The sequence below is a fragment of the Mucilaginibacter terrae genome (assembly GCF_031951985.1).
Lineage (GTDB): Bacteria > Bacteroidota > Bacteroidia > Sphingobacteriales > Sphingobacteriaceae > Mucilaginibacter > Mucilaginibacter terrae_A.
On record NZ_JAVLVU010000001.1, the window covers coordinates 1,960,214 to 2,190,899 of the forward strand.

Here is a 230,686-nt window from a genome sequence, read left to right on the forward strand (position 1 = left end):
CAGGATAACAATAATTGCTACTATCCAATGTCCATATTCCGACTCGCGGGTTGCCCGCTCATATTTTTTAATATCGCTAATGCTATTGGATACCGGCATGTTTTTACGGGTTATTTTTTCCCAGCCAACCAGCACCAAAAACCGCCTAAACCAGTTAACGCCTAAATAGGCATATATTTTTCCGTCTTGTTCGAAAGCAAAAGCATCAAAGTACGATGATCGCAAGCGTGGCTTTAGTTGAGCGTTTACAACCGAGATCCATGCCATAAGGGCAAAGTTGAGCTGCCATGCAAATAAAAACATCGAAGTTTTAAGTCCTAACACATAAAACACGCCTATAAATGCTACCGCCACAAGGGTTGCCAAAGCCACAATAGCATATTTTTTAAACAACGGTTTTTGCTTCATTTCAAGCAATATACCATTCAATATTAAAAATAAAAAGTGCTACAGAAAAAGTTCTGTAGCGCTTTTAGATGTTAGATCGGGTATATTTTATTGCCCTGCAGTTTCACCACCGGTCCCGGCAGCACGTTTGTTGTTCTGTTCAACATCGCGCTCTATCTCGGTAATATCTACCGGTTGAGAGAAATCGCCCAGCAAATACTTTACAAAGTAATCGGCTTTTTGCCAAAAGAAATACTCGGTCATATCGCCATAAGCATGGCGCTGACCCGGCAACAGCACAAAATCAAAACGCTTGTTTGCTTTAATTAATGCATTAGCTACGCGGATGGTTCCGGCAGGATGCACATTGTTATCAATATCACCGGTTGATAGCATAAGTCGGCCTTTCAGGTTTTTAGCCAGATCCTGGTTTTTATCAATGCTGTATTGGAAAATAGTATCGCCTTTAGGAGTGATAATTTCTTTAACTCCATGATGCTTTTCGCTCCACCAGCGATTGTAAATGCTGTTATCGTGGTTACCCGATTCAGATACGGCTACCTTGTAAAAATCGGGATAAACCAACATTGCCGCGGTAGACATAAAGCCACCGCCTGAATGACCGGTTATACCCACACGGGTTATATCAATAAACGGATATTTATCAGCCAGTTGCTCAACAGTTGCCTTTTTATCGGCCAGGCCGTAATCGCGCAGGTTACCATAACCATAGGTATGGTACCATTTGCTGCGGCCGGGGTTGCCACCACGGTTACCTACCGATATTACCACAAAGCCCAACTGTGCCAAGCGGTCAACATTATTCATACTCGAGGTAAAAGCTTTATTCACAGCCTCGGTTTGAGGTCCGGGATATACGTACTCGATGATGGGGTATTTTTTAGCCGGGTCAAAATCAAACGGCTTATACATTACGCCATACAGATCAGTAATGCCATCATCGGCCTTAACTTTAAATGGCTCAGGAAATTTATATCCCGATGCCAGTAATGCCGACAGATCAGTAGATTCCAGATCCATTAACTTATGCCCGGCATTATCATACAAAACCGATTTTGGTGCAGCATTTACCCGCGATGCCGTATTGATGAAATAATGGCTATCATCGCTCATGCTTAACGTATTATCAAAGTTTCCGGGGTTAAGCAATTCAAGGTGCGAGCCATCTAAATTGATGCGGTACAGGTGCAGGTAATAAGGGTCTTGCGCCTCGCGGCCCGATGCGGTAAAGTACAGTACACGGTTCTTTTGGTCGATGTTTACTATATCCTCGCAATGGAAAGAGCCTGAAGTTATCTGATTTTTAAGTTTACCAGTTTCATCATACAAATAAAAATGAGCCCAGCCATCACGCTCAGACCATTGTACTAACTCTTTACCATCGTTAATCAATCCCGGACGGTTAATTTCCACGTAAGTGTTCATTCGCTCTTCTATTACTACCTTCACTGCGCCGGTATTAATATCAACCGTACAAACATCGATCTTCTTTAAATCGCGGCCGGTACGGTAAAAATAAAACTTGCTGTTGCTACCCAACCAAACCGATGGGCGAAACTCATCGTCTCTGTTTTTTTGCAACTGCGGCGCAGGCCAGGTAGATAGTTCCTGATCTTTAAACACGGCTACATTCAGCTTTTTCGAAGTTTTGGCTGCAAAATCAAACAATAACATCTCGCGCAAGGGAGCTTCTTTTTCACCAGGCATCTGGTACTTATAGGTTTCGAGTGTTGGGCGAGGCATGGCCACGCTGTTAATTACCCAAAAATCCTTCACCATACGCTGGTCGGTACGCATCAGCACAAAATGTTTGGCATCTGGCGACCATAGCACCTGTGCTCCCTTGCGTTTTTTGGCATTTTTTTCTCGCTCTACATTCGTTTCGTTGCCAAAGCTACTGCCGTATTCGTAGTTTTCTACCCCATCTTTAGTTAGCTGATGCTCTACAATCGTGCTGTCGTTTTCATCTTTTAAAGCTTTTTTATAATTGGCTTTATCCATCCAGTACAAGTTGTACTTTTTAGAGAAAATAATTGCCGAACTATCGGGCGCTATGCTGGCCCACATGGGTTTGGGTTTTACTTTTTCATAGTTCTTCAACTCAACCAGTTTTTGGTCTTGCAGGTTATATTGAAAGTAAAAGGTTTTCTTTTCAAGTGAATCGGCAGCCTTTTTATCCTTACGGTCTTTTTTAAGCTGCTCAACAGTACTTTTCAGTTCAAACTGGATAGTCTTTTCATCTTTTGTAAACTTGAGGTTTTCGATAGGTAAATGCTGGGCATCAAACGGATCTTTTACAATTAGTGTAATAGCTGCTGCCAGCTTTGCGTTATCAAACAAAACCTTTTTACTGCGAGATGAAGGGTCGACAATGTACCATTGCTTGCCGTTACCGGTTTCGTACATATACCAAAACCGATCTGAGCTCTTTAACCAATGCGCGTCGACCGAGGTGCTGAACACCATTTTACGGATTTTGGTCGGAGAGTACCGGGAAGCCAGCTGATAATTACCCTTAATTACAGGCTGTGCAACCACCGGGCTTTGCGCATAAGCCTGTGCGACAAGCAACGGAAGAGCGATAAGAGAGTACAGTTTCTTCATGTTTTGAGAATTGAAAAACGGAAGTTATTTTAAAATACGCACATAAAAAAAACGGGACAAAACTTTGCCCCGTTTGTAATGAAGTGTTTACAAAGCCATAGCAATTACTTTGTTTTAATGCGGTGATTTTTGAAATAGATGTAGGAGAAAACCATAGGTACCACAACCATCACTCCAGTTAACGATAAAAACACAATATTGGCCGCTCTGGCCGTTAAAAGTAAAGTGACTACGGTAATAATTAACCCGCCTGCAAACCAAACTTTACCAGCCAGGCGGTGTGTAGCAGTCCAGGTCTCTTCGCTTTCTAAAGTCCAGTGTGTACGTATGCCGGCAAAGTAGTTTGGTTTAAGGCTGTGCATAATATTACCTAAAAAAGCAAAAAACAATCCCAGCATAGGAAACAGTATTTTTTCAATTTGCAAATCACCTTCAGCAGCGGCAATAATAACTACATTAATGGCTGATAAAAACACCACTAAACCCAGTGCCATTTTTTGAAAAGTATCTGCACTATATTTAGCTTTTTGCTTAGGGTCAATTCGCGGCAAAAAATTAATAAGCAGGTAGGTACCTAAGGATGTAACTGCCATAATGCCTACCGGCACCAGCAACTCATTTGAATCGCCATAGCGGTCGGGTTTACCATCTAAACCAAAATGCAGTGCAACTTTGGCAGGCAACGCTGGGTATATGTTAATTAAATAAACTATGGGCATTAGCCAAATAGCAAACGCCGCAACATCATACCACGAAAACTTTTTCATAATGAGTTATTTATTAGGTGTAGTAAATTGCATTAACCATTTTAACATCTCGTCCATTACGGTGGTATTAAGCGAGTAGTTGATGAATTGCCCCTCTTTTACCGATACCACCAACCCGGCCTGCCGCAACAAATCGAGGTGGTGCGATATACTGGGCTTTGATATATTGAAACGCTCGGCAATTTCGCCGGCGGTCATATCTTTTTCCTTCAGCATTTCCAGTATCTCGCGCCTGGTATTATCATTAAGAGCTTTAAAAACTAAGTTCATTTAAGTATTTAGATAAATATCTAAATACTTTGTTACAAATGCAAATCAATTTCCCATAAAATAAAAAAGAGACACAACGTATTGTGCCTCTTGGTTATATATACTTTCGATAACTTACTTAGCCAGATACTTATAAACAGCCATTAAATCTTCATCTCCCAACCCCTGCTCCTGCGCGGCTTTAAAGCTTTCATATACCGGCGTGCTCAGCGGCGAAATGAGTTTCTGCTCTTTAGCGAGGCGCAGATCTTTGGCCATGTGTTTCAAGGCAAATGCCGCCGGAAACTGCCCGCTAAGAATAGATGGGGTTTTTAATTTGGTTATGGCACTGCCTACCGCACCTTCGTTTATAATGTTCAGCATGTCTTCGGGCTTTACGCCGTTGGTTTGTGCAAATTGCACGGCCTCGGCCAAGCCTTGTACATTTAGCGCCAAAAAATAATTTACAGCTAACTTAGCCGATGCTCCTGTACCTACTGCACCTAATAAAACCGACATTTTGCCTAAAACATCTAAAGCCGGCTTTGCCTTTTCAAATGCTTCGGCATTACCTCCAACGAGCATAATGAGGGTGCCATCCTGCGCTGGTTTTACACTGCCCGATACCGGTGCTTCCAAAAACCCGGCTCCTTTTACCCGGCATTGCTCATCTAAATGCCTGGAGGTTTCGGGCGATACCGTGCTTACGTTAATAAACAGCTTACCTGCAACATCACCAGCAAGCAGACCATCTTCAGAAGAGAATATTTCTTTTGATACGGCATCATCAGATACCATAACAAAAACGAGGTCGTTGCCAGCGGCTAACTCCTGCAGTCCGGCGGCCGATTTTGCTCCGGCTTCAATCACCTCCTGTTCTTTTTGCCGGGTACGGTTATAAACCTCGACAGGGTAACCTGCCTTGAGTAGATTTTTAACCATAGGGTTACCCATATTGCCTAATCCGGCCCAGCCTATTTTTTGTTTATTCATAGCAGCATAATAACGTTTTACAGCCAACAAATATTCGGTTTATAAGTTTAAGCATCAAGCTACAAAGGCAAGCATTTTGAAAAGTTTCAAAACCACTATATTACTAAGCCTTATAGCTGCACCTACTAATATTACAATAAAATATTACTAAAAGTGTTCCAAACACAACTAATACAATGCATCTAACGTATATTGTTGTGATTATACATCCAATTGTTTTTCCGCTAAAATACATATGCCTTATAACGGATTGAATAAAATCCGGTCGATGGAGAGATTTTTGGACCTTAACATCAGCCGCGAAGACGAGTTGCAGAATATTGTTACCCTGGCCGCCGAAACATGCCAGGTGCCTGCCGCATTTTTAGTTTTAGGCGAGGATGGCAAGATTGTTCAACACTCAAAGTTTGGCACCCTTGCCGAACACATTGCTGTTGAAAACAGTCTGTTAGACATCAACCTAAATGATAAGCAAGTTACAGTAATTGAGGATTTGCAATTACACACTGAATTAGCAACACATCCTTTAGTAAAAGGAACACCTCATTTTAGGTTTTATGCAGGCATTCCTTTAACTACCTATGATGGTAAAACTATTGGCGCATTATATGTATTGGGAGTTGAGGCTAAAAAACTATCAGAGCGTCGCAAGCGTATGCTCGAGCTGCTATCGCGGCAGGCGGTAACTATGGTTGAGTTTGAAATGAGCATTGATGTATTGCGCGAGCAATTCATGGAGGCCAAAAATTCGGAAAATAAACTCCGCTCGTTTTTCGAAAGCTCAAAATCGAGCCATTTGCTTATCGGCCTTAACATGGAAGTTATAACCTTTAACAAAACCTTTCATGACATTGCTTATATGCTGTTTGGCAAATCAATTACGGCCGGAGTAAAGGCAACCGATTTTATTTACCCGCCATATATTGCCGACTTTGAAAAAAATGTGCAAATAGCACTAAATGGTGAAAGCTTTAGTGGCGAAAGACAGGTTAAATTTAAAGATCTCGACCCTATGTGGGTTAAAATAAGTTATAACCCTACATACAATAGCGATGGCAATATTATAGGTGTATCATTTAACAGCACCGATATAACCCAACGCAAGCAAAACGAACAAAAAATACTTGAACAAAACGAAGCCCTGCGCAAAATCGCATTTATGCAATCACACCAGTTACGTAAACCCGTAGCATCTATTTTGGGCTTAATGAACCTGCTGAAACTTGAAGAAACCGAAGGCAACTCGGGAATTTTAAAGATGATGGAACAAACAGTGCTGGAGCTTGATGAAACAATACATGACATTGTAAAAAGCACAGAAACCAGCAGCCAACTCGACCATATTCCTAAAGATTATACTTTTTAACCGGTCTAATTTCTTGCCATTCCATTTTGTATGTTTGTTTAACCACAGCCCCAATTATGGAATTTACACAGCATCATCAGCCGCTCACCGTTGTTCAACGCTTAAAATCAATTATAGGTGGTTCATTGGGTAATTTGGTTGAATGGTATGATTGGTATGTGTATTCGGCTTTCTCGTTATATTTTTCATCGGCATTTTTTCCTGAAGGCGATAGTACGGCACAATTGCTAAATACGGCAGGCATATTTGCCATAGGCTTTTTAATGCGCCCGGTTGGCGGTTGGCTAATGGGTACCTATGCCGATAAGCATGGCCGCAAAAAAGCTTTAACGGCATCTATACTGCTCATGAGTTTGGGCTCATTGATCATCACATTTGCGCCGGGTTATAAATCAATAGGTATTGCTGCGCCAATTTTACTGGTGCTGGCTCGTATTATCCAGGGTCTTAGTGTTGGCGGCGAGTATGGTACCAGCGCCACCTACTTGAGCGAAATGGCAACCAAGCACAACCGCGGCTTTTACTCCAGCTTTCAGTACGTTACCTTAATTATGGGGCAATTGATAGCCTTGGGTGTGTTAGTTTTATTGCAACAACTATTTTTAACCGATGCTCAATTGCATAGCTGGGGCTGGCGTATACCGTTTGGTATTGGTGCTGTGCTGGCTATTAGTGTTATGTTTCTGCGAAGAAGCCTTCATGAATCGGCCTCGTTTAAAGCGGAAGAAAAAACCGAAGCACACGGCACCATCAAAGCCTTAATGCAGCACCCCAGGGCCGTGGCAACCGTTATAGGCCTAACTTTGGGCGGCACGGTAGCTTTTTACACCTTTACCACGTATATGCAAAAGTTTTTGGTGAATACATCGGGCTTTAGTAAAACTGAGGCTACCAGTATATCAACCTTTACGCTGCTGGCTTTTATGTTGTTGCAGCCTGTGTTCGGGGCACTATCTGACCGTATTGGTCGTCGACCATTACTTATTGCTTTCGGCTTGTTAGGCTCACTGGCTACTATTCCGCTTTTAAATACGCTTAGCCATACTACTGATGAATGGATGGCTTTCGGACTGATTTTTTTAGCACTGATTATTGTAAGCGGATACACCTCCATTAATGCCGTGGTAAAAGCCGAATTGTTCCCGGCAGAGGTACGGGCTTTGGGTGTGGGCTTTCCGTATGCCATTGCCGTTTCGCTATTTGGCGGCACAGCCGAATACTTTGCCCTTTGGTTTAAACAGGCAGGCCATGCCGAATGGTTTTACTGGTATGTTACGGGTTGTATTGCTGTCTCGTTGTTGATTTATGTGTTTATGAAAGATACGCATAAGCACTCTAAGATAGAGGCGCATCACGACTAAGCATTCCTCCTTTCACCTCTACATAAAAATACACATCTTTGCAGCATGAGTAAGCTGTGGCAAAAAACTACAAATGTTAACGAACTGGTTGAAAGCTTTACCGTAGGCCGCGACCGCGAATTTGACCGCCAGATGGCCGCCTTTGACGTGTTAGGATCATTAGCACATACCCAAATGCTGCAAACCATAGGCCTTATGAGTGCCGAAGACTTAGACCTGGTTCAGCGCGAGTTGAAAAGTATTTATGCCGAAATACAAGCTGATAATTTTGAAATTGAAGCCGGTGTGGAGGATGTACATTCGCAAGTTGAACTGCTCCTTACCCGCCGTATTGGCGATGCCGGTAAAAAAATTCACAGCGGCCGTTCACGCAACGACCAGGTTTTGGTTGACCTTAAACTTTTCTTTCGCGATGAGTTACAACAGGTTGTTGCTGAAATTGAGGAACTGTTTAACCAGCTTATTGAATTGAGCAATAAATATAAAGATGTTTTGCTACCGGGCTACACTCACTTACAGGTAGCCATGCCATCATCATTTGGTTTATGGTTTGGCGCTTATGCCGAAAGCCTGGCCGATGATATGGAACTGATATTAGCAGCTTATAAAATTACCAATAAAAACCCGTTAGGTTCGGCCGCCGGTTATGGCTCTTCGTTTCCGCTAAACCGTACTTTAACTACACAGCTTTTAGGTTTCGAGGCATTAAACTACAACGTAGTTTATGCGCAAATGGGGCGCGGCAAAACCGAGCGTATTATTGCACAGGCTTTATCATCGGTAGCTGCCACCTTAGCCCGTATGGCTATGGACCAAACCCTGTACCTAAGCCAAAACTTTGCCTTTGTAAGCTACCCTGAAAACCTGACTACGGGCAGCAGCATTATGCCGCATAAAAAAAACCCTGATGTTTGGGAAATTATGCGTGGCAAGTGCAACCGTTTACAAGCCCTGCCTAACGATATTGCCATGATGACCACCAATTTGCCATCGGGCTATCACCGCGAAATGCAGTTGCTGAAAGAACTACTGTTCCCAGCCTTTGCTGAACTGAAAAGCTGCCTGCACATGGCCAATTTTATGTTACAGCATATTGATGTAAAAACCAACATACTTGATGATTCTAAATATGCTTACCTCTTTAGCGTTGAAGAAGTAAACCGCCAGGTGCTGAATGGTGTGCCTTTCCGCGATGCTTACAAACAGGTAGGGCTGGACATTGAGCAAGGCAACTTCAATCCTGATAAAACGGTTAACCATACCCACGAAGGCAGCATTGGCAATTTAGGTAATGAATACATTACTGCGGCTATGGATACTGTGCTTCAACAATTTAAGTTTGATAAAACCGCGGAAGCTATTGAGAGGTTAGTAAGCTAAGGCTAACTCATTCGCCCCACCCAAACCCTCTCCGCCTAAGGCGGAAGGGCTTCAGGAAGCTTGCTTGTTTTATATTTTTGAAGTCTCCCCTACCAGGGGAGATTTAGAGGGGGCTTTAACCTAACAACCAATAACCACCATCCATGAACGGACAAAACCGAAAAGATATTTACCCCGGCCTGCTGGTTGATATAATTTTGAAAAAAGATCAGCGCAGCGGCGAGCTTACCCGTGGGGTAGTAAAAAACCTGCTTACCAGCGCAGCCTATCACTCGCGAGGTATAAAAGTACGTTTAGAGGATGGGCAGGTTGGCCGGGTAGCATATATTATTGACGAAGAAGATTAATAGAAAAACAAATCAGGTTTATTTATATTTATCAGGCTGTTATCCCTCAACTATATGCCCGAAAGTATCAATAGCAAACCCAAAAACTTAGCCTTTCACTTTGATGCACATTATCGCCTTATAATGGCTATAATCATCAGTGCTATTGTGGCTTTCGCTGTTCAATCCTCATTTCCCGGTACCGAAACCATACTGCTTACCTGGATAAGTTTCGCCATAAGCCTCATCATTCCCGAATGGATAACCATACTTAGCGCCCACCCGCGCGAGGTACGTAAATACGCTTCTATCCAGGATTCGAGCCGTACATTTATTTTCCTTTTTGTACTTATAGGGGCCATGATCAGCTTGCTATCGATCATATTTTTAATGCGCTCTCCTAAAAGCGCGACAGAATCACAAGTGCTGGGACATATAGCGTTAACCATGGGTTCGGTTATCGTATCGTGGTGGCTGGTACATACTGTATTTACCCTACGCTACGCCCATTTATTTTACGACACCCATAACGACCAGGGACAACAAATCCCTGCCGGTGGTTTAAACTTCCCCGAAGAAAAAGAGCCCGATTATCTCGACTTCGTATACTTTTCCTTTAACCTGGGCGTGGCATTCCAGGTATCTGATGTGGCCATCACCTCCCGCAAAATGAGGCGCTTGGTGTGGATACACAGTTTAATAGCATTTGTATTTAATACGGCAATAGTGGCCTTGAGTATTAATATTACTTCCGAATTATTGTCAACCAAGTAATAGCCGGTTTAAAATATTTTTTATTGTGGCAACTTACTTGTAGCACTTGGCGCGTTACATACGTATAGCTTATAGTTTTACTTTAAGCTAAATACCCCTAAAAAAATTTACTATGATGCCGAAACGCATACTGGTGCTTGATGATAACAAAGACCTGCTCGATATGGTAAACGAAGTGCTGTCGTATGAAAATTTCCATGTACATGCCACTTCCACAAGCGATGATATTATACAGGTTGCACAAAAATACAATCCCGATCTGGTAATACTCGATTATCATTTAAGTGCAGGAAGCAGCGATGATATCTGCAGGCAGCTTAAAGCCGATGAGCAATTGGGGAATGTTCCGGTGATCATTTTTTCAGCTTATATTAACCGCAATAGCAATTATACTGCTTATAACTGCGAAGCTGTAATTGCCAAACCCTTTAACCTTGCCGAACTGGTTGACAAGGTAACTGCCCTCACTGCACAAAATTAAATTCTATTTTCTGCTTTTGAAGCCTTGCTTTGTACATTTTTGAATACATTAAAACCTCCATTAAAGACCAAAACAGCACTTTTATTACTTAACATAGCTTGGAATTAAATATGGCATGCAATTGGTATTAGCTGTAATAACTAAAACTAAACTGCTATTATGAAAACATCAGATACCAAAGCTCAAATTCTGCTAAAATCGGTAGACATTGAATTAAAAAAGTTATTGCAGCAAGATCTTACTGCGTATCGAATGATGCAGTTGAGAAATAATGGCATCAACCAGGGCAATAAACAAGCTGCCTGATAATATATCATCTACCCTATGATAAAAGGAGTTTGTATTAAAATATAAGCTCCTTTTAATTTTAAGCAAGTTGCTTAACTCAAAGATTTACAAATAAACACTGCTGCTCTCGATAAGAAATGTGGTAATGAATTGAAATCAGGAACATAAAATTAAAACCAATGGCTAAGCGAATAATGATAATTGATGAAGATGTAGTTGAATTAAACAGGCTATCGCTTTTGCTTGGCTGCAAAGGATATGATGTTTGTCCCCTGCACCGTTCTTACAAAGTTTTCAGCGAAATATCTAAATGCCATCCAGATTTGATTTTGATAGACAGCATGCTTACGGAGATGGACAGTATGGTGGTGAGCAGGGCGCTTAAAGCCATTGATACAGTTAAAGACATTCCATTACTGCTTATATCAGGCAAAAATTATAACAATTATACTTACCCCTTTAAAAGTCAGGAAACTAAAGAGCCGGTTGTGGCTACTGGTATAAATGCTTTAATTAAAGATATTGAATTAAAGTTAGCCAGTTAACTTTTCCAGTCCATAGCGCGGGCACGTATGCGTTTTATATAGTGCCTTACATCAAGCACTATACCTGCAAAAAAGTAGAAAAATAAGGGAAAACCTACCGCCAGAAAAGAAGAGTATATAAAAAACAGTCTTATTTTGGCAATCGATACATTGAAACGTTCGCCTAAATAAGTACATACCCCAAACGAGTAACGTTCAAAAAAGGTTAAGATCTTTTGTATCATGATACGTTAAATTTTAATATTTCGTTTCCTACCCCGCACTGTAAGCACTTTTTATGGTTACAGTAACTATTCCTCAATTCCAATAATGCCTGCGATTCAAAAGCTGTTTTGGCTTTAACACCCAGATCATAAAAATCATCCACAATATGATTGTGTTCAACAGGTAAATTTTCAAGCAGTTCTAAACTCCTGTCAATATATTTTTGTTGCTGATGATAGCTGCCATAGCTATACAAAAATACCGAAACTGTGTTTAGTAACAATAAATCTACCGATGCATCACCAAAACTTTTGGCCGATGATTTCGACTCGGCATCGAACCGGTAATGGTTTAACCAATAATCATTAACCACAATATTACCAAAAAGTTTGCGCAATTGAGGCACTTCTGTAGTTTCTAATATTTTAGAAAACAAGTGATTAGCTTGTAATACCAAAGTTGCGAATTGTGCCAGCCGTATGGTAGGAAAATTTTGCGGACGCAAACGCATAAATTTCCATAAGTGTTTTTCAACCGGGCTGAGGTTATACTTCTTTTGCAAATACGCATATTCGGTTTTCAATTTCTGAGGATATTCATCCGTAAAATCGTCCTGCAAAAAACCGGCTTGCCCAAATATCAGGGCTTCTACCTGTAAAGGGATGTGTTTGTTTTTTGCCAAAATATTTTGAGGTAACGATTTTGCCAGCAGTTCAAACGGCAAAGCATTCACCTTAAAGCCAAAATTTGCCGCCAAAAACTGGTAAAAGGTTTCCTCCCAATCGCCTTTGTTTAGCTTTAGCCTCTCAATAACTGCTTCCGATTTCTTTTGCAAACGCTCAACCAATACCCTTGTCAACCAGTTTTGTATCGCCATGCTTTTTACCGTGCCAATACTCCCCTCGCAAGGAATGATCTGTTGCTTGCCATAAGCCAGGTTATGATAGCGGAGGTATAAGTCGGCAGGTATACGGTTGTGCAGTTGGAGGGTTGGCAAAGGCTTGCCATCCATGCCTGCTATATCCTCATCATGTTGGTATACTACATGTAAAATAACGTTATTGTATGCTTTATCATGCGTGTGATGGTGCTTATGCCAATCGCTCGAAGCCAGGTGAATTTCTACATTACCGGCCCACTCTGTATCTCCAATACGCAGCCGGGCGTTCTGAAAATCGGCACCGGAGTTAAAGTTATGAATACCGGCCGAAAGTATTTCGATCATTTCGCCCTCGGTGGTTTGAATCCCGTTCATATCAAACAGCTTAAACTTCCATAAGTAGTGCAAAAAATCTTCGGTAAAAAGCATGTGGTAATATAATTAAATTCCGGTACTTCAGTAAATCTGTCCATTACATGTTTTGCAAAATAAAATTTTGTAACAAATAAGTGATGCATATAGTATGTAATTACTTTCCATTACATTTAGTTGAAAATTTATTAACCCCTACAAATGAACAAGTTTTTACTCAGCATGGCTTTTGCTGCTGTAACTGCGGGTAGTTTTGCACAAACTCGTCCCGACAGTACAACACGCCGCACGGCCCTCCCTGGTGGTTTTGCCGGCGCTACTCCTCAGCAGCGCGCCCAGCCCCGCCCTTACAAATCGGTAATTACCGAAAAGGCTGTTACCCGCAAAGGTTTGTTTAAAACCCATAAGGTTGACGACAAATACTTTTTTGAAATTGGCGACAGCGTGCTAAACCGCGAAATTTTAGTAGTTAGCCGCATATCACGCGCAGGTGCCGAGGTGCGTGCTGCAGACGGTTACGCCGGCGACCAGATTGGCAGCACCATTATTAAGTTTGAAAAGGGTCCTAACAACCGTATTTTCATGCGCAAAATTTCGTACCGCGCTTACAGTGCCGATAGCACCAAAGCCATGTACCAGGCCGTACAGCGTTCAAACATACAGGCTATTGCAGCAGCATTTAATATTGCCGCTTTCAGCCCCGATTCGAAAGGTTCGGTTATTGACATGACCGATTATATTAACGGCGATAACGAAGTATTTTTCTTCAGCTCGCCCCAAGGTAAACAACGCATCCGTTTAGGTACTCTTGTACCTGATCGCAGTTATATTGAAAATGTACGCAGTTTTTCGAACAACGTAGAGATCAGCACTGTTAAAACTTATGGTTTATTGGCTGCTGCCTCGCCATTTGGCCGTGGTGCAACACCAGCCCCTGCAATGGGCGGAGGCGCTGCCAATGGCTCGGTAACGGTTGAGCTGAATACCTCATTGGTTATTTTGCCTAAGGTGCCTATGAAGGGTCGTTACTTTGACCCTCGCGTGGGCTACTTTACCAGCAACTACACCGATTTTGACTTAAACCCTCAAGGTGTTAAAGACGTGCAGCTGATTGCCCGCTGGCGCCTGGAGCCCAAAGCTGCCGATATGGCCAAATACAAACGCGGCGAACTGGTTGAACCTAAAAAGCAAATTGTTTACTACATCGATCCGGCTACGCCTAAAAAGTGGATTCCTTACCTGATGGCCGGCGTTAATGATTGGCAAGCGGCTTTCGAAAAAGCAGGTTTTAAAAATGCTATAGTAGGTAAAATTGCTCCTACTGCAAAACAAGATTCAACCTGGAGCCTTGACGATGCCAGCCATTCAGTAATTGTTTACAAACCATCTGAAACTGAAAATGCCAGCGGTCCGCATATTTCTGACCCGCGCAGCGGCGAGATTTTAGAGACCCACATTAACTGGTACCACAACGTAATGAAACTGGTGCATGATTGGTACTTTATCCAAACCGCGGCAGTTGACCCACGTGCCCGCAAAATGACGTTTGATGATAAACTGATGGGCGATCTCATCCGTTTTGTATCATCGCACGAAGTTGGTCATACACTGGGTTTACGCCATAATTACGGTTCAAGCTCAAGCGTACCTGTTGAAAAACTGCGTGATAAAGCTTATGTTGAAGCAAATGGCCACACACCATCGATTATGGACTATGCCCGCTTTAACTACGTAGCTCAGCCAGAGGACAACATTACATCGAAAGGTTTATACCCACGTATTGGCGATTACGACAAATGGGCCATTGAGTGGGGTTACAAATACCTGGGCGATAAAGGCCCTGATGCCGAAAAAAGTGAGCTGAACAAAATGATCATCGAAAGCGCCAAAAACCGTCGCCTTTGGTTTGGTACCGAAACCAACCCTGATGATCCACACTCACAAAACGAGGATCTGAGCGACAACGCCATGGTTGCCAGCACTTACGGCATTAAAAACCTGCAACGTATTGTTGTTAAATTACCCGAGTGGACCAAAGAAACCGGCGAAGGTTACGATGATCTGGAAAACATGTACAACCAGTTAACCACCCAATTTGGCCGTTACATGGGCCATGTGGCTAAAAACATTGGCGGCATTTACGAAAACCCAAAATCAACCGATCAGGCCGGTGCTATTTATGAATACACCCCTGCCGCCACCCAACGCGAGGCTATGGCGTTTTTAGATAAGCAATTGTTTACCACCCCTACCTGGATGCTTAACCAACAGGTATTAAGTAATATTGGTACTAATCCGCTGCAAGTAGTATATACCCGCCAGGATGCGGTATTAAACCGTTTAATTACCCCACGTACATTTAATAAACTGGTAGCATTTGAAGCAGTAGATGGCGCTAAAGCTTACAAGGTAACCGACTTTATGGGCGATATGCAAAATATCATCTTCCGTGAGGTTAAAAGCAACCAGGCTATTGACGTATACCGCCGTAACCTGCAAAAGCTTTATGTTGACAAGCTGATTAACATTGTTAAGCCAGCACCGGCACCTGCTGCTGCACAAGCTGTATTTACAGGCCGTGGTGCACCAGCACGTGAGTTAGAGCAAACCGATGCAGTGTCGGTAGCTAAAGCACAACTGCGATCTATTAATAGCTTAATAAAATCGGCTAACAATTCCGATTCGATGAGTGCTTACCACTTACAGGATTTGTCGGAGCGTATTACCGAAGCGTTGAATCCTAAAAACTAATTCTTACAGATAGTTTTAAACTAACTCAAGCCGTCTTGCTTTTGCAGGACGGCTTTTTTATTGCCATTGAGCAACATTAGCCAGGGGAGCATTTCCCCACCAAACGGGTAAAGTTGGGGAAATATTAACCATCGTTTAATACTCGCTGATTGTTATTTGAGGTTTTGGCACGAGGCAGAATGTGCGTTTTTGATAGCATGAAGACCGTTTTGTGTTGGATTGTTGTTTTTGTTTAGTTGATGGTATAACAGTTGCCTATTACTTATCAAACAACAACAAATTAAATTCAACAACTCATTAATACCCCCTGATCGATATGAAAACTAACTTTACCTTCGCCGCCATCATCCTTTTCGCTGCTGCTTTCTTTACCAGCTGCCAAACTCAAAATGTTGCTTCCCGCTTTACTTCTAAATACGCTAAAGCAAACGCAGGTAAAGTATACGCCCAGTCATCAGAAACCGTAGAGTTAGGTTATGCCATGTTAGCCTTAACCGATTTTGCTCAAAACGATACCAATATTGTTGATCATACCTCAGCTTACTATGCTGAGGTAATGAATAAGTTTTCTGCTTTAAAAAACTCAAAAGGTGTTCAGCAGTTAAATGCCCAGTTAAGCCGCAACCCATCTTTAGCTAAAAGCTATGTGGAAGGTTTATATGCTTTCCAGATGAATAACGGCCGTTTCGGTTTAAAGTCTGATTACCGCATAGACTTAAACAAAATTGACTTTAAACGTTACGGTGCTTTGTTAGAGAATTTCTACAAAGAAGCTGCTTTCCACAGCTTTTACATGCAGCACGAAGGTATGTACAATGAAATGGTTGCTAAAGCTAATAACGAATTTACTTTAACCGCTGCTCAAAAAGCTGTTAATGCCCAAGGTTTTCACATCATTGTATCTCCTTTAGCTAAAGGCACTACTACTATGGCTATCAAAGGCCATGCTTATACCGAAGGTGTGATCTTTGCAGGTATCAAAGTTGAAAACAACAATGATAAACCAAATTATAACGCTGTATTAGCCACTAAAAACCGTATGGCTGCTGAGTAATTACAGCCCAAGTTCCCCAAGCCCCTAATTAAGTTTTCATATGTAAGTGTTACGGCCGCCTGAAGAATCAGGCGGCCGTTTTTTGTGATACAATCCTTTCTATCATTAAATCGCCGGGCTCTCACTATACAGCTTCCACAACTCATCCAGCGTTTTGCCGGTTTGCTTTTTCCAGGTGTCGGCGGTGTAGGTATGGTCGCGCAGCTGCTTATCTAATTCTTTAACAATACCTTTCTTTTGCTTCTTTTCAAGCCATACTAAAAAACGAGCTGTTACGCGGTAGCTATTGGTATAGTTTTGTGTAGGTTTAAAATCGGGCAAAGCCCATTTAGCGGCGGCATTATTTACACCAAACTGGTTACGGGCATAATCGGCAATGCCTTCGGTAAGCCATCCGGGACCAACACTGTGCTTATAATCCTGCACTACATGCATACCCTCGTGGGTTACTACGTCAATATCTTCGGGGTGTTTTTTAAACCAATCGGGGTTATAAACAATACGGCCATCGCCAGTGGCAGCAACGCCTTTGTAAGCCGTATCCACTACAAAAGCAACAGTTTTCGAAGCAGCTTTATTATACTCTTTGGCTAATTTGGGGTAAACGTTAAAAAAGGTTTCTACCAAGCGTCTTTCAATACCAGGGTCAAGGGTGGGGTCGTTACTGGTGTAAGTGAGTGTATAGCCTTTACGCTCGTATTTGTTAGGCTCCTGCGCATTTGCATGATTAAAACCGAGTAGCGAAACACCAGCTACTGATAAAATTCGGGTCACGTTTTTCATATGGCAATGTACAATAGCTATTAATTTGTAGTATGTAAAAATCATATACATTTGTATAAAATATTTAGGTGGCAATGTGCCCCAAATAACCCTATGATCAATACCGAAACATTATATAATGATGCTGTTCAACTGCTAAAACAACTGATTTCTACACAGTCGTTTAGCCGCGAGGAAGATAAAACCGCCGATATAATTGAGGCCTTTTATAAAGAGCGCAACATCAGCAACCAACGTAAGCTCAATAACGTATGGGCTTACAATAAACATTTCTACCCGGCCAAGCCTACCATCCTGCTCAATTCGCATCACGATACGGTAAAACCCAACTCGGGGTACACCCGTAACCCGCTCGAACCAACTGTTGAGGGTGGTAAACTATACGGGCTGGGCAGTAACGATGCCGGCGGATGTTTGGTATCGCTCATGGCAGTGTTCCTGTATTTTTATGAGCGTACCGATCTTAAATATAACTTTTGCATTGCCACCACAGCCGAAGAAGAAGTATCGGGCACTAATGGTTTAGAGCTGGTTATCCCCGATTTAGGTCCACTGGATTTTGCCATTGTGGGCGAGCCTACGCTTATGCAGTTAGCCATAGCCGAACGCGGCCTGATGGTGTTGGACTGTACCACCCACGGCAAAGCAGGCCACGCCGCCCGCGAAGAAGGTGAGAATGCCATTTATAAAGCCCTGGCCGATATTGAATGGTTCCGCAACTACCGTTTTACAGAGGAATCGGAATTATTCGGGCCTATCAAAATGTCGGTTACTATCATTAATGCAGGTTCGCAGCACAACGTAGTGCCTGCTACCTGTACCTTTACGGTTGATGTGCGGGTAACTGATGCTTACCGTAACGAGGAAGTGCTCAACATTATCCGCCAGCAGGTAAGCTGCGACGTGGTACCACGTTCTATCAGGCTTAAACCTTCATCCATCGATAAAAACCATCCTATTGTGCAAGCCGGTATTGCTTTAGGTAGAACTACTTACGGCTCGCCCACCACGTCTGACCAGGCTTTGCTCGATATACCTTCGCTCAAAATGGGTCCGGGTGATTCGGCACGTTCGCATACGGCCGATGAGTTTATTTATCTTAACGAAATTAAAGAAGGCATCGAGCTTTACATCAAACTACTCGAAGCTATAGTTTAAGCACATATTATGGAATTTGGCAAAGTACCCGCGCCCGAGCTTAGTGTTATTGATTATGCTTTACCACCTGATATGCCTGTCACATCGGCTTCGCTGCAAAAAACAGCTCATACCAGTCAATTTAAAGTACATGTAGGCTGCGCCAGCTGGGCACAAAAGGTTTGGAAAGGCAACCTGTATCCGCCCAAAACTAAGGATGCCGACTTTTTGCAGGAGTACGTTAAGCACTTTAATATGATAGAGCTTAATACCACGCATTACCGCATGTACGATGCTGAAGCCATACGCAAGTGGAAAGAAAAAGCATCCGGCAATCCCGATTTCAAATTTTGCCCTAAGTTTAACCAACTCATCAGCCACATTAAACGCCTCAAGGGTGCCGATGAACTGACCACCGACTTTTTAGAAAGCATGCTGGCTTTTGAAGATAAGCTGGGTCCTCTGTTTTTGCAGCTGAACGATAATTTCACGCCCAAAGACTTTCCCGTCCTAAAAGCCTACCTTGAAAGTTTGCCGCGCGATTTAGAAATTTCCCTGGAGCTGCGTCACCGCGATTGGTTTGGTGTACCGCAAAACCGGGATGTTATTTTTGAGCTGATGCATAAACTGGGTATAGGCGCTATTATAACCGATACAGCCGGCCGCCGTGATGTAGTGCATATGGGCTTACCCACTTCCAGCCTGTTTTTACGATTTGTGGGTAACGCCCTCCACCCTACCGACTATGTGCGCATTGAAAGCTGGATCGAGCGCATTAAAGAATGGCGCAAAAAAGGATTACAGTCGGTATATTTAGGCATGCACCAGTCCGACGAGTTAGCCTCGCCGGTACTGTGCGATTACTTTATTGAGCGCATTAATAAGGAACTGGATTTGAACGTACCACGCCCCTTTTTAACGCCCCCAACACAAAACACCTTGTTTTAATGCAAAGCTTTACGCTTCATTAAGCCACCGGTAGTATCATCAATACTATGCTGAATAATAAACGCAGCAGGGTCGATCTTCAAAATACGCTCTTTTAGCGCCGGAACCTCGAGGCGGGTTACTACGGTGAAAATAATATCACGGGGATCGTTAATATGGCCGTCTTTACCATAGCCGCTTTTGCCTTGGTAAATAGTAACACCACGGCCCAGCTGCATGGTTATTACCTTGCGCATAACTTCACTTTTAGCCGATATTACCGTGATACCTGTATATTGCTCAATACCGTTAAGAATGAGGTCGATCATTTTAGAAGCAGCAATGTATGTAAGAATGGAATACATGGCCGATTCAATACCTAAAAAATAAGCAGCCGTAGCAAAAATCACGATATTTAGGATAAGTACGATATCGCTTATTTTAAGTAATTGTGCTTTCTTGCTTAGTAACAGCGCCGCAATTTCGGTACCGTCTAACACTGCACCGCCACGCATGGCAAAGCCAATACCTACACCAATAAAAAATCCGCCAAATACAGCGGTAAGTAATTTGTCGGGGGTAATATCCGGAAAGTGTAGAAATGCTACACACAACGCCAATCCAACTATACCAAACAAACTTTTTATAGCAAACATGTTGCCCAAGCGTTTGTAGCCCAGTATTAAAAAAGGGATATTAAGTAAAACGATATAGATGGCAATTGAGGTATTTGTGATGTTACCAATGAGCATGGATATACCGGTTACCCCTCCATCAATGAAATGGCTCGATAGCAAAAAGCCTTTGAGGCCTAATGCTGCCGAAAGTATTCCTAAAACAATTAATAACCAGTCAATAGCGATCTTCTCTTTAGTAACTTTCATAGTATAAATTTGGTAGATAGTGCCTATATTTATAGTACAAATACAAGCTGTTTAACACAAGGTTTGGCCGTAAGATACAAATTAGGGCTTAATTTTTGATTAGAAACTGAGTATGGACGCCAAACAGAAGACGATTTTGATTGCCGACGATGATAGGGCTATTGTTGATTCTATAACAGCAATACTCGACCATTCGGGCTACGAAGTTTTGAAAGTACTCGACGGGACATCGGTAATGCAAGCGGTAAAAGCACAACCAGACCTTATTTTGCTTGATATACAAATGCCCGGGCACGACGGGCAAACCGTTTGCAAACAATTAAAACGCCAGGCTTCTACCAAAGATATTCCCATCATCATGGTATCGGCCAGTATGGATGTGCAACGTAAAGCCACCGAAGCCGGAGCCGACGATTACCTTGCCAAGCCCTTTGATATGCACACCTTACAACAAAAGGTGTTTAATTTACTGAACAGGCAGTTTTAAATGTAATGAATAGTTATTGAGTTATTAGTTACTACCCTATTAATTATTAAAATTCCGGTTCAGATAACCTTACCACGTCACATTTATATCGCTCATTACCAATAAGCCTGATATAATTCCTATCTTGCAAAATTATATAAGATAGAGTGACTTTTAAGGATTTCAATTTCAACGAGCAGCTAACCGAGGGCCTGCTCAGCATGGGTTACAAAACCCCCACCGCAATACAGCAAATGGCCATACCTGTTGTTATGGAAGGCAAAGACGTAATTGCTTGTGCCCAAACCGGAACTGGTAAAACAGCATCGTATTTATTACCTGTACTTAACTTAATTGGCGAGCACCCTAAGCATCAAATTAGTGCATTAATATTGGCTCCTACCCGTGAATTAGCCCAACAAATAGATCAACAGGTTGAAGGTTTGGCTTATTTTACCGAAATAAGCTCTCAGGCTGTTTACGGTGGCGGTGATGGCATAGCATACGAGCAACAACGCCGCGGTATTGACAACAAAGTTGATATATTAATTGCCACGCCTGGTCGTCTTTTGTCGTTCCTGTCTTCAGGTTCATTAAAGCTCAATCACTTACAGTACTTAATATTAGATGAGGCCGACCGCATGCTGGATATGGGCTTTCACGAAGATATAATGCGTATTATTAGCCACATACCAACCAAACGGCAAACGTTGCTGTTTTCGGCAACCATGCCGGGTAAGATCAGGCAGTTGGCGCGTACCATTTTAAAAGATCCTGAGCAAATAAACATCGCCATATCGCAACCGGCATCGGGCATTAACCAGCAAATTTACAAGGTGCACGATGAGCAAAAGGTTAAGCTTTTAACTGGTATTCTAAAAAGCGGCACATACAACAGCATCATCATATTTTCATCAACCAAAGACCGCGTAAAGCAACTCAATAAGGATTTAAAAGCTGCGGGCTTAAAAGTTGATGCATTCCACTCCGACATTAAACAAAATGAACGCGAAGACATATTGCTGGAGTTTAAGAACAAGAAACTCCCCATTATTATAGGTACAGATGCGCTGTCGCGTGGTATTGACGTAGAAGGGATTGACCTGGTTATAAACTACGACGTACCACCCGACCCCGAAGATTACATACACCGCATTGGTCGTACCGCACGCGCAGCCACCAATGGCACAGCCATAACTTTTGTAAACCAACGCGATTACCGCAGATTTCAAAGCATACAACAGCTCATTGACCGCGAAATTGAAGAAATTGCCCTCCCGGCAGAATTAGGTGAAGCACCCAAATTTAAACCCGAAGCCAACAACCGTCCACGCAATAGCCGCGGTCGTGGCAATAACCGTGGTGGCAAAGGCGGCAACCGCAAACCCGGCGGCGGTCCTAAACAACAAGCTAAGGGGCAATAATCTGCTTAGGCATCAATTGGACTTTTTCTTTAAATTGCATTATGGAAAAATTGGGTACAGTAGACAAGCTTTTAGCCAATATCAACAACATACACGAGTTAGGACGGCAACGTGCATTTGAGTTGGGTAATCCGTTTTACGCTAAATATAAGGGTGATGGCGAGTACTACACCAAAGAAATGCCAACAGGTGAGCTATCTTGTGAAGGTGGAAATTGTTACTGATGAAAATGATATAGCTGTAGAAATTAAGGACACTATTTTTAAACAACTCTAAGAGCTCATATCAATCTCCTATTCCCCATTTCTTAGCCCAGGCCGGATACTTATTAATCACCTTTTGAGGGCTGTAAGTGTACCAGGCATAACCCGAACGGCGTTCGCGAGCTACTTCGGCTAAAGAGTATACCACTTTGCTGTCGCGGTTACAAAACATAGGGCGATGGGTTGCCAGCTCATAATAGCGTGTCCATATGGGTGGCGCGTTTGGGTCTTGTACCACAACTTTGTCGCTATGCGAAACCGTGTATTGGCTGGTATCGGGCGCCGCCTGAATGTCTTTTACCCTAATGCCCTGAATAGCCGATGTCTTAAACCATTTTACCGCCTGCTGCACCGCATTTATAACCTGTGGCGAAGGATTATCCAAACTCATCAATAACTGTACAATTCCCACACTTTCTGCATTACAAATGGATGGCGGCTCGAATGCACGTGCCCAGGCCGGTTGCAAAGTAAACTCGTCGTGCTGCTGGCACCAGGCGGTTAGGCCGCTTTTATCTTTAATTTGCGTGTTAAGTATGCATTCAATCCCTTTATTAAAGGCTTTAGACACTTTTGCACGTAAATCATCGCTTAAAAAAGCGTAAACAGGAGCGTTATCTTTTACATCACCCAGCACCTCCATAATTCCAACAAAAGCATCATCATTGTAAGTAATATGCCGGCTGTACCCTTTTTCTAATGGATAATATTGCGGCCAGCCTCCGTTGCTGTATTGCGCTTCGAGGATATACTTAATTCCCTTTATGGCTGCATCACTAAACCGTTGAGCATGGGTAACATTATAAATTTTGGCCAAAAATGCCACGTGGGTATAGCTGGTGCTGTTATCAAAGGTGGTATTGAGGTTGCCTTTATCATTAATGAGGCTGTCTTTTTGGTCGGGCGTGAGTATGGCGGTAACATCATAGTTTTTGGGCCAGCCACCGTTTTTCTTTTGGTAGAGTAAGATGTTATCGCCAATGGCTTCCAAATCATCAGCTTTGTAGCGGGGCTGGTTCTTTTGGGGGTTGATGACGTTGTGCTTGTCTTTAATACCGTACCAATGCGACGCACTGCTCGCAAAAATACTAAGGCTGATGTCGTGCCCGGCGGGTTTATCTTGCGCACAAACTTGCTGTATGCCCAGGGCAAGCAGTATAATAGGTAATAACTGTTTCATAATTGGTTATGATAAAGTTAGGCATTAATCATTGGCATAGGCAACCGCACGCCAGCTGTGTAACAGCAATTTTGTGTAACAACAGCGTGACTTTCAGTTCATACGCCCTTTACTTATATTGGCTGTATGAAACTATTAAACTCACTGACCTTTGTACCCGCCGTGGCATTGCTGTTAACAGCAGGTGCGGCACAAGCGCAAAACAGCGTTATCGACCAGATTGTTAAGGAAGGTAACGAGAACTCGCAACTCGAAAAACTCGCTCACGAACTTATAGACGGCGTTGGCCCGCGTTTGGTGGGCACTCCGCAAATGCTTAAAGCCAATGAATGGGCACTTGCCAAATACAAGGGCTGGGGCATTAGCGCCCGGAACGAAAAATGGGGCGAATGGCGCGGCTGGGAACGCGGTATATCGCACATTGACATGGTTTATCCGCGTGTAAAATCATTAGAAGGTACCCAACTTGCCTGGAGCCCAAGCATGGGCAACAAAACCGTAACAGCCGAACTGGTTATCCTGCCCGACCTGGCCGATTCAGCGGCTTACCAAGCCTGGTTACCTGCAGTAAAAGGCAAATTTGTAATGATATCTATGCCGCAGCCTACCGGCCGCCCCGATTATAACTGGAAAGAATTTTCTACCAAAGAATCATTCGACAAAATGACGGCTGCCCGCACGGCTCAAACCACTGCCTGGGCTAACCGCATTAAAAAAACCGGTTACACTACCCGCACATTGCCAATCATATTAGAAAATGCCGGAGCAGCCGCCATCATTACCTCTAACTGGTCGGCAGGGTTTGGGGTTGATAAAATATTTAGCGCTTATACTAAAAAAGCACCAACGGTTGATATTGCTTTGGAAGATTACGGCCTATTATACCGCTTAACCGAATCGGGTAACAAACCTAAGATCAGTGTGCATACCGAATCGAAAGAACTGGGTGTAGTACCAACCTATAACACCCTGGCCGAAATTAAAGGCAGCTCAAAAGCTGATGAATATGTAATGCTATCGGCACACTTTGACTCGTGGGATGGTGGCACCGGCGCTACCGATAACGGCACCGGCACCTTAACTATGATGGAAGCCATGCGCATCCTTAAAAAAGTATATCCTAAGCCAAAACGTACCATATTGGTAGGCCACTGGGGCAGCGAAGAAGAAGGCCTGAACGGCTCACGTGCTTTTGTTGAAGATCACCCCGAAATTGTAAAAAACCTGCAAGCCCTGTTTAACCAGGATAACGGCACCGGCCGCGTAGTAAACATTGGCGGCCAAGGCTATGCTAAAGCAGGCGACTATATAACCCGCTGGTTAAAACCTGTACCATCGTACATCCGCGATTCCATTAAAACCAGCTTCCCGGGCATCCCTGGTGCAGGAGGCTCTGACTTTGCCTCGTTTGTAGCTGTGGGCGCTCCGGGCTTCTCTTTAGGCTCGTTAGGCTGGAGCTATGGTAATTATACCTGGCACACCAACCGCGATACCTATGATAAAATAGTGTTTGATGATGTACGCAAAAATGCCATCCTTACTGCTATCCTTATTTACATGGCCAGCGAAGACCCAGAAAGAACATCAACCGAAAGAGCACCATTGGGTAACAATCCACGTACCGGCCAGCCAATGAAATGGCCTGAGCAGGTAAAAGCTACCCGTCGCGGCGGTATCGAATAATAATTTATCCTACTAAAGACTTTATCTGCAGGCGGGCGTTCATTTGGAGCGCCCGCTTTTTTATTATTAAATCTTCACAATTTTTTTACAATAATTAAGCCCCTTTGAACGCATAGAGGCAAGATTGTACAAGAGCTTGTAAACATGATACACTAAAGCCATTTGTTCATGGCAGATATTTGAATGAATATCCAATTATAGCGTAAAGCACAATCTTGTTATACACTTATTAAAATGAGTAAAAAAGTATTAAGTACCATGGCCTTCATGGCTGTACTGGCTACTGCTAAAGCACAGTATCCTGTTATTCCGCCGGCGGTACAGGCCAAGGCCGATTCGGCTTTGGAGGTTGAAAAACGATTGAGCGATAAAGCTTTTGAAAAAGCCCAAGCCATTATTAAAGCCGATGAAGCCAAAGGCAAACCCTACATACCATGGGCAGCAAAACCATCTGATTTACCCCAGGCTAAAATCCATGCGTTTCCGGGCGCCGAAGGTGGCGGCGCTTTTACAGCGGGTGGCCGCGGGGGTAAAATATTCGTGGTAACCAGCCTGGCCGACCGTGGCGCAGGTACCTTCCGTGAGGCTTGCGAGCAGGGTGGCGCGCGTATTATTGTATTTAACGTAGCGGGTATTATCAAGCTCACAAGCCCGGTAATTATTCGTGCGCCATATGTTACTATTGCAGGGCAAACCGCACCGGGTGATGGTATTTGCATTGCCGGCGAATCGGTTTGGATCGATACCCATGATGTGGTTATCCGCTATATGCGCTTTCGTCGTGGAGCTACCGATGTGGCCCGCCGTGATGATGGTTTAGGTGGCAACCCGGTGGGTAATATTATTATCGACCACGTTTCGGCAAGCTGGGGATTAGACGAAAATATGTCGCTTTACCGCCACGTGTACGACCGTGGAGGCAGTAAGCAGGAAAAACTGCCTACGGTGAATATCACCATCCAAAACTCTATTTTCTCCGAAGCATTAGATACATATAACCACGCCTTTGGCAGCACCATTGGGGGCTTAAATAGTACGTTTATGCGTAATCTATGGGCTAACAATATTGCCCGTAACCCATCAGTAGGCATGTATGGCGATTTTGGCTTTGTAAACAACGTAATATTTAACTGGTGGAACCGTAGTGCCGATGGCGGCGACGATCGCTCGTTATTCAATTTCATCAACAACTACTATAAGCCGGGGCCTGTTACACCATTAGATAAGCCCATTGGTCACCGTATTTTAAAACCCGAAGGCAGCCGCGACAAAAACCGACACACCATTTATGGCCGCGTTTATGCCAACGGAAACATAGTTGAGGGCAACGAAAAAGTAACCAAAAACAACTGGGACGGCGGTATACAAATTGGCGACATGGAAGACGCCGGCCGCTATACCGACAGCATTAAATCAACTAAGCCATTCCCAATGGCTAAGGTAAAAACCCTATCAGCGCAGGAAGCATATGATTATGTACTGGCCAATGTGGGTGCCACCCTACCCAGGCGCGATGCCGTTGATGCCCGTGTTACACAGGTAGTTAAAACCGGAAAGATAATTTACAAAGAAGGCACTACCAATACCATTGGTAAAGAGTACATTAAGCACCGCCTACCCGATGATTCGTACAAGCAAGGCATCATCACCCACCCCGACCAGGTTGGCGGCTACCCCGAATATAAAGGAACGCCTTACAAAGACAGCGATAACGACGGCATGCCCGATAGTTACGAAATTGCTCACGGCCTTAACCCCAAAAATGCGGCCGATGCTACTTTACCAGCTAAAAATGCCGGTGGCTACACCAACATTGAGGTTTACCTTAATAGTGTAGTGCCTTTAAGTAAGGTGGTACCTGGAGCTAAATAATTAGTCAATATTAAAATTCACCAATCCCGGAAGTTAAAATCTCCGGGATTTTTTATTGTATTATTTTAGCATTTAGCCTATTCTTCTCTTGTTTGTAAAACCACGTATTTACTCCGAAATTCTTCCTTTTCTCCCGGTGTTTACCTTTTTGTAGATAAAAAACATAATGAAGGCCGGGAAACAGTTGGTAATGTAATTATTAAGAACTTTGAACGTCAATTTATTCAATTTACAATGAGCATTGGCCCATAGCGTTTTAAAATAACACCAGATTACAATTATATTAGAAAGAAAGTATACGGAATATTCACTACTACACCACCGCCCTCAAATTTGAACCTTATCTTTGCACTACAAGCTTGTGATTAATGAATACCACCCAACCCCAGTTGCGTACGGTGAATGTAATGCGGTATGTTACCCCCCTGCGCGAGGGCGGCTCATTACCTGCCATTGCCGAGGCCAACGACGAATTTTTATATGTACTTAAATTCCGTGGTGCGGGCCAGGGCGTTAAAGCCCTTATTGCCGAATTAATTGGCGGTGAAATTGCACGTGCGCTCGGTTTCAGGATACCCGAAATTGTTTTTGCCAACCTTGATACCGCCTTTGGCCGTACCGAACCCGATGAGGAGATACAAGACCTGCTTAAAGCCAGCACTGGTTTAAACCTGGCGGTGCACTACCTGTCGGGCGCTATTACGTATGATGCTGTAATTACCAAATTAGACAGCCGCCTATCATCAGCCATAGTATGGTTTGATTGCCTGATCACCAACGTTGACCGTACCCCGCGCAATACCAACATGCTCATGTGGCATAAAGAACTTTGGTTAATTGACCACGGTGCCGCCCTATACTTTCATCACTCGTGGCATAACTGGGAAGAGCAGGCCAAACGCCCTTTTGCATTGATAAAAGACCACGTGCTTTTACCATGGGCCAGCGAGTTGGAAGAAGTAGATAAGGATTTTAAAGCTATTTTAACCGATGAACTGATACGCAACATTACCAACCTCATACCCGATGAATGGCTCATCGATGAATCATCAGATGAAACTGCCCAGCAACGCCGTGAGGTATATTACCAGTTTTTAATAACGCGCTTAGCCGCATCGCAAACTTTTGTAACCGCAGCACAACATGCAAGAGCATCACTTATTTGAGTACGCCGTAATACGCGTTGTGCCAAGGGTAGAGCGCGAGGAATTTATAAACGTTGGCGTAATATTGTACTGCGCAAAACTCAAGTTTTTGCAGTGCCTGTACACGGTTGACGTTAGCAGGTTAAAAGCCTTTTGCCATTTGCTGGATATTGAAGATTTAGCTGCCAACCTGAAAGCCTTTGAGCAGATATGCAACGGCGGCAAGCATGCCGGCGCTATTGGTATGCTGGATGCAGCTTCGCGCTTCAGGTGGTTAACAGCCACACGGAGTACGGTAGTGCAGGCATCTAAAGTGCATCCGGGGTTTAGTGCCAATCCTTCGGCAACATTATTGCGGTTACATGAGCAACTGGTACTGTAAATCCGGTCTTACATCATGAAGCTATCGCCAAATTCGCCCCTGCAAAAACTCATGGATACCATGCCCCAACAAGGCATAGTAACCTGGATAGGCATCAGGCCCAAACGCAAGGCCCCGCTCCTGTCGCTAAACAAGGTAGAAGCCCTTACACTCAAAGGGCTTGCAGGCGACCATTTTTCGGGTTCGGCAACCAGCAAACGGCAAATAACGCTTATACAGCATGAGCATATAGCTCTGATTGCCTCGGTTATGCAACAAGAAGATCTTTCGCCCGGTTTGCTGCGCCGTAATGTGGTTGTTAAAGGAATAAACCTGCATGCTTTTAAAGACCGGCGGTTTTGGGTAGGCAACGCGCTTTTGGAATACACCGGCGAGTGCCATCCGTGCTCGCGTATGGAAGATGTTTTAGGCCCGGGTGGTTATAATGCTGTACGTGGGCATGGCGGTATTACGGCACGCATTATTCAGGGTGGAGAAATTGTTGTGGGCGATGTTGTAATTATAAAAAGCAGCCCTTCTTATTAAATACCCATAAGTCAATTTATCATTTTACAATTGCAATGCGTTTTTAACGCAATACATAACCCATAATGTCACAAAACATCAACATATTAAAAACCGAAGTTTTATCAAATAATTGGTACACTCTTCGTAAAGTAACTTACGAATATATAAAACCCGATGGCAGCATACAAACCCAGGAACGCGAAGCTTATGACCGTGGTAACGGTGCTACCATACTGCTGTATAATCAACAACAAAGCACAGTAATTTTAACCCGCCAGTTCAGGCTGCCTACTTATTTAAATAATAACAGCACCGGAATGCTCATTGAAGCATGCGCCGGTTTACTGGATAAAGACAATCCTGAAGACTGCATTCGCCGCGAAACCGAAGAAGAAACCGGCTACCTGATAACCGATGTGCGCAAAATATTCGAAGCATACATGTCGCCCGGTTCGGTTACCGAAATTTTACATTTTTTTGTTGCCGAATATACCAAAGACATGAAAGTGCATGATGGAGGCGGTGTAGAACACGAACAGGAAAACATTGAAGTATTGGAATTAAGTATTGATAAAGCCATGACTATGATTACCACCGGCGAAATTAAAGACGCCAAAACTATTATGCTGCTGCAGTACGTTAAACTTAATCAAATACTTTAAATGCCATCCACTCAAAAATCATTAATGATACTGGTTGCCGGGCCATACCGCTCGGGGACTAACGACGATCCTGAATTGATACATGCCAACGTAAAAGCCATGACCGATACCGCCCTGGCACTTTATCGTATAGGTCACCTGCCTGTTTTGGGCGAATGGTTTGCCCTGCCGCTTATTGAAGCCGCCGGTTCAAAACAAATTGGCGACGATGCTTTTAACGAGATATTTCACCCGGTAGCCATACAACTCATTAGCCATTGTGATGCCGTTTTGCGCATAGGCGGCCCATCGGCCGGTGCCGATGAGATGGTGAACACCGGCAAGGCCCACAACAAAACTATATTTTACAACTTTGATGATATTCCAAAGCTGAAATAAGTTTTAGTTACTACCATTGTTTTGTAAACACAAGAGGCCGGCTTTAAAAAAACCGGCCTTTTTTAGTGGCATGGATTTACTTAACGCACAGAAACTTTTAAACCAGGGAGCTCCATGATAAAAGCTGGCGCAGTCAAAAAACCCTCAATAAAGCACTTGCCCAGTGGCAGCAGCGCACTTCTGCTTTATGAGTTTGCTATTAACAAACTATACGTATTTTTCTGCGTTGTATAATTAATCAATTAAAAATTAATTATGGACCATACAGAATACATTGGCAACCCCGACAGAGACCATATCAATATTCACGAAAACTACGAAGTAGAATATTGGTCTAAAAAGTTTAGCGTAAATCCTGAACAATTAAGACAAGCAGTAAAACAAGTAGGTACTACAGTAACCGCTGTAAAAGAATACTTCAGCAAATAAAGTTCTCAAAAAAGCGAATAGCGTATTTAAATAACAGGTAAAACATTTGTCTTTGATTAATATATATTTGAAAGACAAACCTTACCTATCCGTTGCTGTAATAGCATTGCTGTGTGCCTGCAAAGGTTCGCCAAAAGCAAAAAACAAAACGAAGAGTGCCGGGCAAGAGCTATAATTTGCAGTACATCCGCATTAAAATTAAATCATAATAACAAACACCAACTATTGGCACCTACACGTCCAAATGCAGTATTTATGCCGTTGGTATTTATTAATTAACTACAAACTTTTGTACAGCAATAACATCTCCCTTGCTTCCGTAGTCAGTTTTTCTCTTGTCCGACCATTTACTGTGTTCGCCCAAAACAGTGAGCGTTAAGGTATAATTTGCTTTGGGCAAAACCGGGCTTAAAAATTTCAATGCCGTTACCTTGTATTTGCTGTACATATCAATCATGGCCGAGGCTACAATTTTGCCTTTATGATTTGTAACATCAACCATGGCATATCCTCCATCAGGATTTGATATACCGTACATAAAAACTTGTTTACCGCTAAATTGAAGGGTAAAAGTATCGCCCTTACTGCCCGATTGAAGTACCGGTAAGTTCTCATCGGATGCATGCTCCCATTGGCCTTTACAAATAATAGATTTATGAACGGCGGTAATGGTTTTGCCTGTAATTGCACCCGGAGATGCCGCCCCTGTACCTGTATTAATTTTCCAGGCTGCCTGATACCCGGCCATAGATAGCGTATTGCCCGAAACGGTAAGCGGCTGCCAAACATAAGTAGCTGCCGATGCCTGGTTAGGGTATGACCACCTGTCGCCCATGAATATAAAAGTGGTATCTTTTGTGCCTTCAATAGGTAACACAAAAGTAGTTTGCGAATTCCAGGTGAGTGTACCTTCGGGAGCGAATAGTCCGTGTGCCGTCCACGGTCCTTTGAGCGATGTGGCAGTATAATAAAAGTTATCGTTACGCTCCCAACTGGTTAAGTTAGAGGCCAGCCAAAAGTATACGCCGTTATTTTTAAATATGGCCGGAGACTCGCTCCCGGGCCATTTATTGTCCACTACTTGTTCGGTTATGCTTTTGTAATCATCGGCCAGTTTAAATAATAAGCCCCCGTGCAACAACACATAACCTGCTCCATCGGTGTCCTGATAGGTACCCATATCCCATTTGCGAATGGGTTTACCATTAAACAACAATGCGCCTTTAAAAACGTACGGACCGACAATTGTTTTGGAGGTAGCATACCCAACAAACTGGTCTTTATAAGATATGTCGTCGGCGTGCATAAACATTACATACTCGCCGGTTTTAGGGCATTTCATTACCTTAACCCTTTCTCCCACCCTATTTAACCCCAGTTTACCCGAATCCTGAACAGGTAATGCCAGGCTTTCAAACTTCCAGTTGTATAAATCGGTTGATGAGTAGCAGTTAAACCCTGCAAAGGCATTGCTTTGATCAGTGTGCTTTTCGCCAAATAAATAATATTTACTACCCTCTTTGATAATGCCACCACCATGGGCACTCACTACACTGCCCCTATCATCAAACCAGGGCACGCCCGAATATATAGCGGTTTGCTTTTGAGCCGATGATTTGTAGAATGATAACATCAACGCAAGCATCAATACCATACGTACAACCTTTGGCAACGTATAGTTGAGCAGTAACAGGTTCATATTTTGCAGTATAATTGGTTTTGCTAAAATATGGCACCGGGTTTAAGCCGTTGTCATGCTCTGTCCTGTTATAAAGTTAAATAGATAACGTTAAGGTGTGTTGAAATTTACGGCTATGGTTCCAGGCATTCCAAAAATGAATACTGATTCCCAGCAGTATAACACCAAACCCGGCCTGTGCGTAAAAGCCCGGGAACCGGGTTCCTTTCAACAGCATCTCCCCCATCAGTGTAAAAAATATTTCGAATACCTGCGTAGCCTCAATAGCAGCCAGTGCAACGGTGTTTTTACTTACAATTTGCGTAGCCTGGTAAAACCCTACACCACCCAAAAAACCCGAAAATATGGCCGACAGAAGCGAAGAAGTACATAAAACCAATGATGGCGCCCCCGAATTGGCATACCCTATAACAGCCAGTACAAGCAGCAAGGGCAGGCAACCCACGCTCATGCCCAAAACACGTTGCAGCGCATTTAAATACAAGCCTTTATGCTCTAAATCAACCATTAACCTGCGGTTACCCAGCGGCCAAACTATTGCACCCAAAACAACCATTATTAAACTTAACAGGGTATTTCCTAACGAATGCAATTGGGTTAACCTGTCAAACTGCATTACAAAAACGCCAGCCACTATTACAACCGAAAGCAATAACGACTTTTTAGGAATTCTGCGCCTTTCATCAGGATAAATAAGTGGAGCTAATAGCATACCTGCTAATATATTGACCTGAAAGGTAGCGGCCACCATCCACCCCGGCGACCACAGCGAGGCCACGGCCAGCAAGGTGTACAAACAACCAAAGCCTATGATGCCCCATTTTATAAAAACCAGCGGTGCTTGTTTTATAGCCGCAATAGTACTTTTAAGCTGACCAGCCAACAAAACCACAATTCCAAGTATAGGTATTAAAAACAAGCTGCGCAGGGCAGCCGTCCATGCCCAGTAACCGCCGGCACCCGAAATTATACTATTAATAATAAAAGTTGATGATAAAAACAGTGATGCCGCCATTCCCCAGGCAATTGCTTTGAGTGCTTTCCGTTGTTCGGTCATAACGCAAAAGTAGGCCGAAAGCGTATCCAGTTATGGTACTTTTCGGGTAAGTAATGGCCTATATCATCCGCACGTTACGAAAATCGGCAGGCGTTATACCGGTATGACGTTTAAAGAACCGGCCAAAAAATGCGGGATCGTTAAAGCCCAGTTCGTAGCTGATCTCTTTTACTGATTGCTCTGAGGTTTGCAGCAGGATCTTGCTCTCGGTAAGCAAACGCTCTTGTAACAATTCAAAAACTGTCATTTGAGTAGCCTCCCGGCAAATGCCATTCAACTTTTTTATATCAACCAATAATGCTTCGGCATAAAAAGCGGCCTGGTGTTGCTGCCTCAGATGCAAGTTTATCAGTTGCTTTAATTGATGCAAAAGTCCGCGGTTTAGCCCTACACTTTGCACTTGCCCATGCTGGACGATATGCGCACGATTAGCATGCAGCAACAATAAAGAAGTATAATGTAAAGTAAGCGATGCATCGGCCTTTGCGCGGCCGCATTCATGTTGCAACTGTTCAATTAAAAAAGTTACGATGGAATTCAGTTCATCATCCACATCAATATAAGGTGCCGTTGTGTAACTATCTAATAGTCCTGTCTCATTCTCACGGTTATGAATGTTAACAAATAGCTTAAACAACTCCTCGCCAAACATAACCAGCCAGCCATCACGGTCAAATTTATCAATTAAATGCACCTGGCCCGGCTGGATGAAATATAACCGCCCCGGTTTTACCCCGTAAGGCTTAAAATCTATATAGTGTATGCCCTCGCCCTTGGTTACCAGCATCAGCTCATAATGATCGTGGCGGTGAGGAATAACAGATAACTGGTTTAAATCTTTGTGCAGGCGGGTTACGCGCAAAAACTCACCGTCTAAAAGCTTTTGTATGGGGAGATTTGCGGAGGGTTTCATTTTGGACTTTAGCTGTAAGTCAAAGATAGTATTTTAAGGTAAGGGGAAATTATATGAATACTTATAATAGAACTGCAAGGTTGTAAACTCAAGTAAAGGAATTAAAATAAGTCTTTTTATAGTACGACCATTTATCAAATATTTCGGTCATAGTTATATATTTAGTTTTTAAAACACTTTATCACATGGAAATTATTTTCGCCATCATTAGCCTGATCCTCGGTATTGCAATTTTGATCACGTTTTTCAACATGGCCACACGGCTTAGAAGTATTGTTGAAGGCATTAATATTTTAAAAGATGAGCGTGAACAGAATGCAAGAGTGCAATATTTTATAAACAAAGTTAACGGCAACAATGAAGCTGCCAAAGACTGGATGTTAAACGCAATTTTTATCCAATGCACAAAATCAGGAATGTCTAATGAATTTAGAAGAATAAAGTATGATGAGCTTGGAGAAAAGTACAAGCATCTGTTTATTGAGATCGGATATGAATACCCCGCCAATCCGTTTTAAGAATATTATAATTTCAAAACGCTAAAAAAGATAGCCGCTTAATTCAAAACCAAGCGGCCTTTTTTGTGCTCCTGAAGGGATTCGAACCCCTATCGACGGTACCGGAAACCATAATTCTATCCATTGAACTACAGGAGCATATTGCGGCAGCAAATATATGTTTTTCGGGCTTAAAACTGTTATGGCTTATTTTAAAATTGATGGCAAGTAAAAAAGGCCGCTGCGGTTAAGCAAACGGCCTTAGCTTAGTTAATAGTAATAGTTTTAAAATGAGTAACGCAGTGTTATACCAAAGGTACGTTGATCGCCCAGTACGGCAGCATATTGGCCGGCATTACCACCTGCTGGTAGTAACTGCTCAAAGTAGTTTTTGTTCAACAGGTTACGGCTCCATATAAAGGCAGATACACCATGAACTGCCCTGAAACCCGCACGGGCGTTAAATATGGTATAGCCATCAATGTTTAAGTATGCCGAAGGCGATGGGCTTGATGAAAACTCTGAACGGAAGAACCCATCGGCCGCAATAAAGAACTTAGTGTCTTTGCTTATAAACTGGCTTGGTGTGGCAAACTCGCCACCTAATGACCCCGCCCATTTAGAAATACCCGGCAAGCGCGAACCCGAAATATCTTTAAAGGCAACCTGGGTACCGTTTACGGTTAAGCCGGTTTCTTCTAAAGGCAGCGGTGCGTTAGTAAACGTTACATACTTACCATCGGTGTAAGCTGCCGAACCATAGAACGAGAAGTTTTGGTTGGCCTTGTAGCTACCATCAAACTCCAGGCCTTTTACGTTAACCTTATCGGCATTGGCAATATAGCCACGGTTTACCCCCAACTCGGGCGATTGCACGTTGGTTTGATAGTTCTTAATATCAGAGTTATGGAAGTTAAGGTTTAAGATAAGGTTTGGCAGCGGCGTGGTTTTAAGGCCAATTTCGTAGTGTTTGGTTTTCTCGGGTTTAATAACCGCCAGGCTCAAATCGGCCGTGGTACCGCCAACAACGCTTGGTAAACCTGCTACGTTAACCCCTACCGGCTTAAAACTGGTTGAATAGGTGGCAAAAGCATTAATTTGTTTTGACGGACGATAAGCGGCAGTTAACGAGTAGGTAAAGTTCTTCTCATCGGCATCGGCCACATACTGCTGACTGCTGTATACCAGGTTCTTAATTTTTTGCAGTTCAGATTTTACTGCTGCGCTGTAGCTGCTATTGGCAATATCTAACCCGCCCCTGGCTACACGGTTGTAGTACACATCTTTTTGATCGTAGTTTATACGTGCGCCCGGTAAAATGTGGAAGCCTTTGGCAAATTCCCAATCAATACTGGCAAAAGCTGCGGCACTTTTTGATTTGATAAAAGCATCGGTGTAAATACCATAGCCTTCTAAAAGTCCCGGCGTTGCCCATAATTGATCGTTGGTTACACCCGGAGTATTGGCATTGTTACCTGTGGTGCTTTTAGCAAACCGTGCTTGCGCCGCGCCCGATTCTTCGGTACCGTTAATGGTTACTTTTTGGTCGATAAAGAACAAGCCTACCACACCGCTTAATTTTTCAGATAGCTGGCCGGCATATCTAACCTCCTGCGACCAGTTATGATGTTTGGCCGGGTTTTGCGATTTGGCCAGTACCGGTAAACCTGTAAAGTCGCGGTCGTTTGATGGGTCCCAATTCCAGTAACGCCATGCAGTGGTTGAGGTTAAAGTGCCAGGACCAATTTTAAAATCGGCGTTTAATGATACGCCGCCCAATTGGTTGCCCGAACGCCATGGCGTATCATGATCAATTTTACGGTCGAAAGCGTTTAAGCTGGGTAAGGTATAACCCAAATCGGCTGTGATGGCATTAAACTGGCGATAGGCTGCACGTTTAGTGGGCACCACACCAGCAACTACCTGTGCGTAACCATCGGGCTTTTGGTCGGTTATATCACCGGCTAAGGTTACGGCAATATTTTCGGTTGGTTTGTACAGGAATTGGGCACGGGCACCTATGTTATTAATATCATTGGTAGCGCGACCGGTCCTGATGTTATCAACCAAACCATTACGCTGGGTTCCTGAAAAAGAAACACGGCCTGCAAAAACCTTGCTTAACGGACCCGATACCGATGCCTTGGCCTGAATGTAGCCATAGTTACCATAGCTGGTCTCAAAAGAAGCCTCAGGGGTAAAAGTTGGCTTACGGGTAGTAATACTGAAAGCACCTGCGCTGGTATTTTTACCGAACAGCGTTCCCTGCGGGCCACGCAATACTTCAATACGTTCAATATCAATAAAATCGAGCGTGGCAGCAGCAGGGCGGGCATAGTACACGCCATCTACATAAAACCCAACACCCGGGTCCAAACCATCATTGGTTAAACCAAACGGTGAACCAATACCACGAATATTGATACCCGTATTACGCGGGTTAGAGGTGTACAATTGTACCGATGGAATTAACTCCTTTACACGGTTAACGTTAAATGCACCGGCCTGATCTATTTGTGCTCCGCCTACTACCGAAACCGGCAGTGGAACATCCTGCAATACCTCGGCACGTCTTCTTGAGGTTACTACGATCTGGTCGAGCAGGGCATTTTCCACCATTTCAAGCTCGAGTGGGGTGCTTTGAATTTTTAGCACCTGGAAATCCTGCGGCTTATAGCCTACAGCGCGTACCTGCAAATAAAAAGGCGGCTCTTGTTTGGCTTCGATGGTAAATTCGCCGTTTTCGTTAGCGCTTACGGCTATATTAGTGCCTCGTATAGTAATGGTAGCATGAGCCACCGCCTCGCCATTGGTGCGTTTTACTATCCCGCTTACTTTATTTTGGGCAAACGCCAGGCTTGCCATTATAATGAGGGAGAAAAGAATGAGTAACTTTTTTTTCATGATCGTGATTGAGCGTTTATGATATAAGTGTTGCTTACAGGTAACGTGCACCTGTTAAGTGGTTTGAATAACATAGTATTTGGAAATGCGGCAAGGGAAACCTTCCGCTTTGTGCCTGCTCAAAGCCTTCCCACTTTGAGCGTCACCCGCATTTGACTAAATCACCGGGTTTATTTGGCAATGGGCTGGCCGATCAACAGCAGCAGCAACACTGTATAGCATTGCTAAAGTTGTTGCCCTGTTTAGTGCAGGTAGTTTTTGTTGTGGTAAAAAACAAGCTGGTTTTCATTGCCTTGTGCTGAACTTATTTGCAATGATACAATATATTTTTTAATTATCTACTAATTACATAGATTTTATAGAATTTATTTAGCAAACACGTTTTAATATGGCAAAAAGAGCCATTAAATGATTGTAAGGCTATTACTCTATTAACCCACATAAATAAAAAAAGCCGCCCTGATTTACAAGGCGGCTTTAATAATACATATTATTGCGTATTAGTAACCAAAAATTTGGGTAAGGTTAAGCTTGGTCAGCTCACCATACTTTTTCAAATCATCGTCGGTTAAACGTTTCTCTGATGCTACTATGCAATAGGTAAATGGCTTGTCTTTAACCTCTGCATTATGGAATGCCTGAATATCAGAATACTTTAAGTTTCCTAAGGCTGCATAAGTTTCTTTACGATCATCAACATCAATACCACGACGCTTGGCATTCAGGTAAGTAAACAAAATACCATCCTGGGTTATGCGGTCGGTCTCTAACGATTTGCGGATGTTGTCGCGGGCAACAGTCACCACTTTTTCCGATTCAGGTAAATCGTTCAATAGTTCGTTCATGCCTTTAACAGCATCGTTAAACTTATCGGCCTGGGTACCTACATATGCCACAAAATAGCTGTTATCCTCCTTTTTTGCAGGAGATGCGTAAGACGCATAAGTTGAGTAAGCCAAAGCTTTTGATTCGCGGATGGTTTGGAACACGATACTGCTCATACCGCCACCAAAGTAGTTATTGTACAGCTCAATGGTTGGCATTTTAGCCGCATCAAATTTACCCTCGTTGCGTATCCAGTTAATTTCGGCCTGTACCATATCAAAGTTGGCAAACAGCACACGGCTTTTATCTTCTTTGGTAAGCGTAAACTTTTTAGCCTCAGGATAAGCGGCAAATTGTGCCGGCATTTTGTGCAAACTGGTTAACGATGTTGCTAAAGCAGTGGCAGTTTGCGGACCATAGTATAATATAGTGTGCTTATATGTAGCCAGGCTATGCAGCAGGTTTACCAAATCTTCGGCTTTAATGGCATCCAGTTCCTCGTTGCTTAACACATTGTTAAACGGATTTTGAGCACCATAACGGGCATAGCTCATTAAACCGCTCATAATAGCCGCTTTGTTAAGCTTGGCATTTTCGCGCGATTTTTTCAAGCGGGCTTTTAAACCTTCCAATGCCTTAGGGTCGGCCTTACAGTTGGCTATCAGGTCTTCGTACAAAGCAACGGCTTTGGTAAAGTTTTCCTGTAAACCATTAATGCTTACCGTAGTGATCTCAGGACCTGCATTTACGCTGAATGAAGCTGCAAGCTTATAAAATGCTTTGCTGATATCTTCGGAGCTCATTTTATCGGTACCTAAAAACTGAAGATATTGGGTTGCAACCGGTAACAGCTTATTGTTCCAGCTGCCCATATCATAACGATAATATAAACGGAACAGCGCGTTATCTTTATTTTGAACCGTGAGTACATCCAACTGCCCCGCCTTAGCGCGTTGAATATCGCGGTTAAAATCCAACCAAACAGGTTGTACCGCATTGGCCGGCATATCGTTCACCTTTTTCAGGAATGGCGATTGTGCTTCGCGGTTTACGCTAACCGGGGTAATGGTCGGCTTATCAACTTTAACAATATTCTTGTCTTCGCCCTGGTGCTTGTATACAATTACATAGTTATTATCATTCAGGTATTTGTTGGCAAAAGCTACAATTTGGGCTTTGGTAATTTTTGATAGATCACTCACCAATGATACGTTGGTTTTCCAATCAACACCCGAGGTAAAAGCATCCATGAGGTTACCGGCGCGTGAGCCATATTCTTCATTTTGCTGAATTACGCTTTTTTTGTAGTTGTTTACAATTGATGGCAGCAAATCATCGGCAAACTCACCTTTTTTGAGTTTGGTAATTTCGGCCAACATCAGGTTACGCACATCCTCCAAGGTTTGACCTTTTACCGGGTTGCCTTGCAGTACCAATGCGCTATAATCTTTCAAGATATAAGAGTAAGCGCTGGCGCTTAATAACTTTTGTTGTTTAACCAGGTCAAGGTCAAATAAACCGGCCTTACCGTTGGTTAAAATGTCACTCATGAGGTTAAGCATTTGCGCATCGCGGGTGCTGGCACCAGGGAAACGGAAAGCAACAGTTAAATTCTCAGGAGTTGGACCATATACATCACGCTTAACAGGGCTGGTAATAGGCTGCTCCGGACCAAAGGTATAAGCAGGAACCGCTTTACGCGCCATGTAACCAAAATGCTGGTCGATCTTTTTGATCATTACATCGGGGTTAAAATCACCCGACATGATGATGCCCATGTTGTTAGGCACATAGTAGCTGTTGTAATATGCGCGTATTTTGTTTAACGATGGGTTTTTCAAATGTTCAACCGTACCAATGGTGGTTTGCTTACCGTAGTTGTTGTTAGGGAACAACGCAGCAAACATAGCCTCAGATACCTTGCGCGGGTCGCTGTCAAGTCCGCGGTTTTTCTCTTCGTAAACAGCTTCAAGCTCGGTATGGAAAATACGCAATACCGGTTTGCGGAAACGCTCGGCCTGTAAGGTTAAAAACTTATCAACCGATGCACTTGGAATATCTTCGGTGTAAACGGTTTGCTCAAATGAGGTAAACGCGTTACTGCCTTGGGCACCCATACCGGCCATGGCCTTATCGTACTCGTTGGCAATGGCAAACTTGGCTGCTTCGCCTGAGGTTTGATCTATTTGCTTGTAAATTTCTTTACGTTTGGCCTCGTCTTTAGTTGAATTGTACTGCTCGTAAAGGGCATCAATTTTATCTAAAAGAGGTTTTTCTTTAGCCCAGTCTAAAGTACCAAACTTGTCGGTACCTTTAAACATCATGTGCTCAAGGTAGTGAGCCAAACCTGTGTTGGTGGCAGGGTCGGTTTTGCTACCGGCCTTTACAGCAATGTAAGTTTGTATGCGGGGTTGTTTAGGGGTTGCACTCAAAATAACGGTTAAGCCGTTTTTAAGCGTGTAAAAGCGCGAATGGGTTGGATCGCCGGTTACGTATTTATAGGGGTAGCCGCCTGTTGTAGCAGTTTTCCATACGTATTGCGCCTGGGCCATTGCAGTGGTACCGGCTACACTAAGCCAGCACCCAATGATAAGGTGTTTAATTTTCATGCGAGTTGGTTAAAAGCCTAAATATATGTGTTTAACCGCTTTTGTAAAAACTTCAATACACAAAAACAATTATTTATTTCAGATTTCACTTTCCGTTCATCTTACACTATTCATCCACTGTTAAAAAATAAAAGGCCACCCTGTAAAGGCGACCTCTTCATATGATTCAAAAATCTTGATTCCTGATTCTGGACTCTTAACTCTAAAAGTTATACGTTGAACCTGAAGTGCATAATATCGCCGTCTTCAACGATGTAAGTTTTACCCTCAACGCTTAGTTTACCGGCTTCTTTACAAGCACTTTCCGAACCATATTTTACATAGTCGTCGTACTTAATTACCTCGGCACGAATAAAGCCTTTCTCAAAGTCGGTATGTATAACGCCGGCAGCTTGTGGTGCTGTAAAACCCAGTTCAATGGTCCATGCCCTAACTTCCTGCACACCTGCTGTAAAGTAGGTAGCCAGGTTAAGTAAGCGATAAGCAGCTTTAATTAACTTGGTAACACCTGATTGCTCCAAACCTAAATCGTCTAAAAACATCTGACGCTCTTCAAAAGTCTCCATCTGGGCAATTTCAGATTCTATCTGTGCAGAGATGATCAGCACTTCGGCATTTTCTTCTTTAACTGCTTCGCGCACTTTATCAACGTAAGCGTTGCCGGTATTCACGTCGTTTTCGCCTACGTTACATACGTACATTACAGGCTTGGCCGTTAATAACCAAAGGTCTGCAACGTATTCTTTATCTTCCTCGCTAACAGCAGCGGTACGGGCCGATTTACCGCTCAGCAAATGATTTTTATAAACAGTTAAAACGTCAAAAGCTTTCTTACCTTCTTTATCGCCGGTTTTAGCCGCTTTTTCAACTTTTTGTATCTTTTTTTCTATCGACTCGAGATCCTTTAACTGTAACTCGGTGTCAATAATTTCTTTGTCGCGGATGGGGTCAACCGAGCCGTCAACGTGTATTACGTTATCGTTATCAAAACAACGTAAAACATGGATGATAGCGTTAGTAGCACGGATGTTTCCTAAAAACTGGTTACCTAAGCCCTCGCCTTTGCTGGCACCTTTTACCAGGCCGGCAATGTCAACAATTTCGATAACGTTAGGCACTACACGCTGCGGGTTTACCAGCTCGGTAAGCTTGGTAAGGCGCTCGTCGGGCACGGTAATTACACCCACATTTGGCTCAATAGTACAAAAAGGAAAATTGGCCGCCTGTGCCTTTGCGTTTGATAAACAGTTAAAAAGTGTTGATTTGCCCACGTTTGGTAAACCAACTATACCACATTGTAAACCCATTAGTTTGTTTATTGTTAAGTAGTTGATTGAGTTGAATTGTTGATTGGCTAACAGCTAAATGACCCGCATTTAACTACTTAACCACTTAACTTAATCAACCATTCAACCAACAAAAAATTTTGCGCAAAGATAATATAAAAACAGCCGTATAATTTGAAAAAATAAACGACTTTTGCGGGCGTTAAATAAAACAGAATTCTAAATACAAACATGTAAATACGGGGGCCTGATATGGAAGAAATAGTTGAACAAGTAGAACTGTTACTGGATAACAATGATGAACAACAGTTAATCAACTATTTAAACAATCTCAACATATCGGAAGTAGAAGAGTTGATCGGTGAACTCCCCGAACATGCACCGCACTTTGTTCAGCTACTATCGTTAAACCGCGCGGTTAACGTTTTCCGTATCCTCGATTTCCCGGTACAGGAGCGCCTGCTTAAAAAGCTGCCCGGCACTAAAACCGCCGAACTGATTAACGAGCTGCCGCCCGATGACCGTACTTCTCTTTTTAGCGAATTACATGCCGATACCGTTAAAGCCCTCATCTTACACCTCCCCGCCCGAAGACCGTAAAGAAGCATTGGTGCTATTAGGCTACGAAGAAGATAGCGTGGGCCGGTTAATGACCCCCGACTACATAACCGTAAAAAAGAACTGGGATGTGGTACAAGTACTTTCGCACATACGCCGCTACGGTAAAAACTCCGAAACCATTGACGTTATTTATGTAATTGACGATAACGGCGTTTTACTCGACGACATACGTATACGTGAAATATTACTGGTTGACCCGGCCACCAAGATAAGCGACCTGGTAGACGACCGCCTGATAGCTCTCAATGTTAACGACCCCCAGGAAGAAGCCATCAACATTTTCAGAATGAATAACCGGGTAGCTTTACCGGTTACCGATGATAATAACATACTATTAGGCATAGTTACCGTTGACGATATTTTATGGATTGCCAACGAAGAGTATACCGAAGACATTCAAAAGATTGGTGGTACCGAAGCTTTAGACGAGCCTTACCTGGATATATCTTTGCTTAAACTCGTGAAAAAACGTGTAGGCTGGCTCATTATCCTGTTTTTAGGTGAAATGCTTACCGCCACCGCTATGGGATATTTTGAAGGACAAATTGCCAAGGCCGTAGTGCTGGCATTGTTTGTTCCGCTAATTATATCAAGCGGGGGCAATAGTGGCTCACAGGCATCAACCTTAATTATACAGGCCATGGCCTTAGGCGAAGTTACTGTAGCCGATTGGTGGCGTGTTATGCGCCGCGAACTGGTATCTGGCTTACTGCTTGGCATTACCTTGGGGCTAATTGGCTTTATAAGGATATTCGTATGGACGCTATTTAGCGATATTTATGGCCCAGAGTGGATGGCCGTAGGATTTACGGTAGGTTTTGCCCTCGTAGGGATCGTGCTTTGGGGATCATTAGCTGGCTCAATGCTGCCTCTTTTGCTTAAACGTTTAGGCTTAGACCCTGCAACCTCGTCGGCACCATTTGTGGCAACCCTTGTTGACGTTACCGGCTTAATTATCTACTTTACTATTGCGGTATCTATCATGAATATTTAATAATTTAGTGTTGAATTATTAAATTAAATATGTGGAAATAGGAGATTATCTCGCTTCTGCTGTTGGAGCCTGCGCCTTTATATACATTACCAACTGGCTCAGCACAACAAAGCAACGTTATTATTTTAAGCACGGCATATCCGGAACCGCTCAAATTACAGCGTTAGAAGAAACGCCTGTTATATACAACGACGATAGCCCCGTTTACCAAATACATTTGATTATAAAATCCGAGGCGAGGATATGCGTAATAAAGCAGCCTTTCAGTTACTATAATCATCCTGAAAACGGCGATGTGGTTAATATCCTCATTCATCCTAAAAATCGAGATCGCGCTCTTATCGTCTCAAATCTTAGTAATGGAAAAGTATATCTTAGATAGTGATTTTACATAATAGAAAGGCCCCCGATGTGGTATCGGAGGCCTTTTTGATTGGTTAGTTATAAAAGTCCCTTAAAAAGAAAAGTCTTCTTCGGTAGCACCGGCTACACCGGCTGCTTTTGTAATTTCATTTAATTCGCTAAACTCATAGCGTTTTTCAACAACTTCCTGGTTGGCTTTGATGTAGTCAACAGTATCTTTTAAACCTTCGGCAAATTTTTCAAAGTCTTCTTTGTATAAAAAGATTTTGTGTTTCACAAACGATCCGTCCTCTAAACGTTTTTTGCTTTCTGTAATAGTGATGTAATAGTCGTTTGAACGTGTTGCTTTTACATCAAAAAAATAAGTTCTTTTACCAGCCCTTACCTTTTTCGAGAAAACTTCATCCCTCTCTCTGTTGTCAAAATCTCCCATTGTTTTAAAAGTGTTGTAATAGTAATGATTGCATAAATATAAACATTTTTTGAAAGTGCAAGCATTTTTTACAAAAGAAGTATGATGTGAATGTAATATTTACCAAATTATCAACTGCTTTTATAGTATATGGTGTATGTAAAAAATACATTATTCTGCCATGCCGTGGTTTACGCATGAGTTAAGAGAATTGTTACAGGCGAAATAAATTGATGGAAAATGTAACTGATGACACTTTAAAAATGATAAAAATCCATACGAAGCGATTGACTTATCAATTCGAAAAGATTTCTCTCTGTCGTTCGAAATGACAATATGGAGAAGTGAATGGATGCAGAAAGGAATAAGTGAAATCAGCAGTTCAAAAGTCTTGGCTCTTGATTCTTGGCTCCTGGCTCTTACTTTTCCTCTTCCTCCAGCAACTGCATTTCGTAAAGATCAAAGTAGATGCCTTGCTTATCCATTAATTGCTGATGGGTACCTTGCTCGGCAATACGGCCTTCGTCCATCACCAAAATTTTATCGGCGTTACGAATGGTCGATATTCGGTGGGCTATAATCAAACTGGTTTTACCATTCATTACCCGTCCTAAGTTGCCCAGTATCTCTTCTTCGGTACGCGTATCAACCGCCGAAAGGCAATCATCAAACACCAAGATCTGCGGCTTTTTAAATATGGCGCGGGCAATGCTTACCCGCTGCTTTTGTCCGCCTGAGAGCGTTACACCCCGTTCGCCAATCAGCGTGAGAAACTGGCTTTCCAATTCCATAATGTTTTTGTAAACGGCGGCATCTTTGGAAGCTTGCTCCACGGCAGGCATATCCATCACGTCGGCACTAAAAGCAATGTTGTTGGCAATCGTATCCGAAAACAGAAAAACCTCCTGCGGTACAAACCCTACCTGCGAGCGGTAACCTTCAAGGTTGAGCTGCCTGATGGGGTTGCCATCTATCTGAATTTCGCCACCGGTAACATCATACATACGCATAAGCAGGTTGGCAATGGTTGATTTGCCCGAACCCGTACGGCCTATAATAGCCACCAGTTGCCCCGGCTCAATGGTAAAGGATACGCCTTTTAAAGCTTCAATACCGGTATCAGGGTAGGTAAAGCTAACGTTATTAAACTCTACCTTTCCCGCAACAGATTTTGGCAATACCGCGGGCGAAAATATTTCTGGAGTTTCGTGCAAAAATTCGTTGATGCGCTTTTGAGAGGCAGCGGCGCGTTGTATTAACGACGATACCCACCCTAACGACATTACCGGGAAGGTAAGCTGCCCCAGGTAAATAATAAATTCGGCAATGTTACCTGATGTAATATTGCCCTTCATTACCTCTACCCCACCAATATAAATAATAAGTACGTTACTCACTCCTACCAGCAGTAACATCATCGGGAAAAACAAGGCCTGCACCTTAGTAAGTTCCATCGATTGCTCTTTATAGCCTTCGCTTTCATCAGCAAAACGCTTATTTACAAATCCCTCGCGCACATATGATTTAATTACACGTATGCCTGATAGGTTTTCCTGAACAAAACTCGACAAGGATGACAATCGTTCCTGTATTTTTTCGCTGCGGTGCTCAATAATATTATTTACATAGTAAATGCTCAACACCAATACAGGCATGGGCAGTAATGAAAAGAAAGCCAGCCGCGCATTCACACTCATCATGGCATATACGGTAAGCACAAAAAGCACAATGGTATTAATGGCGTACATAATACCTGGGCCGAGGTACATGCGCACACGACTCACGTCTTCGGTAACGCGGTTCATCAAATCGCCGGTGTTATGGCGGCGGTAAAAAGCCAGTGATAGCTGTTGATAGTGTTCGTATATTTCGTTCTTTAAATCAAACTCAATATGCCGCGACATGAGGATGATGGTTTGCCGCATAAAAAAAAGAAACAATCCGCGCAGCAAAGCCAATAGCAGCACCAACGCCCCAAACATTAACAAGCTCGAACCAAAAATATCATAGATAACATTCTGCCGGTTAAAGCCGGCATACAGGTGGTAAACCTGTATGTTTTCGGCCACGAGGTTAAACGCAATGCGTATAACCTGTGCAGGCAGCACACCAAAAACGTTGGATATAACCACAAACATAATACCCGGCACTAACCGCCAGCGGTATTTTATAAAGAACTTATTGAGGTATGCCAGGCTTTTCATGTGCAGGGCAAAGGTAGTAAAATCAGTTGCCCCACCCAAACCCTCCCCGGGAGGGAGGGCTTTAACTGCATACTTCAAAAAGTCTCCCCTCCCGGGGGAGATTTAGAGGGGGCTTCTTAGGTTTAATCAAAAAAATCCCTACTTTTGCACCAACATTGGTTCACTGGTTTATTAAAGCAATAAAAGCAGTACACGGGCGTTAAGTTTTTGCATTTTATTGCAACAAAATAACCGCTCAACTGCTTAACTTAATTCAACCGTAACTAAACATTTTAAAGAAGTACAAAACCGTTCTTACCCATGTTAAACAGAAGGCACCTTAGGGTTAAAGTTTTACAAGCGCTATACGCTTATCATCAATCTGAACCAAAAGACAAAAAACAGCACGAAAAACTGTTGTTACAAAACATCGACAAGGTGTTTGAAATGTATATCTGGATGCTTTCTTTGGTTGATGAAGTGATACAATACGCTGCCAACGATGCCCAGGAACGTGCTAACAAGCACCTCCCTACTGCCGAAGACCTTAATCCAAATCTTAAAATTCTCGAAAACCGCTTCATTGCATCTCTGCACGCAAATAAAGATTATTTAGCGGCCATCAAAAAATACAAAGTATCGTGGGATTTTGAGCCCGAACTGGCTAAATCGCTGTTCATCGCACTGAAAAATTCAGAAGATTACAAAGCATATCTGCAAAAAACCGATGATACGCTGCAAAGCGATAAAGACATCATTAAATTCATCTTCAAAAAAGTGATCCTTAAATCGCAATTAGCCGAGCAGGTTTTTGAAGATAAATTTATTGCCTGGCCGGTTGATAAAGATGTTTTGCAGGCGATGATCGCCAAAACGTTCAAAAACTTCTCTTTTGACGATTACAAGCAAAACAAGCTGGCCGATGTTACCGGCAACTGGGCCGAAGACGAAGCCTTTATTGTTGAACTGTTTGAACTGGCCGCGCGTTATGATGCCGAATACCAGGAAATGATTGGCCAAAAAACCCAGAACTGGGAGCCCGAGCGCATTGCCATGATGGATACCCTGCTGATGAAGATGGCTATTACCGAGTTTATCAACTTTAAATCGGTACCGGTTAAGGTTACTATAAACGAGTACCTGGAGATAGCTAAAGAGTTTAGTACGCCAAAAAGCAATTCGTTTATAAACGGTATATTAGATAAAATTTTATTTGAACTTAAAGAACAAAACCGCGTACGTAAAACCGGCCGCGGACTTATTGAATAAGACAAATGATAAAGCAACTTACCTTAGGTTTATTTTTAGCCGCAGCTTTAACTGCCTGTAACCAGGCTAATACCCAAACTCAAACTGCCGATAGCACTGCAGCTACTGCTGGTGCCGCTGCCCCAATTGTTAACGCAGCCGATGCCGCGGTAATGAAGTTTGAAACCGAAACGCACGACTTTGGCAAAATTAAAAAGGGCGAAAAGGTGACATATGAGTTTAAATATGTAAATACCGGCAAATCGCCCTTGATTATTAAAGATGCCTATGCCACCTGCGGCTGTACCACGCCCGAATTTGACAAGGAGCCTATTGCTCCTGGCAAAAGCAGCATAATTAAAGTTACTTTTGACAGTGCCGGCAAAAGCGGTTTGCAAGACAAAATTGTTACTGTAATAGGCAATACCGTACCGGCCGAAAACCGCGTACACTTAACCGGCGAAGTATTAACCGACGAAAAGCCGGCTGGTACTGCCAAAAAGAAATAAATTACTTTTTAGAGATACATAAATGTTAGCATCAATTTTATTACAATTAGGCGGCGGTGGCATTGGCGGTTTTTTACCAATGATAGCCATTATAGTAGTATTCTACTTTTTCATGATCCGCCCGCAAATGAAGAAACAAAAAGATCAGAAAAAATACGTTGAAGAGCTTAAAAAAGGCGACCGTGTGGTAACTACCTCAGGTATACATGGCCGCATTATTGATCTAAACGATACTACTTTTTTGGTAGAGGTTGAAAACGGTAAAATCCGCTTCGATAAGTCGGCAATATCATTGGAGGCATCAAAAGCCTTAAATGCTCCGGCTAAAGAAAAAGAGAGCAAAGTGAAAGAAGCTACTGAGAAAGAAGCCAACGCTTAATTAAACATTACACATAAAATGCCGTTTCTTTTTTGCAATAAAGGGAACGGCATTTTACTTTTATACGTCTGTCCCTGTTAACCTTGTCATCTCGAACGATAGTGAGAGAACTTTTCGAAGCGGACAAGCTTATCGCCTTGAAAAGATTTCTTGTTACCACCCGAAATGGCATTATGGGAAAAAGTAAAGTATGTAACGCATGCCCATCATTAAATTATCCGTATCAGAACGCAGGCGCTTGCAGGTATTTATTACTTGCCTCTTACTGGCTATGGCGGCCTGGGTACTTACAACTTTATCGGGCGCTTACCACTTTACAATTAAACAAGTTATAAACTTTAAAAATGCACCTCAGCGCCGCGCTTTTAAAGCCTTACAGTCCGATTCGGTTGAAGTTACCATGCTTGGAACCGGCTGGCAAATGCTGTTTTCGAAAGTAAATACTTACAATACGCCCATTACTGTTGATTTGCATACGCTGGAGCACAGTAATTACATAGCATTAAATACCCAAATAGCACAACTTAATAAAACTACTGATGCAAAGCATCGCATAGTAGCCTTTACTCCCGACACCCTGTACTTTGATTTTACCAACCGGGTAGTTAAAAAAGTAAAGGTTGAACCGGTGTTGGATATTAAATACCAGCAGCAATACGAAGAATCGGGAAAAATACAGGTTAAACCATCATATATTACCATAAATGGCCCCGGCAATGTAATTCAAAACATTAAAACCTGGAAAACTGATACACTGAGGCTTACCAATGTAAACGATGTGGTTAGTACTACTTTGCCCCTGCAACCTGCTAAAGAAGGCAACATCAGTATTTATCCTAAAAGTGTACAATTGCGTATACCTGTTGAGGAGTTTACAGAAAAAACGTTACGCATACCAGTTAAGCTCATCAATAACCCGCATTATTATAATGTAAAGGTTATTCCGCAATATGTTAGTATTACCTTTACGGTACCCCTAAGCAGATACACCGAGGTTGACGAAGATTTTTTTGAAGCCACCGCCGATTTTAGTCTTTGGGAGCAAGGGTATAGCGTACTGCCCGTTAATATAACCCGCATACCCGCTTATTGCCGTATTGTAAAAACCGCCCCCCGTAATGTTGATTTTTTAGTTAGAAAGTAAATATGCTCAAAATTGGTATAACCGGGAATATTGGCAGCGGCAAAACAACGATAAGCCATATGTTTGAATTACTGGGCATACCCGTTTTTTACTCAGATGATGAAGCTAAAAATGTGATGGTAAACGATGCTCAGCTTGTAAAGGGCATTAAAAAACATTTTGGCAACGAAGCTTATTTTGCCGATGGCTCGCTTAACCGCAAACACATTGGCGCCATCGTTTTTAGTAATGCTACCCAATTGACAACCCTTAACTCATTAGTACATCCGGCCGTTTTCAGGGCGTTTGATGCCTGGGTAGAACAACACCCTTACGCACCTTATGTAATGAAAGAAGCCGCCATTTTATTTGAAAGCGGCTCGTATAAAGATTGCGATTACACCATACTGATAACAGCCCCTGCCCCCATGCGCTTACAACGGGTTATGCAGCGCGATGGCATTACCCAGGCCGAAGCCGAAAGCCGCAATGCCAAACAAATGCCGCAGGAAGAAAAAGAAAAGCTAACCAATATTATAATTAAAAACGATAACTCAGAACTGGTTATCCCCCAAATACTGTTGCTGCATGAGCAACTCATCAAACAGGCAACAGCGTAAAAAGCCCATATGATTTTAGATGATTTTGTAGCATTTGATGCCAACGGATTGTATTGCCGATACGGTGATTTTTATTTAGATCCGAAGCAATCTGCAGAGCACGCCGTAATTAGCCACGCCCATGGCGACCACGCCGTACCCGGCAACCATAACGTTTACTGCACCGCCCCCACCGCCGATTTTATGAAACTGCGCTATGCAAAAAATGCGGGGAAGAACTTTAATCTTTATAGTTATCACCAAACTTTTAATATTGGCGGGGTAAACATCAGCTTTATTTCGGCGGGGCATATACTGGGGTCGGCACAGGTGCTGATGGAATACCGGGGGGTAACTTACCTGTATACCGGTGATTATAAACTGCAACCAAATCCTACCTGCCAACCATTGGAATTTGTAAAAGCAGATGTACTGATTACAGAAAGCACGTTTGCAAATCCAAATACCATCCACCCTAACCCTACCGAAGAAATAGGCAAGCTCAACCATATAAAAACTAACATTTTGTTAGGAGCTTACGGATTAGGCAAAGCGCAGCGCATAATCAGGCTCATAAATGATCATGTTCCTCATAAAAAAGTATTGGTACACTTCCGCATTGCACCGCTTAATGCTATTTACGAGAAACATGGCATAAACTTAGGCAATTACCAATTGTATAACCGTAAACTGATGAAAAATCAGGACGAGTATGTATACATTGTACCTCCCTTTACATTTGACAGCTATTACCGCGCTACGGGTGTAACCCGCCTTTTTGCTTCGGGATGGAAAAACCTGCAGGTGAACGAAAAAGACACTTTATACATATCAGACCATGCCGATTGGAACGATGTGCTGCAAACGGTGGAACAGGTTGCACCTCAGCAATTATGGACCTTGCACGGAGATGGCTCGCATTTAAAAAAACATTTTGGCGATAACTTAATTACCCAAGCGCTCGTTTAAACATGTTTGTTGAGGGTGTTGATTATTATATTAACGAGGATGGCAATTGGGTATTTACAAGGCAATATCATTTAAAAAGAGGTAATTGCTGTAAAAACAACTGCCTGCATTGCCCCTGGCAAAAGCGTCAAACTAAAAAGTCAAAACAAATTAAAAATAAATAAATGTATTACCTTATTTATTATAATTGTAATTGTAAATGAAAATAGAAGACGAAATACAGAGCAGCAAATTTGAGGATAACTATCATAAAATGGTTATCAATATATCATACAGCTACAGTTGGATGAGTAACCTGTTACGTTTAGCTTTCGAAAAATATAACCTAACCAGTCAGCAATTTAACGTACTACGTATTTTACGTGGCCAGCAACCAAATGCAGCCACCATAAACCTCATCAAAGAGCGCATGCTCGATAAAATGTCGGATGCATCGCGTATAGTTGATCGTTTGATACAAAAGGAATTGGTATCTCGCTGTATCAACAACGTTGACCGCCGCGCGGTAGATATTCATATTACCGAAAAGGGCCTTGATATTTTAAGCAAAATAGATGAGGAATTTAAAACAGCCGACCTGTTCAAGCACAACCTTACCGAAGAAGAAGCCGGGCAACTGAGCAATTTGCTGGATAAAATGCGGGGGTAATTGACATTGCTTTTGACTAAGTATTCAACTACATCTGTTAAACCAAGTATTTAATTTTTATTCTAATCCCATTTTAATGTAGCGAAATTATTTGTCGTGTAACTTTACAGCGTTTTTAACTTTTTATTTAACTATGTACGAAACCGCATATATAAATTGCCCCCATTGCGGAAACGAAGATGTATATCGCATACCCCGTACCCGTTTGGTAAAAATGTTCAACTTTCTGCTGCCGTTGCGCAGATACGCCTGTTATGCTTGTTTAAAAAACTTTTATGTGCGCGAAAAAACCTTAAACAATGCACAAACAACTAATCAACATAGTAGCGCATCGTCATAAGTAACGAGCTTATTACATCAACAATAAACTTTCCATTTCAGGGTTTAATGTAAAAATATGTTAAACTTTATCCATTATCTATGGCATCAAATGTTTAGCATAGTATATTTACCACCATATACTTTGGAGTAATTTGATGATAAACCGTTACGCTTTAATCCTGATATTATTTACTACGTGTAGTTTGGCGGCTTTTGCCCAGCAGCGCGATAGCGTTAGCCTTAATACTATTTTAGAAAGAGCCGGTAAGGTTGCAGCAGCCCGCCCCATCGAAAAACTATACCTGCATTTTGATAAACCTTATTACGCGGTAGACGATACTGTTTTTTTTAAGGCTTATTTAACTGATAATTTTAAGCAACCATCGCAACTTAGCAAAGTAGTTTATGTGGAGCTGATGAATAGTCGAGATTCATTGGTACGGCTCTTAAAACTACCTGTTCGTAATGGCATGGCTTACGGGAGTATTCCGCTGCCCGAGCTAACTTACCGGCAAGATAACTATCACATACGCGCTTACAGCAAATGGATGGCTAATTTTGACGAAGATCTATTTTTCAAAAAAACACTGCCTGTTGGCAACGCTATAGATAAACAAATTAATACCTATATAACTACAACCAAAACCGGTGCCGATAAATCATTGCAAATAACATCGCGCATTGTGTTTAAAGATACTGATGGCAACCCGCAGGTTGGTAAAAAAGTAACCTGGGAAGTAAGCAGTAATGTTGATGATATAGCAAAAGGCAAAGGCAATACCGACCAAAACGGTGCGCTAACCGTAAGCTTTACCAACAGCAAGCAAGCCGACCTTACAGGTGTAGCCATTACCGCTTTTATTGATTTGGGCAGTGGTAAAAAAGCCGGCCGTAGCTTTCCACTAAAATCAGTGCTGGGCAATACCGATGTACAATTCTTTCCCGAGGGTGGTGAGTTGATTAGCGGTGCCCGTTTGCGTGTGGGGGTAAAAGCAGTTGCTTCAAGTGGTTTGGGTATAAATTTCACCGGTACTATTAATGATAATTCGGGTGCGGTTGTTGCCAATATCAGTTCGCAGCATGCCGGCATGGGCAGCTTTGTATTATTGCCCGAAACGGGTAAAAGCTACAAGGCCAACATAACTTTTGCCAACGGTACCAAAGGCACTTATGATCTACCCAAAGTACAGGCAACAGGTTTTAATATCAGCATCAGCAATACCGATCCACAAAATCTGTCGTTAAAACTGTTGGCCAGTCCAGCTTTTTTTGAGGCCAATAAAGGCAAGTTTTTTTACATCATAGGGCAGTGTGCCAATACTGTTTGTTTTGCGGCACAAACAGCTCTTAAAGAACAGGTATTTTCGGCAAATATTCCATCCAGTAAATTCCCTACCGGGGTAATTCAATTTACAGTACTTACCACAGGTGGTGTACCTTTAAGTGAGCGCATTGTTTTTGTTCAGCACAACGATCAACTGAATATTGGTTTAACCAGCGACAAACCAATATATGGCGTAAGGCAAAAAGTAAAACTCAACGTTACTGCCAAAAACAAAACCGCCCCTGTTGATGGGCACTTTTCGGTTGCGGTAATTGATGAAAGCAAGGTGCCTGTTGATGAAGATGCCGAAGTAACTATCCTGTCAAGCCTTTTGCTTACATCTGATTTAAAAGGTTACGTTGAAAAACCCAATTACTATTTTGCCCATATCAACGATAAAACCGCTGCCGACCTTGATGTGCTGATGCTTACCCAAGGATACCGCAAATTTAGCTACACCAATGTTATGACCGGCAATTTGCAACCCGTAACCTACTTACCCGAACAAGGCATAGAAATATCGGGAACATTGCGTACCACAACAGGTATGCCTTTTAAAGGTGGAAACGTACGTTTGCTTATCCCCGATAAATATTTTTCGGCTAATGCAGTGAGCGATCCTGAAGGACATTTCAGGTTTAAAGACCTGGCCTTTCCCGATTCGATGAAGGTTATTGCTACGGCAAAAAATAATTACAACGGCAAAAACCTCATGCTCATGTTGGATTATGAAACATACCCGGCTATTGTTAAAAACCAGTTACACCCCGATGATGTAGCTAATATTGATAGCACCCTGCGCCCATATTTACTCAACAGCAAAAAACAGTTTAACAGTATGCACATACTTAAAGAGGTTATTGTGCGTGCTCCTAAAACCCCTAAAATTAACCACACTGCTTATCCGGCACTTACCGGTTTAAGCAGTATTCCCGATCATCTGATGACTGGCGACCGCTTCATCTGCCCTATGTTACTCACTTGTATGCAAGGAACATTGATGGGTGTAACATTTGATACCGGAACCAACGCCTTTTACGTTTCGCGTGATTATAATGCCGGGCGCCGCGTACCAATGGCGGTTTACGTGCGGGGCATGCCTGTGGATGTAAATTATTTGGCAAGCCTGCAATCATCTGATGTTGAGTCGGTAGAAATATTTTTGAGAGATGATTTAGGTTTGATCAACAATGCCAATCAAACTAATGGGGTGATAGTTATTAATACCAAAACGCCTCCTAAGGGCACCAAAATAAGCTTGCAGGAATTACAGGAACTTATACCACAACCCAATACGGCAAACCTTACGCCTAAAGGTTATGATATTGGCAAAGAGTTTTATATGCCTGTATATGATGTTCCTAAACCTATTGGCATGGATTTGCGCAGTACTATTTACTGGAACCCGCGTGTAGTTACCGAAAAAGCTACCGGTGCTACCTCGGTTGAGTTTTACAATGCCGATGGCAAAGGCAGCTATCGCGCAGTGATTGAGGGCTGGGATAAGGACGGCAACATAGGCCGTTTCATTTACCGCTATAAAGTACAATAAGCTGATGGTAAACAACCTGCAACAGCTTTATGGCAATATTGATATTTATCTTTTCGACCAGTTGCTAAAAGGCAGGTATGATACCTGCCGCAAAATATTAGATGCAGGTTGCGGCGGGGGCCGCAATCTCGTTTGGTTTTTACAAAACGGGTATGAAGTTTACGGTATTGACCCTAATGCAGAAGCTGTACAAGCGGTAAAAGAATTATCGTTGAAACTGGCTCCTGATAACAGTTCAGCAAACTTTACCGTAGCCACCGCCGAAAGCCTGCCTTATGCCGATGGCATGTTCGACCTCGTAATTAGCAGCGCTGTATTACACTTTGCCAAAAACCACGAACATTTTGATGCCATGCTACGCTCCATGTGGCGGGTACTTAAACATGGTGGATATTTGTTTATACGCCTGGCATCCGACATTGGTATTGAGCCATTGGTAAAACACATGGGCAATGGCCGCTACCTGCTGCCCGATGGCTCCGAACGGTACCTTGTAAATGAAGATAAATTGCTTGCCTACACCATGGATCTTGGTGGCTATTTGCACGAACCTATTAAAACTACCAACGTGCAAAACCTGCGTTGTATGACTACCTGGTGTTTGCAAAAGTTATAAACTAAGCATCAATTACATTTCTATATTCAAATGACTTTAACTTCTTAGTTATTAACCTTGGTCATCTATACTCTGTATTTGTACCTTATACTGTGCCGGTAAAATTGCTTCTTTCAACAGCCAATCGAGTTTAAAAAGCCTGCTCATTTTGTACAAGCATAACACAGGTTTTAATACGGCAACTTGTTTAAATTGCAATAACTCCCTCACCCTATTAGGTATCAACATTACCTGCACCTGCTTTAATAACAGGTACCGGCCCAAACCCAAATGTTTGCGGTATTGCCTGTACAAATCGAGCGTAAACTTACTGCTGATGAGGTTTTGCTGCAGATGTTCCTCACGTACTTTTAACCAAGCGGTATAGGTATCAGGTAAATCATCAATTTGCATTCGTTTGCCTAAGCGGTAAAACACATCATACAGTTCATTCTTTTCGGCATTGGTTAGTTTGCGTTCCAGCAGCTCAAACGAACGTACCGAATAATCAATTAACAAATACAGCACATCGCGGTAAGCCCACTGGGGTATTTGCTGGCTCCTTGCCTGTTCAACGCCTTTATGAATGGCGGTAATTTTGTCGATGGCACGTAAGGCATCATCATATTCCGAAAACAGGATCTGCCTTGAATATTCTACCGTGGAAAATAAGCGGCCGAGCGGATCGGCAGGCAGGCGGCCGGTAAAGTACAGCCAGTCTACCGCCTTGTTAAGGGCAAACTCAGCTGCGGCCCCGGCAAACATAAATAATACGGTATCGGCCTTGCCCCATATCTGCCGTACTATCGAGTGTTGGTTTACAAAATACTGCATATCAATTTTAAAAAAGAACTTTCAAATACAAAGTAAATGTAATTAATTGAATTAATTGAATGTTCAGTATTCCATTTCTAATTATTTTCAGCTTGGTAGAATGTATGTCGCAATAGCCCCTTTATTTGTCGGTTATGCACAGCACAGTTTGACCGAAGGCACTATACCTTTGTATCCTAATCACTTAAAAACACAAATATTATGGCAACTCAAATTTTTGTAAACCTTCCGGTTAAAGATCTTAACCAATCAATCGCGTTTTTCACTAAACTGGGCTATACCTTTAACCCACAGTTTACAGATGAAAAAGCAACCTGTATGATCATCAGCGATACCATTTACGTGATGCTGCTAACTGAGCCATTTTTTATGAGTTTTACCAAAAAGGGAATAGCAGATACTTCGCAAGTTAACGAGTCTATCATTTGCCTGTCGGTTGAGAACCGTGCCGATGTAGACAGCATAGTGGCTAAAGCCGTTGAAGCCGGGGGTACCATATCATCAGAAGTACAAGATTACGGTTTTATGTACAACCACGGTTTTCTTGACCTTGATGGTCATGCCTGGGAGTATACTTATATGGATATGGCAGCTATGCCACAGAAGTAATTCTTTGGCTTTAATGTAAATTAAAAGGTATTCTGAAATCAGGATGTCTTTGTACTTTCACAGGATAGCGCATGAGTGCTATCTATTGAAATAAATCTTACATTAGCCAGCACCAATTATAACCTTCATGGCATTCAACTGTAAATCAATAATTACCGGGGTATTGCTAAGCCTTACCATAACCGCAACACAAGCTCAAAGCACAGATAAATTTTTCCCCAAAAAAGATTTAATGACCATTGGCTCGTACTATTACCCCGAGCAGTGGCCACATGCCTATTGGGAACGCGATCTTAAAAAAATGGGCGAACTGGGTTTTGATTTTACCCATTACGGTGAGTTTGCCTGGGCATATATTGAACCCGAAGAAGGTAAGTTTGATTTTGCCTGGTTAGACGAAGCCGTTGAACTGGCCCACAAAAACGGCATCAAGGTAATTATGTGTACCTCCAGCCCTACCCCACCGGTTTGGCTGGCTCAAAAGCACCCCGAGATAATGATGGTGAACGAAAACGGCACCACCATGCAGCATGGATCGAGGCAGCAAATATCATGGTCGAGCCCGGTATACAGGGAATATGTGAGCAAGATGGTTGAAGCCATAGCCAAACACTACGCTAACGATAGGCGCATTTGGGGCTGGCAGTTAGATAACGAGCCATCGCACTACGGGCAGTATGATTATAGCCCGGCAGCGCAAAAAAGCTTTCAAACATGGTTAAAGAATAAGTATAAGGCTATCGATTCGCTCAACAAAACCTGGGGAACAGCCTTTTGGAGTATCCGGTATGGCAGCTTTGACCAGGTGCGTACACCCAATGCCAAAGAGCTCATTGCCCAGCCTAACCCGCATGCAGTACTCGATTTCAGGAGATTTAGTGCCGATGAAGTGACCGACTTTTTAGGTATGCAGTATAAAATACTACGCAAGCACATCCCGGCCAATCAGTGGATAACCACCAACCTGATGCCCGAGCATGCCCCGGTTGACCCAACCCGCATGACCAACCTCGATTTTGTGACCTATACCAAATACCTGGTTGCCGGCTACGATAAAGGCCTGGGCACACAGGGATTCAGGATGGGCTCGCCCACGAGTATTGCATTTGCCAATGACCTGTTCCGCAGTATAAACGGCACCACCGGTGTTATGGAACTGCAACCCGGGCAGGTAAACTGGGGTAAATTTAACCCGCAACCTATACCGGGCACCGTACGCATGTGGATATGGCATGCGTTTGCAGGCGGCAACAAGTTTGTATGTAACTATCGCTTTAAACAGCCTTTAACCGGCGGCGAGCAATACCATTACGGTATTATCAGCACCGACGGGGTTAACTTAAGCACCAGCGGTATCGAGTATACTAATGTTATCAAAGAACTCAACGGCATTAAAAAGTATTACGACCCGAACGCCAAAATACCTGCCGATTATGCCGCACGCCAGGCAGCCGTGTTATATAGCCCCGATAACCGCTGGGAACAAGATAACCAGCCGCAAACTTACCAATGGGACTACCTGCAACACCTCATCCGTTACTACGGCAGTCTTAAACAATTGAATGCACCTGTTGATGTAATAACCGAGGATAAAGATTTTTCGAAGTACCCCGTGCTTATTGCACCAGCTTACCAACTGCTGGATGCCAAACTGGTTGAACGCTGGAAGCAATATGCAGAAAAAGGGGGCAACCTGATTTTAACCAGTCGCACAGGACAAAAAGACCGCGATGGCAAGCTTTGGGAAATGAAATGGGCCGAGCCTATCCACAACCTCATAGGTGCAAAAATTCCGTTTTATGATTTGATGCCCGATACCGTTAAAGGCACCGTGCTCATGAACAACCAAACTTTTGCATGGAACAACTGGGCTGATATTGTTGAACCCAACTCCGATACACAAATTTGGGGCACTTACACCAACCAGTTTTACGCCGGCAAAGCAGCGGTTATATCGCGCAAGCTGGGCAAGGGCACCGTTACCTTTGTTGGGCCCGACAGTGACGATGGCTCTTTAGAAAAAGCGGTATTGCAACGCGTGTACCAGCAAGCTAACATCCCGGTTAAAAACCTGCCCGAAGGCGTGATACTTGAGTGGCGCGACGGCTTTTGGGTGGGTGTAAATTATTCGGACAAACCCTATAATGTGCAATTACCAGCCAAAGCACAGGTTTTAGTAGGCGACAAATCATTAAAAACTGCCGGGGTTATAGTTTGGAAGGAATAGTGCAATTTTGAAACGATTATTAGGTATTATGATAACTTTGCCACAAAAACCACTTAACTAATCAACTACTCACAAATCAACTCACAAATGAAATCTCTTGCCATATTCTGCGGTGCCAACTTTAACGGCGACCCTAAATTGACCGAAGCTGTTGACCTGCTGGCCGATGTAATGGTTAGCCGTAATATATCATTGGTATTTGGCGGAGGGCGTGTAGGCGTTATGGGTATGATAGCGGATGCCGTACTGCAAAAAGGCGGAAGCGCTATGGGTGTTATCCCTGAATTTTTAATGGCTAAAGAGGTTGGGCACACTGGTTTAACCGAATTACACGTGGTAGAAAACATGCATCAGCGTAAACAACTGATGGCTACCCTATGCGATGGTTTTATAATGTTGCCCGGTGGATTTGGTACGCTCGAAGAGTTTTTTGAGGTGTTAACCTGGCTGCAGTTAGGCCTGCATCAAAAACCCATAGGCATTTTAAATATCAACGGCTTTTACGATCTGTTACTACAACAAATGGATGTAATGGTTGAGCAGAAGTTTTTAAAACCCGCCAACCGTGAGTTGGTGCTAACATCAACTAATCCTATTGAACTGGTTGACCTCATGACCAACTTTAAGGCAACACCCGATGATGTGTGGTTTAAAGATCGTAACCTTACATAAAAAAATGAACGGCAGCTATTAAGTAGTTGCCGTTTGCTTTTTAAGCCACGCGGCTACATTGTATCGTTTGCACAAATAAATTATTGTCATGATGATCATAGCCGCTCCTGTATCTTTCCTTCATACTTACAACCCGTAAGTATGCCTGTGTACGTAATTCTTTCGCCGGTTGTTTTAGTATTTAAGTTAAACGACTATTATAATCACTTTCTCATAAAAGATTGATACCTAATTGACGGTACGGCGTTGGCGTTCTGGCTTTAAAAGCTTAATTTTGTGAATTAATTATTACGCTGATGTCTCAAGATACCGAACACGTTAAATGTCTTATCATTGGCTCGGGCCCTGCCGGTTATACCGCCGCAATTTATGCAGCCCGTGCCGATTTAAAACCCGTTTTATACACTGGCATGTTAGCCGGCGGCCAGTTAACCCAAACTACCGACGTAGAAAACTTTCCGGGTTATCCTAACGGCATTATGGGCCCTGAAATGATGGAAGATTTCCGCAAACAGGCCGAACGTTTTGGTACAGACATCCGCTTTGGATACGTTAGCTCGGTTGACTTTTCGAGGCATCCGCATAAAGTGGTGGTTGATGAAGTGAAAACCATCACTGCCGATACCGTGATCATTTCAACCGGCGCATCGGCCAAATGGTTAGGTTTGGAATCTGAGCAGAAATTTAATGGCTTTGGTGTATCAGCCTGTGCTGTGTGTGATGGTTTCTTCTTCCGCGGACAAGACATTGCCATTGTTGGTGCCGGTGATACCGCTGCCGAAGAAGCTACTTACCTGGCTAAACTTTGCCGCAAAGTATACATGCTGGTTCGCCGCGATGAGTTCCGTGCCTCTAAAGCCATGGTTACCCGCGTGCAAAACACACCTAACATCGAGATATTATACAATACCGAAACCAAAGAAATTTTGGGCGACCAAACCGGTGTTAACGGCGTAGCCATAGTTAATAACCAAACCGGCGAAGAAAAAACACTGGATGTAACAGGTTTCTTTGTAGCCATTGGTCATCACCCTAATACCGATATTTTTAAAGGTGTTATTGATATGGACGAAACCGGCTACATATTAACCAAACCAGGCACAACCCAAACTAACATTGAAGGCGTATTTTGCTGTGGCGATGCGCAAGACAATGTTTACCGCCAGGCTGTTACTGCTGCCGGCACAGGTTGTATGGCCGCTTTGGATGCCGAACGTTATTTAGCAGCTAAAGAAGCCGAGGCGTTGGTGTAAATCTCCCCTAACTAAACTCCCCGAGAGGAGATTAAGATATAAAGCAGAAAGCCATTCTTCAAAAAAGAGTGGCTTTCTGTTTATTCCCACTTTTGTTTTACGTTTTTGTTCCAAAGGGCAACAGCATATTGTTTAATTACGGGCTTTACTTTTTGAAAAGCCTGATCCATGTTGTAGGTGCCGCCCTCATAATTTTTGGCAGATACTTCTACTTTGGTGGTGCCGCGCATGGCATGTTTTTTATTTCCTTGGTACATAATGAGTTTCATAGTGTCGGGACTAACGTCGCCACGGCAGGCAGTTTGGTATAACATCCATATCTCGGCAATACCATTATTATCCAGATCGGTTACGGTGAAGCTGCCGGGCACAAAATTAGCTTTAACATCAACCGGGCAATCATCAACAAAATCTTTTACCTGCCATACTGCTGTTGTTAACTTACCATTAACTTTATAACAATAAGCATAAAGGGCAGCTTTCCTCATGTCTTCCTCTTTCCCCGCAGTAATGCCGGTTTCTGTGGTAAAGGTGATGTAAGTGCCACTGGCATCGCTCAATTGCAGTGCCTTAACAACCTTGCCGATATACTTAGCAGTGGCCGGTATTTGATTTGGTAGTAGTGGTTTAGTAGTGACCTGTGCTTTTAAGCACATTATTGAACCTGTAAATGCTAATAAAACTGATAAGAGTTTTTTCATGATATGGTGTTGTTTACCAATAACAAACCGTTGCGAAAAATGTCGGCTAGTCGGGTAATTTTATTTTTACATGGTAATTTTATGGCTAAACATTAAAATCTTTTAACTTCACCATTCGTTATTGTTTAAACTGATTAAATCCTGATATGCTATCAAAAAAACGTTTACTCATCTGTTTAACCGCTTTATTAACCACCGGCTATGCAAATGCACAAACACCCAATATCGATCCTAATATGGGTATTATCCCGGCTCCTGTAAGTGTGCTAAAACAGGTTGGCACCTTTATACTAAGTCAGGAAACCTCTATTCAGGCAGATTCTGTTAACAATAAAGCAGTACAGTTTTTAAGCAGCTACCTGCAAAACAAGTTTGCCTTAAAAAATAAACTGCAGGCCTACAAAGGTATTTCAGTTAGCAATGCCATTGTGCTTACCTCAACAGGTACTGAAAACTTACCTGCCGAAGGCTACCGCTTAACCATCGAACCACAGCGCATAACGGTTGCCGGTAAGGGTGCAGGCTTGTTTTACGGCGTACAAAGCTTAATTCAGTTGTTGCCTATAGAGCGTGCCGCTACCGCTAAAATACCATGTGCCCGTATTGAAGATTATCCGCGCTTTGGTTACCGGGGTATGCACCTTGATGTTTGCCGCCACTTTTTTACCGTAGAATTTGTTAAACGCTACCTTGATTTGATGGCCGCGTATAAACTCAATACTTTTCACTGGCATTTAACCGACGATCAGGGCTGGCGCATCGAGATCAAAAAATATCCACGTTTAACATCGGTAGGTAGTCAGCGTGCGCAAACCCTTATTGGTAACTACCACGACCGTATGCCACAACAATTTGACGGCATGCCTTACGGCGGTTTTTACACGCAAGACCAAATACGCGACGTGGTGGCCTATGCCCAAAGCAAATACATCACCGTAGTACCCGAAATTGAAATGCCAGGCCACGCCATGGCGGCTTTGGCAGCTTACCCCGAGTTGAGCTGCGATACTAAGCTTGACTATAAAGTTGCCGAAACCTGGGGTGTTTTTAATAACATATTTTGCCCTACCGAAAAAACATTCGGCTTTTTGCAGGATGTGTTAACCGAGGTGATCGACCTGTTCCCGAGCAAATACATTCACATTGGTGGCGACGAAGCCCCTAAGGTAGTTTGGAAATCATCGGCAGAGGCACAGGCCATCATTAAAAGACTGAAACTAAAAGATGAGCATGGTTTACAAAGTTATTTCATTCAGCGTATGGAAAAGTTTGTGAACAGCAAAGGTCGCAGTATTATTGGTTGGGATGAGATATTGGAAGGCGGTTTGGCACCTAATGCTACCGTTATGAGCTGGCGAGGCGAGGCCGGTGGTATTGCCGCAGCTAAACAAAACCATAATGTAATTATGACGCCAAGCAGTGCCGGTTATTACTTCGACCATTCACAAGCTCGTTCAGATCTGGAACCTTTGGGCATAGGCGGTTTTGCACCATTGGCAAAAACGTATGCCTATAACCCGCAATCGTCGGCAATTCCGGCAGCACAACAAAAATATGTATTGGGCGTACAGGCCAACCTTTGGACAGAATACATCACTACCGAAAATAAGGTAGAGTATATGATCATGCCACGCATGATGGCACTCTCTGAAGTAGCATGGACCCCGTTAGCCAACAAAAACTATACTGATTTTGCCGAAACCCGTATTCCTAAACACTTAGCCTGGGCCGATGCCAATAAATTTAATTACCGGGTACCAACTGCTATAGGGGCTAAAGACACGGCTTATAATGCCCAGCAGTTAACAGTTGATTTAAAAGTGCCCGTAAATGGTGCTAAAATATATTACAGCATTGATGGTTATGATCCTAACGAAACCAATGATATTTACACCCACCCCTTTACGCTCAATATTCCATCCGACCAATACCGGGAGCTTAAAACTATCGTTATAACTCCAACAGGAAAGCGTAGTTTAATTACCCGGACCGTAGTAACCAATCATACACCAATGCCGGCGGTGAGCTTTAGTGGTACTACACCCGGCGTAAAATATGAACTGGTTGCCGGTTCGTTTACCGAAACAGGTCAGTTAGATGGTGCGCGGGTGTTAGATACCGGTATCACCAAAACCTTCAATACGGCAGCCTTTAAAAAAGCTAACCGTACATTTGGCGTTACTTACACTGGTTATTTTAATGTAGACGCCGATGGCAAATACATTTTTTCGACACAGAGCGATGATGGTTCGGTGATATATATTGACGACACCATGGTGGTTGATAATGACGGCAAACACAGTCTTTATGAGCAACCGGGCGAGGTGTTGCTGCAAAAAGGTATGCATAAGTTTACCCTCAAATATTTTGAGGCGGGTGCATTTAGTACGTTACGTGTGTACTTAACCATGCCGGGCAAGCCTAAAGGCGAATTTTCGGCAGCAAACATGGTGAACTAAAGATAGAACCAAGAGTCAAGAACCATGAATTAAGACTTCTTAGCATACTTTTTTTTAAAAACTAAGAGATATAAATTATTGAACTGATTATGAATATTAAGCATTGCTTATACCTATTGGGCTTTGCGGCAATTACGGCCGGATGTGGTTCTGCATCGGATGATAAAACTGCAGGTGCTGCTGCGCCGGTAGCTACTGCAGCGCCAAAGTTACTGGCTCCTTTCAGGTACCATAAAACTGTTGAGGTTGCCCCCGGCTTATATTATGATGTATTGGGCTGGGGCCGAGGAACGGACAGCGTTGGTGCTTATCAGATATTACGCTCCGATTCGGCAGCTGCGAAGTATACTACAACCACCGGCGATTATGATGGCCGTATTATGGATGTGCTGAACTCGGACATGGATACCGATGGTAATCCCGAAATATTTATTCATACCCAGGCTGTGGATAGCTCGCATTATGCCGAGGTATTTGCTTATGAATTTAACAACGACCGCGCCCGCAAATTGGACTTTCCACGCCTTACCCGCTCGCAGCGCAAAGGGTACCAGGGTAACGATAACTTTTTCATCAAAGACGGTAATCTCATGCGCGAGTTTGATGTGTACAATGAAGAAGATTCACTGGTCAAAAAACCTATCCAAAAACGATTGATCGAATATAACCTACGGGGCAACAGCTTATCATCAAACCAGATCAGTAAAGATTCGACCGTTAATAGCCAATCAGGTAGCACCTCTGCTCCTGTAGCCGATAAGCCAAGGGAAGAGAAACGCACATCTTCCTCTAATAGGTCATCAAGCCGTAAATCGTCATCTACCAAAAAGAAAAGCTCATCTAAAAAGGAAACGAAAAAAAGAAGAAGGCATAGATAATACATTGCGCTACGCCTCCTGCCAATCAAATATTATTTAATAGACACATTTTATGTGTCTATTTTTATTTTCTTCCGGCTTCTATTAGTCTGATTTTGCGATAGCTCAACCACAAAGGGATAAACGCAAATACGCCGAAAGAACTATCTATAAACCGCCAAAACAATGGAATATGCCTCACCGGGCCGGCAATAAAAGCCAGCGGGAAGATGAGCACGCAGGCGATCATCCCAAACTGTATAACCCATACATTTTTAACCGGGTCCATCAACGGCCCAATAAACAGTATGGCCAGCATAATATGGGCAAAGGCAAGCCAATCGGTGCCATAACTCAGGTATGGGTAACGCACATTGGTATGATGAATAGCCTGGTAAATGGTATTGAGCCAGTTTTGCATTGCAACCGGAAAAACTGATGCGTGTTGACAGAGCCACTGCAATTCGGTTTCGAGCGGAAAGGCTGTGATTCCGCTTAATGCCAATCCTGTAATAACAATCCACATATATACCTTAATGCGATTGCGTAAATACTGATGTTGTTGGAAAGTATTCATGATGAAAGGTTTAATTAAAACATTTTTGAGGTTAAACCACTTTAATAGCAACTAATCAAAAAATCTATGCTTTGCTTAAAATTTAAAATATCAGCCCTAGTCATTTTAATATTTGGTTTAGTTAGCGGCATTGCCCACGCCCAATCACAGTCGACATTAAATGCAAATGCCAGCAAGCAATATCAAGCGGCTGATAAAGAACTCAATTCGGTTTACCAGCAAATCATAAAAGAGTATTCATCAAAACCGGTATTTATCCGCAATCTGAAAGCTGCCCAACGCGCCTGGATCAAGCTGCGTACGGCCGACCTTGCGGCGCGTTTTCCTTCAAGCGGCGGGGGTTCGGCAACACCTATGTGCAAATCCATGTATCTTGAAAACATTACCCGCGAAAGAACTAAATACCTCAGAGCCTGGGTTACCGGCATACCCGAAGGAGATCTTTGCAGCGGGTCGATTAAGATTGGACAGCCATAACGGCTGTATTGCTTTCGGCCAGCAGCTTAATGGTTTGATTGCGTTGCGCTAAAAGCAGTTGCAGGTGTTTAGTAACAATTAGTTTATCGGCTATTTTGCCCAGCCACCCTAATGGAGATTTGTATACAAACTCATCTTCCATAAGCGTACCGTTGGGCTGCGGCCAAAACGCATGATAATGCCGCATTCTCGTAAAAGGCCCCTTAACCATTTCATCTACAAAAAATGATGGGCTTTGCATTTCGGTTATTTGTACAGTCATTTTAAAAGTAAAACCAAAATGACGGGCTTTCCAGGTAACGGTATCGTGCAGACCAATTTGTCCGGTGGTTATTCCGGCAACAGCCTGTTCATTAAACTGCTGCATACTTTGCTGATGTAGATCAATATTGCGTGATAGATTGAAGCAGTCTTCAACCGATGCATTGATGTGGGTTTGTAGTTTGATAACAGGCATTTTATTCCCTTTCTGTAATTTAAATAGTGTTTTTTGGCAAAGCAATTCCAAGCTATGTATTTCGATAGCTTTTTGAACAAGATTTTTTTTGATTTTACAACGTTGGCTGAGGAAAACTACGCGAAAAGTAACTGTAATAAGCGCATACAAAAGCTCCAATCATTATCGAAACATCGGCCATGTTGAATACACCCGTTTGAAATATGCCAAAGTTCATATGCATAAAATCAGTTACCGAACCATGCAAAACCCGATCGTACAAATTACCTATACCTCCGCCAACAATAAAGCATACACCTACCAATAGCAGCTTGCTCTTTTTTGCATACTTTATAACAAATACGATAGCAGCCAGCATGGTCAATAATGGAAATATATTAAGTAAAATCATTTTGGCAATATGAGGCAGTTCGTTACCTAAACTTAAAAAAGCACCGGTATTTTCTACTTTGGTAAGTGTGAAAAAACCATCAATTAAAGAAATTTGCTCATTGTATTGAACATTATGCCGTACAACGTTTTTTGAAACCTGATCGCAACCTATGTTTATAAAAATGATGGCGGCAATAATTGCACTTCTAATTAATTTTACCTTATGCATGATATGCTTATATTGATTTCATTATAAACTAAAATTTGATTACGTTATTATAACTCATTCTTATTCAACCCTCTCTTTAATTACCTGCAATATGTTATTCTGTATATCTTTCATAATCCACCCGGCCCACCATGAGGCATAAAAGTTAAAGGTAGTTGTGAGTTTAAAATGGCTGTATAAATGCAGGCGATAGGTGTTAGCGTTTAGTTTTTGTAACTCGTAAGTACCGTCAACTACATCAAAATAGTTGCCGCCAATAACCACGTGCTCATCCATTGCGGTAGAAGGGATTTCGTGCGGATTGGCTTTTATGGTGAAGCGCATGCGGCGTTCATCTTCATAATCGGTCACCTGCTCGTGGAATACCAGGCCCTTATCAAATATGGCTTTGCGGTATCCCCCTACCCCGTTATAATTCAGTTCGGCACGTATTGGGCGGGGGAAACCTAATGTACGGGTAAGCCAGCCTTTATCCTGCGGCTTTTCGATGGCACGAACCCGGGTAACATTTTGCCATATCTTAGCTTTATCTGCATGTAAATCAATATAGGTGTAGGCTTCATACTCATTGTTCTTGCTGCCGATCCATTGCTCTATGGGCGACAAAATAAGTGGCAGTAATACCAATATCGAAACATAGGTGCGCTCCTTATTATACCGCTTTAATTTGTAATGCCCGGCCAGCATACCACCTGCCGTGGCCGCAGCTAAAAACATTGGTAAGATCATTAACCAACACGCCCAGCCTTCTATCGAAAAAAGAAGCGTTAAAAACAGGAAACCAAATATGGGCAGCCATGGCATAAATATGCGGTAAGACAAAATCTTAACATTTTCGATGCTTGAAAAAAAGACGGTAAGTGCACCCATACCAAACGGCACCAGGAAAATGAAGCTTACCGACATGATTTTGAACACAGAATCCCAGTCGCGTACATCAAACACGAAGTACATTACAAACGCAAACAGCAGCGGTAGGCCTACAACCTTAAAAAGCTTATTTAAATTCATGATAAGTGGTTTTAATTACATTTATAGACGAATACTCAAAATATCGTGCACGGCATGATCAATACAGTTAAACCTGAACTGATAACCTGCATCGAGCAAACGTTTAGGTGCTACCCATCGGCTTTTCAAAATAAGCTCGGTTTCGGTACCGATGATGAGCGCGCCAATCTCCAGCAACCATTGTGGAGCAGGTAAACCAAAAGGCATACCGTAAGCTTTGCGGATGGTTTGCATCAAATCGGCATTTTGGACTGCTTCGGGAGCAGTGCAGTTTACTACGCCGTCGAGTTCATTATGGTCGTATACAAAACGGGTTATGTTGGCTACATCATTTTCATGTACCCAGGCTACGTATTGTTTGCCATCGCCTTGCTTACCACCCAAACCAGCCTTTACCAAATTAAGCAGGCGCGGAAATACGGCCCCTGCCCGGCCTAAAACAATACCCATGCGTAGAGCCACTTTACGTGTTGATGGGGTATCGGCCTCAAAAAACACTTGTTCCCATTGCTTACATACATCAATAGAAAAGCCATAACCAATCTGGCCGGTCGCTTCGTCTTGCGCGTGGTCTTCGGCATGGCGATAGATGGTGGCTGAGGTTACGTTAATCCATAGTTTAGGTGGATTTACGAGCTGCCTGATAACCTTACCTAACAACGCAGTAGGTACTAATCTTGAGCTAACAATTTCGGCTTTATTTGCTTCCGTGTAACGGCAATTTACATTTTTGCCACAGAGGTTAATCAGCATATCGGTATTGTTCAGGGCTTCGGTCCAGTGGCCTTCGGTTTGCCCGTCCCAAACCAATGTTGTAATGTTGTGAATAGCTGGTGCAGGTTTGCGGCTCAGGATGATTACCTCATCGGCTAAATCTTTATAGAAACCGGCCAGCACACCACCCAGGTAGCCATTGCCTCCGGCTAATACTATTTTGTGATACGTTTTCATAAGCTTAATTCGTTAAATAAATGAGTATTAAAACTAAGAGGCGGTAAACCATCCACATAACGGTAAGCAACCAACCCAGCCCCAATAACTTTGTGCGACGGATATGCTCTAAGAACATTAAACCGGCTACCCCCATAAAACAAAGCGTATACATTAGTGCTGATAAGGGCATCAACAAAGCTAATCCTAAAACTGGTAGTAATAATAAAGATCCGGCTAAAGAGATTGTCATCATATTACCCAGGTATTCCCAAAGCTTCGCCGGTTTAAACAGGCTAATAATCACACCTTGAAAAAATATTTGACCACCACAAATTAAATACTCGCGGTAAGCGCCGCCAACAGGTACTAGCGGAGCTAACCTAATTGCGTATTGGGTTAGTATAAGCGCTACAACTAACCAGCTAAAAATAAGATAGGCCAGGCGATAAATTAACCTAAAGGTTGGTTGAATGCGACCTGCTTCGGTATGGGTTGCCGGGATAATTACCCGGCGGTTGTAAGATATAAAAGCGTAAACTTTGCGCATAAACCACACAAACGGACCGAAACCAAACAGTGGTTTAAATACCGGCCATGCATTACCAAGCACTTTAAACAGGCTGTCAACACCATATAATACCTCGCCGGTTTGGGTGTTAACCAGTGCAATTTCGTTAACTGCTCTGCGGCGATCAACCACCGGGCAGGCCACCTCAGGCATATCCTGGTAACTGGCTCGGCCAGCGGTATCAAGCATGCCGGTTTGGGTAAATGCTTTGGTATAAGCTTTACACATGGGGCATTCGGCATCATAAAGTATAATGTGGTTTTGCAGGGTTTTCATGGCTTATTAATCATTTATATAAAATATACTATATTTTCAGTAATTTTTGAAATATAAACTCAAAAAATAAAGACCTATTTAAAGATCTTAAAAATTGAGCCCCAAAACCAGCTTTCTTCGGCCTTGAGCATGGTTTCGAGAGTTTTGTTAACATTGCCCGCCAGTTTATTTATGCTGGTTATGGATGTTTTAAAGGTTTTATATTCCGGGTCTTTGTCGTCGCCTTTTACGGTCGATAACTCATTCAATATTTTAATAACCGGATCAAGCTCGCGTTTTTTGCGCTCTTGTGCAACTTGCCGGGCAATAGCCCAGGTATCTTTTTCGGCAAAGAAATACTCTTTGCGCTCCCCTGCTTTGTGTTGTTTTTCGATGAGGCCCCAGCTTATCAAATCACGCAGGGTCATGTTGGCATTGCCACGCGATATGCTCAACGCTTCCATAATTTCTTCGGTGGTCATGGCCACAGGTGAGATTAGCAGCAGCGCATGCACCTGTGCCATGGTACGGTTTATCCCCCACTCTGATCCCAACTTCCCCCACGCTTCGATAAACTTTTGTTTGCCTTCTGCTAATTCCATACACCAAAGGTATAATTACTTTTTAAACTTTCAAAACTTATTGAAAGTTTTCTTTTATAAAATACATCTAAATAGGAAAGGTATTCTATTCAAGTACCGAAACAGTATTTAGGTTGCTTAAATGGAATACCTACATGTTGGCTGCACATCATTTAGTGCGCAGAAATTTAAGAATAATAACTTAGCTTGCTGTAGCAACAGCAACTTCTTCATTTGCTGCGGGTGTAGCAAATGCCGACTTGTCTATCTTCAATTCCTGGGCTAATTTTTTAGCCAGTTGCTTTGCGCCTTTCTGAATTTGCTTTTCGAGTTTTTTTGATGATTGGCTGAGCTTGGCAGTTACTTCCTGCAAGCCGCTAATTAAGGTAGCTTCTATATCTTTTTTTGCAGCCTTACGAGCCGATTTTACTAATGATTTGGTGGTTTCTTTTTTCATAAGATATTGGAACTTCTGATATACCCCAAAGATATGTTACGCAATAATTAATTCAATGTTATTATTACGTTAACAAAACACTTAAAATTTACAACTCATACTACAAGTGTTAACATAACACTTAATACTCATTACTATTGTGGCTTACATGAAAGTCATTTAAATCTATCTTAAAAACAAAATGAGGTTATCGAGCTAATAACTCAATAACCTCATTAACATAATAACTACTCCCCCTTCAGAGGGCCGGGGGTTATCGCGAATAATTCGGCGCTTCCTTAGTTATAGTAATATCGTGCGGGTGCGATTCGCGGATACCGGCAGCGGTGATGCGTACAAAGCGGGCTTTTTGTAAAGTTGCAATGTCTTTAGCGCCGCAGTAGCCCATACTGGCTTTCAGTCCGCCCACAAACTGGTAAGTAACCTCGGCCAGTGTACCTTTAAATGGCACTCGGCCCACAATACCTTCGGGTACCAGTTTCTTAATATCGTCTTCTACGTCCTGGAAGTAACGGTCTTTAGAACCCGATTCCATGGCTTCGATTGAACCCATACCACGGTATGATTTAAAACGACGGCCTTCGTATATAATAGTTTCGCCCGGCGATTCTTCAACACCGGCAAATAACGAACCTGCCATTATCGAGCTTGCACCTGCCGCAATGGCTTTGGCAATATCGCCCGTATGCTTAATACCACCATCGGCAATAACCGGAACGCCTGTACCCTCTAAAGCCTTGGCACACTCGTAAACAGCATATAACTGTGGTACACCCACACCGGCAATAATACGTGTGGTACAAATACTACCCGGACCAATACCTACTTTAACGGCATCGGCACCAGCTTCGGCCAGTGCGCGGGCAGCATCACCTGTGGCAATATTACCGGCAATAACCTGCAAATCGGGGTATTTAGCTTTTACTTCTTTTAACTGATTAATTACACCTTTGGAGTGACCGTGAGCGGTATCAATGGCAATAACATCAACACCTGCTTTAACCAGTGCATCAACACGCTCCATGGTATCGGCGGTTACGCCAACGGCAGCACCAACGCGTAAACGGCCATGCTCGTCTTTACAGGCAATGGGATAATTTTTAAATTTCTGAATATCTTTAAAGGTGATGAGTCCGCATAAACGGCCATCATTATCAACCACCGGAAGTTTTTCGATCTTATGATTTTGCAGAATCTCTTCGGCTTGTACCAAACTCGTTTTTAATGGCGCAGTAATAAGGTTTTCGGTAGTCATTACCTCGCGTACCGGTTTGCTCATTTCCTTTTGAAAGCGCAGATCGCGGTTGGTTAAAATGCCTTTTAGTTTACCATCGGCATCAACTACCGGAATACCGCCAATACGATACTCGCGCATAATTTTTATAGCGTCGGATACAACAGCCGTTTCTTCTAAAGTAACCGGGTCTTGTATCATACCGCTTTCTGAGCGTTTTACTTTACGAACCTCGTCGGCCTGCTTTTGAATGCTCATGTTTTTGTGCAGCATACCCATACCACCGGCCTGGGCAATGGCAATAGCCAATTGCGATTCGGTAACGGTATCCATAGCCGCCGAAACAACAGGAATATTAAGCTTTATCTTTTTGGTGAGGTACGAGCTGGTATCAACTTCGCGCGGTAAAACTTCAGAATATGCCGGTAAAAGTAGGACGTCGTCATACGTTAAACCTTCGGCTACAAATTTGGAGGGGTCGAGCTGCATGGCAAATAATTATTGTTATTTGCCGGGCAAAGGTAGCATTTTATTTCGAATTTCAGATGTATGATTTCGGAATTGGGTTTGTTTGGTACGTTTTTACGTTGGCGTGTCATAAACAAAATAGAGATGCAAGGTATTGTGTCTCTATAATGATATTAAAGCCCGTCATTGCGAGGAACGAAGCAATCTCTGCGAATGCATGGGAGATGTTAAGGTTGGAAATTAATCAACTAATAATTAAGATTTGGGCGTTGCCTCCGGCCCGGGCTATCCGTTCCAACTCCTCACTTCGCTATGCTACGTTCCGGGGTTTCCACTTCTATCCCTAACGCAAACTGCAATTTGTCGGAATCTGATTTGCATTAACCAACCCGTCATGCTGAATTTATTTCAGCACCCCACATGCTAATTAGCCAGCAAGACAAACATAGCGTTAACCTATACGTGGGTTGCTGAAACAAGTTCAGCATAACTTAAGGACATAAAAAAAGAGACACAAGGTATTGTGTCTCTACTATAATAGGTAAACGCGTCATTACGAAAAACGAAGCAATCTCTGCGAATGCAAAGCGGAGATGCATAGTTCAGAGATTGCTTCGTTCCTCGCAATGACGGGTTTATTAAATTTCGAAATCTCTAATATTTCCCTACAATCACCTTATAAAACTGGTCAAAATCCCAGTACTTATTGGCCAGTGACTTTAACTCTTCGGCAGTAACCGTTTTGATAATCTCGCTGTAGCGATCGTAATAATCTAAACCTAAACCTGCAAAGTATACGTTCTTGAATTTATCGGCGTGCGAGAAAACGTTTTCGAGGCTGCCTAAAATAGAACCTAACATATAGTTGCGCACCAGTGAAAGTTCTTCTTCGGATATCAACTCTGTTTTAAGGAGGTTAACTTCCTTTTCAATTTCCTCAATCGCGTTACGGCACACATCAGCTCCAACCTCGGTTGCTATAAAAAACGCAGCGCCATGTTTTAACGATGATATGCCCGAGCCAATGCCATAAGTGTAACCCTTATCCTCACGGATGTTAGCCATCAATCTCGACCCAAAGTAACCGCCCAGAACGGTGTTCAATACTTGCAAGGCCGGAAAATCGGGGTGCGAACGGTATACCATAGGTAAGCCCATACGAATGGCCGATTGCAGGGCATCGGGTTTTTCGGTATAAAAGAAACGCTCGGTTACCGGAGCTATAGGTGGTTGCGTGGTATCGGCAGGCTCAGTACTGTTTTGCCAGTTAGTAAAGGCACCGGTAATTTGCTTCAAAGTAGCTTCATCAACCTTGCCCGATATTACGAGCGTACAGTTGGCCGGTTGGTACATTTGTTTAAAATGCGCCAGCATATCGGCACGTTGTAGCTGCTGGTAGTCGGTTGCGCTGGCTCCTAAACCATAAATGGTGTTGCCATAAACAGCTTTATTAAACGCTCTGCGGGCCAGTATATCATTTTTTTGCAAACTAACCTGTAGCTTTTGCTGCTGGTTACGTATAAACGTATCCAGTTCGTGCTGCGGAAACTGGCTATCGGTGAGTATATCAAGCACCACCGGCAAGGTATGCTCCAAATGGCGTGTAAGGCTGTATAATATTACTTCCGACTGGTCATATCCATATTCGGCTTGTAAAAAGGCACCGTAATAGTCAATACTATCGGCAATTTGGCTGCCTGTCAGTTTTGAGGTTCCCTCGGTAAGCATGGTGTTTACTGCCATGTTTAACAGCGGCTTGGCGGCATTATACCTCAAGTTGCCAAATATCCACTCTATGCGCACCAGGTCCTGATCGCCCGAGTTAAACCAGTATACCTGGCAGCCATTGGCCAGCGCGGTGTGTCCCGGTTCAATTAAATTTATATTGTTTACCGCCTGCGATTGAGGCGCTATAGTTCTATCTAACATACGCTTATTTTTCGGCCAGGTAAATTAAGGTTGATGAGTTATCCTTACGGAAAACTGATTTGCACTGCTCCTGAATTTGCTCAGCAGTTACGGCCAGGTACTTCTCAGTTTCGTGGTTAAACAGGTCGGCATCGCCAAACAGTTCAAAAAAGGCAAGGTTCATGGCTTTATCAAGCAAAGCCATTTCCGAAAACACCATGGTGCTTTCTGTCTTGTTCTTCACCTTGGTCAACTCGTAATCGGGCACAAGCGTGTCGCAAATCTTGGCCAGTTCTTCCCAAATGGCGGCTTCGGCTTTATCAATGCTAACGTTCTCCAGCGGCTTACCCTCTATAATGAACATACCTTTGTCTGAACTACCAGTCAGGTGGGCATGTATCTCGCTAAATAGTTGTTTTTCTTTAACCAATGAGCGGTACAAGCGCGATGATTGTCCGCGCGAAAGAATGTCGGAAACCAAATCTAACGCAAAGTAATCACCATCGGTACGGGCAGGTACCTGGAAGGCAATATAAATATCGTTCAACGGCACTTTGGCGGTTACCACTTCGCGGCGTTCTTCATGCTGGTCGGGCTCCTGCGGCAGATTACGCACGTATTTCTCGCCGGCGGGGATTGGAGCAAACCATTTTTCTGATAGCGCTTTAACCTGCTCCAGCGTAACATCGCCGCCTACTACCATAATGGCATTTTGCGGGTTGTAATGCTTTTTAAAGAATGCCTTTACATCCTCAATTTTAGCATGCTCAATGTGTTCGAGATTTTTGCCAATGGTTGCCCACTGGTAAGCATGTGTTTTATAAACCAACGGACGTAAACGTAACATAACATCGCCATAAGGCTGATTGAGGTAGCGTTGTTTAAACTCTTCCATTACCACGTTGCGCTGCACTTCCAGGCTTTTCTCGCTAAAGGCCAGGTTGAGCATGCGGTCGCTCTCGAGCCAAAAAGCGGTTTCGAGGTTTACGGCGGGCAGGGTAATGTAATAGTTGGTGACATCGTTGCTGGTGAAGGCGTTGTTTTCGCCCCCTACGCGCTGTAGAGGTTCATCGTACGATGGAATATTTATGGAGCCACCAAACATCAAGTGCTCAAATAAGTGAGCAAAACCCGTTTGTTCAGGATTTTCGTCGCGCGCACCCACATCATATAAAATGTTAAGCACCGCCATTGGTGTAGTATGGTCTTCATGAACAATTACCCGCAGGCCATTGCTCAATGTAAAACGGTCGAATTTAACCATGTAATTTCAGAACAAGTTTGGTAAAGCGCCAAATGTAAAACTTTTATACTCTAAATTAATAGTACCCATACGCTACTTTACCAAATTGTTGCAGCGCTTTTACATTAGCAACTCACTATTTCAACGCACGTTCAATGGAGTGTGAACCCGAGCCCACATTGCCCACTAATATAAAATCACCTTCGGCAGTGCCCAAAATTTCTTTACCGTCCACCTTTACCTTATTGCTGTTTACACCACATTTTGGTACATAAACTTTAGCAGTAACATTCACCGGTATTTTTACCATCATTTTATAAGTACCAGCATTACGCTCCCATTTAATAGCGGTATTCCCCCTGTCGCCTGGCAATATGCCTTGCACAAATTTTAAACGGTCGCCAAAATCGAGCGGCTTAATTTCCAGTAATTCGTGCTGTGGTTTAAGTACTTTAATGCCGAGCATGTACTGTTGCATAGCCAGTAAGCCAATAGCTCCCCATGGGTGCGAAAAGCTTTCGTCGATTTTATCGGCATCCCAGGCTTCCCAAGTCATGGTGCCGCCTTTAGTTATGATATTGGCCCAACCATCCCAATCTTTATTGGTATACAAGTCGAGCATGTGCGCCCCGTCTCCCGCCTTACCAATAGCCTCGGGCAAGTAACGCAGCGTAACCATACCCGATGCCATTTTTAACTCCTTTATCAGCTTATAAACCGGTTGCTTATTGTTGTCAGGCACAATGCCGGTTGCATACGCATACATGTTAGCTTGTTGCGAGGCGTGGGTGCTTTGCGAAAGGTTGGTTTTTAAACCGTCGATATACACGCCATTTGAATTTAACAACTTGGCGTTCATAGCTTTTTTGATAGCATCGGCGTAGCTTGTATACGTTTGCTGGTCGGCGGTATTGCCAACGGCGACGGCAACATTGGCCATAATATCATAATCAATATAGGCCAAAGCATCCATTACCGTACGGGTTTCAGTTTCCATGTCATAACCGTAGCGCATACTTTGCGGCCAATCAATAATACCATATTTATAAGGACCGGCACCACCTTCAAGGTTATGTATCAACCCGGTTGATTCTTTGCTGTAATTGTTTACATAATCAACCACTTTTTTAATCTTCGCATAATTGGTAGTCAAAAACTCTTTGTTGCCCGACTGCAGGTAGTAATCCCAAACCCAAATCAAATACTCCTGGGTGTAATCGGGTATGTCGCGCTTACTATCAACATTTGGGTAAACAGCATTTAACCTGCCATCAGGATAGTACTGGTCTTGTGAATCGAGGAACTCCAACAGCACGCGATGATTCATAGCGCGTTCGCCCATGGTGGTCATGGCTGGTGGCCCCTGGTAACTGCCATCGCCTAAAAAAGCTCCCTTTTCGCGGGTTGGAGTATCAACAAAACCCTCCTGCGCACCTTGTACTAAAGAGCGTAGCTGCAGGTTCCAAACCTGGTTGAGCATGTTATCTGACGACACAAAATTTGCCTTGGTATCATCCAGTTCAAAGTGACGGGTAACAAACTGTACGTTGTCAATCGTTAAAACATTGGGCGAATTATCGACCTGGATATAGCGATAAGCCAGGTAAACCATCGGCTCGAAAACTGCCTTTTGACCGTTAAGCTTAAAATAATAATTGAGGTTGGTACTTTGGTTGCCGCGTTTTTGAGATGCTGTGCCATCTTCATCCAGTAAGTAAGCGCCACGAATGGTCACTTCATCGCCGGCTTTGCCACCTTCAAAATTAATGTGTGGCATGCCTGCGTATATCTTTCCCAAATCGATAAGGTAGCTACCGTTTGATAGTTTTTTTACCGATACCGGCTTTATGGTTTGTTCTTTAACCCGAGTCAAATCTGTTCGTAAAGCATTAATCCACGGGGCAACCGGCGGAGCGCCAATCTCAGCGGCAGCATCCCAGCCTTTATCATTAAAGGTGGCGGTATTCCATCCGGGCATAGCTTTGCGCGAATCAATTTTATCAACATAACCGTTACCCTCGCCATTGCGGCGTGGCTGACCGGGCGTCCAGTAGGCGGCTTGGGTTTGTTTCCAGGTATTGTCGGTTCCGGTTATGGTTTTGCTACCGTCGGTATATTCGGTTACCATTTTTAAAATAAACCCACGACTGCCGGTAGCCCGGCCCTGCCCGCCGCCGTACCAATGCGTTAGCGCCGCAATATTGTTATCTACACCACTTTTTGCAAAACCAGTTACATCAAAAGCATTGTAATAAGCATACTGCGGATAATGGTTTGACGAACCTTTTGATACCAGCTTGCCATTAAAATATAATTCGAAATTTTGGCAGGCGGCCACGTAAACTATGGCTCTTTTAACTGCCTTATTACCTAAGCTTACGTTTCTGCGGTAGTAGGTGTAATCGTCCTTATCATCAGTGTTGCGTTTAACCCATTTGGCACCGCTCCAATCGGCGGTGGTAAACAGACCGGTATCAAAATATGATGCTGTGGAGTATGGCCCGACCACGTTGGTTTTATCCCAGGTTCGTACCTTCCAATAATACCGGATACCGGGTTTGAGGCTACCTATCAAATTAATATAATTTTGCATTGATGATGGCACCTTGCCACTGTCCCATACATCAGCCTTGCCGTTGCTCAAATTAACCGTGCTGCTGGCTACCAGTATTTGGTAACTGGTTTGCACTTCATTGGCATCCACATCGTTCACATACCAGCCAAAAAAAGGCTTGCTGTTAGTACCTATGGGGTTCACTTTATCGCAGGTGCGTAAATTAGATGGTGCACCGGGCGCAGTAGCGTATAAATTACATGCGCAGGCGGCAAGCATTGCTGTTAAAAACAACTTGTTAAAAGGCTTCATTGGGCTATAATTGGTTGGGGTTAATGCAGGGGCATACACCGTTTGTGCGATATTAGATTTAATTTAGCTAAACTAAAAAAATTACAGGTTGCACCATGACAGTGCATTACGGATATTTACACCATCCTACCGCGCAAACATGATTGATAAAGAAACGCTCACAGCACGTCTGGCCGCACGCAGCGCCAAAAACTGGGTAAACGCCCTTTGTGCCGAATTGGAAGAGCAGGGCTTTATTCTTACCGATTTGCTGGAGCTGACCCTGCATAAAGAGGATGTGATTGCCTTTCATGCCGTTTGGCTGCTGGATACGGTTGTGGAGAACGACTTGGGCAACTATGTAGCCCACATTGAGCAGTTTACAGATTACAGCCAACGCATAACCAACCACAGTTGCCAGCGGCATTATGCACGTATATTTATGCACTTTACCAAGGCCGCCCGCAAATCAATCCCGGTACGTAATAAACTGGCCCAAACCGATCTGGAACCTATGGTTGAACGCTGTTTTGATTGGCTCATTGACCCCAAGGTGAAAGTGGCCGTAAAGGCATCGGCCAGCGAAGTGCTTTTTAACCTTTGCGGCCATTACGACTGGATAGCCGAGGAACTGGAAAACCAGCTCCGGTTTTTAATGCAAAACGGCAGCCCGGCAATTAATGCAACAGGCCGCCGTTTGCTTAGCGGTTTACAAAAACGTTAGTTTTTTGTTATTCTTTCGGGCGATCTTCACCGTGCAGATTATCGCTTACCTGGTGATGGTGAAGTTTGGCCTCGATAGCCGAGGTGCTGGTATTGGCATAGGTACCGTAAGCATCCACTAAAACCCCTTTCAGGTTGTACTTTGCCGATGATATTGCGTAAACAATTGACATATCTGAAGGGTTGCTTGGACCCTCGAAACGAAAAAACTCATCTACTTCAAAGTCTTCGGCGTGCATTTGAACATTGTTGCTTTTATCATCTATAGTTTCGCCATTATCCTCAAAACTAAGGTTGGCGGTATATCCTCTTTGCATCAGGTCGTTAGTGGCATCCACTAAGGTCTCATAATTTTTCATGGTAGTATTTATTTAGTGTTTAAGTTAATTTTCTAAAGCAGTAATATAATTAGCTGCTGGTGTATTAACCAATGCGCGGGTAAAGTTGTTTTGTTTTAGTGAAGAAGTCTATAGTCGAAATTTTGCTGTGGCGATGTTGCTTAATTATTTCGAGACTTCTTTCCTACTCGCGGCTAATGATTATTCACTATGTACTACGGTCCATGAACCACCCCTTTCCACTCTATCTACAAAAAAGTTACATCTAACACATTGACTTTTAATTTAAATTAGGCAACTAAACTATTACTCTTAAACAATCCTGATGAAAGTAAAACTACTCAGTACGTTAGCCGTTGCCATGTGGCTAACAACGGCAGTACAGGCGCAGCAGGTACCATCGCCTAAAGACCATTTTGGTTTTAATATTGGCGATGATTACAGCCTGGCCACCTACACGCAAACAGAGGCTTATTTTAAAAAGCTGTCGGCATCTCCCCGCACCAAACTGGTTGATATTGGCTTAACCGAAGAAGGCCGCCACCAATGGATGCTCATCGTATCTTCTCCCGAAAACATTAATAACCTGGAGAAGTACAAAGAAATTTCACGCAAGTTGGCCCGCGCCGAAGACCTGACCGACGCGCAGGCTAAACAACTGGCCGCACAAGGTAAAGCCATTGTTTGGATTGATGGCGGCTTACACGCTACCGAAACCGTAGGTACCCACCAGTTAATTGAAACCGCCTACGAACTGGTGAGCCGTAACGACGACGAAACCAAGCGCATATTAGATGGTGCCATTATGCTGTTAGTACACGCTAACCCTGATGGGCAGGAGCTGGTATCGAGCTGGTACATGGGCCAGAAAGATCCGGTTAAGCGTAACATGAACATTCCGCGCCTGTATGAAAAATACATTGGGCATGATAACAACCGCGACTTTTATATGATGAATATGAAAGAATCGCAGAACATTACCCGTCAGCAATTTTTGGAGTGGTTTCCGCAGATTGTGTACAACCACCACCAAACCGGTCCTGCAGGCTCTGTAGTTGCAGGTCCGCCATATCGCGATCCTTTTAACTACGTATACGACCCGCTGCTGGTAACCAGTATTGACGCCTTAGGTGCCGCCATGAGCAGCCGCCTTAACGCCGAAGACAAACCGGGTTACACCGAGCGCAACGGCACCAGTTTTTCTACCTGGTGGAACGGTGGCTTACGTACAACAACCTACTTTCACAACATGGTGGGTTTGTTAACCGAAATTATTGGCAGCCCTACCCCATCGAGCGTACCGTTAGTACCCGAGCGTTTAATTCCGAGCAGCAATACCCCGTTCCCGGTTACACCGCGTGAATGGCATTACAAGCAGTCGATCGACTATTCATTATCGTTAAACTATGCGGTAATGGGTTATGCGGTACGCCAGCGCGACCAGATGTTGTACAATATGTATGTAATGGGTAAAAACTCTATTACCCGTGGCGGTAAAGACAACTGGACCTTATCACCTAAACGTGCCGATTCTATTAATGCAGCTTATAAAAAAGACCAACCGGCTACCGGCAATACCGCTGGCGGAGGCCGTGGCTTTGGCTTTGGCGGCGTACCTGTTAAATATTATGATCAGGTATTGAAAGATCCAAGCCTGCGCGATCCGCGTGGTTATATTATTCCTGCCAATCAAAGCGACTTCCCTACGGCGGTTAAATTTGTAAACGCGTTGATAAGAGCCGGTTTGGTTATTCAAAAAGCTACTGCCGATTTTAAAGTTAACGGTGTAAGCTACCCTGCCGGTTCGTACATTGTTAAAACCGATCAGGCTTTCCGTCCGCATATACTGGATATGTTTGAGCCGCAAGATCACCCTAACGATTTTCAATACCCCGGGGGGCCTCCTATCCGCCCTTATGATAACGCCGGCTGGACACTCGCTTACCAAATGGGCGTTAAATTCGACCGTTTGTTGGATGGTTTTGATGGTCCGTTTGCCCGTGTTCCTTACGGTCAGTTACAAACACCTCCTGCCCAGCCTGTGGCTGCAACAGCAAAAGGTTATGTAATTAGCTCAAGCATCAACAACGCTTTTACTTTAGTTAATGATCTGCTTAAAACCGGTGCCGAAGTTTACCGCGTACCTGCCGATAATGGTGCATTTTACATCCCTGCATCAGCTCAGGCTAAAGCCGTATTTGAAAAAAGCACTCCATTAGGTATTAAAACCACTGCAGTAAGCAAAACCCCTAAGGGTGCTGTTAAAATGTCCAAACTACGCATTGGTTTATGGGATACTTACGGCGGTTCAATTCCTTCGGGTTGGGTACGCTGGATGTTTGAGCAGCAGCACTTTGATTTTGAGCGCGTATATGCGCAGGAAATTGATGGCGGCAACCTGAAAAGTAAATTTGATGTGCTGCTATTTGTAGGCGGCGCAATTCCATCTGCTAATCCTCGTGCGGGTGGCTTTGGCGAGTTTGGCGGTCGTGGCGGAGCCAATCCTGAAGAACTTCCGGCCGAATACCGTTCACAAACCGGCCGTATTACTGCCGATAAATCTATTCCTCAACTAAAAGCATTTTTAGAGGCAGGCGGCAGCATTGTTACCATTGGCAGCAGCGCTAACCTGGCATATCAGCTTAAATTACCGGTAAGCAATGCCCTCAGCGAAACCGTTAACGGCCAGGAGCGCCCGATAAGTGGCGACAAATTTTACATTCCGGGCAGTGTGCTAACCGTAACTTATGATACTGCACAACCTGCTAACTGGGGTATGGCCCAAACCGGCGATGTAATGTTTGACAGCAGCCCTGCTTTCAAAATTAACGATGCCAGCATTAAGCCATTGGCTACCTATACCACCGATAAGCCATTGCGCAGCGGTTGGGCCTGGGGACAAAAATATTTGAAAGGTACTGCAGCTTCGTTTGTTGCTCCGGTAGGCGCAGGCAAACTATATGTGTTCGGTCCCGAAATTACTTTCCGCTCACAAGCTCACGGTACATTCCGTTCATTATTTAACCAGCTATACGCAACGGGTAAATAACAATACAGTTAATGCATATTTAAAGAGAGGTCAACCTAAAAATTGTCCTCTCTTTTTATTTAAAGCAAGCTTTGGCACAAGCTTTGTATGTTTTGATTAGTAATGTGAGAGTGATAATAGATGAAGATGAGGGGCAGCCATGTAATATACATGGCTGTTTTTTTATGTAGTCACATAGCCCCCTCTAAATCTCTCCGCCTAAGGCGTAAGACTTTAAGAATGCCCTCGCCTCATGAGGAGGGTTGAGTAGAGCTACATTTACATACAAGCCCGCATATTTACAATTTAGTTTTACATTTGCGGCTTATTTCAAATAGAATTACATATTCGTAAACATGAAGCAGCACTTGCAACATCCTGTATTTAAAACCATAGCTCATGTGGCAACACAGCAGCAGGTGCAGGCGTATGCAATAGGTGGCTTTGTACGCGATATTTTTCTTAACCGCCCCTCTAAAGATATTGATATTGTAGTAGTGGGCAACGGTATCGACTTTGCCGAAGCCGTTGGAAAAAAGCTCAATGTAAAGGTATCGGTATTTAAAAGCTTTGGTACGGCCATGCTTAAATATCAGGATGTTGAGGTTGAGTTTGTTGGCGCACGCAAAGAATCATACCGGGCACAATCGCGCAAGCCGCTGGTTGAAAACGGGACTCTTGAAGATGATCAGAAACGCCGCGATTTCACCATCAATGCCCTGGCCATTGCCCTAACCGGCAACGAGTACGGCGAGTTGATAGATCCGTTTGGCGGCATGGCCGATATGGAGAATAAACTCATCCGTACACCTCTAAATCCCGAAGAAACATTTTCAGACGACCCCCTGCGCATGATGAGGGCCATCAGGTTTGCCTCACAGCTTAATTTTATTATTGATGATGTGGCTGTTGAAGCTATCAAACTCAATAAAGAACGTATTAAAATAGTATCGCAGGAACGTATTACTGATGAACTGAATAAAATTATCCTCTCCCCTCAGCCATCCATAGGTTTTAAGTATTTATTAGATACCGGCCTGCTGCACATTATATTTCCGCAAATGGCAGCCTTACATGGGGTTGATGTGGTTAACGGGCGGGGGCATAAAGATAATTTTTATCATACCTTACAGGTGCTTGATAATATATCGGCCACCACAACCGACCTTTGGTTACGCTGGAGCGCCATTTTACATGATATAGCCAAACCAGCCACCAAACGCTTTGAACCCGGCCACGGCTGGACCTTTCACGGACATGAAGATAAGGGCGCGCGCTGGGTGCCTAAGCTATTTGGCCAGTTAAAACTACCGCTAAACGAGAAGATGAAGTTTGTACAAAAACTGGTACAACTACACATGCGGCCCATAGTTTTAACGCAGGAAATTGTTACCGACTCGGCCGTACGCCGCTTGCTGTTTGAGGCTGGTGATGATATTGAAAGCCTGATGCTGTTGTGCAAAGCAGACATTACCACCAAAAATGAGTACAAAATAAAAAAGTACCGCCAGAACTTTGAGCTGGTTCAGCAAAAACTCAAAGATGTTGAAGAGCGCGATAAAGTAAGAAACTGGCAGCCCCCGGTTACAGGTAACGATATTATGATAATTTTTGGCCTAAAAGAAGGGCGCGAAGTAGGCATTATTAAGAGTAAGATACGCGAAGCTATACTGGAGGGCGAAATACCTAACACTTATGAAGCAGCAATGCAGTTCACAATTCAAAAAGGTGAAGAACTTGGCTTAAAAGTTGTGGCAAACACAAAATAATTTAAAAACTGTATTTTTACACTATAAATCAACCTATATATAAAATGGCACTATACCGTTTCAGGGTAACATTTGAGGATTACGATGACATTAGCAGGGAAGTAGATATTAAATCAACCCATACTTTTGCCGATCTGCATCAGGCTATTCATCAGTCAATTGGCTACAACCCTGATTATTCTTCATCTTTTTACATCAGTAACGATCAATGGACTAAAGGCGAAGAAATTGCTTTTAAACCCAGCGAACGTAAGATTAGCCGTGGTGTTGCATTGATGGAAAACTCAAAACTAAGCAGCTTTATTGATGATCCGCACCAAAAGTTTTATTACACTTCAAACTTTGATCGTCCGTTTGATTTTCATGTTGAACTGGTTAAAATACTGGATGAAACTCCGGGGGTAACTTATCCGGCTACGGTAAAAACCACTGGTGAGGCACCAAAACAGTTTGGTAATGTATATACCCCTACTGCCGAAACTGCAGTGGCAGCCGAAGATTTTGATTTTTTAAACGAGGTTGAATTTAACCCTGAAGATGCCGAGGACTTTAGCGAGGTAACCGAAACCGGCGCTGCGGTAAGTGATCACGATGAAGATGAAGCTCATGATGAGGAAGATGAATTTGGCGGTGAGTTTTCGGACAATGAAGGCTTTGACGACGATGACCATAGCGGCAGCCGAGGCAGAGGTGGAGATGATTATTAATTAATTTTTCAATAACTACATACTAAATGTCATCTCGAACGATAGTGAGAGATCTTAGCAAAGCGGTTAATTCTGCATCTAAGATCTTTCGTTATCAATCGAAATGACATTTTTATTTTGATACTATATGAGCAGCAGCAAATACCTTGTTAGCATTGCCGGCCCCACAGCTATTGGCAAAACCGCTGTTGCTATTCAACTTGCACAGCATTACCAAACCGAAATAATTTCGGCCGATTCGCGGCAATTTTATCGAGAGATGAGCATAGGCACGGCCAAACCATCGCCCGATGAACTGGCTGCCGCACCGCATCACTTTATTGGTTCACACAGCATTCTTGATGATATTAACGTTGGCGATTTTGAGCGCGAGGGGCTGCTAATACTTGAGGACTTGTTTATCAAACATGACGTGGTAATCATGGCCGGCGGATCGGGTTTGTACGTTAAAGCCATTACCGCGGGGTTTGATGATTTGCCCGAAGCAGACCCAGCTATACGTGAAAACCTCAATAATATCTTTGCGGAACACGGTATTACCGCCTTACAGGAAAAACTCCTCGAGGCCGACCCGGTTTATTATGCAAAGGTTGACCTGCACAACCCGCAGCGCCTGATACGTGCCCTTGAAGTATTTGAAAGTACCGGGCAGCCTTATTCATCGTACCGCAAAGGCACAAGCCATCAAAGACCATTTAATATTATTAAGCTGGGTTTGCATATACCGCGCGAAGAACTCTACCATCGCATTAATAAAAGAGTTGATATAATGGTAGAAAGCGGCTTGCCTGATGAGGTTAAGCAACTACTACCCTACCGCCATCTTAATGCACTTAATACCGTAGGTTACTCCGAAATATTTGATTATTTAGATGGCAAAACTGATTTACCAACGGCCATTGCCATGATCAAGCAAAACACCCGCCGCTTTGCCAAACGCCAGTTAACCTGGTTTCGTAGAGACAAGGATACCTGTTGGTTTGCCCCAACCGACCTTGCTGCCATGATTAAGTATATTGATGAGACTATTGGGCTTTCAAACGCTTAATACATTCTTCAAGGCTGTGACGCCAGTAAGGTATTTCTATATTAAAGGTTGATTTTATTTTGGCCTTATCCATTACCGAAAAGGTTGGCCTTGTAGCCGGTGTTGGATATTGCGAGGTGCGTATAGGGCCAACATTGACCTGGGTGCCCGAAATATCAAAAATAGCTATAGCAAAATCGTACCAGGAAGTTACCCCCTCGTTACTATAATGATATATGCCATATTGCTGCTTATCATTAGCTATAATATGTAAAATACAGTTGGCCAAATCAATAGCGTAAGTTGGCGTACCCACCTGATCGGCTATGATGTTTAAGGAATCACGCTCTGCTCCAAAACGCAGCATGGTTTTTACAAAATTGTTGCCGTACTCTGAATATAACCAGCTGGTGCGTAAAATGTAGTGCTGTTTTAAGTGGGCCGTTATATCCTCTTCGCCCTCTAACTTAGTTAGGCCATAAATACTGATAGGCTTAGCCTCATCGCTTTCAATAAGCGGCAACGGCAAATTACCTGCAAATACAAAATCAGTTGATATATGTATTAGCGTAGTATTGTGCTCGTTACATAAAACAGCAAGATTAGCTGCCCCGGTTTTATTAACCTTACGTGCGGTATCGGTATCTTCTTCGGCTTTATCAACTGCGGTATAGGCCGCGCAATTAATGGCATATTGAGGTTGATGTGTTTTAAATAGAATTTCGAGCCCCTTTACATCCAATATATTGGCTTCGTTTTCGGCTGGAAAATACAAATCGAAATCAGGCTTATCTTCAGCAACCTTTTTAATACAGCTACCTAACTGACCCGATGCACCAAAAACCAATATTTTACCCATAATTTATCTTTATTTGATATGGCCGAAGTTAGTAAAATATATAAAGTGTATACATAAAAAAACACTCCATAGCATTTTAAGTACTACGCAAAATATCTCTAAATTTATTCCACATATTAGCCGCTAAATTTTACTTTCTTCAATATTCCAAGCAATAAACAGAGTCTTACTTTTTAAAAAAGTAATTAGAAATTAAATTCACAGTAACAGGTATTTTACAAAAAATAAAAAAAATTAATTTAGAATTATTTATAACATACTAAGTATGATGAAAACACCTATTTTATAATATTTTGGTATTCACAAACAAATTATTATTATTATTGTAAAGAATTACAAGGATTTTTTATTAAGTTGTAAGAAAATAGAATTTTAAGTTAACTGTTTAATTATTTTAATTTAACTGTAACAATTTCAATCCTATATTGTCTTACTGCATTAACTACTAATTTAATTTGGACAGATAATTGCTATGCTTAATAAGAATATATTAACCGTATTTAATAACACACTTTCAACCACTTTTATATATTAAATTTTTGTTTGAATATAATATCATCATCAATGAATATTAAGTTTTCACAGGTCGCACTTACACTTTCGGCAGCATTAGCCCTAACCGCTTGTCATACAAATAAGCGCTTAGAGGGTATGGACAAAGTAAGCACGTCAAAAACCACGTTGCAAACATTAACACCTCTTGCACCTCATGGCATGGTGTTCGTACCGGCAGGTTCAATTATCGAAAAAGATGTAGTTACCGATACTACTATGGCGGTTGACACAGTACCACGTACTGTAACCGTGAGTGCATTCTTTATGGACCAAACCGAGGTAACCAACAAACAATACCGCACCTTTGTGGATTGGGTTGCCGATTCGGTTGCTGTTACCGACTATCTTAAAGATGCCAAATACTTCCATAAAGTAAAAAAGACTTCTGTAAAAGCTAAAAAAGGAAGTGGTAAAAACCAACAAACCGTTGATATACCAACCTTTGCCGATACCAGCAAAACTATTGACTGGACTAAAGTTGGCGGCAGAACACCGCTATGGCAAAGTAATGATCCGGTTATTAAAGGCGCATTATATGGTAAACTTTACACCATGGAAAATGGTAAACCCACGCTTATTAAAGATGCGGTTGTTTATCGTTTCGACAGGTTATCTGTTAACCGTTCGGGTGTAAGCAAATATATTACCGATACTGTTGCCATTGCACCCAACACTAAAGTATGGTCAAACGACTTTCCTAATTCTCAGATGGAGATGATGGATAATAATTACTATACCAATAAAAGCTATGATGAGCACCCGGTAGTTGGCGTTAACTGGAAACAGGCCCGTGCTTATACCGACTGGAGAAGCAAAATGATTTATGCTACCACCGGCGAACGCTCACTGGCCCGTTTGTATAATTTACGCTTTAACCTGCCAACCGAAGCTCAATGGGAATATGCAGCCTCTAAGGATTTAAAACCTGACGAATTTGATAAACTATCAACCGTTAACCTTAAAGATAAAAAAACCAAGAAAAACGTTGACATGCTTGCTGTTAACTTTAAACAGCAGGAAGGTGATTACCGCAAAGACGGTGGTACTTTTACCATGCATGTTAAATCATACGCACCAAATTCATTGGGTTTATATAATATGATGGGTAATGTTTCTGAGTGGACCCTGGATGCTTTCAGTCCTTCATACAGAGAGCTGGTGCATGACTTAAACCCGGTATTGCTATATGATGCAGCCGATAATGAAAGCGAGGCAATGCGCCGTAAAGTTATCAGAGGTGGTTCATGGAAAGACAATGGCAACATGCTTACTCCATCAACCCGCAACTACGAAATACAAAACGTATCGCACTCGTACATCGGTTTTAGATGTGTGATGCCCGCACCTGACATTGTTATTGAGCAAACTAAAACCAGAAAACTGGCCAAAAGCAAATAAACAAATTAGTTAAAAAAGATTGATTGGCAGCCGTTGTAGGGCTGCAAAGCCTACAACATAACAACGACTCACAGAAAATGAAAAATTTAGCACATAAGATTTACGTAACTGCTTTTTGCCTCTTAGCCCTTGTAGCGGTTAGCAATACGGCTGATGCACAAAAGAAGCGCACAAGCAAAAAAAGCACTAAACGTACCACTACTAAGCCAAAGGCAAAAACTACCGCTCCTAAAACAGACTATAACACGCAAGCTCCGGCCGTAACAGAAACTACACCTGTTGCTACACCTCCGGTAAATGCCCAAACCACTCTGCCTAAAGATTCGCTTCCAACCGATTCTTTGCCGCCGATGGATGGTTTCTTTAAAAGCGAAATGTTTAATAACGCAAAGGCGTATAACTATCCTGCAATTAGCTCACGCGATGCACGTTTTTACAAACGTATTTGGAGAGACATTGACGTTAACGACCCTAAAAACGCTTTATTCAATGTTCCGGGTGCTACCCTTGCCGAGATTGTTTTAGAAGGATTACGTACAGGTAAAATTACCGCTTACGAGCCAAGCGCAACCAATAACGACAGTACTTTTGCTAAACGTATTAATGTATTAAACGCATTATCACGCTTCCAAGACAGTACCATGGTTGATCAGTTTGATGCTAACGGTAATAAAATTGGGTCTAAGATGGTATTGAACGATTTTAATCCTGCGTCAATTACTAAATTCAGAACCAAAGAAGATATTTACTTTGATAAGAAACGTTCAATGGTTGTAACCCGCATTATTGGTATTGCCCCGCTAAAAGCTATTTCAGCAGGTGGTTCAATAGTAGGCGAAGCACCGGTGTTCTGGTTATACTTCCCTCAGTGCCGCGACTTTTTTGCAACCAAAGACGTATCAGATCCTGACCGTAACTTATACGATACCAGCCTTGACGATATCTTCCTTCAAAAAAGATACACCAGCACTATCGTTCGCGAAACAGGTTCAAACACCCAGCGTACAACTGCCCAAATAGCTTCTGCTACGGGAGTGTTACCTGGTGCTACTGCTGCTGATGTTATCAATGGTGAGCAAGATAAAACTGCTAAATCAAAGTCTATCGAAAGCAAGATCCAAAACTTTAAAGCTAAAACCTGGAGCTACGATATTCAGAAAACACCTACTGCTGCTGAGAAGAAAGCTGCCGAGAAAGCACAGAAAGAGGCTGAAAAGGCTCAAAAAGCTGCTGAGAAAGCTGCTAGTAAACCAGCTAAAACACCAACTACGACTACTCCTACCAAAAACTAACAGGAGAGCTGATAATACTAAAAAAGGGATAAGCCTTACGCTTATCCCTTTTTTAGTATACCCTATTTGAATGCAATAATACCAGATTAAAAACTAATTAAAATCAGTACAGAAGGGTAATCCTACACCGTTGGGAGATTGGTTTATTCATAATGTATGATAAATAAAAAAAGCGCATAGGTTATATGCGCTTTTTTATTTATAGATATTCTCCTACTACTTATTGTAATCGGAGAACTCCTTATGTTCAATAACGTGCTGTGGGAGTGATTTGAAATACTCGTAAGTAATTTTCAAACCTTCCTGACGGCTTACCTTTGGCTCCCAGCCTAAAATGGCTTTAGCTTTGGTAATATCCGGGCGTCTTTGCTTAGGATCATCAGTTGGCAGTGGTTTGCCTACCAGCTTTTGGTCGGTACCGGTTAACTTGATGATCTCCTCTCCAAATTCTTTGATGGTTATCTCATCCGGGTTGCCTATGTTCATAGGTTGTACATAGTCGCTCAATAGCAGGCGGTATATGCCTTCCACCAAATCATCTACATAACAAAATGCACGGGTTTGTGAACCATCACCAAACATAGTCAATGGCTCGCCCCTTAAGGCCTGGCCAATAAATGCTGGCAATACGCGTCCGTCGTTCAGGCGCATGCGCGGGCCGTAGGTATTGAAGATACGGATGATACGGGTCTCTACACCGTGGAATGTGTGGTAAGCCATGGTAATGGCTTCCTGGAAGCGTTTGGCCTCATCGTACACCCCACGTGGGCCTACCGGGTTTACATTCCCCCAATATTCCTCGGGTTGCGGGTTTACGTTAGGGTCACCGTAAATTTCTGAAGTACTGGCTACCAGGATACGGGCATTTTTAGTCTTGGCCAAACCTAAAAGGTTATGAGTACCTAACGAGCCTACTTTAAGCGTTTGGATAGGGATCTTAAGGTAATCAATTGGCGATGCAGGGCTGGCAAAGTGCAGGATGTAATCCAGCTGGCCCGGTACATGCACATATGATGATACATCATGGTGGTAGAACTCAAATTCTTTGAGTTTAAACAGGTGCTCGATGTTCTTTAGGTCGCCGGTAATGAGGTTATCCATACCTATTACATTACAGCCTTCCTTAATAAACCTGTCACATAAATGCGACCCTAAGAAGCCTGCTGCTCCTGTAATAAGTACTCTTTTTCCTTTAATATCCATATTTTTGAAATGAGTGAATCAATGAGTTTTAGTGAATGAGTGAATACTGAACAAGTGATTATTCATTCACTCATTCTCTCATTCAGTCTTTATTTTACTTCCTTGCGTCCGATACTGTTGTAGTAAAAACCACAATCTATCATTTTGTCCAAATCGTACAGGTTACGACCATCAAATATAACCTTTGCTTTCAGTAATTCTTCTATCCTACCAAAATCAGGAGTACGGAATAATGACCATTCTGTAACTATTAATAATGCATCAGCGTCTTTTAAGGCATCATACTGGTTAGCTGCATAAGTTATCTTATCGCCCAATAAAGTCTGTACATTGTTCATACCTTCAGGATCGAAAGCTGATACAGTTGCTCCTGCGGCTAATAACGAATCAATTATATACAATGCCGGTGCCTCGCGAATATCGTCAGTTTCCGGTTTAAAGGCCAGTCCCCACAAAGCAAAGTGCTTGCCTTTAAGATCACCTTTATAGTATTTCTTCACTTTTTCGGTGAGTACGTTTTTCTGTATCTCGTTCACCTCCATTACCGAGTTCAGAATTCTAAAGTCATACTGGTTTTCCTCGGCCGATTTAGCCAGCGCCTGCACGTCTTTAGGGAAACATGAACCGCCGTAGCCTATACCCGCAAACAGGAAGCGTTTACCAATACGGTCATCGGCACCAATACCTCTGCGTACCATATCCACATCAGCACCTACTAATTCACATAAGTTGGCAATTTCGTTCATGAACGAAATTTTGGTAGCCAGGAAAGAGTTGGCAGCATACTTGGTAAGCTCAGAACTACGTTCATCCATGAAGATGATAGGATTACCCTGACGAACGTAAGGACCATATAATTCGGCCATCAGTTTGCGTGCACGTTCATCAGTGGTACCAACTACTACACGGTCGGGTTTCATAAAGTCTTCTACGGCCACACCCTCGCGTAAAAACTCAGGATTACTTACCACAGCATATTCAACACCCGGTGCGGCATGTTGCTGCATGGCAGCTGTCACCTTATCGGCTGTGCCTACAGGTACAGTTGATTTAGTTACAATTACTTTATACTCTGTAATAATTTTAGCTATATCGCCGGCAGCGCCAAGCACATAGCTCAAATCGGCAGCACCATCGCCACCCGGAGGAGTTGGCAATGCTAAGAAAATGATTTTAGCTTCGGCAATACCTTCTGCCAGGTTCGATGTGAACTTCAAGCGGTCTTGCGCAATATTACGATGGAACAGTTGCTCCAGGCCAGGCTCATAAATGGGCAGCTTACCGGCCTTCATCATTTCTACCTTTTTCTCGTTAATGTCAACGCATATAACTTCGTTACCGGTTTCTGCTAAACAGGTACCGGTTACTAAACCTACATACCCCGTTCCTACTACGGCTATTTTCATATTAATTCTTTTTTAGTTGGTTGATGGTTGTTCTTGTTGTTGTTGCTTTAATTATCGTTCGGTAACTTGCTGTTTACTCAAAAAATCTTCGTAAGCCAGCTTAATGCCTTCGGGTAATTCTATGGTGTGTTTCCAGCCTGTGGCATGTAGTTTTGATACATCCATTAATTTACGTGGCGTTCCATCGGGTTTGGTTGTATCAAGCAAAATTTCTCCTTCAAAACCTACAACCTCTTTAACCAGTTCGGCCAGTTCTTTAATAGATAAATCCACTCCCGTACCAATATTTACTAAACCTGATTCATTAAAATTCTGCATCAGGTAATAGCAAGCCTCGGCCAAATCATCAGCAAATAAAAACTCGCGTTTAGGCGTACCTGTACCCCATATGGTAACACTTGGCAAACCTTGTTCTTTTGCCTCATGAAACCTGCGGATCATGGCCGGAAGCACATGCGAATTTTGCGGATGGTAGTTATCATTATATCCGTACAAATTAGTAGGCATCACTGATATATAGTTACAGCCGTACTGAGCCCGATAAGCATCGCACATTTTAATACCAGCGATTTTGGCAATGGCATAAGGTTCGTTAGTATCTTCCAATGGGCCGGTAAGCAGGTAATCTTCCTTTAAAGGCTGATGGGCCATTTTAGGATAAATACAGCTTGAACCTAAGAACATCAGTTTTTTCACCTCATTAACATATGAAGAGTGAATGATGTTATTTTGTATCTGCAGGTTATCGTACAAAAAATCGGCACGATAAGTATTATTGGCTACGATGCCTCCTACCTTGGCTGCTGCTAAAAAAACATAATCGGGTTTTTCCTGTTCAAAAAAATCGGAAACAGCTTGTTGATTGCGTAAATCCAATTCTGATGAACCGCGAACTACAAAGTTGGTAAAGCCCTCGTTTTCAAGCTTACGCTTAATGGCCGAACCTACCATACCCCTATGGCCTGCTATATATATTTTAGCGCTTTTTTCCATTATGAGGCTATTATTCGAACTGATTTTTGATTTGATAGCCAGACTCGCGCAGTAATCTTTCTTTACGGAATAACTCTACGTCTGAAGTCATCATATCTTTTACTAATGAAGCTAAATCGTGCTTTGGAGTCCAGCCTAATTTTGTTTTTGACTTGGTTGGGTCACCAATTAATAACTCAACCTCAGTAGGGCGGAAATATTTAGGATCAACAGCTACAACCTCGGTACCTGCTTCTAACTGGTAATCGGAGTGACTGCAGCTTACTACATAACCTTTCTCTTCAACACCCTCGCCTTTAAATTCAATAGTTATGCCCACTTCAGCAAATGCCATACGTACAAATTCACGTACGCGCGTAGTTACGCCGGTAGCAATTACAAAGTCTTCAGGAGTATCCTGCTGCAGTATGAGGTACATAGCCTCTACATAATCTTTCGCATGGCCCCAATCGCGCTGTGCATCAAGGTTACCTAAGTATAATTTATCTTGTAAACCCATAGCAATTTTAGCTGTTGCGCGGGTAATTTTACGGGTTACAAAAGTCTCACCACGTAACGGGCTCTCGTGGTTAAACAAGATGCCATTGCATGCAAACATACCATAAGCTTCGCGGTAGTTAACTGTGATCCAGTAGGCATACATTTTAGCCACGGCGTAAGGGCTACGTGGATAAAACGGTGTAGTTTCAGACTGCGGCACAGCTTGTACCAAACCGTAAAGTTCTGAAGTAGATGCCTGGTAAATACGTGTTTTTTTCTCCAAACCTAAAATACGGATAGCCTCTAACAAACGTAAAGTACCAATACCATCGGCATTTGCAGTATATTCAGGAGTGTCAAAGCTCACTTTAACGTGGCTCATGGCACCTAAGTTATATATCTCATCGGGCTGAACCTGTTGTATAATGCGGATCAAGTTGGTTGAATCACTTAAATCTCCATAGTGTAATACTAAACTCGGATGTGGTTCATGGGGGTCTTGGTACAAGTGGTCAATACGATCGGTATTGAATAACGAGCTGCGGCGTTTGATACCATGCACTTCGTATCCCTTGCTTAACAGTAATTCTGTTAAGTAGGCTCCGTCCTGCCCTGTTATACCTGTTAATAATGCTTTCTTCATGTATAGTTGGATGGTTGTTTGTGAACAAAAATCTGGCAAAGCCAGTATACTATATTAATTATTGATTGCTTCTTTTATCTCCGGCTTTGGCAAAAAGTCACCCACAAAATTCTCCATCACATTGTCGATGTTTAAATATTGCAAGGCATAATCGCGCGCATTATGCCTTTTGACTAATGCCCCCTCCGGATTTTCCTTAATCCTTAAAATTACATTAGCCAAAGCTTCATAACTTTCAGGTTCAATTATGTAACCCAAATCGTACTTATCAACCACATTGTACAAAGAAGTGCCCGGTGAACAAGTAACGATGCTTGTGCCCCCTACGGCCAAAATTGTGGTAAGTTTTGATGGCATAACCAAATCACCGGCGTTAGCCTTTTGCAACACGAGGTGAAAATCGCCAAGGTTTAAAAATTCATTAAATACCTCTTTATCCTGAACGGGTAGGAAATTTATGGAATTCAGGCCTTTCTCTTCAGCCATTTTTACAAGCTTATCTTTATAAGGCCCCGAACCGCAAATAATAAACTTAATATCAGATTCCTTCTTTAACAAATCGGCAGCATGTATCACATTCTCAAGACCTTGTTTCTCGCCTATAGCCCCTGAGTATAAAAAAATAAGATCAGTGTCCTGATATCCCCATTTGGATTTTAGTGACCCCCTGTTATCAACCGGATAAAAATAAGTTGTATCGGCCCAGTTAGGAAAAAAATGCACCGGCTTGTCAACCTTCACACTTACCTTATCCTTCATCCCTTCAGATATGGTACTCACAAAATCTGCCTTGGCTAAAATATCACGTTCTATAGTATATAATCTATCAATCAACTTGTTGCTTGATAACATTTGCAAATCCTGCGCGGCTTCAATTTGCAAATCCTGTATATGATAAAGCAGTTTTCCACCCTTATAATTTCTTATTAACAAGCCTAAATAAGCTAAATGGAAAGGTGGCGCTACAGTTATTATCAAATCAAATTTATTTGATGACAGTAGCATTTTAAACACAACCCATATTTTGAACAGCCAAAAAGACATGTCCTGAATCATACGTTTTTTACCAGTTGGGTTTTTGGGGATAAATGATGGGCAACGATATACAGTAACAGGCGCACCTTTTTCACCCATAACAATTACCTCCTTCTTATACCACCTGTTAGTATAAGGCGCCTGTACTTTCCAGTATGGATAGTATGGAAATGTTGTAATAACTGTACATTCATAACCCTGTTTTGAAAGCCATTCTATCATTTCGCCATTATACTTACCAATGCCTGTTGGCTCTGGTGAAAAGTTATGGCTTATTAACAGAATTTTTTCGTTTTTCATTAAGGCTGGTAGTATTTAATAATAATGCGCTTAAAGTCCAAATACACTATTATTTATAACAAATATAAAAAAACAATAATCTATTTGCAAACAATATAATCTATATGGAAAATCCATATCATATTTTCAATCAATTAATGATGTAATATAAGGCAGTATGGTAAGTAACATATCTAAGCTTGCCCCATGGTTCCACCAAAATTCATCGGAAACCCAGGATTTTCAGGTTGAATTTTAATACGACCATTTACCGCTTCAAACTTCTCTATATTGTCCTCTAAGGCCGAAAGCAGGCGTTTGGCATGCTCCGGTGTTAAGATTATTCGCGATTTAACTTTGGCTTTTGGTACACCCGGCATAACCCTAATGAAATCTAACACAAATTCAGCGTTTGAATGAGTTATGACAGCCAGATTTGAATATATGCCTTCTGCTATCTCTTCAGTTAACTCAATATTCAACTGATTTTCATTTGTCTCTTCCATGCTACTAAAATAGTAAAGCTATTGTAAAATTGTTATTAAAAATTAATCTCTTTTTAAAATTTAATAATACTGCAAAGCAAAAAGGCCATCCTGTTAACAGGATGGCCTTTTATTAATTTGACTAATAATTATTATGCTTCAGTATCTTCAGTTTTTGAAGCCATTAAGCGATCAAACTCCTCTTGAGAACCTACACGTATATTATCATATGCGCGTAAACCAGTTCCTGAAGGTATTAAGTGACCTACAATAACGTTCTCTTTCAAACCTAACATCTTATCGCGTTTACCTGCAATTGCAGCTTCGTTAAGTACTTTGGTAGTTTCCTGGAACGATGCAGCCGAGATGAACGACTTGGTGCCTAATGATGCACGGGTAATACCCTGAAGTATTGGGCTTGATGTTGCAGCAATAGCGTCACGTACTTCAACCAGTTGCTGGTCTTTACGTTTCAGCACAGAGTTTTCATCACGTAAACGACGTAAAGATACGATCTGTCCAGCTTTCAAGGTAGTAGAATCACCCGGTTCAACAACAACTTTTTTGTCGAATATATCGTCGTTCTCTAACATGAAATCCCAGCTATCAACAGATTCTCTCTCTAAGAAACGGGTATCTCCCGGATCTTCGATAGATACTTTTTGCATCATCTGGTGAACGATAACCTCAAAGTGCTTATCGTTAATTTTCACACCTTGCAAACGGTAAACCTCTTGTATACCATTTACTAAGTACTCTTGTACAGCTGCAGGGCCTTTAATAGCTAAAATATCGGCTGGTGATATCGAACCATCTGACAAAGGCATACCGGCTTTAACAAAGTCGTTATCCTGTACCAGGATGTGTTTAGATAATGGCACCAGGTATTTTTTAACCTGACCGTCACGCGATTCAATAGTGATCTCGCGGTTACCGCGTTTAACACCACCTAAGGTTACCACACCATCAATTTCGGTTACTACCGCAGGGTTTGATGGGTTACGTGCCTCGAATAACTCGGTTACACGTGGTAAACCACCAGTAATATCTCGGGTTTTACCGGTTGAACGAGGAATTTTAGCAATTACTTGTCCGGTTTGTATTTTCTCACCTTCTTCAATAGCAATGTGAGCGCCTACCGGGATGTTGTATCCTTTAATAACGTCGCCACCACGTTCTGCTATTTGAATAACAGGGTTTTTGGTTTTATCGCGTGTATCGATAATTACTTTCTCACGGTGACCGGTTTGCTCGTCAGATTCCTCACGGAAGGTAATACCTTCTAATACGGCATCAAACTTGGCAACACCTGCAAACTCAGAGATAATAACCGCGTTATACGGATCCCATGAACAAATACGCTCCCCTTTGGTAATGGTACTGCCATCTTTAATGTACAGGTACGAACCGTAAGGAATATTATTGGTCATGATAACCTTGTTGCTACCCGGCTCAATGATGCGGAACTCGCCCGAACGGCCTAATACCACATCAACAGCGCCATCTTCGGCAGTTTCAAAAGATACTGTACGTACGTTTTCAAACTCAATGATACCATCGTAACGTGCGTTGATTTGTGATTCAGCCGCAATGTTAGATGCGGTACCACCCACGTGGAAGGTACGAAGTGTTAACTGTGTACCTGGCTCACCAATTGATTGAGCTGCAATTACACCTACAGCTTCACCGGCCTGTACACGTTTACCTGTTGCCAGGTTACGTCCGTAACAAAGACCACACACGCCGCGCTTACTTTCGCAGGTTAATACCGAACGAATTTCGATACCTTCCAAAGGAGAGTTCTCAATACGTTTGGCAATTTCCTCATCAATGTCATGTCCGGCCGAAATCAACAGTTCGTTGGTTAACGGGTCAAACACATCATGTAAGGTAGTACGACCTAAGATACGGTCATATAATGGCTCTACAATATCCTCGTTGTCTTTTAGTGCAGTTGTATATATACCGCGTAAAGTTCCACAATCAGTTTCACCCACAATCATATCCTGGGCAACGTCATGTAAACGACGGGTTAAGTAACCAGCATCCGCAGTTTTCAAAGCCGTATCAGCCAAACCTTTACGGGCACCGTGGGTAGAGATAAAGTACTCTAATACCGACAGACCTTCTTTAAAGTTCGACAAGATCGGGTTTTCGATGATCTCACCACCCGAACCTGATTTTTGAGGTTTGGCCATCAAACCACGCATACCTGCAAGCTGACGAATTTGCTCCTTAGAACCACGAGCACCCGAATCCAACATCATGTAAACTGAGTTGAAGCCCTGGTTGTCGGTCGAAAGGATCTCCATTACATTCGCGGTTAAGCGGTTATTGATACGGGTCCAGATATCGATAATTTGGTTATAACGCTCGTTGTTGGTAATGAAACCCATGTTATAGTTGTTCATTACTTCTTCAACCTCGCGTGATGCTTGTGCAATCAGATCAACTTTTTGTGCCGGAATGTTAACATCCTGCAAGTTGAACGACAGACCACCCTGGAATGCCATTTTGAAACCTAATTCCTTAATATCATCAAGGAACTGGGCTGCACGAGCCATACCAGTATTTTTAACAACCTCACCAATAATATCACGAAGTGATTTTTTGGTCAACAGTTCGTTAATGTAACCAACCTCTTCAGGTACGTGCTGGTTAAACAGTACGCGGCCTACGGTAGTATCAATTATTTTAGTTACAATTTCGCCGTTACGCTCTTTAACTTTTCCTTTTACTTTGATGAAGGCGTGTAGGTCAACTTTTTTCTCGTTGTAGGCAATAATTACCTCCTCGGCCGAGTAGAATGTTAAACCTTGTCCTTTTACCACACGAGTTTCATCAGTTTTGCGGCCTTTAGTAATATAGTAAAGACCCAAAACCATATCCTGAGATGGTACTGTAATAGGTGTACCGTTTGCAGGGTTAAGGATGTTGTGCGAAGCAAGCATCAAAATTTGGGCTTCCAAAATTGCCGCGTTACCAAGAGGTACGTGAACGGCCATCTGGTCACCGTCAAAATCCGCGTTGAATGCCGTACAGGTTAGTGGGTGCAATTGAATTGCTTTACCTTCAACCAGTTTAGGCTGGAATGCCTGTATACCCAAACGGTGCAGCGTAGGCGCACGGTTAAGTAAAACAGGGTGACCTTTCAATACGTTCTCTAAAATATCCCAAACTAATGGGTCTTTGCGATCAACGATCTTTTTGGCAGATTTTACTGTTTTAACCACACCACGCTCAATCATCTTGCGAATGATAAATGGTTTAAACAGCTCGGCAGCCATATCTTTAGGTAAACCACACTCGTGTAGTTTAAGGTTAGGACCTACAACAATTACCGAACGGGCAGAGTAATCCACACGTTTACCTAATAAGTTTTGACGGAAACGGCCTTGTTTACCTTTCAGAATATCAGAAAGTGATTTAAGGGCACGGTTACCTTCAGTTTTTACCGCGTTAACTTTACGTGAGTTGTCAAATAACGAATCCACAGCTTCCTGAAGCATACGTTTTTCGTTACGTAAAATTACCTCTGGCGCTTTAATCTCGATCAAACGCTTTAAACGGTTGTTACGGATAATAACACGACGGTAAAGGTCATTCAAATCGGAAGTTGCGAAACGACCACCTTCCAGTGGTACTAACGGACGCAACTCTGGCGGAATAACCGGAACGATCTTCACGATCATCCACTCAGGGTTGTTATCGATACGGCTCTTAGCATCACGGAAAGCCTCAACAACTTGTAAGCGTTTTAAAGCTTCGTTTTTACGTTGTTGTGAAGTTTCGTTTGCTGCCTGGTGACGTAAATCGTATGATAACTGATCTAAGTCGATGCGTTTCAATAACTCTTCCAAAGCTTCGGCACCCATTTTGGCAACAAATTTCTGAGGATCTTTGTCGTCAAGGTATTGGTTCTCTTTAGGGAGAGTATCTAATACGTCCAGGTATTCTTCTTCAGTCAGGAAATCCATTTTAGAAATTCCGTCAGCTTCTTTAATACCTGCTTGTATAACTACGTAACGCTCGTAGTAAATAATTAAATCGAGTTTTTTGGTTGGTAAGCCCAGTAAGTAACCAATTTTGTTTGGTAACGAACGGAAGTACCAGATGTGTGCAACAGGAACCACCAAGTTGATGTGGCCCATACGCTCACGACGAACTTTCTTTTCGGTAACCTCAACACCACAACGGTCACACACGATGCCTTTATAACGGATACGTTTGTATTTACCGCAATGGCACTCGTAATCTTTTACCGGACCAAAAATCCGTTCACAAAATAAACCATCACGCTCGGGTTTGTAGGTCCGGTAGTTGATGGTTTCTGGTTTTAAAACTTCGCCACTTGAACGCTCCAGGATAGACTCGGGAGAGGCTAAACTGATGGTAATGGTGGTAAAGTTGCTTTTTATTTTACTATCCTTTTTGTAAGACATATTCTTCTTTTAATGATTTAGTGATGAGCACAGGCTCATTTTGCACATAAAAGTTAACAAAGGGTTGAATGTTACCATTCAACCCCTCACTAATCAATTCTATTATTCTAAGGTGATATCCAAACCTAAACCTCTTAACTCGTGAACCAATACGTTGAATGATTCAGGAACAGATGGCGTTGGTAAGTTTTCGCCTTTAACAATGGCTTCGTAAGTTTTAGCACGGCCAATAACATCATCCGATTTCACAGTAAGGATCTCTTGCAGAATGTTGGCAGCACCAAATGCTTCCAGTGCCCAAACCTCCATCTCACCAAAACGCTGACCACCAAACTGGGCTTTACCACCCAATGGTTGTTGTGTAATTAATGAGTATGGACCGATTGAACGTGCGTGCATCTTATCATCAACCATGTGACCCAGTTTAAGCATGTAAATAATACCTACTGTGGTTGGCTGGTCAAAGCGGTCGCCGGTTAAACCGTTGTACAGGTATGTACGGCCGGTTGGTGGCAAACCTGCTTTTTCAATCCATCCTTCTACTTCAGCGTATGTTGCACCGTCGAAAATAGGAGTAGCGAATTTAACACCAAGCTCTTTACCTGCCCAACCTAACACGGTTTCGTAGATCTGGCCCAAGTTCATACGCGAAGGTACACCCAGTGGGTTCAATACAATGTCAACCGGTGTTCCGTCAGCAAGGAATGGCATATCCTCGTCACGTACAATGCGCGCTACGATACCTTTGTTACCGTGGCGGCCGGCCATTTTATCACCCACTTTAAGCTTACGCTTTTTAGCGATGTATACTTTAGCCATTTGTACGATGCCTGATGGCAGCTCATCACCTACACTGATCGCAAATTTATCGCGACGATAAGCACCAAGCTCTTCGTTAACCTTAATACCGTAGTTATGTAGTAACAACTTGATCTGATCGTTTTTATCCTCATCAGTTGTCCACTTGGTTGGGTTAATATTTTCGTATGGAAGTTCTACCAGTGTTTTTTGGGTGAATTTAACACCTTTTGGTACCAGCAGCTCTTTGTAAACGTTAAATACACCTTGTGATGTTTTGCCATTCACTATCTCAAATAACTTATCAACCAAACGGTTTTTAAGATCCTTGATAGCCTTATCATGTTTAGCATCTAATTTTTCTAACTGTGCTTTTTCTTCAGCTTTCGAAGTCTTTTTAGCACGAGAAAATAATTTAGTATCGATAACCACACCAGCAATTGATGGCGGAGTTTTCAACGAAGCATCTTTTACGTCGCCGGCTTTGTCACCAAAGATGGCACGTAACAGTTTCTCTTCCGGTGAAGGATCTGACTCGCCTTTAGGGGTGATCTTACCGATCAAGATATCGCCTTCTTTAACCTCAGCACCAACACGGATAATGCCGTCTTCGTCAAGGTCTTTAGTGGCTTCTTCAGATACGTTAGGAATATCAGGTGTCAATTCCTCTTCACCACGTTTAGTATCACGAACTTCAAGCTCGAACTCCTCAACGTGAATTGAAGTGAAAATATCCTGTGATACCACACGCTCAGAAATTACGATCGCATCCTCAAAGTTGTATCCTTGCCAAGGCATGAATGCCACCTTCATGTTACGGCCTAAGGCCAGTTCACCGTTTTGAGTTGCATAACCCTCGCAAAGTACTTCACCTTTAGTAACCCTTTGACCTTTTTTAACAATAGGCTTAAGGTTCATGGTAGTGCTCTGGTTAGTTTTCTGGAACTTGATCAGGCGGTAACCTTTGGTATCGTCGTCAAATGAAACCAAACGGTCATCATCATTACGATCATAACGGATACGAATCTCGTTGGCGTCAACATATTCAACTACACCATCACCCTCGGCGTTAACCAGGGTACGGCTGTCTTTAGCTACACGCCCTTCCAAACCGGTACCTACAATTGGCGCTTCAGGGCGTAAAAGCGGCACGGCCTGGCGTTGCATGTTCGAACCCATCAACGCACGGTTAGCATCATCATGCTCCAAAAACGGAATCAACGAAGCTGCAATCGAGGTGATCTGGTTCGGCGCAATGTCCATATAATCCAAACGCTCAGGTTCGATGATCGGGAAGTCACCCTCGAAACGTGCTTTTACACGTGGAGTAGCAAACACACCGCTATCATCATAAACTGCGTTGGCCTGGCCAATAGTTTTACCATCTTCGTCCTCTGCCGATAAATAAATTACCGGCTCGTCAACTGCTACCACACCGTTATCCACACGTTTGTACGGAGTTTCGATGAAGCCTAAGCTATTGATCTTAGCGTGAACGCAAAGAGAAGAGATCAAACCGATGTTCGGACCTTCAGGAGTTTCAATGGTACACAAACGACCATAGTGGGTGTAATGCACGTCACGTACCTCAAAACCGGCACGCTCACGTGATAAACCACCAGGACCAAGCGCCGATAAACGGCGTTTGTGAGTGATCTCGGCCAATGGATTGGTTTGATCCATGAACTGAGATAACTGGTTGGTACCGAAGAACGAATTAATTACTGATGATAATGTACGCGCGTTGATCAGGTCGGTTGGTGTAAACACCTCGTTATCACGAATGTTCATACGCTCACGGATGGTACGGGCCATACGTGCTAAACCAACACCAAATTGTGCATACAATTGCTCACCTACCGTACGTACACGACGGTTTGATAAGTGGTCAATATCATCCACCTCAGCTTTAGAGTTGATCAGTTTAATTAAGTATTTAACAATGGCAATAATATCAGCCTTGGTTAATACTTTGATCTCGTCAGAGGTATCAAGCTTCAGTTTACGGTTGATGCGGTAACGGCCCACATCGCCCAGGTCATATCTTTTATCTGAGAAGAACAAACGGTCGATAATACCACGAGCAGTTTCCTCATCTGGTGGTTCGGCGTTACGTAACTGACGATAGATGTGCTCTACCGCTTCTTTCTCGGAGTTCGAAGTATCTTTCTGTAAAGTATTGTATATAATGGTATAATCACCGCTGGTAGAAGCATCTTCCTTGTTCAGGATAATGCTTTTTACACCTGCATCAATGATTTGCTCAATATTGTTATCATCCAGTACAGTTTCGCGCTCAAGGATAATCTCATTACGGTCGATTGATACCACTTCACCTGTATCTTCGTCCACAAAGTCTTCTACCCATTTTTTGAGCACCCTTGCAGCAAGTTTGCGGCCAACAAATTTCTTAAGGCCCGATTTGCTTACTTTTACCTCGTCGGCAAGTTCGAACAATTCTAAGATGTCCTTATCCGAATCGTAGCCGATGGCACGTAACAAGGTTGTAACCGGGAATTTCTTTTTACGGTCAATGTAAGCATACATAACGTTATTAACGTCGGTAGCAAACTCAATCCATGAACCTTTGAAAGGAATTACACGGGCTGAGTACAATTTAGTACCGTTGGTGTGGCGGCTTTGGCCAAAGAACACACCTGGCGAACGGTGTAACTGCGATACAATTACACGCTCGGCGCCATTGATTACGAATGTACCTTTTGGCGTCATGTAAGGGATAGTACCTAAATACACATCCTGAACAATGGTTTCAAAGTCTTCGTGCTCTTCATCATTACATGAAAGGCGAAGCTTTGCTTTTAAAGGCACACTGTAAGTTAAGCCACGGTCGATACACTCTTGTATATCGTAGCGGGGCGGGTCAATAAAGTAATCCAAAAACTCCAGAACGAAAATGTTACGAGAGTCTGAGATTGGAAAGTTTTCGGCAAACACTTTAAACAAGCCTTCCTTGTGACGGTTGTCTGAAGTGGTTTCGAGCTGGAAAAATTCCTGAAAAGATTTCAACTGAACATCCAGAAAGTCAGGATAGTCAAGGACGTGCCTGCTGGTTGCAAAGTTCACTCTTTGGTTATTTTTGTTTGCCAAGGGATTTATAATTTTAATATGTATTAAACTCTTATTGGTTTATTTAAAGTTGTTCCTGAACTTCAAACAAAAATGAAAACATTATAAACGGCAATAGACCCCGACCAAAAGATGGTCGGGGTCTTGATGCTTTTTAGCTTGTATGGAGAAACAATTACTTGATCTCAACAACAGCTCCGGCTTCTTCTAAAGATTTTTTCAATGATTCAGCTTCTGCTTTATCAACACCAGTTTTTAATTCTTTTGGTGCGCCGTCAACTAAATCTTTAGCTTCTTTCAAACCAAGACCTGTTAAGTCTTTAACTAATTTAACAACTGCTAATTTCTGACCACCTGCTTCTTTCAGGATAACGTCAAACGCAGTTTGCTCAGCAGCAGCAGCAGGTGCATCACCACCAGCAGCAGGAGCAGCAACAGCAACAGCTGCAGCAGCAGGCTCAATACCATACTCGTCTTTCAGGATCTGAGCTAATTCGTTAACTTCTTTTACTGTTAAGTTTACCAACTGTTCAGCAAACGCTTTTAAATCTGCCATGATTATTTAAATTTTACTTTTAATGCTTTTTGTTTAATTGCGACCTTAAGGTGTTCGCTTAACCTTCTCTTTCTTGTAATGTTTTTACCAAACCTGCAATTGTAGTTCCGCCCGATTGAAGAGCAGAAAGTACGTTTTTAGCAGGAGATTGCAGTAAGCCAATGATCTCGCCAACCAATTCTTCTTTCGATTTAAGGGTCAGTAACGCATCTAACTGGTTATCGCCAACAAAGGCTGCAGAGTATACGTAAGCTGCTTTTAAAACAGGCTTATCACCTTGTCTTCTTAAATCTTTAATCAGTTTAGCCGGAGCTTTTGCTGATTTAGAGAATAATATAGTTGATGCACCTTTAAGTGTATCAAATATTGGTTCGTAATCGCCTTCGGCTGCTAATAAAGCTTTTTTAATTAAGCTATTTTTAGCTACCTGCATGGTAATTTCGTTGTCAAAACATTTACGACGGATGTCGTTAATTTTAGCAACGGATAAATCTGCAGTATCAGTAATATAGAAATTACCATACTCTTTGATCTGCTCGGTTAGAGCTTCAACCAGTTCGTATTTTTCTTCTTTATTCATGATTAGATCCCCGCTACTGTTTTGGTTTCAACTTCAATTCCGCGAGACATAGTTGAAGAAACATGAATGCTCTTAAAATATGTGCCCTTTGCTGCTGATGGTTTTAATTTAGAGATAGTTTGCAATACTTCTAAAGCGTTCTCGTAAATTTTGTCAGCAGGGAAAGATACTTTTCCTATTGAGGCGTGAATGATACCTGTTTTGTCAACTTTAAAATCGATCTTGCCACCTTTTACGTCAGTTACAGCTTTACCCACTTCCGGAGTTACTGTACCTGATTTAGGGTTAGGCATAAGGTTACGCGGACCTAAAATACGGCCCAAACGTCCCACTTTAGCCATAACACTTGGCATGGTGATAATAATGTCAACATCAGTCCATCCGCCTTCGATTTTAGCTATGTAGTCATCCAAACCTACGTAATCTGCACCTGCGTCTTTTGCTTCTTGTTCCTTATCAGGAGTACAAAGCACCAAAACACGTACAGTTTTACCGGTTCCATGAGGTAAGGTGGCAATACCACGTACCATTTGATTGGCTTTACGCGGGTCAACACCTAAACGCACGTCAATATCAACAGATGCATCAAACTTGGTAGTAGTAATTTCTTTTACCAGGTTAGTTGCCTCTTGTAAAGAGTACGCTTTGTTAGCCTCAATTTTGGATAGTACTGCTTTTTGATTTTTTGTTAATCTAGCCACTGTCTTAAACTGATTTGTGTGTTAATTTTTTATCTCGAACATCAAATTTTCAATTTCGTATTTACCTTAGTAAATACTTGATCTCAACTTCGCTATCCGAAATGTTTGTTAATTCCAGGGTGCTGTACCAGATACGGTGATACCCATGCTGCGAGCAGTACCAGCAACCATTTTCATGGCCGACTCTACTGTGAATGCATTTAAGTCAGGCATTTTATCTTTGGCAATAGTTTCAACCTGTTCCCAATTTACATTGGCAACTTTTTTACGGTTTGGCTCAGCCGAACCACCTTTTAAACCGGCAGCTTCCAATAATTGAATAGCAACAGGAGGGGTTTTGATGATAAAATCAAATGACTTGTCGACATAAACAGTAATAACTACCGGCAACACTTTACCAGGCTTATCCTGAGTACGTGCATTGAATTGCTTGCAAAACTCCATGATGTTCACACCTTTTGCACCCAATGCAGGGCCAATTGGAGGTGATGGATTTGCAGCGCCACCCTTAACTTGTAGTTTTACTAACGCACCGACTTCTTTTGCCATCTTTAATAAAATTTAATGTACTTAATGTTAGTAAGTTGGAAGCTATGTAACATTTAGAACTGAATATAAAAAATTCAGCCCGCCAAAGATATGAACTTTACGGGCTGAATGCAAATATTATTTGTATTATTCTTTTTCTACCTGCATGTAGTTTAACTCGAGCGGAGTGCGGCGGCCAAATATTTTAACCATTACCTTCAACTTCTTCTTCTCTTCGTTAACCTCTTCTATCACGCCGCTAAAGCCGTTGAATGGTCCGTCCATTACTTTAACGTTTTCACCTACGTAATATGGTACGCTTGCGGTATCTGCCTGTGCAGCCATTTCATCAACCTTACCTAATATACGGTTAACTTCGGCCTGGCGTAAAGGAATTGCATTACCAGCTTTATCGCCCAGAAAACCAATTACGCTGTTGATGTTTTTGATAATATGTTCAAGCTCGCCATCAAGGGCGGCTTCAACCATTACATATCCGGGAAAGTAGTTACGCTCTTTGGCAATTTTCTTACCATCGCGCATTTGATAATATTTTTCGGTTGGAATTAACACCTGAGGCATTAAATGAGATATACCTAAACGGTTAACCTCAGCATCAATGTATTGCTTAACCTTTTTTTCTTTACCGCTTACGGCCCTAACAACATACCATTTTAATTGATCACTCATCTCTTATCGTTAAATTAAGCAAGTGAACTATAAAACAGTCTCAATACGTAACCGATGATCTGATCCATACCAAATACAAGAAACGCGATAATTAAGGCAGCTACCAATACCAGTACAGCGCTGCTTTGCAGTTCGCGCCAGGTTGGCCAGGTTACCTTTTCGGTTAACTCGATGTATGATTCTTTAATATATTCAGCTACTGCAGACATTTGTATGAATTACTTAAGTGCACGGGAACAAGGATTCGAACCCTGATCAAAGGTTTTGGAGACCTCTATTCTACCGTTGAACTATTCCCGTGTATGAATTTAATTTTTAAAACAAAGTACCCGGCTTTTACGCCAAGTACTTTGTTTATAAATTAACCTAACCTTTGTGTTTCTTTTTACAGAAATGTGGGGTAGGTCTTATTTTAAGATTTCAGTTACCTGACCAGCACCTACTGTACGACCACCCTCGCGGATAGCGAAACGTAAACCTTTTTCCATTGCGATAGCGTTGATTAATGCTACTTGGATAGTAACGTTATCACCTGGCATAACCATTTCTACGCCTTCTGCTAATGAAATTTCACCGGTAACGTCAGTGGTACGGAAGTAAAATTGTGGACGGTATTTGTTGAAGAATGGAGTGTGACGGCCACCTTCAGCTTTTGATAATACGTAAACTTCTGCTTTGAAATCAGTGTGTGGAGTTACTGAACCTGGTTTACAAATAACCATACCACGACGGATGGCTTCTTTCTCAATACCACGTAACAATAAACCTACGTTATCACCAGCTTCACCACGGTCAAGGATCTTGCGGAACATCTCAACACCAGTAACAACTGATTTTAAGTTTTCAGCACCCATACCTAAGATGTCTACTTGATCACCAGAGTTGATTACACCACGCTCGATACGACCAGTTGCTACAGTACCACGACCAGTGATCGAGAATACGTCCTCAACAGGCATCAAGAAAGGTAAATCAGTTAAACGTGGAGGAATTGGAATGTAGCTATCAACAGCTTCCATTAATTCCATAATTTTTTCAACCCATTTAGGCTCTGCGTTTAAGCCACCTAAAGCTGAACCTTGGATTACAGGAATATCATCACCAGGGAAATCATAGAAAGAAAGTAATTCACGTACTTCCATTTCAACTAATTCCAATAATTCTGGATCGTCAACCATGTCAACTTTGTTCATGAACACAACCAATGAAGGTACACCTACCTGGCGGGCAAGAAGGATGTGTTCGCGAGTTTGAGGCATTGGACCGTCAGTTGCAGCAACAACGATGATAGCACCGTCCATTTGAGCAGCACCAGTAACCATGTTTTTCACGTAATCCGCGTGACCTGGACAGTCAACGTGAGCGTAGTGACGGTTAGCAGTTGAGTACTCAACGTGAGCTGTATTGATGGTAATACCGCGTTCTTTTTCTTCAGGAGCAGAGTCAATTGAATCAAATGAACGAGCTTCTGAGAAACCTTTATCAGATAATACTTTCGTAATAGCTGCGGTAAGGGTTGTTTTACCGTGGTCAACGTGACCGATAGTACCGATGTTTAAGTGCGGCTTACTGCGGTCAAACTTTTCTTTTGCCATGATTTATAAAATGTTTGTAGGTTAATTTACTTTTTAAAATAACGTTAAAAACGTTGAGCCAACGAAGGGATTTGAACCCTTGGCCTCTTCCTTACCAAGGAAGTGCTCTACCCCTGAGCTACGTCGGCTTGTTATTCTTTAATTTCGGATTGGGGATTTTCAATTTCGAATTTAGTTCAAAATCTATTGCCGCTACCCTTGCTCAAACGTCCGAAATCGAAATTCTGAAATCCGACATTTAATGAGCGGAAGACGAGGTTCGAACTCGCGACCTATAGCTTGGAAGGCTATCGCTCTACCAACTGAGCTACTTCCGCAGTTTGCACAAAGAGTGAATTAATGAAGGGGTGAACTTTGCGAACAAGATAAATCTTAATCACTCATTCACTCAATCAACAATTCACTCATTGACTAACTTAATTTGTGGAGAGGGAAGGATTCGAACCTTCGTAGCCGAAGCAGCGGATTTACAGTCCGCCCCATTTGACCGCTCTGGTACCTCTCCAAAACTTTTAAAATTCAAGCTTTGCTTATCGCTTAAACGGGGTGCAAATATACATCCTATTTTAACTTTACAAAGTTTTATTTTAAAACTTTGAGCCCCCTATCGGAATCGAACCAATGACCTACTGATTACAAGTCAGTTGCTCTACCAGCTGAGCTAAGGAGGCTTATTTTTTTATGTGTTAAAGAACCGTTTCCCTTGTGTTGACTACCTCTCCAAAAGGGAATGCAAATCTACACAAATTTACTCCCGTGCAAAATATTTTTTCAAAAAAAATGAGCAGGCTGTAAACCTGCTCATTTTTTTGTTCATATCATGTTGATTTTCAATATTCATCCTCTTCAATTGCCAACGGATCAACCTTACGCGCTGCCTCAGTTATGGCAGTTTGTTTTTGCTTATGCTTCTGAATTTGTTTGCGCAAGCTCTCGATTGCAAGGTCGGTACCCTCTTCAAACGTTTTGCATTGATGACTTGCAAACAACTGGTTGCCCGGGGTAAGCAATTTTATTTCCGTTATCTTGTTAGCTTCTTCGCCGGTGTTCTCCAATTTTAAATACACCTCTCCGCTAATTATATTATCACTAAACTGTTCCAGTTTGTCGGCTTTTTTCTGGATAAAATCAATAAGTTTCTTGTCTGCACTAAAATGAATCGCCTGAACAGTAATTTTCATATGTTCCTCCTTGTTAATTAGCCTTTGGATGGGCTTGTTTATAAATAGATTTAAGTCGTTCAACTGAATTATGGGTGTACACCTGCGTAGCACTTAAACTGGCGTGGCCCAACAAATCTTTAATAGCGTTAAGATCAGCACCTTTGTTTAATAAACTTGTGGCAAATGTATGCCGCAGCACGTGCGGGCTTTTTTTATTTTGGGTTGATATGTAGTTCAAATATTTTTGCACAATTAAATAAACCATTTTAGGATAAGCATCGGCTCCCTTATTTGTAACGATTAATTTTAACGAATTGTTAGCAAAAATTTCATTTTTCTTTAACGTACTGTATTTCAGCAATAATTGCTTTAGTTCTTTATTAAGTGGTATTATGCGTTGCTTATTGCGCTTGCCCAACACTTTTACAGTGCCCTCGTAAGTATCGATGTCGGCATCTATTATTCCCAACAGTTCGGCCAGGCGCATACCGGTTCCAAACAGCAGTTCGATAATGAGTTTATCGCGCACGCCGGCAAAATCTTCGCTAAAAATATCGTTGTTATCCAACAAGCGCGAGAGCTTCTCCTCATCAACCACTACGGGCAATTGCTTGGATGCCTTAGGTGTTTGTACACGCGCGGTAGGTGTAGCTGTTATATGCTGTCCCTGTAATAAGAATTTAAAATATTTGCGCAGCGTTGCAATTTTGCGGTTAATGGACCGACCTGTAATATCGGCGTTCATCAATTCCACCATCCAGTTGCGGATGTGGTGATGGGTAACTTCGCTGGGGTGATGAATAACCACCTCGGGGTGGTTTAAAAAAGTATAGAACTGAGCCAGGTCTGACTCATAAGCAGCAACGGTATGCAGCGAGTACCGCTTCTCGTATTTAATATAGGATATAAACTGCTCTAAAAACATAAAAACTATTTGAACAATGCCGAAAAGGCAAAGTACAAATAGTTTTAATATATCAAAACAGGAAGTTTAAAATTAAACTGTTTCCTGATTTAAGCCTTGTTTGTAGACGGCATGTTTAACCACGTTACGACGGGTAACTGATTTTTTCTCGTATGCCTGACGACTACGCAGTTCGCGTAATACACCGGTTTTCTCAAATTTCTTTTTAAAACGTTTCAGCGCTTTATCTAACGATTCTCCGTCTTTTACATTGATGATAATCATATTCCTTCTATATACCTCCTTTCAGGGAGAGCAAAGGTACGGAATAGCTTTTGAATATTTAAACGTTTTTTCAATAATATATTTTGGCTAACTAACTGATAATCTTAACTAATGTCAACATCACGATTTCCAACTGCCCAACAACCGCCTGATAACAATAATTTCGGCCACGTGATAAGCCGTATGGTCGGCAGCCTGCAAGGCTTCGCGAAGCAGGGTTTGCCCTTCGCCATGTGGTATTGGCGTGTATAGATCCCCGGTTTTTACCAGTTCGGTCAGTTCCTGCAAATCTGCTTTTATTTGTGCGATAGATTTATCCCAGGCATCTTCCTTGGCCGGTGCTACTTCCTTTACCCAGTACTCATCGGGCCATTTGGGTGATTGATGATTGCCATCCTTACTAAACTCCAGCATATCCCACAGGGCAATGCGTATATGCTCTACCAATTGCCATATACTATAAGGTAAAAACCATGCGGTTTTTCGCCACGTTGATTAGCGGGCAGGCCTTTAAGTGCATCATCCAGCGTAGCGTGGGCTGTGCCACCATTCAGCAATTTTACTATTTCGTCAATAAGTATTGGATTATTATCGGCCATGTTTCAATATTTTAAGTTACAACAATTTACACACGAGTTGGTTGAAGGCGCCTCCTCATAAAATCACTTTTGTTAATTATTTTAGACTAAATGCGTACGTTTATGCCTCCTAATTACAAACATCAATTAAAGTGGCATATAAATTTTTACCGGCAATAGTTATAGCAGCATTTCTCCTCATTAGTTGTAAAAAAGATGGTGGCGGCATGCAGGAAATGAACAAAGACGATGCAGCCTTTAACGGTTACACCCAGCATTTCCTGGAAGCACTTTGGAAACTTGACCCCGACCGGGCCACCATGACCGGCTACCATAACTATGATAGCTTGCTGGTGGTTCCCACTAACAGCTATCGCGATAAAATAAGCAGTTTTACCAAGGTAGAAACCGACTCGCTGCTACGTTACGACCCCAATACCTTAACTGATGCCAATAAAATAGATTTTCAATTGATACAAAATGAGCTGCAACAAATGCAGTGGAACGTGCAAACCCTTAAATCTTGGGAATGGAACCCTACCTCTTACAACATCATTGGTACGTTTGCTTATATATTAAATGAAAAGTACGCCCCGCTGGATAAACGCCTGCGTAACTTTTATGAGAGGATGGAAAATATACCGGCTTATTATAAGGAGGCGCAAAAGCAAATCAAAAACCCTGTGCCCGAGCTTACCAGCTTAACCATAGACCAGTTAAACGGCGGCATTGGCGTTTTTGAAAAAGATTTTGCCGATTCGCTCAAGAAAACCAAGATAGCCGAGTCTACCCAAAAACAAATGCTTACCCGCGCAAAGCTATCTGTTGATGCCATTAAGAACTTTGTCGATTGGCTTGGTAAACTTAAAAGCCCCAAACCGCGCAGCTTTAGATTAGGGCAAAATTTATACCAGGAGAAATTTAAGTATGAAATACAATCGGAGCTGAATGCCCAGCAGATTTTTAATGCAGCTATGGAGCGCAAAAAACTGGTGCACCGCGAAATGGTTAAACTCAGCAAACAGCTTTGGCCTAAATATTTTGGCAAGCGCGATATGCCTAAAGACTCATTAGAACTGATTGGTAAGATGATAGATACCCTATCGACCAAACATGCCAAGCCCGAAGATTTTCAAACCGCCATACAAGGCATTTTACCCAAACTGGTTGATTTTGTTAAAGCTAAAAACCTGCTTACGCAAGATCCATCTAAACCTTTGATCGTTCGTAAGGAACCTGCTTACATGGCCGGCGTGGCCGGTGCATCGGTAAGTTCGCCGGGGCCATATGATAAGAGCGGCAATACTTATTTTAACGTGGGCAGCCTGGCCGGGTGGTCGCCCGAGCGTGCGGAGAGCTACCTGCGCGAATATAACCAGTATTTACTGCAAATTTTATGTATTCATGAGGCTATTCCGGGGCATTACACCCAGTTGGTATACTCTAACAAAGCCCCAAGCTTAATTAAATCGGTATTACAAAACGGTGCCATGATTGAGGGCTGGGCTGTATACAGCGAAGAAATGATGCTGGATGCCGGCTATGGTAACAACGAACCTGAGCTACGCCTCATGTGGTACAAATGGAACTTACGCTCGGTATGTAATACCATTTTAGATTACAGTGTGCATGCCAACAGCATGACCAAAGAGCAAGCCATCAAACTACTCACCCAGGAAGCATTTCAACAACAGGCCGAAGCCGAAGGTAAATGGAAACGCGTAAGCGTGAGCAGCGTGCAACTTACCAGCTACTACACCGGCTACAAAGAAATTGTTGACCTGCGCAATGCCTACAAAAAGCAAATGGGCGAAAAATATACGGTTAAAGATTTTAACGAGAAGTTTTTGAGCTATGGCAGTGCACCTGTTAAGTTTATTAAACAATTAATGCTGGCTAAAAAGAAAGAAACTACAAAGTAGAAATCAGCCATTCAAATTAAATTTGCATTTAGGTGTCACGAAAGCTAAACGGGCGGCGACCAGTGTATATATGAAGTATATATTTCTGTTCGCCGCTTTGCTGTTTGGTGCGCAGCCATCGTACGCGCAACAAAAACCTGAGGTTGTAATTGCTACCGACATTACTAACTTTTGGAATGCTTACGATAAAATAACCGCCACTAAAGACAGCACCCAACAATTAAACTACCTAAACCAATTATTCATAAATAAAGGTACCCCGGGCTTAAAAGCCATGATGCAGGTACGCAATTATACCGCCAAACAATACATTGATGCTATTAACCGCTATCCGCTCTTTTGGAACTCCATTAGAACCAATACACTAAAAGCAAAAGCATTTGCAAGTGATATTGCCATCAACGTATCCAAATTAAGAAAGCTCTATCCGCAATTAAAACCTGCACAGGTATACTTTACCATGGGCATATTACGCAGCGGCGGTACAACCCTTAATAATAATGTACTTGTGGGCTCTGAAATTTCGATGACCGATGAGTATACCGTTACCAGTGAGTTTCCTGATAATTATAAAAATCTGGGTAACTTTTTTAAAACCAACCCTATTAAATCGCTTGTGTTTACCAATGTACATGAGTATGTGCATACCCAGCAAAAATCAACACAAATAAATACCCTGTTGGGGCAATGCATAATGGAAGGTGTGGCCGAATTTATGGCTGTTAAAGCTACCGGGCAGGCCTCTCCTACTTTTGCCATGTTTAAAAGCAACATCAATACCCAAAGGTTGAAACAGGTTTTTGCCCGGCAATTGTTAAATAGTATTAACTATGGTTATTGGCTTTACAATGATGAACAAAATGAATTTAATGAACGCGATTTAGGCTATTACGTGGGCTACCTCATTTGCCAGAATTATTACAATAAAGTAAAAGATAAGCAGCAAGCCATTAAACAAATGATAGAGCTTGACTATAATAACGATGCCGATCTGTTGGCATTTGTCGACCAGTCGGAATATTTCAACCAAAAGTCATCAGCACTTAAAAGCCAATATGAAGTAAGCCGACCGGCGGTAGCAGGCATTAAACCCTTCAAAAACGGTGCAAATGATGTAAACCCGGCTACTACGCAAATTACCATTGAGTTTTCTACCGGGATGAACAAGCGTTCACGCAATTTCGAATTGGGACCTTTGGGAATGGATAACCTCATGCGGGTTCAACGCTTTATCGGGTTTTCAGATGATGGTAAGCAAATGACCATCGAGGTGGAACTGAAACCTAATCGTCGTTACCAGTTGCTGCTGGGGCCACGGTTTATGAATAAAGATGGTGTTTCGATAAATCCATATTTGATTGATTTTACAACTGCCGGGCAGTAATCAAATAAACGTTGCAATTATGCAACGTTTAAGAATTTAGCGTTATATTTGAGTAAACGCTGCAATAGGGTAGTTGTAATAAAAAAAGATGCCAAGAAAAAGGAAATAGCTGAAGCAGTAAAAAAACTTCAAAATTCGGCTGAAAAGAAACCTGTGTTATCTGATTTCTTCGGAAAACTTAAAGGGGCTTTTGGCGACCCTATAGAATATCAGCAGAAGATAAGAAATGAGTGGGATTAAATACCTGGCCGACACCAACTGCTTTATTTACCTTTTTGATGAAAACCCCTAAATACTTCCTTTTATTCACGATGGATGGGCTTACTCTTACATAACCGAAATTGAACTGTTAAGTAAGAAAACGATCACTCCTGCCGAAGAACAAATAATAAAAGCAATGTTATCTACGTGTTTTAAGATAGAACACTCGCAAACACTTAGCAACTTAACTATTCAAATCAGGCGTAAACATGGTGTCAAACTTCCCGATGCTATAATTGCTGCTTCGGCTTTACTAATTAACCTGCCCCTTATAACAGGTGATACTAATTTTGGAAAGATTGAAGGTTTAAATGCTCTTATTTTAGATGTTTAGCGTGTAATATAGGCGTTTTAAATTTCCTCATTACCCCTTACCTTTATCAAACTTATGAAAACATGGCTTAAGCGTGTTGGCGTTGCCGGATTTCTGTTCTTTTTAATTAAAGGGTTGATTTGGTTGGGTATATTCTTTTGGGGTTTTAAGTCTTGCAATAAAGAGGAAACAAAAAAGACCGGGAGATTGTCCCGGCCTTCTGCTGTGATTACTTCTTGTAGTGCTCGCGTATAGCTTTAAACTCCGATCCTACTTTCCACTTTGGCCATAAGGTGGTTGAATAGGACAGCTTTTTGCCCACGGCATATAGTAATTCTAAATCTTGTATAGTTCCGCTTACATCCCAATTGGCCGTAACCTCATCTGATGGTTTGTGGTAAGTATTTGCCGTGTAATCGTTATGCATTTTTAAACCAACTTCTTTTCCCTTGCCTATTAAATCAACACCACTTTCGGTATACAAAGCAGGTATGCCTACTTTGGCAAAGTTAAAATGGTCCGACCGGAAGTACATACCTTTCGACGCATCAGCCTCGGGTGCAATATAGCGGCCCTGCTTGACGGCTTCTTCCTTTAAATAATCTTCGAGTTCCGACTGGCCGAAACCAACCAGCCCAATGTCTTTGGTCTTTCCGTACGGATAAAACATATCCATATTAATATCAGCCACCGTTTTCTCCTTCGGAAAAACAGGGTTCTCGGCATACCATGCCGATCCCCATAATCCCTGCTCCTCTGCAGTTACTGACAGGAACACGATGCTACGGGCAGGCTTAACCTTATTTTGCTTAAACACACGGGCCAGTTCTAACAGGGCGGCCGTACCACTGGCGTTATCAACCGCGCCATTATATATGCTATCACCTTTGGCATCAGGCTTACTTACGCCAAAATGGTCCCAGTGGGCCGAGTAAACAATACATTCATCAGCCTTTTGAGTACCGCTGATTTTAGCCACCACATTGTGCGATTTTTTGTAGGTAGCCCATACATTTATACCGGTGTTCAATTTCAATGGCAGCGGAATAGCTTTAAAGTCGCTTTTGAGCGCATTGGCTAATAAAGTTTTATAGTTTGTACCCGATGTCTGTAATAACTGCTCGGTAGCGGGCAGGGTAAGCCAGCCTTCAACAGCACATTTGTAAGTTTCTTTTCCACGGCTATCTAAATAAAGCTTGGTGGTTTTCCAACTGTTTTGCACCACACTAAAATTGTAGGCAGCCGGGGCGGTGTCATGTATAATCAAGCACCCTTTAGCGCCATGACGGGCGGCTTCATCATATTTGTACGTCCAGCGGCCGTAATAAGTCATGGTTTTGCCTTTAAACTGTTTGGCATCGTAATAACCAGGGTCGTTCACCAACACTACTACTACTTTACCTTTTACATCAAGCCCGGCATAATCATCATGGTTAAACTCGGGGGCGGTAATACCAAAGCCTGCAAATACAACCTCATCACTTTTTAGATCAATAATAGCGTCGGTACGGCGTGTCCATATCACATAATCCTTAAACCCTTCAAGGTTAAACGATGAATTAGGCGTAGTTACATTCATACCCGATTTAGGGCTACAAGAAATGGCCACCATAGGAACTTCCTGTAAATAGCTACCTTTATTGCCGGGCTCTAAGCCTAACGCTTTGAACTGTTGTTCGAGGTATTGTATGGTTTTGCTTTCGCCGGCCGAAAAAGGCATTCGGCCTAACAACTCATCAGATGCAATGGCTTTTACATATTTGGTATAAGTTTCGGCACTAAAGCCTTGAACGTTTTTTTGAGCAAATGCCGATATTACAGCGCCTAAAATAAGGCAGCTTGCCAACCGTGAGATTTTACTAAATAACATAAGGTAATGTATGAGTTAATACTAAGCCTAAAAATACATTTTTATGGAATGAGGTTTTTTAGGAGAAAGGCGCGTGCGCTTACCTCTTGAGAGGGGCAGGTGTGTGTCCTTTTGAGATGAAAAGTTAGCGAAACACACCCCTGCCAACGCTCGGCCTCTTCCGCCCTCTCTCAAGAGGGGAATATGGAAAATATAAGTTTATTTAGAATTGGCCTTGAACATTACACGCCCTTTTTTGGTCAACGCATAACTAATCTTCTTTGTCTTTTCATCCTCCACTGGTGTAACCAGGTTATACTCTTTTAAACTTTGCAAATCTTCTTTACTAATGTCTTTTACCTTACCTGTTTCTGCAACAATTTTAAGTGCCGCAACTACCTCTTCATTTGTCATGCTGCAAAATTAAGCATTTAGTACCGAGATATGAATTGTAACTCGATCAGGCCCGGTAGCTCTGCATTTTTTGAGTACTTTTGACACATCATAATATTACCGGTAAATGGGATATCCAAGTTTACAAGCCTGCATTACTGACCTCGAAAAACATGGTCACCTTATACGTATAAAAGAAGAAGTTGACCCATACCTGCAAATGGCGGCCATTCACCTGCGTGTTTTCGAACACCAGGGACCGGCTATTTTGTTCGAAAATGTAAAGGGCAGTAAATTCCCGGCGGTAAGTAATTTATTTGGTACGCTCGATCGTTCTAAGTTCATCTTTAGAGACACACTGGAAAAGGTAAAAACGCTGGTTGATATTAAAACCGACCCAATGAGGGCTATAAAACGTCCGTTCAGTTACGCCAATGTGGCCATGACGGCACTATCAGCCCTGCCCATGAAGGTTGGCAAAAATGCGCCTATTAACTTTGGCCGTACCCAAATTAGTGCCCTGCCCCAGATAATAAATTGGCCTATGGACGGTGGCCCGTTTGTAACCATGCCGCAGGTATACACCGAAGATGCCGATAAACCCGGCATTATGAACGCTAATCTGGGCATGTACCGCATACAGTTAGGTGGCAATGATTATATAACCAACCAGGAAATTGGCCTGCACTACCAGCTTCACCGTGGTATTGGCGTGCACCAAACCAAGGCCAATGCTAAAGGGCAGCCGCTTAAGGTGAGCATATTTGTGGGAGGCCCACCATCGCACCCTGTTGCGGCGGTGATGCCGTTACCCGAGGGTCTATCAGAAATGACTTTTGCCGGAGCGTTGGGTAACCGCAGGTTCCGCTATTTTTATGATGCTGAGGGTTTTTGTATTTCGGCCGATGCCGATTTTGTAATTACCGGAACCGTAATGCCGCACGAAAATAAACCAGAGGGCCCTTTTGGCGACCATTTAGGTTATTACAGCCTTACCCACCCTTTTCCGCTGATGAAGGTGCATAAGGTTTATCACCGTAAAGACGCCGTGTGGTCGTTTACGGTGGTTGGTCGCCCACCACAAGAGGACACCAGCTTTGGGGCTTTGATACATGAAATTACAGGATCGGCCTTACCATCAGAGATTCCGGGACTACATGCCGTGAACGCGGTGGATGCAGCCGGTGTTCACCCGCTGTTGTTTGCCATTGGCAGTGAGCGGTACACGCCTTATTTAAAAGAACGCCGTCCGCAGGAAATACTCACTATTGCCAATCATATTTTAGGAAAAAACCAGCTAAGCCTGGCTAAATACCTGTTTATTGCTGCAAAGGAGGACGACCCATCTCTGGATATTCATAACATAGAAAGCTTCCTGAAACATGTGTTGGAGCGTATTGATCTTACCTGCGACCTGCATTTTTACACCAAAACCACTATCGACACACTCGATTACAGTGGCAGCGGCCTTAACAGTGGTAGCAAAGTAGCCATTGCAGCAGCAGGTGAAAAGAAGCGGGAGCTATGGACAGAACTACCTGCCGGTTTCAGCCTACCACGCCCTTTTAATATTTTCAAGCTGGCTATGCCGGGTGTGCTGGCTATTGAAGTGCCTAAATTTATTCATGAAGATGACATTGCGGGTGCCATTGACATTATGAACAGCTACGTAAAAGATACCGACCTGAGCGGCTTGCCCCTGATGGTGCTATGTGATGATGCCGGCTTTACCGCGCAAACTATCAATAACCTTATTTGGGTAACCTTTACCCGCAGTAACCCATCGCACGATATTTATGGTATCGATAGCTTTACCGAGCACAAACACTGGGGCTGCCGTGGGCCGATGATCATCAATGCCCGTATTAAACCGCACCATGCACCCGAACTTATTAAAGACCCCGCGGTTGAAAAAACGGTGGATGCTTTAGGTGCAAAAGGGGGAAGTTTGTATGGGGTGATATAGTAGGCTATGAGGACATATCCATTGGCGAGAGTTAATAGGCTATTGACTCAATTTGATGAATAATTTTATAAAGTTCATCTTTTGACTTTTTTGTTCCATTTGAATATTGACTCAAAAAGTGGTTATCATAATTGAATAAAGAGAGTTTAAAATAAGAAAGAAAACGCTTCCCTCCTGATACTCTCTCCAAACGAGGGCGCATTGCTCTTATTGACACGCTAAATCCTTTTAGTTTATTTCGTTGCAACACAGTTAGCAAAAAGTCAGTATCGGTTACCGCTATTTCAATAATTTGCAAATGCGCTTTTTCAAAAGCATCGTATAGTATAATACTCACATAAAACACAGTAATTAAAATTGTAAGTATAATTCCAAGCCAGTTAAATTCCCGTATGCCAATAGCAACAGTGGTCAAGTAAAAAAACAAAAACCAATCCCGTCTAAAATTCAGCCACACTCTCTTATTAAAATCAACAGGCGAGGTACTATATATAACTTCTTCAGTAGGCATTATACTAAGTAAGCAAAAAATGCGCTTTCGGCATTGCAAAATGTGGTTGAAAGACGACGATTTTCTAAGCAAGGATTGGATAAGTTCATCGAAAGTTAAAATAGTGATTAAACAAAAAAGGCACTCCCTTGCGGAGTGCCTGATCAGCTTTTCAGCTTCTCTAATTTTATTGATCGCAATGCTAAGGTATGGTATCACGGTTAAACGCATATACGTATTTATACCTGATTAATTTTTCGGGTGTAACTACGTGGGTAAATAAAAAAGGAGATGCCTCGGCATCTCCTTTTTTATTTATCTTCTTTCTTTCCCTTCACGATCACAAAAACGTCCTCATCGGCTTTTTTCATGAGGTATTTTTCGCGGGCAAATTTTTCGAGCTTTTCGGGGTTAGAGGTTAACTCATCTAACTCTTTGGCTACCTGGGCAGTTTCTTTGGTGTAAAAGTCACGCTCCTGCTCCAGTTTAATTAATTGCTGGCGGTGCTCAAACTGGGTATAGAGGTCGTTCTTATCAAAAAACAACATCCACACTACAAATGCCGCCGTTACCAGGAAGTATTTGTTTCTAAGCAAATTAAGCGCACGCCTCATATTAAAGTTCAGCTTGTAATTCATCATAAATGTAAAGCGAATATTTTAACTTACAAACACTTACGATTGTTTTTTTGCTGCAGGCTTACCACTGCCCGATGACCTGCGGTTACCACCGCCGCCACCGCTAAAGCGCCTGTTACCACCGTTACGGTTACCGCCTGATGAACGGCCACCACGATTACCTCCCTGGCTTTTCATTTCCTCGCGTATCCTGTCAACACTGTTCATTTGTTTCATAGGATAAGGGTGCTCATCATTTACTGGAATGGTAATGGCAATGAGTTTTTGAATATCCCTTAAAAACTCTTTTTCCTCATGATCGCAAAATGATAAGGCAATACCACTTGCCCCTGCCCTACCTGTACGGCCAATGCGGTGTACATAGGTTTCGGGCACGTTGGGTAATTCGTAGTTTATTACGTGGGTTAAATCGTCTACATCAATACCACGGGCGGCAATATCGGTAGCTACCAGTATACGCGTGGTGCGGTTTTTAAAGTTGGTCAAAGCACGCTGGCGGGCATTTTGTGATTTATTACCATGTATAGCCTCGGCAGTAATACCTTCGCGGCTCAGGTCTTTTACCACCTTATCGGCACCGTGCTTGGTGCGGGTAAATACCAGGGCAGTTTTAATGTTCTTGTCTTTTAATATGTGCGATAAAAGGCCGCGTTTATCGCCCTTATCCACAAAGTACATCTCCTGCTGAATAGTTTCGGCGGTTGATGAAATTGGGGTAACCTCTACCTTAAGCGGTTTGTTTAATATCGTGTTGGCCAGTTCCTGAATTTCTTTAGGCATGGTAGCCGAAAAGAACAGCGTTTGACGTTTTTGGGGCACTTTGGCAATTACCTTTTTAACATCATGTACAAAGCCCATATCAAGCATACGGTCGGCTTCGTCTAAAACCAAGAACTTAACATGGTCTAAATGCACAAAGCGCTGGTTCATTAAATCAAGCAAACGGCCCGGGGTTGCTACCAAAATATCAACACCACGGCGCAAGGCCTCGGTTTGCGGGTTTTGTGATACGCCACCAAAAATAACCAAATGCTTTAAACCGGTATGACGGCCATAGGCTGCCAAGCTTTCGTCAATTTGAATGGCAAGCTCACGTGTTGGCGTTAAAATAAGCGCCTTGATGGTTTTTTGCTCTTTGTGCTGTGCACGTTCCTGGTAAAGTATTTGTAATAAGGGGATAGAGAATGCCGCTGTTTTACCGGTACCGGTTTGCGCACATCCTAACAGATCTTTACGATCTAATATAATGGGTATTGATTGTTCCTGTATGGGTGTGGGTTGAGTATATCCTTCGGTTTTAAGTGCTTTAAGGATAGGCTCAATTAAATTTAAATCTGCAAATAACATGTATTATGTTTAACGTATATGTAAAGCTGTACGGCAGTACAGTATTATGATGAGTTTAGTACCCCCCGGTTAATAGTTGTTGGGGTTAATTTTTACAAAGATACGTTTTATTTAGATGCAAAAAAACAGGCTCCAAATATAGAAGCAAGAGCTAAGAAACAAGAGCCAAAACAGAAGATGGGGTAGTAAAAAGAAAGCCAGGAAACAAGTTGATTTTAACATCTCATGATTCCTGGCTCTTTATTCTTGCCTCTAAAGTTTACTCAAACTTGTATACGCTACCCATTTTGCTGCTGTCGCTTGCATCAACTTTAAGGTCGGTAATTTTACCGCTGTCGAGGGCGTAAACCCAACCGTGAATGTGCAGTTCCTGGTTTTTAGCCCAGGCACCCTGTACAATGGTTGTTTTGCAAAGGTTAGCTACCCCTTCAATAACATTGAGTTCAACCATGCGGTTAAACTTCTGTTTTTCGTCGGTAATGGTTTCCAATTCAGTTAAATGCTTTTGGTAAACGTCTTTTATAGCACGCAGCCAGTTATCAATTAAGCCAAACTGTTTGTTGCCCATAGCGGCCTGTACACCACCGCAACCGTAATGGCCAACCACAATTACGTGCTTTACTTTAAGCACGTTAACCGCGTAATCGAGTACCGATAGCAGGTTTAAATCGGTATGCACAACCACGTTGGCAATATTGCGGTGTACAAATATCTCACCCGGATTGGTACGGGTAATTCTATCCGCAGGCACACGACTATCGGCGCAGCCTATCCATAGCACCGGAGGTTTTTGCCCGTTAGCCAGTTTCTCAAAAAACTGCGGGTCTTCCTGCAATGCTTCTTCAATAAACTGTTGGTTGCCTTCCAGCAAACTTTCGTAAGTTATGTGGCTGGTATCGTGAATTGCTAAATTGCCTTGTGCCATAGTAAATGGTTTTATTAAAATTTGGTTAAAATAACGAAAGATATTGCAAGCTTACAAACTGCCTTAACTCTTAAAATGTTTGCCGGGTACCTGCTTTATAGTATAGCTCGGCTAAAGTTTTTTGATAGGCAGCTATCATACTCTCCAGCTTAATGCGCATATCAATGAGTTTAGTTTCGCGGCTGTTAATCAAAAACAAAGTGCTCTCGCCCAATTCAAACTTCGAATTTTCACCTTTTAACAAGGCATTCTGGTTTTTAACACTTTGTATTTGGACGGCTAATTGGGCTTCATAAGCCTTTAAGCTATTATAAGAAGCTATAACGTTGTTTTGTATCTCACGCCCCGATTGTTGCAGATCGTAATCGAGCTGCTGTTGTTTAATTTTTACTTCACGTAATTTACCACGCTCGGCACGTAAAAATAACGGGAACGAAAACTCCAGACCTACCTTGTGATTGGCCCAGCCAAAATCATAATAATCGGGTACATAACTATTCCATGAACGCCTGTTGGATATAAGCGTACCGCTGATATTAATTTTAGGTTTTAACATTTCCTGCCTGTACAAACGCTCAACTGCTAACTGCCCGCCTTTTGCACGCAGCTTTACCAATTCAGGGTGCTGATCGGCGGCACGGCTCACCAGGGTATCGAGCGCCAGTTTATTTACCTGCTTTATGTTACCGTCTAATAATTCGGGCATCGCATTTTCAGGTAACTCTAAAGGTTTAGCTTCTTCATTCCATAAATGGTTGGAAAGTATCAGTCGCGCATTTGCTAATTCAATCTTGTTTTTTTCAAACTGAATAATTCGCTCCTGAACTGTTACATAAGCCTCAACCGAATCGATAGGTGCTTTGTCGCCAATTTGAGTTTGGTTACTTACGGCTTTGAAACGTGTTTGGGCTAAATCAACACCTTCCTGTGTTAACCTTAACTGCTTATACGCATAATACCATTCCCAGTAATCTTTAGCAATTTCGTACCATGTAGTGTTTATTTGCTTTACACGTTCGGCCTCGGCATACTCTACCATAATTTTTGCCTGCCTCAAAGTACTGCGGCGGGCGTCAATAATTAAACCTGCGCCTAAGGGTATTGATAATCCTACACCGCTTAAGCCCGATAGGCTGGTACGAGTTTCGGGGTTGGTGTAGGTACCGGCATTGCGGTCATAACCCACCTTTAAATCGGCACCGGCCAGCCAAAGCGGCACTTTTAGCTCGTTGGTCCAATAATTATAGTAGTCGGTATTGCCAAAAGCCTTACGGTTAAAATTGGCCTTTAAGGTAGGGTCAAAATACCCTAATGATTGTAGCACGTTAGCCCTTGCGGCATCAGTTAATAACGATGCCTGCTTTATAATGGGGTGATACCTGAAAGCCATCACCTGCAGATCTTCAAGGGAGAAAATCTTTCCCGTATCGGCAGGTGGCCTGTTTTGAGCCTGTGCCGTGACAACGCACAGCAGCAGTACACAAATCAAGCTTTTTATATGATAACTTATTTGTTGTCTCTTCATATATAATTATCCTGTCTCGGCTATTATTCTACTTCTTTTCTTTTTCTGAATCTTTTCCTTTACCATCCTCCGGTTCTTTCTCCAGGCTTGGTGGGAAACCGTTCAACTGTCGCCATATTTCGTACCACAGCGGTACTGACCTTAAAATAACGCGGGCATATACGCCTGATCCCTGGCGTAATTGCTCAGGCCATTGTTCATCATTGGCGGGTACAGGATATTGCTGTTTTACCAGCAAACGGTATTTACCCCCCGAACTGCTTACCTTGTCAATTGAGAAAACTTTACCTGCAAAAGTACCTACCGCTACCGACGGCCAACCCGAAAACTGTATGGACGGCCAACCTTCAAACTGAAGCCTTACATCGCTGGTATCTAAAATAAGCGGCACATCCATAGCGCTCACATAAATTTCGGCAGCTACCTGCGGATTTTTAGGCTGCAATGTGGCAACCGATTCGCCTTCTTTAATGTTCTCGCCAATACCGGCCTTCATGGTTTTAACCACAAAGCCCGATTGCGGGGCACGAACCGCATACAAATTACGGCGCACGTTTAAATTGGCAATATCGTTACGCAACTTGGCAATATCGCCCTGCACGCCAGCACGGCCTGATAAGGCCGAACCCAGATCAGATAATGCCTTGGCATACGTTTCCTGGTATTTGGCTTTAATGTTATCCAAGTCAATGCGGGCATTCAACAGGTTTTGCTTCGAGTTATTCAACTTATTCTCCTGGCTGATAACTTTTGCGCGGTCTTCCTGTAATTTCAGGCGACGGGTTTCAATATCGGTCAGCGAGAATAAGCCGTTTTTATACCCCTGCTCATAACGATCCAAACGTGCTTTGCTGGTATTAAAAAAGTTTTGCACGGCTACCAGGTCGGCCTGGTCAATATCAACATAGTTTTGTGCCTGTTTTACCTTGTTTTCGGCAGCCTGTAGCTGAAAACGTAAACCTTTGTTCAAGGCCTCAATTTGAGCTTTAGTTGCCCTGATTTTTTGAAGATTAGCGGTATCGCTGCCACGTTTGGCCTGCAGCTGCTCACTTAAGCGTTGAGGATATTCAGGGTCAAAGTACGATTGGCTGGTTTCGGATATTACCAATATCGTATCACCCTTTTTAACTTCTTGCCCCTCGCTTACCGCCCAACGTTCAATACGGCCACCAATTTGGTTTTGTACAGTTTGAGGCCTGTCTTGTGGACGCAATGCGGTCACAGTACCGCGTCCGGGAATGGTTTGCCTCCAGGGTAATAATAATATGATGATGAATAACACCAGTAGTATCATTAGTATACGCCCTAACAAACGCGCTCCCTTGGCTGGTAATATCTTTTCGCACGAACGTACCGATAGCTCTTCCCAATTATGGATTTGCTCTATATAAGTTGGGTTTTTATGCATGATCATGGCCCTCCTCTTCCAATTCTAAATCGGTAACTACGGCAAGTTTTTCGGCGCCGGTAGCCATATCAAATACAGTATTCATGTTAGTCATTAATTTTTCTATAGCGTAACTAATCTGTACAATAATTACCTCGGCAGACACAAACTGGCCAAATGACATGGCACGAGTTACCACAAAGTATGACCCTAACAGTAGCAGGCACCCCATTAGTATGGTACGAATAACTATTGCACTGGCAAAAAAGCGTTTTAAAATAATAAAGTGATTATTGCGTGCTTGCAGATATTTAGCCGTAATTTCATCAGTACGTTCTAAAACTTCGGTGCGTTTTGCAGCACTCTGCCGATATGTTTCTAAATCTGCAGCTACCTCTTCAAGGTAAGCCACCACTTCGTATTTGTAGTGCGATTCTTCAAGACTGGTATTTACCCCCGGCTTAAAATATAAAGCCACCATTATTACCACAAAAAGTATAACCAGTATACCAAAGGCTATAAAGAAAGGGTGATAAAACGAAAGTAATATGGCGCTGAAAAATATTTGTACGGCAGCAGCCACAATATCAACCAGCAGCTTGGTTAACCCTTTTTGTATAGTTAAAATATCAAAAAAGCGATTAATTAATTCCGATGGATTTTCTCCTTCGAGTGCCTTACGTTTAATAAGCGGTAAACGGAATGAAAACTCAAGTGCTGTTTTTGCAAATATCTTTTGCTCCACAACCTCTACCAGCGATAGCTGGCCTATAAGCAACAAGCCTCCAAATACAATACCTATTAATATAACCGCAATTAAAATATAGGTTGAACTGTACATAGCCCCGTTTGATAACAGGTTAAACACAGCAGAAGTACCCAACGGAAGGGTTAGACCGATAAGGCCAATAAGTACAGCATATATAAAAATGTAATTAATAGTTGACCGTTCGTAATGTAATATACGCATCAACCTTTGCCAGGGTGTGAGCGTTTCGCTATGATGGTGTTTTTTCATGTTTGTTTTTTAAATCAATAATTGCAGGGATATTAATTACTACACCCGTAAAATTCACTATTTATTAATATGTAAATAGTGGATATTTGAAGTACTATATTGCCGGTTAAGTTTTTTTATTAAAAGGTATGCTTGCAAATTTAACACGGCGTAATGCGTATACGCCTTAATGTCTCGCACGCTGTGTGTATAGCCGTTCGATATATCGTATTCAGTATATTTTAACAATTCAGCCTTATAATCAAAAGGTATTCTTTACGTATTGCCTGTTAGTTTCAAGGGCAAAATAAATAATGGATATGGTATGCTATGTGTAACGGTCTTTAACTTATAAAAAGCCGTTGTGTAAGTAATTAATAGTGCTGGCAGCTTATTTAAAGCACCGGCAGCCAAATATCCATAACAATTATTTTGATTAGCAAACAGGATAATGTTGTTTAACTGGCATTTATGGTAATACCTGTTATACTAACATTAATACTGTAAAGTTTTATTTTTTGCTTATGCTGATTGCATACACCATTTTATAACAAGCTACCAGTTAGTTATATTTTAAAAAACTTGCAGGTAACCGTTAAAACGGCATTAAGCCCGCCCGGAGTTTGGCGGCGGTGTAAGCACCGATGGATGGTGCCCGGGCTGATATATAGAGTGCCCGTAATCTAATCTTTTTTGAGTTTCAATGGTAACAGGCTCCTGTACATGGTGAGTAAGCCACTGTAAGTCTTCGTCAAAAAACTTCTTTTCTTTACACGATTCTTTTTCAGGAGATTCTTTTTCGTTCTTGTTTTCCTCTTCCAGCTGCATAATTACAGCATTCACGGTTTTATTATTGAGCGATAGAAAAGCAGGGGCAACTGATATAACCATCTTTACAATAAAGATCATCATAAACAGCAGGCATATCATTATCTTACTAACCCTGTTTTTCATTTTTTTGCAAAAGTATACTTTTTTGAGACATTAATTTGTCAATTTCATACAATCGAAAATTCATACCATTTTTATAACTTGAATAATATCAAATTACATATTGAACAAATCCGACCTGAGCTAACCTGGCGACTGCGCCGTGAAGCCTTGTACCCAAACCGCCCCTTGCACGAAATGGAAATGGACGAAGACCTAACCGGGATGCACTTCGGCGCTTTTTACAACGACATTTTGGCTGGCGTAGTATCATTGTTCGTGCATCAAGACAAATATCAGTTCAGAAAGTTTGCCGTAGGCCCTAATTATCAGGGTAAAGGTATAGGATCGGCATTGTTGCAGCACATCATTAGCTTTACCATTACCGAAGGTGGTAAATGCATTTGGTGTAACGCACGCACCACCGCTATCGGCTTTTACAGCAAAGCCGGGTTTATTACCACAGGGCAAACCTTCAGCAAGCGCGGCTTTGATTACGAGGTTATGCAAAAATTGTTGTAGTTAAAAAGACCGGCTCGTATTGCACAACCCGGTCTTTAAGAAAAAACTATTAACTCCTGAAAATTTTACTCGCCACAAAAGAACAATATGGCTATTAATTCAATATTAAGAGATTAACAAATTAGAGCTTTGTTAACTTTTATTAATATTGATAGTATTTAAACACCACTCATCAAACAGAATTCAGAATTAACAGTTGGCTGATGTAATCTGATGAGCTTTTATATATTTGCTTTTCTTCAATTCAACTATTAAACAAATTATGGCCGAAAACACCATTGACGATAAACCACAACATGTACCTGTTGTAACTCCAGAATCGCTTGAGTTTCTTGGAAAATATATTAACAACCCATCGCCTACCGGTTTTGAGTGGATGGGGCAGAAAATGTGGCTCGAGTACCTGAAACCATACATCGATACTTACTATGTAGATAACTATGGTACTGCTGTAGGCATCATTAACCCTAAAGCCGAATACAAGGTAGTTATTGAAGCCCACGCCGATGAGATCTCGTGGTTTGTAAACTATATTACCTCTGATGGTTTAATTTACGTGATCCGCAATGGTGGTTCTGACCATCAGATAGCACCTTCGAAACGTGTAAACATTCACACCGATAAAGGCATTGTGAAAGCCGTTTTTGGCTGGCCTGCCATCCACACCCGCTCGGGCGGCGAAAAGGAAGAAGCCCCTACCCTTAAAAATATATTTTTAGATTGTGGTTGCACCAGCAAAGACGAGGTGGAAGCCATGGGCATACACGTGGGTTGTGTAATTACCTACGAGGATGAGTTTATGGTGCTAAATAACCGCTACTATGTTGGCCGTGCGCTGGATAACCGCGTTGGTGGTTTTATGATTGCCGAGGTTGCCCGTTTGCTTAAAGAGAACGGCAAACATTTGCCGTTTGGCCTATACATTGTAAACGCCGTTCAAGAAGAAATTGGCTTACGCGGTGCCGAAATGATAGCCCACAAAATTAAACCGCATGTAGCCATCATAACCGATGTTACGCACGATACCCAAACACCGATGATCAATAAGATCACGCAGGGTGATCTGGCTTGCGGTCGTGGTCCGGTGGTATCATATGCGCCTGCTGTGCAAAATAACCTGAATAAACTACTGATCGAATCGGCACAAAAAGCAGGCATACCGTTCCAGCGCCAGGCATCATCGCGCTCAACCGGTACCGATACCGATGCTTTTGCTTACTCTAACGACGGTGTACCTTCGGCATTAATTTCGTTATCGTTGCGTTACATGCATACCACTGTTGAAATGGTACACAAAGAAGACGTAGATAACGTGATACGCATGATATACGAAACCCTCTTAAATATTGAACCGGGACAAGATTTCAGATACATTAAATAACATTCAAACATTTAATTTAATTAACCGTATTTATACCTTCAGATATATATTTTAATATATTTACAGCACTATGAAACCAACCTTACTGATTTTGGCCGCAGGTATGGCCAGCCGTTACGGAAGCATGAAACAGGTAGATGGCTTTGGCCCTAATGGCGAAACCATCATTGATTATTCTATATATGATGCAATAAAAGCAGGTTTTGGCAAAGTTAGCTTCATCATCCGCGAAGAATTTCAGGATGCATTTAAAGCTATTTTTGAGCCTAAACTGGCCGGCCGTATCGAAACCGATTACGTATTTCAAAGCTACGACCTTACCCAATTTGGTATTGACAAAACAGTAGAACGCTCTAAACCATGGGGTACCGCTCATGCTGTATTAGCTGCGCGCAACCAAATTAACGAGCCTTTTTGCGTAATAAACGCCGACGATTTTTACGGTTACGAAGCCTTTGAAAAAATGGCTGAGTTTTTAACCACCGAAGTTGCCGATGATAACTACTCATTAATGGGTTACCAGATCGACCGTACATTATCTGACTATGGTTCGGTATCGCGCGGTGTGTGTAAAGTAGAAGACGGCAAAATGGTTGAAATTAACGAGCGTACCGAAGTTTACTTTAAAGATGGCGACGTATTTTATAAAGATGCCACCGGCGAGCACGAATTACCAAAAGACACCCGCGTATCGATGAACTTCTGGGGCTTTACTCCGGCAGTTTTCAAGCAAAGCGAGGAAATGTTCAAGAAATTTGTTGATGCTAACGAAAGCAATCCTAAAGCTGAGTTCTTTATCCCGTTAGTGGCCGACGAATTGATTAAAAGCGGTACTGCTGCTTTTAAAGTTATCCCAACCGGTAACAAATGGTTTGGTGTAACTTATAAAGAAGATAAGCCAATTGTACAGGCCAGTATTAACGAATTGGTTGAAAACGGTACCTACCCAAGCAACCTTTGGTCATAACCATTAAATTTTACTTTTAATAATAAAAATCCCGCCCTTAGTTAAGGCGGGATTTTTTTTGTGTATAAGTTTTAATTAGTTTAAAGGCGTAGCAGCGTTAGTATCCTTAACAAAGAGGTAAGCATCAAACCAATCGGTTATGTTTATTTTATCATAGGTTGAAGCGCCGCTTTTAGGGGTGTAACCTACAAACCGCATTGGGTTAACTGCATTGGTTGTATTGTATTGTGCGGGCATTATGTAAAACGCCGGTACATTTGTTTGTACAAATTTTTCTTCCCACGAGTCTTTCAACGGTTCTTCAAGCTTATATGCTTTTATGGGGTTAGTGTAAGTATCACGGGGTTCGGTGGTGGCAGCAAAAGTGCCGGTTGCTGTACCTGTACCTACAACAAAGTATTTACCCGGAAACATTTTGCGCAGGTAACCACCAGTGCCGCCCACAACGCCTTTGTATATAGCTTTTTTAGCAACGTGCCCATTATGCGCCCATATAATCATCTTAGCATTGGGCTTTTGCATAATTACAGAGGTATTATATGCCATATTACTATCGCGGCTTGCCTCGGGCTTTTTTGCCATTGATGCATAAAAAGGGGCAAAAGCCTGCTGTATATTGGTAATCGCTAACAAAGCATCAGTTTTTACCTGTTGCGGTAAATTGGCGTTGGCAATCTTTTTGCCCAGTTTGCCGGCCAGCAAATAACCCTTATAACTACTTTTACCAAGCGAGTCATAATTTACTTCATAATTATCACGGTTTAAACCATTCCAGGCTTCGTCCTGAAAAGCGGCAGCACGAGCCAAAGGGGCTATAGAATCCAAAACGGATGCCGCACTGGTACCTGCAAGTATTTCCTTAAGCATGGCTACATCGGGCTGTGCAAACACATAGTCGATACCGCTTATAGTTACCTTTTTACTATGTTTTGCATTGTAGGTTTTAACCCATTGCAACAGCTCTTTAGTTTCGTGGTTTTGCCAGATGCTCAGCATGTACTTTTTCATCAGGCTATCTAAATTGCCTGTTGTATTCAGTCTACGGTTCAGTAACCAGCAATCGCTGTAATCGTTTTCGAAAGCAATATGATTAAACCCTTTCTCTTCAACCAATATACGGCTAATCCAAAACCGGAGTTTGTAGAACTCAGCTGTACCATGAGTGCCCTCGCCCAAGGCAACTATGGCCTTGGTATCCATTTGTTTTATTAAAGGTTTAACAGATTTTTTAAAAGCCTTGTAGTCTGTAATATTAAGGGCATTTAAAGCCTTGTTATTTACAGCAGACGCACCCTTGTTTTGAGCATTGGCCAGGTTAGGGTTTGCAAGTAATAATGTAATTGCAGTAACGATAGAGAATAAGATATTTTTCATTTGTTTGTTATTGATGCTGCAAATCAAAGGCTTAAAAACGTTGTTTAAATCCAATATTCGACCGGTCTACTGCGGGGCTCGTTCAAATTACGGGTGGGTTAGTTCGTCGGGCAAAAAGCAGGTTTCGTCGTGCTGCCTTATTTAAATCCGCCAATTAATCACAACTTCGTATCGTGTTAAAAAATATCAAATTCACCTTTCCCACGGTTTTCGAAATACTGATATGGGTATTTTATGTAACTTTATACAAGTACTCGTACCTGCTCGAGCAATCGCGTTTGCCGCACATTTCAAACAACGATTTACCATACCTGCACATTTGCTTATACGCTATATGCAGCAGCTTGTACCTGGTTCCTTATTACCGCTGGGCAGTTCCTAAACTGCTCGATAAAAAGCGATATTGGCTGCTTTTGGGCGTAACGCTTATTTTGCTTTTGGTGGTAAGCGTATATAACAACGCTGCTTTTGCATGGCTCTTTGCCCTGTTTACTAAGGAACAACCCGTAGGAAAGTATTTCGAAGTTTTAGCAAAAGCCCGCTTCGTAGATTTTAACCTGGTACTTACCGATCTGTTAGCTTTTTTTTGTATTGCTTTTGCGCGCTTTTCATACCAAAACGAAGTAAAACGCCACCGTATTGAAACCGACCATTTACAACTGCAACTGAGTATGTTAAAGACACAATTGCAGCCACATTTTTTATTCAATACACTTAATGGTTTGTATGGAATGAGCCTAACAGGTTCAAAAGACACCCCCCGCTTTATATTGCTGCTGTCGCAAATGATGCAATATATTTTGTACGATTGCGATAAAGAAACGGTACAACTGGGCGATGAAGTTTCGTTTTTAAAAGGCTATTTTGAGCTGGAACAAAAGAAATTTCCTAATGCATCTATTAGCTTTATAGTACCCGAACATTTGGATGAGTTAGCCATAACGCCATTATTGTTTTTGCCCTTGGTTGAAAACAGTTTTAAACATGGCAAGCATAAGCTATCTGACAATGCCTCGGTAGAGGCCGAGCTTAAATTAACTGCCGATAGCCTAATATTTACCATTAGCAATCATGTTATAGACGATGTTCCGGTTGCTATGAGGAGTGCGCGGGCAGGAGGAATCGGACTCATCAACATCAAAAAAAGACTGGAGCTTTATTATACCGGCAAATATGAGTTTACAACCGGTAAAAACAACAATATGTATATTGCTCAACTTACGCTTAAATTAAAATGAATTGTGTAATTATTGATGATGAGCCATTAGCCCACCAGGTATTGGAGCATTATATAGCCGAAACTCCGGGTTTGGTTCTTGCTGCCAAATTCAGGAATGCGGTTGATGCTTTTGAATATTTGGGCAAACACCAGGCCGATCTTCTGTTTTTAGATATTGAAATGCCGCTGGTTAACGGATTGCATTTTTTAAAGGCACTTACCACTCCCCCACCCACCATTTTCACTACGGCCTACAAGCAATATGCCTACGAAGGTTTTGAGTTAAATGCGATAGACTATCTGCTAAAACCATTTGCTTACGAACGTTTTGTTAAAGCTGTACAAAAAGCTAAAAGTTTGGTAGCAGAGCCAACTGCCGATAAAACCGGCAATAACTTATTAATAAAAGACAAGGAAGGGACGCTCGTCATCAAACAACAAGATATTATTTACATTGAGGGGTGCCGTGACTATGTGAAAATTAATACCGCCAACCAAACTTACATAACTTATCACACCCTTAAGGGAATTCTTGAGAAGTTAAACCCCGATAGCTTTATACAGGCACACCGCTCATACATTGTAAACAAAACATTCGTGAACCGCATACAGCAAGACACATTAATATTGAGCAACCAAACCTTTGTACCTATTGGCCTGAGTTTTAAAAAAGCACTTATTGATTTTATTGGCAGTTAAAACTAAAACTTACACCCATCAGGCACATTAATGCCTTGCGAAGTTTGGCTTAAGGTAGCTTTTCCGTTATGAACGGTTACCACCCACAGGCTATCATAATCGTCACCCTGCCATTTAAGTTTGCCTGCCGTTACGCCCAATGACGATAATATTTTACCGATAGCGTTATGCTCCCAAACCACCAGCACTGTACCGGCTTTTGTGCTTATGTTTTTGGCGAGCGCTTTAGTGTCATCCACATCAAACTTGCTGTTAACCGTTAAATTATACTTGGTAGCCAGCGGCCAAACCGTTTGCAGCATACGGCCGCTTTTGGTAGCCTTACCGGTTGACGGCGACGGCACATAAACATAAGCCGGTACACCAAAGCGCTTAACAAGCACGCCCGGCAACATCATGGCCCGGTTAAAACCTTTGCACGAGAGGTTATCGCCACTGGCAGGTTTTTCGGCATGGCGCATAATGATGATCCGCAAATCAGCGCCGTTATTTTGCAGTTGAGCAAAAGCTGTAATGCTAATCAATATTAGCAGCCAGCATAAGAAGTATTTTAGTGTCTTCATATTTTGATGCTTTAGTAATCTAAATTTACATTTAACAACTCACTATTCGGCAACTTAAACCTTCAAGCCGCCAAATATGCTCGTCATAATTACACTCAACACTATCAGCGTAATAAATATATACAACTTATCCTTTTCCAAAATAAAAGCCAGCAGCGAGAAGAACACGCGCAGTATAGGCGTGGCAATTAATATCAATACGCCTAACTGTATAACCTCGGTTGAACTGAAAGCTGCTGCTCCTTTAAATATGCCTTTAAACGTGGTGTAGCCAGCACCTTCGCCAACAAAATTGCTGTATTGCGGTACTGGTCCGCTGCCGTGCATAAGCAGGTACATTACGCCGCCTGCAAAGGCCACCACGCTGGCACTAACTACACCGTAGCGTAATAGCTGACCAACCACCAGTTCCACATCCTTATCGCCCCAAAGGCTTGAAAACATATTTTTCATGTCGTGTAATTCTTTAATTAAAACTTGTGTTGAATGCCGTTATACATCATTTGCAGTGCTACAAATACAATGGCTACGCAAAAAATAATGCGCAAGGTTTGCGGGTTAATACGCGAAAGCAATTTCGACCCGGTAAATGCCCCGCCCAACACACCCAATATAACCGGGAATGCAATGCCTGGATCCATATAACCGCGCTGCAGGTACACCACGGCACTGGCAGCAGCCGTAACACCGATCATAAAATTACTGGTAGTGGTACTTACCTTAAAGGGTATGCGCATGGCGGTATCCATAGCCAAAACCTTAAGTGCTCCCGAACCAATACCCAACAAACCCGATATAACCCCGGCCACCGTCATCATAGAGAAGCCCGCTCCTATGTTTTTCAATTTATACTCTACTATGCCCTCCTTGGTTGGATAGCTGCCGTTAAGTTTGAGCAGGTATGAGAGTTTACTACCTTCGGTTAAGGCTTCCTGGTTCTTTTTGCGCAAAGTCATAGCGGCCGAAAACATTAACACCGCCCCAAACAGAATGGCAATGGTATTTACCGGCGTGTATACTGCTATAAGCGCACCAAGCACCGCCCCTATGGTTGTGGCAATTTCGAGGAACATGCCCAGCCGTATATTGGTAATCCCCTCTTTAACATAGGCCGTTGCCGCTCCCGATGAAGTAGCAATAGAGGCCAGCAACGCCGCACCAATGGCGTACCTGATATCGACCCCAAAAACCAGTGTTAACAGCGGAATTACCACAACGCCGCCACCTAATCCGGTTAACGAGCCCAGCAACCCGGCCAGGTATGATCCCACTAATAGTATAATGGTGAATGTTAGTATAGTCATATATATTGAATTTTAATTAGTAGTTATTATCAAGTATTTGCTGCATAGCCTCGCGTGCCTGCTTCAGTTTTTTGCCTTTAATGGCGTTAAAAAGTTGCTCATGCAGGTAATGGCTCATGGCAAAACTGGCTATGCCCTGCGGTTCGCGCTTCGAAAAAAAATCGAGGATAACGGTAGTAAAGCTTTGGTACAAATTAAACAACACGCTATTACCCGATGCCTGCGCAATGGTGGCATGAAAAGCAATATCGGCATCCATGCAAGCCTGGCGGTTATTACGCTCAATGGCGGCTTTTCGGTTTTGCAGGTGCAATTCCATTTCCTGTATATGTTCGGTAGTGTGATTCTCTACAGCCAGGCTCACAATTTCCCTGTCGAGCATGCGGCGTACGGCGTTCACCTCGTCAAAATCGGCCCTGCGAAGCTTACTGTCTATAGGTTCGGCATCGGTAGTGGCATTCACAATGGTACCCATCCCCTGCTGTACGCGCACCACGCCTGCCATGGCTAAAGCTTTAACGGCTTCGCGTATAGTAGAGCGACCTACCTCGTAAAGTTTCATCAATTCGGGCTCGGGCGGTATTTTATCGCCTGGTTGATATTTCCCCTTTTCAATATCATGTTTTATCAACCGGCTTATGCGGTCGCTGAGTTTTATGCGGGCGTCCATAGTAATTGAATAACGAATACAAACATATGATGTTTTTTTTAAACATCATATGTTTGTATTGAATTTATTACTTTTTACCATTATAAATCCGTACTGTTGCCGTAATAATGTTTTTTAACAAACTATCCTAACTTAATATGCGTTCATTTAGCTGTTAGCGTTATATTTACCGTAACAACTATCGCCAATACTTATGGATTTCAAAATGTTAGGCCCATCTCAAAGCGTTCAGCAAAAAAGCAATAAACTTATTATTAAAACTGCCGAAGCCGAAGCGCATATAACCATATATAGCCCTTCGGTTATCAGGGTAAACATTACCCGCCAGCCTGCTGGGGCAGACGAATCTTTTGCGGTTATCAGAGAGCCTTTGGCTCAAATAGCTTACGAAGAAACGGCAGAAGAGATTATTGTAAAAACATCGGCGCTTACGTTGCGCATCAGCAAATCGCCTTTGCGTTTTGCATTTTACACCCCGGGGGGCGAGCTTTTGAGTAAAGACGACGACCGCTTTGGAACCAATTGGCAAAATAGCCGGGTTACCAATTACCGCGAGTTGCAGGCCGATGAAAAATTCATCGGTTTGGGCGAAAAGGTAGGCAACCTGAACCGCCGTGCCAGCTCGTTTACCAACTGGAACACCGATGCATCAGACCATACTCCTAAAACCGACCCGCTGTACGAAACTTTCCCGTTCTTCATCGGCATACACGGCGCGGTTACTTACGGCTTCTTTTTAGATAATACACATAAAAGTTATTTCGATTTCGGTGCCTCGTGCGATGACCAGTTTATTTGGCTGGGTGCCGAGGATGGCGACCTGAACTATTATTTCTTCGGCGCCCAAACCGTGGGCAGAATTTTAGAAGACTATACCTGGCTAACCGGCCGCATGGAAATGCCGCCACTTTGGAGCCTGGGATACCAGCAGTGCCGCTGGAGTTATATGACTGCCCAGGAAGTATTGGATGTTGCATCAAAATTCCGTGAGCACAATGTACCTGCCGATGTAATGTATTGCGATATAGATTACATGGAAGGCTTTAAAATATTCACCTGGAATAACGAAACCTTCCCCGACCCAAAAGCATTTATTGATAAGCTGAAGGCCATGAACTTTAAGCTGGTAACTATTGTAGACCCCGGTATTAAGGTTGAAGAAGGCTACCAGCAATATGACGAGGGTGTGGAGCGTGGTTACTTTGCCACCTACCCCAACGGCGAAAACTATATTGGCGAGGTTTGGCCGGGTCGTTGTCACTTCCCCGACTTCTTCCGCGAGGATGTACGCGAATGGTGGGGCGCCGCCTTTACCGCACTAACCGAACCCGGTGTTGAAGGTTTTTGGAACGACATGAACGAACCTGCCGTTTGGAACCAGAACATGCCCTGGATAGTAAAATTTGGCGACAAGTTTATGCCCGAGGTACGTAATGTATACGGCATGCAAATGGCCCGCGCCACTTATGATGGCACCCGCAAAATACTGGGCAACAAACGCCCATTCGTGTTGACTCGTGCAGCTTATTCGGGCACACAACGCTACTCGGCGGTATGGACGGGCGATAATACTGCAACCGACGAACATTTATTGTTGGGAGCACGTTTAGTGAACAGCTTAGGCGTAAGCGGCATGGCCTATGTAGGCGTTGATATTGGCGGCTTTAGCGGCAACCCTACCCCCGAAATGATGGTACGCTGGAATAACTTAGGTATTTACACTCCTATGTATCGCAACCACTCCATTAAAGATTCGGACTACCGCGAGCCATGGCAGTACGGGGAGGAAAATCTCGGCCTCATCCGCAAATTTATTGAAGACCGTTATCGTTTACTGCCTTATCTGTACTCTGCATTTTATCAAACCACACAAACCGGCCTACCTGTTTGCCGCACACTGGCCATTGATTATACCCACGATAAAGCGGTTTACTATGAAGACTATCAAAATCAATTCCTGTTTGGCGATGGCTTACTGGTAGCCCCGGTTATCAGCACCGCGCTAACCGCCAAAGTATATCTCCCCTGCGGCGATTGGTACCGATTAAGTACGGGTGAAAAATTTGAAGGCGGCAAAGAATATGAAGTAGACGCCCCCCTGCATGACATGCCGGTATTTGCCAAAGCAGGAGCTATCATTCCTCAGCAAAACGTAATTCAAAGCACGCAAGATGCCGGCGATGGTATTTTAGAGATTCACGTTTGGAACAGTACCGAACCATCAACCTTTGTTTATTACGAAGATGATGGCGATACCTACAACTATGAGCAGGGCACTTACCACAAACGTAACATTACTTTTACCCCGGCTTCAAAAACGGTTACATTATCGTCTGTTGAAGGAGGTTATACTTCTAAGTATACTCAAATACAAGTGGTATTGAAAGGATTTGAAGAGGTTATGAAGATTGATATGGTGGATAATGCGAATGACGAAATAGTTATTGAATGGTAATCATTCAATAACTATTCGAACAAAAGAATTTAGTACTCCGCCAAAACCACAACTTTATCGGCTAAAGGTGCTATTTTTTTACGTCCATCTAAAAAGCCTAAGGCTACAATAAAGCTGAAGCCAGCTATCATGCCACCCATTTCGGTAACCAGTTTGGCCGCTGCGGTTACGGTGCCGCCGGTGGCCAGCAGGTCGTCGTGTATTAAAATGTGCTGACCGGGTTTAAAGGCATCGGTATGCACTTCAATTTTAGCCGAACCATATTCCAGATCATATTCCATTTGCTTTACGGTGTAGGGTAGCTTACCTGCTTTACGTATAGGTACGAACGGCACACCCAGTTTACCGGCCAATTGCAATCCAAATAAAAAGCCCCGGCTTTCGATACCGGCAACCGCATCAATTTTGGCGTTTTGAAAATGCGCAGCAAACGCATTCACAATGCTTTCGCACAAAATAGGATCTTTAAGTATGGGGGTAATATCTTTAAAGGTGATACCGGGTTTCGGGAAATCGGGAATATCGCGTATGGCTGATTTAATTTGCTGCTCGATCATGGGACGTAAAGATAGGTGAAATGTGCAGATGTGCGAATATGCAGATGTGCAAATATTTAGCTCTTCCCGTCATGCCGAATTTATTTCGGCAACTCATCATATAGGCTAACCTTTCGCACGTCGTATAGATTATTTGGCATGTGGGGTGCTGAAATAAGTTCAGCATGACGATTAAATTTGTTTAATTCTGTGGTTTTGATGCATTCTTAAAATTCATGTTCAAAAACCATCTGCACATTTTCACATCTGCATATCCGCACATCTTCTACACATCAAAAAAATTCTATCTTTGACGCGCTATGAGTAAAAATACCGACGAACTGTTTAAAAATGTGATTGCCCATGCCAAGGAGTATGGTTTTGTATTTCAGTCAAGTGAAATTTACGACGGACTAAGCGCCGTATACGATTACGGCCAAAATGGTGCCGAACTGAAGAACAACATCAAAGCCTACTGGTGGAAAAGTATGGTGCAGTTGAACGATAACATCGTAGGTATTGACTCGGCCATATTTATGCATCCTAAAATATGGAAAGCAAGCGGTCACGTTGATGGTTTCAGCGACCCGATGATCGACAACAAGGATTCGAAAAAACGCTACCGTGCCGACCAGTTACTGGAAGACCGCATAGCTAAATATGATAAAGACGGCAAAACTGATAAGGCAGAGCAATTGCAACTGGAGTTGGATAAAGCCCTTAATGCCGACGATTTACCACGCCTGCGCGACCTCATTGTTGAGCATGAAATTGCATGCCCGATAAGCGGCACCCGCAATTGGACCGAAGTACGCCAGTTTAACCTCATGTTCAGCACCCAAATGGGAGCCGTGGCCGATGATGCCGACACCATTTACCTGCGCCCCGAAACAGCACAAGGTATTTTTGTGAACTACCTTAACGTGCAAAAAACCGGCCGTATGAAAATTCCGTTCGGTATTGCGCAAATTGGTAAGGCTTTTCGTAACGAGGTTATTGCCCGCCAGTTCATCATCCGCATGCGCGAGTTCGAGCAAATGGAGATGCAATTCTTCGTACGCCCCGGCACGCAAAAAGAGTGGTTTGATAAATGGAAAGAAGCCCGTTTAAAATGGCACCTGGCTTTGGGTACACCAGCCGAAAAATACCGTTACCACGAACACGTTAAGCTGGCGCATTATGCTGATGCCGCTTATGATATTGAGTTTGAATTCCCGTTCGGCTTTAAAGAAGTGGAAGGTATACACAGCCGTACCGATTTTGATTTGAGCCAGCACCAGCAGTTCTCAGGTAAAAAAATGCAGTATTTTGACCCTGAGGTTGACCCGGAAACCAACAAACCTTATGGTAACTACGTGCCTTACGTTATCGAAACTTCGATAGGGTTGGACCGTATGTTCCTGCTCACCATGATCAACGCTTACGAGGAAGAAGACCTGAGCACCGAAGAAAAACAAGACAGCCGTACAGTTTTACGCCTGCACCCTTGTTTGGCACCGGTAAAAGCCGCTATTTTCCCGCTTACCAAAAAAGATGGTTTGCCCGAAAAAGCCCGTGAAATTATGGACAGCCTTAAACTCGACTTCAACATGCAGTATGAGGAGAAAGACGCCATTGGCAAACGCTACCGCCGACAGGATGCCATTGGTACACCGTTCTGTATAACGGTTGACCACCAAACGCTGGAAGACAATACCGTAACCATACGCCACCGCGACAGCATGGAGCAGGAACGCGTACCTGCCGATCAATTAGAAAAGATAATTGGTGACTTGGTAAGCTGGAAAAACGTATTGAGATAAAATTGCCGATATTATAAAATCGTCATTGCGAGGTACGAAGTAATGACGTGATAATTAAAAGCTGCCCTAAACAGGCAGCTTTTCTTTTTTACCAACCTCAAACATTAACCTGCATTTTTGCTTATTGCTAATAGTATTTACCACTCAACATGCAAACCAAACAGTACCCATTTTATCTTCAGGCTACCGTTGTTCTTTTCGGACTAATTTTAGTTGTTTACGTAATGAACAGCCTGGCCGATATATTGGTACCACTGGCTTTTGCAGCTTTTATAGCCATACTGCTTAACCGTTTGTGTAACAGACTAATCAGGGCAAAAGTTCCGCAAATACCGGCTATCATCATATCCATGTTTATTGCAGTAATTGTTATTGCCGGTTTGTTTTATTTCCTGTCATCGCAAATAATATCTTTTGGAGATACGCTGCCCACGCTAAAAGCCAAGTTTGCACACATTACCGCCGATCTTAAAGTCTGGATATTTCAGCACTTCGGCATCGATACGCATAAACAGGTGCAGTTTATAAACGGTGCCATGAAGAGCAGTAAATCATTGGTTGGTAAAACACTCAATACCGTGTTGGGCACGTTAAGTATCATCTTCCTGATACCGGTTTATGTATTTTTGATGCTGTTGTATAAAACGCTGATCGTAAACTTTCTATTCGAAGTATTCTCCGAAGAAAATTCGGCACAGGTGGCCGAGATATTACAGGAAACCAAAGCGGCCATACAAAGCTATATTATTGGCCTCCTTACCGAAACTTTAGTAGTGGCCATCATGAACTCAGTAGCCTTATTGCTTTTGGATGTTCCTTATGCAATACTCATTGGTGTAATTGGCGCCTTACTAAACCTGCTGCCTTATATTGGAGGTTTGGTTGCCATTGCATTGCCTGTATTAATGGCTACTGTTACGCACGATGGTTACGGTACGCAGTTGGGTGTTATTGCCGCTTACCTGTTTATACAGTTTATTGATAATAATATATTGGTGCCTCGCATCGTATCATCTAAAGTGCAAATCAATGCACTCATATCTATCGTAGTTGTTTTGTTAGGAAATTCATTATGGGGGTTATCGGGTATGTTTTTATCTATACCATTTATAGCCGTACTTAAAATCATATTTGACCGTATTGATGATTTGAAACCATGGGGCAAACTACTGGGTGATAATATACCCACCCGCAGTAAGGCACACATATGGCAACTACGTCGTAGCAATGCCCCGGCTCAAAACGACACTCCTACTTCTTAAATTTAAGTACAACTGTTTTGCCCGATATTCCCTCTAACAAGGGCTTGAATATAATCTGCGCATTTTGACGTGCCATACCGGTTATATTTTGCTGCCTCGCATTATCCAGTAAGCGTTTTTCGGCCAGCTTGTAAATATCTTCAACCATGGTTTTGGTGGTGCTTGGTAGTATTACGCCGCTTACATCATATACTTTTGAGCGTTGATGATCGAGCTTCGCATAGCAAATTTCTGGCTGGGGCAGGGTTACAGTAACCACGCTGTCGCCATTGCTGCGAGTAATGCTTTGTTTGGTCACCTTAGTTAGATCGATACAAGCAGTTACTTCGCCAACTGCTACAAATAAAACTCGTTCATCCGGTAAAAGGGTATGTATCTGCTTTTTCTCCAGTACATCTTTCATGCTGTATTTTACCAGTTCGAGCTTGCCCATGGCCGTTATTTTTTCAACCATCACATCCTCCTTAACTTCGGTACGAACGGTGCTGAACTGGTGCTTCATGTAAAAGAACAGGAATATGAGGAAACCTGTAATAACCAAAACGAAGAGTAAGGTGAGCGATAAACGTCGGCGCATATTTTAATTTATATCTGCATTAAACAACAAAGAGCAGACGTTATTGTCTGCTCTTTGAAAATATTACAAAATCTTGTCATTGCGAGGAGCGACAGCGACGTGACAGTTTTATCGCGTTCATTACTAAGCGCTAAGAGATTGCCACGCTACGCTCGCAATGACACATGTGTATTATTACTATTTTATTACGCCTCTACGCCGTAAATAACGTTCAACGTAAACGGAACGCTTAATGCTTTAGAGATGATACAATTTTTCTTAGCATCCTCGGCTATGGCTTTAAACTGATCTTCAGATACGCCGTCGATAGCGGTAGCTTTAATTTCGAGGTGTATACCTGTTACTGCAAGGTTAGCCATATCAAGGTCTAAAACTGCGGCGGTATCTAAATTGCCGGGGGTAACACCTTGTTGAGTTAAAGCAGCGCTTACCGCCATAGTAAAGCAGCCAGCGTGTGCAGCGGCTAATAATTCTTCGGGGTTGGTACCCACGCCCGACTCAAAACGTGTTTTAAACGAGTATTGAGTTTGGTTTAAAGTAGTGCTTTGGGTAGTTAATTGGCCCGAGCCGTCTTTTAATGTTCCGTTCCAGTGTGCGGTTGCTGTACGTTTCATAGTTTTTTGTGGATTGATTATTAAGGTTAAAAATTAGTTCTTGCTTTCAATTAAGTTTAACGCCATTGGGCGCGTTCGTATTGTGCAGGCCACTCAATTTGGTGCCCTAACTCATGTGCTGCACGCAAGGCAAAATGCGGATCGCGCAGCATTTCGCGGGCCATCAACACCAGGTCGGCCTGGCCTGTTTCTATAATTTCGTTGGCTTGTGCCGGTGTGGTAATTAACCCCACCGCGCCGGTTAATATCCCGGTTTGTGCTTTGATCTTCTCTGCAAATTCAACCTGGTAGCCCGGTTTATTAGGTATAACTGCTTTAGGTACGTTTCCTCCCGAAGAGCAGTCAACCAAATCTACACCTTTTTCTTTTAAAACCGCAGCCAGTTTTACCGAATCTTCAATGGTCCAGCCACCCTCGGTCCAGTCGGTTGATGATATGCGCACAAACAGCGGATACTCCTGCGGCCAAACCTCGCGCACGGTTTCGGTAACTTCTACCAATAAGCGTATACGGTTTTCAAACGAGCCACCATATTCATCAGTACGCTGGTTACTCAACGTTGAATAAAACTGGTGCAGCAAATAGCCGTGCGCACCGTGTACTTCGGCCACTTTAAAACCGGCTTTAAGCGCACGTTCGGCAGCTGATTTAAAATCGGACTTAACTTTTTCAATACCGGCTTTGTCTAACTCCAGCGGAGCTTCTTCACCATCGGTAAACGCTAAAGCACTGGGCCCATAAGTTACCCATCCGTTTTCATGGGTGGATGGAAATTGTTTGCCACCCAGCCAGGGTTTATCATGGCTGGCTTTACGCCCGGCGTGCGCTAACTGAATACCGGCAACTGCGCCTTGTGCTTCTATAAAAGAAGTTATTTGTTTGAGGCGTTCGATATGCTCATCTTTCCATATTCCTAAATCCGAATAAGTAATGCGCCCCTCGGGCGATACGGCAGCGGCTTCGGTAATAATTAAACCTGCGCCGCCCGTGGCAAATGCACCAAGGTGAACCAGGTGCCAGTCGTTGGCAAACCCATCGGTACAGCTATACTCGCACATGGGCGATACCGCTACACGGTTTTTAAACGTAGTGCCCTTAATAGTTAAGGGCGAAAATAAATTAGTCATTTGTTCGATAGATATTACTCAAACTTACAGCACAAACAGCAATAACCTGTAACCGGTTTGTAAAGATGTGTAGTGATGTGCCGGTGAATAAAAGATATGCAAATGTGTGTATGCGCAAATGTTATTTGAGCCAGATTATAATTATTGAATAAAATATGGATTTGCACATTTACGCATTCGCACATCTGCACATATTCCCATCTGCACATCAATTCACAACAATTTACATGAAAATGCTATATTGCTTTAAACGATTTTAGCTTTTGACTACCTATACTACTTTAATTGTCCTCTGCTCACTGGTAATTTTCTCTTACCTGTTCGATTTAATTGCCGGTAAAACCAAAATACCATCGGTGTTATTGCTGCTGTTTTTAGGTGTGGCCATACACCAGGTAATTGATTATTTTGGCATTAAGGTTTTCGACCTTACTACCATTTTACCCACGCTGGGTACCTTGGGTTTAATACTCATTGTGTTTGAGGGTGCGCTCGAACTCAAGTATTCGCCCTCAAAAAACCAGGTGATCAAGCGCTCGTTTATGTCGGCATTTTTTATTTTGATATGCACCACGTTCTGCATATCGGGCTTAATATACATACTTACCAAAGCCGATTTTTATCGGTGTTTTATGAATGCCATTCCGTTCTGTGTTATCAGTTCGGCCATTGCCATACCCTCGGCATCCAACATCAACAAGGAAAAAAAGGAGTTCATTATTTATGAATCATCGTTTTCGGATATTTTAACCGTGGTGTTGTTCAATTTTATGCTGAGTAACAGCTACATCAGCATTGGCTCGTTTGCCAAATTGGGGGTTGAACTGGTGGCCATTTTAATACTGGCACAAGTGGCCTGTTTGCTGTTATTGTACCTTATTGGCCGCATTACACATCATGTTAAATTCTTCCTCATTATTGCATTGCTCATATTAGTGTACGCTATTGGGCAGTCGTTCCACTTATCATCATTAATTATTGTGCTGGCCTTAGGCCTGTTTTTTAACAATGCTGACCAAATTAATTTGCCCTGGTTCCGCAAACACTTTATTTACCACGGCCTGCAGATCGACCTTAAACAGCTCCTCCAACTATCGGCCGAAAGCGCTTTTTTAATGCGCACCTTCTTCTTTATCATCTTCGGTTTTACCATGGATGTTTATCAACTGCAAAAATCAACCGTGCTTTTCATCGGCGGATTGATCCTGTTCACCATCTATTTCATTCGTTTCGTATACATTAAACTGGCGCTAAAAACAGAGCTCATGCCCGAACTGGTGATCGTTCCCCGCGGTCTCATCAGCGTATTGCTTTACTACAACATCCCCCAGCCGCTTCGCCTGCCCGGTGTTGAAACCAGCTTGCTCTTTGTGGTGATACTGGGCACCAGCATCATCATGAGTATAGGCTTGTTTTTTTATAACCGCCGGGTGAGTGCTAAAGAGTTTGAGAATGTTTAGGGTACAATGAGTGAATGAGAGAGAGAGGGAGCGAATGAGTGAATTATTTCAACCACTCATTACTCACTCATTCGCTCATTCACACCTTCACTCATTGGCAAAAACGCTATCTTCGCCCTATGGCAACTAACCAGGCTAAACAACGCATTACCGAGCTTACCGCTGAGCTTAAGCAGCATAATTACAACTATTATGTGCTGGCTCAACCCACTATAAATGATCAGGATTTTGATTTTAAATTGAAAGAACTGGCCGAACTGGAAAAACAACACCCCGAGTTGGCCGATCCTGATTCGCCCACGCAAAAGGTTGGCGGCGAGGTTACCAAGGAGTTTAAAACGGTAAGGCACCGCTGGCCTATGCTATCGTTAGGTAATACCTATAACGAGCAGGAGCTGCTGGACTTTGACCAGCGGGTACGCAAAGCCATTGGCGATAATTTTGAGTACGTAGTGGAGCTTAAGTTTGATGGCCTGAGCATGAGCATTACTTATGAAGATGGCAAGCTGGCCCGCGCCGTTACCCGCGGCAATGGTGTTGAGGGCGATGAGGTGACCACCAATGTGCGCACCATACACACTATCCCTAAAAAGCTAAAAGCTGATAGCGGCTACCCTGATTTATTTGAGATACGCGGCGAGGTGTTTATGCACCGCAAAGCCTTTGAGCGTTTGAACGACGAGCGTATTGAGAAAGGCGAAGTAGCTTATGCCAACCCGCGCAACTTTGCATCGGGCACCATGAAGCTACAGGATTCGGCCGAGGTGGCGCGCCGCCCGCTGGATTGCTTTTTGTATGCCCTGCACATGGAAAAGTCGCCATTTAAAACGCATTGGGAAAGCTTGCAGGCCATTAAAAGTTGGGGTTTACAGGTGAGTAATGATAGTAAACTTTGTGCCGATATTAAGGAAGTGCTGGAGTTTATTAATTACTGGGACACTGAGCGTTTTAACCTGAGCTTTGATATTGACGGCATCGTTATCAAAGTAAACAACTACGGCCAGCAAGAAGAGTTGGGCTTTACGGCCAAGGTTCCGCGCTGGGCAATATCTTATAAATTTAAAGCCGAACGGGTTGAAACCGAACTGCTGAGCGTTGATTATAACGTAGGCCGCACCGGTGCGGTGACGCCTGTGGCTAACCTTAAACCGGTGTTGCTGGCAGGCACCACGGTTAAACGCGCCACATTGCATAATGCCAACGAAATTATTCGCTTGGATTTACATGAGGGCGATACCGTTTATGTAGAAAAGGGCGGCGAGATCATCCCCAAGATCATCAGCGTAAACCCCGATAAACGTAAGCCCGATGCCAAAGCTGTTGAGTATTTAGATACCTGCCCGGCTTGCGGTACGCCATTAGAGCGTAAAGAAGGCGAGGCTGCTTTCTATTGTCCTAATGATGAGGGTTGTCCGCCGCAAATAGTAAGCAAGATGCAGCACTTTGTGAGCCGCAAAGCTATGGATATTGACGGCCTGGGCGATGAAACCATTGAAACCCTTTATCAAAAAGGCCTGCTCAAACACATCAGCGATATTTACGAGCTGTATACCCATGCCGATGAACTGAAGCAAATGGAACGTTTCGGCGAAAGATCCATTACCAATATGCTGGCCGGTATCGAAAAATCGAAAGAAAAACCGTTTGAAAAGGTGCTATTCGGCCTCGGCATCCGTTACGTAGGCGAAACCGTAGCCCGCAAACTGGTAGCTTATTTTAAAACCTTAGAAAAACTACAAGCCGCCACCTTAGAAGAACTTACCGCCGTTGACGAAATTGGTGAGCGCATAGCCCAAAGCCTGGTAGAATACATGAGCGGGGAAGCCCACCTTGCCGAACTGCAAAAGCTGCAAAGTCAGGGTTTGCAATTTATTTCCGAAGAGAAAGAGGTGGTGCTGCAAAGCGATAAACTGGCCGGCAAAACGTTCATTATTTCCGGCGTTTTTGAAAAGTTCTCCCGCGAGGAACTCAAAGAAATAATTGAGCAAAACGGCGGCAAAATATTGAGCAGCATATCGGCCAAGCTGAATTACCTGGTTGCCGGTGATAATATGGGGCCTTCAAAGTTAGAGAAAGCTAACAAGCTGAATGTGCCTATTATTAGTGATGAGGAGCTGATGGGCTTGTTGTAAATGCCCAATTGAATACTCGTAAAACAGGGAATTTTTCGTGAGATTTTAAGCTTTAAAAAAGAAAAAATCAGGGCATAGCAGCCTATTTAACACAATTTAACAAGGCGGTAAAGCAATTATTTGCATCTTTAGGGCACAACCCCTATCATACACAAATGAAATCTGCTTTAACACTTGTCACGATCCTTTTTTTATCTGTTACCGTATTAGCACAAAACTTTACCCTAAGCGGTACGGTGAAAGATAACGCTGGTCAGCCTATCCCCTTTGCCACTATTTTGGTAAAAAACACTACTAAGGGCTCACCCGCCAACGCCGACGGGCAATACTCGCTAACCCTTACTTCCGGCACATATGAGCTGCAATTCAAGGCCATAGGCTATAAACAGGAAAGCCGTAAAATAGAGCTTAAAAGCAATCAAACGCTTAATATTGAACTTGCCATTGAAGCCTACCAGCTGCAAAATGTAGTGGTAAAAGCAGGCGGGGAAGACCCTGCCTATGCCATTATCCGCAAGGCTATACGCAAGCGCAAGGGATATTTAAATGAAGTTAGATCATACACTACCGACACCTATATCAAAGGATTACAACGCATCCTGAACATGCCCAAAAAGTTCATGGGCCGCGACCTTAACCAAATGGCCCGCGAAGCCGGACTGGACTCTAACCGCCGCGGCATTGTGTACCTGTCCGAATCAGAATCTAAACTGGCCTTTATGCAGCCCGATATGTACCATGAGGAAATGGTATCGTCGAAAGTATCGGGCAGCAACCGGGCATTTAGTTTTAACCGGGCATCAGATCTCAACGTTAACTTTTACCAGAATTTGCAGGACTGGGAAGGCTTGAGCAATCGTCCGCTGGTATCGCCCATTGCCGATAATGCCTTATCATTTTACAACTACAAATACATGGGCGAAACCGTTGAAAACGGCGAAACCATTAACCGTATACAGGTAACACCTAAACGCAAATTTGAACCTACTTTTGAAGGTTATATTTATATTATTGAAGATAGCTGGCGCATTCACAGCGCCGATTTAATGCTGACCAAATCGGCAGGTATAAACTTTGTTGATACCCTTACCGTAAAGCAGCAGTTTGTACCGGTAAGCAACAATACCTGGATGCCGGCATCGGTTAAGTTTGAGTTTACTGCCGGCTTATTTAGCTTTAAGGTGGGTGGTTACTTTGTGGCCGTATTTAAAAACTATGATATTGCCCCTAAACTCACCCGTAAAGATTTTGCAGAGGTAATGAAGGTTACTGCCGGGGTAAATAAAAAGGATTCGACCTATTGGCAGCAGGCGCGCCCTATCCCGCTCACTACCGAAGAGATTACCGATTACGAAAAGAAAGCCGTGCTGGCCAAAAAACGCGAATCAAAACCTTACCTCGATTCGTTGGACAAGGTATACAACAAGGTTTCTTTAGAAAAATTCCTATTCTCGGGCGTTAGTGTGCGTAACCGGTATAAAAAGAGCTATTTCAATACCGAATCGGTTATTGGCTCACTACTGTATAACACTGTCGAAGGCGTGGCCATTAACTACGGAGCATCATATACCAAACAAATTGATAGCGCCCGTAACCGGTATTTGCGACTATCGGGTAGGGTACGTTATGGCTTCAGCAATAAATTGCTGCATGGCAATGTTACAGGCATCATTCCTATACAAGATTATACGCTGAGTTTTAGCGGTGGTTCGGATGTGATTGATTTAAATAATACCTTTCCTATTACGGCATTTGCAAATTCGATGGCGAGTTTGCTTTATCGCCAAAATTACCAAAAGCTTTACGATAAACATTTTGCAGCAGTTGGCATATCGCACCGCATAGCCGGCGGATGGCAAGGCAGCATTGGGGCCGAATATGCCGACAGGCGCTGGCTGGACAACACATCCGATTACAGCTTCTTTAAAAAAGACCGTGAGTTTACTTCCAACAACCCATTTACGCCTAACAGTAACACCCCGTTGTTCCCTAACAACCAATCATTTAAGGTAACCCTACGCACCAGTTACGATTTCAGCAACCGTTATGTCACCTATCCAACCGGCCGTTACTACTTACCATCTAAATACCCTAAACTCGAGGTAGCCTATACTAAAGCATTTAAAAACGTTATGGGCTCTGATGTAGATTATAATTTGATTACCGCTAACATATCAAAAAACAACGTTAGCCTGGGGCTTTGGGGTAAGTTTGATTTTTATATTGGTGCCGGTAAATTCATCAATGCCAACAACGTGTATTTTACCGATTATAAGCACTTTTCGGGTAATGAGATACTACTGCACCATGATGCACCAAATTCATTCCTGATGCTCAATTACTATACCAACAGCACAGCCGATAAATACCTGGAAGGCCACTACGAGCATAATTTTGGTGGATTGTTTTTAAGCAAGCTACCGCTCATACGCCGGTTAAAATTGCAGGAAGTACTCAAAGTTAATTATCTCACTACCCCTACGCTTAAAAACTATTCGGAGTTGGGAGTAGGTTTAAATTATATGGGCTTCAAGGCTTTGTACGGATGGTCGTTTAACAGTGGCTTGAACTCCAAAAATGCGCTACGCCTTACCGTTGATTTCTAAAAAAGTTGATACAAACTTAACGCAGTATAAATAAATGGCTCATTTAAAAGGGTAAAATCCTATATTAGCCACCCTGTTATTATTATAAAATGAAAATGTTTCACGGAACCGGAGTAGCCATGGTAACTCCGTTTACTACCGATGGCCAGGTTGATTATGCCGGCCTCGAAAACCTGATAAACCACCTTATTGACGGTGGTGTTGAGTATCTGGTATCATTAGGTACAACCGGCGAAAGCGCCACATTGAATAAGGATGAGAAGAAGAAGGTTTGGGCTTTTACTGCTGAGAAGGTAAACAAACGTGTAAACCTGGTTGCAGGTATTGCAAGCAATAACACCTACGAGGTTGTGGAGGCCATAAAAGGTTTTGAAGCCGAAGGCTATGATGCTATACTATCAGCCAGCCCTTATTACAATAAACCAATTCAGGAGGGTATTTACCAGCATTATAAGGCTATTGCTGAGGCTTCATCATTACCTGTACTTTTATACAACGTACCCAGCCGTACCGGCAGTAATGTAAGCGCAGAGACCACATTACGTTTGGCTAATGACTTTAAGAACATTATAGGCACAAAAGAAGCATCGGGCAATTTTGAACAGTTTAACCATATTATGCGCGATAAACCGGAGGATTTCCTGTTCATTTCGGGCGATGACCCGGTTACCCTGCCTATGATGGCCATGGGTGCTGTGGGTGTAATATCGGTTATTGGCAATGCCGTGCCTCGCCAGTTTTCTGACATGGTACGTACCTGCCTTTCGGGAGATTTTAAAGCGGCCTTGAAGGGCCACTACGATCTTATTGAGTTTACCCGCCTCATGTTTGCCGAAGGTAGCCCAGGTGGCATTAAAACCGCACTTAAGCACTTGGATATTTGCGGCGATACATTGCGTTTACCGCTGGTACAGGTTAGCCCTGCCGCTGCCGATAAAATTGCTGCTGAACTGAAAAAGATAGTAGGCTAAGCAATCTGACATTTAACATAAAGAAGCTTGCTCGTTTGGGCAAGCTTTTTTGTTTGATGAATAATTTAGTCACCATAATCAAGTATAGGATGTGGTCACAAAAAAAGCCCGTCGTTACCGACAGGCTTTTTTTATAAGATAAGTAAAAACTTATTGCTTAAAATTAAGCTTTGTTTTTAGATTCCTGAACTTCCAAACGGATAGCTTGAGCAAGGTTTTTTAAGTCTTGCATACCTTTACGTACGCGGGTACCAGCAGCACTGTTACCTTTGTTGTAGAATTTGTCAGCATCGCCTTCTAATGAAGCGATAAGTTCTTTTACCTGGTTAAATTTGTCCATTTTAATTTACTCCTTTTAAAGATTGAGGTTTATTGTTTTAACTATGGCTAATCTAAAATCTTTTTTTTAAATAAAAAAACGTTTATCAACCCAAAAGTGCGTTTTAAGCACTGTTTAAGCACTTTTTCATTCAAAACAGCCGTTTAATTGAATTATACTATTAATTATCAGTTATTAATTAAATTTTGATAATAACAGTTGCTAATTGTTGAAAACTTTCATTCATAAAAATCGCCCTTATAAGCCTAAAAATGTACTTCTTGAATCAAGATTACCTATAAATCGTTCTTGTAAACACCTCATATAACAAAAAAGCCCTCCGTTAACAGAGGGCTTTTGTATAGCTAAGCTTTTAGTTTAAGCAAGTTCCAGGTTCTTTTCTTTATAAAAACCGTCTTTCAGCTTCTGGGCAACTTCACTGTAAGCATCCAGCGTACGTTGTACATCTTCGAGCGAGTGCGTTGCAGTTGGAATCAAACGCAGTACAATTAATCCCTTAGGAATTACCGGATACACCACAATTGAACAGAAGATACCATAATTTTCGCGCAGGTCGCGGGTTAGGCTGGTGGCTTCAAACAAATCGCCTTTCAAAAATACCGGGGTAACCATCGTATTGGTGTTACCAATATCAAAGCCACGCTCTTTTAAACCTTTTTGCAGTGTAGTGGCAATTAGCCACAGCTTTTCGCGTAACTCAGGTTGCGCCTTCAATAATTCAAAGCGTTTATGCAAGCCCATAACCATGGGCATAGGTAAAGCCTTGGCAAAAGTTTGCGAACGCATATTGTAGCGCAGGAAAGCAATAATATCTTGTTTGGCAGCCACAAAAGCACCTATACCGGCCATCGATTTGGCAAACGTACCAAAGTAAACATCTACGCCATCTATACACTCCTGCTCCTCGTGGGTGCCGGCACCGGTTTTACCCATGGTACCAAAGCCGTGCGCATCATCAATCAGCAAACGAAACTCGTACTTGCTTTTTAGGTCAACAATTTCTTTGATCTTTCCTTGCGCGCCCGACATACCGAAAACGCCCTCGGTAATTACCAAAATACCCCCACCGGTTTGCTGGGTAAGCTTGGTAGCACGTTCCATTTGTTTTTCGAAACTGGCAATATCGTTATGTTGGTAAACATAGCGTTTACCCATGTGCAGGCGTACACCATCTATTATACAAGCGTGCGATTCGGCATCGTATACAATAACGTCGTTACGGTCAACCAATGTATCAATAATGGATACCATGCCCTGGTAGCCATAATTCAATAAAAAGCCGGCTTCCATACCTACAAAATCGGCAAGTCCTTGCTCTAATGATTCGTGGTGCTTGGTATTGCCCGACATCATGCGCGCACCCATTGGGTATGCCATACCATAATCGGCAGCGGCCTGGGCATCGGCCTTACGCACCTCGGGATGATTGGCTAAACCAAGGTAGTTGTTAAGGCTCCAAACCAAATGCTCTTTGCCGTTAAACATCATCATATGGGCAGATATTTCACCTTCCAGCTTAGGAAACGAAAAATAACCGTGCGACCATTTTTGGTGCATACCAATAGGGCCGCCTAAGTTTTTTGATATTTTGTCAAATAAATCCAATGTCTCTAATCTATTTATTCAATTACAAATATAGCGGTTTAAATGCAGGGCAACAATGGTTATAACTTTTTATAATAGGTTATAACCATACCTTCTTGTTTCATTAACTGCGTTCTACCTAAATATAATTAAAATAATTAAGGTGCACAATGGCACTTGCTTCTCCATAGTAAATTAGTATGGAATTACATCAAAAAACAAACCCATACTTATACATGTTTAAACATTAATTGCGTTTATAATTAAAAGATACACCTATGAGCGAATTAAAAGAAAAAGTAATACTCATTACCGGGGCTGCAATGGGTTTAGGATTAGCTACCGCTATTGAAGCTGCTGCCAGCGGCGCAAAACTTGCCCTGGTTGACTACAATGCCGAAGGTTTGGAGAAAGCCAAAGCCGACATTCTTAGCCAATACCCCAACAGTGATGTGTTAACGATAATTGCCGATACATCGAATGAAGATGACGTTAAGAACTACGTTAAGGAAACCATTAACAAATTTGGCGCTATCGACGGTTTTTATAATAATGCCGGTATAGAGGGTAAACAAGCGCCACTGGTTGATTATGACCTTGACGTATTTAAAAAAGTAATTGACATAAACCTGCTGGGCGTTTACTACGGTATAAAACATGTTTTACCTCACATGCAAAGTAAAAATTACGGACGCATAGTGAACGTAGCATCGGTTGGTGGTATACGCGGGGTAATGAACCAAACACCTTATGTAGCCAGCAAGCACGCGGTAGTCGGTATCACTAAAAATACTGCTTTAGAATATGCCCGCTACGGCATCAATACCAACGCTATAGCACCGGGCGCTATCCTCACGCCGATGGTTGCAGGTGCCTTTAAGCAAGTAAACCCCGAAGACCCCGCTGCTGCCGAAGCAGAATACGCACAAGCTAACCCAACCAAACGGCTGGGTAAACCCGAAGAAGTAGCCAAGGTTGTTTGCTTTTTACTGAGCGAAGCCTGCAGCTATGTAAACGGGCAGGTAATTGCCATTGATGGCGGACAATCGAATAGTTATGGGAATGTGTAGTGATAAAGATTGTTTATAAAACCAATCACAGCAAAGCAAAACGCCCGGCTCATATGAACCGGGCGTTTTATTTATATATCTCCGCAGAGATTGCTTCGTTCCTCGCAATGACGTGAAGGGAAACGATTAGTGATCTATTTAATCAACATTATCGTGCAAAAACGAGTTATTGCGGCGAATCTCGGGGTTACCATCGTTATCAGATAACGAGAATTTAGAGATCGAACTTTCGTTTGAGGCAGCTGGTTGTTGCAGCGAAATTTCTTTACGCTTGTAAGCCGGTACGTTTTCCAGTTCCTGTATGTTGCCGTTGCGCAGCTTCATGCTCAGGTCTTTTTTAAACGCATAATGCGCTCGCGCGATTTGCGTAGTTGCTCCTCGATCGATTCATTGGTTTTACCTTCGTCGGCACTTACAACCGGCTCAGGTTCTGGCTCGGGTTGTGGTTGCGGCTGAGAAACGTATTGCTGTTGCGGCGGAGCAGGTGCTTCATTAACCGGGGCAAAGTTCATTACCGTTTCGGTTACTTTAAATACCAGTTCATCGGCCTGTGGCTCAGGGGTTGGTTCCGGCTCAGGTTCCATCAGGTTGTGCCTTACAATTCCTTGTGCCTGGTCTTCCTGCTGTTGAGCAGCAACGGCCATGTTAAACAGGTCGCTTTGTAAAGGGGCGCTTGCCTTAACCATGATCAGCTCTTCTTCTTTAACAGCCGAAGGCTTAACAAATTCGTTCACCGGTTTTACCAGCGGTGTATTTTCGGGCATCAGCATGGATACCACTTTTTTGGTGCTTTCTTCTTTCTCGCGCTCGTCTTTGGTTTGGAAACCGGTAGCAATAATAGTTACCGATAGTTTGTTGCCTAAACTTTCGTCAACACAGTTACCCCAAATCAGGTCGGCAGCTAAACCAGCTTCTTCCTGTATGTAATCGGTAATAATGCTTACCTCATCCATGGTAACTTCCTGGTCAACACCTGAGCTGATGTTTAGCAGAATGTAACGAGCACCCTCAATCTGGTTGTCTTTTAACAACGGAGATGATAAAGCACCTTCTACCGCACGTGAGGCACGGTTATCACCATCGGCAGCATAGCTACCCATAATGGCTACACCGCTATCTTTCATTACGGTACGCACGTCTTTAAAATCAACGTTTATATAACCCGGGTGTGTAATTATCTCGGCAATACCTTTGGCAGCCGTAGTTAAAATATCATCGGCCTGCGCAAATGCCGAACCCAGCGTTAAATTGCCGAATATCTGGCGCATTTTATCGTTCGAAATCACGAGGAACGAATCCACGTATTTCTTCAGTTCTTCCAAACCTTCTTCGGCCTGCATTTTACGACGCTTGCCCTCAAAAGCAAATGGCGTAGTAATTATACCTACCGTCAAAATATCCATTTCGCGGGCTGCTTTGGCAATAATAGGGCTTGCACCGGTACCGGTACCACCACCCATACCCGCAGTAATAAACAGCATTTTGGTATTGCTGCCCAGCATCTGCTTCACATCCTCAATGTTTTCGATAGCCGAATTTTTACCTACCTCGGGTATTGAACCGGCACCCATACCCTCTGTTAAGCTGGCACCCAATTGTACCTTATTAGGTATCGGGCTTAGCTCCAGCGCCTGTGCATCTGTATTGCAAATTATAAAGTCTACGCCGGTAATTCCTTGCTTGTACATGTGGTTTACCGCGTTTCCGCCGCCACCGCCAACACCAACTACCTTGATGATCGACGATTTTTCTTTTAACATCTCAAACTGCATGATACTTATTTTCAGGGGTATGTGATTCGATGGATATTCTGTTTTATGCTATGTAATATTAAAGCTTTTTGCTTAAAATTTATCAACATTTCTAAATTGTTAATAACTTAAAACCTCTCCTAAATAACCCCACCCAAACCCTCCCCGGGAGGGAGGGTTTAAGAGTTGCTTTATTAAGTTTTCCGCCTAAGGCGGAGAGATTTAGAGGGGCTCTTATTTCAAAAAGTCCTCGTCTTTAATATCGTCTTTAATAAACTTTTTACCTGTTTCTAAAATTTTGCCTAACAAGCCAAAACGGCGCTCATCGGTGTATTTTGCTTTTTGCACCTTGGCTTCGGGTTGGGTTAAGGTAATGGTATCGTACTCCATTTTTTGGATACCTTTAATAAGCAAACCTATACCGGTTGCAAAAGTCGGGCTTTGTAATTCCTCGTAAATTCCTTTTGGCAATACCTCGTTTTTGGCCAAATGCTCGGTTGGATAGCCTATGCGGCAATCTAACCCCGTCACGTATTCTACCAGTTGCGATAAGTGCTTTAATTGCGCACCACCACCGGTAATAACAATACCTGCTATGAGTTTCTTTTCGTAACCTGATGATTTAATCTCGTAGTACACGTGCTCAATAATTTCTTCGATACGGGCCTGGATAATGTAAGCCAGGTTTTTTACCGAAATTTCTTTAGGCTCGCGACCACGTAAACCCGGTACGCATACAATCTCGTTCTCCTTGTTCTCATCAGCCAAGGCCGAACCAAATCTTACCTTCAGCTGCTCAGCAATATTGCGCATTACTGAACATCCTTCACGAATATCCTCAGTAATGCTGTTACCACCAAAAGGAATAACTGCAGTATGACGGATAATACCTTCGTGAAAAATGGCTACATCGGTAGTACCTCCACCAATATCAACCAGTACTACGCCGGCTTCTTTTTCTTCGTCGCTCAATACGGCTTCTGACGATGCCAGCGGCTCCAAAATGAGTTCCTGGCTTTCCAGTTGACCTTTGGTAACACACTTTACAATATTTTTAATAGCGGTAACCTGTCCCGATATAATATGGAAATTAGCTTCAAGCCTTACACCCGACATCCCGATCGGGTCTTTAATTCCTGGCTCGTTATCTACCGTAAACTCCTGCGGCAAAACATGTATAATTTCTTCTCCCGGAGGCATCACCAGGTTATACATATCTTCTATCAGCTTATCAATATCTTTACGACCGATCTCGGTATTCAGGTCGCGGCGGGTAATTAAACCACGGTGTTGCAAACTTTTAATGTGTTGCCCGGCAATACCCACATTCACAATACGTATTTCTACGTTTGATTGCGAACCGGCTACCTCAACGGCCTGGTTAATTCCCTGTACTGTTTTGTCAATGTTTGATACCATCCCACGGGTAACCCCAGCCGATTCGGCCTTACCAATACCCAGTACCTCTATCTTTCCATTCTTGCTCCTGCGTCCTACTATAACGCAAATCTTGGTAGTACCAATATCCAATCCAACAACAATTGGCGAGCTCTTCTCTTGTGGTATGCTTTTTTCCATAACTTAATTAAAATTGGGATGTTGTATCTGTTAACGCTTGTTTCTTTTTCAATGAGTCGGGTTTGGCCACGGCAACTTTCTTCACGGTTGCACTGTCGGCCATAGTGGTTTCGCTTTTTACACCTACCACCTGGTTGGCATATTTTACATTAATAACCTTGTACTTATTCCACCCAACCTGTGGCAATGCCTGTTTATAAAATATCTCCAGGTTATGAAACTTATTAGCCAACGAATCGGCATTGCCCAGCATAATACGCTGATTGCCTACACGTGGTATAAGCTCCATTTCGTGGTTTTGATTCACATAGATCTGCGCTATCTGGGCGTTCCATAAGGTGTCTTTCCTAATGAAATCAGCCGTTGCGAATACGTCTTTTGCAAGCCGGGTATGCAGGGTGTCTAATCGGTTAGCAAATAATTCATCTATATAACCATTGGCTACCAAAACCTGCGCCGTAAAATTGTTTGACAACGGCACCTTAACACCATGCTGGTCTATATAAAAATCCTGGTCGAAACGGTTCAAAATGCGTAAAATAGGGTGACGCTGGCTAATTTCTACTTTAATCAACCCGTCCATATCGGCATACACCTCTGCTGACTCAATAAATGGATTTCGCTGTAATTTGTTTTCTAAATCGTGTATATTAATTTGATCAATTTTACGGCCTACCAGCGTGTTGCTGCTTACCCCTAAAATATTATCTACTTCGGCCTGGTCAATAAAGTATTCGTTACCCGGTATGTACACCTTTACGCCTTTACAAGTTACTGCGGCCTTTTTTATACCGATGAAACTCATGAGCACTACCAACCCGCTAAGGCTTGCCACCCAGGCGAAGCCCACCCCTATTTTTTTCCAAAGCTGCTTACTGCCCATGTTCATGATCGTAAAGCTTGTTTTAAGGGTTCCACTAATTGGTCAATATCTCCGGCACCAACAGTTAATAATAACTCCGGTTGCTGCTCTTGTACGTAATCAATAACTTCCTGTTTGCTTAACAGGTACTTTTCTTTTAGTAGCATTTTGTTTAATACCATGGCCGAATCAACTCCCGGTATGGGTAGCTCGCGTGCCGGGTATATATCCAGCATCAGCAGCTCATCGGCCATATCCAATGCCCCGGCAAAGCCATCGGCAAAATCTCGGGTACGGGTAAACAAATGCGGCTGAAAAACAACTGTTAGTTTACGCTCGGGGTACAGCTTTTTCACAGATGCCAAGGCTGCCTTTAATTCTTCGGGATGGTGGGCGTAATCATCAATGTAAACCTTTTCATCTGTTTTAACAATGTACTCGAACCTACGCTTAACTCCTTTAAATGAAGCCAGCGCTGCTTTTGCCACAGCCGGTTCAACATCCATAAACAGGGCAACCTGTATGGCAGCAACCGCGTTTTCTATATTATGAATACCCGGGATGCCCATCTCAATATCTTTGATAACGGTATCACCGCTTTCAAAGTCAAAATAGAAGTTACCGTTCTCTACCCTGATGTTCGTTCCTACGGCATCGGCAGCTTCGGCACCAATGGTATAACTGGTTAAGGTATGCGCTAAGGGCAAACCCTGCTTAGCTATCAATTTACCGCCTGCCTTAATTTGCGAGGCAAACATTTTGAATGAGTCGGTTAAGTGCTCATGGTCGCCATATATGTCTAAATGGTCGGCATCCATTGAGGTGATCACCGCAACATCAGGGTGCAGGGTCAAAAACGAGCGATCATACTCATCGGCCTCCACCACTACAATGTTCGAGTTACCGTATAGCACATTGCTGTTATAGTTTGATGCTATACCACCCAAAAATGCGCTGCAATCTTTACCGGCTTCGGTAAGTATGTGTGTTATGAGGCTCGATGTAGTGGTTTTACCATGCGTACCTGCAACAGCAACGGTAAACATGCTTTGGCTGATGATACCCAATACCTGCGAACGCTTATACAACTCAAAACCCGCCGTGCGGAAATGGTTCAACACAGCCGAATCTTTAGGAATAGCCGGGGTATATATGATGAGCGTTTGCTGATCAGGTTTATTAAACACTGACGGAACAAGACTTACATCATCCATAAAAATGATAGACACACCTTCCTGTTGCAATGCATCAGTCAATGGTGTAGGCGTTTTATCGTAACCGCAAACGGCACAACCCAAATGATTGAAATAACGGGCAAGGCCACTCATGCCTATTCCGCCTATTCCAACCAGGTAAACCTGCTTTATGTTACTTAACTCCATCATTTTTGTTTATCTCTTTCAGGGACACACCCCTACCCCTCTCAAGAAGGGATTTCCTTGTTATCGTTTACTCTCTTTTATAATATCAACCACATGCTGCGCAATTACTTCATCGGCGTTGGGCAATGCCAGTTTGCCAATGTTGGCGCTTAGGGTTGCTTGTTCTTCTTTATTCTTTAATAAATCCAATGCACGGGCCACGAGTTTTTCGGGGGCGTCGGCATCGGTAATAAATACAGCAGCCTTGTTTTGTACCAAAGCCATCGCATTTTTGGTTTGATGGTCTTCGGCCACGTTTGGCGAAGGCACCAGGATAACCGGCTTTCCTACAATGCATAACTCAGCAATTGTACCTGCACCGGCGCGTGATATAATTACATCGGCCGCGGCATAAGCCAAATCCATGCGGTTTAAAAATTCCAGTATGCGAATGTTAGGGTGATAGTTTTCGCCCAAACGCTCCATAATACCTTTGTAGTAAACCTTACCGGTTTGCCATATCAATTGCACATCGGCAGCTATCAGCTTATCTAAACCAGCCATTACACTATTATTAAGCGTACGTGCGCCCAGGCTTCCGCCGGTAACCAAAATGGTTTTTTTATTGGGCGATAGCTGGAAATTATGCAACGCCTCCTCTAACCTGCCATCCGTATCAACCGATTCGCGCCTAACAGGGTTACCGGTTTTAATAATCTTTTCGGCCGGGAAAAACCTGTCCATCTCATCAAAAGCAACACATATTTTTTGCGCCTTTTTGCTGAGCCATTTATTGGTGATACCTGCGTAAGAGTTTTGCTCCTGTATAAGCGTTGGTATACCTTTTAATGATGCCGCGTATAGCAACGGACCTGATGCATAACCACCCACACCCACAGCAGCGTCGGGTTTAAAATCTTTAATAATTTTAGCGGCCTTGCTAATGCTGTTAATGAGTTTTATGGGGAACAAAAAATTCTTCCATACCGCCTTGCGCTGTATGCCTTGTATATCGAGCCCGATAATTTTGTAGCCGGCCGCCGGAACCTTTTCCATTTCCATGCGGCCATTGGCTCCTACAAACAATATCTCGGTATCGGGGGCAAGCTTTTTTAAAGCATTGGCAATAGCCACCGCCGGGAAGATGTGCCCACCCGTACCACCACCACTAATGATGATGCGGAGCGGTATTCCCCCTGCCCCCTGAAGGGGAAGTTTTTGTTCGGTACTATTTCCTTGCTCGTTCGACATTTATTTTATCTTCTATCTTGATTCCTGATTCTTTACTCTTGACTCTATTTTAAGCTACTTCCAGTATCTCTCCTACTACTATCTTATTACTTCCGCCTTCTTTTGCTCCGCTCACTTTCAGTGCCTCGTTTTCATCAATATGGCGGCTTACTGATAATATGATACCAAAGGCCACGCTGGTAAACAGTATTGATGTACCACCCATACTCACCAGCGGCAACGGCACACCTGTTACCGGACCTAAACCCACAGCCACAGCCATATTGGCAAATGCCTGTATAGTTAAGCTAAAACTTAACCCTGCAGCCAGTAAGGCACCAAAGGCTTTGGGCGCTTTGGTCACAATTTTTATACAGCGGTATAATAAGAACAGGTATATCACGATGATAAATAAACCACCTATCATACCATATTCTTCTACAATGGTGGCATAGATAAAATCGGAATACGGGTGTGGTAAAAAGTTACGCTCGGTACTGTTACCCGGTCCTTTACCTGCTACGCCGCCTGTTGCAATGGCAATTTTAGCATGGTCGCTTTGAAACGACTTGTCTTTGTCTACCTTTTCAGGGTGCAGATAGGTTTCAACACGTGACATATACGTTGCACGGCGCGGACCTAACAATACTACGCCCGCCAGCAATACAGCTCCGGCCAAACACACTACGGCTATTTGCTTAACACTAATACGACCAATGATCAACAACAAGATGCTTACACCAAACAGCATCAATGCGGTTGAAAGGTTAGCCAGCGCAATCAGGATAAAAACCACACATACCGACCCCATGATAGGAATGAACGATTGCTTAACGTCCTTTATATTTTCCTGCTTGCGCGATAGTGTGCGGGCCAAATAGGTAATTAAAGCCAGTTTAGCCAAATCGGAAGTTTGGAAAGTTAAACCTGTTCCGGGTATTGCTATCCAACGACTTGCATCATTTACGTGGTTACCAAAAATCAAAGTATATAACAGCAACGGGATGGTAATAACCATCAGCATTTTTGAGATACCGGCATAATAACGGTAATCGAGCTTATGCGAAATATACATTAACGCAATACCACCCAGCATCATAAACAGGTGCTTCATGAGGAATGCCTCATTCGCCTTTCCTTGCTTATAAGCCAGCGTACCGGTAGAACTGTAAACAGCTAAAAGCGATATTACCGATAGTACTATCACGATGAGCCATATCCACCTGTCGCCTTTGGTTCTACTTAATATTCTGTGCATGACCGTTGATTATTATTTCTTTGATTTCACCGATTCTTGTCAGAATCAGAATTTACAGAATTCTATAATTTTCAGAATGACTTACCATCGTTTTATTATTCTTTAAATTCTTTAATTCAGCAAATTCTGATCACAACTCCATTACTGCTTGTTTAAACTGATCACCGCGGTCTTCGTAGTTTTTAAACAGATCGAAGCTGGCGCATGCCGGAGAAAGCAATACAGTATCGCCTTTTGTTGCTAACTCGTAAGCTGCGTTAACCGCATCTTTAGCCGAGGCTGTGTTAACAATGATTTTCACATCATCGGCAAACGCTTCGTGTATACGGCCATTATCGGTACCCATACATACAATGGCTTTTACCTTGCTTTTTACCAGCGAGGTTAGCTCGTTATAATCATTTCCTTTATCAACACCACCTAAAATAAGTACCACCTTTTCGTTAGGCATACCCTCTAAGGCATACCATGTTGAGTTAACATTAGTTGCTTTTGAATCGTTAATGAACCTGATACCGGCAATATCGGCCACGTGCTCTAAACGGTGCGGCACATTTCTGAAGTTGCCCATGCTCTCACGGATATCCCCGTTTCTCAATTCTAATACCTTCGACACAATTCCGGACGCCATTGAATTGTAGATGTTGTGTTTACCCTGTAAGGCAAGTTTGGTGATAGTCATTGTAAAATGATTATTTGGTGTATTTATGGTTAGTTCTTCGCCGTTGAGATATGCTCCCTGCGGCAATGTTTTTTGTATACTAAATGGTAATTGCTGTGCTGCAAATGTTTTACCGGCCATCCCTTTCAGGGTTTCGGCATCATCGGCACAGTAAATAAAATAATCGTCGGCAGTTTGATTTTGCGTTATGCGAAACTTGCTGGCGGCATAGTTCTCTAACTTGTAATCGTACCTGTCTAAATGGTCGGGGGTAATGTTGAGCAATACAGCCACATTAACCCTGAACGCATACATATCATCAAGCATGAAGCTGCTTAGCTCCAGCACGTAATAATCAAAGCTTTCGGTGGCTACCTGGTAGGCAAAGCTTTTACCTATGTTGCCCGCCAAACCCACATTTAATCCTGCATTTTTGAGGATATGGTAGGTTAAGCCGCTGGTAGTAGTTTTACCATTAGAACCGGTGATGCCTATAATTTTCGCATCGGTATACCTGCCCGCAAATTCAATCTCCGATATAACTGGAATACCCTTTGCTTTCAGCGCCTTAATAATCGGAGCCTTCTCGGGTATGCCCGGGCTTTTCACCACCTCAACAGCTGATAAAATTTCGCTCTCGGTATGCTGCTTCTCTTCAAAGCGGATGTTCCACTGCTCAAGCTGGGCTTTGTATTTATCGGCAATAGCGCCAAAATCTGAAACAAACACATCATACCCCTGCTGCTGAGCCAGGTAAGCCGCCCCAACACCGCTTTCGCCGGCACCAAGAATGACCAACCTCTCCCCGGCCCTCTCCAAAGGAGAGGGAGCAGTTTGGTTTGATATGTTATTAGTTTCGTTCATTTAACTTTTGTATAATAATCTTCCTCTTATCTCCTCCCCTTTGGGGAGGCCGGGAGGGGTTATCGTAACTTCAGCGTTATCACCGTTATAATGGCCAGCATAATACCTATGATCCAAAAACGGGTTACAATTTTGGCTTCGTGGAAACCTCGTTTCTGGTAGTGGTGGTGTAATGGTGCCATCAGGAAAATCCGGCGGCCTTCGCCAAAACGCTTTTTGGTGAATTTAAACCACCCCACCTGCATGAGTACTGATGCGTTTTCTATTACGAAAACCCCACACAGTAAAGGCAGCATTAACTCTTTACGAATAAGCAGCGCAAACACTGCTATAATACCTCCTATTGCTAAACTGCCGGTATCGCCCATAAATACCTGCGCCGGAAACGAGTTATACCATAAGAAACCTACACAGGCACCTACAAAAGCACCGGCAAAAATTACCAGTTCGCCCGAGTTGGGGAGGTACATGATGCTCAGGTAATCGGCAATTACCACGTTGCCCGATACATAGGCCAATACCGCCAACGTAACCCCTATAATGGCCGATGTACCCGTTGCCAAACCGTCAATTCCATCGGTTATATTGGCTCCGTTCGATATAAAGGTGATGATCATGATTACTGAGAACATGAACACCAGTAGTGTCCAGCGCTCGTAATCGCCACCCATAAATTTGAGCACCTTGCCGTAGTCAAACTCGTTGTTTTTATAAAAGGGCATGGTAGTCTTGGTCGACTTTACATCCTGCGTATAAACAGGCGTTCCGTTTTTAAGGTGATAGCTAACAGGGGCATCATACTTAACCGGAAGCTTAACTTCCTGGCGCATTTTAATGCCGGTGTTTGACCACATAGTCCACCCGATGATGATAGATAAACCCACCTGGCCAACAATTTTAAAACGGCCAGCCAAGCCTTCTTTATTCTTTTTAAATACTTTGATGTAATCATCCAAAAAGCCAATAGCACCCAGCCAAACGGTGGTTACCAACATCAGTATCACATAAACATTATCCAGCTTGGCAAACAACAGGGTTGGTACCAGTATGCCCAGCAATATGATAATACCGCCCATAGTTGGCGTGCCTGCTTTTTGCATTTGCCCTTCTAAACCGAGGTTACGAACGGTTTCGCCTACCTGTTTAAAGCGTAAATAATCAATTAACCTGCGGCCCCAAACCGTAGTTACCAGCAACGATACAATAACCGCCATAGCCATGCGGAACGTAAGGTACTGGAACACCCCCGCGCCGGGAATATTGTAGTTACGATCCAAGTATGTAAATAGGTAGTAGAGCATCGGCTTTTGTTTGGTTATTGGTTATTAGGTTACTGATTCTTGTATTTTATTTAGTTCTATAGTTTCGCAAATGCGTTGAGTAATTCCTCTTTATCGTCGAAGTGGTTCTTCACTCCATTTATTTCCTGATATTTTTCGTGGCCTTTGCCGGCTAACACAATAATATCTCCTGGTTGGGCTAAGTGGACTGCTGTTTTAATTGCTTCGCGCCTATCAACTATGCTGATGGTTTTGCGTTGGTTACTTGGGTCAACGCCTGCTTCCATATCTTTTATGATCTGCGCCGGATCTTCCGTACGCGGATTATCAGAGGTGAGGATCACCTTGTCGCTCCAATCGCAGGCTGTTTTGGACATTACCGGGCGTTTGGTTTTATCACGGTCGCCGCCGCAGCCTATTACGGTTATTACCTTTTCGGTGCCTTTGCGTATATCGTGCACGGTACTTAGCACATTTTGCACGGCATCGGGCGTGTGGGCGTAATCAACAATTCCTATTACTTTGTTAGGGGCAATGCTGTAATCAAACCGGCCTTCGGCCCCCGATAGCTTGCTCAGGCTGGTTAAAACAGCACCTTTTTCCTGACCTAACAGCACAGCCGATGCGTAAACGGCAAGCAGGTTGTAAGCGTTAAAGCTGCCTACCATTTTAAACCAAACCTCATCGCCATCAACATTGAGCAGCAAGCCTCCAAACTGATTTTCCAGGACCTTTACCTTAAAATCGGCCATGTTTTTAAGACCGTAAGTTTTTTTGTTGGCTTTGGTATTTTGCAGCATTACGTTACCATTACGGTCGTCAACGTTGGTCAAGGCAAAGGCACCTTTTGGTAAAGCGTCAAAAAAGCCTTTCTTGGCTTTCAGGTATGCATCAAAAGTTTTATGGTAATCGAGATGGTCGTGCGTAAGGTTAGAGAAAATGCCACCTGCAAACGTTAAACCATCAATACGGTGCTGGGCTACAGCATGCGAGCTTACCTCCATAAAACAGTAATCACAGCCCTGGGCAACCATGTCATCCAGCAGTGCATTCAACGCAACCGGGTCGGGGGTGGTATGGGTTGATGGGATTACCTTGCCATTGATTTGATTTTCAACTGTTGACAGCAGTCCGCATTTGTAACCTAAATCGCGGAAGAGCTGGTATAATAATGTGGCCGTAGTGGTTTTACCGTTGGTACCGGTTACGCCAACCAGCTTTAATTTGCTTGAAGGACTATCATAAAAGTTAGATGCCAGTAAACCCAAAGCCGCAGCTGAGTTTTGCACCATTAAAAAATCAACCTCACCTGCTGTATGGCCGGGTAATTCTTCACATACAATGGCAACAGCACCATCTTTAATGGCTTGCGCTATATAATTATGCCCATCAACATGCGTACCTCGAACGGCCACAAACAGCGAACCCGGCACAACCTTACGCGAATCAAAAACCACGGCAGTGATCTCCACATCGGCACTGCCCTGAAGTTCGGTAAAGGCAAGGCCTTGTATGATGTCGCTTAAATATCTCATTGTAATTCAATGGTTATGCGTGAACCCTTGGGAATAATACTGCCACCCGTTACCGATTGGTGTGCTACTACCCCACTACCTCTTACCGTTGCTTTATACCCGGCATTACCCAATGCGTATAAGGCATCGCTTAAACCCATTCCGGTTACTTCGGGCACTTTACCACGTTTGTATTTTAATTCCTGCGGAGCCAGGCCATTGCTGGTATCAACCGAGCGCGTGGTGTTTGAAGCATAAAGCGGTTTTACTCCCAGTTTGCTGTACACCTGTTGCAAAGCTGCTATGTTGCCTGTTTTTACCTCAGGCAACTGTGTATTACCTACAAAGTGCGTAACCGGACTTTGGTTCATTTCCAAGTCGCTCGAGTATACTTTATCAGCAATTTCCCTGAAAACCGGCCCGGCAACCAATGCACCGTAATAGCCATTCTTAGGGTCGTTTATTACCACAATGAGCGAGTACTTAGGCTTATCGGCCGGAAAATATCCAGCAAAAGATGCCTGGTACTGACGTTTACCTTTGTAACCCTTGTTAGCATCGGCAACCTGGGCTGTGCCCGATTTACCGGCAACTTTGTATAACGGATTGTAGATAATATTTTTACCCGTACCCTCGGTAATTACCCCTTCCATCATCTCCTGCATCTTTTTCAGGGTTTTGTCGGAGCATATTTTTTCGTTTACCACCCTTGCCGAAAACTGCTCAACCGGGTTGCCCAGGCGGCGTATTTCTTTTACAAAAATTGGCGCTACATATTTGCCGTTATTAGCTATAGCATTATAAAACGATAGCATTTTAAGCGGTGTAAGCTGCATCTCGTAACCGTAAGCCATTTGCGGCAGAGACATGTTTTTGTTCCAGCTTTTATTTTTAGGGTTTTTTACCACAGGCTGCGCTTCGCCGGGTATTTGCAAAACGAGTTTTTCGTTTAACTTCCAGTCATACAGGTGATCGGTAAACTTCGATTGATTTTGCTTGTAATATTTATCAACTAAATAGGCAACCGCGGCGTTTGATGACTCTTCAAACGCCTTTTTTACGGTCACCACTCCAATACTTCCGTGCGAATCTTTGATGGTATGCCCTTTTATGGGGTAAGTACCTGTACCTACCAGGGTATTTGTATCAATATATTTATCCTCTAACAATGCCATGTACGACACTATTTTAAAGGTAGAACCGGGGTCTTGATTACCGGCTATAGCATAATTAAACTTCTCTTTGTATTCTCCATCGCCAACTTTGCTGTAATTAGCTACGGCGCGTATTTCTCCGGTTTCAACGCTCATTAAAATTGCAGCACCATGGTCGGCATTGCTTTTAATAAGCTGTTTTAACAACGCATTTTGCACTACGTCCTGGTAGTTTACATCAATGGTTGATATAATATCAGCACCCTCTTTTGGAGCAATTTCATTATCAGGGTTAACCGGCATCCAAACACTGCCTGCAATACGCTGCATTAAACGCTTGCCACTTTCGCCCTCAATATAATCGGCGTATGCACCCTCTAAACCTACCGGGTTTTTAACGTTTTCGTTTTTATAACCAATGGTACGTGCAGCCAGCGAACGGAATGGCAAAATGCGTTTGTTTTGCTGAACAATAATTAACCCACCCTTATAGCGTCCCAAATTAAAAATCGGAAACTTCCGTATTTTCTTCAAGTCCTGGTATGATACCCTGCGGCGAATTAACTGGTAACGGCGTTTCTCGCGCCGCGCCTCACGCAAAGCTCTCGAGTAGTCGGTAGCTGATCTATCGCCAAAGAAAGCCGACATTTTGAAAGCCAGCGAATCTACCTTATCGTAAAATACCTTATCATCTTCAATACCCCCGGCCAGCATATCCATGTGCAGTTCATACTCTGGTACCGAAGTAGCCAGCAAGCTACCATCAACGGCAAAAATATTACCACGGGCGGCATCCACATTTACATACTGTACCGACAAGCTATCGGCCATGGCACGCCATTTTTTTCCCTGCGCAAATTGTAAATGACACAGCTTAAAAAACACAGCACCGGCCAGCACCACAATTAGCCCAAAGGCCAGGTACACCCGCAATAATATGTTAGTCCTGATGTTCATTTTTTAACCTCCGTATTATCGGTTAGTTTTTGTGGCGGCTCTACCGCTTCTCTTATGCCTAAAGTATCAACACGTTTAGCCACTTCGGTTAACGTGCTACGGTAAGCCATATCAGCCTTGGTGGTTTTATAGTCCCAGCTTAGCTCTTTTACCTCTTTGCTTAGTTTATCAATATCGCGTATGTTGTTTTCGGCAAACTGGCGGTTAGCTATGTAAACCATTCCCAAAAAAGCCAAAAAGAACACAAAAGGGAGCGCATGCGTAACATCCTCGGTAGATATTACACCCTTACTGATCAGGTTAGTGAAAAAGTTCTCCGGATTTTCTTTTACCGGGGCCTCTTTTACCACTATCTCCTTTTCTATCTCTTCTTCCTGAATTTCTGTACGTAAACGGTTACTCATTTTTTTACAGCTATTCTTAATTTGGCACTGCGCGCCCTGTTATTTTCCTTTATCTCGTCTTCGGTAGCGGTAATTGCGCCGCGACTTACAGCCACCAGCGGTTTTTGGTCGTTACCGTAAAAATCCTTCTCTACCTCGCCACTAAACTTGCCTTTGGCGATGAAATTTTTAACCAGCCGGTCTTCCAGCGAGTGGTACGACATTACTACCAACCTACCCCCTGTTCCTAAAACTTCGGCAGCTTGCTGCAGGAAATCCTTCAACACCTCCAGCTCCTGGTTAACCTCAATACGCAAAGCCTGAAAAACCTGCGCCAGGTACTTATGCTCTTTACCGCGGGGAATTAAGCCAGAGATAGCATTTTTTAAATCGGACACAGTATTCAGCGGGCCATTCAACCTGCCGGTTACTATAGTTTTAGCCAGCGATTTAGCGTTTTGAATTTCGCCGTAAATGCCAAAAATGCGGTGCAACTCAGCCTCGCCATATGTATTTACCACCTGCTTAGCCGTTAATTCCGACTGCTGGTTCATGCGCATATCCAACTCCGCATCAAAACGGATAGAAAAACCACGCTCTGCCTCATCAAACTGGTGTGACGATACGCCCAGATCGGCCAGTATACCATCAACCGGGATTGCCCCGTGTAAACGGCAAAAGTTTTTGAGGTAACGGAAGTTTTGATCAACAAACTCAAAGCGTTTGTCCTCAATTTTATTCCGCTGCGCATCAGCATCCTGGTCAAAGGCAATCAAACGACCATTTTCACCTAAATGCTTCATGATCTCGCGCGAGTGACCGCCACCGCCAAAGGTTACATCTACATAAGTACCATCGGGCTTAATATTTAAAGCCTCTATACACTCCTGCAGCATAACCGGGTTATGATACTCAGTCATCGCTCCTCCTTCCTAAACCACCCATCACCTCTTCGGCCAGGTTGGCAAAGTTTTCGGGAGCGCTATCCATCTGCTCATCGTAAGCAGATTGATCCCAAACCTCTATTTTATTAAACTGACAAGACAGCACCACTTCGGTACCAATGCCCGCATACTCAGTTAAAGCCTTGGGCAATAACACCCTTCCCGATGCATCAAGCGACAGTTCAGTAGCTCCGCGAGTGAAATAGCGGATAAACTCGCGTGTTTTCTTCTCGTACTGATTTAGCTTACTCAGATCCTCAACTATCTTATCCCACTCCTTACGAGTATAGATTACCAGGTGCTTTTCAAAGCCACGGTTGATCACAAGGCCCTCTTTTTCAGCTTCTGGAAGCTGTTTTTTGAGGCCCGCCGGGATCATCATCCGCCCTTTGGCATCCAGTTTACAATCAAATTCTCCTAAGAAATGAGACATACGGGGTCTTATCCTAATTTTGTGATGTAAAAGTAACACAGAATTTCCACTTCCTCCCACTTTCTCCCACTAAAAAGTTTTCAACACCTACTATTGATAAATTTTGCCCCACAAGTCAAAACAATTGGTTCCAAAAACTGGTTATAGCTCTTCTGCACTCTTCGCTCAAACATGAATATGTTGCCATATTTCATTAAAAAGCCACCACTTTTTACCACCACGCTCCCATTTTGCCTTTAGCCTGAAAGTTTTTTGCTACTTTGGCAATCTATCTGACTCTATAAAAGCATTGAAACCACACTATCCCATTCTTGACGGATTACGCGGAACGGCTGCCATTATGGTGGTGATATTCCATTTGTATGAGGCCCTTTATATAGACTATTCCATTCACCCTATACACCATGGCTATCTGGCGGTCGACTTCTTTTTTATGCTTTCGGGGTTTGTAATAGGCTATGCTTATGACGACCGCTGGGGTAAAATGACAACCTGGCATTTTTTTAAGGCACGATTAATACGCCTGCACCCTATGGTGATATTCAGTACCATTTTGGGAGCAATTTGCTTTTGGTTCGACCCTTACATTGAGGCCAAATACCACATCGACTTTTTAAAACTTATTGGCATTACCCTTATCGGCATCACCCTGCTACCCACACCAGATGTACGCGGCTGGGATGAAACCCACTCGCTCAACGGGCCGCTGTGGTCATTATTACAGGAATATATTGCCAATATACTTTACGTATTTATTGGCAGGTACTTGGGCAAAATGGCTTTATGGATAGTAGTTATTGCAACTTCCGTATGGCTGGCTTATGCTGCCAATATGCTTGGCAGCGTTGCCAGCGGCTGGGCGTATGGTAACTTTTGGATGGGATTGACCCGCATGGCATTCCCATTCTTTGCAGGCTTGCTACTGTTTAGGGCAGGAAAGTTGATAAGCATCCCGAAGGCTTACCTATTATGCTCGTTAGCTTTAGTTGTTATATTCATGCTACCTTACTTTAAGTACAATGGCTTGTTTGAGGCGGCTTGTATCATATTCATTTTCCCGCTTATTATAGCGGCCGGTGCCGGGAGCAGCCTTGATAGCAAATGGGCTAAGTTGTGTAAGTTTTCTGGCGATATTTCATACCCGCTTTATATTATCCACTATCCGGGTGTATACTACTTTTTGTATTGGATAAATGCCACCAAGCCATCACCTACCAAAATGCTGACCGTTGGTATTGGCTTATTTATCCTATTTATAACAGTAGCCTACGCAGCACTTAAACTTTATGATGAACCGGTACGCAACTGGCTGAAACAAAAATTTTTAAGAAAAGCATAAACAAGAAACGCCCGACTAAACAGCCGGGCGTTATACTTTATAAGATGTAAATAAATATTAACGGTGGGTAATGCCTTCGGCCAATACCATCACCTTGTTATTATTTACTTCAACCACACCGCCTTTAATGCGGAATACGTCTTCCTTACCATCTTTACCACCACCACGAACAACGAGTTTACCGTCTTCAAGAGTAGAGATGATGGGTGCGTGGTTGTTCAAAATCTCGAATGATCCCATAGTACCCGGAACGGTTACTGAAGTAACTTCGCCCTCGAATACTTTTTTATCAGGAGTAAGAATTTCTAAAGTCATATTTGTTGTCAGTTGTGGGTTGTGAGTTGTGAGCCAATCAGGATGCGCTTATCGCACAACCCTCAACACACAACACACAACAACTTTAGTTATTTGCTTCTGCTAACAGTTTTTTACCTTTTTCAATGGCATCTTCAATGTTACCAACCAGGTTAAAAGCAGCCTCAGGGTACTGATCCACTTCACCGTCCATAATCATGTTGAAGCCTTTGATGGTTTCTTTAATATCAACCAACACACCTTTTAAGCCGGTAAATTGCTCGGCAACGTGGAATGGCTGTGACAAGAAACGCTGAACACGACGAGCGCGTGATACGGTTAACTTATCCTCTTCAGATAATTCATCCATACCTAAAATGGCGATGATATCCTGAAGTTCTTTATAACGTTGTAAGGTTTCTTTAACGCGTTGTGCGGTATTGTAATGCTCATCACCTAAAACGGCAGCGCTCAGGATACGTGAAGTTGAATCCAGAGGGTCAACCGCAGGATAGATACCTAACTCGGCAATTTTACGTGAAAGCACGGTAGTAGCATCTAAGTGGGCGAAAGTTGTAGCCGGCGCCGGGTCAGTTAAGTCATCGGCAGGTACATATACAGCCTGTACCGAAGTAATTGAACCGCGTTTGGTTGACGTAATACGCTCCTGCATCACACCCATCTCGGTAGCCAGTGTTGGCTGATAACCCACCGCCGATGGCATACGACCTAAAAGGGCCGATACTTCAGAACCGGCTTGTGTAAAGCGGAAAATGTTATCGATAAAGAACAGGATATCGCGGCCTTTGCCATCTTCATCACCATCACGGAAATACTCGGCAATAGTTAAACCTGATAAGGCAACACGTGCACGTGCACCCGGCGGCTCGTTCATTTGGCCGAATACGAAGGTTGCTTTAGATTCTTTAAGCTCTTCTTTATCAACTTTAGAAAGATCCCAGCCACCTTCTTCCATTGAATGCATAAATGCATCGCCGTATTTGATAATGCCCGATTCGAGCATCTCGCGCAGTAAGTCGTTACCTTCGCGGGTACGCTCACCTACACCGGCAAATACCGACAAACCTGAGTATGCTTTTGCAATATTATTGATCAGTTCCTGAATTAGTACGGTTTTACCTACACCGGCACCACCAAACAAACCAATTTTACCACCTTTTGCATAAGGCTCTAAAAGGTCAATTACTTTAATACCGGTAAACAGTACTTCAGTTTCGGTTGATAGGTCTTCAAATCTTGGAGGAGTAGCGTGGATTGCACGACCGCCTGTTTTATCTAAGTTAGACAAACCATCAATAGCGTCACCTACCACGTTAAATACACGGCCTTTAATATCGTCGCCTATTGGCATACGAATAGGTGATTCCAGGTCGGTTACCGGCATGCCGCGTAATAAACCGTCGGTTGAGTCCATGGCAATGGCACGTACGCGGTCTTCGCCTAAATGCTGCTGAACTTCTAATACAATTTTTTGACCGTTGCTTTTGGTGATTTCCAGTGCGCTGTAAATTTTTGGAAGATGGGCATCATCGCTAAAGCTTACGTCAACTACCGGACCAATGATTTGTGAGATTTTTCCAATGTTTGGCATATATACCTTACCTAATTTTTAAAAACTGATAATGAAACAGGGCTTTGTAACAAACACATGACACTATTTCGGAGCGCAAAGTTAAGGTTTATAATGATTTTTTAACTACTTATATGAAAGAATTTTAGCAAAACTTTGCACACCCCGGGTTGGTTAATTTATTTAACTTAGTGGCCTTTTTATTTATACTACATTTTTATAGAACCAATTTCAAATTATGAAGAAACTTTTACTGCTTTTACTTGGCTTAGCGCCAGCTATGTCATTTGCGCAAGGTTTTCAGGTTAACCTGGAAGGCCAGAAGCAAATTGGCATGGGCCATACGGGTACGGCCTTATTGTTAGACGGCTCCTCGGTATTTTTCAACCCCGGCGCCGTAGCCAATTTATCACAAAACTATGTACAGGCGGGTGTGAGTCCGTTAATGTTTAAATCGGCCTTTGTTCCAACAGGGTCAAACGTGCAATATAACACGGCCGATAAAGTTGCTCCTCCTTTTAACGCCTACGCCGTGTGGGGACCAAAAGCAGCCCGCTGGAAAGTAGGCTTGGGCATTTACACACCATTTGGTGGCTTAACCGACTGGGGCAACAACTGGGCAGGCAAATACACTTTAACGTCGCTCGATCTAAAAACCATATTCTTTCAGCCAACCTTCAGTATCAAACTAACCGATATGATTAGCGTAGGCGCAGGCTTTGTATATAACCACGGCAGTGTAAATCTTAAGCGCGCCATTCCGCTGGCCGATGCTAACAGTCCGCAGGGCGAAGCAGAATTAAAAGGCGGCGGTAACGGTTTTGGCTTTAACGCCGGTGTATTTATTGATACCAAAACAGGTTTAACCATCGGAGTTACCCACCGCTCAAAAGTAAACACCAAGCTGAATGATGGTACAGCATATTTCAGGGTGCCGCAAAATGTACAGGCCAGCTTCCCAAGTCCTAATGCGTTTAGTGCCGAGCTACCTTTGGCCGCTACTACCTCGCTGGGTTTAGGCTATACATTAAACAGCAAATGGCTGCTGGCATTTGATGCCAACTATGTACACTTTAACTCGTACAAACAACTGGCGTTTGATTACGCCCAAAACACACCCGCTTTGCAGGATACACGTTCGCCCCGTAATTATACCAACGCGGTTAGTTTACGTGTGGGTGCGCAGTACAAAGCTGCCGAAAAATTAATGCTGCGTGCAGGCGGTGGCTACGCTTCAACGCCGGTTAAAGATGGCTACGTAACACCCGAAGTACCCGATGCCAACCGCCAGTTTTACACCGTTGGTTTAAGCTACCTGCCCAACAAGCATTTTGATCTGGATTTAAGCTTTGAGTACGAGCACTTAGGAAGCCGCACCCAAACCAATATTGAAACACAATTATCAGGAACGTTTAAAAGCAATGTTTATATACCGGGCATAGCACTGGTTTATCATTGGTAAAGCGAAGCCCCCAAAGGGGAGTATTAACTATAAAGATGAAAAAGATGAAATTTAAGAATTACAAAAATATATTCTTTGCAGGCTTGCTTACGTTGGCAGCCTGTAAACCCGAGATTGATGTGGCTCCTGCTACGAGTGGCTCGGCCGATTTTTCTACTTACATCGCCATTGGCGATTCGCAAACGGCAGGTTTTGCCGATGGTGGTTTGTACCGCAGCGGCCAGATCAATTCATTTGCTAACATTATTGCCCAGCAAATGAAAAGTGCAGGGGGCGGTAATTTTAGCCAGCCATTGTTTACCGAGGCACAAGCTAATGGTTCGGGCTTTAAAAAATTGACCGGTTTTGACAGCAACGGCTCTCCTATTTTAACTGATGTTCCGGCTGCTGCAGTGCGCACACCTGGCTTTCCGTTTTTAACCAAATACAGCGGCGATAATAATAACTTTGGTATACCGGGCTTAAAAGTTATTCATGCCGGAATAGCAGGTTATGGTAATGCCAACCCTTATTTCGAACGTTTACTTACCGCATCATATCCAACTGCAAATGATGTGTATCTCAATTTTGCCACCGCTAAGCCTTATACATTTTTCACCTGCTGGTTAGGCAGTAACGATGCTTTAGGTTATGCCACCAGCGGTGGAGCAGGCGATGTTTTAACAGACAAGGCTACATTCACTGCAGCATTTACTGCTGTGATAGAAAAATTGACAACAGGCGGCAAAAAAGGCGCCGTTGCCACTATTCCTGATGTAAGCACTATTCCATATTTTACTACTGTAACTATACCTGCATTACTGGCAGGCATTCAAAAAGTAGCACCTACCGTAACAACACTTTATGTGAGCGCACGTAAAGACGACGGCACTTATGCAGCACGCGCAGCTACAGCCAGCGATTTGGTGGTTCTTACTTTCCCGACCAGCAAAATGGGTGTTAACGGATATGGCGTATCTCCCCTCAACCCAATCGAAAATCAATATATCCTCGATCCTAACGAAGTAGCTTTGGTGCGCGATTATGTGGCATCTTACAACCAAACCATCAACTCGGTAGCGGCCTCAAAAGGTTTGGCGGTGTTTGATGTTTACACCTTCCTCAATAATCTTAAACAAAAAGGATTGATTATTGACGGCGCAAGCCTGAATGCAAACTACATTAGCGGCGGCGTTTTCTCGTTAGATGGCGTGCACCTCACCCCACGCGGTTATGCCATTGTAGCAAATGAGTTTATTAAAGCCATTAACACCAAATACGGCTCAACATTACCGCAGGTAAATATTTCGGGATATGCTGGCGTAGTATTTCCGTAATTTATTGCTGGTTCGTTCAACAATGGCTCATTGTAAAAGTTCTTAGCATATCACTCCGGCCATAAACTATGAACCAACCTCGATGAACTAAGACAGGCCTCATTCATCTTCAAAGATCCCCGTAATAAATGCGGGGATTTTTTGTTTAATATTGCATATAGTTAAAACCCATTTCATAGATAAATATGAACCCTAATTTATTATTAAAGAGTCTGCTGTTAACTGCCGGACTTACCGTTAGCTATTGCAGCTACGCGCAAAAAGCCAACTGGCAAAACCTCGACTTAAAATCAGATACTACCTTTGGCATAAGCACCGAAAAAGCTTACCTTGAATTACTGAAAGGCAAGAAATCGACACCGGTACTGGTTGCGGTTATTGATGGCGGTATTGATATTGAACACGAAGACCTCAAAAAAATAATTTGGACTAACCCCAAGGAAGTTGCCGGCGATGGTAAAGACAATGATAAAAACGGCTATATTGACGACTTACATGGCTGGGATTTTATTGGCGGTGCCAAAGGTGATGTACATTGGGATAACATTGAACTTACCCGCCTGGCACGCAAATACCGCACCCAGTTTACCGGTAAAGACACCACCAAACTTAGCGGAAAGGATTTAGCCGATTTTGAAACGTATCAAAAGCTACGAACCGAACTTGATAAAAAGGTAATTCCTGCTAAAAAAAACCTTCAAAGCCTTACCAATGCTAAAACCGGTATAGCAAGTATGCTTACTAAAATTGGCAATCAAAACCCAACCGTGGCCGATATTGAAAAATTTACGCCCGAAAACCAGGCCGAAACCATTGCTAAAGCAAATGCATTGCGCTTAGTTCCCCGCTTTAAAGACTTTAAAGAGTTTTACCAGGCGGTTATTGTTGATGCCTTTGACCATTACAATACACAGGTACAATATCACTTTAACCTCGATTTTGACCCGCGCAGTATTGTAGGCGATAACTATGCCGACAGCAAAGAGCGTAAATATGGCAATGCCGATGTTGCCGGACCTGATGCCGACCACGGCTCGCACTGCGCCGGTATAATTGGTGCCGTACGCGATAATAACTTAGGCATTAAAGGCGTGGCCGATAATGTGATGATCATGTCGGTACGTACTGTGCCTGATGGTGATGAGCGTGATAAAGACGTAGCCAACGCCATACGTTACGCTGCCGAAAACGGTGCCAAAGTAGTTAGCATGAGTTTTGGCAAAGGCTACTCATGGGATAAAAAAGCGGTAGACGAAGCCGTTAAATACGCCATGAGCAAAGACGTATTGCTGGTGCATGCAGCAGGTAACGATAACCTTAACCTTGATGTAGATAAAAACTTTCCGCTGGCTAAATATGAGGATGGAGGGCAAGCTGCTAACTGGATCGAGGTAGGTGCATCGGGCTCTAAGGATGATAATACGCTAAAAGCATCATTTTCTAACTATGGCAAAAACACGGTTGATGTGTTTGCACCAGGCGTTGATATTAATTCAACCACTCCGGGTTCAACCTACGCCTTGCATAGCGGTACCAGTATGGCAGCGCCCGTTGTTGCAGGTTTGGCATCACTAATACGCTCATACTATCCTAAATTGAGTGCAGCGCAGGTGAAAGACATCATCTTAAAATCGGTTGTAAAGGTAAATCATACGGTAACTACCAAGGTTAACGGCCAAAATACTGAGCTTGCATTTGCCGACCTTTGTAAAACCGGCGGTATCATTAATGCCTACAATGCCCTGCAATTAGCGGCATCTATGTAAAATTAAAAAGCTGATTATTAGCACAGAATAAAAAAGTTATAGATTTTTTTTAAAAACATTTGAGCGGAATGCAAAATAATACTACTTTTGCATTCCGTTTCAGAAAGCACTCGTAGCTCAATTGGATAGAGCATCTGACTACGGATCAGAAGGTTAGGGGTTCGACTCCCTTCGAGTGCACTTTTTAATCCGAAAGCCTTTCCGTATTATTGCAGAAAGGCTTTTTTACTTTAAAACACAAATCACAAGGATGCTGAACTTAGTTTTGTTTGGTCCGCCCGGCGCTGGCAAGGGTACACAATCTCAAAACCTTATTGATAAATATGGCTTAATACACCTCTCAACCGGTGATATTTTGCGCGGTGAAATTTCTCAAGGCACGGCACTTGGTCTTGAAGCTAAAAAACTGATGGACGATGGCAAACTGGTTCCTGATGAAGTGGTGATAGGCATGATCAGCAATAAACTGGATGCCAACCCTGATGCTAAAGGATTTATATTCGACGGCTTTCCGCGCACGGTAGCTCAGGCTGCAGCGTTAGACACCTTGCTTGAAGAAAAAAACACCGCCATTTCGGGCATGATTGCTTTGGTAGTTGACGATGAAGAGTTAGAGAAACGCTTGTTAGAGCGCGGTAAAACCTCTGGCCGCCCCGATGATGCCAACCCCGAAATTATTCGTAAACGCATTAACGAGTATAACAACAAAACTACCCCGGTAGCCGAGTTTTATAAAGACCAGAACAAATTTACCAGCATTAACGGTATAGGTTCAATTGACGGTATCTTCAGTTCGCTGAGCGCTGTGGTTGAAGGATATTAATATTCCGGGTATCGGAATTTGAGTTTCGGATTTGAGCAGTGCTGCAAAGAACTGTTTGAATCCGAAATTGTTGTTTTATAGCTACAACATAAATATAATATGTCATCCCGGGGAACGAGGGATCTTAATATAAGCGGCTATGGCAATGCATATAGGATTTCCCTCTATCGCTCGAAGTGACAGGGTAAAGAATTAAGAGAAAAACAAATTCGAAATTGAACACTCGAATTTCAAAATACAAAACACATGAGCCAGGGTTCAAACTTTGTTGATTACGTGAAAATTTGCTGCCGCTCGGGTAAGGGCGGCGCCGGTTCGGCACACTTGCACCGCGATAAGCATACCGCCAAGGGTGGCCCTGATGGTGGTGATGGCGGCCGTGGCGGGCACGTAATTGTTAAGGGTAATGCCCAGTTATGGACTATGCTGCACCTCAAATACCGCAAGCACATTATGGCAGGCGATGGAGACAGCGGTAGCAGTGCACTAAGCACCGGCAAAACCGGCAGAGATGAAATACTGGAAGTACCGTTAGGTACTATAGCCCGTGATGCCGAAACAGGTGAAGTAATTTTTGAAATAACTAAAGACGGTGAAACCAAAATTTTAACCCCCGGCGGTCGTGGAGGTTTGGGCAACTGGCACTTTAAAACATCAACACACCAAACACCCCGTTACGCCCAACCCGGCGAGCCTGGACAAGAGCACTGGAATATATTAGAGCTTAAACTACTGGCCGATGTAGGTTTGGTTGGCTTTCCTAATGCAGGCAAATCCACGCTATTATCGGTAGTATCGGCGGCCAAACCCGAGATTGCCGATTATGCCTTTACCACCCTGGTGCCCAATTTAGGAATTGTGGCTTACCGTAATAACCGTTCATTTGTAATGGCCGATATTCCGGGTATTATTGAAGGTGCATCAAAAGGCAAAGGATTAGGATTCCGTTTCCTGCGCCATATTGAGCGCAACTCGGTGCTGCTGTTTATGATTCCGGCTGATACCAACCGCACCATTAAACAGGAGTATGCCATATTACTGCACGAACTGCAGGAGTATAACCCCGAACTCATACACAAGCCCCGCGTACTGGCCATAACCAAAAGTGATTTGCTCGACGAGGAACTTCAGCAAGAAATGAAAGCCGAATTACCGGAAGGCATCCCGGCCGTATTCATATCTGCCGTAGCCCAACAAGGTATCGACCCGTTAAAGGATCTGTTGTGGACAGAGATCAATAAGTCGGCGGTTTAGAGAAGATGATCAACAGTAGGCACAAAGCATTGCGCATCTACTTTTAAAAACACATACTATCGTAGAGACACAAGACCTTGTGTCTCTTTTTATGTAAAACGATTTCTCCACAAGACTAAAGCACTACCCTAACGAAACCGTTTCTCCACGGCATCAGTGTTTTGCGGGTAGCACAAACCCAAGTAAAAGCACAGCACTAACATAGCAAATAAACGTAGCCGCAAGTCATTTCGACCATCGGGAGAAATCTTTTCGAAACGAACAGCTAATCCATTTGAAAAGATTTCTCTTTATCATTCGAAATGACATAATTATACGAAAGCACTGCCCGAACGTAACACCTTTTCGCGGCATCAGGAATGTTGCGGCAACCACAAGCCCCAGTAAAAGCACAACCCAAAGTAGCAACAGGACGTAGCCGCAAGTTTATTCACAAGTGTTTATTTTTTATTGATGTTCATGAGGTCGCTACGCTTAGTTTTTCTTTGGTACTTTTTTTTGTATAAAAAAGAAAGTACATCCCACATGCTTAGGTGCAACAACATTACCTGTCCTAACAGGGCACATACAGAGAAGTAACAGCAATACCTCCAACTTGTGCTTAGAAATTCCCAGATTGCTTCGACGGCCAACGCTATCCCCACTCCTGTCTCGCAATGACGAGATGATACATTACTCCCCTACTTCGCTTCCCAAACCGTATAATCCTCACTTACCTTTTTAGGCTTAAAATCCTTATACCCCGGGAAACACTTCTCCATAATAAATTGAGCTCCACCATTGGCTTCATACTCCGATGGGAGCAATATGTAAAGTGGGCCGGCATGACCTTTATAGGTATAGTCATCGTAGTTGGTACCCACATCGGCACCTATGGGTTCAATGGTAATAATGCGGTTGTGCTGTATCTCCAAACCTAAATCGGCACTGGTAAATACAAACGTGGCATTTCGCTGCGTTTTATCAGCCTGCAATAAATAATTGAGTGTAGGCTTATCAATAAATTGCTGAACGATACCTGTATTTCCCCGAACGCCCTCTTCTCGGTTAAACCAGTATTCGCGATGAATTATGGTAAAACTTTGCAAGGCAATAAATATCCAAATTAAGCCAAAAGCGGCTTTAAAGTATGTTTTGCTACGCTCGATCAGGTAAATAGCACCCGGAATAACCAGCAATCCTACAATGCGAAAGTGCCTACCCTCGTACGAAATGGCCAATTGTCTTACAAAGGCCTGCCCGAAGAACAGGAAAAACACCACGTAAAAAACCACCACGGCAATTACATAAGGGCGATACGGTACATATTTTATAATTGCCCAAATGAGCGCTATACTTGCGGCAGCCAAACCAATTAAAATAAGTACGGTTACAACCGGCGAAAACATAGGCCCATCAGGATGGTAAACGAGTCCGCGGGTTAAATCATCAACCGAAAAACCGGCCAAAAGCGGCGAGCCCAGCGGAAAAGCAAACGTTTCCCATATAATACGTAAGCCGCCGTTACTACCCGACGTTGGATTTTCGCCCTTACTTAAATAAAACAGCTTAATAGTGATCACCGAAATTACGAAGGGAATACCAATAGCCACCCCATTCTTTATCCATGCGGCATAATCCTTTCGTGGTGGCGACAGGTTGATCCACATACAAAACAAGCCCGATGCATACACCAGCAACATAGATGATTTGCAAAAGAAACCTATCCAACCGGCAAAAAGCACAAACAGCAGCATGGGTATGCTGATTCTTTTAAAGTAAAAGCATCCGTATAAAAACCAGCCTGCATAAGCAAACATGAGCACTTCTCCCCCATTGTAAAAAGCATAGGGTATAAAGTAAAATACCTGGCTGGCTATAAAAGCAACGCTCAAGGCGGCTGTTACAGGTTTAAACCCTACCCGTTTAAAAAAAGCAAAAAAGCCCAACAAGCCAACTACCTCGCAAAGCACACTGGTAATAGCTGCTGCCTGGCCGACATTCAGATGGAACAAACTCTTGAAAAAATAAGGCACCAAGTATTGCCCCGGCGACCACCACGTTAAAAAGTACCCGTAATTATCAGCAATATTACCTTGATCGGGTCCCACAATTTGATTAAACGGCCCACCCAGCTCCATTGACCGCATGGCCTGGAAACCCCAGCTTGGATCAGGGAAGATGGCCGGAGGGGCTATAAAACTATAAACGCCTATAATTAATGTTACCAGTACGGGTACCGATAAAATAAGGAGCGCTAATTTGTTTTCTCTATGGTTTTCTGTGTAGATCATGCCGGTGCTAAAATACGCATTATTAAAGTGATAGCATGAATATGACCCGACCGTGTATAATAGCTATATGCTTAACCCTGTATTATTTATAGTTTTGCAACGTACTAAGTGTTTAGATCATGAGGATTGCCATTAACGGATTTGGTCGTATAGGCCGCATATTTCTCCGTAATATTTTGAACCGCCCCGGTATTGAGGTGGTAGCCATTAACGATATAACCAACACCCAAACACTGGCTCATTTATTTAAGTATGATAGTGTGCACCGTGGCTTTAAGGGCGAGGTAAGCTTTGATGATAACCATCTCTTCATTAACGGAAAGGCAATAAAAGTACTGGCCGAAAGTATCCCGGTAAACTTACCGTGGGCTGAATTAGATATAGACCTTGTTATTGAGTCGACTGGCAAATTTGCCTCGCTCGATGGCGGCAACCAGCATTTAGCAGCAGGTGCCAAACAGGTAATTTTATCGGCACCCGCAGGTGGTAAAACAGTACCTACTGTAGTATTGGGTGTTAATGATGATCAGATTGACCTGCGTTCGCCCATTATCTCCAATGCATCTTGCACTACTAACAATGTGGCCGCCATGGTAAAGGTGCTCGAAGATAACTGGGGCATAACCGAGGGCTACATTACCACCGTACACTCCATGACCGGCGATCAAAACCTGCACGATGCGCCACATAAAGACCTGCGCAGGGCGCGTGCTGCTTCGGCATCAATCATTCCTACAACAACAGGTGCGGCCAAGGCTATTACGTCTATATTTCCACACTTGGATGGCAAATTGGGCGGGGCAGGCATCCGTGTACCTGTGCTCAATGGTTCACTTACCGATTTTACCTGCCTGCTTAAAAAACCGGCAACTGTGGAAGCCATTAATGCTGCCTTTAAACAAGCTGCCGAGGGTGCTATGAAAAATATATTGGAGTACACCGAAGACCCGATCGTCTCGACCGATATTTTAGATAACCCGCACAGTTGTATATTTGATGCACAGCTTACCTCCATAGTTGGCGATTTGGTAAAAATAGTGGGCTGGTACGATAACGAAATGGGCTATAGTAGCCGTTTGGCTGATTTGGTGGAGAGAATAGCGAAATTAGAGCCGATTGTAGAGACAAGAACCAAGAGCCAAGAATCAAGATAAGCTCTTAAAAAACGTGTCATTGCGAGGAGCAGCTCAGGAAAGAGCATTGGGGCGACGTGGCAATCTCCATTTGCAAATCTACCAACCTGCTTAGTGGAGATTGCCACGATATAGCTCGCAATAACAGTTTTACTAATAACTCAACAACCCAGTAACTAATAACTACACCCTGTGGTAAAATTTATAAGTAAAGACGACATCCTTCCGATCCGTAACGAAATACTACGCGAAGGAAAACTCACGCTCGAACAATGCCGTTTTGATGGCGACGAAAATCCCAAAAGTTTCCACTTGGGTTATTTTGATGGTGAAGAATTAGTAAGTATAGCTTCGTTCCATCCGCAAAGCTATGGTGAATATCAGGGTGAGGCTTACCAATTGCGCGGCATGGCTACCTTAAAAAATCACCAGGGCAAAGGCCTGGGTACACAGCTTATTAATTTTGCCATTGTATATATGCGTGGTCAAAAAGTAAATTACGTTTGGTGCAATGCACGTAAGGTAGCTGCCAACTTTTACAGCAATGTAGGTTTCGAAATTGTATCTAAGGAGTTTGACATTCCGGGTATAGGTCCGCATTATGCCATGTATCTCAAGATACAGTAGTAAAATTTTAAAGCATAAAAAAAGCAACTCGTTTGAGTTGCTTTTTTTATAGGTGAGTAATCCTTATTGATTCTCTTTTTTCTTTTCTACAATTTTACCTACACCGTAACCTGCAGCACCACCGGCTACGCCACCAATTAAGGCACCTACACCACGATTCTTTTTAGTTACCAAAGCACCTGTTAAAGCACCGGCACCGGCACCAATTAATGCACCGTTACGTGCGGCATGGCTTTTCTTGGTGGTGGTGGTGGTATTGCTCGAACCATAGCCTGATGCAGCATACGACGATCTTGTACCGCTTGATGAAGCATACCTTGTTGTAGCTGCTGCTGCTGCTGCACGGCGACGCTCGCGCTCACGTTCGGCACCTACAGCTTTCAAACTATCTTCATAACGAGCTTGCTTTTCAGCTTTGAAGGCAGCAAGACCCACGGTGTCTGCTTTAGCAACAACCGGACTGTCTACTTTAACAGCCACATTTGATTGATTAGGGTTTGAGTGACATGCAACCAAACCAACTGAAATTCCTGTTACTATCAATAAACGCTTTACTTGTATCATAAAAAACAATTTTTAAGTAGATGTGAATAATAATATGACTTGATGAACTTGTTAAAGTCAAATCAACCTATGCAAATTATTTGCCAATCTTTACAACTTTTGTTACTATCAAGCGTTAATTATACTTTCTTAAATTATTAGGATTGAGCAACCATAGTGTATTTTCCACACATTTTTAAAATTACCTTCTTGTATCTCAATTTATTTTCTGATTTTGGGCACTCAATTTGACGTTCCAACAACCATGAAAACAATTGATCAATTAAACTTTGCCGGAAAAAAAGCCCTTATCAGGGTTGACTTTAACGTTCCGCTTGACAAGGATTACAACATAACCGACGACAACCGCATTACCGCCGCACTGCCAACCTTGAAAAAGATTTTGGCCGATGGTGGTTCGCTCATACTGATGTCGCACCTGGGCCGCCCGAAAGAAGGTCCGACCGAGAAGTACTCTTTAAAACACATTATCCCGCACCTATCTGACCTTTTGGGTAAAGAAGTACAGTTTGCCGATGATTGCATTGGCACCCAGGCTACCGATAAGGCCTCCGCCTTAAAAGACGGCGAAGTTTTATTATTAGAGAACCTGCGTTTTTATAAAGAAGAAGAAAAAGGCGACAAGGAATTTGCCGAAAAACTATCAAAACTGGGCGATGTATACGTGAATGATGCCTTTGGTACCGCTCACCGTGCACACGCTTCAACTGCGGTTATTGCGCAGTTCTTCCCTGAGGCAAAATACTTTGGTTACCTGATGGCTGCCGAACTGGAAAATGCCGAAAAAGTACTGAGCGGCGCTGCTAAACCTTTCACCGCCATTATGGGTGGCGCTAAGGTGAGCGATAAATTATTGCTGATTGAGAGCATGCTCGACAAGGTTGATAACCTCATTATAGGTGGTGGTATGGCTTATACTTTTGCCAAGGCACAAGGAGGTAGCATTGGTAAATCACTGGTAGAAGACGATAAGTTAGAACTGGCTTTAGAGCTTATTAAAAAGGCTAACGAAAGAGGTGTTAAATTACTGTTGCCAACCGATTCGATTATTGCAGATGCGTTTGCGGCCGATGCCAATACCGATATAGCTCAAAACGATAATATTAAAGACGGCTGGATGGGACTGGATATTGGTCCGGATTCAATTGCTGCTTTCACCAAAGTGGTAGCCGAATCGAAAACCGTATTATGGAACGGCCCTATGGGTGTTTTTGAAATGGAAAAATTTGAGAAAGGCACCAGAGCCGTAGCCGAAGCGGTAGTACAAGCTACCAAAGACGGCGGCTTTACCCTCATTGGTGGTGGCGATTCGGCCGCTGCGGTATCAAAGTTTGGCTTTAACGATGACGTGAGTTATGTATCAACCGGCGGCGGTGCCTTGCTGGAATATATGGAAGGCAAGGAATTGCCGGGTGTTAAAGCAATTAATGAGTAATTATAAATCTTCAAGATAATTTAAAACGGCAGGTGTAATACACTTGCCGTTTCCTTTTTTGTAGTGATATATTTACTACCAATCTAACACATATGCACGCCATTATCACATTTACTAAAGAAGACTTTTTAACAAACTATCTGTTTGTTGTTTCAAAATCCAAAGCAATTACCCGAATGAGACGTAGAGGAGTATTCGTGTTAAGCGGTTGGCTTTTGCTGATGGCAATAGTCTTCTACTTTCTGGAAGACCTTACCTGGATGTGGTATTGTATAGCTGCCTCATGTGCTGCCTTTATATTGTTTCCTCAATTACAAAAACTGGTTTACAAAAAGCAATACAAAAAATTTGTGCTTGAAAAATTCGGTAAACTTCAAGATGTACCATTTGATATAACCTTAACAGCTGACAAATTCATATACAAAAATATTTTTTCGGATGTATCTCTTAATACATCACAAATAGAAAACATCTCCGAAACTGCAGATTACTTTTTTGTAAAATTTCATTCACAAGATACAATTACACTACCTAAACGCAGCTTTGATTACAATGAGCTGAACAGTCTGCTTACTGATATTGCACAGGCAAATAACGTTTCAATAAACAGAGAACTGGAGTGGAAGTGGAAATAGCTTAAATTAATATGAGTAAATCGGCATGGCTCGTCATCGCATTATTTATGATTATCGTACTTGCATTTACCCTTTCAGTACGAACTGGTTATAATCTTGTATTGCCGGTAACTGCAAGCCATCAATCAGAAAGCATCAAAGCCGGTCAGGATAATAATAGTGTAAAGCTATTTTCGAACATCGATTTTAAAAAAGGTAATTGGGCGGCTTACCTTGTTTTAAAGAACGAAGATTGGCAAGGCCTGCATCCCTCCATATTAAAACGTACCTGCCTTAAAACTACCGATAAGCACGTTTTAAATTACATGCAAAACAACTGGCAGTTTAAAGTTAGCGATGCCGACATAGCTACTGTTAGCAGTTCATTTTATTTATTGCATGATGGAAAAATCGTATACGAAACGGCCATAGTGCTTGACGCCGTTCACCAAGGTTTGCAAAATGCTCAATACGGATGGATGGAACCGGTAAAACCAGACGCCCTAATTAAAGTATGCAGTCAGTTTAAACCAGTTTACTGGCCGGTAGTTATTTTATAGGTTTATCTGCATTTTTACTACATTAGGTTAGTGAACCTTATACTACCCATAATTAACACCCTACTGCATTTAGCTATCCTGCTTACAATAGCCCTTGCTATCAGACGAAAGTATAGCTGGTCAGATTACCAATTGTTCCTTTGGTTCGCACTCATTCATATAGCCGAATCGGTTATCGTATCTACAGTTAAGTTCGATGTATTTCCCGGCGAGCAATGGAACTGGTCGGGCAAAATTGCGGTGCTGGTAGCGGCGTTGGTGTGCTTATATAATAACAATAAAATCAGTCTACCCGAGGCAGGGTGGACATTCAAACTCAAACCAGGTTCGTTATGGCCGGTAGTTGGAGTAATGGTAGTGTTTTTAGGATTAAGGCTATTCCTTAAACTTTCAAGCGGTGCATCAACAGCATTCCATGCAGAAACTTTTGCTTTTCAGGCCATCCTTCCGGGACTTACCGAGGAACTTATTTATCGTGGCGTTTTACTGGGCTTTCTCAATAAAATTTACAAGCCATCTATTACCATAATTAAAGCTCCCATAGGATGGGGCGTTTTAATAACCTCGCTACTGTTTGGCTTAGTGCATGGGGTTAACTTAGATGAGCATTTTCATCTTACCATCAATTCACAAAAACTGTTCATGACCTTTGGCCTTGGGCTCATACTGGCCTGGCTTAAACAACGTACGGACAGCATCGTTCCATCTATCATTTTTCATAATTTATGGAACCTGATTGTGTTCGTTTAAGTAATCATTATATTTAGCATAAATTATTGCTCTCCATGAAATTCCTTACTTCAATTATTCTAACGCTCTTCGCCATTTCGGCTTTTGCCCAGCCCGGCGCCGGTGGCCCTGATGCCGCTTATGTAAAAACCAACTACACCAAGTATGAGTACCAGATACCCATGCGCGATGGCAAAAAGCTGTTCACATCGGTTTACGTACCTAAAGACCAGTCGAAGAAATACCCGTTTATGATGGACCGTACCTGCTACAGCGTAGCGCCTTATGGTCCTGATGCCTATAAGCCATCCATCGGACCCAATGCCCAGTTTATGCAGGATGGCTATATTTTTGTTTACCAGGACGTACGCGGCCGCTGGATGAGCGAAGGCATTTACGAAGAAATGACGCCCGAACTGGAAGAGCATAAAACCAATAAAGATGTTGACGAAGGCACCGATACTTATGATACTATAGACTGGCTGCTGAAAAACGTAGCCAATAACAACGGCAAAGTGGGCGTTTGGGGCATCTCCTACCCGGGCTTTTATACCACCACGGCTTTATTGAGCCGCCATCCTGCCCTGGTTGCTGCATCGCCGCAGGCACCCATTGCCGATTTATGGCGCGATGATGCCTGGCACAACGGCGCTTTCTTTTTGGCGGCCAACTTTGGTTTCTATCCCGGCTTTACCAACAGGCAGGATGATAAACCTACCCAGCGTCGCGGAGCAAGGTTTAACCCCAATGCGGGTAGCGAAGATGGTTACAACTTCTTTTTAAAAATGGGAAGTATGCGTAACACCAACGTAAAGTATTTTAAAGATACCATTCGTTTGTGGAACGAAATGATGGATCACCCCGATTACGATCAGCATTGGAAAGACCGCAATGTATTAATCCACCTGCACGACATCAAAACCGCCACGCTGGTTACTGGTGGTTGGTACGATGCCGAAGATTTGTACGGTGCCATTAACACCTACAAAGTACTGGCAGCTAAAAACCCCAACACCCCGATTTATTTTGCTATGGGTCCGTGGGTGCACGGCGGCTGGGCACGCGGCACGGGCGACCACTTAGGCGATGTTGATTTTGGCGGCGAAACCGCACCATTCTATCGTGATAACATTGAGTTCGCGTTCTTTAGTCACTACCTCAAAGGCACGCCATTCAACATGCCCAAAGTAACCACTTTTGAAACCGGCGTAAACCAATGGCGCACCTACAACATTTGGCCACCTGCACCGGCTAAAGAAAAGAACCTGTATTTTTTGCCCGGCGGCAAATTATCGTTCACGGCACCGGCTTCGGTTAAGAGCACCTTTAACGAGTTCGTGTCTGACCCGGCCAACCCGGTACCGTACTACGCCAAACCCACCATGGATATGGAGCGCGATTACATGACCGCCGACCAACGCTTTTTAGCCGATCGTAAAGATGTAATTACTTACCAAACTGATGTACTTACCAGCGATGTTACCCTGGCTGGCAACATATGGGCTAACCTCAAAGTATCAACCACCGGCACCGATGCCGACTGGGTTGTGAAGGTAATTGATGTTTATCCAGATAGCGCCCAAAACAATAAATTCACCACCAAGGATGTAAAAATGGCTTGCTACCAGCAAATGGTACGCAGCGAAAGCATGCGCGGCAAATACCGTACAGGTTTTGATAAACCATCGGCATTTGTACCAGGCAAGGTTAGCCCCGTAAATTTTGAACTGCAGGATATACTCCACACCTTTAAAAAAGGCCACCGCATTATGGTACAGGTGCAAAGCTCATGGTTCCCGCTTATCGACCGTAATACCCAGCAGTTTCAGGACATAATGAAGGCCAAGGATACCGACTTTAAGAAAGCCACGCACCGTATTTATACATCGAAAAACAATCTGAGCTTTTTGAAAGTTAGGGTACTGTAATATGAAAAAGCTATTTGTATATGCGGGTTTATTGTTACTGAGCTTACAAGCTTGTAACAATACATCCACCAAGAAACCTGATACAGTCGTAGGGCTTGTGAAAGAAGATAGGACATTTTTGGCGCTTAAAGATACTGCTCAATCGAAAATGAGTCAGTTTGTTGACAGTTTGAAACGCCATGCAGATGATGAAAAGAATTACATTTTTGCTGTAAAATCAGACTTTGTTGACAAGGGCGAACATGAACATATGTGGTCAAGGGTTTTCGCTCTGCAAAACGGCACTTTTCAAGGCATGCTGGTCGACTCTCCCTATGTGATCAAAAACATCAAGATACAGGATGAGGTAACTGTACCTTTGAAAGATGTGGAAGATTGGGTTATATATGATGAAGTGCATCACAAAAAGCTGGGTAGCTTTTCATCAGAATACCTAAAAAGTAAGAGATAAAGCAATTAGTAACCCTCTATTTAAACATCCTGCTTAACTTAGCCGCATGTTTAAGAAGATGCTGCCCGGGTTAATGTTTGCCATACTGTGGTCAACCGGGGCAATCGGAGCTAAGTTTGGCATCCGTTCGGCCGATGGGTTGATGCTGGCCGCCATACGTTTTATTTGCACAGGCTTGTTGTTTGCCCCTTTCTTTTTAATTCATCCCAAACACCGTTTTTTACCCCGCCGCAATGAGTGGAAACCCATTATTATTTACGGCTTTCTGAATAGTACGGCTACTTTGGGTAGTTTTTTTGCTGCGCAGAAATTTGCATCGGCAGGGATCAGCATGTTGTTTACCGCAGTTACGCCATTGCTCATCGCCCTGTTATCGTCGTTATTTTTAAAAAGAAAGCTTACCCGTTTTGAGGTTGGCGGTATGTTCATATCCTTTGCCGGGTTAATACTGGCCTCATTAGCCGCATTACCTACTGCATCCATTAAACCTTTAGGTATTTTATTATTAGTTATTTACGTGGTAGCCTACGCATTGAGTAGCATTTACCTGTCGCGCACGCACATGTCGTTATCGCGCATGGTGTTTAATGTTTGGCAGGTATTTGCGGGCGGCATTATGCTGCTGCCTTTTTGCTTTTTATTTAACACTAACCATGTACGCGCGGTTGATGCCAACCTGCTGCTGAGTTTAGCATGGCTTATCATTGTGCTGTCCTTCGTTGCCAATATGATATGGATGTACCTTGTAAAGCATGACCCGGTAACGGCAGCCTCATGGTTGTACCTGGTGCCGGTTTTTGGGTATCTGTTCGGCTACCTTTTACTGGGCGAAAGCATCACGCTTTACTCGGTAGCGGGCACAGCAATGGTTATTGTGGGTTTGGTGATATCTAAGCGGAAGGCAAAAAATGCAGTTACGGAAAATGCCTGATTTTATCCCATTAATTCTTTCATCAATTTATCAAATTCGGTACGCATCGTAGCCAATTCTTCTTCCAGTTTGCTAACACGTTCTTCGAGTGCGCTAACAGATGAATTGGAACTTGATGATGAATTGCCTTCAGGTTCGTCATATTCTGACATATCCAGCGATTCGCCAAGCAAATGCATATAACGGGTTTCTTTTTGACCGGTACGTCGTGGCAATGGGGTAAGATATGGAACATCGCCACTGCTTAGTTTTTCTAAAGCTTCCTGCACATCGTCTAAACTTTCAAACTCATACATACGGCCCGAGTTGGTGTTCAGTTCGCCCGGAGTTTGGGGGCCACGGAGCAATAGCAAACAAATAATGGCCACTTCGGATGGTATTACCGGGAAAACGATAGCAAAGTTATGCTTGTACTTAATAGCACGACTGCTCCCACCCGTGGCGGTTGAAACCAAACCTTTTTTCTTCAATGTATCGAGCGTGCGCACCACCGTATCTTCATCATAATTAACAACAGGCTTGCGCGACGATTTTTGATTGCAGGCCGCCGTTAAACTGTTAATAGTCATGGGATAATAATCGGGCGTGGTACGGCTTTTTTCCATCATGGAGCCTAACACGCGTATTTCTTCGGCACTGAGTTTAGGCAAGCTTTGCGAGTAATCCATGCGCTAAATATAGTAATTGTGATGATATAACTATTTCATCCGCTTAAAGCGCAAGCCACAAGCCTCGCGGCAAGGGGCATTAAGTTCCAAATCGTTGCCATCTACCTTATAGCGGTAATTAATTGGGGCTGTATTCCCTTTAATAGTCAATGCCAAATGGGTAGCATCGATCAACTTATAATTAGTGGCACCATAAATAGCGTTGCCGCCAACTAATCCGGCTTTACTAAACGTAATGTATGAACTATCGGCAGTTACAGCCACATACTTGCCTTTACCATCGCCTATGTCATTCAGCGTTTCGGTTAAGTGCCAGCGGCCATCAAGCTGGTCATGTACTGATGTACCTTTTTGAGCTGTACAAGCTGCAAGTGCAACAATAACAAATGCAATCAAGTAATAAATCTTAGTTTTCATAATACATGTAAATTTTAAAAGCCCTTCAGCCTAAGGCAGAAGGGTTGGATGATGTTACTCAAATACCACTGTTTTATTTTTATACACAAATACCCTGTCGTGTAAAACCAACTGCAAAGCGTTTGCCAAAACCGATGTTTCGACCTCGCGACCAGCCTTCATCATGTCTTGAGCTGTGTAAGAATGATTAACATGAATGGTTTGTTGCGAAATGATTGGGCCTTCGTCTAAATCGTTAGTTACAAAGTGGGCGGTGGCTCCTATAATTTTCACGCCACGATTGTACGCTTGCCTGTACGGATTGGCACCTATAAAGGCCGGCAAAAACGAGTGGTGTATATTAATAACCCGCATTGGGAACCGCGCCACAAACTCGGGCGACAAAATGCGCATGAATTTGGCCAGCACCACATAATCGGGGTTATAATTATTAATGGTATCAACTATTGCATCCTCAAAGTGAGCTTTGCTTTCCTGCTCGTGCGATATATAATGGAAAGGCACGCCAAAACGCTGGCAAATATCCTGCAATACATTGTGGTTACCAATTACGGCCTGCACGGTTGCGCCAAGTGTTTTAAAATAATTACGTACCAGTATATCGGCCAGGCAATGGTACTCCTTGGTTACCATTACCACAATTTTCTTTTCGGGCGATGGATTGATGGTTACTACGGCATCATCGGGCAGCAAAGGTTTCAGATCGTCTTCGTGCAAAGTGGTGCCGTCGGGTTGCTCAACATTCAGCCTTACAAAAAACCGGTTCTCGGCCTTGTCCACATACTCATCCATATTAATAATGTTGAGCCCGGCCTTACTCAGCGCACCCGATATGGCCGACACCAGCCCTACGCGGTCGCGGCATTGAATTATTATGATCATCAGGCTCGAAAGATAATAAATAAGTGCTTCAATAAAAGTCGTCTATCTAATAAAGACAAGAATTAAACAAGAACATGTTTTTAACTTCATATGATACATGTAATACAATGCCGGTACATGGGTTGATCTATCACTTATAATTTTCTAATTTTTTTAAAGTTTTCTCATTTTCAGGCAGAATACAGCTTCAATGCTATGCATGCATAACAACCATACCGAATACCGTTTTAAACTTTGGTATTCTTTAATAAGAATTATATTCTACATATACATCTAAATACAAAATATAATTCTTAATTATTAATAAATACAGAATAAAAAACTTAATAAAAAATTATTTTTATCCTCTTGCCTAATTTGAGGCATCTCTCTACCTTACAAATATTGATTGTAAGCCTAAATCATAAATCTATTAACTGTTATTGCTTAATCCTATTTTCCGAATATAAATCATCGGAATCAAGACAGCATAACATGAGCTTAACGTTAAAATAACAAACCGGAAGTACTATACAAAAATGAGCTTTAATACCGACACTACCGAGGCTGTAGAATTAAACAAATACAGCAAAACCTTTACCCAAGACCCTACCCAGCCTGCGGCACAGGCCATGCTTTACGGCATTGGTTTAACCGATGAGGACATGAAAAAGGCTCAGGTGGGAGTTGCCAGTATGGGTTACGATGGTAACACGTGTAATATGCACCTTAACGATTTAGCCAAAATTGTAAAAGAAGGTATTTGGAACGAAGATTTGGTTGGCCTTATCTTCCACACCATTGGTGTGAGCGATGGCATGGGCAACGGCACTCCGGGTATGCGCTACTCGTTAATAAGCCGCGATGTTATTGCCGATTCAATTGAAGCAGTTACCGGTGCCCAATATTATGACGGCCTGATTACCCTGCCCGGTTGCGATAAAAACATGCCGGGATCGATCATTGCTATGGGTCGTTTAAACCGTCCGTCAATCATGGTGTACGGTGGCACTATTCACCCGGGCCATTGGAAGGGTGAAGACCTGAACATCGTATCGGCATTTGAAGCTTTGGGTAAAAAGATTGCCGGCACTATTAGTCCGGAGGATTATATAGGTGTTATTAAAAATGCTTGCCCAAGCGCAGGCGCCTGTGGCGGTGTATATACAGCCAATACCATGGCAGCCGCTATTGAGGCGTTAGGCATGAGCTTGCCTTACTCATCAAGCAACCCGGCTTTGAGCGACGAAAAGAAAGCCGAGTGTTTGGCAGCCGGTAAAGCCATCAAAATATTATTAGAAAAAGATATTAAGCCAAGTGATATCATGACCCGCAAAGCATTCGAGAATGCGATGGTGATCATTATGGTATTAGGCGGCAGCACCAACGCGGTATTGCACATGATAGCCATGGCAAAAAGTGTTGATGTTAAGGTTACCCAGGATGATTTCCAAAGCATCAGCGACCGTATCCCAGTATTAGCCGATATGAAGCCAAGCGGTAAGTATATGATGACCGACCTGCACAATGTTGGCGGCGTACCCGCAGTAATGAAATACTGCCTTAGCCAGGGTTGGTTACACGGCGATTGCCTTACCGTAACCGGCAAAACCGTAGCCGAAAATTTGGCTGATGTTCCTGAACTTGATTTTGATACGCAAAAAATTATATGGCCTGTTGAAGCACCGGTAAAAACTACCGGTCACCTGCAAATACTTTACGGAAACTTAGCCGAAGGTGGTAGTGTAGCCAAAATTAGCGGTAAAGAGGGCGAAAAATTTGAAGGTCCTGCCCGTGTTTTTGATGGAGAATTTGACTTGATTGATGGTATACAAACCGGCCGGGTTAAAGCCGGCGACGTGGTAGTGATACGCAATGTAGGCCCAATAGGCGCACCCGGAATGCCGGAAATGCTAAAACCAACATCGGCCATATTTGGTGCGGGTTTAGGTGCCTCGGTAGCCTTAATAACCGACGGCCGCTTTAGCGGTGGCACCCATGGTTTTGTGGTAGGCCACATCACCCCCGAATCATATCGTGGTGGCACCATAGCCCTGGTAAAAGACGAAGACCGCATTGAAATTGATGCCACTAAAAACAGCATCAACTTAATGATAAGCGAAGAGGAACTGGCCGCCCGCAAAGCAGCCTGGCAGCAACCGCCACTACGTGTTACCAAAGGCTTACTATACCGCTATGCCAAAACCGTAAGCACCGCCGCCGAGGGTTGCGTAACGGACGAAATAGCGTAATTGAGCTTATTTCAGTTCCCCTCTCGAGAGGGGTTAGGGGTGTGTCCCTTCAAAGCGAAGAACACACCCCTGCCATCACACTACGCCAGCACACCCCCTCTCAAGAGGGGAATAAAATACAGACAACTAATAAAACTAATATGGAAGTTGCACAGCAAGACGTACTCACCGCACCTGAAAAGCAAACAGTAACCGAGCTTTCGGGTTCTGTAGCGCTTTTAGAAGCTTTACTTGTGGAAGGCGTTGATACCATTTTCGGTTATCCGGGTGGTGCCATTATGCCTATTTATGACGCTTTGTATGATTACAAAGAAAAATTAAACCACATCCTGGTCCGCCACGAGCAGGGAGGCATTCACGCCGGACAGGGCTATGCCCGTTCATCAGGCAAGGTAGGCGTCGTCTTTGCAACCAGCGGTCCTGGTGCAACCAATTTGGTAACCGGTTTGGCCGATGCCCAAATTGATAGTACTCCATTGGTATGTATCACTGGTCAGGTATTTGCCCATTTACTGGGTACCGATGCCTTTCAGGAAACCGACGTAATTAACATTACCACCCCGGTAACCAAATGGAACTACCAGGTAACCGATGCTAATGAAATACCCGAGGCTATTGCAAAGGCGTTTTACATTGCACGTACAGGTCGCCCAGGCCCGGTATTAATTGATATTACCAAGAACGCGCAGATACAAAAGTTCGACTTTAAAGGTTATACACCTTGTAACCATATCCGTAGCTATCGCCCAAAACCTATTGTTCGCGCTCAATTTATTGAGCAGGCAGCACAGGTTATTAACGAAGCCAAAAAACCGTTCATCCTTTGGGGTCAAGGCGTATTGTTAGGCAGTGCCGAGCAGGAGTTTAAAACCTTCGTTGAAAAATCGGGCATCCCGGCTGCATGGACCATCTTAGGTGCAGGTGCCATCCCAACTGATCATCCTCAAAACGTAGGTATGCTGGGTATGCACGGTAACTACGGCCCTAACGTATTAACTAACGAGTGTGATGTACTCATTGCCATAGGTATGCGTTTCGACGACCGTGTAACCGGCCGTTTAGATAAATATGCCAAACAAGCCAAGGTTATCCATTTGGATATTGACCCGGCCGAAATTGACAAGAACGTTCAAACCCACGTAGCCGTTTGGGGCGATTGTAAGGAAACTTTGCCTATGCTTACCGAACTGGTTGAGGCCAAACAACACACCGAATGGCTGGCTAAATTCGACGAGTTTACCCGCCAGGAAGAAGAAGCGGTTATTAACGCCGAGCTAAACCCGCAAACCGGCGAAATGACCATGGGTGAGGTTGTTGAGCAATTAAATCACTTAACCAATGGCGATGCCGTTATTGTGACCGATGTTGGTCAGCACCAAATGGTGGGCTGCCGTTACGCCAAATTCAATAATACCCGCAGCAACATTACCAGCGGTGGTTTAGGTACCATGGGTTTTGCCTTACCGGCTGCCATAGGCGCTAAGTTTGGCGCTCAGGACAAAACGGTAGTTGCCATAATTGGTGATGGCGGTTTCCAGATGACTTTACAGGAATTAGGCACCATCATGCAAAGCGGCGTTGATGTAAAGATATTGATCCTCAACAACCGTTTCCTGGGTATGGTGCGCCAATGGCAGGAGCTGTTTAACGAGCGTCGTTACTCATTTGTCGACATACAAAGCCCCGACTTTGTACAGGTAGCCAAAGGTTACGGCATTGCCGGCAAATGCATTAAAGAGCGCGACGAACTGCAATCGAGCCTGAAAGAAATGCTCGACCACAAGGGTTCGTTCCTTTTAGAAGTATTTGTTACCAAAGAGAACAACGTATTCCCGATGGTACCACAAGGTTGCAGCGTAAGCGAAATAAGATTGAAATAATAGCCCCTCCCAACCCTCCCCGGAAGGGAGGGCTTTAAACCAAGCAATCATGAGCACAGAAATAAACAAAAATATAAGTTCCAAAGTCCTCCCTTCCGGGGAGGATTTAGGTGGGGCTAAACAGGAATATAACATTACAGTTTATACCGAAAACCAAATTGGTTTACTGAACCGTATTGCTATCATTTTTACCCGTCGTAAAATTAACATCGATAGCCTGAACACGTCTCCATCAGAGATTGAAAGCATTCACCGCTTCAACATCGTTATTAATGAAACCGAAGACGTGGTACGCAAACTGGCCCGCCAGATTGAAAAACAGGTTGAAGTACTAAAAGTATACTACCATACCAATGCCGACATTATTTGGCAGGAAATGGCGCTGTACAAAGTACCAGCCGATATTATTGCCGAAAAGGCTTCGGTTGAGCGTTTGTTACGCGAGAATGGTGCACGCGCGGTAGTTATCCGTAAAGATTATATCGTATTCGAAACTACCGGTCACCGCGAGGAAACAGATAATCTGATCAACGTATTGCAGCCTTTCGGTTTAATTGAATTCGTTCGCAGCGCACGCATCGCTATCATCAAAGACAGCGATGGCTTTAACCGGAAATTACGCGAATTTGAAAAACGCGAACCGGGAGAAGACGTAATTGAAAACGAATACTTAAATCAACGCGACAAGGTATTTACCATGTAATGGCTATGGAATTTGCAATTGAAATAGCACGCCACACCAGGTTAAACTTTATTAAACTGATAGAAGGTTTAAGCATTGAGCAATTAAACGTTATTCCGCAGGGATATAGCAACAACATTGCCTGGAACTTTGCGCACATTGTAGCAGCACAACAAACGCTTTGCTACATACGCGGCAATGCTGAACCGCGCTTAGCGTTAGAAGCTATCACCAAATACCAGAAAGGCACTCGTCCTGAAGATTTTATTACGGAGGAAGAGCTGGACTTGTACAAAGAGAAAGCCTTTACCCTGCTGGATGATTTGAAAGCCGATGTTGACGCGCAGCTATTTAACAATTACGAACCGGTAACTACGGCATTTGGCGTAACCTTAAATACGATTGAAGATGCTGTAGCATACTTTAGCACGCACGACAATTTGCACTTCGGTTATGCTTTGGCATTACGCCGTGCCGTGTTAAACATTGAGCAGGCAGCTGTACATAATTTTAGCGCAAACTAAACTCACAAACTAAATAACTTACAAATAACCCAATAACTAATAACATAGAAATGGCACAATTAAATTTTGGCGGTACTGAAGAAAACGTAGTAACCCGCGACGAATTTCCTTTATCGAAAGCACAGGAAGTGCTTAAAAATGAAGTAGTAGCGGTAATTGGCTACGGTGTTCAAGGTCCTGGTCAGGCGTTAAACCAAAAAGATAACGGCATCAACGTTATTGTTGGTCAGCGTAAAAACTCAAAAACCTGGGATAAAGCAGTAGCCGACGGTTTTGTACCCGGCGAAACTTTATTTGAAATTGAAGAAGCCCTTGAAAAAGGAACTATCATTTGCTACCTGTTGAGCGATGCCGCCCAGATTGAACTTTGGCCAACTGTTAAAAAACACTTAACTCCGGGCAAAGCCCTTTATTTCTCTCACGGTTTTGGTATTACCTTCAACGAGCAAACCGGCATCATACCTCCTGCCGATGTTGACGTGTTCCTGGTAGCTCCTAAAGGTTCAGGCACTTCGTTACGCCGTATGTTCTTGCAAGGCCGTGGCTTAAACTCAAGCTACGCTATCTTCCAGGATGCTACCGGTAAAGCATTTGAGCGCGTTATTGCATTAGGTATTGCCGTTGGTAGCGGTTACCTGTTCGAAACCGATTTCCGTAAAGAAGTATACAGCGATTTAACCGGCGAGCGTGGTACGCTGATGGGTTGTATCCAGGGTATTTTTGCAGCACAGTTCGAGGTATTACGTTCAAAAGGTCACTCACCTTCTGAAGCCTTTAACGAAACCGTTGAAGAATTAACCCAATCATTAATGCCATTGGTTGCCGAAAACGGTATGGACTGGATGTATGCCAACTGCTCTACCACTGCACAACGCGGTGCGTTAGACTGGTGGAAAAAATTCCGTGATGCCACTAAACCGGTATTCGAAGAATTATACGAAAGCGTAGCTACCGGTAAAGAGTCACAGCGCTCTATCGACAGCAACAGCCAGCCAGATTACCGCGAAAAACTGAACGAAGAGCTTCGTGAGCTTCGCGAAAGTGAATTATGGCAAGCTGGTAAAACTGTACGCAGCTTACGCCCTGAAAACCAGGAAGTAGAAGCATAATTTTTTAAGTAGTATAAAGTAGTAAGTACTTAGTAAAAAGACAGGAAACATCTATCTTTTACAGGCACTTACTACTTGTTACTACTAAGTATAGAGTAGCAAGTACTTAGTTTAAAGATGGAACAACATCTATATTATACAGGTACTTACTACTTTATACTTACTACTTTATACTAAAAGAGGAAATGGGACAAACATTATTCGATAAAATTTGGGACGCCCACATTGTAAGCAGCAATGAGGGCTTTCCTGATATTTTATACATCGATACACATTTTATACACGAGGTAACCAGTCCGCAGGCATTTGATGGCTTGCGCCAGCGTGGTTTACCCGTTTTCAGGCCAAAACAAACTGTGGCCACAGCCGACCACAACGTACCTACCTGGGATCAGCACTTGCCTATTAAAGAAGAGCTATCGCGTTACCAGGTTGATATGCTTACCAAAAACTGTGCAGAGTTTGGCATCGAGCTTTACGGCTTAGGTCACCCTTACCAGGGCATTGTGCACGTAATTGGTCCTGAGCTGGGCATTACCCGCCCGGGCTGTACTTATGTGTGCGGCGATAGCCACACCTCTACCCATGGCGCTTTTGGCGCTATTGCGTTTGGTATAGGCACTTCACAAGTTGAACAGGTTATGGCAACGCAATGCCTGTTACAGCAACGCCCTAAACGCATGAAAATTGAAGTGAATGGACAACTTCAAAAAGGCGTAGGCGCAAAAGACATCATCCTGTATATAATCTCTAAAATATCGGCCGCAGGCGGTACCGGTTATTTTGTGGAGTATGCAGGCGACACTATCCGCTCGCTGAGCATGGAAGGCCGCATGACCATCTGTAACATGAGCATCGAAATGGGTGCCCGCGGTGGTTTAATTGCGCCCGATCAAACTACGATAGATTATGTAAAAGGCCGCGAATTTGCCCCTAAAGGCGAAGAGTGGGACAAAGCGGTGGCCTATTGGGAAACCCTATATTCTGATACTGACGCCCAATTTGACAGCGAACTATACTTTGACGCTGCCGACATTGAGCCGATGATAACCTACGGTACCAACCCCGGCATGGGCATTGGTATTACCCAGCACGTACCCGAAACTGCCAGCTTCGAAGCCAAAGAACAAGGCTCGTACGCCAAGGCATTAACCTATATGGGTTTGCATGATGATGAATCGCTGATAGGTAAACCTATCGATTATGTATTCATTGGTAGCTGTACCAACTCACGAATTGAAGATCTGCGCGAAGTAGCCGAGTTTGTAAAAGGCAAACACAAGGCCGATCACGTTACCGTATGGGTAGTTCCCGGCTCTAAACAAGTACAAATACAGGCCATTGAAGAAGGCCTGGACAAGATATTTGAAGCAGCAGGTTTCCCGCTCCGCGAACCCGGTTGCAGCGCCTGTTTAGGTATGAACGAAGACAAGATACCTGCAGGCAAATACTGTGTATCAACCTCCAACCGCAACTTTGAAGGCCGTCAGGGACCAAACTCACGTACGTTGTTGGCAAGTCCGTTAACGGCGGCGGCTGCGGCTATAACAGGAAAGGTGACGGATATACGAGAGTTATTAACAGCTGTCTGAACCGGAATTTAAAGAATTAATAAAATTACCAGAATTGAATTTCTGAAGTTTAATGAGCACAAATAACAATACGCCAACACAGTTTAATGATTGTACAAGTACAATTATTGGCTGTGCAATGCGTGTTCATGCTACATTAGGTAAGGGTTTTCAGGAGGTAATTTATCAACGGGCGTTAGAAATAGAAATGGGTCTTGCCGACTTGAAGTTTGAACGCGAAATGTCGATGCCTATCATGTATAGAGATGAATACATTGGCACACGTCGTGTAGATTTCTTTGTTGAGGGTGAAATTATGGTAGAACTAAAGGCTTTAAGCCAGTTAGAAGACATCCATCTTGCGCAAGCAATAAACTATTTGGAAGCGTATCAGGTAAGGACAGGCTTACTCATTAATTTTGGCAGCAGCAGCCTGCAATTTAAAAGACTATTTAATAAAAAGATTAACCCGAATTTAAAGAATTCTGTCAATTCAATAAATTCCTAAAATTCCGGTTCAGATGACTAAGATTTTTAAACATTTACAAACCTCGGTAGTGCCTTTGCCTATCGAGAATATTGATACCGACCAGATCATTCCGGCGAGGTTTCTGAAAGCCACTACCCGTGATGGTTTTGGTAACAACCTGTTCCGCGACTGGCGTTTTGATGAGAACGATAATCCAAAAGAGGATTTCGTGCTGAATCACCCTACCTATTCGGGCAAAATACTGGTAGCCGGTAAAAACTTTGGTTGCGGAAGCAGCCGCGAACACGCCGCCTGGGCCATTGCCGATTATGGTTTCGACGTGGTGGTAAGCAGCTTTTTTGCCGACATTTTTAAAGGCAATGCCCTTAATAACGGCTTGCTACCTATACAGGTGAGCGACGAGTTTTTAAAGAACTTATTTGAAGCTGTATTTTCAGATGCACATGCCGAAGTTGAGGTTGATCTGGAAAACCAGTTCATCAAAATAGTAAGCACCGGCGAGCAGGAAAGCTTCGAAATTAATCCATACAAAAAAGCCTGTATGACTAATGGCTACGATGATATTGATTACATTTTGAGCAAGAAGGAATTGATAGCGGAGTTTGAAACGAAATAAGTAATAATCCACGCGTCATTGCGAGGAACGAAGCAATCTCTGAACTTGGCATAAACGCCTTGCATCCGCAGAGATTGCTTCGTTCCTCGCAATGACGATTTGAAATAACAAATGGGTATTAAAAAACACATATTAGTCATCCCTGGTGATGGCATTGGCCCTGAGGTTACCGCCTGGGGCAAAGCAGTTTTAGAACAGATAGCGTCCGCTTACGGGCATGAGTTTACTTATGACGAGGCGTTGATGGGTCACGCAGGTATTGAAGCAACAGGCAACCCGTTACCTGATGAAACGCTGGAAAAAGCTAAAGCAAGCGATGCTATCCTTTTCGGTGCTATTGGTCATATTAAATATGATAATGATCCATCGGCAAAGGTTCGCCCCGAGCAGGGGTTGTTAAAAATACGCAAGGAGTTAGGCTTGTACGCCAACCTCCGCCCTATCATGCTGTTCGATGAATTGCTGGATGCATCGAGCCTGAAACCGGCTGTATTGCGTGGTACCGATATTCTGTTCTTCCGCGAACTGACCGGCGACGTGTACTTCGGCGAAAAATCGCGCAGCGAGGATCGCAACACCGCATCTGATCTGATGATCTATCATCGTTACGAGGTGGAGCGCATTGCCCATAAAGCATACCAGGCAGCACAGTCGCGTAGTAAACGCCTATGTTCGGTTGACAAAGCCAACGTACTCGAATCATCACGCTTGTGGCGCGAAGTGGTACAGGAGATAGCCAAACAATATCCTGACGTAGAAACCGAGCACATGTTTATCGACAATGCCGCTATGCAGCTGGTTAAAAACCCTAAAAAGTTCGATGTGGTATTAACCGCAAACCTTTTCGGCGATATTTTGACTGATGAAGCTTCACAAATTGCGGGTTCGATGGGTATGCTGGCATCGGCTTCGGTTGGTGACGGCACCGGCTTTTTTGAACCTATCCACGGTTCGGCACATGATATTGCCGGGCAAGACAAGGCAAACCCGCTGGCTTCTATCCTATCGGTGGCCCTGATGCTGGAAATCAGCTTTGGTTTAAAAGACGAAGCCAAACGCATTACTACGGCTATTGACCATGTACTTAAAGCGGGTTACCGTACCGGCGACATTGCCGATACCTTAACCCAGCCCGATAAAATTTTAGGCACCAAAGCCATGGGCGAAATGGTGTTGCAGTTTTTATCAAAACCGGCGCTGACGTAATTGGTACGTTTAAAAGTTTAATAAACATTGTCATCTCGAACGATAGTGAGAGATCTTTTCGAGTGGATAAGCTGATCGCTTTGAAAAGATTTCTCGTTCCTCGAAATGACAAATAATTAAGTAATAGAAAACAAATCAAAAGTCCTCCCTCCTGGGGAGGATTTAGGAGGGGCTTATGAAATGGAACGCAGATTTATATGACGACAAGCACAGCTTCGTTTCGCAGTTTGGCGAAAACGTGCTCGAATTGCTCGATGTAAAACCGGGCGAATCCATACTGGATATTGGCTGTGGCACAGGAGACCTTACCCAGCAAATTAAAGATAAAGGTGCAGAAGTTACCGGTACCGATTACTCGCCCGAAATGATCGCACAAGCGCGTTTCAAATATCCAACAGTTGATTTTGAAGTAGCCGATGCAGCCAACTTTACGGTAGAATATCCATACGATGCCGTGTTTTCGAACGCTGCATTGCATTGGGTACACAATGCCGGTGGTGTTATTAAATCAGTTTACGAAGCCTTAAAACCCGGCGGCCGTTTTGTGGCCGAAATGGGTGGTAAAGGTAATATTGCCAAATTACGCTCGGCCATAAAACAAGTACTGTTAAAAAACGGCTACACCATGCAGGCCGAAACTAACATATGGTATTTCCCTTCACTGGGCGAGTACACCAGCTTGCTCGAGCTGCACGGTTTCAGGGTAACATTCGCGGTGCATTTCGACCGGAAAACCCCGCTGCAGGATGGCGACCAGGGCGTAGCCAAATGGATAAAAATGTTCGGCGCGCAATATTTTACGGGTATACCCGAAGCCGAACACCCCAAACTATTACAAGAAATAACCGACATACTCGAACCCGCCTATAACGAAAATGGGCAATGGTATGCAGACTATAAAAGATTAAGATTTACAGCGGTAAAGGAGTTGTAAGTTGTGTGTTGTGAGTTGTCGGGAAAATATTCGGCAAAAACTCACTGCAACACAAATTACTGACAACAGACAACCGATAACACACAACTAACACTATGTTACACGATCCAAACCGAGTATATGTATTTGACACCACCCTGCGCGATGGTGAGCAGGTACCGGGCTGCCAGTTAACCACGCCTGAAAAGATAGAGATTGCGCGCGAACTGGAAGCGCTGGGCGTTGACATTATCGAGGCCGGTTTTCCAGCGTCGAGCCCCGGCGATTTTCAAAGCGTAGTAGAAATTGCCAAAGCGGTTACCAACCCAACCATATGTGCCCTTACGCGTGCCCACAAAGGCGATATTGATGCTGCTGTTGAAGCATTGAAATACGCCAAACGTCCGCGTATTCATACGGGTATTGGTTCGTCAGATATGCACATCAAAACCAAATTTAACAGCACCCGCGAAGAGATATTGGAGCGTGCGGTTGAAGCGGTTAAATACGCCAAAAAATCGGTAGAAGATATTGAGTTTTACGCCGAAGATGCCGGTCGTGCCGATATTGAATACCTGGCCAAAATGGTTGAAGCCGTTATTGGCGCAGGTGCAACGGTGGTAAACATCCCCGATACCAACGGCTATTGCCTGCCCGATCAGTATGGCAGCAAGATTCGTTTCCTGAAAGAAAATGTAAAGAATATCGACAAGGCCATCATTTCGGTACATTGCCATAACGATTTAGGTTTGGCTACTGCCAACTCTGTAGCTGGCCTACAAAACGGTGCCCGCCAAATTGAAGGTACCATTAACGGTATTGGCGAACGTGCAGGCAACACGTCTATTGAAGAAGTCGTGATGATCCTGAAAACGCACCAGTCGTTAGGCTTGCATACCAACATTAATACCCAAAGCTTTTACGAATTAAGCCGCATGATCAGCACCCAAATGCGCATGCCGGTTCAGCCTAATAAAGCCATTGTGGGCAGCAATGCGTTTGCACACAGTTCGGGCATTCACCAGGACGGTTTCCTGAAAAACCGCGAAAACTACGAGATCATTCGCCCCGAAGATGTGGGCTTCCCAAGCGCTACCATCGTGTTAACTGCACGCAGTGGCCGCCATGCTTTAAAGTATCATTTAGACCGCTTAGGCCATACTTTAGGCAAAGAAGAGTTGGCAACCGTATATCAAAACTTTTTAAAACTGGCCGATAATAAATTAGACATTGACGATACCGATTTGCTGAGTTTAGTAGCACATCGTTTGGTAAAACAATCATAACGATGGAGACCGAATCCCATACACAGCAGCTTGATTTTGCAGCGGCACAACAACGTTTAAACGGCGTAGTGCGCCGTACCCCGCTGGAATTTAATCAGGGTTTATCTGATAAATACGCATGTGAGGTTTACCTCAAGCGCGAAGATTTGCAGGTAGTACGTTCGTATAAATTACGCGGCGCTTATAATATGATCAGTCAGCTGCCGCAAGAGCAATTGGCTAAGGGCGTAGTTTGTGCCAGTGCAGGTAACCATGCCCAGGGCGTAGCATTTTCATGCCGCAGGCTCAATATTAAAGGCGTAATTTTTATGCCGGGCATTACTCCCAAACAAAAGGTTAAACAAACCGAAATGTTTGGTAATGGCAACATAGAGATAATTTTAGTGGGCGATACGTTTGATGATTGCCTGCAGGAAGCTTTAGCCTATACCGAAGCAAACGGCATGACCTTCATCCCGCCGTTTGATGATTACCGCATTATGGAAGGCCAGGGTACTGTTGGTGTAGAAATACACGAAGATTTGCCCGATACCGAGGTTATTATTATGCCCGTGGGCGGCGGCGGTTTGGCAGCCGGTGTAGGCAGCTTTTTTAAGCAAATAAAATCCGGGGTAAAGCTTATCGGCATCGAACCAGATGGAGCACCATCAATGGTTGAGGCCATTCGCCGGGGGCAGCCTTATACCCTTTCGCAAATTAACCGTTTTGTTGATGGTGCCGCGGTAAAACGTGTAGGCGCGTTAACGTACCAGGTTTGCAGCGAAATACTGGACGATATGCTATCAGTACCTGAGGGCAAGGTTTGCACTACCATACTGAAATTATACAACGAGGATGCCATTGTAGTTGAACCTGCGGGTGCCTTATCGGTATCAGCCTTAGATTTGGTTAAAGACCAGATAAAGGGTAAAAAAATAGTATGCGTAATTAGCGGTGGCAATAATGACATTGACCGCATGGGCGAAATTAAAGAACAATCGTTATTGTACGAAGGCCTGAAGCATTACTTTATCGTACGTTTTCCGCAACGCCCGGGTGCTTTAAAACTGTTTGTAAACGAAGTTTTAGGCCCGTATGATGATATTACCCGTTTCGAATTCATTAAAAAAACCGAGCGCGAACGTGGCCCTGCCCTGGTAGGCATCGAACTAAAAAGCGCCGAGGATTACCCTGCCCTGCTGCAACGCATGAAAGATTATAAATTTGATGTGATAGAGGTAAATCAGGATCAGACTCTGTTTGAATATCTGGTATAGTTCCATTTCATAAATAACATATCCAACATGTCATCTCGAACGATAGTGAGAGATCCTGTTGATGATGCAAGATATATAACCGGCATTATCGAACAAGATTTCTCGTTATCACTCGAAATGACATTTTTTGTTTTCGTCTTCCTTAAAACTCCAGATGCTTACTCACCCTCACATTCAAATGGCTGTAATTATCAAACAAGCCAGGTTCGGGGTTGGTAAGGTGTATTTCGATTGGGCCGTATTCTAAATATATGGCCTCGTGCGAGCCTTTAAAAAGAATTTCTTTGATACTCCAGTCAATGTTTTCGCCCGAACTTACTGGTTTAATCCATTCGGGATATATCACCACTTTTTCCTTTACAGCCTTAATGCGCAGCGCACGGGCTTCTTCGCGTAGCAGTACGTTGCAGTTGGAGAGTAAACGTGCGGTATAAAGGTTTTGTGGTTCATTATACAATTTCTTTGGTGAACCACTTTCAAGCACGCTACCGTTTTGAATTACCACCAGTTCATCGGCCATGGAGAGTACTTCGGTTGGGTCGTGCGATACGATGATGACCGTTATGCCGGTTTGCTTTACAATTTGGCGTATGTCTTGCTGCAAGCCATCTCTAAACGTGGTATCAACCTGGTTAAAAGGTTCATCTAACAGCAACACCTTAGGCCGTGTAATTAAGGCGCGGGCAATGGCTACACGTTGTTTTTCACCACCGCTCAGGTCGGCCACACGCTTATCAGCCAGGTGAAACATGTTGAGCTGGCGCAGCACCTTTTCGCTTTCTTCCTGCTTAGCTTTAAGGTTGGTATTGGGCATAAGCGAAGCCACATTGTCCCAAACTTTGGCGTACAGGTTCAGATCATCGGTATGCTGGGTTACCATTTTCATGGCATCATGGCCGGGTATCAGCTTTTCAACAGGGCCCCAAACGCGTTCGCCCTGAAACCTAACTTCTCCCGAATCGGGCGATAGCAAACCAAAAAGTAATTTAAGCAGGGTACTTTTACCGCTGCCGCTTTCTCCAATAATAGCAGTAATTTTGCCCTGCTGTATGGTTAAATTAACTTCTTTAACGCCCGACTGCTGTTTGCCGGGATATACTTTATTAATTGAAATAGCCTGTAAAAAAGGGGTAGAATCTGCCATCGGGGTAAAGATACATAAAAGCACCAAAGGCCACCTGTAACAGGCAGCCTTTGTATAAATATTATGAATGGTGTGTTTAAAATCCTAACATAATACCGAATGAGAAGTTACGTAGTCCGTTTTGCACAGGGGTGTCAAACATGTCGTTAAAGTAGTACTTACCGTACACGCCCCATGCACCGTAACCCAGGCGGGCGGTCATGCCGTAGCGCCACTTGGTATAGTGGTAGTTGTCGTTGAATTTTTGCTTGCCGTTTTCGTCGCTTATTTGTTTTACGCGGCCGTTGTAAAGCACGCCCAGCATTGGCCCACCGGCTATATGGAAGCGTTTGCCTTCGCTGTCTACATGGCTTCTCCAGTCAAACGTTAATGGTATGCGAAAGTAGCTTGAGGTAAAACGGTTCTTGCTGTAATCTCTGGCATCTTGAGTGTATACTAAACCTACATCACCGGGCTGTTCTTTCTGTATAGTTATATCTTCACGCAGGCGGAAGTGAGTCCAGTCTAAACCACCTGATACGTAAATTCGGAACGCACTGTTAAAACGGTAACCAACTTGTATAAAATCAAACCCTACGTTGCTGCTTTTCCATGAGCGGTAGCGCAAAAAGTTATTTTGCGGCGACAGGTTAAAACTGCCATTGTCAACCAGTGTAGCTAAACCTAAATCTAAACGCGACAGGGTTAATCCCCATGAAAAACCGGGAGCTTTTGATGGCTTATCTTCTGACTTAACCGTATCACGACGGTTAACCGAAACAGAGCCTGCATCCTCGCCCTTGCCAAAGCTAAATCTAAAGCCACGGCGTTTCGATTTAATGGTATCGGTACGTACCTGCACGGTATCGCCCTTATCATTAGTAGTAACGGTTGTTTTAGTGGTAGTTGTGGTAGTGGTTGATTGTGCAAACACACCTGTGGCTGCCGCGCACACCAGGGCGGTAAGTAATAAGCGTTTCATGGTTACAGTTAAATTGAGAGCGTATATTTTATTTTTCTTTTTTTACTTTAATGAGGCCGAGGTTAAGCCCGGTAATGTTGGCATTGTCTTCATCGGTTTCGGTAAATTCTATAAATTTATCCTCACGTTTATCAACTGCCGCAACTACGGCATTAATTATTCCACCTAAGGAATGTATACCGCGTTTCTTCTTTTTTTCAGGCTGCTGAGCCATTACAATAGCCGGGGCAACCGGATTAACAGTTTTTATGGCAGTTGGTTCTATATCGATGGTTTTTGCCGAGAGCGTCATTTCGGGAACAACCGGATTAGTAACAGCACTGGCAGGTACAGCAGCCAATACCTGTGTAGTTTGATCGTTTTCTATGGCTAAAGTGGCCTCTTTAATCACTTCCGGCTCTTTTAATATCTTAGCTTCCTGTTTTAATTGGGTTTGATGCTTTATAGCAGCAATGTTATTTACCAATGGGCTTGCTACAATTCCAGGCTGTACATTACGCCTAACTACCGGTCTTTCAGTTTGATTTTCGGGCTCAGTTTGTTTAACCGCATTAGGTTTAGTAACACGGCTTGCAACCTGCCCCTGCTCAACCTTGGCCGGTTTATCCATCATAAACCAGGCACCTACCGATAGCATAAGCAATAAGGTAGCCGCTACGCTAAGACGAGGCGTCCATGCTCTTTTTTTTTCTCCGCCCAACCCGGCGTTTATATTATCCCATATATGAGCGGCTGGCTGCATTTCCAAACTACCCAGCTTCGAGCGGAATAGTTCATCTAATTCGTTATCCTGCATATTCATATTGCTTTCCCTCCAGTTGTTCAATCTTTTGTTTTAATAAAGTGCGCGCCCTCGATAGTTGCGACTTTGACGCGCCCTCGGTTATACCCACCATTTCGGCAATTTCGCGGTGCGAGTAGCCTTCAATGGCATACAGGTTAAATACCATACGGTAACCTGCGGGTAATTGCTGTATCATGGCCATCAGGTCTTTTGTTTCCAGGCTCGATGCCGCTGTTGCATTAACCGGCTGCTCGTAACCACTTTCTTCAATATCAACCACCGTCATTTTATGATGCTTGCGATAGTACTCTATAGAGCTATGCACCATAATGCGGCGCATCCATCCTTCAAAGCTTCCATCGCCACGGTAATCGTTAATTTTTTGAAACACCCTGATGAAACCGTTCTGCAACATATCCTCCGCCTCCATTTTATCTACCGCATAGCGCATACAAACGGCCAGCATTTTCGGAGCAAACTGCTTATACAGCAACTCCTGCGCCTTGCGGTCGGCCAACTTGCATTTAGCAATGAGGTCTTCGGTTGAAAGTTTATGTTTTAGAAACAGCATTTGTAAGTAAGATGATAGCAACGGGGAAATGGTTGCATCACTTTATAAATATTTTTTAAAATTCGTCACCATCGCGTTCCAGCACTGTTTCGCCGGTTAAATAAAGGGTGTTATTTTCTATTTTGAAATCCCAGTCAATCGTATCAGCCCCCACATTCCGGAGATCGGAGCAGGTAAAAAAATAATCGATCTGGAACCGGCACCTGAAACGCCCGGTTAAACTGGCAACATCAAAAGATGGGTTGGCTACTTCAAAGGCATGTACCTCGGGCGAACCACCATCGTTACGGTGATACGCTTGCAGGGCCGAACACATTTGCGATCTTTTTTCAGGGTCGGCAAACAGGTTATTCAGGAAATCAGCAATTGGGGTATTACCATTTATTAAATTTTGCAAAAGGTCTTGCGTGCAATTAAACTCCAGTTTTTCGGCCATATGATGAATATGGGTTAAATATATTGATTATGGGATATTTAAGCGCAACATACATTTTGATTTATGTGTATAAATAATTAATTTTATACACATGAGGACAAATATTGATATTGATGAGAAGCTGCTGGCTAAAGCACAAAAGCTGGGCAATATTAAAACCAAAAAATTGGCTGTTGAAAAAGCACTGGAATTGTTTGTAAGGTTAGAAAGTCAAAAAAGGTTACTTGATTTATGGGGTAAAGTAGAAATAGATGATGAAGTCTATCAATAATGGAGGTTACGCTAATTGATACTTCGGTTTGGATAAACTTTTTTAAAGGTTTTGAAACTTCGGCAACATTGTATTTGAAAAGCAATTTAGGTATAATTCCTATTGCTACTTGCCCAACTGTTTTACAGGAAACTTTGCAAGGACTTAAATCACAAAGTGAGGCCAATAGAATTGAATCTTATTTTGATGACATGATTCAGTTAGTTAATGACCCTTATGAATTAGCTATTGAAGCTGCTCAACTTTACCGAAAACTTCGCAAAAATGGAATCACTGTACGCAAACCCAATGATTGCCTCATAGCCACTTATGCCATTAAAAACAAAATACCAATACTGCATGATGATGTTGATTTTACCAACATTGCTCAAAAAACCAACCTGTTATTGGTAAATACAGGTTAAATATTGGTGTGAATATTATATCATAGTTGCATTTTACCGTCAATCAATCCTCACATTCTCATAAAAATTCCTTAAAACCCTGTGTAAAACTTATTTTTGCTTGCAAATCAAAATACACACTTGGACAGGACAGTTATTATAGGAACCCGGGGCAGCGAATTAGCCTTATGGCAAGCCCATTTTGTTAAGGATAGTTTAGCCAATATTGGTGTAACCGCCGAATTGAAAATTATTAAAACACAGGGCGACCGCATCCTGAACCTCAGCCTTGATAAACTCGAAGGCAAGGGCTTCTTTACCAAAGAACTGGAGGAAGAACTCATAGCCGGCACTATTGATATTGCCGTGCATTCGCACAAAGACCTGCCTACCGAGCATCCGCCGGGCTTAATTATTGCTGCCGTATCTGAGCGCGAAGACCCATCGGAATATTTGATCATCCTTAAAGATTGTGTTGATGTAAAGCAAAAGCTGTCGGTTAAGTTTGGCGGTACCGTGGGTACCTCGTCAAACCGCCGTAAAGCCCAGCTGCGTGCCCTGCGCCCCGATTTGGAAATGGACGACCTGCGCGGCAACGTGCCTACCCGTATAGGCAAACTGCGCAGCGAAAGTTACGATGCCATTATGTTGGCCAAAGCCGGTGTAGTGCGTTTGGGTATTGACCTGAGCGAGTTCCACGTAGAAGAATTAACGCCTACCGAGTTTGTACCCGCCCCTGCACAAGGTGCGCTGGCTATCCAGATCCGCGAAACCAATACCGATCTATTCGAAATATTACAAAAGCTTCATCACGCCGATGTAGCCGAGGCATTAGCCGTTGAGCGTACCGTGCTGAAAAGTTTCGGCGGCGGTTGCCACATGCCTTTGGGCTGCTACTGCCGTAAAAACGATGGCGAGTACCAGGTATTTACTTCTAAAGCCGATACGGAACACGACCTGCCCGACCGTATGTATATCAGCGCATCAAGTACAGTCGGACTGGTAGATAAGATTTTAGCCAAGTTTGATAAAGAACGCAAACTGGCCAGCAAAGTGTTTATCTCGCGCGAGTTACCGGCTTCAAGTTATTTCCGTCGCGTGTTGGAGAAGCATGATGTGGAGATAGAAGCACGTTCGTTGATACGTACCGTGCCGGTAATGACCATTTTGAACGCCTATATATTACAGGATGTGGATTGGGTTTTCTTTACCAGTAAAAATGCGGTGGAATACTTCTTTCAGTTGAAACCGCAGTTTAGTCACCCTGTTAAGTTTGGCGTAATGGGCAGCGGATCGGAAGATATGTTGCGCCGTAACGGTCACTTTGCCGATTATGTGGGCGAAAGCGGTGATACTGCCGAAGTTGGTGCCGAGTTTGCCAAACTGGCTAATGGCCGCCATGTACTATTCCCTGGTGCCGAAAACCCGATGCGGAGCATCCATAAGGCACTATCGCCCGAAACCAAGATAGTTGATCTACCGGTTTACGAAACCGTATTGGAAGAAAGCGCCGAAGGTACGGATGCGGATATACTGGTGTTCACCAGCCCATCAAACGTAGAAGCTTACTTTAATGATAACCTGCTGGATAACAACCAGCGTGTAATAGCCATTGGCAAATCAACCGGCAGCAAATTAGAAGAAATGAATATAACCTACACCCTGCCTTTCTCGCCCGATGAGGTGGGACTGGCTGAGGCGGTGTTTGGATTGTAAACCCCTCCCAACCCTCTCCGCCTAAGGCGGAAGGGCTTTAAAAGATGGGTGGATATTAAATACTAACAAAGTAAAAGTCCTCTCCTTTGGAGAGGATTTAGGAGAGGTTATGCTACAACGACCAAGAAGAAACAGAAAGAGTGAAGTGATTCGGCAGATGGTGCAGGAAACACATGTGAGTGCGGCAAATTTGATATTCCCGCTGTTTATTGTAGAGGGCGAAAATCAGAAAACCGAAGTTTCTTCGATGCCGGGTATTTTCCGGTATTCTATTGATAACCTGCTGCGTGAGGTGGAAAGCTGCATGAAGCTGGGATTGAAATCGTTCGATTTGTTCCCCAATATCGACGAGGCTTTAAAAGACCAGTACGCTACCGAAAGCCACCGCGATGGTAACCTATATCTGCGTGCCATCAGCGCGGTTAAGAAAGAGTTCCCCGAAGCATGTGTGGTAACCGACGTAGCCATGGACCCCTACAGCAGCGACGGCCATGACGGTATAGTACAAAACGGCGAAATACTGAACGATGAAACCTTGGAGGTTTTAGGCAAAATGGCTTTGGCCCACGCCCGTGCCGGTGCCGATATTATTGCACCGTCGGATATGATGGATGGCAGGGTAGGCTTCATCCGCAATGTGCTGGATGATAATGGTTTTACCGGCGTGTCTATTATGTCGTACACGGCTAAGTATGCCAGCGCATTTTACGGCCCGTTCCGCGATGCGTTGAACTCGGCACCTAAGTTTGGCGACAAAAAATCGTACCAAATGAACCCCGCCAATCAGCGCGAAGCACTAATTGAAGCCGAACTGGACGAAGCCGAAGGAGCCGATTTCCTGATGGTGAAACCCGGTTTACCATACCTCGACGTCATCAAACTTTTAAAAGATAACACCGAACTGCCCATTGCTGCCTACAACGTAAGCGGCGAATACGCCATGATTAAAGCTGCCGTGCAAAACGGCTGGTTAAACGAGCAACGCTCCGTAACCGAAGTATTGCTGAGTTTCCGCAGGGCAGGAGCATCGGCTATTTTAACTTACCATGCTAAAGAGGTGCTGGAGAATAAGTGGCTTTAAGATAGAGGCAAGAGCTAAGAAACAAGAGCCAGGAGTTAGATAAGAGAGTACATAATATAGAATCAAGAATACAGATAACCGTCATTGCGAGGAACGAAGCAATCCCTGCGGAGGACAAGCAATCTGCCCTGCATAGTTCAGAGATTGCTTCGTTCCTCGCAATGACGGTTAAACAGAATATCAGGAATGTCTGAAAACGTAAAAGAAATAAGCCGCGAAAAATCGGCTGCATTATATGCTAAAGCACAAACGTATTTTCCGGGTGGGGTAAACTCGCCGGTTAGGGCGTTTAAATCGGTTTACGGTGTGCCGTTGTTCATCAAAAAAGGCGATGGCGCTTACCTGTGGGATGCCGACGATAACCAGTTCATCGATTTTTGTGGCTCATGGGGGCCGCTTATTTTAGGGCATAACCACCCGGCCGTGCGCGAAAAGGTGATAGAGGTAATGCAAAACGGTATGTCGTTTGGTGCGCCTACGGCATTGGAGAACGAACTGGCCGAGCTCATTTTGAGCAATAACCCATTCATCGAAAAAATACGTTTTGTAAGCTCGGGTACCGAAGCGGTTATGTCGGCCATTAGGTTGGCGCGTGGCTATACCAAACGCGATAAGATATTAAAGTTCGAAGGCTGCTATCACGGCCACAGCGATTCGTTGCTGGTTAAAGCAGGTTCGGGACTGGTAACCTTTGGCGAAACGTCATCAGCCGGTGTACCTAAATCCTTTGCCGACGAAACCATCGTTATTGCCCTGAACGATAAAGAGGCTTTGGTTAAGGCATTCGAAGATTTTAAAGACCAGATAGCCGCCGTAATTATTGAACCGGTTCCGGCTAACAATGGCTTACTACTTCAGCACAAAGAATTTTTACAATACCTGCGCGAAATTTGTACCGCTAACGGTACACTGTTAATTTTTGATGAAGTAATTTCCGGCTTCCGCGTAAGCTTTACCGGTGCGGCTGGTTACTACCAAATTAAGCCCGATATTCTTACTTATGGTAAAATCATCGGCGGTGGCTTACCGGTAGGTGCTTACGGTGCATCGGCACAAATCATGAGCAATGTATCGCCCGAGGGGCCGGTTTACCAGGCCGGTACACTATCGGGTAACCCGGTTGCCATGGCGGCAGGTATTGCACAAATAAGCGAGTTATTAAAGCCGGGCTTTTATGAGGATTTATCGGTAAAAACCGAAGCTTTTATTAATGATATTACGGCTTTTGTAAACGAGCGTAACTACCCTGTTAACCTTACCCGCATTGGTTCTATTTTTTGGTTTGCGTTTGATGCTAAAGAAACCATCCGCAAGGCCGAAGACATTGACCCACAAAGCATGAGCAAATTCAAGCAAATGCATTTTGAGTTATTAAATCGCGGTGTGTATTTCGGCCCGTCGGGTTACGAGGTGGGCTTTGTTTCGGCCGCGCACACAACAGCTATATTAGATAAGGCAAAACAAGCTATATTTGATAGTTTAGAAGTTATATTTGGTTGATAGTTGTCGGTTGTGAGTTGTCTGTTGTCCGGTAGGAACAAGACGAAACTCACAACTGACAACCCACAACAGACAACTCAATTATGAAAAGACCATTCATCATATTTTACGCGCTCATTATTTACACCGTTATGGAATTGGTGTGGTGGGGGTATATGCTGTTGAGGCTGCAGCCCGAGCGTACCGGGATGATATTGGGCGAAGGCTCTATGTTCATCATCATTATTACCGGTGGTGCTATATTGTTTCATAAATCGCTTACTAAGGAGCGCCAGTTACAGCACCAAAAAAAGAACTTTTTGTTGTCGGTAACGCACGAACTTAAATCACCGCTGGCTTCTATCAAGTTGTACCTGGAGACGATTCAAAAGCGTAACCTGAGCAAAGAACAGGTAAACGATTTTGTGGGCAAGTGTTTGCTGGATGTTGACCGTTTGAACGATATGGTGGAAAATATGCTGCTGGCGGCCAAGATAGAAAACCAGTCGTACACGTTTCCTAAGCAGGAATTTAACATTTCGGTACTGGTTGATGGCATTGTTAACCGCCTGCAAATAAACAGGTGCGATATGCATCAGCAACTCATTAATGCCGAAATTGAGCCGAAGCTCGAAGTAACCGGCGATAAGTTTGCGTTAACTTCGGTGGTGACCAACCTTATAGAGAATGCTATAAAATATTCAAAACCCTGTGAAACTGTTGATGTAAAATTGTATGCCCGTGGCAGCAAAATACATCTTGAGGTGGCCGATCACGGCATTGGCATAGCAGATAACGAAAAAAGCCGTATTTTTGAACGTTTTTACCGTGTAGGAAGCGAAGAAACCCGTAACACAAAAGGTACAGGTTTGGGTTTATATATTGTAAAACAGGTGTTGGATAAGCACCAGGCGATTATTAACGTGCGTGATAATCGGCCAATGGGAAGTGTGTTTGAAGTTATATTTGGTTAAACCTATTTTCAACAAAACCCTAAAATGATTAAGAAAAGAATTTTACTGGCCGAAGATGAAGAGCATCTTTTAGAGGCCATCAAACTAAACCTGGAGCTTGAGGGCTACAAGGTAACTACTGCTAACAACGGTAAAAAAGCGCTTCAAAAATTTAAAGAAGAACGCTTTAACCTGGTAATACTGGACGTAATGATGCCCGAGGTTGACGGCTTTGTAGTAGCAGAAACTATCCGTTTAGAAAATTCGGAGGTGCCAATTATGTTCCTTACCGCTAAAAACACCAACGAGGATAAAATTCAGGGCCTTAAAAAAGGTGCTGATGATTACCTGACCAAGCCTTTCAACCTCGAAGAGTTGATTTTGCGTGTTAACAACCTCGTTAAACGCGGTTTAAAAGGTGAAGACCTGAAAGAGTTTAACAGCTATAAAATTGGTGATAAAACTATTCATTTCAACTCGTTCGAATTAATTAACGAGGATGGCTCGGTTACACCTTTAACCAAAAAGGAAACTATGCTGTTGAAATTGTTAATTGAGCGTAGAAACGAAGCCGTATCGCGCGAGCAGATATTGGAAACGGTATGGAACTATGACGTATACCCGTCAACCCGTACTATCGACAACTTTATATTAACCTTCCGTAAGTATTTCGAACCCGATCCTAAAAACCCGGTTTATTTTCACTCCATACGTGGTGTAGGCTATAAATTTACCGATACCCATCATTAATGTTCACTAACAAGGCGCGCATACTGGTAGCTGCTGCATTTACTTTGTTGATGGCTTTTTTCATCTACAAGCAAACGTATGAACTGGCTGCCGTGGCTTTGCTGTTTATTGGCTTGCTTATTTGGGGTTACTTTAAAGAGGGACCCATTATTTTGGCTGCCAAGCAATTTCACCTTAAAGATTACCACAAGGCCGAAGAACTGCTGTTGCAAATTAACCGCCCCGATTGGCTGAGCCGTAAACGCCGTGGCTTTTACGAGTTTATGATGGGAGGGATAAGCCTGCACAAACAGGAATTTGCCGCTGCCGAACAACATTACGAACAAGCAGCACAATACCCGCTACGATCGGTTAACGACCATGTGGCGGCATTGGTGCACATTGTAAACATTAGCATAAGACAGGGCAATTATGATAAGGCCGAAGCTTATCTGCAGCTGGCCGAAAACAAAGGTGATAATATAAGCGCCAAAATGCGCGAGGTAATTACCAAACTGGAAAAAGAACTCGCTGCACGTAAAAACTGATATACAGCAGGTGTAAGCCTGCTCTTTTTATATGGAAAATTCATTATTTATTAAAGCCGCATTATCTCAAAAAACTGAGCGTCCACCCGTGTGGATGATGCGCCAAGCTGGCCGTTTTATGCCGCAGTATTGGGAGATCAAAAACAAGTACTCGTTTTTGGAAATGTGCAAAACCCCCGAAATTGCTGCCGACGTAACCATGCTTCCGGTTGATTTGCTGGATATTGATGCGGCTATCTTGTTTTCGGACATATTAGTTACCGGCGAAGCCATGGGCGGCGATTTGAGCTTTACCCAGGGCGTTGGTCCTAAGTTTGCCAACCCGGTACGCACTAAGGCCGATGTTGATAATTTACAGGTTGATGTAATGGATAGGCTGCAATATGTAGCCGATGCTATTAAGGTAATTCAGCAACGTTTAAATGGCCGCATTCCACTGATCGGTTTTGCAGGTGCTCCTTTTACCGTAATGAGTTATTTGGTAGAGGGCGGTTCATCGCGCGATTTTAAGCTCACCAAGTTGATGCTGCATAACCAGCCCGAGTTAGCTCACGAGCTGCTATCGAAAATTGCACAGGTTACTGCCGATTACCTGAACCTGCAAATTGAAGCCGGTGTAAACTCCGTGCAGATTTTTGACAGCTGGGCACAGGCTTTGGCTTGGGATGACTATAAGGAATTTTCGCACTACTATATCGACCAGATCATCAGCAAACTAAACCGTAAGGATATCCCGGTTATCTCTTTCTGTAAAGGAAGCTCGGTATTTGCACCGTTGATGGCCGAAGCCAAACCCGATGTAGTTTCGATTGATTGGAACGTTGACCTGCTGGATATTAAACACCGTTTACCACAAGGTATAGCCGTACAAGGCAACCTCGATCCGCATATTTTATATGCTGATAAACCGGTAATTAAAGAACGTATTCACCGCCTGTTTAACCGTATGAAGGATGAGCCTGGCTACATCTTCAACTTAGGTCATGGCATTATGCCCGATATTCCGTTCGATAACGTGAAGTATGCGATAGAAGTGATAAAAGAATATAGGTACTAAGCACAAGTATAACATAAACAATATGTCATTGCGATCCGCCTCAGGCGGAGTGACAATCCCATCGCGTTCGATATGCAAGCGATAGGATTGCCACGTCGCTATCGCTCCTCGCAATGACATATTTGAAATAAGGGCACATGTACCTATACATTAAAGCCATACACATCATATTTGTAGTCAGCTGGATGGCCGGGCTGTTTTATGGTGTGCGTTTATTTATTTATCATACCGAGGCGCAGGACAAGCCCGAGGTAGAACGAAATATCCTCACCGCCGAATACGAACGTATTGAGAAGCGCCTGTTCAACATCATAGCTACGCCTGCTATGATACTTACCCTACTGGCCGGCATTACCCTGGTATACCTCGACCCTACCCTGATGCGGGCCAACTGGCTAATTGTAAAGCTCTGCTTTGTAGTGGGCCTGGTGGCCTATCACCTCAAATGCCAAAGCATGATGGATGATATGCGCCACGGTATATTTAAATGGACCTCTTTTCAGCTACGTTTATGGAACGAGGTGGCCACTATCTTCCTCTTCGCTATTGTGTTCTTAGCGGTACTAAAAAGCGCCGTAGATTGGCTTTATGGTATGGCAGGGTTAATTGCCTTTGCCATGATCATCATGTCGGCGGTGAAGATTTATAAGAATTATAGGGTTAAGAAGGGGATAAAATAGATTTTAAACGGGCACTTCTAAGAGCAATAATCTATCACTTATATCCTGGCTTCGGAGTCCCCCCTTTTATAAGTATTCTGGAGTATACATTAGGTAACCTAAAACCTCTTATATACCTTCTTCTTTCGCTATTACTGCCATAAAATATTTTACGCTAAACAACTATTCAAAAACAAACAAAGGCCACCTTTTGCAAGGCAGCCTTTGTAAAATTCGTATCTTCCGGTACTATCACACTTTAATTTCAACTTCAACGCCGCTTGGCAATTCAAGTTTCATCAGCGCGTCAACAGTTTTAGAGTTAGAGCTGTAGATGTCCAATAAACGTTTGTAAGAACATAATTGGAATTGCTCACGTGCTTTTTTGTTTACGTGCGGTGAACGCAATACTGTAAAGATTTTCTTTTCAGTTGGTAAAGGAAGCGGTCCGCTTACTACAGCGCCGGTTGGCTTTACGGTCTTAACGATTTTCTCAGCTGATTTGTCAACCAGGTTGTAATCGTAAGATTTCAGTTTAATTCTGATTCTTTGGCTCATTTTGTTTTTGTTTTAACCACCTGTAAGAGCTATTTATTACCTGTGATTTGTTTATTGTGTTTATTAAGTTGATTGAGTTGTAACAGATGGAAAAACCAATCAATTACTCACTCAATCAACCAATAACTTTAATTATCCACCAATACGTTTGCCTTTAGCTTTAGCAACCACTTCGTCTTGTACGTTACGTGGAGCTTCTTCATAGTGATCAAACTCCATGGTTGAAGTTGCACGGCCCGAAGTGATGGTACGTAACTGAGTTACATAACCAAACATTTCTGACAGAGGCACAGTAGCTTTAATTACTTGTGCACCTGCACGGCTATCCATACCTAATAACTGACCACGACGACGGTTCATGTCACCGATAACGTCACCCATATTTTCTTCAGGGGTTAAGATCTCGATTTTCATGATAGGCTCCAGCAATACTGGTTTACATTTAGGTAAAGCCTCACGGTAAGCCGAACGACCTGCGATCTCGAAAGATAGCGCATCTGAATCGACTGCGTGGAACGAACCATCAATTAAACGTACTTTTAAGCCGGTTAAAGGGTAACCTGCCAACACACCATTAGCCATGGCAGAAGCAAAACCTTTTTCTACAGATGGAATAAACTCACGAGGGATTGCACCACCGCTAATTTCGTTCACAAACTGTAAACCTTCTTTACCCTCATCAGGAGGAGAAATGATAACCTGAATATCGGCAAATTTACCACGACCACCGGTTTGTTTCTTATAAGTTTCGCGGTGTTGAGTAGTACCTGAGATAGACTCTTTGTAAGCTACCTGTGGAGCACCCTGGTTAACCTCTACTTTAAACTCACGTTTTAAGCGGTCCATGATGATATCTAAATGAAGCTCGCCCATACCCGAAATAACGGTTTGGCCGGTTTCTTCGTCAGAGTTTACACGGAAGGTTGGATCCTCTTCGGCCAGTTTACCTAACGCCATACCCAATTTATCAACGTCGGCCTGAGTTTTAGGCTCAATAGCTAAACCGATAACGGGATCAGGGAAGTTCATCGACTCCAGAATGATCGGGTGTTTCTCATCACACAGGGTATCACCTGTTTTAATATCTTTAAAGCCTACTACCGCAGCAATATCACCTGCACCTACGTTAGGGATAGGGTTTTGCTTGTTAGCGTGCATTTGGAATATACGAGAGATACGCTCTTTATTGTCTGAACGCATGTTGTGGATATACGAACCAGCTTCAAGGTTACCTGAGTATACGCGGATAAAGCACAAACGGCCTACAAATGGGTCGGTTGCAATTTTAAATGCTAATGCTGCAAATGGCTCTTTAATATCTGGTTTACGTAATACTTCTTCGCCGGTATCAGGGTTGGTGCCCACGATGCCTTCAACGTCCATAGGTGAAGGAAGTAATTCCATCACATAATCAAGCATGGTTTGTACACCTTTGTTTTTGAAAGATGAACCACATACCATAGGAACGATTTTAGCATCTAATACTGCTTTGCGTAAAGCGTCAAGCACTTCGCGCTCAGTAATAGTTTCAGGTGCTTCGAAGAATTTCTCCATCAGGCTTTCGTCATACTCAGCAACCGATTCGAGTAATTTTTCTCTCCACTCGTTAGCTTCTTCTAACATATCATCAGGGATAGGCACTTCGGTAAAGGTCATACCTTTATCGTGCTCATTCCATACAATACCACGGAAGTTAATTAAGTCGATTACACCTTTAAAGCTATCTTCAGCACCGATAGGTAATTGCAAAGGCACAGCGTTGCTGCCCAACATGCTTTTAACCTGTTTAACAACTTTCAAAAAGTCGGCACCAGAGCGGTCCATTTTATTTACGAAACCTATACGGGCAACGTTGTAGTTATTGGCAAGTCTCCAGTTGGTTTCTGATTGAGGCTCAACACCGTCAACAGCCGAAAACAAGAAAACTAAACCATCAAGTACACGTAATGAACGGTTTACCTCTACGGTAAAATCCACGTGACCCGGGGTATCAATAATGTTAATGTGGTAGCTTTGGCCACGGTATTTCCAGTTAACGGTAGTAGCAGCCGATGTGATAGTGATACCACGCTCCTGCTCCTGCGCCATCCAGTCCATAGTAGCCGCACCTTCGTGTACCTCACCTATTTTGTGGCTTACACCAGCATAGTAAAGAATACGCTCAGTGGTAGTAGTTTTACCGGCATCAATGTGAGCGGCAATACCAATGTTTCTTGTGTATTTAAGATCTCTTGACATGTTTTATTTTAATGATTGAATGAGCGAATGAGTGAATGAGTGATTTAAAACCACCCTATTCACTCATTCACTCATTCAAAATTCACTCATTAGAATCTAAAGTGTGAGAACGCTTTGTTGGCTTCGGCCATTTTGTGCGTATCTTCTTTTTTCTTAACGGCAGCACCCTCGCCTTTAGCAGCAGAGATGATTTCGCCGGCTAATTTCTCCATCATGGTTTTTTCACCACGACGACGGGCATAGCTGATTAACCATTTCATACCTAAAGCAATTTTACGCTCCGGACGAACCTCAGTTGGAACCTGGAAGTTAGCACCACCCACACGGCGAGATTTAACCTCAACAGCAGGCATAACATTGTTTAATGCTTTTTTCCAAGTCTCTAAGCCGTTTTCGCTTGTTTTTTTCTCAACAATATCAACAGCGTTATAGAAAATGCCGTACGCGGTAGATTTTTTACCATCGTACATCATGTTATTTACGAACCTGGTTACCATTACGTCGTTAAAACGTGGGTCAGGAAGAAGGATTCTCTTTTTTGGTTTTGACTTTCTCATTGTTACTATCCTCCTTTAGTTATTTCTTTTTACCTTTTGCCGGTGCAGCTGCTGCCTGACCTGGTTTAGGGCGTTTAGTACCATATTTAGAACGACGTTGGTTACGACCGTTTACACCAGAAGTATCCAATGCACCACGGATGATGTGGTAACGAACACCTGGTAAGTCTTTAACACGACCTCCGCGGATTAACACGATAGAGTGCTCCTGTAAGTTGTGACCTTCACCAGGTATGTAGGCGTTAACCTCTTTACCGTTTGTAAGGCGCACACGGGCAACTTTACGCATTGCTGAGTTTGGTTTCTTAGGGGTAGTGGTGTATACACGGGTACACACGCCTCTTCGCTGTGGACAGCTGTCCAACGCTGGGGATTTACTCTTATCCTCCAGAGCTACTCTACCTTTTCTAACTAATTGCTGAATAGTAGGCATTCTTTCCTTTTTGTTTTACTCTTGTTTTAACCCGGTTTTCGGGACTGCAAAAGTACAGAGTTATTTAATGATTATCAAGAGGTTGAGGAAAGTTTTTTTGAGGATATGTGTTTAAAGGAGAGGCAACTAATATATGGGGTGATTTTATATGCTCCCTTACTATGCATCTAAAGTAAAATTCACTTTAATTTTATGCTAAGAAATTAATAATCAGAACTAATTAAATAGGTTGATAATGATTTTTTTTGAAGTCAATCCAGTAATGGCCCTTGCCTGTTATCATAAAAGAAAAGTATGATTATTTGATTATCGGTCGCCTCATAAAACATAGAGGTTTAATGAGTTATTACCGCGTGCCTGCAATTTAACGCTGAAGAAAGTTTATAAATAAGGCTGAGTTTGAATGAGTAAAATCGTTTTCTGTACGCTTTGTACAAATTTTTGAGCCGGGGTACTTCCCCATTTATCTTCAATTAAACTAATTATTTGCTGGAATGTGCCCTGCGCTTCATCTGTCCACGCTACAGATAGACTCATAAATAACGTTTGTATTTTTCCATAACGGCATCATGTGGTGTTAATAAACCCGCGGCAGCCTGCTCCTGTGCTCTTGCAATACCTGCTTTTACATAATCGGGTAAATCGTTAGTTTGTAGCTGATAATTTTCAAAAACATTTTTTAACTGTTGAAGTAACTCTTCATCATCAGTATCTAATAATCGTTTAGCCAACTCTATTTTTCAATCTGCACATTCATAGCTCAAATGTTTGCACTAATATAACAACTATTTTAAAATTGGGTTTAATATTGGTGCATCATATATATTGCAACTGTTATCAAATTATAACATTCATCTCTCATGTCCACCTCCCCCCTACTCACCCTCATCAAACGCCTCAAATCCATCTCCGATATTGGCTTACTCTACGCCAAAGACGAATTTGACCGCGAGCGCTACACCGAACTACAGCAAATCAGCTTCGACATGCTGGAACAGGTGACCGGGCAGGATATGGAAACCTTACATGCAGCCTTTCCACCTGCAAGTGATTACCCTACAGCCAAGGTCGATATACGGGGGCTGTTGCTATCGCCCGACAAAAAGATATTGCTGGTGCGGGAGAGTACCGATGGTAAATGGTCATTACCGGGTGGATGGGCCGATATTGGTTATAGTCCTAAAGAAACTGTTATTAAAGAATTTAAGGAAGAAACCGGGTTGGATATTACACCGGTAAAGTTGCTGGCAGTATTCGATAAAAAGCTGCACCCACACCCGCCGCAACCTTTTTATGTATATAAAATGGTGTTTTTGTGCGAGGCTTTAAGTACCGATTTGCTCAAGGGTTTTGACATGCTCGATGTACAGTTTTTTGATATTGACCATTTGCCCGAACTATCAACCAACCGCATACTGCAAAGCCAGATCGAACTGCTTTACAAAAACCACCTCGAGCCGGGCATACCTGCCTACTTCGAATAAAAACAAAAAGCTGCCCGGAACAATCTTCCGGGGCAGCTTTCAAAAACTCAAACACTAAATCTAAAAATCTTAAGCTTTTTGTGCCTTATGGTGGCGGGCACCTGCATGGCCTTTACGGTCTTTGAATAACTCTTTCATTTTTGCTTTTTGATCGGCGTTTAGGCTGGCTACAAATGCCTGGCGACTGGCTTTACGGGCTACACGGTTATCAGCTAATGTCTTCTTTTGGCTATCGGTAAACGTGGCTGCCAATTTAGCCCTACGCTCTTTTTGCGATAGCGATTTATCTTTTGCTATAGCCTTTTGCTCGGTTGTTAATGTTGAGCGAAACGCCACCATAGCTTGCTTGTGTTGTTGCCTGTTGGCTTTTAATTTTTCTTGTTGCTGAGGCGTTAAAATAGCGGCTAACTTTTGATGCGCTTCTTTACGGTGCTCACGTTTAGCTACTTTATTACTGTCTGCAGTTTGAGCACTGGCGGCTAATGCAAAACCCGATACCATCAGGGTTGTAAATGCTATTGATTTAAGGAACTTTATCATTTTCTTAATTATTTGTTTAGTAGAATAGAGTGCCTTTATATTAAATGGTTTAAGTAACATTTTTGTGAATAAATTCCGCCAGTTGATGTTACAACCAAAAGCGATTTCACATTTAAAACATTATTTCATAAGCCTTAGTTATACTTTAACACAACCTGATTTTGTAAGTGCCATGGCTGCTATTTTCTTTACTATAAGTACAACCCTCAAGGTGATGGTTATACCTGATACGCAGGCACATTCCAACGGTCATCAAATAATTACTTATACGTACAGTGTTTACAAAGACCAGGGCGACGATTATACCACACTCGAAGACAGTAAACTGAGCGAATTGCACTTAACCAAACATCACGACCCAAATTACATGGGCTATATTACCTTTGAAGATCCGGGACGCTTGTTTACTTATACAGCCGATGGAGAACTAAAGCTCAATGCCGATCAGGTTGAAGAAATTATAGAACATATTAGCCACTACCGCGATAATCCCGGCTTGTGGCGTCACATTCACCAATAAACTTAAATTTAAATGATATGGAATTTCAAATAGGAGATGCCGTAACCACCCCAAAAGGCAACGGCTACATTAACGACATTATTGACAACGAACTTATTGTTGACCTGATTGACGGCGACGACGTGCGCGAGGTATTTGAGAAAGAACAGGTGACGCTCCTGGCGGAGTGATAAAACTCATATAGCAAATTGTCATTGCGAGAAGCAGCGGTGAAAACGTGCTATGGGGCGACGTGGCAATCTCCTTGCGTTTCAACTTTGCAAGAGGGGATTGCCACGCTATCGCTCGCAATGACACATTTTATTATATCCCCAACACTTGCTTTAATTTGGCATAACCAGCTTTACTTACCGGTATGCGTTTGCCCGATTTAAGGATAGCCACATGTGCATCTTTCTCATATGGGTCTATACGGGTAATTTGTGATACACTTACCATATATGAGCGGTGTACGCGGGCAAACTGCCGGGCATCCAACGTTTGCTCAAAAAAGCTCATGGTTTTATTTTTAAGAAACGACCCTTCGGCGGTATAAATGCTTACATAATCATCATCGGCGGCCAAATATTCAATATCCTGCACAGGTATAATTTTCACCTTAGTACCGGTTTTAACCACCACCCGCTCATGTTGTGATGGCGATTGTGCAGCAGTTTCGAGCAGGTCTTCGGTTGATTTGGTTGCAGGCTGCGCTGCCGGAATCTGGGCGGCTAAAAATTTATCCACCGCTTTATTAAATCGTTCCCGGCTGAAAGGCTTAAGCAGGTAATCAACGGCATGCGTTTCAAAAGCTTTTATAGCGTACTCATCAAACGCAGTGGTAAAAATAACCTGTGGCGGCTGTTCAACCAGTTCAAGCATTTCGAAGCCGTTAATTTTCGGCATCTGTACATCTAAAAATATAAGGTCGGGCTGGTGCTGCATAATGGCTTTAATTCCTTCAAAACCATCGCCACACTCCTGCATTACCTGTATTTGTGAATTGTAAGGCTGCAAATATTCCAGTACCACCATCCGCGCCAATGGTTCATCGTCTATAACTAATACGCGCTTCATCCCTG

At 43.1% G+C, this 230,686-nt stretch carries 217 protein-coding genes, 7 tRNA genes and 1 pseudogene (2 of these 225 cut by a window edge); 110 read left to right on the plus strand and 115 right to left on the minus strand.

Annotated features, from left to right (window positions below; translation table 11 throughout):
- The 5 genes from QE417_RS07940 to QE417_RS07960 form a co-directional block, all read right to left on the minus strand.
- Positions 1 to 408, minus strand: the 5' portion of a protein-coding gene (locus QE417_RS07940; protein ID WP_311949091.1) for a glycosyl-4,4'-diaponeurosporenoate acyltransferase CrtO family protein. The gene continues 153 nt to the left of window position 1, outside the view; 408 of the gene's 561 nt are visible here — the first part of the coding sequence; it begins with the start codon at positions 406 to 408; its stop codon lies beyond the left edge, outside the window.
- Positions 409 to 495: 87 nt separating this feature from the next.
- A complete protein-coding gene (locus QE417_RS07945; protein WP_311949092.1) occupies positions 496 to 3,012 on the minus strand; it encodes a S9 family peptidase in 2,517 nt (838 codons plus the stop codon).
- Positions 3,013 to 3,116: 104 nt separating this feature from the next.
- A complete protein-coding gene (locus QE417_RS07950; RefSeq protein WP_311949094.1) occupies positions 3,117 to 3,779 on the minus strand; it encodes an SdpI family protein in 663 nt (220 codons plus the stop codon).
- A 6-nt stretch (positions 3,780 to 3,785) separates the two neighbouring features.
- On the minus strand, positions 3,786 to 4,049 hold the full coding sequence (locus tag QE417_RS07955) for an autorepressor SdpR family transcription factor (RefSeq protein WP_311949097.1): 264 nt from the start codon (positions 4,047 to 4,049) through the stop codon (positions 3,786 to 3,788).
- Positions 4,050 to 4,163: 114 nt separating this feature from the next.
- Positions 4,164 to 5,021 (minus strand): NAD(P)-dependent oxidoreductase, encoded by an 858-nt coding sequence (locus QE417_RS07960; RefSeq protein WP_311949100.1) that lies wholly within the window; start codon positions 5,019 to 5,021, stop codon positions 4,164 to 4,166.
- 268 nt (positions 5,022 to 5,289) lie between these two features.
- On the opposite strand from QE417_RS07960, the gene QE417_RS07965 reads away from it, so the two are divergent.
- The 8 genes from QE417_RS07965 to QE417_RS08000 all read left to right on the plus strand — a co-directional run bounded on the left by QE417_RS07965 (position 5,290) and on the right by QE417_RS08000 (position 11,542).
- On the plus strand, positions 5,290 to 6,387 hold the full coding sequence (locus QE417_RS07965; protein ID WP_311949102.1) for a GAF domain-containing protein: 1,098 nt from the start codon (positions 5,290 to 5,292) through the stop codon (positions 6,385 to 6,387).
- Positions 6,388 to 6,443: 56 nt separating this feature from the next.
- Positions 6,444 to 7,748 (plus strand): MFS transporter, encoded by a 1,305-nt coding sequence (locus QE417_RS07970; protein WP_311949105.1) that lies wholly within the window; start codon positions 6,444 to 6,446, stop codon positions 7,746 to 7,748.
- 45 nt (positions 7,749 to 7,793) lie between these two features.
- The gene (gene argH, locus QE417_RS07975) at positions 7,794 to 9,128 is read left to right on the plus strand and encodes an argininosuccinate lyase (protein ID WP_311949109.1); all 1,335 of its coding nucleotides are present in this window, start codon (positions 7,794 to 7,796) and stop codon (positions 9,126 to 9,128) included.
- A 143-nt stretch (positions 9,129 to 9,271) separates the two neighbouring features.
- Entirely contained in the window at positions 9,272 to 9,475 is a 204-nt protein-coding gene (locus QE417_RS07980; protein WP_311949111.1) for a YwbE family protein, read from the plus strand.
- A 54-nt stretch (positions 9,476 to 9,529) separates the two neighbouring features.
- Positions 9,530 to 10,228 carry a DUF1345 domain-containing protein gene (locus QE417_RS07985; RefSeq protein ID WP_311949114.1) on the plus strand — a complete coding sequence of 233 codons (699 nt, stop codon included), beginning with the start codon at positions 9,530 to 9,532 and terminating at the stop codon, positions 10,226 to 10,228.
- Between the two features lie 112 nt (positions 10,229 to 10,340).
- On the plus strand, positions 10,341 to 10,709 hold the full coding sequence (locus tag QE417_RS07990) for a response regulator (RefSeq protein WP_311949115.1): 369 nt from the start codon (positions 10,341 to 10,343) through the stop codon (positions 10,707 to 10,709).
- A gap of 159 nt (positions 10,710 to 10,868) precedes the next feature.
- Positions 10,869 to 11,015, plus strand: a complete 147-nt coding sequence (locus QE417_RS07995; RefSeq protein WP_311949117.1) for a hypothetical protein — start codon at positions 10,869 to 10,871, stop codon at positions 11,013 to 11,015.
- Between the two features lie 161 nt (positions 11,016 to 11,176).
- The gene (locus QE417_RS08000; protein WP_311949119.1) at positions 11,177 to 11,542 is read left to right on the plus strand and encodes a response regulator; all 366 of its coding nucleotides are present in this window, start codon (positions 11,177 to 11,179) and stop codon (positions 11,540 to 11,542) included.
- On the opposite strand, the gene QE417_RS08005 is transcribed toward QE417_RS08000, so the two are convergent.
- Positions 11,539 to 11,766 carry a PspC domain-containing protein gene (locus tag QE417_RS08005; protein ID WP_311949120.1) on the minus strand — a complete coding sequence of 76 codons (228 nt, stop codon included), beginning with the start codon at positions 11,764 to 11,766 and terminating at the stop codon, positions 11,539 to 11,541. The two genes, QE417_RS08000 and QE417_RS08005, sit on opposite strands and share 4 nt — an antisense overlap.
- Positions 11,763 to 13,055 carry a DUF2851 family protein gene (locus QE417_RS08010; RefSeq protein ID WP_311949122.1) on the minus strand — a complete coding sequence of 431 codons (1,293 nt, stop codon included), beginning with the start codon at positions 13,053 to 13,055 and terminating at the stop codon, positions 11,763 to 11,765. Before QE417_RS08010 ends, QE417_RS08005 begins: the two co-directional genes overlap by 4 nt.
- Before the next feature lie 144 nt (positions 13,056 to 13,199).
- Here QE417_RS08010 and QE417_RS08015 point away from each other — a divergent pair, with 144 nt between their 5' ends.
- Together QE417_RS08015 and QE417_RS08020 are read left to right on the plus strand one after the other, a co-directional pair.
- Positions 13,200 to 15,749, plus strand: coding sequence for a zinc-dependent metalloprotease (locus tag QE417_RS08015; protein ID WP_311949124.1), 2,550 nt, complete (start codon positions 13,200 to 13,202; stop codon positions 15,747 to 15,749).
- Between the two features lie 316 nt (positions 15,750 to 16,065).
- A complete protein-coding gene (locus tag QE417_RS08020) occupies positions 16,066 to 16,803 on the plus strand; it encodes a DUF4932 domain-containing protein (protein WP_311949125.1) in 738 nt (245 codons plus the stop codon).
- A gap of 105 nt (positions 16,804 to 16,908) precedes the next feature.
- Here the strand turns inward: QE417_RS08020 and QE417_RS08025 are convergent, their stop codons facing one another.
- Positions 16,909 to 17,586, minus strand: a complete 678-nt coding sequence (locus QE417_RS08025; protein ID WP_311949127.1) for a basic secretory protein-like protein — start codon at positions 17,584 to 17,586, stop codon at positions 16,909 to 16,911.
- Positions 17,587 to 17,679: 93 nt separating this feature from the next.
- Here QE417_RS08025 and QE417_RS08030 point away from each other — a divergent pair, with 93 nt between their 5' ends.
- Complete coding sequence (locus QE417_RS08030) at positions 17,680 to 18,744, plus strand: M20 family metallo-hydrolase (protein ID WP_311949128.1); 1,065 nt, start codon at positions 17,680 to 17,682, stop codon at positions 18,742 to 18,744.
- Between the two features lie 9 nt (positions 18,745 to 18,753).
- A complete protein-coding gene (locus QE417_RS08035) occupies positions 18,754 to 19,671 on the plus strand; it encodes a DUF72 domain-containing protein (protein WP_311949130.1) in 918 nt (305 codons plus the stop codon).
- On the opposite strand, the gene QE417_RS08040 is transcribed toward QE417_RS08035, so the two are convergent.
- Positions 19,668 to 20,534: a YitT family protein gene (locus QE417_RS08040; protein ID WP_311949132.1), complete on the minus strand. Its 867-nt coding sequence runs from the start codon at positions 20,532 to 20,534 to the stop codon at positions 19,668 to 19,670. The genes QE417_RS08035 and QE417_RS08040 overlap by 4 nt on opposite strands.
- A gap of 112 nt (positions 20,535 to 20,646) precedes the next feature.
- Here QE417_RS08040 and QE417_RS08045 point away from each other — a divergent pair, with 112 nt between their 5' ends.
- From QE417_RS08045 to QE417_RS08055, 3 genes are all read left to right on the plus strand, one after another.
- On the plus strand, positions 20,647 to 21,021 hold the full coding sequence (locus QE417_RS08045; protein ID WP_311949133.1) for a response regulator: 375 nt from the start codon (positions 20,647 to 20,649) through the stop codon (positions 21,019 to 21,021).
- A 146-nt stretch (positions 21,022 to 21,167) separates the two neighbouring features.
- Positions 21,168 to 22,424, plus strand: a complete 1,257-nt coding sequence (locus QE417_RS08050; RefSeq protein WP_311949135.1) for a DEAD/DEAH box helicase — start codon at positions 21,168 to 21,170, stop codon at positions 22,422 to 22,424.
- Between the two features lie 41 nt (positions 22,425 to 22,465).
- A complete protein-coding gene (locus tag QE417_RS08055; protein ID WP_311949137.1) occupies positions 22,466 to 22,648 on the plus strand; it encodes a hypothetical protein in 183 nt (60 codons plus the stop codon).
- A 61-nt stretch (positions 22,649 to 22,709) separates the two neighbouring features.
- Here the strand turns inward: QE417_RS08055 and pelA are convergent, their stop codons facing one another.
- Positions 22,710 to 23,867: a pectate lyase gene (pelA, locus tag QE417_RS08060; RefSeq protein ID WP_311949138.1), complete on the minus strand. Its 1,158-nt coding sequence runs from the start codon at positions 23,865 to 23,867 to the stop codon at positions 22,710 to 22,712.
- A gap of 126 nt (positions 23,868 to 23,993) precedes the next feature.
- Between pelA and QE417_RS08065 the strand changes: the two genes are divergently transcribed.
- From QE417_RS08065 to QE417_RS08100, 8 genes are all read left to right on the plus strand, one after another.
- Positions 23,994 to 25,550: a M20/M25/M40 family metallo-hydrolase gene (locus QE417_RS08065; protein WP_311949140.1), complete on the plus strand. Its 1,557-nt coding sequence runs from the start codon at positions 23,994 to 23,996 to the stop codon at positions 25,548 to 25,550.
- 234 nt (positions 25,551 to 25,784) lie between these two features.
- Positions 25,785 to 27,422 carry a polysaccharide lyase gene (locus QE417_RS08070; protein ID WP_311949141.1) on the plus strand — a complete coding sequence of 546 codons (1,638 nt, stop codon included), beginning with the start codon at positions 25,785 to 25,787 and terminating at the stop codon, positions 27,420 to 27,422.
- 368 nt (positions 27,423 to 27,790) lie between these two features.
- Positions 27,791 to 28,588, plus strand: coding sequence for a HipA family kinase (locus tag QE417_RS08075; RefSeq protein ID WP_311949142.1), 798 nt, complete (start codon positions 27,791 to 27,793; stop codon positions 28,586 to 28,588).
- On the plus strand, positions 28,566 to 28,949 hold the full coding sequence (locus QE417_RS08080) for a DUF3037 domain-containing protein (protein WP_311949144.1): 384 nt from the start codon (positions 28,566 to 28,568) through the stop codon (positions 28,947 to 28,949). Before QE417_RS08075 ends, QE417_RS08080 begins: the two co-directional genes overlap by 23 nt.
- A gap of 15 nt (positions 28,950 to 28,964) precedes the next feature.
- Entirely contained in the window at positions 28,965 to 29,474 is a 510-nt protein-coding gene (locus QE417_RS08085) for an MOSC domain-containing protein (RefSeq protein WP_311949145.1), read from the plus strand.
- A 65-nt stretch (positions 29,475 to 29,539) separates the two neighbouring features.
- The gene (gene nudK, locus QE417_RS08090; protein WP_311949147.1) at positions 29,540 to 30,118 is read left to right on the plus strand and encodes a GDP-mannose pyrophosphatase NudK; all 579 of its coding nucleotides are present in this window, start codon (positions 29,540 to 29,542) and stop codon (positions 30,116 to 30,118) included.
- Positions 30,119 to 30,496, plus strand: a complete 378-nt coding sequence (locus QE417_RS08095; RefSeq protein WP_311949149.1) for a DUF4406 domain-containing protein — start codon at positions 30,119 to 30,121, stop codon at positions 30,494 to 30,496.
- A 255-nt stretch (positions 30,497 to 30,751) separates the two neighbouring features.
- The gene (locus tag QE417_RS08100; RefSeq protein WP_311949150.1) at positions 30,752 to 30,925 is read left to right on the plus strand and encodes a DUF3606 domain-containing protein; all 174 of its coding nucleotides are present in this window, start codon (positions 30,752 to 30,754) and stop codon (positions 30,923 to 30,925) included.
- Between the two features lie 271 nt (positions 30,926 to 31,196).
- On the opposite strand, the gene QE417_RS08105 is transcribed toward QE417_RS08100, so the two are convergent.
- From QE417_RS08105 to QE417_RS08115, 3 genes are all read right to left on the minus strand, one after another.
- Positions 31,197 to 32,624, minus strand: coding sequence for a family 43 glycosylhydrolase (locus tag QE417_RS08105; protein ID WP_311949151.1), 1,428 nt, complete (start codon positions 32,622 to 32,624; stop codon positions 31,197 to 31,199).
- Between the two features lie 76 nt (positions 32,625 to 32,700).
- Positions 32,701 to 33,681 carry a DMT family transporter gene (locus tag QE417_RS08110; protein WP_311949152.1) on the minus strand — a complete coding sequence of 327 codons (981 nt, stop codon included), beginning with the start codon at positions 33,679 to 33,681 and terminating at the stop codon, positions 32,701 to 32,703.
- Positions 33,682 to 33,739: 58 nt separating this feature from the next.
- Positions 33,740 to 34,594 carry a helix-turn-helix domain-containing protein gene (locus QE417_RS08115; RefSeq protein ID WP_311949154.1) on the minus strand — a complete coding sequence of 285 codons (855 nt, stop codon included), beginning with the start codon at positions 34,592 to 34,594 and terminating at the stop codon, positions 33,740 to 33,742.
- Between the two features lie 185 nt (positions 34,595 to 34,779).
- Between QE417_RS08115 and QE417_RS08120 the strand changes: the two genes are divergently transcribed.
- A complete protein-coding gene (locus tag QE417_RS08120) occupies positions 34,780 to 35,112 on the plus strand; it encodes a hypothetical protein (RefSeq protein WP_311949155.1) in 333 nt (110 codons plus the stop codon).
- 66 nt (positions 35,113 to 35,178) lie between these two features.
- Here the strand turns inward: QE417_RS08120 and QE417_RS08125 are convergent.
- The 4 genes from QE417_RS08125 to ychF all read right to left on the minus strand — a co-directional run bounded on the left by QE417_RS08125 (position 35,179) and on the right by ychF (position 42,736).
- Positions 35,179 to 35,250, minus strand: a tRNA-Arg gene (locus QE417_RS08125).
- A 126-nt stretch (positions 35,251 to 35,376) separates the two neighbouring features.
- Entirely contained in the window at positions 35,377 to 37,995 is a 2,619-nt protein-coding gene (locus QE417_RS08130; protein ID WP_311949157.1) for a TonB-dependent receptor, read from the minus strand.
- Between the two features lie 500 nt (positions 37,996 to 38,495).
- Positions 38,496 to 41,429 (minus strand): M16 family metallopeptidase, encoded by a 2,934-nt coding sequence (locus QE417_RS08135; protein WP_311949158.1) that lies wholly within the window; start codon positions 41,427 to 41,429, stop codon positions 38,496 to 38,498.
- Between the two features lie 209 nt (positions 41,430 to 41,638).
- A complete protein-coding gene (ychF, locus tag QE417_RS08140) occupies positions 41,639 to 42,736 on the minus strand; it encodes a redox-regulated ATPase YchF (RefSeq protein WP_311949160.1) in 1,098 nt (365 codons plus the stop codon).
- Positions 42,737 to 42,967: 231 nt separating this feature from the next.
- On the opposite strand from ychF, the gene QE417_RS08145 reads away from it, so the two are divergent.
- Genes QE417_RS08145 through QE417_RS08155 form a run of 3 tightly spaced genes read left to right on the plus strand, consistent with a single transcriptional unit; the run spans position 42,968 to position 44,712 of the window.
- The gene (locus QE417_RS08145) at positions 42,968 to 43,315 is read left to right on the plus strand and encodes a magnesium transporter MgtE N-terminal domain-containing protein (protein ID WP_311949162.1); all 348 of its coding nucleotides are present in this window, start codon (positions 42,968 to 42,970) and stop codon (positions 43,313 to 43,315) included.
- Positions 43,263 to 44,330, plus strand: coding sequence for a magnesium transporter (gene mgtE, locus QE417_RS08150; protein ID WP_311949164.1), 1,068 nt, complete (start codon positions 43,263 to 43,265; stop codon positions 44,328 to 44,330). Before QE417_RS08145 ends, mgtE begins: the two co-directional genes overlap by 53 nt.
- Positions 44,331 to 44,361: 31 nt before the next feature.
- On the plus strand, positions 44,362 to 44,712 hold the full coding sequence (locus tag QE417_RS08155; RefSeq protein ID WP_311949166.1) for a hypothetical protein: 351 nt from the start codon (positions 44,362 to 44,364) through the stop codon (positions 44,710 to 44,712).
- Positions 44,713 to 44,784: 72 nt separating this feature from the next.
- Here the strand turns inward: QE417_RS08155 and QE417_RS08160 are convergent, their stop codons facing one another.
- Together QE417_RS08160 and QE417_RS08165 are read right to left on the minus strand one after the other, a co-directional pair.
- The gene (locus QE417_RS08160) at positions 44,785 to 45,126 is read right to left on the minus strand and encodes a DUF3276 family protein (protein WP_311949167.1); all 342 of its coding nucleotides are present in this window, start codon (positions 45,124 to 45,126) and stop codon (positions 44,785 to 44,787) included.
- 398 nt (positions 45,127 to 45,524) lie between these two features.
- Entirely contained in the window at positions 45,525 to 47,309 is a 1,785-nt protein-coding gene (locus tag QE417_RS08165; RefSeq protein ID WP_311954627.1) for an ABC transporter ATP-binding protein, read from the minus strand.
- 300 nt (positions 47,310 to 47,609) lie between these two features.
- On the opposite strand from QE417_RS08165, the gene nusB reads away from it, so the two are divergent.
- The 10 genes from nusB (at position 47,610) to QE417_RS08215 (ending at position 56,577) form a co-directional block, all read left to right on the plus strand.
- The gene (nusB, locus tag QE417_RS08170) at positions 47,610 to 48,557 is read left to right on the plus strand and encodes a transcription antitermination factor NusB (protein ID WP_311949168.1); all 948 of its coding nucleotides are present in this window, start codon (positions 47,610 to 47,612) and stop codon (positions 48,555 to 48,557) included.
- A gap of 5 nt (positions 48,558 to 48,562) precedes the next feature.
- Positions 48,563 to 49,045 (plus strand): DUF1573 domain-containing protein, encoded by a 483-nt coding sequence (locus tag QE417_RS08175; RefSeq protein WP_311949170.1) that lies wholly within the window; start codon positions 48,563 to 48,565, stop codon positions 49,043 to 49,045.
- A 22-nt stretch (positions 49,046 to 49,067) separates the two neighbouring features.
- A complete protein-coding gene (yajC, locus tag QE417_RS08180; RefSeq protein WP_311949174.1) occupies positions 49,068 to 49,424 on the plus strand; it encodes a preprotein translocase subunit YajC in 357 nt (118 codons plus the stop codon).
- 199 nt (positions 49,425 to 49,623) lie between these two features.
- A complete protein-coding gene (locus QE417_RS08185) occupies positions 49,624 to 50,568 on the plus strand; it encodes a CdaR family protein (protein WP_311949176.1) in 945 nt (314 codons plus the stop codon).
- Positions 50,569 to 50,570: 2 nt separating this feature from the next.
- The gene (gene coaE, locus QE417_RS08190; protein ID WP_311949178.1) at positions 50,571 to 51,167 is read left to right on the plus strand and encodes a dephospho-CoA kinase; all 597 of its coding nucleotides are present in this window, start codon (positions 50,571 to 50,573) and stop codon (positions 51,165 to 51,167) included.
- A gap of 9 nt (positions 51,168 to 51,176) precedes the next feature.
- A complete protein-coding gene (locus QE417_RS08195; RefSeq protein WP_311949180.1) occupies positions 51,177 to 52,115 on the plus strand; it encodes an exonuclease in 939 nt (312 codons plus the stop codon).
- Positions 52,116 to 52,117: 2 nt separating this feature from the next.
- A complete protein-coding gene (locus QE417_RS08200; RefSeq protein ID WP_311949182.1) occupies positions 52,118 to 52,279 on the plus strand; it encodes a DUF5522 domain-containing protein in 162 nt (53 codons plus the stop codon).
- A 35-nt stretch (positions 52,280 to 52,314) separates the two neighbouring features.
- Positions 52,315 to 52,764: a MarR family winged helix-turn-helix transcriptional regulator gene (locus QE417_RS08205; protein WP_311949184.1), complete on the plus strand. Its 450-nt coding sequence runs from the start codon at positions 52,315 to 52,317 to the stop codon at positions 52,762 to 52,764.
- 476 nt (positions 52,765 to 53,240) lie between these two features.
- Positions 53,241 to 55,961, plus strand: coding sequence for an Ig-like domain-containing protein (locus tag QE417_RS08210; RefSeq protein WP_311949186.1), 2,721 nt, complete (start codon positions 53,241 to 53,243; stop codon positions 55,959 to 55,961).
- A gap of 4 nt (positions 55,962 to 55,965) precedes the next feature.
- Positions 55,966 to 56,577, plus strand: a complete 612-nt coding sequence (locus QE417_RS08215; RefSeq protein ID WP_311949187.1) for a class I SAM-dependent methyltransferase — start codon at positions 55,966 to 55,968, stop codon at positions 56,575 to 56,577.
- Positions 56,578 to 56,628: 51 nt separating this feature from the next.
- On the opposite strand, the gene QE417_RS08220 is transcribed toward QE417_RS08215, so the two are convergent.
- The gene (locus QE417_RS08220) at positions 56,629 to 57,390 is read right to left on the minus strand and encodes an oxygenase MpaB family protein (RefSeq protein WP_311949189.1); all 762 of its coding nucleotides are present in this window, start codon (positions 57,388 to 57,390) and stop codon (positions 56,629 to 56,631) included.
- A 201-nt stretch (positions 57,391 to 57,591) separates the two neighbouring features.
- Between QE417_RS08220 and QE417_RS08225 the strand changes: the two genes are divergently transcribed.
- The 4 genes from QE417_RS08225 (at position 57,592) to trxB (ending at position 62,151) form a co-directional block, all read left to right on the plus strand.
- Positions 57,592 to 57,999 carry a VOC family protein gene (locus QE417_RS08225; RefSeq protein ID WP_311949190.1) on the plus strand — a complete coding sequence of 136 codons (408 nt, stop codon included), beginning with the start codon at positions 57,592 to 57,594 and terminating at the stop codon, positions 57,997 to 57,999.
- Between the two features lie 127 nt (positions 58,000 to 58,126).
- Complete coding sequence (locus QE417_RS08230) at positions 58,127 to 60,226, plus strand: beta-galactosidase (protein ID WP_311949193.1); 2,100 nt, start codon at positions 58,127 to 58,129, stop codon at positions 60,224 to 60,226.
- Positions 60,227 to 60,313: 87 nt separating this feature from the next.
- Positions 60,314 to 60,898, plus strand: a complete 585-nt coding sequence (locus QE417_RS08235) for an LOG family protein (RefSeq protein ID WP_311949194.1) — start codon at positions 60,314 to 60,316, stop codon at positions 60,896 to 60,898.
- 296 nt (positions 60,899 to 61,194) lie between these two features.
- The gene (trxB, locus tag QE417_RS08240; protein ID WP_311949196.1) at positions 61,195 to 62,151 is read left to right on the plus strand and encodes a thioredoxin-disulfide reductase; all 957 of its coding nucleotides are present in this window, start codon (positions 61,195 to 61,197) and stop codon (positions 62,149 to 62,151) included.
- A gap of 80 nt (positions 62,152 to 62,231) precedes the next feature.
- On the opposite strand, the gene QE417_RS08245 is transcribed toward trxB, so the two are convergent.
- A complete protein-coding gene (locus QE417_RS08245; protein ID WP_311949198.1) occupies positions 62,232 to 62,852 on the minus strand; it encodes a M949_RS01915 family surface polysaccharide biosynthesis protein in 621 nt (206 codons plus the stop codon).
- A gap of 146 nt (positions 62,853 to 62,998) precedes the next feature.
- On the opposite strand from QE417_RS08245, the gene QE417_RS08250 reads away from it, so the two are divergent.
- Together QE417_RS08250 and QE417_RS08255 are read left to right on the plus strand one after the other, a co-directional pair.
- Positions 62,999 to 65,311, plus strand: coding sequence for a family 20 glycosylhydrolase (locus tag QE417_RS08250; RefSeq protein ID WP_311949200.1), 2,313 nt, complete (start codon positions 62,999 to 63,001; stop codon positions 65,309 to 65,311).
- Between the two features lie 89 nt (positions 65,312 to 65,400).
- Entirely contained in the window at positions 65,401 to 66,189 is a 789-nt protein-coding gene (locus QE417_RS08255; protein WP_311949202.1) for a hypothetical protein, read from the plus strand.
- 64 nt (positions 66,190 to 66,253) lie between these two features.
- Here QE417_RS08255 and QE417_RS08260 read toward each other — a convergent pair whose 3' ends face one another.
- Positions 66,254 to 66,745, minus strand: a complete 492-nt coding sequence (locus tag QE417_RS08260) for a hypothetical protein (protein ID WP_311949204.1) — start codon at positions 66,743 to 66,745, stop codon at positions 66,254 to 66,256.
- Positions 66,746 to 66,811: 66 nt separating this feature from the next.
- On the opposite strand from QE417_RS08260, the gene QE417_RS08265 reads away from it, so the two are divergent.
- Complete coding sequence (locus QE417_RS08265; RefSeq protein WP_311949206.1) at positions 66,812 to 67,222, plus strand: lysozyme inhibitor LprI family protein; 411 nt, start codon at positions 66,812 to 66,814, stop codon at positions 67,220 to 67,222.
- Here QE417_RS08265 and QE417_RS08270 read toward each other — a convergent pair.
- From QE417_RS08270 to QE417_RS08320, 11 genes are all read right to left on the minus strand, one after another.
- Positions 67,203 to 67,679, minus strand: a complete 477-nt coding sequence (locus tag QE417_RS08270) for an SRPBCC family protein (protein ID WP_311949208.1) — start codon at positions 67,677 to 67,679, stop codon at positions 67,203 to 67,205. The two genes, QE417_RS08265 and QE417_RS08270, sit on opposite strands and share 20 nt — an antisense overlap.
- A gap of 94 nt (positions 67,680 to 67,773) precedes the next feature.
- Positions 67,774 to 68,280: a signal peptidase II gene (lspA, locus tag QE417_RS08275; RefSeq protein WP_311949210.1), complete on the minus strand. Its 507-nt coding sequence runs from the start codon at positions 68,278 to 68,280 to the stop codon at positions 67,774 to 67,776.
- Between the two features lie 60 nt (positions 68,281 to 68,340).
- Entirely contained in the window at positions 68,341 to 69,291 is a 951-nt protein-coding gene (locus QE417_RS08280) for a hypothetical protein (protein WP_311949212.1), read from the minus strand.
- Positions 69,292 to 69,312: 21 nt separating this feature from the next.
- Complete coding sequence (locus QE417_RS08285) at positions 69,313 to 70,242, minus strand: TIGR01777 family oxidoreductase (protein WP_311949214.1); 930 nt, start codon at positions 70,240 to 70,242, stop codon at positions 69,313 to 69,315.
- A gap of 4 nt (positions 70,243 to 70,246) precedes the next feature.
- On the minus strand, positions 70,247 to 71,068 hold the full coding sequence (locus QE417_RS08290) for a DCC1-like thiol-disulfide oxidoreductase family protein (protein WP_311949216.1): 822 nt from the start codon (positions 71,066 to 71,068) through the stop codon (positions 70,247 to 70,249).
- Between the two features lie 74 nt (positions 71,069 to 71,142).
- On the minus strand, positions 71,143 to 71,649 hold the full coding sequence (locus tag QE417_RS08295) for a GbsR/MarR family transcriptional regulator (protein ID WP_311949218.1): 507 nt from the start codon (positions 71,647 to 71,649) through the stop codon (positions 71,143 to 71,145).
- A 181-nt stretch (positions 71,650 to 71,830) separates the two neighbouring features.
- Positions 71,831 to 72,085 carry a hypothetical protein gene (locus tag QE417_RS08300; RefSeq protein WP_311949220.1) on the minus strand — a complete coding sequence of 85 codons (255 nt, stop codon included), beginning with the start codon at positions 72,083 to 72,085 and terminating at the stop codon, positions 71,831 to 71,833.
- A 253-nt stretch (positions 72,086 to 72,338) separates the two neighbouring features.
- The gene (gene guaB / locus QE417_RS08305) at positions 72,339 to 73,808 is read right to left on the minus strand and encodes an IMP dehydrogenase (protein WP_311949222.1); all 1,470 of its coding nucleotides are present in this window, start codon (positions 73,806 to 73,808) and stop codon (positions 72,339 to 72,341) included.
- 633 nt (positions 73,809 to 74,441) lie between these two features.
- Positions 74,442 to 75,716, minus strand: coding sequence for a M16 family metallopeptidase (locus QE417_RS08310; RefSeq protein WP_311949224.1), 1,275 nt, complete (start codon positions 75,714 to 75,716; stop codon positions 74,442 to 74,444).
- A 4-nt stretch (positions 75,717 to 75,720) separates the two neighbouring features.
- On the minus strand, positions 75,721 to 76,959 hold the full coding sequence (locus tag QE417_RS08315) for a M16 family metallopeptidase (RefSeq protein WP_311949225.1): 1,239 nt from the start codon (positions 76,957 to 76,959) through the stop codon (positions 75,721 to 75,723).
- A 115-nt stretch (positions 76,960 to 77,074) separates the two neighbouring features.
- A complete protein-coding gene (locus QE417_RS08320; RefSeq protein ID WP_311949227.1) occupies positions 77,075 to 79,804 on the minus strand; it encodes a family 78 glycoside hydrolase catalytic domain in 2,730 nt (909 codons plus the stop codon).
- A 139-nt stretch (positions 79,805 to 79,943) separates the two neighbouring features.
- Between QE417_RS08320 and QE417_RS08325 the strand changes: the two genes are divergently transcribed.
- Positions 79,944 to 80,507 (plus strand): hypothetical protein, encoded by a 564-nt coding sequence (locus QE417_RS08325; protein WP_311949229.1) that lies wholly within the window; start codon positions 79,944 to 79,946, stop codon positions 80,505 to 80,507.
- A gap of 7 nt (positions 80,508 to 80,514) precedes the next feature.
- On the opposite strand, the gene QE417_RS08330 is transcribed toward QE417_RS08325, so the two are convergent.
- Complete coding sequence (locus QE417_RS08330; protein WP_311949230.1) at positions 80,515 to 80,865, minus strand: phosphoribosylpyrophosphate synthetase; 351 nt, start codon at positions 80,863 to 80,865, stop codon at positions 80,515 to 80,517.
- Between the two features lie 304 nt (positions 80,866 to 81,169).
- On the opposite strand from QE417_RS08330, the gene QE417_RS08335 reads away from it, so the two are divergent.
- The 4 genes from QE417_RS08335 (at position 81,170) to miaA (ending at position 87,396) form a co-directional block, all read left to right on the plus strand.
- The gene (locus QE417_RS08335; protein ID WP_311949232.1) at positions 81,170 to 83,893 is read left to right on the plus strand and encodes a M14 family metallopeptidase; all 2,724 of its coding nucleotides are present in this window, start codon (positions 81,170 to 81,172) and stop codon (positions 83,891 to 83,893) included.
- Positions 83,894 to 84,228: 335 nt separating this feature from the next.
- Positions 84,229 to 85,641: a CCA tRNA nucleotidyltransferase gene (locus QE417_RS08340; protein ID WP_311949233.1), complete on the plus strand. Its 1,413-nt coding sequence runs from the start codon at positions 84,229 to 84,231 to the stop codon at positions 85,639 to 85,641.
- A gap of 44 nt (positions 85,642 to 85,685) precedes the next feature.
- Positions 85,686 to 86,348, plus strand: a complete 663-nt coding sequence (locus QE417_RS08345) for an IS1096 element passenger TnpR family protein (protein WP_311949235.1) — start codon at positions 85,686 to 85,688, stop codon at positions 86,346 to 86,348.
- Between the two features lie 127 nt (positions 86,349 to 86,475).
- Positions 86,476 to 87,396, plus strand: coding sequence for a tRNA (adenosine(37)-N6)-dimethylallyltransferase MiaA (gene miaA / locus QE417_RS08350; protein WP_311949237.1), 921 nt, complete (start codon positions 86,476 to 86,478; stop codon positions 87,394 to 87,396).
- Here miaA and rfbD read toward each other — a convergent pair.
- On the minus strand, positions 87,374 to 88,234 hold the full coding sequence (gene rfbD / locus QE417_RS08355; protein ID WP_311949238.1) for a dTDP-4-dehydrorhamnose reductase: 861 nt from the start codon (positions 88,232 to 88,234) through the stop codon (positions 87,374 to 87,376). The genes miaA and rfbD overlap by 23 nt on opposite strands.
- Before the next feature lie 564 nt (positions 88,235 to 88,798).
- Between rfbD and porK the strand changes: the two genes are divergently transcribed.
- Together porK and porN are read left to right on the plus strand one after the other, a co-directional pair.
- Positions 88,799 to 90,187: a type IX secretion system lipoprotein PorK/GldK gene (gene porK / locus QE417_RS08360; protein WP_311949240.1), complete on the plus strand. Its 1,389-nt coding sequence runs from the start codon at positions 88,799 to 88,801 to the stop codon at positions 90,185 to 90,187.
- Between the two features lie 77 nt (positions 90,188 to 90,264).
- Positions 90,265 to 91,479: a type IX secretion system ring protein PorN/GldN gene (gene porN, locus QE417_RS08365; RefSeq protein WP_311949242.1), complete on the plus strand. Its 1,215-nt coding sequence runs from the start codon at positions 90,265 to 90,267 to the stop codon at positions 91,477 to 91,479.
- Positions 91,480 to 91,695: 216 nt separating this feature from the next.
- Here the strand turns inward: porN and QE417_RS08370 are convergent, their stop codons facing one another.
- The 25 genes from QE417_RS08370 to QE417_RS08490 all read right to left on the minus strand — a co-directional run bounded on the left by QE417_RS08370 (position 91,696) and on the right by QE417_RS08490 (position 113,931).
- Positions 91,696 to 92,676, minus strand: a complete 981-nt coding sequence (locus QE417_RS08370) for a UDP-glucuronic acid decarboxylase family protein (protein ID WP_311954629.1) — start codon at positions 92,674 to 92,676, stop codon at positions 91,696 to 91,698.
- A gap of 95 nt (positions 92,677 to 92,771) precedes the next feature.
- A complete protein-coding gene (locus QE417_RS08375) occupies positions 92,772 to 94,088 on the minus strand; it encodes a UDP-glucose dehydrogenase family protein (protein WP_311949245.1) in 1,317 nt (438 codons plus the stop codon).
- A 51-nt stretch (positions 94,089 to 94,139) separates the two neighbouring features.
- Complete coding sequence (gene fcl / locus QE417_RS08380; RefSeq protein ID WP_311949247.1) at positions 94,140 to 95,081, minus strand: GDP-L-fucose synthase; 942 nt, start codon at positions 95,079 to 95,081, stop codon at positions 94,140 to 94,142.
- A gap of 10 nt (positions 95,082 to 95,091) precedes the next feature.
- A complete protein-coding gene (gene gmd, locus QE417_RS08385) occupies positions 95,092 to 96,204 on the minus strand; it encodes a GDP-mannose 4,6-dehydratase (RefSeq protein WP_311949250.1) in 1,113 nt (370 codons plus the stop codon).
- Between the two features lie 54 nt (positions 96,205 to 96,258).
- Positions 96,259 to 97,539: a WcaI family glycosyltransferase gene (locus QE417_RS08390; protein WP_311949252.1), complete on the minus strand. Its 1,281-nt coding sequence runs from the start codon at positions 97,537 to 97,539 to the stop codon at positions 96,259 to 96,261.
- Between the two features lie 173 nt (positions 97,540 to 97,712).
- A complete protein-coding gene (locus tag QE417_RS08395; protein ID WP_311949253.1) occupies positions 97,713 to 98,024 on the minus strand; it encodes a DUF3467 domain-containing protein in 312 nt (103 codons plus the stop codon).
- Between the two features lie 131 nt (positions 98,025 to 98,155).
- Entirely contained in the window at positions 98,156 to 102,445 is a 4,290-nt protein-coding gene (rpoC, locus tag QE417_RS08400) for a DNA-directed RNA polymerase subunit beta' (protein ID WP_311949255.1), read from the minus strand.
- A gap of 102 nt (positions 102,446 to 102,547) precedes the next feature.
- Positions 102,548 to 106,351 carry a DNA-directed RNA polymerase subunit beta gene (gene rpoB, locus QE417_RS08405; RefSeq protein ID WP_311949257.1) on the minus strand — a complete coding sequence of 1,268 codons (3,804 nt, stop codon included), beginning with the start codon at positions 106,349 to 106,351 and terminating at the stop codon, positions 102,548 to 102,550.
- A 154-nt stretch (positions 106,352 to 106,505) separates the two neighbouring features.
- Positions 106,506 to 106,886 (minus strand): 50S ribosomal protein L7/L12, encoded by a 381-nt coding sequence (rplL, locus tag QE417_RS08410; protein ID WP_311949259.1) that lies wholly within the window; start codon positions 106,884 to 106,886, stop codon positions 106,506 to 106,508.
- 58 nt (positions 106,887 to 106,944) lie between these two features.
- Entirely contained in the window at positions 106,945 to 107,466 is a 522-nt protein-coding gene (gene rplJ / locus QE417_RS08415) for a 50S ribosomal protein L10 (RefSeq protein ID WP_311949261.1), read from the minus strand.
- Positions 107,467 to 107,468: 2 nt separating this feature from the next.
- Positions 107,469 to 108,167, minus strand: coding sequence for a 50S ribosomal protein L1 (gene rplA / locus QE417_RS08420; protein ID WP_311949263.1), 699 nt, complete (start codon positions 108,165 to 108,167; stop codon positions 107,469 to 107,471).
- 108 nt (positions 108,168 to 108,275) lie between these two features.
- On the minus strand, positions 108,276 to 108,716 hold the full coding sequence (gene rplK / locus QE417_RS08425) for a 50S ribosomal protein L11 (protein ID WP_311949265.1): 441 nt from the start codon (positions 108,714 to 108,716) through the stop codon (positions 108,276 to 108,278).
- Positions 108,717 to 108,842: 126 nt separating this feature from the next.
- Positions 108,843 to 109,385, minus strand: coding sequence for a transcription termination/antitermination protein NusG (gene nusG, locus QE417_RS08430; RefSeq protein ID WP_311949267.1), 543 nt, complete (start codon positions 109,383 to 109,385; stop codon positions 108,843 to 108,845).
- Between the two features lie 14 nt (positions 109,386 to 109,399).
- Positions 109,400 to 109,594 carry a preprotein translocase subunit SecE gene (secE, locus tag QE417_RS08435; protein ID WP_311949269.1) on the minus strand — a complete coding sequence of 65 codons (195 nt, stop codon included), beginning with the start codon at positions 109,592 to 109,594 and terminating at the stop codon, positions 109,400 to 109,402.
- A 20-nt stretch (positions 109,595 to 109,614) separates the two neighbouring features.
- A tRNA-Trp gene (locus QE417_RS08440) sits at positions 109,615 to 109,685 on the minus strand.
- Between the two features lie 107 nt (positions 109,686 to 109,792).
- The gene (tuf, locus tag QE417_RS08445) at positions 109,793 to 110,980 is read right to left on the minus strand and encodes an elongation factor Tu (RefSeq protein ID WP_311949271.1); all 1,188 of its coding nucleotides are present in this window, start codon (positions 110,978 to 110,980) and stop codon (positions 109,793 to 109,795) included.
- 56 nt (positions 110,981 to 111,036) lie between these two features.
- A tRNA-Thr gene (locus QE417_RS08450) sits at positions 111,037 to 111,108 on the minus strand.
- Between the two features lie 116 nt (positions 111,109 to 111,224).
- Positions 111,225 to 111,297 (minus strand) — tRNA-Gly (locus tag QE417_RS08455).
- Positions 111,298 to 111,404: 107 nt separating this feature from the next.
- Positions 111,405 to 111,485: transfer RNA gene (locus tag QE417_RS08460), tRNA-Tyr, on the minus strand.
- A gap of 93 nt (positions 111,486 to 111,578) precedes the next feature.
- Positions 111,579 to 111,651, minus strand: a tRNA-Thr gene (locus QE417_RS08465).
- Between the two features lie 159 nt (positions 111,652 to 111,810).
- Complete coding sequence (hpf, locus tag QE417_RS08470; RefSeq protein ID WP_311949273.1) at positions 111,811 to 112,161, minus strand: ribosome hibernation-promoting factor, HPF/YfiA family; 351 nt, start codon at positions 112,159 to 112,161, stop codon at positions 111,811 to 111,813.
- 13 nt (positions 112,162 to 112,174) lie between these two features.
- Entirely contained in the window at positions 112,175 to 113,068 is an 894-nt protein-coding gene (locus tag QE417_RS08475) for a tyrosine-type recombinase/integrase (RefSeq protein ID WP_311949275.1), read from the minus strand.
- A gap of 72 nt (positions 113,069 to 113,140) precedes the next feature.
- Positions 113,141 to 113,332, minus strand: coding sequence for a 30S ribosomal protein S21 (rpsU, locus tag QE417_RS08480; RefSeq protein WP_311949277.1), 192 nt, complete (start codon positions 113,330 to 113,332; stop codon positions 113,141 to 113,143).
- 120 nt (positions 113,333 to 113,452) lie between these two features.
- Complete coding sequence (locus tag QE417_RS08485; protein ID WP_311949279.1) at positions 113,453 to 113,779, minus strand: hypothetical protein; 327 nt, start codon at positions 113,777 to 113,779, stop codon at positions 113,453 to 113,455.
- On the minus strand, positions 113,773 to 113,931 hold the full coding sequence (locus tag QE417_RS08490) for a hypothetical protein (RefSeq protein WP_311949281.1): 159 nt from the start codon (positions 113,929 to 113,931) through the stop codon (positions 113,773 to 113,775). The genes QE417_RS08485 and QE417_RS08490 overlap by 7 nt, the downstream gene beginning before the upstream one ends.
- Positions 113,932 to 114,062: 131 nt before the next feature.
- Here QE417_RS08490 and QE417_RS08495 point away from each other — a divergent pair, with 131 nt between their 5' ends.
- The 4 genes from QE417_RS08495 (at position 114,063) to QE417_RS23635 (ending at position 117,811) form a co-directional block, all read left to right on the plus strand.
- On the plus strand, positions 114,063 to 115,832 hold the full coding sequence (locus tag QE417_RS08495; RefSeq protein ID WP_311949283.1) for a DUF885 domain-containing protein: 1,770 nt from the start codon (positions 114,063 to 114,065) through the stop codon (positions 115,830 to 115,832).
- Positions 115,833 to 115,902: 70 nt separating this feature from the next.
- Complete coding sequence (locus tag QE417_RS08500) at positions 115,903 to 117,216, plus strand: DUF2268 domain-containing putative Zn-dependent protease (RefSeq protein ID WP_311949284.1); 1,314 nt, start codon at positions 115,903 to 115,905, stop codon at positions 117,214 to 117,216.
- 48 nt (positions 117,217 to 117,264) lie between these two features.
- Complete coding sequence (locus QE417_RS08505) at positions 117,265 to 117,456, plus strand: hypothetical protein (RefSeq protein ID WP_311949286.1); 192 nt, start codon at positions 117,265 to 117,267, stop codon at positions 117,454 to 117,456.
- A gap of 100 nt (positions 117,457 to 117,556) precedes the next feature.
- Positions 117,557 to 117,811, plus strand: coding sequence for a PIN domain-containing protein (locus tag QE417_RS23635; RefSeq protein ID WP_376717542.1), 255 nt, complete (start codon positions 117,557 to 117,559; stop codon positions 117,809 to 117,811).
- Between the two features lie 208 nt (positions 117,812 to 118,019).
- Here QE417_RS23635 and QE417_RS08510 read toward each other — a convergent pair whose 3' ends face one another.
- Together QE417_RS08510 and QE417_RS08515 are read right to left on the minus strand one after the other, a co-directional pair.
- Entirely contained in the window at positions 118,020 to 119,660 is a 1,641-nt protein-coding gene (locus tag QE417_RS08510; protein WP_311949288.1) for a M28 family metallopeptidase, read from the minus strand.
- Positions 119,661 to 119,858: 198 nt separating this feature from the next.
- Positions 119,859 to 120,053: a hypothetical protein gene (locus QE417_RS08515; RefSeq protein WP_311949290.1), complete on the minus strand. Its 195-nt coding sequence runs from the start codon at positions 120,051 to 120,053 to the stop codon at positions 119,859 to 119,861.
- A 106-nt stretch (positions 120,054 to 120,159) separates the two neighbouring features.
- Between QE417_RS08515 and QE417_RS08520 the strand changes: the two genes are divergently transcribed.
- On the plus strand, positions 120,160 to 121,998 hold the full coding sequence (locus QE417_RS08520; protein ID WP_311949292.1) for a UbiD family decarboxylase: 1,839 nt from the start codon (positions 120,160 to 120,162) through the stop codon (positions 121,996 to 121,998).
- 31 nt (positions 121,999 to 122,029) lie between these two features.
- On the opposite strand, the gene QE417_RS08525 is transcribed toward QE417_RS08520, so the two are convergent.
- From QE417_RS08525 to QE417_RS08560, 8 genes are all read right to left on the minus strand, one after another.
- Positions 122,030 to 122,509 carry a hypothetical protein gene (locus QE417_RS08525; RefSeq protein ID WP_311949294.1) on the minus strand — a complete coding sequence of 160 codons (480 nt, stop codon included), beginning with the start codon at positions 122,507 to 122,509 and terminating at the stop codon, positions 122,030 to 122,032.
- A gap of 290 nt (positions 122,510 to 122,799) precedes the next feature.
- The gene (locus QE417_RS08530; protein WP_311949296.1) at positions 122,800 to 123,129 is read right to left on the minus strand and encodes an FtsB family cell division protein; all 330 of its coding nucleotides are present in this window, start codon (positions 123,127 to 123,129) and stop codon (positions 122,800 to 122,802) included.
- 33 nt (positions 123,130 to 123,162) lie between these two features.
- On the minus strand, positions 123,163 to 124,473 hold the full coding sequence (locus QE417_RS08535) for a DEAD/DEAH box helicase (protein ID WP_311949298.1): 1,311 nt from the start codon (positions 124,471 to 124,473) through the stop codon (positions 123,163 to 123,165).
- A 259-nt stretch (positions 124,474 to 124,732) separates the two neighbouring features.
- Positions 124,733 to 125,398, minus strand: coding sequence for a carbonate dehydratase (can, locus tag QE417_RS08540; protein ID WP_311949300.1), 666 nt, complete (start codon positions 125,396 to 125,398; stop codon positions 124,733 to 124,735).
- Positions 125,399 to 125,468: 70 nt separating this feature from the next.
- Positions 125,469 to 126,923 (minus strand): TolC family protein, encoded by a 1,455-nt coding sequence (locus tag QE417_RS08545; RefSeq protein WP_311949302.1) that lies wholly within the window; start codon positions 126,921 to 126,923, stop codon positions 125,469 to 125,471.
- A gap of 28 nt (positions 126,924 to 126,951) precedes the next feature.
- The gene (locus tag QE417_RS08550; protein WP_311949304.1) at positions 126,952 to 128,337 is read right to left on the minus strand and encodes an HlyD family secretion protein; all 1,386 of its coding nucleotides are present in this window, start codon (positions 128,335 to 128,337) and stop codon (positions 126,952 to 126,954) included.
- Entirely contained in the window at positions 128,324 to 129,328 is a 1,005-nt protein-coding gene (locus QE417_RS08555; protein ID WP_311949306.1) for an ABC transporter transmembrane domain-containing protein, read from the minus strand. The genes QE417_RS08550 and QE417_RS08555 overlap by 14 nt, the downstream gene beginning before the upstream one ends.
- A gap of 585 nt (positions 129,329 to 129,913) precedes the next feature.
- A complete protein-coding gene (locus tag QE417_RS08560) occupies positions 129,914 to 130,261 on the minus strand; it encodes a hypothetical protein (RefSeq protein WP_311949308.1) in 348 nt (115 codons plus the stop codon).
- Between the two features lie 78 nt (positions 130,262 to 130,339).
- Here QE417_RS08560 and QE417_RS08565 point away from each other — a divergent pair, with 78 nt between their 5' ends.
- The 3 genes from QE417_RS08565 to QE417_RS08575 all read left to right on the plus strand — a co-directional run bounded on the left by QE417_RS08565 (position 130,340) and on the right by QE417_RS08575 (position 133,107).
- Entirely contained in the window at positions 130,340 to 130,759 is a 420-nt protein-coding gene (locus QE417_RS08565; protein ID WP_311949310.1) for a GNAT family N-acetyltransferase, read from the plus strand.
- Between the two features lie 262 nt (positions 130,760 to 131,021).
- Positions 131,022 to 132,140: a M42 family metallopeptidase gene (locus QE417_RS08570; protein ID WP_311949312.1), complete on the plus strand. Its 1,119-nt coding sequence runs from the start codon at positions 131,022 to 131,024 to the stop codon at positions 132,138 to 132,140.
- Between the two features lie 70 nt (positions 132,141 to 132,210).
- On the plus strand, positions 132,211 to 133,107 hold the full coding sequence (locus QE417_RS08575; RefSeq protein ID WP_311949314.1) for a nucleotidyltransferase family protein: 897 nt from the start codon (positions 132,211 to 132,213) through the stop codon (positions 133,105 to 133,107).
- Between the two features lie 75 nt (positions 133,108 to 133,182).
- On the opposite strand, the gene QE417_RS08580 is transcribed toward QE417_RS08575, so the two are convergent.
- Positions 133,183 to 134,481 carry an erythromycin esterase family protein gene (locus QE417_RS08580; protein WP_311949316.1) on the minus strand — a complete coding sequence of 433 codons (1,299 nt, stop codon included), beginning with the start codon at positions 134,479 to 134,481 and terminating at the stop codon, positions 133,183 to 133,185.
- A 173-nt stretch (positions 134,482 to 134,654) separates the two neighbouring features.
- Here QE417_RS08580 and QE417_RS08585 point away from each other — a divergent pair, with 173 nt between their 5' ends.
- Together QE417_RS08585 and QE417_RS08590 are read left to right on the plus strand one after the other, a co-directional pair.
- Positions 134,655 to 135,719 carry a sensor histidine kinase gene (locus tag QE417_RS08585; RefSeq protein WP_311949317.1) on the plus strand — a complete coding sequence of 355 codons (1,065 nt, stop codon included), beginning with the start codon at positions 134,655 to 134,657 and terminating at the stop codon, positions 135,717 to 135,719.
- A complete protein-coding gene (locus QE417_RS08590; RefSeq protein WP_311949319.1) occupies positions 135,716 to 136,399 on the plus strand; it encodes a LytR/AlgR family response regulator transcription factor in 684 nt (227 codons plus the stop codon). The genes QE417_RS08585 and QE417_RS08590 overlap by 4 nt, the downstream gene beginning before the upstream one ends.
- Positions 136,400 to 136,401: 2 nt before the next feature.
- Here QE417_RS08590 and QE417_RS08595 read toward each other — a convergent pair whose 3' ends face one another.
- From QE417_RS08595 to QE417_RS08610, 4 genes are read right to left on the minus strand one after another with little or no spacing between them, the layout of a single operon-like run.
- Positions 136,402 to 136,962, minus strand: a complete 561-nt coding sequence (locus tag QE417_RS08595) for a histidine phosphatase family protein (protein WP_311949320.1) — start codon at positions 136,960 to 136,962, stop codon at positions 136,402 to 136,404.
- A 54-nt stretch (positions 136,963 to 137,016) separates the two neighbouring features.
- Positions 137,017 to 137,415, minus strand: a complete 399-nt coding sequence (locus tag QE417_RS08600) for a DUF1634 domain-containing protein (RefSeq protein ID WP_311949322.1) — start codon at positions 137,413 to 137,415, stop codon at positions 137,017 to 137,019.
- 17 nt (positions 137,416 to 137,432) lie between these two features.
- A complete protein-coding gene (locus tag QE417_RS08605) occupies positions 137,433 to 138,266 on the minus strand; it encodes a sulfite exporter TauE/SafE family protein (protein ID WP_311949324.1) in 834 nt (277 codons plus the stop codon).
- 16 nt (positions 138,267 to 138,282) lie between these two features.
- On the minus strand, positions 138,283 to 138,936 hold the full coding sequence (locus QE417_RS08610) for a FadR/GntR family transcriptional regulator (RefSeq protein WP_311949326.1): 654 nt from the start codon (positions 138,934 to 138,936) through the stop codon (positions 138,283 to 138,285).
- 193 nt (positions 138,937 to 139,129) lie between these two features.
- On the opposite strand from QE417_RS08610, the gene QE417_RS08615 reads away from it, so the two are divergent.
- Positions 139,130 to 141,391 (plus strand): glycoside hydrolase family 31 protein, encoded by a 2,262-nt coding sequence (locus QE417_RS08615; protein WP_311949328.1) that lies wholly within the window; start codon positions 139,130 to 139,132, stop codon positions 141,389 to 141,391.
- 29 nt (positions 141,392 to 141,420) lie between these two features.
- On the opposite strand, the gene QE417_RS08620 is transcribed toward QE417_RS08615, so the two are convergent.
- Complete coding sequence (locus QE417_RS08620) at positions 141,421 to 141,948, minus strand: adenine phosphoribosyltransferase (protein ID WP_311949329.1); 528 nt, start codon at positions 141,946 to 141,948, stop codon at positions 141,421 to 141,423.
- 299 nt (positions 141,949 to 142,247) lie between these two features.
- Here QE417_RS08620 and QE417_RS08625 point away from each other — a divergent pair, with 299 nt between their 5' ends.
- Both QE417_RS08625 and QE417_RS08630 read left to right on the plus strand, forming a co-directional pair.
- Positions 142,248 to 143,729 carry a glycine--tRNA ligase gene (locus tag QE417_RS08625; RefSeq protein ID WP_311949331.1) on the plus strand — a complete coding sequence of 494 codons (1,482 nt, stop codon included), beginning with the start codon at positions 142,248 to 142,250 and terminating at the stop codon, positions 143,727 to 143,729.
- 149 nt (positions 143,730 to 143,878) lie between these two features.
- Positions 143,879 to 144,991, plus strand: a complete 1,113-nt coding sequence (locus QE417_RS08630; RefSeq protein ID WP_311949333.1) for an AI-2E family transporter — start codon at positions 143,879 to 143,881, stop codon at positions 144,989 to 144,991.
- Here QE417_RS08630 and QE417_RS08635 read toward each other — a convergent pair.
- The 3 genes from QE417_RS08635 to QE417_RS08645 all read right to left on the minus strand — a co-directional run bounded on the left by QE417_RS08635 (position 144,981) and on the right by QE417_RS08645 (position 147,309).
- The gene (locus QE417_RS08635; RefSeq protein ID WP_311949334.1) at positions 144,981 to 145,568 is read right to left on the minus strand and encodes a DUF4230 domain-containing protein; all 588 of its coding nucleotides are present in this window, start codon (positions 145,566 to 145,568) and stop codon (positions 144,981 to 144,983) included. The two genes, QE417_RS08630 and QE417_RS08635, sit on opposite strands and share 11 nt — an antisense overlap.
- A gap of 185 nt (positions 145,569 to 145,753) precedes the next feature.
- Complete coding sequence (locus tag QE417_RS08640) at positions 145,754 to 146,182, minus strand: OsmC family protein (RefSeq protein WP_311949336.1); 429 nt, start codon at positions 146,180 to 146,182, stop codon at positions 145,754 to 145,756.
- A gap of 56 nt (positions 146,183 to 146,238) precedes the next feature.
- Positions 146,239 to 147,309, minus strand: a complete 1,071-nt coding sequence (locus tag QE417_RS08645; protein WP_311949338.1) for an NADH:flavin oxidoreductase/NADH oxidase — start codon at positions 147,307 to 147,309, stop codon at positions 146,239 to 146,241.
- 263 nt (positions 147,310 to 147,572) lie between these two features.
- On the opposite strand from QE417_RS08645, the gene QE417_RS08650 reads away from it, so the two are divergent.
- The 4 genes from QE417_RS08650 (at position 147,573) to dapA (ending at position 154,478) form a co-directional block, all read left to right on the plus strand.
- A complete protein-coding gene (locus QE417_RS08650) occupies positions 147,573 to 148,769 on the plus strand; it encodes a cation:proton antiporter domain-containing protein (protein WP_311949339.1) in 1,197 nt (398 codons plus the stop codon).
- A gap of 119 nt (positions 148,770 to 148,888) precedes the next feature.
- Positions 148,889 to 150,901, plus strand: coding sequence for an NAD-dependent DNA ligase LigA (gene ligA, locus QE417_RS08655; RefSeq protein WP_311949340.1), 2,013 nt, complete (start codon positions 148,889 to 148,891; stop codon positions 150,899 to 150,901).
- A gap of 155 nt (positions 150,902 to 151,056) precedes the next feature.
- Positions 151,057 to 153,507, plus strand: a complete 2,451-nt coding sequence (locus QE417_RS08660; protein ID WP_311949341.1) for a DUF5686 and carboxypeptidase regulatory-like domain-containing protein — start codon at positions 151,057 to 151,059, stop codon at positions 153,505 to 153,507.
- Positions 153,508 to 153,596: 89 nt separating this feature from the next.
- A complete protein-coding gene (gene dapA / locus QE417_RS08665; protein WP_311949343.1) occupies positions 153,597 to 154,478 on the plus strand; it encodes a 4-hydroxy-tetrahydrodipicolinate synthase in 882 nt (293 codons plus the stop codon).
- A 163-nt stretch (positions 154,479 to 154,641) separates the two neighbouring features.
- On the opposite strand, the gene QE417_RS08670 is transcribed toward dapA, so the two are convergent.
- Positions 154,642 to 154,818: a histone H1 gene (locus QE417_RS08670; RefSeq protein ID WP_311949344.1), complete on the minus strand. Its 177-nt coding sequence runs from the start codon at positions 154,816 to 154,818 to the stop codon at positions 154,642 to 154,644.
- Positions 154,819 to 155,175: 357 nt separating this feature from the next.
- Positions 155,176 to 156,423 (minus strand): aminotransferase class I/II-fold pyridoxal phosphate-dependent enzyme, encoded by a 1,248-nt coding sequence (locus tag QE417_RS08675; RefSeq protein WP_311949345.1) that lies wholly within the window; start codon positions 156,421 to 156,423, stop codon positions 155,176 to 155,178.
- A gap of 257 nt (positions 156,424 to 156,680) precedes the next feature.
- Between QE417_RS08675 and QE417_RS08680 the strand changes: the two genes are divergently transcribed.
- Positions 156,681 to 157,472, plus strand: a complete 792-nt coding sequence (locus tag QE417_RS08680) for a glucose 1-dehydrogenase (RefSeq protein ID WP_311949346.1) — start codon at positions 156,681 to 156,683, stop codon at positions 157,470 to 157,472.
- A gap of 138 nt (positions 157,473 to 157,610) precedes the next feature.
- Here QE417_RS08680 and ftsZ read toward each other — a convergent pair.
- The 13 genes and pseudogenes from ftsZ to mraZ all read right to left on the minus strand — a co-directional run bounded on the left by ftsZ (position 157,611) and on the right by mraZ (position 173,702).
- Positions 157,611 to 159,244: pseudogene (gene ftsZ / locus QE417_RS08685) on the minus strand (cell division protein FtsZ).
- 213 nt (positions 159,245 to 159,457) lie between these two features.
- Positions 159,458 to 160,801 (minus strand): cell division protein FtsA, encoded by a 1,344-nt coding sequence (gene ftsA, locus QE417_RS08690; RefSeq protein ID WP_311949347.1) that lies wholly within the window; start codon positions 160,799 to 160,801, stop codon positions 159,458 to 159,460.
- Positions 160,802 to 160,808: 7 nt separating this feature from the next.
- Positions 160,809 to 161,690: a cell division protein FtsQ/DivIB gene (locus QE417_RS08695; RefSeq protein ID WP_311949349.1), complete on the minus strand. Its 882-nt coding sequence runs from the start codon at positions 161,688 to 161,690 to the stop codon at positions 160,809 to 160,811.
- The gene (gene murC, locus QE417_RS08700; protein ID WP_311954630.1) at positions 161,687 to 163,045 is read right to left on the minus strand and encodes a UDP-N-acetylmuramate--L-alanine ligase; all 1,359 of its coding nucleotides are present in this window, start codon (positions 163,043 to 163,045) and stop codon (positions 161,687 to 161,689) included. The genes QE417_RS08695 and murC overlap by 4 nt, the downstream gene beginning before the upstream one ends.
- A 60-nt stretch (positions 163,046 to 163,105) precedes the next feature.
- A complete protein-coding gene (gene murG / locus QE417_RS08705; RefSeq protein WP_311949350.1) occupies positions 163,106 to 164,275 on the minus strand; it encodes an undecaprenyldiphospho-muramoylpentapeptide beta-N-acetylglucosaminyltransferase in 1,170 nt (389 codons plus the stop codon).
- Positions 164,276 to 164,324: 49 nt separating this feature from the next.
- A complete protein-coding gene (locus QE417_RS08710) occupies positions 164,325 to 165,512 on the minus strand; it encodes an FtsW/RodA/SpoVE family cell cycle protein (RefSeq protein ID WP_311949351.1) in 1,188 nt (395 codons plus the stop codon).
- A gap of 130 nt (positions 165,513 to 165,642) precedes the next feature.
- Complete coding sequence (gene murD / locus QE417_RS08715; RefSeq protein ID WP_311949352.1) at positions 165,643 to 167,037, minus strand: UDP-N-acetylmuramoyl-L-alanine--D-glutamate ligase; 1,395 nt, start codon at positions 167,035 to 167,037, stop codon at positions 165,643 to 165,645.
- A 59-nt stretch (positions 167,038 to 167,096) separates the two neighbouring features.
- Positions 167,097 to 168,338 carry a phospho-N-acetylmuramoyl-pentapeptide-transferase gene (gene mraY / locus QE417_RS08720; protein ID WP_311949353.1) on the minus strand — a complete coding sequence of 414 codons (1,242 nt, stop codon included), beginning with the start codon at positions 168,336 to 168,338 and terminating at the stop codon, positions 167,097 to 167,099.
- 56 nt (positions 168,339 to 168,394) lie between these two features.
- On the minus strand, positions 168,395 to 169,852 hold the full coding sequence (locus QE417_RS08725) for a UDP-N-acetylmuramoyl-L-alanyl-D-glutamate--2,6-diaminopimelate ligase (protein ID WP_311949354.1): 1,458 nt from the start codon (positions 169,850 to 169,852) through the stop codon (positions 168,395 to 168,397).
- Positions 169,849 to 171,942 carry a penicillin-binding protein gene (locus QE417_RS08730; protein ID WP_311949355.1) on the minus strand — a complete coding sequence of 698 codons (2,094 nt, stop codon included), beginning with the start codon at positions 171,940 to 171,942 and terminating at the stop codon, positions 169,849 to 169,851. Before QE417_RS08730 ends, QE417_RS08725 begins: the two co-directional genes overlap by 4 nt.
- Complete coding sequence (locus QE417_RS08735; protein WP_311949356.1) at positions 171,939 to 172,346, minus strand: FtsL-like putative cell division protein; 408 nt, start codon at positions 172,344 to 172,346, stop codon at positions 171,939 to 171,941. Before QE417_RS08735 ends, QE417_RS08730 begins: the two co-directional genes overlap by 4 nt.
- The gene (gene rsmH, locus QE417_RS08740) at positions 172,343 to 173,245 is read right to left on the minus strand and encodes a 16S rRNA (cytosine(1402)-N(4))-methyltransferase RsmH (RefSeq protein WP_311949358.1); all 903 of its coding nucleotides are present in this window, start codon (positions 173,243 to 173,245) and stop codon (positions 172,343 to 172,345) included. Before rsmH ends, QE417_RS08735 begins: the two co-directional genes overlap by 4 nt.
- On the minus strand, positions 173,238 to 173,702 hold the full coding sequence (gene mraZ, locus QE417_RS08745) for a division/cell wall cluster transcriptional repressor MraZ (protein WP_311949359.1): 465 nt from the start codon (positions 173,700 to 173,702) through the stop codon (positions 173,238 to 173,240). The genes rsmH and mraZ overlap by 8 nt, the downstream gene beginning before the upstream one ends.
- Before the next feature lie 289 nt (positions 173,703 to 173,991).
- On the opposite strand from mraZ, the gene QE417_RS08750 reads away from it, so the two are divergent.
- Positions 173,992 to 175,041 carry an acyltransferase family protein gene (locus QE417_RS08750; protein WP_311949360.1) on the plus strand — a complete coding sequence of 350 codons (1,050 nt, stop codon included), beginning with the start codon at positions 173,992 to 173,994 and terminating at the stop codon, positions 175,039 to 175,041.
- A 57-nt stretch (positions 175,042 to 175,098) separates the two neighbouring features.
- Here QE417_RS08750 and atpC read toward each other — a convergent pair whose 3' ends face one another.
- A complete protein-coding gene (gene atpC, locus QE417_RS08755) occupies positions 175,099 to 175,356 on the minus strand; it encodes an ATP synthase F1 subunit epsilon (RefSeq protein WP_311949361.1) in 258 nt (85 codons plus the stop codon).
- Between the two features lie 85 nt (positions 175,357 to 175,441).
- The gene (gene atpD, locus QE417_RS08760) at positions 175,442 to 176,947 is read right to left on the minus strand and encodes a F0F1 ATP synthase subunit beta (protein WP_311949362.1); all 1,506 of its coding nucleotides are present in this window, start codon (positions 176,945 to 176,947) and stop codon (positions 175,442 to 175,444) included.
- A gap of 217 nt (positions 176,948 to 177,164) precedes the next feature.
- On the opposite strand from atpD, the gene QE417_RS08765 reads away from it, so the two are divergent.
- The 6 genes from QE417_RS08765 (at position 177,165) to obgE (ending at position 183,547) form a co-directional block, all read left to right on the plus strand.
- Positions 177,165 to 178,388, plus strand: coding sequence for an OmpP1/FadL family transporter (locus QE417_RS08765; RefSeq protein ID WP_311949363.1), 1,224 nt, complete (start codon positions 177,165 to 177,167; stop codon positions 178,386 to 178,388).
- Positions 178,389 to 178,432: 44 nt separating this feature from the next.
- Positions 178,433 to 179,704 carry an SGNH/GDSL hydrolase family protein gene (locus tag QE417_RS08770; RefSeq protein ID WP_311949364.1) on the plus strand — a complete coding sequence of 424 codons (1,272 nt, stop codon included), beginning with the start codon at positions 178,433 to 178,435 and terminating at the stop codon, positions 179,702 to 179,704.
- Between the two features lie 185 nt (positions 179,705 to 179,889).
- The gene (locus QE417_RS08775; protein ID WP_311949365.1) at positions 179,890 to 181,470 is read left to right on the plus strand and encodes a S8 family peptidase; all 1,581 of its coding nucleotides are present in this window, start codon (positions 179,890 to 179,892) and stop codon (positions 181,468 to 181,470) included.
- 106 nt (positions 181,471 to 181,576) lie between these two features.
- Positions 181,577 to 181,650, plus strand: a tRNA-Arg gene (locus QE417_RS08780).
- 70 nt (positions 181,651 to 181,720) lie between these two features.
- Complete coding sequence (locus QE417_RS08785) at positions 181,721 to 182,293, plus strand: adenylate kinase (protein ID WP_311949366.1); 573 nt, start codon at positions 181,721 to 181,723, stop codon at positions 182,291 to 182,293.
- A gap of 246 nt (positions 182,294 to 182,539) precedes the next feature.
- Complete coding sequence (gene obgE, locus QE417_RS08790; RefSeq protein ID WP_311949367.1) at positions 182,540 to 183,547, plus strand: GTPase ObgE; 1,008 nt, start codon at positions 182,540 to 182,542, stop codon at positions 183,545 to 183,547.
- 680 nt (positions 183,548 to 184,227) lie between these two features.
- On the opposite strand, the gene QE417_RS08795 is transcribed toward obgE, so the two are convergent.
- On the minus strand, positions 184,228 to 185,820 hold the full coding sequence (locus tag QE417_RS08795) for a hypothetical protein (protein ID WP_311949368.1): 1,593 nt from the start codon (positions 185,818 to 185,820) through the stop codon (positions 184,228 to 184,230).
- Positions 185,821 to 185,939: 119 nt separating this feature from the next.
- On the opposite strand from QE417_RS08795, the gene gap reads away from it, so the two are divergent.
- Both gap and QE417_RS08805 read left to right on the plus strand, forming a co-directional pair.
- Positions 185,940 to 186,974 carry a type I glyceraldehyde-3-phosphate dehydrogenase gene (gene gap / locus QE417_RS08800; protein ID WP_311949369.1) on the plus strand — a complete coding sequence of 345 codons (1,035 nt, stop codon included), beginning with the start codon at positions 185,940 to 185,942 and terminating at the stop codon, positions 186,972 to 186,974.
- A gap of 171 nt (positions 186,975 to 187,145) precedes the next feature.
- A complete protein-coding gene (locus tag QE417_RS08805; RefSeq protein ID WP_311949370.1) occupies positions 187,146 to 187,580 on the plus strand; it encodes a GNAT family N-acetyltransferase in 435 nt (144 codons plus the stop codon).
- A gap of 63 nt (positions 187,581 to 187,643) precedes the next feature.
- Here the strand turns inward: QE417_RS08805 and QE417_RS08810 are convergent, their stop codons facing one another.
- A complete protein-coding gene (locus QE417_RS08810; protein ID WP_311949371.1) occupies positions 187,644 to 188,144 on the minus strand; it encodes a glycine zipper domain-containing protein in 501 nt (166 codons plus the stop codon).
- Between the two features lie 244 nt (positions 188,145 to 188,388).
- Here QE417_RS08810 and QE417_RS08815 point away from each other — a divergent pair, with 244 nt between their 5' ends.
- From QE417_RS08815 to QE417_RS08845, 7 genes are all read left to right on the plus strand, one after another.
- Positions 188,389 to 189,579, plus strand: a complete 1,191-nt coding sequence (locus QE417_RS08815) for a phosphoglycerate kinase (RefSeq protein ID WP_311949372.1) — start codon at positions 188,389 to 188,391, stop codon at positions 189,577 to 189,579.
- 92 nt (positions 189,580 to 189,671) lie between these two features.
- On the plus strand, positions 189,672 to 190,214 hold the full coding sequence (locus tag QE417_RS08820; RefSeq protein ID WP_311949373.1) for a YcxB family protein: 543 nt from the start codon (positions 189,672 to 189,674) through the stop codon (positions 190,212 to 190,214).
- Positions 190,215 to 190,225: 11 nt separating this feature from the next.
- Complete coding sequence (locus tag QE417_RS08825; RefSeq protein ID WP_311949374.1) at positions 190,226 to 190,753, plus strand: hypothetical protein; 528 nt, start codon at positions 190,226 to 190,228, stop codon at positions 190,751 to 190,753.
- A 30-nt stretch (positions 190,754 to 190,783) separates the two neighbouring features.
- The gene (locus QE417_RS08830) at positions 190,784 to 191,503 is read left to right on the plus strand and encodes a CPBP family intramembrane glutamic endopeptidase (RefSeq protein WP_311949375.1); all 720 of its coding nucleotides are present in this window, start codon (positions 190,784 to 190,786) and stop codon (positions 191,501 to 191,503) included.
- A 35-nt stretch (positions 191,504 to 191,538) separates the two neighbouring features.
- Positions 191,539 to 193,410, plus strand: coding sequence for a CocE/NonD family hydrolase (locus QE417_RS08835; protein WP_311949376.1), 1,872 nt, complete (start codon positions 191,539 to 191,541; stop codon positions 193,408 to 193,410).
- A gap of 1 nt (position 193,411) precedes the next feature.
- On the plus strand, positions 193,412 to 193,861 hold the full coding sequence (locus QE417_RS08840) for a DUF2314 domain-containing protein (protein WP_311949378.1): 450 nt from the start codon (positions 193,412 to 193,414) through the stop codon (positions 193,859 to 193,861).
- Between the two features lie 46 nt (positions 193,862 to 193,907).
- Positions 193,908 to 194,792 carry a DMT family transporter gene (locus tag QE417_RS08845; protein ID WP_311949379.1) on the plus strand — a complete coding sequence of 295 codons (885 nt, stop codon included), beginning with the start codon at positions 193,908 to 193,910 and terminating at the stop codon, positions 194,790 to 194,792.
- A 2-nt stretch (positions 194,793 to 194,794) separates the two neighbouring features.
- On the opposite strand, the gene QE417_RS08850 is transcribed toward QE417_RS08845, so the two are convergent.
- The 3 genes from QE417_RS08850 to purU are packed head-to-tail and all read right to left on the minus strand — an operon-like array spanning position 194,795 to position 196,759.
- Positions 194,795 to 195,460, minus strand: coding sequence for a YceH family protein (locus tag QE417_RS08850; RefSeq protein WP_311949381.1), 666 nt, complete (start codon positions 195,458 to 195,460; stop codon positions 194,795 to 194,797).
- Between the two features lie 30 nt (positions 195,461 to 195,490).
- Positions 195,491 to 195,877 carry a hypothetical protein gene (locus QE417_RS08855; RefSeq protein WP_311949383.1) on the minus strand — a complete coding sequence of 129 codons (387 nt, stop codon included), beginning with the start codon at positions 195,875 to 195,877 and terminating at the stop codon, positions 195,491 to 195,493.
- Positions 195,878 to 195,931: 54 nt separating this feature from the next.
- On the minus strand, positions 195,932 to 196,759 hold the full coding sequence (gene purU, locus QE417_RS08860; protein ID WP_311949385.1) for a formyltetrahydrofolate deformylase: 828 nt from the start codon (positions 196,757 to 196,759) through the stop codon (positions 195,932 to 195,934).
- Between the two features lie 518 nt (positions 196,760 to 197,277).
- On the opposite strand from purU, the gene ilvD reads away from it, so the two are divergent.
- The 12 genes from ilvD (at position 197,278) to ilvA (ending at position 210,523) form a co-directional block, all read left to right on the plus strand.
- Positions 197,278 to 198,990 carry a dihydroxy-acid dehydratase gene (ilvD, locus tag QE417_RS08865; RefSeq protein ID WP_311949387.1) on the plus strand — a complete coding sequence of 571 codons (1,713 nt, stop codon included), beginning with the start codon at positions 197,278 to 197,280 and terminating at the stop codon, positions 198,988 to 198,990.
- 140 nt (positions 198,991 to 199,130) lie between these two features.
- Positions 199,131 to 200,870: a biosynthetic-type acetolactate synthase large subunit gene (gene ilvB / locus QE417_RS08870; RefSeq protein WP_311949389.1), complete on the plus strand. Its 1,740-nt coding sequence runs from the start codon at positions 199,131 to 199,133 to the stop codon at positions 200,868 to 200,870.
- A gap of 49 nt (positions 200,871 to 200,919) precedes the next feature.
- Positions 200,920 to 201,573, plus strand: coding sequence for an acetolactate synthase small subunit (ilvN, locus tag QE417_RS08875; protein WP_311949391.1), 654 nt, complete (start codon positions 200,920 to 200,922; stop codon positions 201,571 to 201,573).
- Positions 201,574 to 201,578: 5 nt separating this feature from the next.
- Positions 201,579 to 202,076: a DinB family protein gene (locus QE417_RS08880; protein WP_311949392.1), complete on the plus strand. Its 498-nt coding sequence runs from the start codon at positions 201,579 to 201,581 to the stop codon at positions 202,074 to 202,076.
- Between the two features lie 50 nt (positions 202,077 to 202,126).
- Positions 202,127 to 203,185 (plus strand): ketol-acid reductoisomerase, encoded by a 1,059-nt coding sequence (gene ilvC, locus QE417_RS08885; RefSeq protein WP_311949393.1) that lies wholly within the window; start codon positions 202,127 to 202,129, stop codon positions 203,183 to 203,185.
- Between the two features lie 185 nt (positions 203,186 to 203,370).
- On the plus strand, positions 203,371 to 204,777 hold the full coding sequence (gene leuC, locus QE417_RS08890; RefSeq protein WP_311949394.1) for a 3-isopropylmalate dehydratase large subunit: 1,407 nt from the start codon (positions 203,371 to 203,373) through the stop codon (positions 204,775 to 204,777).
- A gap of 52 nt (positions 204,778 to 204,829) precedes the next feature.
- Entirely contained in the window at positions 204,830 to 205,264 is a 435-nt protein-coding gene (locus QE417_RS08895) for a GxxExxY protein (RefSeq protein WP_311949395.1), read from the plus strand.
- Positions 205,265 to 205,277: 13 nt separating this feature from the next.
- A complete protein-coding gene (leuD, locus tag QE417_RS08900) occupies positions 205,278 to 205,862 on the plus strand; it encodes a 3-isopropylmalate dehydratase small subunit (RefSeq protein WP_311949396.1) in 585 nt (194 codons plus the stop codon).
- 117 nt (positions 205,863 to 205,979) lie between these two features.
- Entirely contained in the window at positions 205,980 to 207,068 is a 1,089-nt protein-coding gene (leuB, locus tag QE417_RS08905; RefSeq protein WP_376717543.1) for a 3-isopropylmalate dehydrogenase, read from the plus strand.
- Between the two features lie 175 nt (positions 207,069 to 207,243).
- On the plus strand, positions 207,244 to 208,002 hold the full coding sequence (locus QE417_RS08910; protein WP_311949399.1) for a methyltransferase domain-containing protein: 759 nt from the start codon (positions 207,244 to 207,246) through the stop codon (positions 208,000 to 208,002).
- A 95-nt stretch (positions 208,003 to 208,097) separates the two neighbouring features.
- Complete coding sequence (locus QE417_RS08915; RefSeq protein ID WP_311949400.1) at positions 208,098 to 209,267, plus strand: 2-isopropylmalate synthase; 1,170 nt, start codon at positions 208,098 to 208,100, stop codon at positions 209,265 to 209,267.
- Between the two features lie 2 nt (positions 209,268 to 209,269).
- Positions 209,270 to 210,523, plus strand: a complete 1,254-nt coding sequence (gene ilvA / locus QE417_RS08920) for a threonine ammonia-lyase IlvA (RefSeq protein WP_311949401.1) — start codon at positions 209,270 to 209,272, stop codon at positions 210,521 to 210,523.
- Between the two features lie 142 nt (positions 210,524 to 210,665).
- Here ilvA and QE417_RS08925 read toward each other — a convergent pair whose 3' ends face one another.
- The 5 genes from QE417_RS08925 to QE417_RS08945 all read right to left on the minus strand — a co-directional run bounded on the left by QE417_RS08925 (position 210,666) and on the right by QE417_RS08945 (position 214,419).
- Positions 210,666 to 211,667 carry an ABC transporter ATP-binding protein gene (locus tag QE417_RS08925; protein WP_311949402.1) on the minus strand — a complete coding sequence of 334 codons (1,002 nt, stop codon included), beginning with the start codon at positions 211,665 to 211,667 and terminating at the stop codon, positions 210,666 to 210,668.
- A gap of 76 nt (positions 211,668 to 211,743) precedes the next feature.
- Complete coding sequence (locus QE417_RS08930; RefSeq protein WP_311949404.1) at positions 211,744 to 212,628, minus strand: porin family protein; 885 nt, start codon at positions 212,626 to 212,628, stop codon at positions 211,744 to 211,746.
- A 28-nt stretch (positions 212,629 to 212,656) separates the two neighbouring features.
- Complete coding sequence (locus QE417_RS08935; protein ID WP_311949405.1) at positions 212,657 to 213,454, minus strand: hypothetical protein; 798 nt, start codon at positions 213,452 to 213,454, stop codon at positions 212,657 to 212,659.
- Entirely contained in the window at positions 213,414 to 213,980 is a 567-nt protein-coding gene (locus QE417_RS08940) for an RNA polymerase sigma factor (RefSeq protein ID WP_376717544.1), read from the minus strand. Before QE417_RS08940 ends, QE417_RS08935 begins: the two co-directional genes overlap by 41 nt.
- A 58-nt stretch (positions 213,981 to 214,038) precedes the next feature.
- Positions 214,039 to 214,419 carry a hypothetical protein gene (locus tag QE417_RS08945; protein WP_311949407.1) on the minus strand — a complete coding sequence of 127 codons (381 nt, stop codon included), beginning with the start codon at positions 214,417 to 214,419 and terminating at the stop codon, positions 214,039 to 214,041.
- Between the two features lie 91 nt (positions 214,420 to 214,510).
- Between QE417_RS08945 and QE417_RS08950 the strand changes: the two genes are divergently transcribed.
- The 10 genes from QE417_RS08950 (at position 214,511) to QE417_RS08995 (ending at position 223,316) form a co-directional block, all read left to right on the plus strand.
- Positions 214,511 to 214,690, plus strand: coding sequence for a type II toxin-antitoxin system VapB family antitoxin (locus QE417_RS08950; RefSeq protein WP_311949408.1), 180 nt, complete (start codon positions 214,511 to 214,513; stop codon positions 214,688 to 214,690).
- A complete protein-coding gene (vapC, locus tag QE417_RS08955; RefSeq protein WP_311949409.1) occupies positions 214,690 to 215,094 on the plus strand; it encodes a type II toxin-antitoxin system VapC family toxin in 405 nt (134 codons plus the stop codon). The genes QE417_RS08950 and vapC overlap by 1 nt, the downstream gene beginning before the upstream one ends.
- Positions 215,095 to 215,214: 120 nt before the next feature.
- Positions 215,215 to 216,789 carry a hydroxymethylbilane synthase gene (gene hemC / locus QE417_RS08960; RefSeq protein WP_311949410.1) on the plus strand — a complete coding sequence of 525 codons (1,575 nt, stop codon included), beginning with the start codon at positions 215,215 to 215,217 and terminating at the stop codon, positions 216,787 to 216,789.
- Between the two features lie 109 nt (positions 216,790 to 216,898).
- Entirely contained in the window at positions 216,899 to 217,870 is a 972-nt protein-coding gene (hemB, locus tag QE417_RS08965; protein ID WP_311949412.1) for a porphobilinogen synthase, read from the plus strand.
- Positions 217,871 to 218,056: 186 nt separating this feature from the next.
- The gene (gene hemL / locus QE417_RS08970) at positions 218,057 to 219,370 is read left to right on the plus strand and encodes a glutamate-1-semialdehyde 2,1-aminomutase (RefSeq protein ID WP_311949413.1); all 1,314 of its coding nucleotides are present in this window, start codon (positions 218,057 to 218,059) and stop codon (positions 219,368 to 219,370) included.
- Positions 219,371 to 219,453: 83 nt separating this feature from the next.
- Entirely contained in the window at positions 219,454 to 220,323 is an 870-nt protein-coding gene (locus tag QE417_RS08975) for a sensor histidine kinase (RefSeq protein ID WP_311949414.1), read from the plus strand.
- A gap of 24 nt (positions 220,324 to 220,347) precedes the next feature.
- Complete coding sequence (locus tag QE417_RS08980) at positions 220,348 to 221,052, plus strand: response regulator transcription factor (protein WP_311949415.1); 705 nt, start codon at positions 220,348 to 220,350, stop codon at positions 221,050 to 221,052.
- Positions 221,052 to 221,579 carry a tetratricopeptide repeat protein gene (locus tag QE417_RS08985; RefSeq protein WP_311949416.1) on the plus strand — a complete coding sequence of 176 codons (528 nt, stop codon included), beginning with the start codon at positions 221,052 to 221,054 and terminating at the stop codon, positions 221,577 to 221,579. Before QE417_RS08980 ends, QE417_RS08985 begins: the two co-directional genes overlap by 1 nt.
- A gap of 31 nt (positions 221,580 to 221,610) precedes the next feature.
- Positions 221,611 to 222,636, plus strand: coding sequence for a uroporphyrinogen decarboxylase (hemE, locus tag QE417_RS08990; protein ID WP_311949417.1), 1,026 nt, complete (start codon positions 221,611 to 221,613; stop codon positions 222,634 to 222,636).
- Between the two features lie 137 nt (positions 222,637 to 222,773).
- On the plus strand, positions 222,774 to 223,316 hold the full coding sequence (locus tag QE417_RS08995; protein WP_311949418.1) for a CopD family protein: 543 nt from the start codon (positions 222,774 to 222,776) through the stop codon (positions 223,314 to 223,316).
- Positions 223,317 to 223,547: 231 nt separating this feature from the next.
- On the opposite strand, the gene rpsJ is transcribed toward QE417_RS08995, so the two are convergent.
- The 6 genes from rpsJ to QE417_RS09025 all read right to left on the minus strand — a co-directional run bounded on the left by rpsJ (position 223,548) and on the right by QE417_RS09025 (position 227,812).
- Positions 223,548 to 223,853 (minus strand): 30S ribosomal protein S10, encoded by a 306-nt coding sequence (gene rpsJ, locus QE417_RS09000; RefSeq protein WP_022830652.1) that lies wholly within the window; start codon positions 223,851 to 223,853, stop codon positions 223,548 to 223,550.
- A 132-nt stretch (positions 223,854 to 223,985) separates the two neighbouring features.
- A complete protein-coding gene (gene fusA, locus QE417_RS09005; RefSeq protein WP_311949421.1) occupies positions 223,986 to 226,091 on the minus strand; it encodes an elongation factor G in 2,106 nt (701 codons plus the stop codon).
- Between the two features lie 89 nt (positions 226,092 to 226,180).
- Positions 226,181 to 226,648 (minus strand): 30S ribosomal protein S7, encoded by a 468-nt coding sequence (gene rpsG, locus QE417_RS09010; protein ID WP_157539808.1) that lies wholly within the window; start codon positions 226,646 to 226,648, stop codon positions 226,181 to 226,183.
- 19 nt (positions 226,649 to 226,667) lie between these two features.
- Complete coding sequence (rpsL, locus tag QE417_RS09015; RefSeq protein ID WP_128769576.1) at positions 226,668 to 227,081, minus strand: 30S ribosomal protein S12; 414 nt, start codon at positions 227,079 to 227,081, stop codon at positions 226,668 to 226,670.
- Between the two features lie 381 nt (positions 227,082 to 227,462).
- Positions 227,463 to 227,618, minus strand: a complete 156-nt coding sequence (locus QE417_RS09020; RefSeq protein ID WP_311949423.1) for a type II toxin-antitoxin system RelE/ParE family toxin — start codon at positions 227,616 to 227,618, stop codon at positions 227,463 to 227,465.
- A complete protein-coding gene (locus QE417_RS09025; protein WP_311949424.1) occupies positions 227,615 to 227,812 on the minus strand; it encodes a hypothetical protein in 198 nt (65 codons plus the stop codon). Before QE417_RS09025 ends, QE417_RS09020 begins: the two co-directional genes overlap by 4 nt.
- A 129-nt stretch (positions 227,813 to 227,941) precedes the next feature.
- On the opposite strand from QE417_RS09025, the gene QE417_RS09030 reads away from it, so the two are divergent.
- The gene (locus tag QE417_RS09030; protein WP_311949425.1) at positions 227,942 to 228,565 is read left to right on the plus strand and encodes an NUDIX hydrolase; all 624 of its coding nucleotides are present in this window, start codon (positions 227,942 to 227,944) and stop codon (positions 228,563 to 228,565) included.
- 69 nt (positions 228,566 to 228,634) lie between these two features.
- On the opposite strand, the gene QE417_RS09035 is transcribed toward QE417_RS09030, so the two are convergent.
- Positions 228,635 to 229,105: a hypothetical protein gene (locus QE417_RS09035; protein ID WP_311949426.1), complete on the minus strand. Its 471-nt coding sequence runs from the start codon at positions 229,103 to 229,105 to the stop codon at positions 228,635 to 228,637.
- 172 nt (positions 229,106 to 229,277) lie between these two features.
- Between QE417_RS09035 and QE417_RS09040 the strand changes: the two genes are divergently transcribed.
- Together QE417_RS09040 and QE417_RS09045 are read left to right on the plus strand one after the other, a co-directional pair.
- Entirely contained in the window at positions 229,278 to 229,625 is a 348-nt protein-coding gene (locus QE417_RS09040; protein ID WP_311949428.1) for a hypothetical protein, read from the plus strand.
- Between the two features lie 17 nt (positions 229,626 to 229,642).
- Positions 229,643 to 229,795, plus strand: a complete 153-nt coding sequence (locus QE417_RS09045) for a hypothetical protein (protein WP_311949429.1) — start codon at positions 229,643 to 229,645, stop codon at positions 229,793 to 229,795.
- A gap of 133 nt (positions 229,796 to 229,928) precedes the next feature.
- Here the strand turns inward: QE417_RS09045 and QE417_RS09050 are convergent, their stop codons facing one another.
- Entirely contained in the window at positions 229,929 to 230,681 is a 753-nt protein-coding gene (locus tag QE417_RS09050; protein WP_311949430.1) for a LytR/AlgR family response regulator transcription factor, read from the minus strand.
- Positions 230,678 to 230,686, minus strand: the 3' portion of a protein-coding gene (locus tag QE417_RS09055; protein WP_311949431.1) for a sensor histidine kinase. 1,026 nt of this gene lie beyond the right edge of the window; the window shows 9 of its 1,035 coding nt (coding positions 1,027-1,035); the start codon falls outside the window, past its right edge; its stop codon occupies positions 230,678 to 230,680. Before QE417_RS09055 ends, QE417_RS09050 begins: the two co-directional genes overlap by 4 nt.

What these genes read in the sequence shown, in the direction of transcription:
- QE417_RS08290 (WP_311949216.1), bottom strand. Translation starts at nt 71,068, where the DNA reads ATGAAAACCCTGCAAAACCACATTATACTTTATGATGCCGAATGCCCC.
- QE417_RS08230 (WP_311949193.1), top strand. Translation starts at nt 58,127, where the DNA reads ATGGCATTCAACTGTAAATCAATAATTACCGGGGTATTGCTAAGCCTT.
- leuD (WP_311949396.1), top strand. Translation starts at nt 205,278, where the DNA reads ATGACTAAGATTTTTAAACATTTACAAACCTCGGTAGTGCCTTTGCCT.
- nusG (WP_311949267.1), bottom strand. Translation starts at nt 109,385, where the DNA reads ATGAGTGATCAATTAAAATGGTATGTTGTTAGGGCCGTAAGCGGTAAA.
- rpsL (WP_128769576.1), bottom strand. Translation starts at nt 227,081, where the DNA reads ATGCCTACTATTCAGCAATTAGTTAGAAAAGGTAGAGTAGCTCTGGAG.
- QE417_RS08025 (WP_311949127.1), bottom strand. Translation starts at nt 17,586, where the DNA reads ATGAAAAACGTGACCCGAATTTTATCAGTAGCTGGTGTTTCGCTACTC.
- QE417_RS08175 (WP_311949170.1), top strand. Translation starts at nt 48,563, where the DNA reads ATGATAAAGCAACTTACCTTAGGTTTATTTTTAGCCGCAGCTTTAACT.
- ilvN (WP_311949391.1), top strand. Translation starts at nt 200,920, where the DNA reads ATGAGCACAGAAATAAACAAAAATATAAGTTCCAAAGTCCTCCCTTCC.
- porN (WP_311949242.1), top strand. Translation starts at nt 90,265, where the DNA reads ATGAAAAATTTAGCACATAAGATTTACGTAACTGCTTTTTGCCTCTTA.
- rplK (WP_311949265.1), bottom strand. Translation starts at nt 108,716, where the DNA reads ATGGCAAAAGAAGTCGGTGCGTTAGTAAAACTACAAGTTAAGGGTGGC.
- QE417_RS08725 (WP_311949354.1), bottom strand. Translation starts at nt 169,852, where the DNA reads ATGAGATATTTAAGCGACATCATACAAGGCCTTGCCTTTACCGAACTT.
- miaA (WP_311949237.1), top strand. Translation starts at nt 86,476, where the DNA reads ATGAGCAGCAGCAAATACCTTGTTAGCATTGCCGGCCCCACAGCTATT.
- QE417_RS08005 (WP_311949120.1), bottom strand. Translation starts at nt 11,766, where the DNA reads ATGATACAAAAGATCTTAACCTTTTTTGAACGTTACTCGTTTGGGGTA.
- QE417_RS08185 (WP_311949176.1), top strand. Translation starts at nt 49,624, where the DNA reads ATGCCCATCATTAAATTATCCGTATCAGAACGCAGGCGCTTGCAGGTA.
- QE417_RS08635 (WP_311949334.1), bottom strand. Translation starts at nt 145,568, where the DNA reads ATGCGCCGACGTTTATCGCTCACCTTACTCTTCGTTTTGGTTATTACA.
- QE417_RS08845 (WP_311949379.1), top strand. Translation starts at nt 193,908, where the DNA reads ATGTTTAAGAAGATGCTGCCCGGGTTAATGTTTGCCATACTGTGGTCA.
- QE417_RS08395 (WP_311949253.1), bottom strand. Translation starts at nt 98,024, where the DNA reads ATGGAAGAGACAAATGAAAATCAGTTGAATATTGAGTTAACTGAAGAG.
- hemB (WP_311949412.1), top strand. Translation starts at nt 216,899, where the DNA reads ATGCTACAACGACCAAGAAGAAACAGAAAGAGTGAAGTGATTCGGCAG.
- nudK (WP_311949147.1), top strand. Translation starts at nt 29,540, where the DNA reads ATGTCACAAAACATCAACATATTAAAAACCGAAGTTTTATCAAATAAT.
- QE417_RS08515 (WP_311949290.1), bottom strand. Translation starts at nt 120,053, where the DNA reads ATGACAAATGAAGAGGTAGTTGCGGCACTTAAAATTGTTGCAGAAACA.
- QE417_RS08530 (WP_311949296.1), bottom strand. Translation starts at nt 123,129, where the DNA reads ATGATGAATTACAAGCTGAACTTTAATATGAGGCGTGCGCTTAATTTG.
- QE417_RS08695 (WP_311949349.1), bottom strand. Translation starts at nt 161,690, where the DNA reads ATGAACATGGGCAGTAAGCAGCTTTGGAAAAAAATAGGGGTGGGCTTC.
- QE417_RS08550 (WP_311949304.1), bottom strand. Translation starts at nt 128,337, where the DNA reads ATGATCATGCATAAAAACCCAACTTATATAGAGCAAATCCATAATTGG.
- QE417_RS08640 (WP_311949336.1), bottom strand. Translation starts at nt 146,182, where the DNA reads ATGAAACGTACAGCAACCGCACACTGGAACGGAACATTAAAAGACGGC.
- QE417_RS08835 (WP_311949376.1), top strand. Translation starts at nt 191,539, where the DNA reads ATGAAATTCCTTACTTCAATTATTCTAACGCTCTTCGCCATTTCGGCT.
- QE417_RS08880 (WP_311949392.1), top strand. Translation starts at nt 201,579, where the DNA reads ATGGAATTTGCAATTGAAATAGCACGCCACACCAGGTTAAACTTTATT.
- murG (WP_311949350.1), bottom strand. Translation starts at nt 164,275, where the DNA reads ATGTCGAACGAGCAAGGAAATAGTACCGAACAAAAACTTCCCCTTCAG.
- rplJ (WP_311949261.1), bottom strand. Translation starts at nt 107,466, where the DNA reads ATGAATAAAGAAGAAAAATACGAACTGGTTGAAGCTCTAACCGAGCAG.
- rplL (WP_311949259.1), bottom strand. Translation starts at nt 106,886, where the DNA reads ATGGCAGATTTAAAAGCGTTTGCTGAACAGTTGGTAAACTTAACAGTA.
- rpsJ (WP_022830652.1), bottom strand. Translation starts at nt 223,853, where the DNA reads ATGAGCCAAAGAATCAGAATTAAACTGAAATCTTACGATTACAACCTG.
- QE417_RS08645 (WP_311949338.1), bottom strand. Translation starts at nt 147,309, where the DNA reads ATGACTAATTTATTTTCGCCCTTAACTATTAAGGGCACTACGTTTAAA.
- QE417_RS08195 (WP_311949180.1), top strand. Translation starts at nt 51,177, where the DNA reads ATGATTTTAGATGATTTTGTAGCATTTGATGCCAACGGATTGTATTGC.
- QE417_RS08975 (WP_311949414.1), top strand. Translation starts at nt 219,454, where the DNA reads ATGAAAAGACCATTCATCATATTTTACGCGCTCATTATTTACACCGTT.
- trxB (WP_311949196.1), top strand. Translation starts at nt 61,195, where the DNA reads ATGTCTCAAGATACCGAACACGTTAAATGTCTTATCATTGGCTCGGGC.
- leuC (WP_311949394.1), top strand. Translation starts at nt 203,371, where the DNA reads ATGGGACAAACATTATTCGATAAAATTTGGGACGCCCACATTGTAAGC.
- QE417_RS08575 (WP_311949314.1), top strand. Translation starts at nt 132,211, where the DNA reads ATGAAACCAACCTTACTGATTTTGGCCGCAGGTATGGCCAGCCGTTAC.
- QE417_RS08620 (WP_311949329.1), bottom strand. Translation starts at nt 141,948, where the DNA reads ATGATCGAGCAGCAAATTAAATCAGCCATACGCGATATTCCCGATTTC.
- QE417_RS08145 (WP_311949162.1), top strand. Translation starts at nt 42,968, where the DNA reads ATGGAAGAAATAGTTGAACAAGTAGAACTGTTACTGGATAACAATGAT.
- QE417_RS07945 (WP_311949092.1), bottom strand. Translation starts at nt 3,012, where the DNA reads ATGAAGAAACTGTACTCTCTTATCGCTCTTCCGTTGCTTGTCGCACAG.
- obgE (WP_311949367.1), top strand. Translation starts at nt 182,540, where the DNA reads ATGAGCCAGGGTTCAAACTTTGTTGATTACGTGAAAATTTGCTGCCGC.
- QE417_RS08475 (WP_311949275.1), bottom strand. Translation starts at nt 113,068, where the DNA reads ATGTTTTTAGAGCAGTTTATATCCTATATTAAATACGAGAAGCGGTAC.
- QE417_RS07965 (WP_311949102.1), top strand. Translation starts at nt 5,290, where the DNA reads ATGGAGAGATTTTTGGACCTTAACATCAGCCGCGAAGACGAGTTGCAG.
- QE417_RS09050 (WP_311949430.1), bottom strand. Translation starts at nt 230,681, where the DNA reads ATGAAGCGCGTATTAGTTATAGACGATGAACCATTGGCGCGGATGGTG.
- QE417_RS08375 (WP_311949245.1), bottom strand. Translation starts at nt 94,088, where the DNA reads ATGAAAATAGCCGTAGTAGGAACGGGGTATGTAGGTTTAGTAACCGGT.
- QE417_RS08560 (WP_311949308.1), bottom strand. Translation starts at nt 130,261, where the DNA reads ATGAAAAACAGGGTTAGTAAGATAATGATATGCCTGCTGTTTATGATG.
- QE417_RS08055 (WP_311949137.1), top strand. Translation starts at nt 22,466, where the DNA reads ATGGAAAAATTGGGTACAGTAGACAAGCTTTTAGCCAATATCAACAAC.
- hemL (WP_311949413.1), top strand. Translation starts at nt 218,057, where the DNA reads ATGTCTGAAAACGTAAAAGAAATAAGCCGCGAAAAATCGGCTGCATTA.
- QE417_RS08930 (WP_311949404.1), bottom strand. Translation starts at nt 212,628, where the DNA reads ATGAAACGCTTATTACTTACCGCCCTGGTGTGCGCGGCAGCCACAGGT.
- QE417_RS09030 (WP_311949425.1), top strand. Translation starts at nt 227,942, where the DNA reads ATGTCCACCTCCCCCCTACTCACCCTCATCAAACGCCTCAAATCCATC.
- QE417_RS08630 (WP_311949333.1), top strand. Translation starts at nt 143,879, where the DNA reads ATGCAAACCAAACAGTACCCATTTTATCTTCAGGCTACCGTTGTTCTT.
- QE417_RS08295 (WP_311949218.1), bottom strand. Translation starts at nt 71,649, where the DNA reads ATGGAATTAGCAGAAGGCAAACAAAAGTTTATCGAAGCGTGGGGGAAG.
- QE417_RS08100 (WP_311949150.1), top strand. Translation starts at nt 30,752, where the DNA reads ATGGACCATACAGAATACATTGGCAACCCCGACAGAGACCATATCAAT.
- QE417_RS08795 (WP_311949368.1), bottom strand. Translation starts at nt 185,820, where the DNA reads ATGATCTACACAGAAAACCATAGAGAAAACAAATTAGCGCTCCTTATT.
- QE417_RS08840 (WP_311949378.1), top strand. Translation starts at nt 193,412, where the DNA reads ATGAAAAAGCTATTTGTATATGCGGGTTTATTGTTACTGAGCTTACAA.
- QE417_RS08785 (WP_311949366.1), top strand. Translation starts at nt 181,721, where the DNA reads ATGCTGAACTTAGTTTTGTTTGGTCCGCCCGGCGCTGGCAAGGGTACA.
- QE417_RS08510 (WP_311949288.1), bottom strand. Translation starts at nt 119,660, where the DNA reads ATGTTATTTAGTAAAATCTCACGGTTGGCAAGCTGCCTTATTTTAGGC.
- rpsU (WP_311949277.1), bottom strand. Translation starts at nt 113,332, where the DNA reads ATGATTATCATCAATGTAAAAGACGGAGAATCGTTAGATAAAGCGCTG.
- QE417_RS09020 (WP_311949423.1), bottom strand. Translation starts at nt 227,618, where the DNA reads ATGAGTCTATCTGTAGCGTGGACAGATGAAGCGCAGGGCACATTCCAG.
- QE417_RS08300 (WP_311949220.1), bottom strand. Translation starts at nt 72,085, where the DNA reads ATGAAAAAAGAAACCACCAAATCATTAGTAAAATCGGCTCGTAAGGCT.
- QE417_RS08670 (WP_311949344.1), bottom strand. Translation starts at nt 154,818, where the DNA reads ATGGACAAATTTAACCAGGTAAAAGAACTTATCGCTTCATTAGAAGGC.
- QE417_RS08260 (WP_311949204.1), bottom strand. Translation starts at nt 66,745, where the DNA reads ATGAATACTTTCCAACAACATCAGTATTTACGCAATCGCATTAAGGTA.
- rsmH (WP_311949358.1), bottom strand. Translation starts at nt 173,245, where the DNA reads ATGACTGAGTATCATAACCCGGTTATGCTGCAGGAGTGTATAGAGGCT.
- QE417_RS08010 (WP_311949122.1), bottom strand. Translation starts at nt 13,055, where the DNA reads ATGCTTTTTACCGAAGATTTTTTGCACTACTTATGGAAGTTTAAGCTG.
- yajC (WP_311949174.1), top strand. Translation starts at nt 49,068, where the DNA reads ATGTTAGCATCAATTTTATTACAATTAGGCGGCGGTGGCATTGGCGGT.
- pelA (WP_311949138.1), bottom strand. Translation starts at nt 23,867, where the DNA reads ATGAAACAGTTATTACCTATTATACTGCTTGCCCTGGGCATACAGCAA.
- QE417_RS08625 (WP_311949331.1), top strand. Translation starts at nt 142,248, where the DNA reads ATGAGTAAAAATACCGACGAACTGTTTAAAAATGTGATTGCCCATGCC.
- QE417_RS08045 (WP_311949133.1), top strand. Translation starts at nt 20,647, where the DNA reads ATGGACGCCAAACAGAAGACGATTTTGATTGCCGACGATGATAGGGCT.
- QE417_RS08545 (WP_311949302.1), bottom strand. Translation starts at nt 126,923, where the DNA reads ATGAAGAGACAACAAATAAGTTATCATATAAAAAGCTTGATTTGTGTA.
- QE417_RS08520 (WP_311949292.1), top strand. Translation starts at nt 120,160, where the DNA reads ATGGGATATCCAAGTTTACAAGCCTGCATTACTGACCTCGAAAAACAT.
- QE417_RS08315 (WP_311949225.1), bottom strand. Translation starts at nt 76,959, where the DNA reads ATGGTTAAATTCGACCGTTTTACATTGAGCAATGGCCTGCGGGTAATT.
- QE417_RS08020 (WP_311949125.1), top strand. Translation starts at nt 16,066, where the DNA reads ATGAAAACTAACTTTACCTTCGCCGCCATCATCCTTTTCGCTGCTGCT.
- QE417_RS08015 (WP_311949124.1), top strand. Translation starts at nt 13,200, where the DNA reads ATGAACAAGTTTTTACTCAGCATGGCTTTTGCTGCTGTAACTGCGGGT.
- mgtE (WP_311949164.1), top strand. Translation starts at nt 43,263, where the DNA reads ATGCCGATACCGTTAAAGCCCTCATCTTACACCTCCCCGCCCGAAGAC.
- QE417_RS08095 (WP_311949149.1), top strand. Translation starts at nt 30,119, where the DNA reads ATGCCATCCACTCAAAAATCATTAATGATACTGGTTGCCGGGCCATAC.
- QE417_RS07950 (WP_311949094.1), bottom strand. Translation starts at nt 3,779, where the DNA reads ATGAAAAAGTTTTCGTGGTATGATGTTGCGGCGTTTGCTATTTGGCTA.
- QE417_RS08210 (WP_311949186.1), top strand. Translation starts at nt 53,241, where the DNA reads ATGATAAACCGTTACGCTTTAATCCTGATATTATTTACTACGTGTAGT.
- QE417_RS08075 (WP_311949142.1), top strand. Translation starts at nt 27,791, where the DNA reads ATGAATACCACCCAACCCCAGTTGCGTACGGTGAATGTAATGCGGTAT.
- QE417_RS08570 (WP_311949312.1), top strand. Translation starts at nt 131,022, where the DNA reads ATGGCCGAAAACACCATTGACGATAAACCACAACATGTACCTGTTGTA.
- QE417_RS08165 (WP_311954627.1), bottom strand. Translation starts at nt 47,309, where the DNA reads ATGAAAAGCCTGGCATACCTCAATAAGTTCTTTATAAAATACCGCTGG.
- can (WP_311949300.1), bottom strand. Translation starts at nt 125,398, where the DNA reads ATGGCACAAGGCAATTTAGCAATTCACGATACCAGCCACATAACTTAC.
- QE417_RS08600 (WP_311949322.1), bottom strand. Translation starts at nt 137,415, where the DNA reads ATGAAAAATATGTTTTCAAGCCTTTGGGGCGATAAGGATGTGGAACTG.
- QE417_RS08820 (WP_311949373.1), top strand. Translation starts at nt 189,672, where the DNA reads ATGCACGCCATTATCACATTTACTAAAGAAGACTTTTTAACAAACTAT.
- QE417_RS08345 (WP_311949235.1), top strand. Translation starts at nt 85,686, where the DNA reads ATGGCACTATACCGTTTCAGGGTAACATTTGAGGATTACGATGACATT.
- QE417_RS08225 (WP_311949190.1), top strand. Translation starts at nt 57,592, where the DNA reads ATGGCAACTCAAATTTTTGTAAACCTTCCGGTTAAAGATCTTAACCAA.
- QE417_RS08030 (WP_311949128.1), top strand. Translation starts at nt 17,680, where the DNA reads ATGATCAATACCGAAACATTATATAATGATGCTGTTCAACTGCTAAAA.
- QE417_RS08490 (WP_311949281.1), bottom strand. Translation starts at nt 113,931, where the DNA reads ATGGCCGATAATAATCCAATACTTATTGACGAAATAGTAAAATTGCTG.
- purU (WP_311949385.1), bottom strand. Translation starts at nt 196,759, where the DNA reads ATGATCATAATAATTCAATGCCGCGACCGCGTAGGGCTGGTGTCGGCC.
- rfbD (WP_311949238.1), bottom strand. Translation starts at nt 88,234, where the DNA reads ATGGGTAAAATATTGGTTTTTGGTGCATCGGGTCAGTTAGGTAGCTGT.
- QE417_RS08815 (WP_311949372.1), top strand. Translation starts at nt 188,389, where the DNA reads ATGAAAACAATTGATCAATTAAACTTTGCCGGAAAAAAAGCCCTTATC.
- atpD (WP_311949362.1), bottom strand. Translation starts at nt 176,947, where the DNA reads ATGCCAAACATTGGAAAAATCTCACAAATCATTGGTCCGGTAGTTGAC.
- QE417_RS08215 (WP_311949187.1), top strand. Translation starts at nt 55,966, where the DNA reads ATGGTAAACAACCTGCAACAGCTTTATGGCAATATTGATATTTATCTT.
- argH (WP_311949109.1), top strand. Translation starts at nt 7,794, where the DNA reads ATGAGTAAGCTGTGGCAAAAAACTACAAATGTTAACGAACTGGTTGAA.
- QE417_RS08255 (WP_311949202.1), top strand. Translation starts at nt 65,401, where the DNA reads ATGAATATTAAGCATTGCTTATACCTATTGGGCTTTGCGGCAATTACG.
- QE417_RS08265 (WP_311949206.1), top strand. Translation starts at nt 66,812, where the DNA reads ATGCTTTGCTTAAAATTTAAAATATCAGCCCTAGTCATTTTAATATTT.
- QE417_RS08245 (WP_311949198.1), bottom strand. Translation starts at nt 62,852, where the DNA reads ATGAAAAAACTCTTATCAGTTTTATTAGCATTTACAGGTTCAATAATG.
- QE417_RS08855 (WP_311949383.1), bottom strand. Translation starts at nt 195,877, where the DNA reads ATGAAAACTAAGATTTATTACTTGATTGCATTTGTTATTGTTGCACTT.
- hemE (WP_311949417.1), top strand. Translation starts at nt 221,611, where the DNA reads ATGGAAAATTCATTATTTATTAAAGCCGCATTATCTCAAAAAACTGAG.
- QE417_RS08995 (WP_311949418.1), top strand. Translation starts at nt 222,774, where the DNA reads ATGTACCTATACATTAAAGCCATACACATCATATTTGTAGTCAGCTGG.
- QE417_RS08895 (WP_311949395.1), top strand. Translation starts at nt 204,830, where the DNA reads ATGAGCACAAATAACAATACGCCAACACAGTTTAATGATTGTACAAGT.
- QE417_RS08910 (WP_311949399.1), top strand. Translation starts at nt 207,244, where the DNA reads ATGAAATGGAACGCAGATTTATATGACGACAAGCACAGCTTCGTTTCG.
- QE417_RS08985 (WP_311949416.1), top strand. Translation starts at nt 221,052, where the DNA reads ATGTTCACTAACAAGGCGCGCATACTGGTAGCTGCTGCATTTACTTTG.
- QE417_RS07985 (WP_311949114.1), top strand. Translation starts at nt 9,530, where the DNA reads ATGCCCGAAAGTATCAATAGCAAACCCAAAAACTTAGCCTTTCACTTT.
- tuf (WP_311949271.1), bottom strand. Translation starts at nt 110,980, where the DNA reads ATGGCAAAAGAAAAGTTTGACCGCAGTAAGCCGCACTTAAACATCGGT.
- nusB (WP_311949168.1), top strand. Translation starts at nt 47,610, where the DNA reads ATGTTAAACAGAAGGCACCTTAGGGTTAAAGTTTTACAAGCGCTATAC.
- QE417_RS08135 (WP_311949158.1), bottom strand. Translation starts at nt 41,429, where the DNA reads ATGAAAATTAAACACCTTATCATTGGGTGCTGGCTTAGTGTAGCCGGT.
- QE417_RS07955 (WP_311949097.1), bottom strand. Translation starts at nt 4,049, where the DNA reads ATGAACTTAGTTTTTAAAGCTCTTAATGATAATACCAGGCGCGAGATA.
- QE417_RS07980 (WP_311949111.1), top strand. Translation starts at nt 9,272, where the DNA reads ATGAACGGACAAAACCGAAAAGATATTTACCCCGGCCTGCTGGTTGAT.
- QE417_RS09035 (WP_311949426.1), bottom strand. Translation starts at nt 229,105, where the DNA reads ATGATAAAGTTCCTTAAATCAATAGCATTTACAACCCTGATGGTATCG.
- QE417_RS08310 (WP_311949224.1), bottom strand. Translation starts at nt 75,716, where the DNA reads ATGTTAGATAGAACTATAGCGCCTCAATCGCAGGCGGTAAACAATATA.
- QE417_RS08765 (WP_311949363.1), top strand. Translation starts at nt 177,165, where the DNA reads ATGAAGAAACTTTTACTGCTTTTACTTGGCTTAGCGCCAGCTATGTCA.
- ilvD (WP_311949387.1), top strand. Translation starts at nt 197,278, where the DNA reads ATGAGCTTTAATACCGACACTACCGAGGCTGTAGAATTAAACAAATAC.
- QE417_RS08825 (WP_311949374.1), top strand. Translation starts at nt 190,226, where the DNA reads ATGAGTAAATCGGCATGGCTCGTCATCGCATTATTTATGATTATCGTA.
- QE417_RS08070 (WP_311949141.1), top strand. Translation starts at nt 25,785, where the DNA reads ATGAGTAAAAAAGTATTAAGTACCATGGCCTTCATGGCTGTACTGGCT.
- QE417_RS08500 (WP_311949284.1), top strand. Translation starts at nt 115,903, where the DNA reads ATGAAGTATATATTTCTGTTCGCCGCTTTGCTGTTTGGTGCGCAGCCA.
- QE417_RS09040 (WP_311949428.1), top strand. Translation starts at nt 229,278, where the DNA reads ATGGCTGCTATTTTCTTTACTATAAGTACAACCCTCAAGGTGATGGTT.
- atpC (WP_311949361.1), bottom strand. Translation starts at nt 175,356, where the DNA reads ATGACTTTAGAAATTCTTACTCCTGATAAAAAAGTATTCGAGGGCGAA.
- QE417_RS08770 (WP_311949364.1), top strand. Translation starts at nt 178,433, where the DNA reads ATGAAATTTAAGAATTACAAAAATATATTCTTTGCAGGCTTGCTTACG.
- ligA (WP_311949340.1), top strand. Translation starts at nt 148,889, where the DNA reads ATGGCAACTAACCAGGCTAAACAACGCATTACCGAGCTTACCGCTGAG.
- QE417_RS08035 (WP_311949130.1), top strand. Translation starts at nt 18,754, where the DNA reads ATGGAATTTGGCAAAGTACCCGCGCCCGAGCTTAGTGTTATTGATTAT.
- QE417_RS08270 (WP_311949208.1), bottom strand. Translation starts at nt 67,679, where the DNA reads ATGCCTGTTATCAAACTACAAACCCACATCAATGCATCGGTTGAAGAC.
- QE417_RS08000 (WP_311949119.1), top strand. Translation starts at nt 11,177, where the DNA reads ATGGCTAAGCGAATAATGATAATTGATGAAGATGTAGTTGAATTAAAC.
- QE417_RS08080 (WP_311949144.1), top strand. Translation starts at nt 28,566, where the DNA reads ATGCAAGAGCATCACTTATTTGAGTACGCCGTAATACGCGTTGTGCCA.
- QE417_RS07960 (WP_311949100.1), bottom strand. Translation starts at nt 5,021, where the DNA reads ATGAATAAACAAAAAATAGGCTGGGCCGGATTAGGCAATATGGGTAAC.
- QE417_RS09045 (WP_311949429.1), top strand. Translation starts at nt 229,643, where the DNA reads ATGGAATTTCAAATAGGAGATGCCGTAACCACCCCAAAAGGCAACGGC.
- QE417_RS08615 (WP_311949328.1), top strand. Translation starts at nt 139,130, where the DNA reads ATGGATTTCAAAATGTTAGGCCCATCTCAAAGCGTTCAGCAAAAAAGC.
- ftsA (WP_311949347.1), bottom strand. Translation starts at nt 160,801, where the DNA reads ATGGAAAAAAGCATACCACAAGAGAAGAGCTCGCCAATTGTTGTTGGA.
- QE417_RS08110 (WP_311949152.1), bottom strand. Translation starts at nt 33,681, where the DNA reads ATGACCGAACAACGGAAAGCACTCAAAGCAATTGCCTGGGGAATGGCG.
- murD (WP_311949352.1), bottom strand. Translation starts at nt 167,037, where the DNA reads ATGAACGAAACTAATAACATATCAAACCAAACTGCTCCCTCTCCTTTG.
- QE417_RS08285 (WP_311949214.1), bottom strand. Translation starts at nt 70,242, where the DNA reads ATGAAAACGTATCACAAAATAGTATTAGCCGGAGGCAATGGCTACCTG.
- QE417_RS08710 (WP_311949351.1), bottom strand. Translation starts at nt 165,512, where the DNA reads ATGCACAGAATATTAAGTAGAACCAAAGGCGACAGGTGGATATGGCTC.
- QE417_RS07970 (WP_311949105.1), top strand. Translation starts at nt 6,444, where the DNA reads ATGGAATTTACACAGCATCATCAGCCGCTCACCGTTGTTCAACGCTTA.
- lspA (WP_311949210.1), bottom strand. Translation starts at nt 68,280, where the DNA reads ATGCATAAGGTAAAATTAATTAGAAGTGCAATTATTGCCGCCATCATT.
- QE417_RS08085 (WP_311949145.1), top strand. Translation starts at nt 28,965, where the DNA reads ATGAAGCTATCGCCAAATTCGCCCCTGCAAAAACTCATGGATACCATG.
- QE417_RS08850 (WP_311949381.1), bottom strand. Translation starts at nt 195,460, where the DNA reads ATGGATTACTCGCAAAGCTTGCCTAAACTCAGTGCCGAAGAAATACGC.
- QE417_RS08775 (WP_311949365.1), top strand. Translation starts at nt 179,890, where the DNA reads ATGAACCCTAATTTATTATTAAAGAGTCTGCTGTTAACTGCCGGACTT.
- QE417_RS08330 (WP_311949230.1), bottom strand. Translation starts at nt 80,865, where the DNA reads ATGAAAAATTATGAGACCTTAGTGGATGCCACTAACGACCTGATGCAA.
- QE417_RS08980 (WP_311949415.1), top strand. Translation starts at nt 220,348, where the DNA reads ATGATTAAGAAAAGAATTTTACTGGCCGAAGATGAAGAGCATCTTTTA.
- gap (WP_311949369.1), top strand. Translation starts at nt 185,940, where the DNA reads ATGAGGATTGCCATTAACGGATTTGGTCGTATAGGCCGCATATTTCTC.
- fusA (WP_311949421.1), bottom strand. Translation starts at nt 226,091, where the DNA reads ATGTCAAGAGATCTTAAATACACAAGAAACATTGGTATTGCCGCTCAC.
- QE417_RS08525 (WP_311949294.1), bottom strand. Translation starts at nt 122,509, where the DNA reads ATGCCTACTGAAGAAGTTATATATAGTACCTCGCCTGTTGATTTTAAT.
- QE417_RS08605 (WP_311949324.1), bottom strand. Translation starts at nt 138,266, where the DNA reads ATGACTATACTAACATTCACCATTATACTATTAGTGGGATCATACCTG.
- QE417_RS08945 (WP_311949407.1), bottom strand. Translation starts at nt 214,419, where the DNA reads ATGGCCGAAAAACTGGAGTTTAATTGCACGCAAGACCTTTTGCAAAAT.
- QE417_RS08250 (WP_311949200.1), top strand. Translation starts at nt 62,999, where the DNA reads ATGCTATCAAAAAAACGTTTACTCATCTGTTTAACCGCTTTATTAACC.
- ychF (WP_311949160.1), bottom strand. Translation starts at nt 42,736, where the DNA reads ATGGGTTTACAATGTGGTATAGTTGGTTTACCAAACGTGGGCAAATCA.
- QE417_RS08680 (WP_311949346.1), top strand. Translation starts at nt 156,681, where the DNA reads ATGAGCGAATTAAAAGAAAAAGTAATACTCATTACCGGGGCTGCAATG.
- secE (WP_311949269.1), bottom strand. Translation starts at nt 109,594, where the DNA reads ATGTCTGCAGTAGCTGAATATATTAAAGAATCATACATCGAGTTAACC.
- gmd (WP_311949250.1), bottom strand. Translation starts at nt 96,204, where the DNA reads ATGAAGAAAGCATTATTAACAGGTATAACAGGGCAGGACGGAGCCTAC.
- QE417_RS08730 (WP_311949355.1), bottom strand. Translation starts at nt 171,942, where the DNA reads ATGAACATCAGGACTAACATATTATTGCGGGTGTACCTGGCCTTTGGG.
- QE417_RS08105 (WP_311949151.1), bottom strand. Translation starts at nt 32,624, where the DNA reads ATGAACCTGTTACTGCTCAACTATACGTTGCCAAAGGTTGTACGTATG.
- QE417_RS07990 (WP_311949115.1), top strand. Translation starts at nt 10,341, where the DNA reads ATGATGCCGAAACGCATACTGGTGCTTGATGATAACAAAGACCTGCTC.
- ilvC (WP_311949393.1), top strand. Translation starts at nt 202,127, where the DNA reads ATGGCACAATTAAATTTTGGCGGTACTGAAGAAAACGTAGTAACCCGC.
- QE417_RS08335 (WP_311949232.1), top strand. Translation starts at nt 81,170, where the DNA reads ATGAAAGTAAAACTACTCAGTACGTTAGCCGTTGCCATGTGGCTAACA.
- QE417_RS08205 (WP_311949184.1), top strand. Translation starts at nt 52,315, where the DNA reads ATGAAAATAGAAGACGAAATACAGAGCAGCAAATTTGAGGATAACTAT.
- coaE (WP_311949178.1), top strand. Translation starts at nt 50,571, where the DNA reads ATGCTCAAAATTGGTATAACCGGGAATATTGGCAGCGGCAAAACAACG.
- QE417_RS08325 (WP_311949229.1), top strand. Translation starts at nt 79,944, where the DNA reads ATGATTGATAAAGAAACGCTCACAGCACGTCTGGCCGCACGCAGCGCC.
- QE417_RS08390 (WP_311949252.1), bottom strand. Translation starts at nt 97,539, where the DNA reads ATGAAAAACGAAAAAATTCTGTTAATAAGCCATAACTTTTCACCAGAG.
- QE417_RS08120 (WP_311949155.1), top strand. Translation starts at nt 34,780, where the DNA reads ATGGAAATTATTTTCGCCATCATTAGCCTGATCCTCGGTATTGCAATT.
- vapC (WP_311949409.1), top strand. Translation starts at nt 214,690, where the DNA reads ATGGAGGTTACGCTAATTGATACTTCGGTTTGGATAAACTTTTTTAAA.
- hpf (WP_311949273.1), bottom strand. Translation starts at nt 112,161, where the DNA reads ATGAAAATTACTGTTCAGGCGATTCATTTTAGTGCAGACAAGAAACTT.
- mraY (WP_311949353.1), bottom strand. Translation starts at nt 168,338, where the DNA reads ATGCTCTACTACCTATTTACATACTTGGATCGTAACTACAATATTCCC.
- mraZ (WP_311949359.1), bottom strand. Translation starts at nt 173,702, where the DNA reads ATGTCTCATTTCTTAGGAGAATTTGATTGTAAACTGGATGCCAAAGGG.
- rpoC (WP_311949255.1), bottom strand. Translation starts at nt 102,445, where the DNA reads ATGTCTTACAAAAAGGATAGTAAAATAAAAAGCAACTTTACCACCATT.
- QE417_RS08595 (WP_311949320.1), bottom strand. Translation starts at nt 136,962, where the DNA reads ATGAAGACACTAAAATACTTCTTATGCTGGCTGCTAATATTGATTAGC.
- QE417_RS08065 (WP_311949140.1), top strand. Translation starts at nt 23,994, where the DNA reads ATGAAACTATTAAACTCACTGACCTTTGTACCCGCCGTGGCATTGCTG.
- fcl (WP_311949247.1), bottom strand. Translation starts at nt 95,081, where the DNA reads ATGGAAAAAAGCGCTAAAATATATATAGCAGGCCATAGGGGTATGGTA.
- murC (WP_311954630.1), bottom strand. Translation starts at nt 163,045, where the DNA reads ATGGAGTTAAGTAACATAAAGCAGGTTTACCTGGTTGGAATAGGCGGA.
- QE417_RS08320 (WP_311949227.1), bottom strand. Translation starts at nt 79,804, where the DNA reads ATGAAGCCTTTTAACAAGTTGTTTTTAACAGCAATGCTTGCCGCCTGC.
- QE417_RS08160 (WP_311949167.1), bottom strand. Translation starts at nt 45,126, where the DNA reads ATGGGAGATTTTGACAACAGAGAGAGGGATGAAGTTTTCTCGAAAAAG.
- QE417_RS08200 (WP_311949182.1), top strand. Translation starts at nt 52,118, where the DNA reads ATGTTTGTTGAGGGTGTTGATTATTATATTAACGAGGATGGCAATTGG.
- QE417_RS08590 (WP_311949319.1), top strand. Translation starts at nt 135,716, where the DNA reads ATGAATTGTGTAATTATTGATGATGAGCCATTAGCCCACCAGGTATTG.
- QE417_RS08610 (WP_311949326.1), bottom strand. Translation starts at nt 138,936, where the DNA reads ATGGACGCCCGCATAAAACTCAGCGACCGCATAAGCCGGTTGATAAAA.
- guaB (WP_311949222.1), bottom strand. Translation starts at nt 73,808, where the DNA reads ATGCAGCTCGACCCCTCCAAATTTGTAGCCGAAGGTTTAACGTATGAC.
- QE417_RS08950 (WP_311949408.1), top strand. Translation starts at nt 214,511, where the DNA reads ATGAGGACAAATATTGATATTGATGAGAAGCTGCTGGCTAAAGCACAA.
- QE417_RS08535 (WP_311949298.1), bottom strand. Translation starts at nt 124,473, where the DNA reads ATGTTATTTGCAGATTTAAATTTAATTGAGCCTATCCTTAAAGCACTT.
- rpsG (WP_157539808.1), bottom strand. Translation starts at nt 226,648, where the DNA reads ATGAGAAAGTCAAAACCAAAAAAGAGAATCCTTCTTCCTGACCCACGT.
- QE417_RS08735 (WP_311949356.1), bottom strand. Translation starts at nt 172,346, where the DNA reads ATGAGTAACCGTTTACGTACAGAAATTCAGGAAGAAGAGATAGAAAAG.
- QE417_RS08925 (WP_311949402.1), bottom strand. Translation starts at nt 211,667, where the DNA reads ATGGCAGATTCTACCCCTTTTTTACAGGCTATTTCAATTAATAAAGTA.
- QE417_RS08810 (WP_311949371.1), bottom strand. Translation starts at nt 188,144, where the DNA reads ATGATACAAGTAAAGCGTTTATTGATAGTAACAGGAATTTCAGTTGGT.
- QE417_RS08580 (WP_311949316.1), bottom strand. Translation starts at nt 134,481, where the DNA reads ATGAAAAATATCTTATTCTCTATCGTTACTGCAATTACATTATTACTT.
- QE417_RS08040 (WP_311949132.1), bottom strand. Translation starts at nt 20,534, where the DNA reads ATGAAAGTTACTAAAGAGAAGATCGCTATTGACTGGTTATTAATTGTT.
- QE417_RS08280 (WP_311949212.1), bottom strand. Translation starts at nt 69,291, where the DNA reads ATGAATTTAAATAAGCTTTTTAAGGTTGTAGGCCTACCGCTGCTGTTT.
- QE417_RS08915 (WP_311949400.1), top strand. Translation starts at nt 208,098, where the DNA reads ATGTTACACGATCCAAACCGAGTATATGTATTTGACACCACCCTGCGC.
- QE417_RS08115 (WP_311949154.1), bottom strand. Translation starts at nt 34,594, where the DNA reads ATGAAACCCTCCGCAAATCTCCCCATACAAAAGCTTTTAGACGGTGAG.
- QE417_RS08555 (WP_311949306.1), bottom strand. Translation starts at nt 129,328, where the DNA reads ATGAAAAAACACCATCATAGCGAAACGCTCACACCCTGGCAAAGGTTG.
- ilvB (WP_311949389.1), top strand. Translation starts at nt 199,131, where the DNA reads ATGGAAGTTGCACAGCAAGACGTACTCACCGCACCTGAAAAGCAAACA.
- QE417_RS08130 (WP_311949157.1), bottom strand. Translation starts at nt 37,995, where the DNA reads ATGAAAAAAAAGTTACTCATTCTTTTCTCCCTCATTATAATGGCAAGC.
- QE417_RS08660 (WP_311949341.1), top strand. Translation starts at nt 151,057, where the DNA reads ATGAAATCTGCTTTAACACTTGTCACGATCCTTTTTTTATCTGTTACC.
- porK (WP_311949240.1), top strand. Translation starts at nt 88,799, where the DNA reads ATGAATATTAAGTTTTCACAGGTCGCACTTACACTTTCGGCAGCATTA.
- QE417_RS08220 (WP_311949189.1), bottom strand. Translation starts at nt 57,390, where the DNA reads ATGCAGTATTTTGTAAACCAACACTCGATAGTACGGCAGATATGGGGC.
- dapA (WP_311949343.1), top strand. Translation starts at nt 153,597, where the DNA reads ATGAAAATGTTTCACGGAACCGGAGTAGCCATGGTAACTCCGTTTACT.
- ilvA (WP_311949401.1), top strand. Translation starts at nt 209,270, where the DNA reads ATGGAGACCGAATCCCATACACAGCAGCTTGATTTTGCAGCGGCACAA.
- QE417_RS07995 (WP_311949117.1), top strand. Translation starts at nt 10,869, where the DNA reads ATGAAAACATCAGATACCAAAGCTCAAATTCTGCTAAAATCGGTAGAC.
- QE417_RS08235 (WP_311949194.1), top strand. Translation starts at nt 60,314, where the DNA reads ATGAAATCTCTTGCCATATTCTGCGGTGCCAACTTTAACGGCGACCCT.
- QE417_RS08340 (WP_311949233.1), top strand. Translation starts at nt 84,229, where the DNA reads ATGAAGCAGCACTTGCAACATCCTGTATTTAAAACCATAGCTCATGTG.